Consider the following 221421-nt stretch of genomic DNA (forward strand, 5'->3'; position numbering starts at 1 on the left):
CATTCAGTTGTGCCCGGATAGCCAGGTTTGGCTGCCCCGCGAAAGCGGGACAAGCTTAGTCAAACCCAACTAAGGATGAGCATTGGCAATGAGAACGATCAAGTGTCAAAAGGGCATTTGGTGGATGCCTTGGCATGCACAGGCGATGAAGGACGTGATACGCTGCGATAAGCCGTGGGGAGCTGCGAATAAGCTTTGATCCATGGATCTCCGAATGGGGGAACCCACCTTAAATGCTTGGAAAATTTAAGTCGTACGCAAGTACGGCTTAGGTTTCCAAGTATTGTTTAAAGGTATCTTACTCTGAATACATAGGGGTAAGAAGCGAACGCAGGGAACTGAAACATCTAAGTACCTGCAGGAAAGGACATCAACCGAGACTCCGCAAGTAGTGGCGAGCGAACGCGGACCAGGCCAGTGGCAATGAGGAATAAAGTGGAACGACATGGAAAGGTCGGCCGTAGAGGGTGATAGCCCCTTACACGTAGAACATTCATTGTCCTTGAGTAAGGCGGGACACGTGAAATCCTGTCTGAACATGGGGAGACCACTCTCCAAGCCTAAGTACTCGTGCATGACCGATAGCGAACAAGTACCGTGAGGGAAAGGTGAAAAGCACCCCGACAAGGGGAGTGAAATAGAACCTGAAACCGGATGCCTACAAACAGTTGGAGCCCGCAAGGGTGACAGCGTACCTTTTGTATAATGGGTCAACGACTTAGTGTGACGAGCAAGCTTAAGCCGATAGGTGAAGGCGCAGCGAAAGCGAGTCTGAACAGGGCGTTCAGTTCGTCGCATTAGACCCGAAACCGAGTGATCTAGCCATGAGCAGGTTGAAGGTTGGGTAACACCAACTGGAGGACCGAACCCGCATCTGTTGCAATAGATTGGGATGACTTGTGGTTAGGGGTGAAAGGCCAATCAAACTCGGAAATAGCTGGTTCTCCGCGAAATCTATTTAGGTAGAGCGTCGACCGAATACCCTCGGGGGTAGAGCACTGGATGGGCTATGGGGACTCACCGTCTTACTGATCCTAACCAAACTCCGAATACCGAGGAGTACTAGTCGGCAGACACACGGCGGGTGCTAACGTCCGTCGTGAAAAGGGCAACAACCCTGACCTCCAGCTAAGGTCCCCAAGTCATGGCTAAGTGGGAAAGGATGTGAGGATCCCAAAACAACCAGGATGTTGGCTTAGAAGCAGCCATCATTTAAAGAAAGCGTAACAGCTCACTGGTCTAAATAAGGGTCTTTGCGCCGAAAATGTAACGGGGCTAAAGCCATGCACCGAAGCTGAGGATGTATCGCAAGATACGTGGTAGCGGAGCGTTCCGTAAGCCTGTGAAGGGATACCCGTGAGGGGTCCTGGAGGTATCGGAAGTGCGAATGTTGACATGAGTAACGATAAAGAGGGTGAGAGACCCTCTCGCCGAAAGACCAAGGGTTCCTGCTTAAAGTTAATCTGAGCAGGGTTAGCCGGCCCCTAAGACGAGGCGGACACGCGTAGTCGATGGGAACCACGTTAATATTCGTGGGCCTGGTGGTAGTGACGGATCGCTTAACTTGTTCGGACTTATTGGATTGTCCGGGCGGGGACGCGGTTCCAGGAAATAGCTCCACCATTATAGACCGTACCCGAAACCGACACAGGTGGTCAGGTAGAGTATACCAAGGCGCTTGAGAGAACTATGCTGAAGGAACTCGGCAAATTGCACGCGTAACTTCGGAAGAAGCGTGACCCTTTTGTACGCAAGTATGGAAGGGTGGCACAGACCAGGGGGTAGCGACTGTTTATCAAAAACACAGGGCTCTGCGAAGTCGCAAGACGACGTATAGGGTCTGACGCCTGCCCGGTGCTGGAAGGTTAAGAGGAGGGGTGCAAGCTCTGAATCGAAGCCCCAGTAAACGGCGGCCGTAACTATAACGGTCCTAAGGTAGCGAAATTCCTTGTCGGGTAAGTTCCGACCTGCACGAATGGCGTAACGACTTCCCCGCTGTCTCCAGCATAGACTCAGTGAAATTGAATTCCCCGTGAAGATGCGGGGTTCCTGCGGTCAGACGGAAAGACCCCGTGCACCTTTACTATAGCTTTACACTGGCATTCGTGTCGGCATGTGTAGGATAGGTGGTAGGCTTTGAAGCAGGGACGCCAGTTCTTGTGGAGCCATCCTTGAAATACCACCCTTATCGTCATGGATGTCTAACCGCGGTCCGTCATCCGGATCCGGGACAGTGTATGGTGGGTAGTTTGACTGGGGCGGTCGCCTCCGAAAGAGTAACGGAGGCGCGCGATGGTGGGCTCAGACCGGTCGGAAATCGGTCGTCGAGTGCAATGGCATAAGCCCGCCTGACTGCGAGACTGACAAGTCGAGCAGAGACGAAAGTCGGTCATAGTGATCCGGTGGTCCCGCGTGGAAGGGCCATCGCTCAACGGATAAAAGGTACGCCGGGGATAACAGGCTGATGACCCCCAAGAGTCCATATCGACGGGGTTGTTTGGCACCTCGATGTCGGCTCATCGCATCCTGGGGCTGGAGCAGGTCCCAAGGGTTTGGCTGTTCGCCAATTAAAGCGGTACGTGAGCTGGGTTCAGAACGTCGTGAGACAGTTCGGTCCCTATCTGCCGTGGGTGTAGGAATATTGACAGGATCTGTCCCTAGTACGAGAGGACCGGGATGGACATATCTCTGGTGGACCTGTTGTCCTGCCAAGGGCATAGCAGGGTAGCTATATATGGAATGGATAACCGCTGAAGGCATCTAAGCGGGAAACCAACCTGAAAACGAGTATTCCCTTGAGAACCGTGGAAGACGACCACGTTGATAGGCTGGGTGTGGAAGTGCGGCAACGCATGAAGCTTACCAGTACTAATCGTTCGATTGGCTTGATCGTTCCCATTGCTTGTGTTCATCGATAGATGAAATGACGTGTTCAAAACAAAACGAAGCATCTCGCTTCACCAGCTTCTCATCCGGTTTGCGCCAAGCTAGGCGCAAATCTTGCGCTTTGCCGACCTGGTGGTTCTGGCGGGGTGGCTGCACCCGTTCCCATTCCGAACACGGCCGTGAAACGCCCCAGCGCCGATGGTACTTCGTCTTAAGACGCGGGAGAGTAGGTCGCTGCCAGGTCTGCAAAACGCAAGATAAAACCCGGAAATCAAACGATCATCTTCTCTTCCGCCTCGGCCCAGCCGAACACGGGCCGCCCTCAAGCGGCCCTTTTGTTTTGCTAGACCGGAAACAAGCAGTGCGTCCCTTACACGAGACAAATCCTCACGGATTTGCTCGGAACAGACCATAAATCCCTTCGGGATTTACGTTACCGCGACAAATCCCATAGGGATTTGCGCTGACCGGATAAACGGGATTTTGCCTCCGGCAAAACCCGGAATAAGCGGATAAACCGCAAAGCGGTTTACCGCGATGGCGCGGGGTGGAGCAGCCCGGTAGCTCGTCAGGCTCATAACCTGAAGGCCGCAGGTTCAAATCCTGCCCCCGCAACCAAAACATACAAAAAGCCCCCAAGCAGAAATGCAAGGGGGCTTTTGACGTTCCAAACGCCGAAAAGCCACCTCCGCGTCCCCGCAAGGATCTCGTCAGACAGAGCCGAATCCTCCGTCATCGTAAGCGACAAGCAGACCCCATCTGGCAGGGCTGATGGACATCACGCTATGGCAGGCATATGATTTCTCTGACTGTGAGGATCTATGTCTACGCCTACGGCTAGCCCTAGAATGATCCATATGATTGAGGCGGTAACGGATCGACTTGAGGGTTCTCCCCGCCAGTTGCGACGTTTCTGGTCTGACGAATTTAAGGTCGAGGCCGTTGAGGAAGCTTGCCGGCCTGGAGTGAATATCTCGGCGATCGCACGACGGATCGGCATTACGCCCTCTCAACTCTACCGGTGGCGGCGAGACCTTCTGAACGAGAGCGAGCCGGACCATGTGGCGTCGGCTGAAAGTGGACAGAGATCGATGATCGGGGTCAGCTCGGTCGTCGAGGTGGTAATCGGCGACGTTGTAATCCGGGCCGGTGCTGAGATCGGCGAAGCGCATTTGCAGCGCGTTATCCGAGCGGTACGCTCGGCATGATCCCGTCAGGCGTGAAGGTCTTCCTTGCGAGCCATCCGATCGACTTCCGCAAGGGGCCGGACAGCCTGCTTTCGCTGGTGCGGGACGCTGGCAGTGATCCGTTCAACGGAGCGCTCTATGTCTTTCGGGCGAAACGAGCGGACCGGATCAAGATCGTATGGTGGGATGGCTCGGGCGTCTGCCTTTATGCCAAACGGCTAGAGAAAGCTCAGTTCTGCTGGCCGCGGATCGGCCACAGCCGCGTCCAGCTGAATCATGCCCAGCTTCTGGCTTTGGTGGATGGTATGGACTGGAAGCGGGTGCGATCGGCGCCCGTCAAGCCTCCCGAGATTGTTGGGTAAAACCACTGCGGCGAAGTGAATCAGGTGCCTGAAACCGCGGGCGGATCACGGCAAAATATGCTCTGATCTGACCCATGACGCGACCCGAGATCGAGCTCCCGGATGATGTAGAGGCCCTGAAAGCTATGGTTCTCGCCATGGCCGAAAAGGCAGCCCGCGTCGAGGCTTTGGAAAAACAGGTTGATGACCTCGAGGCCCGGAACGCGGACGCCGACGAACGCATCGAGCGGCTGACGCAAATCCTGAAGGCTTTTGATCGGGCCCGCTTTGGACGGCGTTCGGAAAAGCTGGCATCCCCGGTCGATGACGAGCAGCATGCCTTTGTCTTCGAGGAAATCGAGACCGGCATTGCGGCGATAAAGGCCCGGGTCACGAAGGGCCGCGGGAATGCGGACGGCAAGCGTGCACCACGGCCGCGCAAGAGCTTCGCGCCGCATCTTGAGCGCGTCGAAATCGTGATCGAGCCGGAAGAGTTGCCGGTGCATGCGGGCAAGCGGAAGATCCTGATCGGCGAAGACGTCTCCGAACGGCTCGATGTCGTCGCAGCCAGGTTCCGTGTCATCGTCACGCGTCGTCCCAAGTACGCTTTTAGGAACGAGGACGGCGTCATCCAGGCCGCGGCTCCCGCACACATCATCGAAGGCGGCATTCCAACAGAAGCACTTCTGGCCCAGATCGCGGTTTCCAAATATGCCGATGGCCTTCCGCTCTATCGCCAGGAAGCGATCTACGCGCGAGACAAGGTCGAACTTGACCGCAAGCTCATGGCCCAATGGATGGGCAAGTTGGGGTTCGAACTCGACATCCTTGCCGATTACATCCTGAACGAGATCAAGAAGGCGAAGCGGATCTTTGCCGATGAAACGACCTTGCCGACACTTGCGCCTGGGTCCGGGTCGGCAAAGACAGCATGGCTATGGGCTTACGCCAGGGATGACCGCACTTTCGGAGGCAGCGGTCCGCCGTTGGTGGCCTATCGCTTTGAAGACAGTCGAGCGACCGAGTGCGTCGCACGACATCTGAGCGGTTATCGCGGGATCCTGCAGGTTGACGGGTATGGTGCTTACAGCAAGCTTGTCCGCAAGGATGGAGGCAACGACGGCATCGCCCTGGCTGGTTGCTGGTCACATAGCCGGCGGAAGTTCTACGAATTGCACGCGGCGAAGAGCTCGAAGGTCGCCACAGAGACGGTCGAGCGTATGGCGAGGCTCTGGGAAATCGAGGAAACCGTCCGCGGCCAAAGTCCCGAAGCTCGTGTCGCAGCGCGTCAGGAAAGTTCGGCGGCGATCGTCCGTGACCTCTTCATACTCTGGCAGGCGACCCTGCCGCGGGTGTCGGGTAAATCCAAACTCGCCGAAGCTCTCCGGTATGCCATATCGCGCCGCGACATATTCGAGCGCTTCCTGACCGACGGCCGCGTCGAGCTCGACTCCAACATTGTCGAGCGAGCTATCAGACCCCAGGCCATCACCAGGAAAAATAGCCTCTTCGCTGGCAGCGACGGCGGCGGCAGGACCTGGGCGACGATCGCGACGCTCCTGCAGACAGCAAAGATGAATGCCGTCGATCCGCAAGCCTGGCTTACCCAGACACTTGAACGCCTCGCAAATGGATGGCCCAGCAGCGATATTGACGCGCTCATGCCGTGGAACTACGCCGCCTGAACGGCCCCAGCTTGTCGCTTACCCGTCATCCGCGCGCCAGGATCAGCACCCCCACCGTCGCTGACAACATCCCGATCGCCGCGCCGAGCGGACGTAACTGGACAATCCCGCAAAAATGGAAACTATCGCCATAATCAAAGACTGAGCCGGCTACGGCTCGGATAAACGGGGAGATCGCCGGCATGAGTTACGGGGGGACTTTGGACGCTGAGCGGAACCGTCCTATCCAGCTGTTCTTTCTCGTCTGCGGCGCTCTGGCAATTCTCGGCAGTCTGCTTGCGGCTGGGGATGACTCTCCCTGGCGTTGGCTGCACTATATGACCAAGCCCACAGCAACTCTGTTGCTACTCGCTTTTGTGCTCAGGAACCTTACTCCTCCGTCGCGCGCCTACGGTACGGCGGTCGCGGTCGGTCTCGTTTTTGCTGCTGCTGGGGACCTCTTTCTCATGCTGCCGGGGGACTATTTTCTGGCCGGCCTCGTCTGTTTCCTGCTCACCCACTGCGCCTACATTTTCGCGCTCACCCGTGACGCCAGACTTGCCGCCCATCCCGGTGTGTTTGCCATCTTTGCCTTGATTGCGCTCTCAGTCGTCGGTGGTCTGTGGACGTCACTATCGTCTGAGATGCGCATCCCGGTCATCATCTACGCCCTGGCGCTCGGCGCGATGGCTGCCCAGGCTATCTCTCGTGCCCGCCAGCTCTCGGGAACGCCGTGGGAACTGACAGCCCGCTATGCGGCGATTGGCGTCTGTTGTTCCTGGTCAGCGATACGGTGCTCGCCTACGGCCGCTTCCGCTGGGATATTCCACTCAATGCGTTCTGGGTGCTCGGTACCTATTATGCCGCGCAATGGTTCTTTGCTCGCTCGACTGAAAGCCGATGACAACCACAATCGATATCTCGCCGGATCTCAGCGCCAGCTTCGACCGGTTGCGGAGCGCCTGGCTCGAAACCCGCCCGTCCGTGGAGCAGCGTCGCGCGGACCTGAGCCGGCTCAGAGAGCGTTTGCGCGCGCGCATGGATGAGATGTGTCAGGCGATCGATGCGGATTTCGCTCATCGCGCCCGGCACGAAACGCTGCTTGGTGAAGGCGGCGTCGTGCTTTCCGAGATCGACCATACATTGGCGAAACTCAAGCGCTGGGTCCGTCCAGAGCGTCGGACGGCCGGATGGAAGCTCTGGCCGGCCAGGGCAGAAGTGCGTTTCGTGCCGCTCGGCGTCGTCGGGATCATTTCGCCGTGGAACTATCCGGTCAACCTGGCGCTCGCCCCGTTGGTCGCGGCGATTGCCGCCGGCAATCATGTCTTCCTCAAGCCATCCGAGCATACGCCGCAGACCGCCGAGTTCCTGCGGTCACTGCTTGGCGAGGTCTTTCCGGAGGCGCGCGTGGCGGTCGCGCTCGGCGGCCCCGAACTGTCCGCCAGCTTCTCGGCTCTCCCTTTCGACCATCTGTTCTTCACCGGTTCCACCGCCGTCGGGCGCAAGGTGATGGCGGCGGCCGCCCAGAATCTGACACCGGTAACGCTTGAACTCGGCGGCAAATCTCCGGCGATCGTGACCGAAAGCGCCGATCTCGCCAAGGCAGCCAGGCGCGTTGCCACCGGCAAGTTCTTCAATGCCGGCCAGACCTGCATCGCGCCCGATTACGTCCTCATCCATGAGAGCAAGCGCGAAGCTTTCGTGGGCTTGATGAAGCAGGAAATGGCAGCGCGTTATCCGGCGAAGCGACGCCTCGAAGACTACACATCGATCATCAATGCGGGGCAGTACGAGCGCCTCACGCGCCTGATTGCCGACGCCGAGGCACGTGGCCATAAAGTGATCCCGCTGCTCGATGGAACTGAGGACGTCGCCGGGCATCCACGCCTTTTCCCGCCAACGCTCATCATCGATCCGGATCGGGAAAGTGCCGTCATGGGCGAAGAGGTCTTCGGACCTATCCTCCCCGTCATCGGCTACACCTCGATCGAGGAGGCGATCGGCTATATGCTCGGCCATGACCGCCCGCTGGCGCTCTACTGCTTCAGCCGGGAGAAAAACGAAATCGAGGCTATTCTCTCGCGTGTTGTCGCAGGCGGCGTTTGCATCAACGACACGCTCTACCAATTCGGCTGCAGTGATCTGCCCTTCGGGGGTGTTGGCGCCAGCGGCATGGGCCACTATCACGGACGCGATGGGTTCCTGACCTTTTCCAAGGCTATGCCCGTGCTGAGAAAACTCGAGCCGGCGCCGAGTGACCTGGTGAAACCGCCCTACAAAGGCATCGCGGACTGGGTGATCCGCTTCCTGTCACGTTGATCGTAAAAAAAAACTGCACCCAGGCTGCAATTTCGCCTTGTAGCTCTAGTTGCTAGAGGTCGTAGCGTTGCTTCAAGATATGCAAGGAGCAGGTTATGGCGAGCACTATTCGGGAAGCCCGTTATCGCGTCGAAGGCATGGATTGCGCATCCTGCGCAACCAAGATCGACACGGCGGTGCGCAGGCTGTCGGGTGTCGAGGACGTGTCGGTTTCAGTGTCGGCGGGCACCATGTCGGTTAAGTTTGCCGACGAGAACGATCTCGCGACGTCGATCGTGAGCAGGGTTGGAAAGCTCGGCTATCGTTTGCATCCGGTCCAGGCAGGCCAGGCGTCGGAACGGAAAACGGCCCATGTGTGCTCCGGGCACGATCATGACCATAACCATGATCACGGCCACGATCACCCTGATGATCATGCCCATGACCATGAACATCGACACGATGATCACGCCCATCGTCACGAGGGCAACGCCAGCCAGAAGGGCGAGACAGCCGCGGCTGCGATGGGCCTTCACGGTCATGACCACGGTCCGACGAGCGGTCCATGGTGGAAGTCGGGCAAGGGTAAGCTGACGATTGCCAGCGGCCTGGCGCTGGTCGCCGCCTATGCCATTGGGAAGACGGTTCCGGCGACCGAGCCCTGGATCTTCACGCTTGCCATGCTCGTCGGCCTGTTGCCGATTGCGCGCCGCGCCTTTGCCGCCGCGACCATGGGGACGCCGTTTTCGATCGAGATGCTGATGGCGATCGCCGCCGTCGGTGCAGTCTTCATCGGCGCCACGGAAGAAGCGGCCATGGTCGTGCTCCTGTTTCTGATCGGCGAATTGCTGGAGGGCGTGGCAGCCGGAAAGGCGCGTGCCAGCATCCAGTCGCTGACGGCGCTCGTTCCGAAGTCCGCCTTCGTCGAGCGCGATGGTCGGCTGGATGAGGTTCCTGCCGAGACGCTGAGTGTCGGCGCCGTCATCCTGGTGCGTCCCGGCGACCGGATTCCGGCCGATGGCGTGGTGCTATCCGGCGAAAGTGCCGTCGACGAAGCGCCGGTGACCGGCGAGAGTACACCGGTGCGCAAGGAGGCTGATGACACCGTTGTCGCGGGCACCGTCAATGGTTCTGGCGCGCTGCGCGTGCGGGTTACGGCCGCCGCGGCCGACAACACCATCGCCCGCATTGTTCGCATGGTGGAGGAGGCACAGGAGAGCAAGGCCCCGACCGAGCGCTTCATCGACCGCTTCTCGCGCTACTATACGCCGGGTGTCGTCGTGGTGGCGGCGCTGGTCGCCGTGCTGCCGCCGCTTCTCTGGGGCAGCTCCTGGGATGAGTGGACCTACAAGGGTCTCGCCATCCTATTGATCGGTTGCCCCTGTGCCCTGGTCATCTCGACGCCGGCAGCGATCGCCGCCAGCCTTTCGGCCGGCGCGAGGCGCGGGCTGCTGATGAAGGGTGGGGCGGTGCTGGAGAATGTCGGCAAGGTTACCGCCGCTGCCTTCGACAAGACCGGTACGCTCACGGAAGGCAAGCCGAAGGTGACCGATATCGTCGGCTTCGGTCGCTCGGAGGCTGAGGTTCTGCGCCTGGCGGCAGCACTGGAGCAGGGATCGAGCCATCCGCTTGCTCATGCTATTCTAGAGCGGAGCGCGGCCGATGGTCTCGCCGTCCCCAACATTGCAACCGTGAACGCGGTTGGCGGCAAGGGACTTGAAGGGAGCGTCGACGGCATAGCGCTGTTCTTCGGCTCGCCCAAGGCTGCAGGCGAGCGGGCGCCGATGACGGCGGACGAGACGGCGCGCGTCTCGGCTCTCAACGATGAAGGCAAGACGGTTTCGGTGCTCGTGGCGGGAGGCGTGATTGCCGGCGCCATCGCCATGCGCGACGAGCCGCGGCCGGATGCGGCTGCCGGCGTGAAGGCGCTGACAGATGCCGGTCTCCGCGTCGTCATGCTGACGGGCGACAATCGTCGCACGGCGGAAGCGATCGGCCGGCAGTTCGGCATGGAAGTCCGCGCCGAACTCTTGCCCGAGGATAAGCAGCGCATCGTGCGTGAGTTGAAAGCCGAGGGCTTCAACGTCGCCAAGATCGGTGACGGCATCAACGACGCGCCGGCACTGGCGGCAGCCGATATCGGCATCGCCATGGGCGGCGGCACGGATGTAGCGCTGGAAACGGCGGATGCGGCGGTCCTGCATGGCCGGGTCGGCGACGTGGCGGCGATGATCCGCCTTTCCCGTTCGACGATGCACAACATCGTGCAGAACATCACGATCGCGCTGGGCCTGAAGGCCGTCTTCCTGGTGACGACGATCATTGGCGTCACCGGCCTTTGGCCTGCCATCCTGGCCGACACCGGCGCAACCGTGCTCGTCACCATGAATGCCCTCAGGCTGCTTCGGCCGGTACGGGCCGCCTGAAGCCACCGGATCTCCCCCAAGAACAGGGCCGGCGACACCCGTTGTCGCCGGCTTTTGGCGTCCAAGTGCCTGTGTATATTCGCGCTGGACTCTCACCAGCGATCTGATGAGAGTATAAGGAAGATCACGGTTGAGGGCTTTCGCCCCGAAAAATCGATGATAAACTTAGACCAAATGGTAAAAAAATCGCCGGCACGGTTTCTGGGAAGAATGCCGAAGCGGGCCAGTTTGGGGATCGCAAGGCCAATATGGACAATATTGCCATCGAACTGCGTGAGATCGACAAGAGCTTCGGTCCGGTCCACGCCAACAAGAACATCAATCTAAAAGTCCGCAAGGGGACGATCCACGGCATCATTGGCGAAAACGGTGCGGGAAAATCGACCCTGATGTCGATCCTCTACGGCTTCTACCAGGCCGATAGCGGTGAAATCCTCGTCGACGGCAAGGCCGTTGCCATCCGCGATCCGAATGCGGCGATCGCAGCCGGCATCGGCATGGTCCACCAGCATTTCATGCTGGTCGAGAACTTCACGGTGCTCGAAAACGTCATGCTGGGCGCCGAGGACAGCCAGATCCTCAACAAGGGCATCGCCAAGGCACGCGTCGAATTGAAGCGGCTGGAGCGCGAATATGCGCTCGAGGTCGATCCGGATGCGCTCATCGAAGAGTTGCCGGTTGGCCTTCAGCAGCGCGTCGAAATCCTGAAGGCGCTTTATCGCCGGGCCGATATCCTGATCCTCGACGAGCCGACCGGCGTGTTGACGCCGGCGGAAGCCGATCACCTTTTCCGCGTTCTCGAACAGCTGAAGAGCCAGGGAAAGACCATCATCCTCATCACCCACAAGCTGCGCGAGATCATGGCAATTACCGACGAGGTGTCGGTCATGCGCCGCGGCGAAATGGTGGCGACACGTACGACGGCCGAGACTTCGGTGGAGGAACTCGCCGAGCTCATGGTAGGCCGCCGCGTGTTGCTGCGCGTCGAGAAGGGCGAAGCCAAGCCGGGCGACGTCAAGCTTGCGGTCGAGGGACTGACGGTCAAGGATGGCCGCGGCGTCACCATGGTCGACAATGTCTCTTTCAATCTCCGGGCTGGCGAGATTGTCGGCATCGCCGGTGTTGCCGGCAACGGTCAGTCGGAACTGCTTGAAGCGATTTCTGGCATCCGCCGTGCCATCTCGGGCTCCGTTCTGTTGAACGGCAAGCCGATCGATGTGACTGGCCGCGCCGACCCGGCTGAACTGCGTGATCGCGGCCTCGCCCATGTGCCGGAAGACCGCCACCATGTCGGCCTCGTTCTGAAGTTTGAGGAATGTGAAAACGCGATCCTCGGCTACCATCACGACAAGCGCTACCTCAATGGCGTCTTCCTGAACATCGATGCCATCCGCAAGGACGCCGAGAAGCGCATTGCCGAGTACGACATCCGCCCGCCGAATCCGCGGCTGAAGACCGCCAATTTCTCCGGCGGCAACCAGCAGAAGATCGTGCTGGCACGCGAAATGGAGCGCGGGCCGGATGTGCTGATCATCGGTCAGCCGACGCGCGGCGTCGACGTCGGCGCCATCGAATTCATCCATAGGCGGATCATCGAGATGCGCGACCAGGGCATGGCTGTCCTCCTGGTCTCCGTCGAACTCGATGAAATCCGCGCCCTTTCGGACCGTATTTTGGTCATGTTTGCCGGCCGTGTCGTCGGCGAGCGCGATCCGGATGCGACCGAGGGCGAACTCGGCCTCTTGATGGCCGGCGTTGAAGGCCGCAAGGAGGCCGCAGAATGAGCTCCCCCTATGCTAAGCTTCCGGGCTGGGTCGAATACGGCCTCATCCCGCTGGTCAACCTCGCGGTTGCCTTCCTCGTTGCCGGGCTCGTCGTGCTGCTCGTCGGGGAAAACCCGCTGGAGGCCGCCTATCACCTGATCAACGGTGCTTTTGGCCGCGGCGAATATCTCGGCTTCACGCTCTATTACGCCACCACCTTCATCTTCACCGGTCTTGCGGTGGCGGTCGCCTTCCATGCCGGCCTCTTCAACATCGGCGGTGAAGGTCAGGCCTATGTCGGTGGCATCGGCGTGGCACTCGCCTGCCTCTGGCTCGACCAGACGATGCCCTGGTTCGTCGTCTTCCCGCTGGCGATCCTTGGTTCCGCTTTCTTCGGTGCGGCCTGGGCCTTCCTGCCGGGCTGGCTGCAGGCCAAGCGCGGCAGCCATATCGTCATCACGACGATCATGTTCAACTTCATCGCCTCGAGCCTGATGGTCTACCTGCTGACGCGCGTCCTGAAGCCGCTCGGCTCCATGTCGCCGCAGACCCGCACCTTCGCCGAAGGCGGACAGCTGCCGAAACTCGACTGGCTGCTCGCGATCTTCGGGCTGGATATCGGCACGGCGCCGTTCAACGTTTCGTTCCTGCTGGCACTGGTTGCTGCCTTCGGCGTCTGGCTGCTGATCTGGCGCACCAAGCTCGGTTATGAAATGCGCACCATGGGCCACAGCCCCTCGGCGGCGCGTTACGCCGGTATGAGCGAAAGCCGCATCACCGTGATCACCATGATGATCTCGGGCGGCCTTGCCGGCATGATGGCGTTGAACCCGATCATGGGTGAACAGGCGCGCATGCAGCTCGATTTCGTGCAGGGTGCGGGCTTCGTCGGCATTGCCGTGGCGTTGATGGGCCGCTCGCATCCCGCCGGCATCATTCCGGCTGCGGTTCTCTTCGGCATGCTTTACCAGGGCGGCGCCGAGATCTCGTTCGAAATGCCGTCGATCTCACGCGACATGATCGTCATTATCCAGGGCCTGGTCATCCTCTTTGCCGGTGCGCTCGAAAACACGTTCAGGCCGGCGATTACCCGGCTGTTCTCGATGCAGGGCCGCCGCGCGGCCGTCGTGGCACAGACCAAGGGAGCTTGAAGCCATGGATTTCTTCCACGTCATCGTGGTGCTCCTTGAGTCCACTATCCGCGTTTCCGTACCGCTGATCTTCGCAGCGCTTGCCGGGCTCTTCACCGAACGTGCCGGCGTCTTCGACATCGGCCTCGAAGGTAAGATGCTGGGTGCTGCGTTCGCCGCCGGCGCTGTCGCCGCCGTCACCCAGTCCGTCTGGATGGGCCTGCTCGCGGCCATTCTGATCTCGATCGCTCTGTCGCTGGTGCATGGCTATGCCTCGATCACTCAGCGCGGCAACCAGATCGTTTCCGGTGTCGCGATCAACTTCATCGTTGCCGGCTCGACGGTTATTCTCGGCGAAGCCTGGTTTCGCCAGGGCGGCCGCACGCCGGCGCTTGGCGAAGGTTCGCGTTTCCAGACGATCACCTTCCCCTATGCCGACAGCGTCAGGGAGATTCCGATTCTCGGCCCGATCTATTCGGATCTGCTCTCCGGGCATTTCCTTTTGACCTATGTCGCCTTCGCCATGGTGCCGATCAGCTGGTGGATCCTCTACCGTACCCGTTTCGGTCTCCGTCTGCGGGCGGTCGGCGAAAATCCGGGTGCAGTCGACACCGCCGGCATTTCGGTTCTCTGGCTGCGCTATCGTGCCGTCATCTGCTGCGGCATCCTCTGCGGTTTTGCCGGCGCTTATCTGTCGCTGGCGATGACCGCCGGCTTCGTCAAGGGCATGACCGCCGGCAAGGGCTATATCGCGCTTGCAGCGCTGATCTTCGCCAAGTGGCGGCCGTTCAACATCATGCTGGCCTGCCTGCTCTTCGGCTTCCTCGATGCGTTGGCGATCCGTCTCCAGGGCAATCCGCTGCCGCTGATCGGCCAGGTGCCGGTGCAGCTGATGCAGGCGCTGCCCTACATCCTTACTGTGATCTTGCTTGCCGGCTTCATCGGCAAGGCCATTCCGCCGAAGGCCGGCGGCGTCCCCTATGTCAAGGAGCGCTAGAACCATGGAAAAGGAACTGTTCGAGGCCGCGCGCGACGCGATGGCCAAGGCGCATGCGCCCTATTCAAAGTTTCCGGTCGGCGCGGCAATCCGCGCCGAGGACGGCAAGATCTATACCGGCGCCAATATCGAGAACCTGTCGTTCCCTGAGGGATGGTGCGCGGAGACCACGGCCATCAGCCATATGGTCATGGCCGGCCAACGCAAGATCCTGGAAGTGGCGGTGATTGCCGAGAAGCTGGCACTCTGCCCGCCCTGCGGCGGCTGCCGTCAGCGGTTGGCCGAGTTTTCTGGCGCCAGCACGCGCATCTTCCTCTGCGACGAGACCGGAGTGAAGAAGACCCTGGCGCTGTCGGACCTGCTGCCGCACAGCTTCGAGACCGAGATTCTCGGATGACCACGGCTGCTGAATTGCTGAAGGCCCGGCTCGGAGGCCTTTCTCCACGCTATGGCATCGTGCTCGGTTCCGGCCTCGGATCGCTGGTCGACGCGCTCGATGAAACGCTGCGGCTTTCCTATGCCGACTTACCGGGCTTCCCGGTCAGCAGCGTCTCCGGCCACGCCGGGGAACTCGTGGCCGGAACGCTCTCAGGCGTGCCGGTCGTCATGCTCTCCGGTCGTGTGCACTACTACGAGCAGGGCGACGCCAATGCGATGCGCCTGCCGCTGGAAACCCTGAAGGCTCTCGGCATCGAGTGCCTCGTGCTCACCAACTCCGCCGGATCGCTACGAGAGGATTTGCCGCCGGGATCGGTGATGCGGATTTCCGACCACATCAACTACTCTGGCTTCAATCCGTTGATCGGCGTCGAGAGCGACGACCGGTTCGTCGGCATGACCAATGCTTACGATGCCGAGCTTGCCGCGAGAATGCAGGCGAGTGCTGAGCGTCTCGGCATACCGCTCATCGACGGCGTCTATATGTGGTTCTCAGGCCCGAGCTTCGAAACGCCGGCCGAGATCCGCATGGCGCGTATCCTCGGCGCGGACGCCGTTGGCATGTCTACGGTCCCGGAAGTTATCCTTGCGCGCTTTTTCGGTCTCCGCGTCGTCGCAGCCTCCGTCATCACCAATTTCGGCGCCGGCATGACCGGGGGCGAGATTAGCCATCACGAGACGAAGGATATGGCCCCTGTCGGTGGCAAGCGGCTCGCCGCTATCCTTGCCGATATGATCGCAGCCGATGCGGTGCACGGGTGACGATGCTTCCGCAGGAAACAATCAGGCGCAAGCGCAACGGCGAACGCCTCGCTCCGGCCGAGATCGCCGATTTTGTCCGCGGCCTTTCGGATGGTTCAATCTCCGAAGGGCAGGTTGCTGCCTTCGCCATGGCTGTCTGGTTCTCCGGCATGAGCCGCGACGAGACCGTGGCGCTGACCCTGGCGATGCGCGACTCCGGCGAAACACTCGACTGGAGCACAGTCGCTCGCCCAATCGCCGACAAGCATTCGACCGGTGGCGTCGGCGACAATGTCTCGCTGATGTTGGCACCGATCGTTGCTGCCTGCGGGCTTGCCGTGCCGATGATTTCAGGACGCGGGCTTGGACACACGGGTGGCACGCTCGACAAACTCGAATCGATACCCGGCTATGATATCCAACCGTCGGCTGCCGTGTTCCGCCGCACGGTCGACGAAATCGGCTGCGCCATTATAGGTCAGACGGCGAACCTCGCTCCGGCAGACAAGCGACTCTATGCGATCCGCGACGTGACCGCGACCGTCGATTCGGTACCCCTGATCACCGCTTCGATACTTTCCAAGAAGCTCGCCGCCGGCCTCCAGTCGCTGGTGCTCGACGTCAAGCTCGGCAATGGCTCCTTCATGAGTGAAGCGAGGGAGGCGGAGGTGTTGGCGCGCTCGCTGGTCGATGTCGCGAACGGCGCCGGTGTCCGCACCTCGGCGCTCCTGACCGATATGAACGAACCGCTGGCCGATGCGGCCGGCAACGCGTTGGAGATCGACAATTGCCTGGCGTTCCTTCGGTGTGAGAAGAAAGGCACGCGGCTCGAAACGGTCGTCCTGGCCTTTGCTGGCGAAATGTTGGTGGCGGGGGGCGTCGCTTCTGACACCGAACAGGGTGAAGCGCTGGCAAGCAAGGCGCTTGGCAGCGGAGCGGCGCTCGAACGTTTCGGAAAAATGGTGCATGCGCTCGGCGGCCCGACGGATTTCGTCGAGCGCTCGGTGGCCTATCTCGGACGTGCGCCGGTCATCTTGCCGGTCGAAGCGAAACGGTCCGGCTATCTTGCAGCCTGTGAGACCCGAGAGCTGGGCATGGCCGTTATCGCGCTCGGCGGTGGACGGTCGCATCCGGATGACAGGATCGATCATCGGGTCGGCTTCGATGCGTTGAAGCCGCTCGGCACGCGGATCGAGAAGGGCGACGTGATCGCCTTCGTGCATGCGGCCGATCAGGACTCGGCGGAGAGAGCCCGTCATCGCTTGTACGAACTCTACACGTTCGACGATATGGCGCCGGCGAAGCGCTCGCCCATTCTTGCGAGGATTACCTGACGAGGTGCAGGGCGCCGTCTTCGACGCGGAACGACGACAGCCGGTTCAAGAACGTCATGCCGATTAGCGTTCCGCTAAGCGCCTTGTCCGGCAGTACAAGCGCCTGAACATCGCGCACTGATATGCCGCCGATCTCGATCCGGCTCAGCATCGCCGGAGCTGCTTCGACGACGCCATTGGCGGTGCTGACGCGGGCGGTGAAGGATAGTGCGCTCGGTGTCAGCCCGAGCCGGCGTGCGGTCGAAATGTTGATGGCAATGGCGCTTGCGCCGGTATCGACCAGGCCGCGTTCGGAACGGCCGTTGATGCGGAAGGTGCCGAAGTAATGTCCTCTCCCATCCGCCTCGAGCACCACGCTCCGCCCGGTCGCATATTTGGCCGTGGTCGTGGGTGGAACCGCAGGTTCTTCGGCAGCCGTCTTGTCGCCACCTTGCGTCAGGGCCGTCGTTGCCAGGTGCGGAACCACCATGGCTGCAAGCGCGGCCACACCAGCCAATGCGAGCAAACGGACGAGCATGGGCATTCCCCCTCAACGGCATCGGATGCAGCAAACTCGAATTGCTGCTGAAACCTTCTATGCGCCAGAAGAATGGCACACCGCTTAGGGGCAGTAGACCGGATGACGCCTAAGACGACATAAAAAAGCCGCCGGAAACCGGCGGCTTTCTTGCAGATCTGCAATCCTGGTTAAGGATCAGGAAATCATTTGGTGCCGTACATGCGGTCACCCGCATCACCGAGACCGGGCATGATATAGCCGAGCTCGTTCAAGTGGCTATCGATCGACGCGGTAAAGATCGGCACGTCCGGATGTACACTCTGAAAGTTGCGGATACCCTCGGGGGCGGCAAGCAGGCAGAGGAAGCGGATGTTCTTGGCGCCGCGTTCCTTCAGCTTGTCGATTGCCGCAATCGAAGAATTGCCGGTGGCGAGCATCGGGTCGACGACGATGATCAGGCGTTCGGACAGGCTTTCCGGCGCCTTGAAGAAATATTCCACCGCCTGCAGCGTCTCATGGTCGCGATAGACGCCGATGTGGGAGACGCGAGCGGAAGGCACCAGTTCGAGCATGCCTTCGAGCAGACCGTTGCCGGCACGCAGGATAGACGCGAAGACCAGCTTCTTGCCTTCGAGGATCGGCGAGTCGATTTCCTGCAGCGGCGTTTCGATCCGCTCCATCGTCAGTTCGAGATCGCGCGTCACCTCGTAGCAGAGCAAGGTCGAAATCTCTCGGAGAAGCCGGCGGAAACCTGCAGTCGAGGTCTCCTTCTTGCGCATGATGGTCAGCTTGTGTTGCACAAGCGGATGATCGATCACTGTAACGCCGTTCATGGCTCACCTTTCCGGATTTTTTGTATCCGTCCTTTTTCCATGGAATGCGTCATTGCCGCAAGGGTGTTGACCGGCAGGAGAGCGTCATCCCCAGCCGGCCAACCCGAAACGGGAAAGCGGTCCTCAGATGCGCGCGAGCAGCCGCTGGCGTGTCGGCTCGTCGACGAAGGCCGCCTCGATCGCCGTGCGGGTCATGCCGTTGATCTCTGCGTCGGTGAAGCCCATGACCGCAGAGGCGATGTCATACTCCTGCGCAAGCGAAGTGTGGAAGAACGGCGGATCGTCGGAGTTGAGCGTCACGCGCACGCCAGCTGCGTGAAGAGCTCTCAGCGGATGCGAGGCGAAGTCCGGGAAGACCTGCAGCGAAATGTTTGAGCCGGGGCAGACTTCCAGCACGACGCCCGTGTCGGCAAGGCGCCGCACCAGCTCCATGTCTTCGATCGCCCGCACACCGTGGCTGATACGGGACGGCCGAACATGGTCGAGCGCGTCGCGGACGCTGAAGGCGCCGGAGAGCTCGCCCGCATGGATCGTCAGGCCGAGGCCGGCGTCACGGACGATGTCGAAGGCGCGTGCAAAATCGGCTACCTTGTGCATGCGCTCCTCGCCGGCAAGGTTGAAACCGGTGACGAGCGCGTGCTCCCGCTTGGCCGCGAATTCGGCGGTCTTGATCACGGACTCCGGGCCGAGATGGCGGATGCCGGTGATCAGCATGCGCGACTCGATCCCGGTCTTTTGCCTGGCGGACTCCATGCCGGCGGCAAGACCCTCGAGATAGGCCTTCGCACCAAGGCCGATTGTGTTGCCGTGGTCGGGCGAAACGATGATCTCGCTGTAGATCGTGCCGGCCTCGGCCAGCTCCGTCAGATAGGCTTCCGCCAGCAGCGCATAGTCTTCCTCGGTGCGAAACAGCGAGGCGATGGCGTCGTAGCACTTCACGAAACTGGTGAAGTCTTCCCAGACGTAGGCCTTGTCGCGGATGATCGCACTGGTATCGATGCCGTATTTCTCGGCCTGGGACAACGCCAGTTCGGGCGGCGTCGCGCCCTCGATATGGCAATGCAGTTCCGCCTTCTTCAGATGTGCGGTCAAATGAGGCTTCTCCCATGGTGGCCCGGCGCTATGCCGAGATGTTTGGCGACGGTTTCGCCGATATGCGCGAAGGTGTTGGCGACGCCGAGCGAGCGGCTACGCAGCGCCGGGCCGAACATCAGCACAGGCACGCGTTCACGCGTGTGGTCGGTGCCTCGCCAGGTCGGGTCGCAGCCGTGATCGGCGGTCAGGATGACGATATCTGTTGGTTGCAGGCGGCGGTCGAGGTCCGGCAGGCGCGCATCGAAGGCCTCGAGTGCTGCGGCATAGCCGGCGACGTCGCGACGGTGGCCGTAGTGCATGTCGAAATCGACGAAGTTGGTGAAGACCAGGCTGCCGTCCTCGGCCTCGTCGATGGCCGCGAGGCTTGCGTCGAAGAGCGCCATGTTGCCGTCGGCTTTCGTCAGTTTCGTCACACCCTGATGGGCGAAGATGTCACCGATCTTGCCGATGGCATGGACCAGACGCCCCGCCTCCGTCAGCCGGTCGAGGACCGTTGGTTCGGGTGGTAGCACGGAATAGTCGCGGCGATTGCCGGTCCGGATGAAGGTCTGCGGGCTCGTGCCGACGAAGGGGCGTGCGATCACCCGGCCGATATTGTAGTCGTCGACCAGACGGCGGACGGTCTGGCAAAGCTCAAGCAGGCGATCGAGCCCGAAGGCCTGTTCATGCGCCGCAATCTGGAAGACCGAGTCCGAGGAAGTGTAGCAGATCGGCTTGCCGCTCCGCAGGTGCTCTTCGCCATGGCGGGCGATGATATCAGTGCCGGAGGCGTGGCAATTGCCAAGGATGCCCGGAATGTTTCCCTCGCGGCAGATCGCCTCGACAAGCTCGGGCGGAAAGGCGTCGCCTTCGGAAGAGAAGTAACCCCAGTCGAACATCACCGGCGTGCCGGCGATTTCCCAATGCCCGGAGGGTGTGTCTTTGCCGCGCGAGACCTCGCTTGCGGCGCCAAAGGCACCATAGACGCGATTGGGCACCGGCATGCCCTGTGGGATCGTGCCGTTGGCGAGCTTGGCCGCATGAACAAGGCCAAGGGCGGACATGTTCGGCAGACTGAGCGGGCCTTGACGCAGGCCCGCCCGGTCGGCAGCGCCTGTGGCGCAATACTCGGCGATATGTCCAAGCGTGTTGGCGCCAAGATCACCATAGGCTTCGGCATCCGGCGCGCCGCCTATGCCGAAAGAATCGAGAACGAAGAGAAACGCACGCGCCATGATGCACCTGACAGCGGAAGCGCGAAAGCAATGCGCTCCGAAAGCTTCTGGAAGAGCGCGACGACGCCTGACGGCGTCGCAACGCGCAATCTCGAAGGGATAACGCTGCACACGGTGCAATGCAATTGCACCGGATAGGTGCCCGATCAGCAATCAGTGCATTTTATCGACTGGGCGAGGCGCGAATGGAAGTAGGCCGTCTTGGAGAGGTTTATCGTCTTCGCAGTGGCCTCAAGGCTCGGAGCGTAGAGCAGCAACTCATGCGGTACTGTCAGCTCCGTCCGAATAACGAAGGATTTGTTGGCCGTGAATTGGCCGGGCAGGGCGACCTTCGAATTGACGGTGTAGGGAACTGCGCCGGCTTGATCGCGCGACCAAATGACGGTGCCTTCGTTGGTGCCCGAGACTTCGATACCGGTGATCTTCAGCGTGTAGTTCGCGTTCCCATAGGGCTGCAGAATGCTCTTGGCGATGTTCGGCACGTTGGCGAGGAAGGCTTTGTTGACTTCCGATTGCTGCGCGATGATGTCAGCGACCGCACTTGCAGCGCGCGCGGTCTTGCCCGCGACCGTAAAGCCGACAGATAGCTCGAAGGCGCCGAGATAGGTCATGATCAGCAAGGGTGCGACAATCGCGAATTCGACGGCTCCGACGCCGCGCCGGTCGCGTCGCAGCGCGCGAAACTTACCGGTAATCGCTTTGAGGTTCTTTTGCATCGCAATCTGCTTCACGGCGAACCTCACTCGTTCTCGTTTCGGAAGGTGGCAGTCGCCACCATGAGATAATCCTTCGGCATGCTCGCGCCGGCGGGTCGCAAATTGGTGACGAACGGTCGGACGAGGTCGGTGATCACGCTCCAGCGATAGTAGGCACGCACCACATTGAAGCTGCCCGGACCGCCGGGGGCAAACTTGAAGCCGGTCGTATCAATATCTGTCGAACCTGCCTTGCGCGGGATGTTCACTGGAAATTTGCTGAGGTCCGTGACCGCGCGAACGTCGAGATAGAACTGCGAAGGCTGGACGGCTTCGGTGGCTGAACATTTCATCAGGATCGAGATTTCATTACAGAAGGCCTGGCGAAACTGCGCCTGAGTCATATCCGTGGCCTTGCCCCGCTGGAAGGTAATCTGGCCGGTGCGAACCTTGCGCGCCATCGTCTCCGTCGCGTTCGCCAGGAGCTGGTCGCCATAGAAGGCGGCAAAGGTTTCGAGCGAGGCGAAAATCACGAGGAAGAAGGGCAGGGCGAGGATTGCGAACTCGATGCTCGTCGTGCCTTTGCGGTTGCGGATGAAGCGGCGCAGAAGGCCTTTTCGCCTGAAATCAGGCTCGCTCGCACGTTCGATTGCCTGCTCGATGCTCATTGTGCCGTCCCATCATGTTACGCCAGACGGGCGGCAGATTATGGAGCAAGCGTTGATATTTCGTTCCTGCCGATCAGGTGCATTTTAACGAATCGCGGGTCAAAACCCATAAAATTCAGTTGGTGCTACCTGTGGTTTTACGCTCCGCGTGCCGTTCACAATTTGGCGTACAGGAGAGCACGGTGCGCGACGTCTGCTTGTAGACGCGTACGGTGTTGCCTTCATCTATCGAGACCAGAATCCGCTCATCGACGATGGCGTTTCCGTCCTGGTCGAGGATGACCAGATTGGTCGTGCCGAAATTGCGGCCGGTGATGACGATGGTTCGGGCGTCGGCAACCGTGGCGTCTGCCACTTCGGCATTGCCGATGATGACTTTGCTGACCGGGCGGTCGAGTTTGAGCACGCGCGCATGATCCATATAGACGCGCATCATGTCGTTCTCTGCGCCAGCGGCGATCGCCGGGCCGAGCGATGCGATCACGAAAGCAAACAGGGCGGCTCGGCCGGTCGCGGATGGCATGGTCATGGCGGGTCCTTGAGGTGATGCTCACGCCATACTCACTCGTCTTGGTGAATGAACCGTTAAACCGCTCATTTCGAGACCGGATGGTCGCTGTGCCGTTTTCTGTTCGTTTACCCAAAAATCAGGGACGCACCGTTAACCTGTCGGTAACCGCCTTCTTTAAGTCGATGGAAATGCGCCAAGACTAATTTGAGGTCATCCGATCAACGGCAAACAGTTGGCGGAAGTGCTGAACAACAACTGTGAAGTAGGAGAATCATCATGAAGAAGATTTTTGCCCGTCTGATGAAGGACGAGTCCGGCGCGACCGCTATCGAGTACGGCCTGATCGCCGCCCTCATCTCGGTTGCCCTCATTGCTGGCGCAAGCACACTTGGCAACGCGCTCAACACCACGTTCGACGGCCTGGGCACCAAGCTTACGGAAAGCACGGGCAGCCTCTAATCGGACTGGCCGGTTCAAGCGGGGAGACATTCGCATGGCGAAGATTTTCCGCTGCTTGCGGCGGGATGACAGCGGCGCAACTGCCATCGAGTATGGTCTGATCGCGGCGCTCGTTTCCGCAGCCCTGATCGCTGGTGCAACCACGCTTGGCAATACCCTCGATTCCGCGCTCAACAAGATCGGATCGAATATTGCGACAAGCGGCAAGATCTAACGAACCGGTCCCGCAATAGACTGAAATGGAGCCGCTGCAAAAGCGGCTCCATTGTTATCTGGAACCCCATGGGGAACCAGAGATTACGTGCGCTCTTCTTGGAGGCAGGAACCATGACTGAGGCTGCCATTTTCGTGGTTTTCCCATTTTGCCTTGGGTTTGCAGCCTTTTCAGACCTGCTGACCATGACGATTCCCAATCGCGTTTCGGTGGTGCTTCTGGGCAGTTTTCTTGTCGTGGCGCTGATGGCGGGACTCGATTTCGGGGAGATCGGCCTGCATATGGCTGCGGCCCTGGCTGTCTTTGCCGTGTGCTTCGGCCTGTTTGCTGTAAATGTCATGGGCGGCGGCGACGCCAAGCTCTTGACTGCCAGCGCCGTCTGGTTCGGGTTGACCCCGTCTTTGACCGCTTTTCTGCTCTACGTCGCCATTTTCGGAGGCTTGCTGACGCTTGCGATCCTGATGTTGCGCCGGCAGGAAAACACGATACTGGCGAGTGGCATCCCGGTTCCGCAGCTCTTGCTGACGGCCAAGAAGATCCCCTATGGCGTCGCAATCGCGCTCGGCGGCTTTGCTGCCTATCCGGCTTCACCGCTTATGGAGGCGGCCTTTGCACGCCTTTCCTGAGGCCCGGGCGCAGGGCGTCATCTTTCGTTAACTCTCCTCATAAGCAATCCGTTAACTATAATTACACCAATTCCTGATCAATCTGACCCTGGCAATTTTTCGGGGCTCGGAAACGATCATGAAACCGGTTCGCATCATCATACTGGCGGTGGCCGTTCTATCGGCTGCAATGGCTGGTCTATTGGCGATGAAACTGACGCGCGCACCTGCGCCGTTGACCGCCGAGCCTCTGATCGAGCGGGCCCCGACTATCAACGTCCTGGTTGCCAGCAAGAGCCTGCCTGTCGGATCGCGCCTGGGCGGGGATTCCATCCAGTGGATGGCCTGGCCGAAGGACGGAGTGGTTGACGGCCTCATCACCGACGAAAATCAACCGTCAGCAATCGACGACCTCACTGGAGCCGTCGTGCGTTTGCCGATCTTCAACGGCGAGCCGGTCCGTCACGAAAAGGTTGCAGACTCGTCCAACCGCATCATGTCGTCGCTGCTGCCGGCAGGCAAACGCGCCGTTGCGACCGAAATCACGGTCGCGACAGGTGCCGGTGGCTTCATCCTTCCGAACGACCGGGTCGACGTCATCATGGTCCGCAAGGGCGATGGCGAACACTACCTGACCGAAACAGTGCTCAGTAATGTACGCGTCCTGGCCATCGACCAGCAGGTCGAGGAGAAGGAAGATGGCACGAAATCCGTCGTCGGCACCACCGCCACACTGGAGCTGACGCCCGACCAGTCGAAGGTGATGACGGTCGCGCAGCAGATGGCCGAGCGCATTTCATTGGCGCTCAGAAGCGTCGCCGACGCACAGGAATCCGACACCGACGCCGCAGACTACCTGTTGAGCGGCGACGGTCAGCCGAGCATCCAGGTCATCAAGTCCGGGTCCATCGTCAAGAGCGATGGTGCCGTCGGCCAATCACAGCAGTAACCAGGTTAGAACGGGGCTTAAGGTGAAGCGGAGCGGAAACAAATTTCGGGCGTCTGTCGCAGCCGGTTTATCCTTCTGCCTGGCGTTTTCTGGCACGTATTTGCCGACGCCGCCGACGGCATTGGCGGCTGCTTCGTCGGTCGTACGGATCGTCGAAAGCGGCCCTGGCGTAAAGAAGAAGGTCAGTCTTGGCTTGAACAAGGCCGTGGTCGTCGACCTGCCCGCGGACGCGCACGACATTCTCGTCGCAGACCCATCGCTGGCCGACGCTGTGACCCGTACGTCACGACGTATCTACCTCTTCGGCAAGTCCGTCGGCCAGACCAACATTTTTGTCTTCGGCCCCAACGGCGAGGAGATCGTCAGCCTCGACATCGAGGTTGAACGCGATATTGCCAACCTTCAGTCGAATTTGCGCCGCTTCATTCCGGACGCCGATATCAACGTCGAGATTATCTCGGACAACATCGTGCTGACCGGAACGGTGCGCACGCCGCTCGATTCTACCCGTGCCGTCGATCTCGCCAAGGCCTTCCTCCAGGGCGGTGAGGCGACCACGCGCAACATTACCGCGCAAGGCAACAACGGCGATGCGGACATCTTTGCTGAAGACCGGCAGGTTTCGCAGATCGTCAACCTGCTGACAATCGACGGCGATGACCAGGTCAACCTCAAGGTCACCGTTGCCGAAGTCAGCCGCCAGGTGCTGAAGCAGCTCGGTTTCAACGGCCGCGTCAGCGACGGCGAAAGCGGCATCGGTTTCCGCAATCCGGCCAACCTCGGCGATGCGGTCGGTGTCGGTGTCAACGCGATTGCTAAAGGGACGATCGGCGGAACGACGATCTCGAGCTACATCAATGCGATGGAGCAAGCGGGCGTGATGCGCACGCTGGCCGAGCCGAGCCTGACGGCGATTTCCGGGCAGGAAGCAAAGTTCTATGTCGGCGGTGAATTCCGCATGGCGGGAACACAGGAAGTCACGACTGACAAGGATACCGGCGAAGACAAGGTCACGCGCGAAGTCAATGACGTCGAATACGGTATCCGCCTCAACTTCAAGCCCGTCGTCCTGGGCCCAGGGCGTATCAGCCTGCAGATCGAGACGAACGTCTCGGAACCCACCTATGAGGGATCGGTTGTCACCGGCAACGGCAAAGCCAGCGTTCCGGGCAACACTTTCCTCGGGATCCGCAGGCGCGAAGCTTCGACCAGCGTCGAACTGCCGTCCGGCGGCTCGATCGTGATCGCCGGCCTGGTTCAGGACAACATCCGCCAAGCGATGTCCGGCCTGCCGGGAGCGGCGAAGATCCCGATCCTCGGAACGCTGTTCCGCAGCAAGGATTTCGTGCGCAACGAGACCGAGCTTGTCATCATTGCGACGCCCTATCTGGTCCGTCCCGTCGCCAGAAGCGCGATCTCCCGGCCTGACGACAATTTCAATCCGGCCAATGATCTCGACAGCTACTTCCTTGGCCGCGTGAACCGCATCTACGGACGGCCGGAGGCGGCCGCTCCGGCGGGTCGCTACCACGGCAATGTCGGCTTCATTTACAAATAGGTCGGGTCATGACGCATCGAACCGGTTCCCACGAGACACCTGAAAGGCCGAATGCCATGTCCATGAGCACATCCAGCGCCTTCATGCGATGCACGAGCCGCATGGCCATGCTGGCCATTGCTGGCATTTTCCTTGCGAGCTGCGGTACGAGGGACAATCTCGCCACTGGCTCAATTCCGGACGACTATCGCACCAGGCATCCAATCGTGCTTGCTGAAGGCGAACGCGCGATCGACATTCCGATCGCTTCGGGCGATCACCGCCTGACCCAGGGCACGCGTGACGTCATCGCCGGGTTCGCCTCTGACTATCGCAATTCGGCAAGCGGCGTCGTGCAGATCATGATGCCGCGCGGCGCGGCCAACAGCAGTGCGGCCCAAACGATGCGCAGAGAAATTCGCGGCGTCCTGGTTGCCGCCGGCGTCCCGGCCAAGCGCCTGCTCGAGACCAGCTACGACGCTGGACCCTACGGAGACGCGGCACCGATCCGCTTGAGCTACGTTGCGATCACCGCCCAGACGGCGCCCTGCGGCACTTGGCCGGAAGATCTGAACCTCAACACGATGGAAAACAAGAACTACTACAATTTCGGCTGCGCCTCGCAATCGAACCTTGCAGCCCAGCTCGCCAACCCGACCGACCTCCTCGGTCCGCGCCAGACGTCGCCGATCGACGCGGTTCAGCGCGGTCAGGTGATCACGGACTGGCGCGGAACCGAGAAGAGCGACGGCCCGGTCGTCATCTTCAACTGATAACGGCGGGATGGAGACATGAGCACGATCGATTACAGGATCGAAGCCGGTGTCGAGGGGGACGATCCCTCCTTCGACCAGGTGCGTACGGGCGACCTGGAGCAGGTCCGCCCACTGCCGCGGATATCGATCCACGCCTTTTGCGAAACCAATGCGATGCAGCGGCTGATGGAGCGTTGCGGGCAGGACCGGCGCATGGCCAAGGTCAGCCTGCGGATCAACAGCGGCGGCATCGACGCGGCTGCAAACATGTTCGCGACCGTATCCACCCCCAATCTCATAATCCTCGAGACATCGACCGAACCGCGGTCGCTTCTGACCGAGCTGGCGCCGCTTGCAGCGGTCTGCGACCCGAGCACCAAGGTGATCCTCGTCGGCAAATACAACGACATCGGGCTCTATCGCGAACTCATCCGCAACGGCATTTCCGAATACATGGTCGCGCCAGTGGCCATGCCGGACATCCTGACTGCCGTTTCGGCGATCTTCGTTGATCCGGACGCGGAACCCCTTGGCCGAAGCATCGCCTTCATCGGTGCCAAGGGCGGCTGCGGTTCGTCCGTGATCGCGCACAACTGCGCCTGGGGCATTTCCAGCCTCTTCTCGACCGAGACCATTCTCGCCGATCTCGATCTGCCCTACGGCACGGCCAATATCGATTTCGACCAGGATCCACCGCAGGGCATTGCCGAAGCTGTATTCGCGCCGGAGCGCCTGGACGAAGTGTTCCTCGACCGGTTGCTGACCAAATGCTCCGATCACCTGTCGCTTCTGGCCGCCCCTTCCATGCTGGACCGGGCCTATGATTTCGAGACCGGTGCGTTCCACCCGATCCTGGAAATACTGCAGCGCAGTGCCCCCGTTTCCGTCCTTGACGTCCCGCATGTGTGGACGGACTGGACCCGCGCCGTGCTCGGCGAAGCCGACGAACTGGTGATCACGGCAACCCCTGATCTCGCCTCCCTGCGCAATACCAAGAACCTGCTCGACGCAATGAAGAAACTGCGTCCAAACGACAAACCGCCCCATCTGGTGCTGAACCAGGTCGGGATGCCGAAGCGTCCGGAGATTACGGCGAGCGAGTTCTGCGAATCGCTGGAAACCGAAGCGGTCGCGATTATTCCCTTTGACGCGGCCCTGTTCGGCAATGCGTCGAACAGCGGGCGGATGATCGCGGAGATCGACAAGAAGGCGCCGGCTGCCGAAACGTTTTCGCAGCTCGCACATCTTCTGACGGGCCGGGTAACGATGAAGAAGGCCCGGCGCGGCGGACTTGGCAAGGTGCTGGCCGCACTCGGCAGGAAATAGACAGGACGTAGGATCACGCAGATGTTTGGCAAACGCGGAAACGAAGGCTTCGGCAAGAGCGGTACCCCGGGTCCCGCCGTTCCTCCGCCCGTTGTGGCTGCGCAACCGGTGGCAATCGAACGGCCCGCCGTGCCTATTCTGGGCGAGCCGACATCCGCGATCCCCAAGGTCCAGCCCGCCGCCGCTCCGCCGACCCGACGCCGCACGGCACGAACGGAAGACTACTACGATACGAAATCGCAGGTATTTTCCGCGCTGATCGACACGATCGACCTGTCGCAGCTGGCCAAGCTCGATACCGAGAGCGCCCGCGAAGAAATTCGCGATATCGTCAACGACATCATCACGATCAAGAACTTCGCGATGTCGATCTCCGAGCAGGAGGAACTGCTCGACGACATCTGCAACGACGTGCTGGGTTACGGTCCGCTCGAGCCGCTGCTTGCCCGCGACGACATCGCCGACATCATGGTCAATGGCGCCGGTCAGACTTTCATCGAAGTCGGCGGCAAGGTCCAGGAATCCGAGATCCGCTTCCGCGACAACGCCCAACTCCTGTCGATCTGCCAGCGCATCGTCGGCCAGGTCGGCCGCCGCGTCGACGAATCGAGCCCGATCTGCGACGCCCGCCTGCCTGACGGATCACGCGTCAACGTCATCGCCCCGCCGCTTGCCATCGACGGAACGGCACTGACCATCCGCAAATTCAAGAAGGACAAGCTCACGCTGGAGCAGCTCGTCCGCTTCGGCTCGGTAACGCCGGAAGGCGCCGTCCTCTTGCAGATCATCGGCCGCGTCCGCTGTAACATCGTCATTTCGGGCGGCACCGGCTCGGGCAAGACGACATTGCTCAATTGCCTGACGCGCTACATCGACACCGACGAGCGGGTCATCACCTGTGAGGATACCGCGGAGTTGCAATTGCAACAGCCGCATGTCGTGCGTCTGGAAACGCGCCCGCCGAACATTGAAGGCGAGGGTGAGATCACCATGCGCGATCTCATCAAGAACTGCCTGCGTATGCGGCCGGAACGCATCATCGTCGGCGAAGTGCGTGGCCCTGAGGTTTTCGATCTGCTTCAGGCGATGAACACCGGTCATGACGGCTCGATGGGAACGATCCACGCCAACACGCCGCGCGAGTGCCTGAGCCGCATGGAATCGATGATCGCCCTGGGCGGTTATAGCCTGCCGGCCAAGACCGTGCGCGAGATCATTGCCGGATCGGTGGACGTGATCATCCAGGCGTCGCGTCTGCGCGACGGCTCCCGCCGCATCACCCATATTACCGAGGTGGTGGGCATGGAAGGCGACGTGATCATCACGCAGGACCTGATGCGCTACGAGATCGATGGCGAGGACGCCAACGGACGCATCATTGGCCGCCACACCTCGACCGGCATCGGCCGCCCGCATTTCTGGGATCGCGCCCGTTATTTCAACGAGGACAAACGCCTGGCCTCCACCCTTGACGCCATGGACAAGAACTAGGAGCTGCGATGTTCGGCATAGACATCACCGTTCTGGCGTTGGCCGCTCTTGTCGCCATATCGGCGGCGGCGCTGGCCTACGTCCTATTGTTCTCGCGTATCGAAAGCGAAAAGAAAGCGGAAGGCCGCGTGCGCAAGGTCAGTGCGGCTGAAACGGACCGTGCCAAGGTGAAGGCAGCGCGTGACCGTGTCAGCGAACTGTCGAAGCGGCGCAAATCCGTCCAGGATTCGTTGAAGGAACTCGAGAAGAAGCAGCAGGAACGCTCGGCCAAGTCTTCCCCTTCGATGAAGGTGCGGCTGACCCAGGCGGATCTTTCGATGTCCGTCGGACGCTTCTATCTGTACAGCGCGCTCTTCGGCGTCTTCGCCTTTCTCGTCGCCCTGATCATGGGAGCCGGGCCCGCCATCGGTCTCGGTATCGCCGTGATCGCCGGCCTTGGCCTGCCTCGCTGGTCCGTCGGCTTCCTGGTCAAACGACGCTGCAAGAAGTTTCTCGAGGAATTCCCGAACGCTCTCGAGATCATGGTCCGCTCGATCAAATCGGGCCTGCCGCTCAATGATGCGCTCCGCCTCATTGCCGCCGACGGCCAGGAGCCGGTCAGGACCGAGTTTCGCCGCGTGGTGGAATCCCAGCAGGTCGGCTTGAGCGTCACCGAAGCCTGCGCCCGCATGATCAACAGCATTCCTTTGCCCGAGGTGAACTTCTTCGCGATCGTGATCGCCATTCAGGCGCAGGCGGGCGGCAACCTCTCGGAAGCCCTCAGCAACCTGTCGAAGGTACTGCGCGAACGCAAGAAGATGAGGGCAAAGGTTGGTGCGATGTCCATGGAGGCCAAGGCATCCGCTTGCATTATCGGTGCCCTGCCGTTCATCGTTGCCTTGCTGGTTTACCTGACGTCACCCGCCTACATGATGGTCCTGTTCACCGATCCGCGCGGTCACCTGATTATCGGTCTCGGCCTCTTCTGGATGAGCGTCGGCATCATGGTGATGCGCAACATGATCAACTTCGATATCTGAGGGGCATCGATGAATACGGGCCTGATCAAGACACTGACTGATCCGAACGTCCTCCTTGCGGTTCTGGTCTCACTCGCCGTGCTCGCGACCTTCTATTCTCTCATCGTGCCGTTCTTCGAACGGGGAGATCTTGGAAAGCGGATGAAGTCGGTCGCCAGCGAGCGGGAGCAGATCCGGGCCCGCGAACGCGCGCGGCTTGCCGACGTACAGAGCGGCAGAGCAAGCCTGCGTGGCCAGAACAACGCCTCCATCCGCCAGATCGTCGAACGGCTCAACCTGCGCACCGCACTCATGGATGAGAACACCGTCAACCGTTTGAAAATGGCCGGCTTCCGCTCGCAGAACGCCCTCAATACTTTCCTGTTCGCGCGTTTCTGCCTGCCTTTCCTGTTTCTGCTCGTCGCGATCGTCTACATCTTCGTGCTCGGTAACTTTGCCGAGAAGCCATTGATGGTGCGTCTCTTTTTCGCGATCGGTTTCGCCTATCTCGGCTTCTATGCGCCCAACATCATTGTCGCCAACGCGGTCTCCAAGCGCCAGCACTCGATCCGGCGCGCCTGGCCGGATGCTCTGGACCTGCTACTGATCTGCGTTGAATCCGGCGTGTCGATGGAGCTGGCCATGCGGCGTGTCGCCGACGAAATCGCGGCCCAGTCACAGCCTCTCGCGGAAGAACTGGTACTCACGACGGCAGAACTTTCCTTCCTGCCCGAGCGTCGTGCAGCGCTTGAAAACCTCGGCGTCCGCACCGGCCTGGACGAGGTCAGGTCGGTCGTCCAGGCCCTTATCCAGGCGGATCGCTACGGCACGCCGATCGCCCAGGCCTTGCGCGTTCTTGCGCAGGAAAGCCGCGATCAGCGCATGACAGCGGCCGAGAAGAAGGCCGCGGCATTGCCACCGAAACTGACGGTGCCGATGATCCTCTTCTTCCTGCCCGTTCTGGTCGCCGTTATTCTCGGGCCTGCTGGCATCCAGGTTGCCGACAAGTTCTAAGGCGCCCCGCTTGAAGGTTGGTCGCGGGCGTGGAAAGCTCTGGAGCAAGGGCGCCGGCACTCTTCGGGGCCTTCCAAGGTCCAGGCCCAAGGGCGGACAACCAAAGCGATCGTTTCGCAAGAGCGGGACGCGATTGGTTGTGATTGAGCGCGCAAACGACTAAAGGTGTGGCAAGCTCAAACCTTGCTCCCGAAGGTTCCTTGAAAACAGGATCGCGCTCATGAAGCTGGTGACCGGCAACTCCAACCGCGCCCTTGCCGAAGCCATTGCCAATTACCTGGATCTCCCCCTGGCCGATTGCACGGTCAAGCGCTTCGCCGACCAGGAAATCCACGTTCAACTTCATGAGAACGTCCGCGGCGAGGACGTGTATATCCTCCAGTCAACAAGCACGCCTGCTGACGGCAATCTCATGGAGCTGTTGATTCTGACGGATACGCTGCGCCGCTCATCAGCTCGCCGTATTACCGCCGTCATCCCATATTTCGGCTATGCCCGTCAGGACCGCCGGGCCACTGGCCGCACACCGATCTCTGCGAAGCTGGTCGCCAACATGATCGCCGGTGCGGGTGTCAATCGGGTCATGACGCTCGATCTGCATACGGATCAGATTCAGGGCTTTTTCGATATTCCGACCGATAATCTTTATGCGGCGCCGGTGATGACCCGCGACATTGAAGGGCGCCACGACGTCCGCAACCTCATGGTCGTTTCGCCTGATGTGGGCGGCGTGGCGCGAGCCCGCGGCATCGCCAAGCGCATTGGGACCGATCTTGCGATCGTCGACAAACGGCGACCCCGCGCCGGCGTGTCGGAAGTGATGAACATTATTGGCGAAGTGTCCGGCAAAAGCTGTCTGCTGATCGACGACATCGTCGATAGCGGCGGGACGCTGATCAACGCGGCTGAGGCGTTGTTGGAGGCGGGCGCCACGGATGTTTCAGCCTATATCACCCACGGCGTTCTTTCCGAAGGTGCCTGCGAACGCATTGGTGCCAGCAGCCTCAAGGAATTGGTCGTGACCGACTCCATTCGCGAAACCGAAGCTCAGCGTCAAACCTCCAACATCAGACGCCTCGCCATCGCGCCATTGATAGGCGAAGCCTTGGCCCGCACGGCTAGAGACCAAAGCGTTTCAAGCCTTTTCAACTGATTGTCCGATGCAGTGCGGCGGCGCGGCTAGTTCGCGGCCTTGGCATTGTCAGCCTTGGCCAGCTGCTTCCAGGCACCCTGCTGAGAAAGCATCGAGCGCAGGTAGGCGACGTTCGCTTCCGCTTGTTCGCTGGAGAGCTCCTGTCGGGCGATCGTCTCGGCCTCCTGGAAACGTCCCTGAAGCCCGACGGCAAGTGCGAGATTCTGGCGCACGCTGCTGTCAGCGCCGGGCTGGCCGGTTGCCGACTTGAGATAGGTTTCCGCTGTGCGAAGGTCCTTGGTCAGAAGGTAGGACATGCCGAGGTTGGAAAGCACGGAAGGTTCGTTCGGCTTGAGTTCGAGCGCTTCGCGGTAGCGCGTGCGCGCCTCCTGCGGACGTCCGAGCTGGTCGAGGATCGCTCCCTCGGCCGATTTCAGCTTCCAGTCCGGACGGTCCGGGGTCTGGGCACGGCTGATCGTCGACAGCGCCTGATCGAGCTGGCCGGCCGCGGCCTGCGCCTTGCCATAGGCGCCGAGCACTTCCCGGTCCGACGGGTTGTTGATCGCGACCTGCTGCATGACGGCGAGGGCCTGCTCGTTGCGCCCGGTCATGCGCAGGAGGTTGGCGTAGTTGAGGCCAGCTTCGCGATCCCTGGGGTTCTTTTCATAGGCTTGGCCGATGCTCTCAGCCGCCGCCGAAAGTTCGGTTGCGGTCATCGACTGCACCGGTTTAGTAAGCCTTGAGATCGAGCCCGTCGTCAGCTCCTTCTTCGGCTGGTTGGCGCAGCCGGCGAGCGAAAGGGCCACCAGCGCAATCGCCGCGCCCTGGAGGAAATGAGTGGCTTTCAAGGGTGAAGTCGTGCGTTTGGCCATGAGTGTCCCCAGCATGCATTCGCGCACCTGAACTTCAGACAACACCGGCGCAACTTTCACTCCAGCAATAATCTGTTAACCCTAACAGAGCGTTAATGGCGCGATTCCATCTCTGTCAGCCGAGGACTTTCATGGCTCCCTATCAGTTCATCGAACGGCCGTCGCCGTTCAACACCAGCGCCGGCAAGACCCTGCCGATTTTCGCCGTCACGCCGGCGCATATCGAGACCGGGACGATCGATCCGATCGCTTTGGACTGGGCGCGCAAGGCTGGATTCACCGCCGATTCCGGCGCGGTTCTGTTGATCCCATCCGCTGACGGCCATCTCGGCGGTGCACTCTTCGGCCTCGGCAGCAACCCGTCGGAGGCGCCCTTCCTTGCCGGCAAGCTCGCGCGGGCGCTGCCGGCGGGCAAGTGGCACATCGAAACTGCGCCGCTCACGGCCAACCGGCTGGCGCTTGGCTATGGCCTCGGCTCCTATCGCTTCGAGCGCTACAAAGCCAGCAAGGGCGAGCCGCCGACGCTGCTGATCCCCGCCGACGCCGATGCCACCGACATCAAGCGGCAGCTTGCAGGCGTGTTCCTGGCGCGTGACCTCATCAACACGCCGACCAACGACATGGGCCCTGAGGCGCTCGAAGCGGCCTTCCGCGCGCTTGCCGCCCACTACAAGGCAGATGTCTCGGTCATATCAGGCGAGGCGCTGCTGACGCAGAACTTTCCGCTGGTTCATACCGTCGGCCGCGCAAGCGCCGAGGCGCCGCGTCTGCTCGAGCTGCGCTGGGGCAAGAAGGGCCACAAGAAGGTAACCCTCGTCGGCAAGGGCGTCTGCTTCGATACCGGCGGTCTCGACATCAAGCCGGCCTCTTCCATGCTGCTGATGAAGAAGGATATGGGCGGTGCCGCCAATGTCCTCGGTCTCGCCCTGATGATCATGGACGCCAAGCTCAAGATCGATCTGCGCGTCATCGTGCCTGTGGTGGAAAACTCGATCTCGGCCAACGCCTTCCGTCCCGGCGACATCTACCGCAGCCGCAAGGGGTTGACGGTTCAGATCGACAACACCGATGCCGAAGGCCGGCTGATCCTCGCCGATGCGCTCGCCTATGCCGACGAAGAGAAGACCGACCTCCTGGTCGACATGGCAACGCTGACCGGTGCCGCCCGCGTCGCGCTCGGCCCGGACCTGCCGCCCTTCTTCACCGACGATGCCGACCTTGCCCGTGATCTTTCGGAAGCAAGCCTCGAAGTCGATGATCCGATGTGGCGCATGCCGCTCCACAACGGCTACGACAAGGATGTCTCGGCGCGGATTGCAGATCTGACCAATGCGCCGGCGGGCGGGATGGCCGGTTCGATCACTGCCGCGCTCTTCCTCAGGCGCTTCGTCACCAACACCAAGAGCTGGGTGCATTTCGACATCTTCGGGTGGGCGCAGTCCGAACGGCCGCATTCGCCGGTTGGCGGCGAGGCACAGGCGATTCGGGCGCTCTACCAACATATCCAGGAGATGGCGAAGTAGCCGGACCGGCTGGCAGAAAGAAACGCTTGCGTAACGATCCGCCGCTATCGTGGCGGATCATCTTCCTGCGCAGGAGCCGCCATTGCCGATCGAGCTTACGCCTTCCCAGGCCCTAGGGCTTTGGCACTCGGTGTCGGTCGCTCAGGTTCGCGTCGACAGCCGCGACCTGACCTTGCGGCAGCTGGCGATCCTCCTGCATATCTATCTCGTGCCGCCGCCTCATACCGTTCGCGGCCTGGCAGCGACCCTCGGCGTCACCAAGCCGGTCATCACGCGGGCGCTCGATACAATGGGGGCGCTTGGCCTCGTCGATCGCGCCCGCGATGACCGTGATCGCCGCAACGTCGTCATCAAAAGGACAGTCGAGGGTGCTCTCTATCTTGAAAAATTTGGTGACCTGATCATTGATCAGGGCCGCAAACAGCCCAAGTGAGTAGATATGTCGACACTGCCCGATCGCCGCCTGAATGCCTACCGACCCGACCTCGCGGAGAACCGCCTTCGCGGTGTCGTGCAAGCCGAACGTTACGTCGAGGGAAGCGTTGCCCGTGTCTCGGTTCCGGTTACGCCGCTTCGGGCGCGGCCCGATCTCGGCTGCGGCACCGACACCGAGCTGCTGCTCGGCGAATCGGTGCGGGTGCTCGACACCAGCGAGAGCTGGTGCTGGGTGAAGGCCGATCTCGACGGCTATGTCGGCTACCTGCCGGAATATTGCCTCGCACCGGTGGTCAAAAGTCCGACGCACATCGTCTCGGCACCGCGCACTTTCGTCTATACCGGTCACGATCTGCGCTTCCCGACTGTCTATCCGCTTTCGATGGGCAGCCGGTTGACGGTTGTCGATGAGCGCGAAACCCGCGGAACGCGCTACTTCCTGCTCGACGGTGGCCAGGCGGTTATCGCCAATCACTGCATCGAGGTCGGCAGTGTCGTGCCGGAAGACTATGTCTCGGTCGCTGCCCGCTTCGTCGAAACGCCCTATCTCTGGGGTGGACGCTCCGGCTTCGGCATCGATTGCTCCGGTCTCGTGCAATTGTCGATGATGATGGTAGGCAGGCAAGCACCGCGCGATTCCGACATGCAGGCAGCAGGTCTGGGAACGCCGATTGCGCGCGAAGAGCTCAAGCGCGGCGACCTCGTCTTCTGGAAGGGGCACGTCGCGCTGATGGAGGACGACGAAACCTTGATCCACGCCAACGGCCATACGATGACGGTTGCGCGCGAAGGGTTGGAAGCCTCGATCGAGCGGATTGGCTGGCTCTATGAGCAGCCGACGGGCTATCGCCGTCCCTGACCGCCGCGCTTGATAAGGCGTTACGCAATATAAGCGGCACGCCTCACCTTCGCGAGATCAATAGCCGGCTACCTTATCGACCACGTGTTCAAGCGATTGGCCGCTTTCGAAGCGGGCGATCTGCTGCTCGACATGGCGGAACAGTGCCTTGACGTCCGAGGATGCCGCAACGTGCGGCGTCACATAGACGTTTGGCATGGTCCAGAAGCGGCTGTCGCGGACGAGCGGCTCCTCCTCGAAGACATCGAGCGAGGCGCCGCCGAGCACGCCGCTGTCGAGCGCGCTCAGGATATCGGCTTCCACCTGGCTGCCGCCGCGGCCGGCATTGATGAACGCCGGTGCCCCGAAAGGACCGTTGCGGCTAAGCTTGGCAAACAGGCGCAGATTGAAGATGCCGCGGGTGTCCGGCGTCAGCGGCAACAGCCCGACGAGGAAATCCGTGCGGGCGAGAAAGCTGTCGAGTTCGTTGCCGCCAAAGGTTTCGATGCCCTCGACGGTTCTTTTGCTGCGCGACCAGCCGACGACCTTGAAGCCCATGGTGGAAAGCTTGCGGGCGGCATCCTGGCCGAGAACGCCCATGCCCATGATACCGACAGTGATATCGGCCGCCTCCGGCTGGCTGAGATCGCGCCATTCGCGCTTCGCCGCCAGCGCCTCGTAGGCGCGGTGCTGGCGCAGATGCAGGAGGCATTGCATGACCACCCATTCGCTCATGCGCGTCGTCAGCGTCTGGTCGACGAAGCGCACCAGCGGCACTTCGGGCAGGCCCGGCAGCGTCAGAACGTGATCGACCCCGGCGCCGCCGGAGAAGACCACCTTGAGGTCCGGCGCCCGTTCGAAGAGATCCGGTGCCGATTTCCAGACCACCGCATAGTCGATGCCCGAGAGATCGCGATTGTGGTGCACCACATCGGCGCGGTTGATCACCTCGCGATCGGGAAAGGCGCCGCGAAGAGCCTCCTCCACCTCGTTCGGAATGAACTTCAGGTCTACGATGACGGGGCTTTTTGCGGGCATTGCGGACACCTATTGGCGGATCGCGGTCAGATTGACGGCTTCGAGATTGAAGGCCGCTGCCATCAGCGCCTTCGTGTAGTCTTGGCTGGGCGCATTGAAGATGCGCTCGGCCGATCCCTGTTCCACCACCTTGCCCATGCGCATCACGATCATCTCGTTGGCAAGGGCGCGCACGACCTTCAGGTCGTGGCTGATGAACAGGTAGGCGAGGTCGTGCTTGCTTTGCAGGTCGCGCAAGAGATCGACCACCTGTGCCTGCACGCTCATGTCGAGCGCCGAGGTCGGTTCGTCGAGCATGACGAACTGCGGCTTCAGCACCATGGCGCGGGCGATGGCGATGCGCTGGCGCTGGCCGCCGGAGAATTCGTGGGGATAGCGCCAGCGTGTCGTAGGATCGAGCCCGACCTCCTCGAGCGCCGCGGCAACGCGTGCATCGCGCTCGTTTTCGGATAGGGAACGCTCGTGGATCTTCAGGCCTTCGGCAATGATGTCGGCGACCGACATGCGCGGGCTGAGCGATCCGTAAGGATCCTGGAAGACGATCTGCATCCGGTTTCGAAGCGGCCGCATCTCGTTGAAGCTGTAACGGTCGATGTCCTTGCCGACGAAGGCGATGCGCCCCTTCGACGAGATCAGCCGCGTCAGCGCTAGGCCCAGTGTCGTCTTGCCGGAACCGGATTCGCCGACGACGCCGAGCGTCTGGCCGGCACGCAGCTTCAGGTCGATGCCGTCGACGGCCTTCACATGGTCGACTACCTTGCGCATGAAGCCTGCCTTGATCGGGAACCAGACCTTCATCTCGGAAGCTTCCATCACGATCGGCTTCGAGGCATCTGATGGCGGTGGATTGCCCTTCGGTTCCGACGCGAGCAGATGGCGGGTATAGGCGTGCTGCGGATTGGCAAAGATCTCGGCGGTCGGCCCGGTCTCGACGATCTTGCCCTTGGTCATCACGCAGACCCGGTCGGCAATCTTGCGCACGATGCCGAGGTCGTGGGTGATGAACAGCATCGACATGCCGTGCTCGTCCTTGAGCTTCTTCAAAAGCTCGAGGATCTGCGCCTGTACGGTAACATCGAGCGCTGTCGTAGGCTCGTCGGCGATCAAGAGCTCGGGCCGGTTGGCAAGCGCCATGGCGATCATGACACGCTGGCGCTGGCCGCCGGAAAGCTCGTGCGGATAGGCGCTCAAGCGTTTCTCCGGCTCGCGGATGCCGACCTGGTTCAAGAGTTCGAGAATGCGCGCGCGCCGGGCTGCGCCCTCCAGGCCCTGGTGCAATTCGAGGATCTCGCCGATCTGCCGCTCGATCGAATGCAGCGGGTTGAGCGAGGTCATCGGCTCCTGGAAGATCATGGTAATGTCGTTGCCGCGGGCGTTGCGCAGCTCCGCATCGCTGGCCTTCAGGAGGTCCTTGCCGTTGAACAGGATTTCGCCGCTCGGATGGCTGGCGGACGGGTAGGGCAGAAGCTTCAGGATCGAGTTCGCGGAGACCGACTTGCCGGAGCCGGATTCACCGACGAGCGCCACGGTTTCCCCGCGCTTGATCTCGAAGGAAATGTGGTCGACGGCAACAGACGTGTTGCCGCCCTGGTGAAAGGCGACCGAGAGGTCGCGCACGGAGAGGATGGGATCTGTCATCGTCGCGCTCACCGGAATGTCTTTCTCGGATCGAAGGCATCGCGCGTCGCTTCGCCGACGAAGATCAGCAGCGATAGCATCAGCGACATCACACAGAAGGCCGTCAGACCGAGCCAGGGCGCCTGAAGGTTGGACTTGCCCTGGGCGATCATCTCGCCGAGCGAGGGAGAACCCGGCGGCATGCCGAAGCCGAGGAAGTCGAGCGAGGTCAGGGTCGTGATCGAACCGGAGAGGATGAAGGGCAGGAAGGTCAGCGTTGCGACCATCGCGTTCGGCAGGAGGTGGCGATACATGATCGTGCCGTTGCCGACGCCGAGCGCCCGGGCCGCGTTCACATATTCGAAGTTGCGCGCCCTCAGGAACTCGGCGCGCACCACCCCGACGAAGCCGACCCAGGAAAACAGCAGCATGATGCCGAGCAGGATGAAGAAGCCGGGCGGCAGGATCGCGGCGATGATCAGCAGGATGTAAAGCACCGGCATCGACGACCAGATCTCGATGAAGCGCTGCATCAGCAGATCGGTCCATCCGCCGAAATAGCCCTGGACGGCGCCGGCCGTGACGCCGATCACCGCCGATGCGATGGTGAGCGTCAGGCCGAAAAGCACCGAGATGCGGAAGCCGTAGATCATCCGAGCCATGACGTCACGCGCCTGGTCGTCGGTGCCGAGCCAGTTGAGATTGCCGACGATGCAATTGCGGTCGTTGGTCTTCTCCGGATAGGCGGAGCACCGCTCTTCCTTGTCCATCAGCCAGAATGGCTTGGTGGGCGCCGAATGGGGAATGTTGGAGTTGACCGTCTGGTAGGAGTAGCGGACCGGCGGCCAGATCATCCAGCCATTGGCCTCGATCTCGTCGCGAATGAAATCCGATCGATAGTCGGTTTCAGCCAGGAAACCGCCGAACTTCTCCTCGGGGTAATTGATCACCACCGGGAACAGGATCTCGCCCTTGTAGGATGCGACGATCGGCCTGTCATTGGCGATGAACTCTGCCAGGAGGCTGAGCACGAAAAGCAGGAGGAATATCCAGAGCGACCAGTAGCCACGCCGGTTCGCCTTGAAATTCTGCCAGCGCCGCTGGTTGACCGGGGATAGCCAGCCGCGTGGCGGCATGGCCGCGGGCGCAGTCGGAGAGGTCGTCACGTCAGCCATCAGACGTCCCTCCGCTCGAAGTCGATACGCGGATCGACCCAGGTGTAGATGAGGTCCGAGAGCAGGCTGACGAGCAGCCCCATCAGCGAGAAGATGAAGAGCGTCGCGAAGACGATCGGGTAGTCGCGCTTGACCACAGAATCATAGCCGAGGCGGCCGAGGCCATCGAGCGAGAAGATGTACTCGATCAAGAGCGAGCCGGTGAAGAAGGCCGAGATGAAGGCACCGGGAAAGCCGGCGATGATGATGAGCATGGCGTTGCGGAACACGTGGCCGTAGAGCACCTGGCGGTCGTTGAGACCTTTCGCCCGCGCCGTGGTCACATATTGCTTCTTGATCTCGTCGATGAAGGAATTCTTGGTGAGCAGCGTCGTGGTCGCAAACGCCGAAAGCAGCAGCGTGACCAGCGGCAACGTCATGTGCCAGATATAGTCGAGCGGCTTCTGCCACCAGGGCAATTGCCAGAAATTGTCGGAGACGATGCCGCGCAGCGGGAACCAGTCGAAGAACGATCCACCGGCGAAAATGACGATCAACAGGATGCCGAACAGGAAGCTCGGCACGGCATAGCCGATGACGATGATGCCGGAGGTCCACACATCGAAGGCCGAGCCGTCGGAAACGGCCTTCTTGATGCCCAGCGGGATGGAGATCGCGTAGGAAAACAAGAGGATCCAGAGGCCGAGCGAGATCGAGACCGGCATCTTCTCCTTGATCAGGTCGATGACCGAAGTGTTGCGGAAGAAGCTCTCACCGAAATCGAAGCGGATATAGTTCCACATCATCATGGCGAAGCGTTCGAGCGGTGGCTTGTCGAAACCGAACTGCTTTTCGAGCTTGGCAATGAACTCCGGATCGAGGCCCTGGGCGCCGCGATAGCGGCCGCCTTCGTCGCCGCCTGACTGCATCAGGTCGCCGCTGCTTCCACTCAAGCGGTCGGAGCCGCTACCGGCATTCGTGAGGTCCGAGATCACCTGCTCGACCGGGCCGCCCGGCGCGAACTGGACGATGGCAAACGAGATCGCCATGATCCCGAAGATCGTCGGGATCATCAGCAGAAGGCGGCGCAGGATATAGGCACCCATCAGGCGAGCCTTTCGATCGACGTGTGGGCGGTGGCCCGGACCGGCGAAGCGTCGGCATGCCGTCTATGGTGTCTCAATCCCAGGGTCTCCTTGCGGCGATCAGGCCCGGATCGGGGCTTGTTTCAGTGATTCGTTTTTTTGCATTTGGAATCGAGACGCCATTCGAGTGCAAGGACTTCATTTGGGGGAGGCGTTTTTCGACCACCAGCTGTCCGGGAACCCGGTCGAGTAGTAGGGAAGCTCCTTCAGGTGGGCGAGCTGGTTCCAATAGGCGACGCGCACCGACTTCGAGTAGAACAACGGCACGACAAAATGGTGAGCGAGGAGAACGCGGTCGAGCGCCCGCGTCGTTGCAATCAGCTCCTCGCGGTTCGGTGCGAAGATGACCTTGCGGATCAGCTCGTCGATTGCCGGGTCGGATATGCCGGCATAGTTTCGTGATCCCTGCTGATTGACCGAGCTCGAACCCCAGTAGTCGAGCTGCTCGTTGCCGGGCACCAGCGTTTGCGCCCAGATACCATAGATCATGTCATAGTCGAAGCTTCTGACGCGGTTGGTGTATTGCGAGTCGTCGACGGTGCGGATGCGCGCATCGATGCCGATCCGCTTCACGCTGTTGATGAACGGCATTACGGTGCGCTCGAAGGAGGGGTTCGACAGCAGTAGCTCGAAGCCGAAGGGTTCGCCCGTCTTGGCATTCACCAGGCGGGTCCCCTTGAGCTCGTAGCCCGCCTCCTTGAACAGATCGAGGGCTTTGCGCAGGTTGTCGCGCACCTTTTGCGGCTCGCCGTTGACGGGGTTGGTATAGGGCGTGGTGAAGACTTCTGGCGGAACCTTGTCCTTCAGCTCCTCGAGGATTGCCTTTTCCCGGCCTTCGGGCAGGGCGGAAGAGGCAAGCTCGGTACCCCAGAAGTAGCTGTCGACACGCTTGTATGCGTTATAGGCAAGGTTGCGGTTCAGGTCCTCGAAGTCGAAGGCGTAGTTCAACGCCTCGCGCACTCTTGGATCCTTGAATTTTTCGCGGCGCATGTTCGGTACGAGCGCCTGCATGATGCCAGTTGCGCGCAGCGGATTTTCGATCTCCTCGCGGATCACCCGGCCATCTTTCATTGCCGGGAAATCATAGGCGGTCGCCCAGTGGCTGGCGCTGTTGTCCTGGTAGAAATCGACGTTACCGGAGCGGAAGGCTTCGAACTGCACGTTCCTGTCGCCGTAGAAGCCATAGCTGATCACGCCGAAATTATATTGACCGACGTTGACGTTGAGGTTCTTGGCCCAATAGTCGTCCCTGAGTTCGAAGCGGATCGAGCCGCCGGCCTGGAAAGAGGCGATTTTGTAGGGGCCGGAACCCATGACCGGCTCCAGTGTCGTTTGGCTGATGTCGCGCTTTTTGCCCTGGGCGTCCTCGCCTTCCCACCAGTGCTTGGGCAGGATCGGGAACTGGCCGAGGATGTTCGGCAGTTCGTGATTGTTCTTCTCGTCGAAGTGGAAGGTAACGTCGCGCTCGCCGGTCTTTTCCGCCGAAGTGACATGGCGGTAATAGTTGGACAGAAGCGGATTGTACTGCTTCACCATCTCGAACGAGAAAACCACGTCCTCCGGCGTCACCGGCTTTCCGTCGGCCCATTTCGCCTCAGCGCGAAGCCGAAACGACGCGGAGGAAATATCGTCGGGATAGGAGACGCCTTCAGCGAGCAGACCGTAAGCGGTGGTGATCTCGTCTTCGGCGGATTTCAGCAGCGTATCGAACACGAGAGATGTGACGCCACTCGCCGCCTCGCCTTTGGAAAGGATCGGGTTGAAGGTATCGAAGGTGCCGTTTTCCGAGAGCCGCAGTTCTCCGCCTTTGGGCGCATCCGGATTGACGTAGTCGAACCGGGCGAATCCTTGCTTGTATTTGGGCTCGCCGATTGACGAGGTGCCGTGACGCCAGACGGGCTGATCTTCGGCATTGCCTGCAGGAGGGAAGAGAAGAAACGCTGCTGTCAGAAGTGAGGCAGCGAGGCCAGGTTTCACGGTCCTGCAGAAGTTTGGCATCCAGCCGGTACCCCTTATATTTCAATCTTCTTTTGCGAGAGCATAGGCGAAATCCGGGCAATTGACAGGCACTGCCGCAAATCAGGCAAAATTTTTGAGTCACATCCCGGTGATTCACAAGCGTGTGACGCGTAAGGCTGAGGCAAACACGGGGCCTTAGGATCGGGGTTCGTCGGACAGGGCATGGCGCATATCGGCGCCGCTGTTCGCGAGACAAACGGGACGAAATTCAATGATTGCTCCACTTCGACGTTGCGGCTCGGCGTTTCTTGCGTTGCTGCTGGGAACAAGCCTTCTGATCGCCGACAGCGCCGCAGCCGACGATGTGCCGGCCAAGGCGCTTTTCGGTGCCAAGGCGCTGCCGGCCGAAATGGCGGCCAACCCCTATGGCTTCTACGCGAAGGGTTGCCTTGCCGGCGGTGTCGCGATCCCGACCGACGGGCCTACCTGGCAGGCAATGCGACTGTCGCGCAATCGCCGCTGGGGTCACCCGCAGATGATCGCCCTGATCGAGCAGTTTTCGCACGATGCCGCCGAAAAGGTCGGTTGGCCCGGCCTGCTGCTCGGTGACATCTCGCAGCCGCGCGGCGGTCCGATGGTGTCGGGGCACGCGTCCCACCAGATCGGCCTGGACGCCGATATCTGGCTGACGCCGATGCCGCAACGCACGCTCACCTATCGCGAGCGCGAGGACATCTCCGCGACCTCGATGCTGCAGAAGAACAAGTTCCTGACGGTCGACCGTTCCATTTGGACGCCGAAACACGCGCAGCTCATCATGCTGGCGGCAAGCTATCCGCAGGTGGAGCGGGTTTTCGTCAACCCGGCGATCAAGAAGAAGCTTTGCGACACCTGGACCGGCGACCGCTCGGCGCTCGGCAAGGTCCGGCCGATCTACGGGCACGATTATCACTTCCACATCCGCATCAAATGCCCGGCGGGGGCAACGAGCTGCAAGGACCAGGCGGCGGTGCCGGCCGGCGATGGCTGCGACAAGTCGCTGGCCTGGTGGTTCACCGACGAGCCGTGGGCGAAGCCGACGAAGAAGCCGGGCGAGAAACCCGTGAAGCCGAAGGTGACGACGCTTGCCGACCTGCCGAAAGCCTGCGCGCTGGTGCTTAACGGTCCTGCGCCGGCGTCGGAAGAGGCCGCCACGTTCGGCACGGCCTATCGGGCAGCGGCACCTGCCCCAGCGGCACAGAGGATCGAGCAGGTGATCGGCGCTGCCGCGGGGGATGTTCCGCCGGCCGATATTCCGGTGCCGCAGGCTCGGCCGACCTTGCAATGATCATGGATGCGCGCGGATGGGCGGGCTTCAACCTTCCCATCGCCGCAGCGTTCATGTATAGGGCGATCAAATCGATTTAAAGATTGATGCGAGGCCCGACATGGCGGATCGGAAATGCATTGCCCTGATCGCTCACGATCAGAAGAAGGACGATCTTGCTGCCTTCGCCAAGGTGCACGAAGCGGTCTTGTCGCAATGGCGTATCGTTGCGACCGGCACGACAGGCGGTCGCGTCCTCGACGTCTGTCCGGGGCTCGACATCACGCGGCTCAAAAGCGGTCCGCTCGGCGGCGACCAGCAGATCGGCGCGATGATCGCCACCGGCGAGGTGCAGCTTCTGATCTTCTTCGTCGATCCCCTCACGGCGATGCCGCATGACGTGGACGTCAAGGCGCTGATGCGACTTGCGATCGTCTATGACATTCCAATGGCGCTTAACCGCGCGACCGCCGAACAGTTGATCGATTTCAACCCAAAATCATAAATATGATCGCGTCTCGGTAGGGCGGGACGGGCGGAAAGGCGCACACACTTTCCCTTATTCCGCTCTAGCTGATAGACAGCGATATAACTGCCACGACGATCAGGATGGACCTTGCGATGCCCGGCACCAGTGAAAACGCCTTCCCCTTTCCGATCCTGATCGGTGATATCGGCGGCACCAATGCGCGCTTTGCCCTACTCCTCGATGCCTTCGCTGAGCCGAAACAGTTACCGCCGATCAAGACCGGGGATTTCGAAACGATCGAGGAGGCGATGCAGAAGAGCATCCTCGACAAGACCTCGGTGCAGCCCCGTTCGGCGATCCTGGCGGTAGCCGGCCCGATCCGGGGCGACGAAATTCCGCTCACAAATGCCGGCTGGGTGATCAGGCCGAAGGACATGCTTTCGAGCCTCGGCCTCGAAGATGTGCTGATCATCAACGATTTCGAGGCGCAGGCGCTCGCCGTGGCGGCGCCGGCGGACGAGGACCTCGTGCAGATCGGCGGCGGCAGCGTTCGCCCCTTGACGTCGCGTGTCGTCCTTGGCCCGGGCACGGGGCTCGGCGTCGGCGGGCTGGTCTTTGCCCAGCACACCTGGATCCCGGTGCCGGGCGAGGGCGGCCATGTCGACATCGGCCCGCGCAGCGAACGCGACTTTCAGATCTGGCCGTTCCTCGATCCGATCGAGGGACGCATGGCTGGCGAGCAGATCCTCTGCGGCCGCGGCATCATGAACCTCTATCGCGCCGTTTGTGCCGCCGATGGTGCAGACCCGGTGCTCACCGATCCGGCGGAAGTGACCACGCATGCGCTGGCCGAAAGCGACAGGGCGGCGATCGAAACCATTTCGTTGTTCTGTACCTATCTCGGCCGCGTTGCCGGCGACATGGCGCTGATTTTCATGGCCCGCGGGGGTGTTTTCCTGGCTGGCGGCATTTCGCAGAAGATCTTGCCGGCGCTCATGAAATCGCCGTTCCGCGCTGCCTTCGAAGACAAGGCGCCGCACTCGGCGCTGATGAAGACGATCCCGACCTTTGCCGTCATTCATCCGATGGCGGCGCTCTCCGGTTTGGCCGCTTTTGCCCGCACGCCGAGGGATTTCGGTGTTGCAACGGAGGGACGCCGCTGGAGAAGCTGAGCATCCGGCGCGCGCAAAGACTCGCCAAAACGATACCAAACCACTATAGAGCCCCGGGAAAGGTCGGGCCGGAAACCGGCTCGCCACATTGGGTCCAGGGAAGACGGGCTTTTTGAGCGCCAGCAATAGAAAACAGCACGCGGTCGATTCCGAGACGATCAGCGGAATTCTGAAACGGGTCATTGCAGAAAACGGTCGCGACCACATTCGCGGCTATGCTTTTGCCATCGCCTGTCTGGCCGTCGTTGCAGCAACAACCGGTTTCACGGCCTCGATCATGGAGACCGTGATCAACGAGGCCTTTGCCAACAAGCGTGCAGATATCGTCCTGCTCGTCTGCGGCGCGATCCTCGCCGCCTTCGTGCTTCGCGGCTTTGCCACTTACGGCCAGGCTGTTGCCCTGTCGAAGATCGGCAACAACATCGTCGCGCGTTACCAGCGCCGGCTCTATGCCCACCTGATGGCGCTGAGCGTCGGCTATTTCAACGAGACGCGCTCGGCACAGCTTGCAGCCCAGATCAGCCAGAACGTCAGCGGCATCCGCGACGTGCTCAACCTGACGGTTACGTCGATTGCTCGCGATCTTCTGACCCTGATCGGTCTTGTCGGCGTCATGTTCGCCAAGGATTGGCTGCTGTCGATCATCGTCTTCGTCGCGGCACCGCCATTGCTTCTCGGCCTGCGCTACGTTTCCAGGCGCCTGCGTTCGGCAACGCGCGAATCGATCGAGGTCAACAGCCGCGTTCTCGGCGCGATGCAGGAAACCATACAGGGCATCACCATCGTCAAGGCCTTCACCATGGAAGGCGAACTGCGCGGCAAGGTCGAGACGATCATCGATCGCGCCGAAAACCGGGCGAACCGCATTGCGCGCTTGAGCGAGCGCACGGCGCCGATGACCGAAACCTTCGCAGGTCTCGCGATTTCCGCCGTGCTTGCCTATTCCGCCTTCCGCGCGATCTATGCCGACGTGCCGCCCGGCGCCTTCTTCGCCTTCGTCGTGGCCCTGCTGATGGCCTATGATCCGGCCCGCCGACTGGCTCGACTTCAGGTCTCGCTGGAACGGGCCGCCGTCAATGCTCGCATGGTCTACGAAATCCTCGATACCGTGCCGCATCAACGCGACAAGCCAGACGCCAGGGAACTGGCCGTCACGAATGCCGCTGTTGAGCTGCGCGACGTCCGCTTCCAATACGCCAATGGCGACGAGGTTCTGAGAGGCGTCAGCTTCGTTGCCGAAGGCGGCAAGACGACAGCGCTCGTCGGCCCCTCTGGTGCCGGCAAGTCGACCGTCATCAGCCTCATCCCGCGATTCTATGATCCGGCTTCCGGCCAGATCCTGATCGACGGACAGGACATTGCCGACGTCACCAAGCAGTCGCTGCGCAAGGGCATTGCCTATGTTTCGCAGCAGCCCTATCTCTTCGAAGGGTCGATCCGCGACAACATCCGCTACGGGCGCATCGATGCGACCGATGCGGAGATCGAGGACGCGGCGCGGCTTGCCTACGCCCATGATTTCATCCTGGCGCAGCCGCAGGGTTACGATACGCCGGTCGGCGAAAACGGCATGACGCTTTCCGGCGGCCAGCGCCAGCGGCTGTCGATCGCCCGTGCGCTCGTGCGCAACGCCCCGATCCTGCTACTCGACGAGGCTACCTCGGCGCTCGATACCGAATCGGAAGCCGCCGTGCAGAAGGCGCTCGACCACGCCATGGACGGCCGCACGGTGATCGTCATCGCGCATCGCCTCTCGACCGTCGTCAACGCCGACAAGATCATCGTCATGAAGGATGGCTCGGTCGTCGAGGAAGGTACGCATGCCGAGCTTGCACGGCGACCGGACGGTCTCTACGCTCGGCTCCACAATCTCCAGGGCCAGTCGCCCGAGGCCAACGCGCCCGAAGCGCCGGCCGACGCCGAAATCTAGAGCGCTACCAGAAAAAGTGCGCAGCGGTTTTGCGTCCGGAAATGCGTAAGAAGAACAGATAGCGCGTCCCCCGGTTCATTTGACCGGAACGCTCCAAAGCGGACAAAAAGGAAATCACCGATGGGCGAAACCGATATGAAGCTCGTGGTGGTGGGTGCTGCAGGCCGTATGGGCCAGACGCTGATAAGGACGGTTCACGCGATGGAGGGCGTGCGCCTGCATGCCGCAATCGAACGTCCGGGTTCTCCCTTCATTGGCCGTGATGCCGGCGAAGTGGCCGGTCTCGGGCCGATCGGCGTGCCGGTTACCGACCAGCCGCTCGAAGCCTTCGTCGATGCAGAAGGCGTGCTTGATTTCACGGCGCCCGCAGGCACCGTCGAGTTTGCCGGCCTCGCAGCCCAGGCCCGCATCGTCCATGTCATCGGTACCACCGGCTGTTCGGTCGACGATGACGCGAAGATCCGCGCCGCGGCTCGTCACGCCCGCATCGTCAAGTCGGGCAATATGAGCCTCGGCGTGAACGTGCTCGGCGTGCTGACGGAAAAGGCGGCGCGTGCGCTCGGCCCGGCCAACTGGGATATCGAAATCCTCGAAATGCACCACAAGCACAAGGTCGATGCGCCCTCGGGCACGGCGCTGCTTCTCGGCGAAGCCGCGGCTAGAGGACGTGGCATCAGCCTTGCCGACAATTCGGTGCGCGTGCGTGACGGCCATACGGGCCCGCGCCCGGCTGGCACGATCGGTTTTGCGACGCTGCGCGGCGGCTCGGTGATCGGTGAGCATTCGGTCATTCTCGCCGGGGAAGGCGAGCAGGTGACCCTCTCGCACAGCGCGACGGATCGTTCGATCTTCGCACGCGGCGCCGTCACGGCAGCACTGTGGGCACGCAGCCAGAAACCCGGTTTCTACTCCATGCTCGATGTTCTCGGGCTCAGCTGACCCTCTCTCTCACAAGCCTCAAGGGGGATTCGACATGAGCGGTACTCTCGTCCTTGTCCGGCATGGCCAGAGCGACTGGAACCTGAAGAACCTGTTCACCGGCTGGCGTGATCCAGACCTGACGGAACTCGGCGTCGAGGAAGCCAAGGCCGGCGGCAAGGCACTTGCCGACTACGGCATCAAGTTCGATATCGCCTTCACCTCGGATCTTGTCCGCGCCCAGCGCACCTGCCAGTTGGTGCTCGATGCCGTCGGCCAGTCCTCGCTCGAAACGATCCGCGACCAGGCGCTCAACGAGCGCGACTACGGCGACCTGTCGGGCCTCAACAAGGACGACGCACGCCAGAAGTGGGGCGAAGAGCAGGTGCATATCTGGCGCCGCTCCTACGACATTCAGCCTCCGGGCGGCGAAAGCCTGCGCGACACCGGCGCGCGCGTCTGGCCCTACTACCTGACCGAGATCCTGCCGCGCGTACTCTCCGGCCAGAAGGTCCTGGTTGCCGCCCACGGCAACTCGCTCCGCTCGCTGGTCATGGTGCTCGATCGCCTGACAAAGGAAGAGATCCTGAAGCTCAACCTCGCGACGGGCGTGCCGATAGTTTACAAGCTCAACGCCAATTCGACCGTCGCTTCCAAGGAAGTGCTGGGCGACATGTCCGGCGCTCACTGAGCTTTCGCATAATCGGAAATGAAGAAGGGGCGCTGAGCGCCCCTTTTTTGTCTGCTGGCGATACCGGGCTTCAGGTATCAAATCGTGCCGTCGGCCGCCTTGCCGGCTTCCCAGCCGAGGATGGCGCGCTTGCGTGTCAGCCCCCAGTGATAACCGGTGAGATCCCCGCTCTTGCCGAGTGCGCGATGGCAGGGAACGACGAAAGAAATCGGGTTGCGCCCGACCGCAGCGCCCACGGCGCGCGACGCCGTCGGCTGGCCGATCTGCCCGGCGATGTTCGAATAGGTGGTGGCGCAGCCGAGCGGAATCTTCAACAGCGCTTGCCAGACCCGGATCTGGAAATCGGAGCCGATCAGGAAAATGCGCAGCGGCTCGTTCTGGCGCCAGCGCGAGGGGTCGAAGATGCGCGCGGCATATTGGGCCGTGGCCGCACTGTCCTCGATGTAGCGGGCGTTGGGCCAACGTTGTGCCATGTCCTCGAAGCTTGCCTGCTCGCCGCCGGAATCGTTGAAGGCAAGGCCTGCAAGTCCGCGTTCGGTGATCATGACGAGCGCCGTTCCGAAGGGCGAGGGGTGGTAGCCGTAGCGGATCGTCAGACCCTCGCCGCGCGCCTTCCATTCTCCTGGAGACATCGCCTCATGGGTGACGAACAGGTCGTGCAGGCGGCTCGGCCCCGACAGTCCGACCTCGATGCTGGTTTCCAGCAGCGGCATGTCCTCCTGGCGCAGCAGCCGCTTGGCATGGTCGAGCGTCACGGCCTGGAGGAAGGCTTTCGGAGAAAGCCCGGCCCAGCGGGTGAAAACTTTCTGGAGTTGCGTCGGCGACTGCTTCAGGCGCTGCGCCACGGCTTCGAGCGACGGCTGGTCGCGATAATCCTCGGTCAGCATTTCGATCACGCGGCTGACCGTATCGTAATCGGTGCCTTTCGGCGTGATGTCTGTGGGTACGGATGTCGCAATGTTCATGGCTCATCTCCTGTCATGCCACAGGTAACCATTTGGCAGCGCCCGCAACCACCCGAAACTTGAGTGAATGCGAGGATTTGCACCCCATTGGTCGATCAGCGGGCGTCAGCGGCGGCGAACGGTCGCAAGCGCACCCGAGAGCGCGAGTGCGAAGGTCTCGCGATCGTCGCGATTAAGAAACGAACCGATGTCGGTTCGGCGGCCACCGCCGCTGATCGTCATCGAGACGATGCCTATCTCCTGATGCCGGGCGACGTTGAAACGCGCCCAGAAGGGATTGAAGCGGTGTTCGGTGATCTGCCCTGAAGGGGTGAACTTACGCACCGAAACGTCGGTCCGGGAAACGCTGACCTCCTCGCGGCTGAGTGCCGAGCGGTTGTTCAGCCAGAAGGCGCCGAACAGCAACAGGTAGTCGAGACCGAAGAAGAACACGACCGGCCAGGCGCCGATGATGAAGAAAACGACGACATGCACGAGGCTCAAAAGCCCGGCAATCAGGAAGAAGACTTTGAAACCTCGGCGTCCGAGCGAACGATAGGGCGTGAGCTCGGCGGTGAAGACCGGCGCATCCTCGGGCGGGGTGGTGGCGTTGCCATTTATCATGACCTTTGACTATAGATGCATCATGAAAAACGTGAAGCCGAAATTGCCCGTTGGCGCCGCAAAACCGAAGTCGGCGACTGCACGCCGCGCCGCGCCGCGCGTGAAGAACCTCTATAGCCAAGACGAGCTCGAGGAGATCTTCCGCCGCTTCTCGATCCAGCGGCCGGAGCCAAAGGGTGAGCTGGAGCACGTCAATCCGTTCACGCTGGTCGTCGCCGTGGCGCTTTCGGCGCAGGCGACCGATGCCGGCGTCAACAAGGCGACACGCGCGCTCTTCGCGGTCGCCGATACGCCGGAGAAGATGCTGGCGCTCGGGGAAGAGAAGGTTCGGGACTATATCAAGACCATCGGCCTTTATCGCAATAAGGCGAAGAACGTCATCGCCCTCAGCGAGATGCTGATCCGCAATTTCGGCGGCGAAGTGCCGCGCACGCGCGAAGAACTGGTGACCCTCCCGGGCGTCGGCCGCAAGACCGCCAATGTCGTGCTCTCCATGGCTTTCGGCCAATCGACGATCGCCGTCGACACCCACATCCTGCGCATCGCCAACAGGATCTGTCTGGCGCCGGGCAAGACCCCGGACGAGGTGGAAGACAAGCTGATCAAGATCATTCCGGACGAATATCTCTACCATGCCCATCACTGGCTGATCCTGCACGGGCGCTATTGCTGCAAGGCGCGCAAGCCCGAGTGCGAACGCTGCGTCATCGCCGATCTCTGCAAGTCGCCGGAAAAGACCTGCGACATCCCGGCGCCGCTGGTCGAACTGCCGCCGCAAATCATCTCCGCTGCTGGCTAACGGTCAGGCCGAAACCATCCGGTCGATCAGCGTGCTGATCGTTTCCGCATAAATCTCGGTCGAGCCGCCGTCGGCAATGTCGAGTGCCGCGCGGTCGAAGGCGGCCGAAAGCAGCGAAGCCATGGCCGACAGCCTGTCGGCCGAAACGGTGGCCGGAGCCATTGCCTCGGCAATCCCTTCCTCGAGCGTTCTCTGGGCATTGGCCGCATCGATCGCCATCATCTCCTGCTTGCCGAGCACCGCCGGTCCATCGAGCAAAAGCAGACGGATCCGGCCCGGCTCACGCATGGCGCCGAAATAGGCGCGGGCGCCGACCTTCAGTGCCTCTCGGGCCGAGAGGTCGCCTGACGTCGCCTGCTCGATCGATGCCGCCACGGCGCCAGCCTCCCGCTCCGCCACGGCGCGGAACAGCGCCTTCTTGTCCTCGAAGTGGTGATAGAGCGCGCCGCGGGTCAATCCGGCGGCGGCGACGATGTCCGGCGTCGAGGTATCGGCGTACCCGCGGGTGACGAAGAGGCCCCGAGCAGCGTCCAGGATAGCGGCGCGCGTCGTATCGGAGCGTTCACGGTTGGAGCGGCGGGAGGTCTCCTGTTGCATACATGCAGCCTGTATGTTAATTAGATACATACAGATTGTATGATATTGCGAGGGCGAGGGAAAGCCATGAAATCGACGAGCTACTATCCTGTCATCATGACGGCAGACGTTGCCGCCACCGCCGCCTTCTACATCGAGCACTTCCGCTTCCAAGCGCTCTTCACCAGCGACTGGTATGTGCATCTGCAGTCGGTCGAGGACGAACACGTGACGCTGGCCGTGCTCGACTATCGCCACGAGACGATCCCCGAGGAGGCGCGCGCGCCCACCCGTGGCCTTCTCCTGAATTTCGAGGTCGAGGATCCGGATCGCATCTATGCGCAAGCACTTACCGCCGGCCTGCCGATCCTGAAGACATTGCAGGACGAGGACTTCGGCCAGCGCCATTTCATCACCGCCGATCCGAACGGCGTGCTGATCGATGTCATCAAGCCGATCCCGCCAAGCGCCGAATTCGCCGCCGCTTACGATGAAAGCGCGCTTCCTACGGCTTGAAGCATAAGGCACGCGTCTTTTGTCTTCCAAATGGCCGGAAAACCGGTATTAACGAACACCGGCCATCACGGAGACCGGACGAGGTTCATGACAAAATACGACGTGCTGACGATCGGCAATGCCATCGTTGATATCATCGCGCGCTGCGACGATGCCTTTCTCAATGAAAACGGCATCATAAAGGGCGCCATGAACCTCATCGATGCCGAACGGGCCGAGTTGTTGTACTCGCGCATGGGTCCGGCGGTGGAGGCCTCCGGTGGCAGCGCCGGCAACACGGCAGCCGGTGTCGCCAGCCTTGGCGGCCGTGCCGCCTATTTCGGCAAGACCGCGAGTGACCAGCTCGGCGAGATCTTCGCTCACGACATCCGCGCCCAGGGCGTCTACTTCGAGACGAAGCCGCTCGAAAGCGTGCCGCCGACCGCACGCTCGATGATTTTCGTGACCGAAGACGGCGAGCGCTCGATGAACACCTATCTCGGCGCCTGTGTGGAACTTGGTCCCGAGGACGTCGAGGCCGACGTCGTCGCTGAGGCGAAGGTCACCTATTTCGAAGGCTACCTCTGGGATCCGCCGCGCGCCAAGGATGCCATCCGCGAGACCGCTCGGATCGCCCACGACAACGGCCGCGAAACCGCGATCACGCTCTCTGACAGCTTCTGCGTTCACCGCTATCGCGACGAGTTCCTTGAGCTCATGCGTTCGGGCACGGTCGATATCGTCTTCGCCAACCGGCAGGAAGCGCTGGCGCTCTACGAGACCGAGGACTTCGATCTGGCGCTGGAAAAGCTGTCGAAGGATTGCAAGCTTGCTGCCGTGACGCTGAGCGAAGAAGGCTCGGTGGTCGTGCGTGGCGACGAACGGGTTAGGGTCGACGCAACGCCGATCGCTCAGGTCGTCGATACGACCGGTGCCGGCGACCTCTATGCCGCGGGCTTCCTGCACGGCTACACGACCGGGCGCTCGCTCGAAGACTGCAGCAGGCTCGGCAATCTGGCCGCCGGCATCGTCATCGGCCAGATCGGGCCGCGGCCGATGGTCTCCCTGGAGAAGGCTGCCAAGCAGGCCGGTCTCGCCTGATTCGTCCGGATTGAGTTTTGTGAAAGACGGGCGCGCGGCCTTACTTGAAGGCCTCGCCCGGATAGGCGCCCCAGATCTCGCTCTGGGCGATCCAGCCTTCTACGCCCTGCGTCTCGACATGGCACCAGTCGCCATTGCATTCGCCGACACGCACGATCACGCCAGGCTCCATGCGGGCGGTGATCGGGGCGGTGCCCTGCGGGTCACGGCGCATGTTGACGAAGACGCCTTCGCCTTTGCCGCGCATCCACGGTGCGGCGACAGCTGTACGGTCGCCGGAAAGCAGCGCCTGGTTGACCCAGCCTTCGGTGCCGTCGGCGTCGCGGATACGGCGCCAGTTATCGTATTCCTGGATGATTTCCACCGGCACGCCGGGCTTCATATAGCGGAAGGCGACCGCGTAATCGACACTCGGGCCGATGCGGAGATTGACGCTCTTGGACTTCAGGCTGACGAAGCGCGGCAGCGGCAGCCCGCTGGCGCCCTTGGCGGCCTGAGCGTATGCGGCCGATGTCATGATCCCGGCGCCAAGGCACGCGGCAATCAACGAGAGCGAGAATCTGGAAATGATGTGACGCATGACGAAGCTCACTTTCCGTGGCCCTGTAGCGCCGCGTATGTAGTGAGGCGCACAAAGGCCGCTGCAGCACTTTGAGTTGCTGCATGTTTTGTCCTTCAATCGGTGACGACCAAGGGAAACATGCAGTAGCTTATGCAGGCGCAGTTCATTCGGGCCCCGCTCCGCGGACTGAAATCGCGGGGATGACGACGCGAGTTTTGTTTGTCTTCCCGGTGGGGTCTGGTAGAAATTGCGGCTACAGGGAGAAAGTATCGCCCAACTTGGTTAAGGACCCGTCAACAAGGCCCGTCGCAGCAATGACAAGCAAGAAGAAGCCCACGGTCTACATCACCCGCAAATTGCCGGACATCGTCGAGACGCGGATGCGCGAACTCTTCGATGCGGAGCTCAACATCGACGACACGCCGCGCAGCCAGCCCGAACTCGTTGCTGCGGTCAAACGAGCCGACGTGCTGGTGCCCACGGTGACCGATCGCATCGACGCGGCGCTGATCGAGCAGGCCGGCCCGCAGCTGAAACTGATCGCCAGCTTTTCGAATGGCGTGGACAACATCGATGTCGACGCGGCTGCACGCAAGGGTATCACCGTCACCAACACGCCGAACGTGCTGACCGAGGACACGGCTGACATGGCGATGGCGCTGATCCTTGCGGTGCCGCGCCGGCTTGCCGAAGGTGCGCAGATCCTGACCGATCGCAAGGGCGAGTGGGCTGGCTGGTCGCCGACCTGGATGCTCGGCCGCCGCATTGCCGGCAAGCGCATCGGCATCGTCGGCATGGGCCGGATCGGCACTGCCGTCGCGCGCCGCGCCAAGGCCTTCGGCCTTTCGATCCACTATCACAACCGCCACCGGGTGAAGGCGGAAACCGAAGAGATGCTGGAGGCGACCTACTGGGACAGCCTCGACCAGATGCTTGCCCGCGTCGATATTGTCTCGGTCAACTGCCCGTCGACGCCGGCGACCTATCACCTGCTCTCGGCCCGTAGGCTGGCACTGATGCGACCGGACAGCTACATCGTCAACACCGCCCGCGGCGGCATCATCGACGAGACGGCGCTGATCAAGTCGCTGCGCGAGGGCAAGATCGCCGGCGCCGGCCTCGACGTCTTCGAGAATGAGCCGGCTGTCAATCCGAAGCTGATCAAGCTCGCTGGCGAAGGCAAGGTCGTGCTCTTGCCGCATATGAGCTCAGCGACGCTCGAAGGCCGCGTCGACATGGGCGACAAGGTGGTGATCAACATCCGCACCTTCTTCGACGGCCACCGTCCGCCGGACCGGGTGCTGCCGGGCCGCGACTGACCGCGAAGCGCTGCACGGCCCCGTCGTGCGGTTGTCCACCGGCTTCGCTCAAACTTGGAAGCTAGAGCGTCTTGCGCATCTCGATCGCTGTCGGCCGGGTAAATCCGGGATGACACATGGTGCCGCTCTGGATGAAGCCCCAGGCGGCAAAGGCGCGGTGGTTACCGGTGAGTTCGATGCGGGTAAGCAGCCGTAGCGCGGGCAGGCTGAGCACGCGCGCCGTCGCCTCCGCTTCGGCGAGCAGCAACCGGCCGACGCCCTTTCCTTGTGTCTGCGGGGAAACCGCGAGCTTGCCGATGTAGAGACAATCGGCTTCAGGCTTGCAGAAGATGCAGCCGACGAGCCGTTCGCCATCGCTGACACCGAAGGCGATCTCGTCATCGATCTTTTGGCGGAGCGATTCGAGGTTCAATGCGTGTGCTGATGACGGCGGATCGATCAGCCCGTCCATGTAGGAGAAGGCATAAAGGATCAACGCCAGCAGTTCCTCGTGCCGTTCGAATGTTGCGTCGATGCGAAAGATCTGCAGCATGCTCGGCCTACGCTCTGTGACGATAGCGGATGGTGTTGAACTGCGCCGTCAGTGCGTCATACATCAATAGCCGCCCAACGAGTGGCTCGCCGAAACCGGCGATGACCTTGATCGCTTCCATCGCCTGCAATGTACCGATGACGCCCGTCAGTGCGCCGACAATGCCTGCCTCGGCGCAGGAGGGCACGACGCCGACCGGTGGCGGTTCCGGGAAGAGATCTCGGTAAGACGGGTTCGGCCGTCCATCGGCGCCGGCGGTGTAGGGCATCAGCACGGTCAGCGATCCATCGAAGCGGCCGACGGCACCCGTCACCAGCGGGATGCCCACTGCCGCCGCCGTATCGGCTGCGAGATAGCGTGTGTCGAAATTGTCCGAGCCGTCGATCACCAGGTGATATTGCCGGAACAGTGCCTCGGCATTGTCGGGATTGAGGCGGAGGCGGTGTTCGTCAACGCTGACATGCGGATTGAGCGATGCAATCGCCTCGGCTGCCCGTTCGACCTTGGCGCGATCGATATCCTCAGTACGGTGGATAATCTGCCGCTGCAGATTGGAGAGCGCGACCGTATCGTCGTCAACGATGCCGATCCGCCCGATGCCTGCCGCCGCGAGATAGGAGAGGACAGGGGCGCCCAGGCCTCCAGCGCCAATCACCAGCACGCGCGCGGCCTTGAGTTTCTGCTGCCCTGCACCGCCGATCTCCGGCAGTACGATGTGGCGGGCGTAGCGGGAGATCTCCGATTGATCGAGCTTATTCTCAACGGTCATCACCGCGTCCTCTTCATCCGGCTCGGCCGGGGCGGCCGGCCTTTGGATCACAATGATCCATCTGGTTGGAGTGAGTTAGGGACGCAAAACTGCAAACACTTGTCCTCATCCCGCTCATTTCTATCCCGTTACGCTGCCGTGCGAAACGGTCAGGAAGCGGCCGCGCTCGCCAACTGCCTCGAACATCGCCTGGTCCGTGCCGGTCATGAAGGCCTGGCCGCCGAGGCCATCGACGAGGTCGAACAGAGCCGCACGCCGGTTGACGTCGAGATGGGCGGCGATCTCGTCGAGCAACAGGATCGGTGCGTGGCCGGTCATGTCGCCGACGAGGCGCGCATGCGCCAGCACCAGGCCGACGAGCAAGGCCTTCTGCTCCCCGGTCGAACACCGCGCCGCCTCCATATCCTTGTCGCGGTGGCGCACGAGCAGATCGCTCCGGTGGGGTCCGTCGAGCGTACGGCCCGCCGCTGCGTCGCGCGAGCGCCCATCGCGCAGCATCGCCAGATATTGCTCTTCGAGATCATAGGCCGGGCGATGGCCTTCACCGTCGAGAAAGCCGGAAAGCGCCAGGTGCGCCGACGGGAAGACGGTGTCGTCCACGTTCCGTTCGACGAGCGCGGTCAATAGGCCGAGCATTTCTTGGCGCGCCAGCGCCATGGACACGCCGAGACCGCCCATCTCGCGCTCGATCGCCGTCAGCCAGGCCGGGTCCGGGCGAAATTCGCTAAGCAGGCGGTTGCGGCTGCGCATCGCCCGGTCGAATTCGCTGGCGCGTCGGCCATGCTCCGGATCGAGCGAAAGCACGAGCCGGTCTAGGAACCGGCGCCGGTCGGCCGAGGGGCCGGTGAAGAGCCCGTCCATCGACGGCGTCAGCCAGAGAACACGCAGGTGATCCGTCAATTCGTCGACGGCCGATGCCGGCGTTCCGTTGAGCCGCAGCCGTCGGGATTGTCCTTCCGTCGCACCAGCGGTGCCGGTGCCGATCTCGACCGGCCCTTCCATGCCTTCGACGTCGGCAAAGACGGAAAACCCGTCGCTAGCGCCGACGCGCGTCACGTCGGCATAGGCCGCACGCCGGAGGCCCCGCCCGGGTGACAGGAAGGAGACTGCCTCCATAAGGTTGGTCTTGCCGGCGCCGTTCTCCCCCGTCAGCACCACATGGCGCTGGTCGAGCTCCAGCGAGAGCGCCGAATAATTGCGGAACTCCGTGAGCTTCAGGCGGTTGAGAAAGACCTTATGTGGCATCGGTAGTCCGGATTCGACGTTGCGCGCAGCTAGGACGAAAGCAGGCGCCAAGGCAAGGTGAAACGGCATGCTTGTCCATATCGGGGCAAGTTGGCCAATTTCGGCGGGGGAAAGGCGACAAACCCCTTGGATGAGGTGCTTTTCTTGGGCGCTCCGGTCAAATATGACAGTCTCATGACAATCCACGAATGGACATATTTGTGATGCTGGCTTGGTTCCGCAAACTACTTCCCCGCGAGGATCGCTTTTTCGACCTCTTCGCAAAACACTCGCTCACCGTCGTCGGTGCCGCCGAAGCGCTCGACAAGCTGCTTGCCGGCGGCGACGACATGGAAAAACAGTGCGACCGGATCGTCGCGCTTGAAGATGAAGCCGATCACATTACCGCCGATGTGCTTCTGGCCGTCCGCCGGTCCTTCATCACGCCCTTCGACCGTGGGGACATCAAGGATCTGATCCAGTCGATGGATGATGCCATCGACATGATGCACAAGACGGTCAAGACAATCCGGCTCTACGAACAGAAGAGCTTCGACCCCGGTATGCGCGAAATGGGCACGATCGTCGGCCGTGCTGCGCATCTGATTGCCGAGGCCGTGCCGTTGCTCGACCGTATCGGCGTCAATCACGACCGCCTCATCGCCATCGCCGAGGAGGTCACCCGCCTCGAGGGACACTCCGACGAACTGCACGAGCAGGGTCTCAAGGACCTGTTCCACCGTTACGGCGCGAGCAACCCGATGGCCTATATCATCGGCAGCGAGATCTATGGCCAGCTGGAAAAGGTCATCGACCGTTTCGAGGACGTCGCCAATGAAATCAGTGGCATCGTGATCGAGAACGTCTGATGGATGCGACGCTCGCCTTTCCGTTGCTCGTCGGGCTGATCGGCATCGCGCTGTTCTTCGACTTCCTGAACGGTCTGCACGATGCCGCCAATTCCATCGCGACGATCGTTTCGACGCGGGTGCTCAGGCCGCAATATGCGGTCCTGTGGGCGGCCTTCTTCAACTTCATCGCCTTCCTGTTCTTCGGCCTGCACGTGGCCGAGACGCTCGGCAAGGGTATCATCGATCCCGGCATCGTCACGCCGCTGGTGATCTTCTCGGCGCTCATGGGGGCGATCGTCTGGAACATCGTCACCTGGCTCTTCGGTATCCCGTCGAGCTCCTCGCACGCGCTGATCGGCGGCCTCGTCGGCGCCGGCCTTGCCAGCACAGGGTTTAGTTCCATCGTCTGGACCGGCCTTCTGAAGACCGTAGGCGCCATCTTCATGTCGCCGGCGATCGGTTTCTTCCTGGCGTTGATGTTGGTGTTGATCGTCTCCTGGCTCTTCGTGCGGCAGACGCCCTTTGCCGTCGACCGCACCTTCCGCATCATGCAGTTCATCTCGGCCTCGCTCTATTCGCTCGGCCACGGCGGCAACGACGCGCAGAAGACCATGGGTATCATTGCCGTTCTGCTCTTCTCCCAGGGCTATCTCGGTTCGGAGTTTTACGTGCCCTTCTGGGTGGTGATCACCTGCCAGGCGGCGATCGCGCTCGGCACGCTGTTCGGCGGCTGGCGCATTGTTCACACCATGGGCTCGAAGATCACCAGGCTCAACCCGATGCAGGGCTTCTGCGCCGAAACGGGCGGAGCGATCACGCTGTTTGCCGCCACCTGGCTCGGCATTCCGGTTTCGACCACGCACACCATCACCGGTGCGATCATCGGCGTGGGTGCCGCCCGCCGCGTCTCGGCGGTTCGCTGGGGGCTTGCCGGCAACATCGTCATCGCATGGTTCATAACCATGCCGGCAGCGGCCGCAATCTCGGCTCTCGCCTACTTCCTGATCGATCTGATCTTCTGATCGAAACAGACAGCGTCTCCCGCCTATGCGGCGGGAGACGCGCATCATTTCCTATTTCTCGACCCGGGGCGCGGGACTGTCTCGTCCGCCCTGATGCAAGGTCAGGCTCTCGGCGCGTGCGCCGGTTACGGTGAAGCTGAGCTGCGCATCGATGAGCTTCGCAAAGAAGCGATGCTTGGCCTCTGGAAGGATTTCTAGCCGGTCCTGGCCTGTCGCCTGGGCAAACAGCCGATTGCCATCGCGAAAGATCGTCAGGTCAAATCCCGGCGCCAGCCGGTAGGTGCCGAGATAGGCATCGTAGCTTGCCGGATCGACCGTTATGGCCGTGTGCCGGACGGTTGGGGGCGCAAGCGGAGCGTTGCTATTCAGTAGATGGCGTCCGATGTCGTCGACGCCGACATCGGTCGACGCATTGGAGAGGGCGACCACGCCGACACCCGTCGACGGACGGTAGCCGACGAAGGATCGGTAGCCGCCGGTGCCGCCATTGTGCCAGACAAACTGCTCGTCGCCCTTGCCCGAGATGACCCAGCCGAGTGCCTGCTGATCGTCGTCTCCGTTGCCGAGCGGCAGGCGGGTTGCGAGCAGCGTAGCGAAGGCCGGTGCCAGCGGCGAAGACGTTCTCCCCATGGCGGCCTGCAGGAAGATCAGAAGATCGTCCGCGGTGGAACGCAGGGCACCCGCGCCCTGCAGCGCGTTGAGATCCCAATCGCTGACCGGCTCCAGGGCCGCGTCGTGACCCTTCGCCTGCCGTCCGGACCAGTCGGGCCGCGGCGTAATCGCCGTGTCTTTCATTCCGAGAGGCGCGGCGATGCGGCTGGTGACGAGCTCGTCATAGGAAAGCCCGGCCTTCAAGGTGAGCACGTGGCCGAGAAGGCCTGTGCCGAGATTGGAGTATTCGTGCTCGACGCCGGGGCGCCGCAGCGGTTTGTGTCTTGTAAGGAAGGCATAGAGCTTGGCGGCGTCGTAGTCCGCATAGGGATTGCCCATGTCGGTCGGCGCCAGATTGCTCGGTAGCCGCGGCAGGCCGGACATGTGCATCGCCAGGTCTTTCAGCGTGATCGCAGCCTGTTTATCGGGCATCGTCACGCCTGCAGGGAGTAACGTCGAGACCGGCGTATCGAGGCGCAACGTGCCTTCTTCTACCGCGTCGGCGAGCAACAGCGCGGTGAAGACCTTGGTGACCGAACCGATCTCGAACACGGTCCGTCCGTCGACCGGGCGTGGGTCGCCCTTGGCCGGGCGACCGTAGGCGACGATGCGTCGGCCATTGGCGTCGATGATGCCGACGACGATGCCGATCGACTGCTGCTGCCTGTCGATCCGGTCGGTCAGGATTTCCAGAATTTCGGCATCGGTAGGGGTCGTGGAAAGGGAGCCCGCATGGGCTGTGGTGCCAAGCGTCATGGCGACGATCCAGTTCAGAATGAAGGTCCGCATGGTGAAAGATAGGAAGCCGATCTCTGGTTGCGATGGATGCGATGCGGATGCCAACCGGTTTCGATCAAGCTTCTGTCGAGACTTGATCGGTAAACGGCGAGGTATCGTTGCCGACAACGATTACGCCGGGGTTGCGGGAGCGCCTTGTGGGTCCCAATAGGGAGGATCGCCGAAAGCCTCTTTCAGGTGCTGGGCAATGGCTCTGAGCTTGGCCGAGACGCGCCGGCCTTCCGGGTGTGCCATGTAGATGAACTCCGGCTCCGGGCGCAGTCCGACTTCGATCTCTCGGAGTTGCCCTTCACGCACGGCCGGGCCGGCGATGAAGGCGGGCAGCAGAGCGATGCCGAGCCCGGCAACGGCGGCGTCGTGCAGCATGTCGCCATTGTTCATGCCAAGCGCCAGGCGCGCCCGCACGATCGTTGCGCCTGAGGGCCCCTCGAACCGCCAGTCGGCCGCTCCGCGATTGGTGTAGAAGATGCCGCGATGGCCTTCGAGTTCGCCAAGCGACGCCGGGGTGCCGTGGCGATCGAGATAATCGGGAGAAGCGACGAGCAGGCGCCGGCTTCTCGCAAGCTTCCAGACCACCAGTCGAGAGTCGGCGATGGTGCCGTGGCGAACGATCGCGTCATAGCCCTCGGAGGCAGCGTCCACCCGGCGGTCGTCAAGGTCGAGCGTCAATTCGATTTCCGGGTGCTTCGCCAGGAACGGGTAGAGCGCCGGGCCGAGATGCCGGCGCCCGAAGCTGACGGGCGCTGCGATCCTGAGCGGTCCCGTCAGAAGCCCGCGGCGCTCGGCAAGATCGCTGGCAGCCGCCTGCACTTCACTCACGATCCGGACGGCTCGCTCGCGGAAGGCGATGCCGTCCTCGGTGAGCGTCAGCTTGCGCGTCGTGCGATGGAGCAGGGTGGCGTTGAGTCCGCGCTCCAGTTCGGCCACTCTTTCGCTGACGACGGATTTCGACAGGCGCAGGCGGCGCGCCGCTTCGCTGATCGAGCCGGCTTCGGCGACCGCAACAAAGGCCGCTATTCCTTCGATCTTCATCATCGTTCGGCTTTCCCGAATTTCAGTTCCAACATTGGAAGACTAATCCGAACGATCGTTTTCCGCCATATCTGTGTGCATTCGAGGACGACGGCTCCAGCCGAACCGGCCTCCTCTTCAACCCAACGAGAGGACTTTCATCATGTCACGTTTGCAGAACAAGACGGCGCTCATCACCGGCGGCACCAGCGGGATCGGTCTCGAAACCGCGCGTCAGTTCATCGCCGAAGGCGCAAGGGTCGCCGTCACCGGCACCAACCCGAAGAACATCGCCGAAGCCCGCGCCGTCCTTGGCGAGGCCGCGCTCATCATCGAGGCCGATGCCGGCAATGTCGCGGGCCAGGCTGCTGTCGCTGAAAAGATCCGTGCCGCCTTCGGCACGCTCGACATCTTGTTCGTCAATGCCGGCATCGCCAAGCTGCAGCCGATCGAGCAGTGGGATGAGGCAAGCTTCGACCGGTCGATCGCCATCAACGTCAAGGGCCCGTATTTCCTGATCCAGGCGCTGCTGCCGGTGTTCTCGAAGCGCGCCTCGGTCGTGCTCAATACCTCGATCAATGCCCATATCGGCATGCCGACCTCGAGCGTCTATGCGCTGACCAAGGCAGGCCTGCTGTCGCTGGCCCGCACGCTGTCCGGCGAACTGATTGGCCGCGGCATCCGCGTCAACGCCGTCAGCCCCGGACCGATCCGCACGCCGCTCCATGACGGCCACGCTCCGACGCCCGAGGAAAACAAGCAGGTCGTCGATGCCATCGCCGCGCAGATTCCGCTTGGCCGCTTTGGCGATGCGAGCGAGATCGCCAAGGCGGTCGTCTTCCTCGCCTCCGACGAAGCCACCTTCACCGTCGGCGCCGAACTGATCGTCGACGGCGGCATGGCCACCCTCTAGTGGCGTTCCTGCCCACGATCTGAAAAACCTCGGTGTGCGTTTTTGAGCGCCGCGGGTCCCATGGATCCGCGGCGCCGACGTGCCGACGAGCGTTGGCATTGGTAGAGGAGAGGAGTATATTTTCGCGATCTAATAAAAGGCATCCGTTCGCGGAGAGTTCCGCGAGACGAACACCGATCAGATCCCGGGAGGAGACGATGACGAGTGTGAGATGGATGATGAAGGGGCGCGAATTCATTCATTGCAATTGCGCCTATGGCTGCCCCTGCCAATTCAATGCATTGCCGACGCAAGGCCACTGCAGCGCCGTCGGTGCCTTCGAGATCGAGGAAGGCTATCACGGCGACACCCGACTGGATGGGCTTCGTGGCGGCCTGATAGCCGCCTGGCCGGGCGCCATTCACGAGGGGAGAGGGAAGGTGGTGCCGATCGTCGATGTTCGGGCCTCCGACGCGCAGCGTGGGGCGCTTCTGCGCATCATGAGCGGGGAGGACACGGAGCCTGGCGCGACCTTTTTCCAGGTCTTCGCAACGACCTTCGAAACCATGTACGACCCGGTCTTTGCCGAGATCGATTTAGAGGTCGATGTCAGCGGCCGTCTGGCGCGGCTGAATGTGCCGGGCTGGATCGCTGCCCGCGGCGAACCGATCCTCAATCCGGTGACCGGCGTCGCGCATCAGGCGCGCATCAATCTCCCGCAGGGATTTGAATACGATCTTTGCGAAGTCGGGCGCGGGTGGGCCGAGACGAAGGGACCGCTGACCTTGGCGCTGGTGGATTCGCACGCCCATTTCGCGCGGATGCACCTGACCGAAAGCGGCGTGATCCACTGACGTCGATGAGGGATACGGCGCTTGAAACCCTGCTCAGACGCGACCGCGCGATCGTCGCGGCGGCGCTGGTTACGTTGGCGGCAATCAGCTGGATCTACATTCTCTGGCTGGCATCGGCCATGGATATGGCCGCTGCTCCGGCGTCCCACGGCAGCATGGATATGGGCTCGGCCATGGATATGCCCATGGACATGCCGATGAGCACGCCGATGGAAACGCAAAAGGGGGCGATGACATCCATGTCAGCGGCGACCGTCGGTCCCTGGACCGCGGCAACCTTCGCCTATGCCTTCATCATGTGGGCCGTCATGATGGTGGGTATGATGGTGCCGTCGGCGACGCCGATGATCCTGCTCTATGCCCGTGTCGGCCGCCAGGCGGCGCAACAGGGCAAGCCCTTTGCCGCCACCGGCTTCTTTGCCATCGGCTACCTGTCGGCATGGATCCTGTTCGCGCTCGTCGCTGTTCTCGGGCAATGGCTGCTCGATCGCGCACTGTTGCTCACACCGGCGCTTGCCAGTGCCAGTGCGGTTCTCAGCGGCATCGTGCTGATTGCCGTCGGCCTGTTCCAGTTCACGCCGCTCAAGGATCGCTGCCTCAGCCAGTGCCAGGCGCCGCTGCTTTTCATACAGAACCACGGCGGCTTTCGTCGGAAGGCGGTCGGCGCCTTCGGCCTCGGTGTACGGCACGGGCTTTATTGCGTCGGCTGCTGCTGGGCGCTGATGGCGCTGCTGTTCGTCGGCGGGGTGATGAACGTGCTGTGGATCGCCGCGATCGCCATCTTCGTTCTGGCGGAGAAGGTCGTGCCCGGCGGCAGGATCCTGTCCCGCATCGCCGGGGTAGCGCTCTTTTTGGCCGGGCTGTGGCAGCTCACGGCCCTGCTCTGAAATAGACGCGCCGCGCAACCGTATCCGGCGCGCGGCGTTGTAGAAGTCGTCAGGCTCGAAGCTTCAGTCGCTCAGCGTATCGAAGAAATCCTTCATCCGGGCAAAGAAGCCCGTCGATTCCGGATTGTTGTCCTTGGACGAGATCTGCTCGAATTCCTGCAGCAGCTCGCGCTGGCGCTTGGTCAGCTTCTGCGGCGTTTCGATCTGGATCTGGATGTAGAGGTCGCCGGACTGGGCCGAGCGCAGCACCGGCATGCCCTTGCTCTTGAGGCGGAACTGCTTGCCGGCCTGGGTACCCTCGGGAACCGTGACGCGCGACTTGGTGCCATCGAGCGTGGTCACGTCGAACTTGCCGCCAAGGGCAGCCGTCGTCATCGAGATCGGCACACTGCAATAGAGATCGGCGCCATCGCGCTGGTAGAACTCATGCGGTCTGACCGAAAGGAAGATGTAGAGGTCGCCCGCCGGTCCGCCGCGAAGCCCGGCTTCGCCTTCGCCGGAAAGGCGAATGCGGGTGCCGTCCTCGATGCCGGCCGGAATGTTGACCGAGAGCGTGCGCTCTTCGGTGACGCGGCCCTGGCCGTGGCACTTGCCGCAGGGATCGGTGATCGTCTGGCCGCGCCCGCCGCAGGTAGGGCAGGTGCGCTCGATCGAGAAGAAGCCCTGGGCTGCGCGAACGCGGCCGGAGCCGTGACAGGTGCCGCAGGTTTTCGGGCTGGTGCCGGGCTTGGCGCCGGAGCCGGTGCAGACGTCGCAGGTGATCGAGGTCGGAACGCGGATCTGCGCGGTCTTGCCGGCGAAGGCTTCCTCGAGCGAAATCTCCATGTTGTAGCGAAGATCGGCGCCACGTTCGCGGCCGCCGGACGAGCGCCGCTGGCGCCCGCCGCCCATCATCTCGCCGAAGATGTCTTCGAAGATGTCGGAGAAACCACCGGCGCCCGCGCCCGCGCCACCGAAGCCGTTGCCCATCCCGCCCTGCTCGAAGGCCGCGTGGCCGTAGCGGTCGTAGGCAGCCCGCTTCTGCGGGTCCTTGAGGGTCTCATAGGCCTCGTTGATTTCCTTGAAGGTCTTTTCCGAAGCCGCATCACCAGGGTTCTTGTCCGGATGATATTTCATCGCGAGCTTGCGGAAGGCGCTCTTCAGCTCCTTCTCGTCGGCGTTCTTCGCAACACCAAGCGTTTCGTAGAGATCACGTTTCATTCGTCGAAGATTGTCCTGTTGGCAGGCGTGCCAGCGCGAGGGCTCGGCGGCTGCCTGATTACCTTGCCACCGATTTAGTAAACCTTGAAGCGGGATACCATAGCCCGAACGGCGGCAGATGCGGTTTTTTGTCGTAAAAGGTACGTTTACCGCGGGTCGCGGCCGCTCTCACCGATGTCGCCCGCGCTGTCATCCGGTTCAGCTCATAAAAAAGCCCGGGCGAACCCGGGCTTTTCGTCTGTTCGAAGGGCGACTTAGGCCGAACGCTTGCGGTCGTCCTCGTCGTTGACTTCTTCGTAGTCGGCATCGACGACATCGCCGTCACGGGCAGCGTCTGCAGCGGCATCCGCATGCGCGGCTTCCGTCTGCTGCGCCTCGTAGATCGCCTGACCGAGTTTCATGGAAACTTCCATGAGCGTGTTGGTCTTGGCCTTGATGTCCTCGGCGTCCGGCTCGGAAGCTTCGACGGCGGTCTTCAGCGCTGCGATCGCGTCGGAGATCGCCTTGCGGTCGGTTTCCGAAACCTTGTCGCCGTAATCCTTCAGCGACTTCTCGCTGGAGTGGATCAGGCTTTCGGCCTGGTTCTTGGCTTCGACACCCTCGCGGCGCTTCTTGTCGACTTCGGCATTGGCTTCGGCGTCCTTGACCATCTTCTCGATGTCGGCGTCGGAGAGACCACCGGATGCCTGGATGCGGATCTGGTGCTCCTTGCCGGTGCCCTTGTCCTTGGCCGAAACCTGCACGATGCCGTTGGCGTCGATGTCGAAGGTGACTTCGATCTGCGGCATGCCGCGCGGTGCCGGCGGAATGCCGACGAGGTCGAACTGGCCGAGCAGCTTGTTGTCGGCCGCCATTTCACGCTCGCCCTGGGAGACGCGGATCGTCACGGCCGACTGGTTGTCGTCGGCGGTCGAGAAGGTCTGCGACTTCTTGGTCGGGATCGTCGTGTTGCGTTCGATCAGGCGGGTGAAGACGCCACCGAGCGTTTCGATGCCGAGCGACAGCGGGGTCACGTCGAGCAGCAGAACGTCCTTGACGTCGCCCTGCAGAACGCCGGCCTGGATGGCAGCGCCCATGGCCACCACTTCATCCGGGTTCACGCCCTTGTGCGGCTCCTTGCCGAACAGCTGCTTGACGGTTTCCTGCACCTTCGGCATGCGGCTCATGCCGCCGACGAGAACGACTTCGTCGATCTCGGCAGCCGAGACGCCCGCGTCCTTGAGGGCGGCCTTGCACGGCGCAACGGTGCGCTGGATCAGGTCGTCGACAAGCGCTTCGAACTTGGCGCGGGTCAGCTTCATCGTCAGGTGCTTCGGACCGGAAGCGTCAGCCGTGATGAACGGCAGGTTGATTTCGGTCTGCTGCGACGAGGACAGCTCGATCTTGGCCTTTTCGGCAGCTTCCTTCAGGCGCTGAAGAGCGAGCTTGTCGTTCTTCAGGTCGATGCCCTGTTCCTTCTTGAATTCGCCGGCGAGGTACTGGACCAGACGCATGTCGAAGTCTTCACCGCCGAGGAAGGTGTCGCCGTTGGTCGACTTCACTTCGAAGACGCCGTCGCCGATTTCGAGAACCGAGATATCGAAGGTGCCGCCGCCAAGGTCATAAACGGCGATCGTCTTGCCGTCCTTCTTGTCGAGGCCATAGGCAAGGGCTGCTGCAGTCGGCTCGTTGATGATGCGCAGCACTTCGAGGCCGGCGATCTTGCCGGCATCCTTGGTTGCCTGGCGCTGAGCGTCGTTGAAGTAGGCCGGTACGGTGATGACGGCCTTCTCGACCTTTTCACCGAGGTAGGATTCAGCCGTTTCCTTCATCTTCTGAAGGATCATGGCGGAGATCTGCGACGGGGAGTAATCCGTGCCGTGCGCTTCGACCCAGGCGTCGCCATTGTCGGCCTTGGTGATCTTGTAAGGAACCATGTCCTTGTCTTTTTGCGTGGTCGGGTCCTGGAAGGTCCGGCCGATCAGGCGCTTGATCGCAAAAAGCGTGTTTTCCGGATTGGTGACCGCCTGGCGCTTGGCCGGCTGGCCAACGAGACGTTCGCCGTCGTCGCTGAATGCCACCATCGAGGGGGTCGTGCGCGCGCCCTCGGCATTTTCGATCACCTTCGCGTCTTTTCCGTCCATGACGGCGACGCAGGAGTTGGTCGTTCCCAGGTCAATACCAATAACTTTAGCCATGTCGTTCTCTCCTTGCAGCGGACTGTCGGAACCCGGTCAGGCATTCGTAAGACAGCCCCTAACGGGATGGTCTCAGGATTTCTTCGCAGCCGAGACTGCGCCGATGCGGCGTATATAAGGACCGGCGTTTCGGACTGCAAGGCATTCTGCGGGGCGTTTGGGGGCAAATGCAAGTCCGCGATTTGCCCAGCCGGAAATGGGCTGTCCGCCGCCGGTGAGAAAGGCGCCAGTTGTATGCTTCCGGCACGGTCGCGCCGGCTCAACCGCCGGTCAAAATGTCAAAGAGGGTCGTACGGCGCGTGGCGCCCGTCGTCTGGCCCACATCGGCCGGTGGCACCAGGCCGCCATTGCCCTGATCGGCGCTCTGACCACCCCATTCGCCGCCCTGGTCCACGGGACGTTGTCCGACGGCGACCGCGCCATTGGCGCTAACGGGCGCTTCCGGGAAGGCCTCCGGATCGCCGGAGAGCAAGTCGCCGGCCGGCGTGTTCACGCCCTCGTCGAAGACCGGCTGCACGCCCGTCGTGCCGAAGAGCGGCGAGGGCGAGAGTCCCTCATGGGCTGCCATCATGAAATCGTGCCAGGCCTTGGCCGGCAGGCCGCCACCGGTGACCTTCTTCATCGACTTGCCGTCATCGTTGCCGAACCAGACGCCGGTGGTCAGGTTCGAGGTGTAGCCGACGAACAGCGCATCACGGAAGGATTGGGTCGTGCCGGTCTTGCCCGCTGCCTCCCAACCCTTGAGCTGCGCCTTCTTGCCGGTGCCCTTGGTCAGCACCCGCACCATCATCTGGTTCATTTCGCTGACGATCGCCGGATCGAGCACGCGCGGCGGGTTGTCGTAGGTGTTCTCGTAGAGCACCGTGCCGTCGGCCTTGGAGATGCGGCGGATGACGTGCGGCGTTGCCTTGAAGCCGCCGTTCATGAACGGGGCATAGGCGGACGTCAGCTCGACCAGGCTGACTTCGGATGTGCCGAGCGCGATCGAGGCATTGGCCTGCATTTCGGAATCGATGCCGAGGCGATGGGCCACCTTGACGACATTCTGCGGCCCGACCTCCATCACCAACTGCGCGGCGATGGTATTCAGCGAATTGGCGAGCGCATCGGCGATCGTCACTTCGCCACGATACTTCTGGTCGTAGTTCTCGGGCGTCCAGTTGCCGATCCGGACCGGTCCGTCGTTGCGGATCGACATCGGCGTGCGGCCGATCTCGAGGGCCGCGGCATAGACAAAGGGCTTGAAGGCGGACCCCGGCTGGCGCTTTGCCTTGGAGGCGCGATCGAACTGGCTTTCGGCATAGTCCTTGCCGCCGACGAGCGCGCGGATGGCGCCGGTGCCGTCGATCGAGACGAGGGCAGCCTGCGAGGCGTCGAGCTTCTTGCCGTCGGTGTCGAGCGTGGCTGCGATCACTTCCTCGGCCTTCTTCTCGAGATTGAGGTCGATGGTCGTGTCGATGACCAGGTCTTCCTTGACCTCGCCGATCATGCCGGGAAGCTGGTCCATCACCATGTCGGCGACGTAATGCTCGGCGCCGGACCAGTAGCTCTTCGCCTTGGTCGGCGTCTGCGACATTGCCGTCTTGATTTCGCTGTCGGTGACGTAGCCTTCGTCGCGCATGGCGCCGAGAACGACCTGGGCTCGTTCTTCCGCCGCCTGTGGGTCGCGCGCCGGCGACAGGCGGGAAGGGGCCTTGAGCAGGCCTGCAAGCAATGCCGCCTCGCCGAGGTTCACGTCGCGCGCCGACTTGTTGAAGTAGCGCCGCGAAGCGGCTTCCACGCCATAAGCGTTGGAGCCGAAGAACACCCGGTTGAGATACATCGCCAGGATCTGATCCTTGGAATATTTCTGCTCGAGCCAGAAGGCGAGCAGCACTTCCTGCACCTTGCGCTCCAGCGTGCGCTCCGGCGACAGGAACAGGTTCTTGGCAAGCTGCTGTGTCAACGTCGAGCCACCCTGCACCATGCGGCCGGTGGTGAGGTTCGTCACCATGGCGCGGGCAAGCCCCAGCGGATCTATGCCGAAATGCGAGTAGAAGCGGCGGTCCTCAATGGCGATGACGGCCTGCGGAATATAGGGCGACATGTTTTCCAGCGACAATGCCTCGCCGCCGGTGGTGCCGCGATTGGCGATGACGTCGCCGCTGACCGCCAGAATCTTGACGTTCGGCGGGCGCTCGGGGATCGACCAGCTTCCGGCGCTCGGCATGCGCGCGCCGTAATAGAGGACGAGGCCGCCGACGCCCATGGCGCCCCAGATGCCGAGCACGATGCACCAGTAGAAGAGTGTGCGGACAAGGCCGATGAAACCGCCACCGCCTGAGCCGCGACGCGCGCTGCCGCGCTTGCCGGCTGCCTTCTTCTTGCCGTTGCCCTTCTTGCCGCTGCCCGAAGATTTGCCGCGGGGTGCCTTGCGGCTGGCGGTCACACGGTCGCTGGCCTCGACGCGGAAATCGTCGTCGTCGTTCTCGTCTCCGCCGAACGAGGGCTCGATCCGCTCTCCTGACCTGCCGCGTGCTGCCATGCCGTTTGATCTATCCCTCACCGCTTTGCGGTGGCTCTTGGCGCAACTGCTGCGGCCAATCGATTTCGACGGCGGTAACGGCGTCCCACGCCCATCCGCCACGGCGACCGGGTGAACTTTAAATACGGCAATTTAAGGGGGAGTTAAGAAGCGGATCGTGAAATACGCATGGTCTTCAACAGCTTGCGTTTGACGGCGCTGTTTCGGCGCTGCAGCTCCGCTTGGCTCGTGACTTGTGCATCGCGGGGTCTTCGCCTGGTGAACGGTCTCAAGTCACCCAAGCGATCTGACGTTGAGGACAACGCTCGCCTTCACGATTTTGTGCAATGCAAAAATCTTATCTTGAAATTGCTGCGACGCACGATTATTATATGACTTATCGAAGCGCTGCACCTCCTCCCGCGGCGCCCGATGCGGGTCGGTGGCACTCCTCCTCCCAGTCACCGATCAAGTTCGAGAGCCCCGTGTACCTCCTCCCACACGGGGCTCTTTTCATGTCTCGAATGCTGCCCGTGTTTCCCGGTATGTGGCACCTGTCGTGCGCACTTGGCGGTGCGGCGGGTTCTCGCAGGTATCGGCGCGCCATGACGTCCACCGTCTCCCAGGCTTCCAAGGCAAACGGCTATCTCTTCACGCTCCTGGCGATCGTCATATTTTCGATCCAGGACGGCATCTCCAAGCATCTGGGTGCGATCTATCCGCCGGTCTTCGTCGCCATGATCCGCTATTGGGCTTTCGCGCTCTTCGCGATCGCGTTGGCGGCACGCAGCAAGGAGGGCCTGAAGATCACGGCGACAACGAGGAGGCCGTGGCTTCAGCTCGTGCGCGGCGTGTTGCTTCCGACCCAGATCGTCATGGTCATCACGTCTTTCACCTGGGTCGGGCTTGCCCATTCGCAGGCGATTCTTGCGGCGACGCCTCTCTTCGTTGCCCTGCTATCCATGCCGCTTCTCGGCGAGCGTGTCGGCTGGCGGCGCTGGCTGGCAATCTCGGTCGGTCTCGGCGGAGTACTTCTCATTCTGAAGCCCGCGGACGGCCTGTTCGACCGGACCTTCCTTTTGCCGCTCGGGGCGGCGCTGCTGTTTGCGCTTTATGTCATCGTCACGCGGCTCGTCAGCCGGCAGGATTCGGCGATGACCAGTTTCTTCTACACCGGCGTCGTCGGCGCTGCCGCGATCAGCATGGTCGGTCCCTTCTTCTGGGTCACGCTGGCGCCGGTTGACTGGGGCTGGATGCTGCTCCTCTGCATCACCGGATCCTCCAGCCACTACTTCCTCATCCGCGCCTATGAAGTGCTCGATGCGGTGGCGGTTCAGCCGCTCACCTATCTGCAGCTCGTCTTTGCCTCGATCATGGGGGTGACGCTCTTCAACGAGACGCTGACGGTCAACATGATGGGCGGCTCGGTGCTGGTGGTCGCCGCCGGCATATTCACGGTGTGGCGCGAACGCGTCGTAGCCCGTCGCCGTGCCGGCTTGCCATCGGCCTGAATACCCGTCGCTATTCCGCAGCGATGCGCGTCACTTTGGGGCGCGCTGAGATCGCTGTAACACGTTGAATGGCTGCAGGTTTTCTTGAACCGGAGACGATTTAACGAAACATGCTGGTGGCGAATCCTGCTATGGCTTCGCCTTATTGTTGTGCTCGGTTGTCGCGCGACAAAGGAGGACTGCCATGAATTTTCGATCCACCGCCTTCGCCCTCGGCGCATTTGCAGCGTTGAATGGCGAGGCCCTGGCACAGGAAAGCATCGCCTATGTCGACGACCGCTCCGATGGCGCAGCCCTGGTCCGCTCGCTCTACAACGCCATCAACCGCAGGGAATATGCCCGCGCCTACGGTTACTTCGGCGAATCGAAGCCCGTCGGCGGCTTCAAGTCCTTCACCCGCGGCTATGACCGCACTGTGTCGGTCGAGGTGAAGGTCGGCAAGGTGAAAACGGAAGCCGGTGCCGGCAGTATCTATTCCGCGGTACCGGTTGCGGTGAAGTCCATCGAGAAGCGCGCGCGCGTGCGGTTCTTCGCCGGCTGCTACGTCACACGCATCATCAACCCTTCGCTGCAGGTGCCACCCTTCACGCCCTACCAGATCGAAGCGGCGCGGCTTCGTGAGGTGAAGGGGCCGCTCGAGCAGGCGCTGCCGACGGTCTGCAACGCGCCCTGAAGCGCATCGAGGGAGGTGTGCGGTCTCCGTATCCCGCTGCAATTGCCGGCTACTGAAGCAAGTATCCCGTCAGGAAGGATCGGCGCCTCCCGGCGGCGGGCGTTGCGCCACGAAGCGTGCCCGCTCGAACACAAGGATCACCACCAACGCCAGGATGAAGGGGATGACCAGGTAGAGCAGACGGAAGATCGCAAGGGCGGCGAGAACGTCGGCAGGATCCATCTCCGGCAGCGCGGCGATGAAGATCAGCTCGAGTACGCCGAGGCCGCCGGGCGCATGCGAGAGCAGCGCCGCCGAAAATGAGGCAAGAAAGATCCCGAGAATGACAATGTAGCCTGGGTTCCCGGCTTCCGGCAGCGCGAAATAGATGATCCCGGCGGCGCCGATCAGTTCCACCGGCGCGATCACCAGTTGCCGGAAGACGATTCTCGGCTTCGGATAGTGCAGTTGGAACCATCGCGTGCGGAATGACGGCAGCCCGACGAGGCTGCCGATGACATAGAGCCCGATGACGACGAGGATGAGGACGCCTGTGGTCAGCGACATTTCCACCGGCAGGAACTCGGCGAAACGTTCGATGATGTCGGGCCGCACCAGAAGGACGACGGCTGAAAGCACCAGCGTGCCGAGCGTGAAGGTGAAGGAGCAGAATGCGACGAGTACGCCGACTTCACCCGGAGAAAGCCCCTTGGAACGATAGGCCCGGTAGCGCACGACCGCACCCGAGAACACGGAAGCGCCGAGATTGTGCGACAGCGCATAGGTCGTGAACGAGCAGAGCGTGATGAACCAGATCGAGATGCGGTGACCGAGATGGTCGAGCGCCAGCCGGTCGTAGGCCGCCAGCGCCGCATAGGCGACCAGCGTCGAGCCAATCGCCAGCAGCCAGCTCTTCAGCGAAATCGCGTTGAAGCTTGCGAGGAATTCGTCAAGCGAAAGTCCGCGAAGCTCGTGATAGAGCGCATTCACCGAAAAGAGGATCGCAAGAAGCCCGACGATGGGCCAGAAATAGGTCTGCAGCCGCTTCATGCCGGCGCCGTGATCGGTGCGAGATGATGGGCGAGGCGTTCTAAGGACACTTCTGTTGCAGCTGCCGGAGTGGTTCTCCAAGCGGAGACATCCTGTTTTATGAGCTGCTTTGTCATAACGCCGCGCCCGCAGCGCGTCGCTTCGGTCCCTACCCTTGCCAACGATCCGATTTCCCTTTGTGATTTGTTTCACAAAAAGGAAGCACCTGAGACCCCGCAGGTCAAGGATTGACGGTCTGTCGGAAACGGAGAAACCGCCGGGAAACGGTGAAGGGGAAACGGTAAAACGTGGACATCGTATCTCTCGGGCAGCAGCGCGTGCGCGCCGGCAGACAGATTGCGCGTGAGGGCTGTGTTTTTTGGCTGCGCGCAACTGAAATTGAGCGGCCGCGGTGGAGCTCTCCACCGCGGCCGGGAATCAAAGTCGAACTGGATGGACGCGAAAACCGCGCGCATCTGCTCTGACATCTTTAAGCGGCGAGCGCGTCCAGGATGCGGATCCAGGAGCGAATGCCCTTGTGGTAGGACTGCAGTTCGTACTTCTCGTTTGGCGAGTGAATCCGGTCGTCGGAAAGGCCGAAGCCGACGAGCAGCGATTCCATGCCGAGCATCTTCTGGAAGTCGCCGACGATCGGGATCGAGCCGCCCATGCCGATGATGACGGCCGGCTTCGGCCATTCATCCGAAAGCGCCACCTTCGCCGTGTTGAGCAGCGGAGATTCGTAGGGCAGGTGGATGGCCGGCGAACCGCCATGGGCGTGGAACTCGACCGAGCAGTCGGCCGGAACCTTGGAGCGCACATAGGCGCGGAACGCCTCGCGGATCTTTTCCGGGTTCTGGTTGCCAACAAGGCGGAAGGAAACCTTCGCCGAAGCCTCGGCCGCGATCACCGTCTTGAAGCCTTCGCCAGTGTAGCCGCCGGTGATGCCGTTGACTTCCGCGGTCGGCCGCGCCCAGGTCAGTTCCAGCACCGAGCGGTTCTTCTCGCCCGACGGGATCGAGAGGCCGATTTCGCCGAGGAACTTCTCCGCGGTCTGGCCCAGCGTTTCCCAGGCAGCCTTGATCTGGGCGGGCGTCTCTTCGACGCCTTCGTAGAAGCCCGGAAGCGTTACGCGGCTGTTCTCGTCGTGAAGGCCTGCGAGGATGGTGGTGAGGATGCGGATCGGGTTGGCGGCAGCGCCACCGAAATAACCGGAGTGCAGGTCGCGGTCGGCAGCCCGGACAATGACCTCTTCACCGACGAGGCCGCGCAGGCCCGCGGAAATGGCCGGCGTATCGCGGTCCCACATGCTGGTGTCGCAGACCAGCGCGTAGTCGGCCTTGAGCTCGGCGGCATTGGCTTCGAGGAAGGGCTTCAGCGACGGCGAACCGGATTCTTCTTCGCCTTCGAACAGGATCGTGACGCGGCAGGGCAGGCCGCCATGCACGTCCTTGTAGGCGCGCACCGCTTCGACGAAGGTCAGGAGCTGGCCCTTGTCGTCAGCCGTGCCGCGGCCGGTGATCACCTTGCGGCCGGGTTCGATTTCCTTGAGGCCCGGCTCGAACGGATCCGTGTCCCAGAGATTGAGCGGATCGACCGGCTGAACATCGTAGTGACCGTAGAACAGCACATGCGGCGCATCGGGCTTGGCGCCATCGTGATGGGCGACGACCATGGGGTGGCCGGGTGTGTCGCGCACCGAAGCGGTAAAGCCGAGGCTGTCGAGTTCGGTCACGAGCCATTCGGCTGCCTTGCGGCATTCCGCCTTGAAGGCCGGGTCGGTGGAGATCGACTTGATCCGAACGAGATCAAAAAGCCGGTCGAGGCTCTTCGGCAGGTTGGCGTCTGCACGTTCGAGAACGGGGGTGATATCTGCCATCATGCATATCCTTGCTTCAAGATTTGCCGGAACCTACTGCATCAATCGCCAAATCGAAATCGATTTGAGCACGAAATCACGCGTGATCGTTCCAGGCGGAGCGAACGTTCGACGCAGCGCCTTTGGACGCGCAAAGTCGCTGGACGCGCTCGCTCCGGTTTAGAGCCTAAGGGCGTCCTCTTTAAGCCAAATATTTTGATGGATCGATCAGGGGAGGCAGGAAGCTTCAGGCGCGGCCGTCGCCACGTGCCACGCTGGCAAGCGCCATGCGCATATATTCGAGCATGAGCTCGCGCTCGAAGTTCCTGAGACCGGAAAGCAGCGACTGGTCGGCGGCAAGGGCTGCTTCCTTGGCGGCCGCCTCCATCTCTTTTGCCCGTTCGGTCAGGAAGATCTGCTGCGAGCGCTTGTCCTGAGGGTGCTTGCGGCGGACGATAAGTCCGTCGCGCTCCATGCGGGAAAGCGTGTTGGCCATCGTCGCCTGCTCGATGTCGAGGCGATCGAGCAGCTGCTTCTGCGTCAGGCCCTCCTCGGCCCAAAGCTCGAGCAGGATGGGAAACTGACCCGGTGCGAAACCAAGCTTCTGGCCACGCTCGTGCAGCGCGCGCGAAAAGCTCTTCGCCAGCAGGCTGGCCAGATAGGTTGCAGATTCCATCCGATTGAAGGCCATAGCTATCGGTACGCCCGAAGCGCCATGAAGACAAGTTACAATGCAGGCGATGAACCTTGGGAAACGCCGGACTCACCTCGATGTGAGCGGACTTGATCGCAGGTCTCTGGAAGCAAAAAACCGTCACGGTGCGGAGGCGGCGCCGTGACGGTTTCTTGAAAACGGGACAAAGGCCCGGAGAGGGGGATAAGGCCTTTGTCCTCATCTGGTGCGGGCGGGGGACAGGCCAATCACCAGAAGACGGCATCACTCGGTGCCGTTGAGTAAGATTTGAGGAGTCAAATGTGGCTTTTCAAGGATAGGCGGTACGAATCGGACATTACAAATACGTAACGTTTGCGTGAAACCTGGAGGCCCTGTTGCCACCCCTTCGGAAAGGCGAACACGGCCTCGCCACTGCAATTGTCGGTAGCGGCTCGATACCTCGTTTTCGAGGCGAGAATGTAGTGTTCGGCGGGAAAACCGCAATGGACCTTTGCTTCACCCCGCGCTATCCATTTGCCCATGAAAAACGGTGATCATCTCTTCCTCGTCGACGGCTCCGGATTCATTTTCCGGGCGTTCCACGCCATCCCGCCGCTCAACCGCAAATCCGATGGCCTTCCGGTCAACGCGGTCTCGGGTTTTTGCAACATGTTATGGAAGCTGCTCACCGATGCGCGCGACACGTCGGTCGGCGTCACGCCGACCCATTTCGCGGTTATCTTCGACTATTCGTCGAAGACGTTCCGCAACGCGCTCTACGATCAGTACAAGGCGAACCGCACGGCGCCGCCGGAAGATCTGATCCCGCAGTTCGGCCTGATTCGCCACGCGACGCGCGCCTTCAATCTGCCCTGCATCGAAAAGGAAGGCTACGAGGCGGACGATCTGATCGCCACCTATGCCAGGCTTGCCGAGGCGGCCGGCGCAGGTGTCACCATCGTCTCCTCCGACAAGGACCTGATGCAGCTCGTCACCCCGAATGTGTCGATGTACGACAGCATGAAGGACAAGCAGATCTCTATCCCGGAAGTGATCGAGAAATGGGGCGTGCCGCCGGAAAAGATGATCGATCTCCAGGCGATGACCGGTGACTCCACCGACAACGTCCCCGGCATTCCCGGCATCGGCCCGAAGACGGCGGCGCAGCTGCTGGAAGAATACGGCGACCTTGAAACGCTGCTGGCGCGCGCCGGTGAGATCAAGCAGGCCAAGCGCCGCGAGAACATCATGGCGAACGCCGATCTCGCACGCCTGTCGCGCCAGCTCGTCGAACTCAAGACCGACACGCCGCTGGATGTCCCGCTGGAGGATCTGGGCCTTGAGCCGCAGAACGGGCCGAAGCTGATCGCCTTCTTGAAGGCGATGGAATTCACCACGCTGACGCGCCGCGTTGCTGCTGCGACCGGCACCGATGCCGACGCCGTCGAAGCCGCCAATGTTCCGGTGGAATGGGGCGCGGATGCGCGTGGCCCGGATCTCGACAAGGGTGGCGCAGCGACGGCCGTCAGCGAAAGCTCTTCCGCCAAGGCGGCGGCCCGTGGGGAGGCGGCAGAGGCGGCCGCCGTCCTGTCGCGTGCCGGCGAAACGGACGCGGGAGATGCCACGCCGCAGGCGCTGGCGGCGGCGCGCGCCGAGATCTTCGCCAAGGCGCCGCTCGATCACAGCGCCTATGTCACGATCCGCGACATCGCCACGCTCGAGCAGTGGATCGCTGACGCGCGCGATGCCGGCGTTGTCGGATTCGACACGGAAACGACGTCGCTCGATGCCATGCAGGCCGATCTCGTCGGCTTTTCGCTGGCGATTGCCGATCATCGGGCAGACCCGGCGGGCACCGCCATCCGGGCGGCCTATGTTCCGCTGATACACAAGACCGGCGTCGGCGATCTCCTGGGCGGAGGGCTTGCCGAAAACCAGATTCCGGTCGCAGAAGCGCTGAGCCGGCTGAAGCGCCTGCTCGAGGACCCCTCCGTCCTCAAGGTCGCGCAGAACCTGAAATACGATTATCTCGTCATGAAGCGGCACGGCATCACCGTGGAGAGCTTCGACGACACGATGCTGATGTCCTACGTGGTCGACGCGGGCAACGGCACCCATGGTATGGATGCGCTCTCCGAACGCTGGCTGAACCACAAGCCGATCGCCTACAAGGACATCACCGGCACCGGCAAGTCGTCGGTGACCTTCGATTTCGTCGATATCGACAGGGCGACGGCCTACGCGGCCGAGGATGCGGACGTCACGCTGAGGCTTTGGCATATCCTGAAGGCGCGGCTTGCCGCCAAGGGGCTGACGCGCGTCTATGAGCGGCTGGAGCGGCCGCTGGTTGCCGTTCTCGCGCGCATGGAAGATCGCGGCATCACCATCGATCGCCAAATCCTGTCGCGGCTTTCGGGTGAACTCGCGCAAGGTGCCGCCGCACTGGAAGACGAGATCTACAAGCTCGCCGGCGAAAACTTCACCATCGGCTCGCCGAAGCAGCTCGGCGATATCCTGTTCGGCAAGATGGGCTTTGCCGGCGGTTCGAAGACCAAGACCGGCCAATGGTCGACCTCGGCGCAGGTGCTCGAAGACCTGGCCGCCGAAGGCCACGAACTGCCGCGCAAGATCGTCGACTGGCGGCAGCTGACCAAGCTCAAGTCCACCTACACCGACGCGCTTCCCGGCTTCGTCCATCCGGAGACGAAGCGCGTGCATACGTCCTACGCGCTTGCCGCCACCACGACAGGGCGGCTCTCGTCTTCGGATCCGAACCTGCAGAACATTCCGGTGCGCACCGCCGAAGGCCGCAAGATCCGCACCGCCTTCATCGCAACGCCCGGCCACAAGCTGGTGTCGGCCGACTACAGCCAGATCGAACTGCGCGTGCTTGCGCATGTCGCCGATATTCCGCAGCTTCGCCAGGCCTTTGCCGACGGCGTCGACATCCATGCGATGACGGCGTCGGAAATGTTCGGTGTTCCGGTCGAGGGCATGCCCGGCGAAATCCGCCGTCGCGCCAAGGCGATCAACTTCGGCATCATCTACGGCATTTCGGCCTTCGGTCTCGCCAATCAGCTGTCGATCGAACGTTCCGAGGCGAGCGATTACATCAAGCGCTACTTCGAGCGTTTCCCCGGCATTCGCGACTATATGGAAGGGACCAAGGTCTACGCCCGCGAACACGGCTACGTCGAGACCATCTTCGGCCGACGGGCGCATTATCCGGACATCCGCTCGTCAATCCCGTCGCACCGCGCCTTCAACGAGCGTGCTGCGATCAACGCTCCGATCCAGGGCTCGGCCGCCGATATCATCCGCCGCGCCATGGCGAAGATGGAGCCGGCGCTGGCGGGGGCGAAGCTCTCGGCCCGCATGCTGCTGCAGGTGCATGACGAACTGATCTTCGAAGTCGAGGACGCCGAAGTCGAAAAGACCATCCCGATCGTCGTCTCGGTGATGGAGAACGCGGCGATGCCGGCGCTCGACATGAAGGTGCCGCTCAAGGTTGATGCGCGCGCCGCAACCAACTGGGACGAGGCGCACTAACCCGGCGGCACTCTCTCCAGTTTTCTGATGAAATCCTCTCAGAAAACCTCAAGAGCCACATGCGATGAATCTTGCAGCGTCCGAAGGCATCTTATGTCTCCGGGCGCCTTTCCATCAGGATGATAGAAAGCGTCAGCCGCCGCAGCCGGAACGATTGCCGGCGCGTTCAACTCCTCATAGGCAGCGCTTGGGAAGGGGCTAGGGCCTCATCCGAAACGGCTGCAATCGGAGGAGATCATGGCGCCGAAGACCTTCATTCTTGTCCTGTCCTGCGACGACAAACCCGGCATTGTCGCCTCTGTCACCACCGAGCTTGCCGCGCTCGGTGCGAACATCGCCGAGAGCAATCAGTTCTGGGATACCAAGACCAACAGCTTTTTCATGCGCATCGCTTTTCAGGTTGCGGCGAGCGTTCAGGCAAGCGACGTCGAGCGCGCCTTGCGGCCTGCCGTCGAGCGTTTCCAGATGCGGACCACGCTCGCGGACGCCGCGGTGAAACCGAAGATCCTCGTTCTCGTCTCCAGGTTCGACCATGCGCTGCTGCACCTTCTCTACCAGATCCGCGTCGGCTGGCTGAACGCGGAGGTGGTAGCCATCGTTTCCAACCACGAAGACAGCCATAGCACCGCCGAGGCCGAAGGGCTCGCCTATCACTGTTGGCCGGTATCGAAGGAGAACAAGGCCGAACAGGAGGAAAGGCTCTTGCGCCTGGTTCAGGAGACCGGCGCCGATCTCGTGATCCTCGCCCGCTACATGCAGGTCTTTTCGGACAATCTGTCGAAGCGCCTCTACGGCAAGGCGATCAACATCCACCACTCCTTCCTGCCGAGCTTCAAGGGCGCCAAGCCCTATCATCAGGCGCATGAGCGCGGGGTGAAGCTGATCGGCGCGACAGCGCATTACGTCACGCCCGATCTCGACGAGGGCCCGATCATCGAGCAGGAAACCGAACGAGTCAGTCATGCGCTGACGGCGGAGGATTTTGTCGCCACCGGCCGCGATATCGAAAGCCGCGTTCTGGCCCGTGCCGTCAAGCTGCACCTGGAGCGACGCGTCATGCTCAACGGTCACAGGACGGTCGTGTTTAGATGATCGGCCAAGAGCTACCGGAAGGTACGCGAAATAGCCGGTGCCCGACACGGGGGCCGGCTGAGGCTGCTAGAGGCGTGCGGCAACCGGGGTCGCGGTGACGGCCGGCGCGCGGAAGGTGGCAAAAAGCCGGCTCAAGCCTTCGCGCCCATCGGCCTTCAGATCGAAACGGCGGCCGAAGAGCAGCCACTCGGTACAGAGCCCCAGCATCATCCAGTGCAGCGTTCTGGTCGCCGAGGCCGGGGTCCAGGTCTCGTGCATCTGCCCCTTGGCAAGCGCGCGGGAAAAGGCGAGCTCGAGCACGACGTTATGGTGTTCGTCGAGCTCCTTCTGCCGGGCGAGCACCTCGCCCAGATCGCCGTCGTAGTTGGTGCGTAGCATGATCGTGAGGATGCGCTGGCGCTGCTCGTCGGCGGCGAGAACATCCAGCCAGTCGCCCATGGCGCCTTCGAGGATGGAGAGTGTATCGGCGGCTTCCGCTTCGATCTCGCGGGCCACCATGTCTTCCTGCGGCAGGGGCACGGCATCGTGCAGCGCGAGGAACAGGTCGGTCTTGTTGGCAAAGTGCCAGTAGATGGCGCCGCGGGTCACACCGGCGGCCTTGGCGATTTCTTCCAGCGTCGTGTTCGAGACGCCCTTTTCGTAGAAGACGCGCTCGGCGGCGCATAGGATCTTCTGCCGGGTTGCTTCCGCGTCGGCTTTTGTTCGGCGCATTCATTCCTCCTCATGCGACGGCCCGCCAGAGGCGGGCCGTCCAGTATCGTTTTACTCGGCGGGTGTCGGGTTTTCTGCGGCTGTCGGTGTGTTTTCCACCTTCTTTCGACCGAAGATCTTCGTGACGAATACGAAGAAGACCGGAACGAAGAAGATGGCGAGCACCGTTGCCGAGATCATCCCGCCCATGACGCCCGTGCCGATGGCGCGCTGGCTGCCGGAGCTGGCGCCCGTGGCGATCGCCAGCGGCAGAACGCCGAGCGTGAAGGCCAGTGACGTCATCAGGATCGGCCGGAAGCGAAGATGTGCCGCCTCCAGCGTCGCGTCGATCAGCGACTTGCCCTGCTCGCGCAGTTCCTTGGCAAATTCGATGATCAGGATCGCGTTCTTGGCCGACAGACCGATGATCGCGATCAGGCCCACCTTGAAGTACACGTCGTTCGGCATGTCGCGCATGGTGACCGCCAGCACGGAGCCGATGACGCCGAGCGGAACGACCATGATGACCGCGACCGGGATCGACCAGCTCTCGTAGAGGGCCGCCAGGCACAGGAACACCAGCAGGCACGACAGTGCGATCAGGAGAGGCGCCTGGGTGCCGGACTGGATTTCCTGCAGCGACTGGCCCGTCCATTCGTAGCCGAAGCCCGTGGGAAGCTGTCCGGCGAGACGCTGCATCTCGGCGATTGCGTCACCGGATGAATAGCCCGGTGCCGCCTCGCCGCTGATGCGGACTGACGGATAGCCGTTATAACCGATCGTCTGCGTCGACGCCTTGACCCATTCCACGGTGGCGAAGGCCGACAGTGGCACCATGCCGCCGTTGGCGTTGCGGACGTTGAGGTTCAGGAGATCGGCGGTCTGCATGCGCTGACCTTCGTCCGCCTGCACCGTCACGCGCTGCATGCGTCCGGCGTTGGGGAAGTCGTTGACGTAGGACGAGCCGAGGTTGGTCGAGATCGTCGAGTTGATGTCGGCGAAGGTCACACCGAAGGTGTTGGCCTTCTCGCGGTCGATGGTGACGCTGACCTGGGCTGCATCGGGCATGCCCTCGAAGCGGACGCCGGCGAGCACCTTGCTTTCGGCTGCCATGCCGAGAAGCTGGTCGCGCGCCTGCGACAGCGCCGCCTGGCCGAGGCCGCCGCGGTCCTGCAGGCGGAACGAGAAGCCGCCCGTGGTGCCGAGGCCCTGGATCGCTGGCGGCGACAGCGCGAAGCTGATCGCATCCTTGATCTGGCTCATCGCCATCGTCGCCCGCATGGCGATCGACTGAGCGGCATTGTTGGCATCGCGTTCCTTCCAGTCCTTCAGCGTCACGAAGGCGAGCGCTGCGTTCTGGCCGGTGCCGAAGAAGGAGAAGCCGTTGATCGCGATGATGCGTTCGACTGCCGTCTCCTGGCCGAAGATCTTCTCGGCCTGCTCCACCACCTCGGTCGTGCGGTTGCCCGTGGCTTCCGACGGCAGCTGCATCATGACGATCACGAAGCCCTGGTCTTCGTCCGGCAGGAACGACGACGGCAGCTTCATGAACAGCCAGCCGAGACCGGCGAGCACGGCGACGTAGACGATCATGTAGCGGCCGGTCCGGTGGACCAGGCGCTTCACGATGCCGCTATAGCCGTGCGAGGTCTTGTCGAACGAGCGGTTGAACCAGCCGAAGAAGCCGCGCTTGGCGTGGTGGTGACCCTTCGGCACCTGCTTCAGGAAGCTCGCGCAAAGTGCCGGCGTCAGCGACAGGGCGAGAAGTGCCGAGAACAGGATCGAGACGACCATCGTCAGCGAGAACTGGCGATAGATCACGCCGACGGCACCCGGGAAGAAGGCCATCGGAATGAACACGGAGGCTAGAACCAGCGTGATGCCGATGACGGCGCCGGTGATCTGCTTCATCGCCTTGCGGGTGGCTTCCTTCGGCGTCAGCCCTTCCTCGGACATGATGCGTTCGACGTTTTCGACGACGATGATCGCATCGTCGACGAGAATGCCGATCGCCAGCACCATGCCGAACATGGTCAGAACGTTGATCGAGAAACCCATCGCCAGCATGACCGCGCAGGTGCCGAGGAGTGCGACCGGCACGACGAGCGTCGGGATGATGGTGTAGCGGATGTTCTGCAGGAACAGGAACATCACGATGAACACCAGCGCGACCGCTTCGACCAGCGTCGAAAGCACTTTTTCGATCGAGACGGCGACGAAGGGCGAGGTGTCGTAGGGAACCGAATATTCGAGGCCCTGCGGGAAGAACTTCGCCAGTTCGTCCATGCGTTCCTTGATAGCCGCCGATGTCGACATGGCATTGCCGCTCGGCGACAGCTGGACGGCGATAGCCGCCGAGGGCTTGCCGTTAAGGCGCGTCGAGAAGGCGTAGCTTTCGCCACCGATCTCGATGCGGGCAACGTCGCGCAGGCGGACGGAGGAGCCATCCGGATTGGCGCGAAGCACGATCGCGCCGAACTCTTCGGCGCTCTCCAGCTGGCCCTTGACGACGACGGGCGCGCTGATCTGCTGGCTGATCGGGTTCGGCTGTGCGCCGATCGAGCCGGAGGCGATCTGGGCGTTCTGCGCCGTGATCGCGTTCGTCACGTCCGCTGCCGTCAGGTTCAGACCCAGCATCTTGTCCGGATCGAGCCAGACGCGCATCGAACGTTCGGTCGCAAACAGCTGCGCACGGCCGACGCCGGGCACGCGCTGGATTTCGCTGAGCACGTTGCGGCTCAGATAGTCGCCAAGGCCTATGGCGTCCATCGAGCCGTCAGTCGAGGTGAGCGCGACGATCATGAGGAAGCCGGAGCCGGCTTCATCGACCTGAACGCCCTGGCGCTTGACCGAATCGGGCAGGCGCGGCTCGACGCGGCGAACGCGGTTCTGGATGTCGACGGCCGCCTGGCCCGGGTCAGTGCCGGGGGCAAAGGTCGCGCTGATTTCGACCGAGCCGGAGGCGCTGGAGGTCGATTCGAAATAGAGCAGACCTTCGACGCCGTTTAGTTCGTCTTCGATCAGTCGCGTGACGCTCTGATAGGTGTCCTGCGACGAGGCGCCGGGGTAGCTCGTGTTGATGGAGATCTGCGGCGGCGCGACGTCAGGATATTGCGATACCGGCAGAAGCGGGATCGCAATGACGCCGGCGACCATGATGAAGATCGCCACCACCCAGGCAAAAATAGGCCTGTCGATGAAAAAACTAGGCATCAATCAAACTCACTTTGTAGCTTCGGCAGGCTTCTTGTCGGCTTCCGCCGTCGTCTGCGCTGCTTCTGCGGCAGGCTTGGCATCCGGGTTCCAGTCGGTCGGTTCGACCGGGGCGCCGGGGCCGATTTTCTGGAAGCCTTCGACGATGACCTTCTCGCCGGCCTTGAGGCCGGAGGTCACCTGCCAGCGGGTGCCGATGGTACGGCCGAGCGTCACGTTGCGGAACTCGACCTTGTTGTCTGCGGTAACGACATAGACCTGCGACTGGCCGGCATTGTTGCGCTGGACAGCCTGCTGCGGAACGGTGATCGCGTCCTTCTCGACGCCCTGCTGGACGAGCACGCGGACATACATGCCCGGAAGCAGGTCGTTGTCCGGGTTCGGGAACTCGCCGCGCAGCGTCACCTGACCGGTCGTCGCGTCGACAGCCGCTTCGGAGAACAGGAGCTTGCCCTTGTGCTCGTAGGCCGTGCCGTCGTCGAGCACGAGCTGTACTTCGGCTTCTTCGCTGTCGCCGTTCATCATCTTGCCGTCCTCGAGCGCCTTGCGCAGGCGGATGAGGTCGGTCGCCGACTGGGTGAAGTCGGCATAGAGCGGGTCGAGCTGCTGGATCGTCGCGAGATTTTCCGAGCTGTTGGTGCTGACAAGCGCGCCTTCGGTGATCAGTGCACGGCCGATGCGGCCGCTGATCGGTGCTGTCACGTCGGCATATTGCAGGTCGAGCTTGGCTGCCGCGAGGCCGGCCTCGGCGATCGCGACATCGGCGTCGGCGGTCGCAAGCAGCGCGGCCGCATCTTCCAGCTGCTGCGCGGCGACGACGTTCGCCTTCTTCAGCTGCTCCTGCCGGTCGGCCTTCTGCTGGGCCTGCAGGCGAATGGATTGGGCGCGCCTGAGCGTCGCCTCTGCCTTTTCGACCTGCACGCGGAAGGGCGCGGGATCGATGCGGTAGAGCACATCACCCTCATTGACCTTGGAGCCCTGCTGGAAGACGCGCTCGACGACGATGCCGGAGACGCGCGGGCGGACCTCGGCAACCCGGGTCGCGGCGATGCGGCCGGGTAGCTCGTTGGTGATCGGCAGGGTTTCGGCTTTGGTCGTGAAGACGGCGACGGCGGACGGCGGGAATGCGGCAGCGCCCTGTTGTGCTTCCTCTTTCTGGCAGCCGGAAAGAAGAATCACAGTTGCCAAGGCGGCGGCCAGTGTCGGTCGGTTCATGCGCATAGCGATGTCCATATTCGGTGACCGCAGGCAACAGGTGCATCTCGCAAGGTGCCCGTGCGGTCCGGAAGTGAAGGGGAGCGGAACCGGTATCAGGTTCGGCAAATACCGGAAAGCTAATATACAAACACAAATGTATGTTAATTTGCTTCGCAGTGCAACAGCGTGATGCGGCGCGTCGAATCAAAAAATAATTCAGCCACCACAGGTGTTTAGTCCTTATGGCGGCTGATTTTCACATAGCTGTGATGGGGCGAAGGCCCCAAATTGGATCAGACGAGAACGCGGTCGTCGTTACCGAAACGGTGCATACTGCCGACCATCGGCGTTGCGTAGACGATGTCGTCAGGGGCGTAGCGATGCTCGCCGAAGAGGCGGACGGTGATGGTGCCGACCTGTTCGGAATCGATGTAGACGATCGTGTCGGCACCAAGGTGTTCGACGTGCACCACCTTGCCCTTCCAGTCACCGCTCTCGCGCGACAGCGCCATGTGCTCCGGACGGATGCCGATCGTCTTGGCGCTGGTGTCGCCGAGCCGTGCGCCCTCGATGAAGTTCATCTGCGGCGAGCCGATGAAGCCGGCGACGAAGGTGTTGGCGGGGCGATTGTAGAGATCCATCGGCGAGCCGATCTGCTCGATCTGGCCGGCGTTGAGGACGACGATCTTGTCGGCGAGCGTCATCGCCTCCACCTGGTCGTGGGTCACGTAGATCATCGTCGCCTTCAGGCTGCGATGCAGCCGGGCAATTTCGAGCCGGGTGTTGACGCGCAGCGCCGCGTCTAGGTTGGAAAGCGGCTCGTCGAACAGGAAGAGCTTCGGTTCGCGCACGATCGCGCGGCCGATCGCGACGCGCTGACGCTGGCCGCCGGAGAGTTCGGCCGGGCGCCGGGCAAGGTAGGGATCGAGCGACAGCATGCTTGCCGCCTTGCCGACCTTGTCGTCGATCTCCGCCTTCGGAGCGCCGGCCTGCTTCAGGCCAAGGCCCATATTGTCCTTCACCGTCAGGTGCGGATAGAGCGCGTAGGACTGGAACACCATGGCGATACCGCGCTTGGCGGGTGCCACATGGCCGACCTCTGTGCCGTCGATCTGCACGCTGCCGGAGGTCGCGTCTTCGAGGCCGGCGATGGTGCGCAGCAAGGTCGACTTGCCGCAGCCGGACGGGCCGACGAAAATGACGAACTCGCCGTCCTTCACCTCGAGGTCGATGCCCTTCAGCACCTCGTGGCTACCATAGGCCTTGCGGATGGATTTGAGTTGAAGCGATCCCACCTGGTTGCCCCCCTTAAAGTTTGACTGGTCTGCCGGTGCGCACGCTTTCGTCTGCGGCAAGGCAGATGCGTAGCGACTGGACGGCATCGTTCATGTGACGGTCGAGGTCTATGTCTTCGCGAATGGCCTTCAGCACATAGGCCTGCTCGCGGTCGCAGAGTTCCTGGTGGCCGGGCTCGCCGTCCATCTTCAGGTCCTCGTCAGCCCGGAGGAAACGTCCATCGGGACCGGTTTCGGCATTGTGCAGCCGGATCACCGCGGTCTTGGTGTGCATGTCGATGTCGTCGGATTTGGCGTTCTGGTCCATGACGATCGAGACCGAGCCCTTCGGTGACATCACGTCCTTCACGAAGAAGGCAGTTTCCGAGATCATCGGACCCCAGCCGGCTTCGTACCAGCCGGCGGACCCATCCTCGAAGATCACCTGCAGGTGGCCGTAGTTGTACATGTCCGGCGCGATCTCGTCAGAAAGGCGAAGCCCCATGCCGCGCACTTCCACCGGCTTGGCATCGGTGATCTGGCACATGACGTCGACATAATGCACGCCGCAATCGACGATCGGCGACGTCGTCTTCATCAACGACTTGTGCGTTTCCCAGGTCGGCCCGCTCGACTGCTGGTTCAGGTTCATGCGGAAGACGTACGGACCGCCGAGCTTGCGGGCTTCCGCAATCAGCCGGATCCACGAGGGGTGATGGCGCAGGATATAGCCGATCACCAGCTTGCGACCGTGTTTCTTCGCAGCGGCGACGACGCGCTCTGCGTCGGCGACGGTGGTTGCAAGCGGCTTTTCGACGAAGACGTCGGCGCCGGCCTCAAACGCCATGACCGCAAAGTCGGCATGGCTGTCCGAATAGGTGCAGATCGAGCAGAGCTCCGGCTTCAACTCGGCAAGCGCCGTCTTGAAGTCGGGATGGATCGTGTAGCCGCTCAGTTCCTCCGGCAGCGGCACTTTCGAACGATTGACGAGGCCGACGATCTCGAAGCCCGGATTGTTGTGGTAGGCGAGCGCGTGGCTGCGCCCCATGTTGCCGAGCCCTGCTACGAGGACCCGGACCGGTTTGCTGCTTGCACTCACTTGACTGCTCCTGCCGTGATGCCGCGGATCAGTTGCCGCGAGAAGATGACGTAGAGGACGAGAACCGGAAGGATGGCGAGCGACAGCGCCGCCAGAACCGCGTTCCAGTTGGTGACGAACTGGCCGATGAAGATCTGCGAGCCGAGCGTCACGGTCTTGGTCGCTTCCGCCGGCGCCAGGATCAGCGGGAACCAGAGATCGTTCCAGATCGGGATCATCGTGAACACCGCGACCGTCGCCATTGCCGGCCGCACCAGCGGCAGAACCAGGCGGAAGAAGATTGAATATTCCGACAGCCCGTCGATACGCCCGGCATTCTTCAGATCATCCGAAACCGTGCGCATGAACTCCGAGAGAATGAAGATCGCCAGCGGCAGGCCTTGCGCCGTGTAGACGAGGATCAGCGCCGTCAGCGTGTTGACGAGGTTGGCGGCGACCATGCCCTGGAGGATGGCGACGGTGCCGAGACGGATCGGGATCATGATGCCGATCGCCAGGTAAAGACCCATGACCGTGTTGCCGCGGAAGCGGTATTCGGACAGCGCGAAGGCGGCCATCGCCCCGAACAGCAGCACCAGCGCGATCGAGACGATCGTGACGATGAAGCTGTTCTGGAAATAGGTGGCAAAGTCGCCCTGGCCGAGGACCGTTTCATAGCCGATCAGGCTGAAGGTCTGCGGGGTCGGGATCGTCAGCGGCGCCCGGAAGATCGCGTTGCGATCCTTGAACGAGTTGATGATCGTCAGAAACACCGGGAACAGCGACACGAGCGTGTAGGCGATCAGCGCCACGTGGACGAAGCCGGTGCGGAGAAAAGAATCGCGTGCTTTCGACATCTCCGGTCTCCTCAGAACTGGTAGCGGCGCATGCGGCGCTGGATGACGAAGAGGTAGAGCGAAACGCCGGCGAGGATGATGAGGAACATCACCGTCGCGATCGTCGCGCCCATGGAGCGGTCACCGAGCTGCAGCTGGAAACCGAAGAAGGTGCGGTAGAGCAGTGTGCCGAGAATGTCGGTCGAGCCGTCAGGGCCGGCAAGCGCCCCCTGCACCGTGTAGACCAGGTCGAAGGCGTTGAAGTTGCCGACGAAGGTCAGGATCGAAATGATGCCGATGGCCGGCAGGATCAGCGGCAGCTTGATCTTCCAGAACTGGCTCCAGCCGGTGACGCCATCGCATTCCGCTGCTTCGATCACTTCATCGGGAATGTTGAGCAGCGCCGCATAGATCAGCATCATCGGGATGCCGACATATTGCCAGACCGAGATCAGCGCCACGGTGATGAGCGCGGAACCCGGCTTTCCGAGCCAGGGCGCAAACAGCGACTTCAGCCCGACGAGATCGAGCATCCAGGGCGCAACACCCCAGATCGGCGACAGGATCAGCTTCCAGATGAAGCCGACGATCACGAAGGACAGCAGCGTCGGCAGGAAGATCGCCGTACGGTAGAAGGTGACGAAGCGCAGCTTCGGGATCGACAGCATGGCAGCCAGCGCGACACCGATCGGGTTTTGGACGCACATGTGGATGATGAAGAAGATGACGTTGTTCTTCAGCGCGTTCCAGAAGTCATGCGCCCAGCGTTCGTCGCCGAACAAAGTCTGGAAATTGGCAAGCCCGACGAAGGCCGGCTGGCCGTCGACCGTGTTGAACAGCGAGAGCCGGAGCGTCTCGATCAGCGGCAGGATCATGACCGCCGAATAGATCAGGAAGGCAGGGAGCAGGAAGACGAGGATGTGCCAGCGCTTCGGCCGCCTTGCCGTCGGCTGTCCCTCTTGCACTGAAAGAGCGTCACTCATTGATCCATCCGTTTCTAGAAGACCGGTTCCCCAGACAATCACGATGCGCACCGACGCCACACGGCCGGTCTCGCCGCATGCCATCTGCTCTTTTCTTGAGAGCTCATGACGAAGGTTAAGTCTATCGCGTTCTTTTGCAAACGACTGCGTCGGTGGCCTCCCATAAGGGGAGGCCGGTGACACTTCGGCTGGGGGAGTGCCGCCTTCGGCATGTCGCCCCGCCCGGTCCCTACAGCATCCTTAAGTTCCGTTCGGTTTAAGGTGCCCTTTGCGCGTCCAGGACGCGCGGCGCTGTAGGGCCGACCCTCCCCCGTTAAGGGGAGGGAACCTGTTGCGCTTACGTCAGTCTTACTTCGCCGGCTTGTACCAGCCGTCGAGGCCCTTCTGCAGCTTCTCGGCGGCAACTTCAGGCGTATCCGTGCCATTGATCACGTTGGCCGATTCGACCCAGGTTTCGTTTTCCAGGTTCGGGGTGCCGCGCGACAGAATCTGGTAGGTCGAGCGGATCGTCGGCTTGCACTTTTCGCGCCAGGAGACGAATTCCTGAGCGAGCGGATCGGCCATCTTCACCGGGGTCGAGTTCAGGCTGAAGAAGCCCGGCAGCGCGTTGGCATAGATTTCGGCGAATTCAGGCGACGAGATCCAGGTCAGCAGCTTCTTGGCTTCCTCGGCATGGGCGCTCTTGGCGTTCAGGCCGACGCCGATGTCGTTGTGGTCGGAGATGTAGCAAGCGTCGCCGGCGTTCTTAACCGGAGGCGGGAAGGCGCCCATCTTGAACTGGGCCTGGGTGTTGAACAGGCCGATTTCCCACGAGCCGGCCGGGTAGATTGCTGCGCGGCCGAGCGTGAACAGGTTCTGGCTGTCGGGATAGGTCTGGGCTTCGAAGCCGTCGCCGAGGTAATCCTTCCACTTGGCCAGGACCCTGTAGGGCTCGACCCACGGTGCGTCGGTCAGCTTTTCTTCGCCCTTGATCAGCTTGGCGCGGCCTTCTTCACCCTTCCAGTAGGTCGGACCGATGTTCTGGTAGCCCATGGTGGCGGCTTCCCAGAGGTCCTTCGTGCCCATTGCCATCGGGATGTAGTTGCCGTCGGCCTTGATCTTGTCGAGGGCAGCGAAGAATTCCGCTTCCGTCGTCGGAATCTGGATGCCGAGCTGGTCGAAGGCGTCCTTGTTGTAGATGAAGCCGTGGATGACCGAAGCCATCGGCACGCAGAAGGTCGCCTTGCCGTCATCGGTGGTCCAGGCGGACTTGGCAACCGGCGAGAAGTTTTCCATGCCCGGCAGCGCGGTCAGGTCGGCGAGGTGCTTCTTGTTGTAGAGTTCGAGCGAGGCGTCGAACGGACGGCAGGTGATGAGGTCGCCTGCCGAGCCGGCGTCGAGCTTGGCGTTCAGCGCAGCGTTGTATTCGGTCGGAGCGGTCGGAGCGAACTTGACCTTGATGCCCGGGTTCTTCGCTTCGAAGGCCGGGATCAGCTTTTCCTGCCAGATCGCCAGGTCGTCGTTGCGCCAGCTTTCGATGGTCAGCGTCACGTCCTCGGCGTGTGCCAGCCCGGCCGTGCCGAGAATGCTCGACGCGAGCAGCAGGCCCTTGATAGTCGTACGGGTCATTTAGCTTCTCCCTCTTATATTGCGCCGTTTTGGCGCGGTTTGAGTCCCAGGCTTATGTCAGGCCGTGACGATATCGATCGCCCGGCGCAGGTTCTGTTTGGTCTGGCTGAGTGCCGCCTCGGCCGCCGCGACGTCTTTCGCGCCGGAAGCAAGCAGGATGGCGATCTTGACCGAACCGGAGGCCTCGTTGATCAGCCGTCCGGCTTCGGCGGCGCTGATGCCGGTGATGTCGGTGACAATGCGGATGGCACGGCCATGCAATTTGATGTTGTCGGCACGCAGGTTGACCATATGGCCGTCGAGCACGTGGCCGAGATGAATGCCGACCAACGTCGAGAACATGTTGAAGGCGATCTTCTGCGCCGTGCCGGCGCCCATGCGGGTCGAGCCGGAGACCACTTCCGGCGGCGTCTGCAAGAGGATCGCCACATCGGCGTCCTTGAACAGCGCTGCACCCGGATTGTTGGCAACCGCGATTACCTTGGCGCCGCGCTTGCGGGCCTCGTCGGCGGCGGCAAGTGCATAAGGGGTGGAGCCGCTGGCGGAAACGGACACGAGACAGTCGCCGGCGCCGATGCCGGCCTTGCGCACGTCCTCGCGGGCGAGGTCCATGTCGTCTTCATAGCCGCCCGCCAGGTCGCTGAGGCTGGCTGCGCCGCCCGCAAGCAGGATGACGATCTGGTCCTGGGCAATGCCGTAGGTGCCGGGCAGCTCAAGGGCATCGGCCATCGCCATCAGGCCGGAGCTGCCGGCGCCCGCATAGGCAAGACGTCGACCGGAGGAAAGCGCTTCGGCTGCGATCGAAGCGGCCGCGGAGATCGACTCAATCGCCGCATCGACGGCCTTGGCCGCAGCCTGCTGGCCGGCTGCGAGCAGCCGCAGCGCCAGCGCCGGATGCATAAGATCCAGGCCCTTGGCGTTGTCGTGACGCTCTTCGGTCTTTGCTGACGGCATGGGTCGTGTCTCCTCTCGGTTGAAATTAATGCCAAAAAAATACCAATTGTCCAGCGGAATTTAACTTTTGACGCTCGAAAAAACTAATCGTCTAAATTAGCCATTGAATTTCAATGGATTGCAACGAAATCGAGAGCATGAGTGGATTCGGACTTGGTTATTGGTATTTTTTTGGTATCTTTGATGGGCGGAGGTGCTCATGACAAATTACCTGATAGGAATCGATGGTGGCGGAACGAGCTGCCGGGCTGCCGTGGCGACGGCGGATGGGCGCATTCTCGGGCGCGGCAAGGCCGGCGCGGCGAACATCCTGACGGACCCGGAGACCGCACTCGCCAATATTGGTGAGGCCGCGCGCGCTGCATTCTTAGAGGCCGGCCTCGATCCTGAAGGCATTGCCGCCGCAAAGGCCATTGTCGGCGTGGCCGGACACAATGTCGGCGACGCCGTGCACTACGTAAAGCGCCGTTTGCCCTTCGCTGCCGCGGATATCGAATCGGACGGTTTGATCGCGCTGCAGGGCGCGCTCGGCAACCAGGACGGCGCGGTTGCCATCCTCGGCACCGGCACCATCTATATCCTGCGCCAGGGCGAAACCGTGAGCTATGTCGGCGGCTGGGGTTTTACCATCGGCGACCACGGCAGTGGCGCCCGCATCGGTCACGCGCTCCTGCAGGAAAGCCTGCTTGCCTTCGACAATATCCACGAGGCCTCCCCGGTCACGGACTCCGTCATGGCCGAATTCAACAATGACGCCCGCGACGTCGTCGATTTCGCCCGCCTCGCCAAACCCGGTGAGTTTGGCCGCTACGCGCCGCGGGTCTTCGAAGGCGCTGCCGCCGGCGACCCCGTTGCGGTACGGCTATTGAAGGCTGCTGCCATCACCGTAGACGAGGCGCTCGACGCCGTGGTTGCAAGGGGATGCGAGAGGCTGTGTCTGCTCGGCGGATTGGCTCCGCTTTATCGGCCCTGGCTTGCGGAGCGACACCAGGCGCTCCTGGTCGAAGCGGAAGCGGATGCGTTGACAGGATCGGTCGCGCTTGCGGCCCAACGGTTCGGCTCACAGGTGAGGGCAGGCGCATGACGCACCAGCTCGCTTCCATTCTGCCGCTTGAGGGCCTGCAGTCCGGAGGGTCGGGGCCGCTCTATCTCAAGCTTCGGCAATCGCTCGAGGACGCAATCCAGTCGGGCAAGCTCAATCACGGTGACGCCCTGCCGCCGGAACGCGATCTGGCGGACTACGCCAATATCAGCCGCGTGACCGTGCGCAAGGCGGTCGACGACCTCGTGCGCGACGGTCTGCTGGTTCGCCGCCACGGTTCCGGAACCTTTGTCGTCAAGCCTGTCTCCAAGGTGCAGCAGTCGCTGTCGCGGCTGACCTCGTTTACCGAAGACATGGCGCGCCGCGGGTTGAACACCCACGCGCGCTGGCTGGAGCGCGGCCTGTTTCATCCTTCGCCGGATGAGATGATGGCGCTCGGCCTGCCGGCCGATGCTCTGGTTGCGCGCCTCGGACGTCTGCGCATTGCCGACGACATGCCGCTCGCGATCGAGCGCGCCAGCATCTCGGCGGAGTTCCTGCCGGATCCGCAGGCCGTTACTTCGTCGCTCTATACTGCGCTCGACAAGACGCGCTCGCGTCCGGTTCGCGCCGTGCAGCGCATCTCCGCCTGCAACATCAAGGATCCGGATGCCTCGATGCTCGGCGTCGCCGTCGGCTCGGCCGGCCTTTCCATCGAACGTGTGTCCTATCTCGCATCGGGACGCGTCGTCGAATTCACCCGCTCGCTCTATCGGGGCGATGCCTATGATTTTGTCGCGGAACTGACGCTGTCGGAATCCTAAAGCGACCGCCCGCAGAAAGGAATTGACCATGCAGACCAATATGCGCCGAGAAATCGACGAAATCCCCGAGGCCGCCCAGCGCCTGCTGGAGCGCTCCGCCGATCAGTTGAAGGCAGCCGGCGCCGCACTCCGCGCCAAGGACCCGGCCTTCCTGGTGACTATCGCCCGTGGCTCCTCCGACCATGCGGCACTGTTCCTGAAATATGCGATCGAACTGCAGGCCGGCCGACCCGTCGCCTCGCTTGGGCCGTCGCTGGCTTCCATTTACGGCGCCAAGCTGAAGCTCGGTGGCGCTGCGGCGATCGCGATTTCGCAATCGGGCAAGAGCCCTGACATCGTCGCCATGGCGCAGGCCGCGACAGATGCCGGTGCGGTCTCGATCGCGCTCACCAACACGCTGCCCTCGCCGATTTCTGAGGCCTGCACCAACCCGCTCGACATTCTTGCCGGCCCGGAAATCGCCGTTGCCGCCACCAAGTCCTACGTCAATTCGATCGTCGCCGGCCTTTCCGTGCTCGGCGAGTGGACCGGTGATGCGGCGCTGCAACGCGCGGTCGCCGACCTGCCGAACCAGTTTGCCAAGGCGGTCAAGCTCGACTGGCAGGCGTTTGCCGATGATCTCGGCGAGGCGGAATCGCTCTACGTGCTCGGCCGCGGCCCGGCGCTTGCGATCGCCAGCGAAGCGGCGCTGAAATTCAAGGAAACCTCGGGCATGCATGCGGAAGCCTATTCCGCGGCGGAAGTGCTGCACGGGCCGGTGGCGCTCGTCGGTGCCAAGTTCCCGGTGCTGACGCTCGCCGCCCGTGACGCGGCCGAAGCCTCGGTCGCCGGCATCGCCGATGGTATGGCGGAAAAGGGCGCGGTGGTTCATGCTACATCGAGCCGTGCGACCAAGGCCAAGCGCCTGCCGTTCGTCGAGACGGGCCACCCGATCACCGACGCGCTGACGCTGATCCTGCCGTTCTATGGTTTCGTCGAGGCCTGGTCGCGTTCGCGCGGTCTCAACCCCGATGCACCGGCAAGCCTCAAGAAGGTAACGGAGACGAGATGAGCGTGAGTAAGGCAATCACCGGCGCCCGCCTGTTCGACGGCGTCGAATGGCACGACGGCTGCGCCCTCGTGATCGAGGCCGGCCGGGTTAAGGCCATTACGGCGTCGGCCGATGTTCCCGCCGACGTCGAAAGGATCGATGCTCATGGCATGCTGCTCGTGCCGGGCTTCATCGACCTGCAGGTGAACGGCGGCGGTGGTGCGCTTCTGAACGAAGAGCCGACCGTCGAGGGCATTCGGCAGATCTGTTCGGCGCATGCCAAGTTCGGCACCACGGCGCTGCTGCCGACGCTGATCACCGACACGCGCGAGGTTCGAAGCGCCACCATCAAGGCGGGCCTCGATGCGAAGGCCGCAGATGTGCCCGGCTTCCTTGGCCTGCATCTCGAAGGTCCGCATCTCTCTGTCGCCCGCAAGGGCGCGCACGATCCGAAGCTGATCCGCCCGATGGACGATACCGATCTCCAGGAAATGCTCGATTGTGCGAAGGCGCTCGGCGTCCTGATGGTGACCGTGGCGCCGGAAAACGCCACCAAGGAACAGGTTCGGGCGCTCGCCGATGCCGGCGCCGTCGTCAGCCTTGGCCATACGGATGTCGGCTACGAAACCGCGGTCGCCTATGCCAAGGCGGGCGCGCGTACCGTGACCCACCTTTTCAACGCCATGAGCGGCCTCGGTCATCGCGAGCCCGGCGTGGTTGGCGCGGCACTTGCGACCGGCACGCTGCATGCGGGCCTGATCGCCGACGGCTACCATGTCGAGCCGGCGTCGATGGGCGTGGCGCTGCGCGCCAAGACGGGCCCGGGACAGATCTTCCTCGTCACCGACGCGATGTCGCCGATCGGCACGGACATGAAGAGCTTCCAGCTCAATGGCCGCGAGATCCTGCGCGAGGGTGGTCGTCTGACACTCGCCGACGGCACGCTTGCCGGCGCCGACATCGACATGCTCTCGTCGGTCCGGTTCGTACACGAGAAGCTTGGCCTGCCGGTCGAAGAAGCGTTGCGCATGGCGTCCGCCTATCCGGCCGATGCCATGGGGCTCGCCACCCACAAGGGACGGCTGAAACCCGGCGCCGATGCCGATTTCGTGCTGCTGACACCGGACCTCGGCATGGGCTCCACATGGATTGGCGGCACGCAGGTTTACGCGGCCTGATAGATAGTTCGACCGTCGTCATCGAAGGACCCGGGAAGCGTCAAGTTGCCCGGGTCTTTTTCTTTAGGTCGGTCAGCTGCTATCGCGGGCTGTGGGCCGCTAGCTTCGCCTTCATCGCCCGGACCGTCTCCGCATCGGTGCGGCGGCGGTCGGCCGAGACGAAACCCATCTCGATCAATCGCTGATCCTGAGCCGGCTCTCGAACGGAGCAGGAGGAATGAACTTCGTCGACAGCCAGACGGTCGAGAACGGTGTCGACCGTATCGAGCGTCACGCCGGATCCGGGCATGATCGATAGCCGCCCGGCGGCGCGTTCGGTCAGTTCCGCCAAACGATCGATCGCCTGCGGCGCGCTCTTCGCGCCGCCCGAGGTCAGGATGCGCTCGAAACCGAGTTCAACTGCCACGTCCATCGCCTCTGCAAAATCCGGCACCAGATCGAAGGCGCGGTGCAGCGTCATGCCGAGCCCGGCCGCATGGCCGGTGAGCTTAATCAGCATCGAAGTGTCGAGCCGGCCATCGGCGATAGAAGCGCCGAGCACGACACCGGCCAGACCCGCGTCGCGTGCGGCATCGATGTCGCGGCGCATGATGTCGAGCTCGGTGGCGGAGAAGATGAAGTCACCCGGCCGCGGCCGGATCATCGCGTAGACCGGTACCGGCGGCGGGCCGGCAAGCGCCATCAGCCCGGGATTGGGCGTCAGGCCGCCGATGGAAAGAGCTGCACAGAGCTCGATGCGATCGGCGCCGCCCTCGATCGCCGCGTTCAACCCGTCGGCATCGTCGACACAGACTTCGAGTTTGATGTCGCTCATGCCTTGTCTCCTGAAAGTCCGAGCAGTGCGGCACCGATCAGGCCGGGCTCGATCCGGCATTCGCCGCGCACCACCAGCGGCCGGTCGAATTGCCTCAGAATCCGGCTACGCACCGTCCTGTCGATCTCGGCGAGCAGTTCTTCGGAGTTGGAAAGGCCGCCGCCGACAGGCACGATCGTTGCACCTGTGATGTTGATGACGAGCGCCAACGGTGAACTGACGAGATCGACGAGAATATCGACCGTGCGCTTCGCCTCGGCATCCCCCGCCTTCCAGGCTTCCATGATCTCGTGGCTCGAAAGCGTCTTGCCGTGCGCGGTCTGGTGCAGCCGTTCGAGGCCACGGGCGCCGCCGACTGTATCGACGCAGCGCCTTTGGCCGCAGCCGCAATCATAGGGAGGGATGGCGATCGGCGGGTTGCCGGCCTCCGCCGCAATCGCCGGGCCGTGCCCCCATTCGCCGGCAAAACCACCGTCGGCATTGATCAGCCGGCCGTCGATCACCAGGCCGCCGCCGACACCGGTGCCGAGGATTGCACCGAAGACGATGCGATGACCGCGCCCGGCACCCGCGCCGGCTTCGGCCAGCGCAAAACAGTCGGCGTCGTTGGCAAGCTTCACCGGCAGATGCAGCGCCGCTTCGAGTTCGGCGACCAGCTCACGCCCGTCGATGCAGGGAATGTTGGCGCATTTGATCCGCCGCGTCTCTGGATCGATGACGCCGGTGATCGAGATCGCCACGCAATCGGGATGGCCGCCCGCCTCATCCAGAACCGATTCCAATTCGCGGATGAACTGCCGGAAATCGTTGAGCGGCGTGGTTCGGCGCGGCAACGGAAAGATCCGATCGCGCGAATGGGTAATCGCGCCCTTGATTGCCGAGCCGCCGATATCGAAACAGACGATCATGCCTCACCCCGGATGATCGCTTCGGCAGAGAGCGCGACCGAAAGCAGCCTGTCGTCCTGGTGGTGTGGTGCCGCAAGCTGAAAGCCGACGGGCATTTCTGCAGCCCCAAGCCCACAGGGGATGGAGATGCCGCAGAAATCCAGGAAATTGCCGATCGAGGTGTTGCGGAGCGTCTTGGCGTTGGTCTTGAAGAATAACTCGTCGTCTTTAAGAAGCGGCGCGATCGGCGGCGCCACATGTGGCAGCGTCGGGTGGGCTATGAGTTCGTTCGGCCTCAGGCTGTCGACCGTCTCATGGATCAGTTGGTCGCGCGCGTCGAGCAGGGCGATGTAGTCGGGCATGGTGATCTTCTCGCCGAGCCGTATGCGGGCAACGACGCGTGGATCGATCGCATTGGCTTCGGGTCCGGCCAGCCGTTCGCGATGAAGCGCATAGGCCTCCGCCGTTACCAGGGCGCCGTGGCGCGCCATCAGTCCGAAGACCGCCGAGAAGGCCGGGAAGGCGCGGCGGCTGACAGCAACGCCGGCCTTTTCGAGGCGCTTGACCGCATCCTCGAAGGTCTCGACGACCTCCGGCTCCGCATCGTCGAAGACGACCGTTTCCGGGATCACCAGCGCCACGCCCGAGAGGTCGGCGCGCCGCACCGTTGGGGCCGTCAGTCCGTGCATGGCGGCATCCACCCACACGGCATCCTGCACCGTATGGCAGAGCGGCCCGAGCGAATCGAGGCTTTCGGCCAGCGGATAGACGCCCTTCATCGCGTAGCGGCCACGCGTCGCCTTGTACCCGACGATGCCGGTCATCGCCGCGGGAATGCGCACGGACCCGCCGGTATCGGTGCCGATCGCCGCGGGCACCAGTCCTGCCGCGACCGCGACAGCCGAGCCTGAAGACGAGCCGCCGGGAATGCGCTCGACGTCGCTGGCCGCGGGGTTTCGCGGCGTGCCGTGATGCGGATTGATGCCGAGGCCCGAAAAAGCGAACTCGCTCATGTTGGTGCGGCCGACGCTGACCATGCCGGCAGCAGCGACTGTGGCAACGACAGGTGCGTCGGCGGTGGCCGGAGCATTTGCCTGCAGCACAGTCGAGCCGGCGGTGGTGACGTTGCCGGCCGTGTCGAACAGGTCCTTCCATGCAACCGGCAGGCCGTCGAGCATGCCGAGCGAACGCCCCGCCCTGAGGCGCCGCGATGCCGCCTCGGCATCCCGGGTCGCCCGCTCGGGCGTCAGTTCGACGAAGATGGCATAGTCGCCATGTGCATCGATCGCCGCATAGGTTTCCTTGGCAAGGTCCACCGGATCCAGCTTGCCGCTCTGAACCAGGACCGAAAGGCTGGCGAGTGTCTTTTGTTCTGTCATGTCATCCTCCGCGGAGTTCTTGCCTGCTGCCGTCATCCGGTACGTCTACAATATCGCCGCCCCCAGCGTTTTCCATGCTTCCCTTAGACGAGGCGCATGAATCTTGCATAAAGACTGGTACCAGCCGCGCATGTCTTGTCGCTGGTGGCGGCCCTGCCTACATGCATCATCGAACCTTGGCCCATACTGGAGAGCAATGATGATCCTGGACGCGGCGCGACTTTCGCTTGCCAATCTCCTTGCGCCCGAGACCCGGTCGGTCTTCTGGAAGGTATTGGGCCTGACGATCCTCGCGCTCGTCGCGCTCTGGTTTGCCGTGCGCGAAGTGTTCATCTGGCTGGCACTGCCGTGGATCGACACGCTGATGCCGGGCACACCCGTCTGGGCCGGCTGGCTGACCTTCGTGCTCGGTATCTTCGCGAGCCTTGGGCTGGCGCTGGCGCTCGCCTTGCTTCTGGCGCCCGTCACCGCGCTGATCGCCGGCTTCTTCCTCGACGACGTCGCCGAGGTGATCGAGAAGCGGGACTATCCAAACGAGCCGCAGGGCCGGCCCTTGCCGCTCGGCGAAGCGATCGCTGGCTCGGTAAAGTTTCTCGGCGTCGTCATCCTCGGCAACCTGCTCGCGCTTTTCCTTCTGCTCGTCCCGGGCGTCAATCTCGTCGCCTTCTTTCTCGTCAACGGCTACCTGCTCGGACGGGAATTCTTCGAGTTCGCGGCGATGCGCTACCGCTCACCGGCCGAGGCGCGGCTTTTCCGCGAGAAGCATCGCTCGGCCGTCTTCCTCGCCGGCCTGCTGCTTGCCGCCTTCCTGGCGGTGCCCTTTGTCAATCTATTGACGCCGCTATTTGCAGCCGGTCTGATGGTGCATCTGCACAAACGTCTTTCGGCAAAGGACCCCGGGTTTTCGCTGTCGGTCAGCGCCGTGGCAAAGGCCTGAAGGGCTCCTGCTTGACATCATGTCTGCCGTGGCCAATCTGCCGGCAAAACCCCATGGCGCTGCGCGGGCGCGCCGGCGCGTGGCAAGACGGAGTTTCCCCCTATGAACAAGACGGACGAACGGATCACACACCTCGAAGAAACGGTGGCCCATCAGGCCAAGACCATCGAGGAGCTTTCCGACCAGCTGGCCGAGCAATGGAAGGTGGTGGAACAGACGCGCGCCAAGCTCGACCGCCTGACCGAGCGTTTCCTGTCGCTCGAGGAACAGTCGCTCGATGCGCCGCCGATCACCCGGCCGCCGCATTATTGAGCGCGCAAGGCAGGGCAAACAAAAAGGCCGCCGGTCGAGTGAACCGGCGGCCTTCTTGTTATCCTGCTGCTGCTCTTAGTAGGGGCAGGACTCGTCGCTCATGTAGTCGTGAACTTCGACCTTGCCGGCAATGATTTCGGCTTTCACCTTTTCCACTGCGTCGAGCATCTCAGGCGTGATCAGCGCCTTGTTGTTGTCGTCGAGCGCATAGCCGACGCCATCTTCCTTGAGGCCGAGGTTGGAGATGCCGAACTCGAACTTGTCGTTCTTGGCAGCGGTGAAGGCTTCGTAGACGGCGACGTCGACGCGCTTCAGCATCGAGGTCAGTACCTTGCCCGGCTGCAGGCCGTTCTGGTTGGAGTCGACGCCGATACCGAGCTTGCCGGCATCTGCAGCCGCCTGCAGAACGCCGACGCCGGTGCCGCCGGCAGCGTGGTAGACGACATCCGAGCCCTGGTCGATCTGCGACTTGGCGATTTCGCCGCCCTTGACCGGGTCGTTCCAGGCGTCCGGCGTGGTGCCGGTGTAGGCTTCCAGAACCTTGACGTCAGCGCCTGTCGACTTGGCGCCGCCGACATAGCCACAGGCGAACTTGTGGATCAGCGGAACGTCCATGCCGCCGATGAAGCTGACGGTCTTCGACTTCGAGGCGAGGCCGGCGAGAACGCCGACGAGGTAGGAGCCTTCCTGTTCCTTGAAGACGACCGACTTGACGTTCGGCTTTTCGACGACCATGTCGATGATCGCGAACTTGATATCCGGATATTCCGGCGCGATCTTTTCGAGCGAAGCCGCCCAGTTGAAGCCGGCCATGACGATCGGGCTGTTGCCGTCGCTCGCGAAACGACGCAGCGCCTGTTCGCGCTGGGCGTCGTTGGCGATTTCGAACTCGCGGTATTCGACGCCCGTTTCCGTCTTGAACTTCTCGGCGCCGTTGAAGGCAGCCTCGTTGAAGGATTTGTCGAACTTGCCGCCGAGATCGTAGATGATCGCCGGCTTGATGTCGGCGGCCAGTGCCGTCGCGGACATCATAGAAAAGGCAAAGAGACCGAGAATTGTTTTTTTCATCGTGCAGCCCTGTGTCGCTATTGATCTTATTGGGTCCTCCCGCTGGCCCCGAGAGGAGCCTGTCTGCGGAACCCACCCCCTTCTCCTTGGGGCTAGGGTGGCGCATCCTTGCACGGTCACGGCAAAAAAACACTCAAAATTTTTCAGATGGTAAAAATTGAAGCCACGGAAGCGGCTACCCGTAAGGCACCGGTTCTGTTGCGCTTTTGAGATCGCAGACAAGTGTATGCTCCCGTCCTGAGCGGCCTCTGGGTTGTGGCCATTGCTCTTATGTTCGGGATACCCAAAGCGGGCCTGCTTCGGGACGGGACGAGAAAAAGGGCGCGTGGTTTGCCACCCGCATCCCGCTCCGACCTATGCACAGGGATCGCATTTATGGTTGGGGTCGATTGGACCGGGCACGCCTAGTGGCCGATGGGGCAGCTCACGCCGGTGCCGCGCAGACCGCAATAGCCACTCGGGTTCTTCGCCAGGTATTGCTGATGATAGTCTTCGGCGAAGTAGAACGGGCCTGCCTTGCCGATCTCGGTGGTGATCTTACCGCCGTGATTGGCATACTTCAGCGCCGATTGGAACGCGGCACGCGCGGCCTTGGCTTGCGCCAGCTGCTCGTCGTCATAGGCGTAGATTGCCGAGCGGTAGGTGGTGCCGATGTCGTTGCCCTGGCGCATGCCCTGGGTGGGGTCGTGCTCCTCGAAGAAGGTCTTGAGCAGGGTGGCGAGCGGTACCGTCTCGGGATCATAGACGACGAGCACCACCTCGGCATGGCCGGTAAGCCCGGTGGTCGTCTCCTGATAGGTCGGATTGCGCGTCAACCCACCAGCGTAGCCGACAGCCGTCACGTAAACGCCGGGAATTTTCCAGAGCAACCGTTCGGCGCCCCAGAAGCAGCCCATGCCGAGCAGAATCTGCCTGGTGCCATCGGGGTAGGGGCCTTTCAGCGGCCGGCCGGAAACGAAATGCGTCTCAGCCGTCGGAATCGCCTCGTCGCGACCCGGCAGTGCCGTCTGCGCGTCCGGCATGATCGTCTTCTTGTTGAACATGTCGATCAGGAACATCAGCATACTCCTCGTCGGTACGGAGGCAGACTCCGCAAAAATCAGGCGGCGAAGCGGCCCGCCGCCGGTCGTTTCTTGTATCCGGCCATCCACAGAAGGAGCGCGAGCAGCGCCAGCACGGCAAAAGCCGGCTGCGCCAGCACCCAATGCAGGATCGCGTGCCAGATTGTCGGCGCCGTATCGGAGCGTTGTGCAAACTGGAACCAGCTCGCCGTATCGGCGCCCAGCGCCTCCAGATCGTCGCCAAGCGAGGTCATCACCAGTTCCGATGCGGCGACCGACTGGATCGCATCGACGGCCCCCGCAAGCACGGCGGCAAACAACACGATGGCGCTCGCCAGCCTTAATAGAAACCGCATCGGTCTAAATTCCCTTCATGTCACCGGTCGCGCCCTGCCGTGGTCAGGCTCAGCGTCCCGGCGCATCTTCTTCGATGGCAGGGGGCTCGGACAAGGCCCGGCGACGAAATTAGCCGGTGAACTCGATAGTGCCGAGCCAGCATCCGGCTCATGCCGGGAGCGTAACGCGCGCCCCGGTGCAAGAGATAAGCGTACCGTCTGGTATGCACAATGGGGACGACGGGCCGCTCGTTTCACAAGATGTCAACAATCTGTCAGAAAGCAGTTGATCCCAAGCAAATCATCGGTATATAGACGCGCGTCCGCCGGTTCACACTGGCGACATCGAAGGGCCTCGCCCTTCCCATCCAGCCGGATTGACCGTCGGCTGCTGACGGATGGACAGGTGGCCGAGTGGTTGAAGGCGCACGCCTGGAACGCGTGTATACGTGAAAGCGTATCGAGGGTTCGAATCCCTCTCTGTCCGCCATTTTCTCTCTTGTTCTGTTTTCCATTGCCAGCGCGTACGCAGCGCTACCCATGTCCTATCCGCTGGCAGGATTGATCTGCGACGCCGTGACCGTGTCGTTCGGCGCGTCAAAATGGCGCTCCATTTCTTTTCTCCTCCTGCTGAACGGCGCACTTGTCATTGAGATAAGTACGTGCTTATGTGTCGGCATGATCGAGAACGAGATATTCAGGGCCCTGGCTGACCCGACGCGACGCGCCATCTTCGAGAAGCTTGCTGACGGATGCATGAATGCCAGCGCTTTGCGGGAAGGTATGGACATAAGCCAGCCGGCCATGTCCCAGCACATTTCCGTGCTGCGGAATGCCGGGTTGGTAAAGGAGCAGCGGCAAGGTCGGTTCGTAAATTACGAAGTCGACCCGGACGGGCTGGCCCTCATTGCGCAGTGGCTCGCGAAGTACCGTGCCTACTGGCCAGCACGCATCGAGGCTCTCAAGATCTTGCTGAAGGATATGGACCAATGAACCGCGAAAGCAGCGCCCCGGACGATAGTAGCCTCGAGCTGGAATACGAACTCGACGAGGCGCCGCAGAAGGTCTGGCGTGCGATCAGCATCCCGGCGTTTCGCGAAAACTGGCTACCGAAAGAGGCATTGGCCGACCCCGAAGGCGCCGTCGTCGTTCCCGGAGAGGAAGTTCGCTACAGGCTGCGCGAAACCGAAGCTCCGTTTCTCGAAAGTACCGTCACCTTCCGGATCGCGCCGATCGGTTCCGGCGGAACCAGGCTGCGGATCGTCCACGAACTCCCGAATGTTCGCAGCGGTCGCGTGACCAAGACGGCCGCGAACAACAACGATATTCTCATGCTCGCCGCCTAGGCCGACGGGCTTCCCCACAAACTTTGGATAATTGGAGTTCGCCGATGCGCGAAGCGATGCAACTCGTCCCTATGGTCGTCGAGCAGTCGAACGGTGGAGAACGGTCATTCGACATCTATTCCCGCCTGCTGCGCGAACGAATCATCTTTCTCAATGGCGAGGTGAACGACACGGTCTCCGCGCTGGTCTGCGCCCAGATGCTTCTTCTCGAAGCGGAAAACCCGAAGAAGCCCATCCATCTCTACATCAATTCGCCGGGCGGCGTGGTGACCAGCGGTTTCGCCATGTACGACACCATGCGCTACATTCGGGCACCGGTGCACACGCTCTGCATGGGGACCGCACGCTCCATGGGTTCTTTTCTGCTGATGGCCGGCACACCGGGACAGCGAGCCGCCTTGCCCAATGCCAGCATCCTCGTGCACCAGCCATCAGGCGGTTTCCAGGGGCAGGCATCCGACATGCAGATCCATGCCGAGGAGATCCTTCGCACCAAGCAGCGCATGACGCGGCTCTATGCGGAACATTGCGGACGCTCCTACGAGGAGTTCGAACGCGCCATGGACCGGGACCGTTTCATGACTGCCGAGGAGGCTTTGGAATGGGGCCTGATCGACACCATCCTTAAGGTTCGCGACGACGGCGAGCTGCCGGCTTCCAGCGGCTTTGCTCTCTGACGGCCGGTCTCTGTTCGGCGGGCCATCTGCCGAGGACGGAAGGCCCGCTGCACGAGCCGAGCGCTCCCCCGCTGAGGGAGTATTCCCGACGTCCGAATGGCCTAACGCTAAAAAACTTCTCCCCTTGCGATCCGTTTCGCCTCTCCGCTTCGTCTTTGCTGCATCCGCAACGAAGGAGAAGCACCATGACCACTGCACCCGTCACACTCGTCAACGTTCTGAAGGTCGAACCCGATAAGCAGGCGCAGCTGATCGCGCTTCTGAAGCGCAACATCGACACCGTCATTCGCACGCTCGCTGGCTGGCGGGCGAGCCGGCTGATTGCCGCCAGGGACGGCACCAGCGTCATCATCTATTCGGAATGGGAGACGCCGGCGTCCGTCGAGGCCATGCGGTCCGATGTCAGGATGAAGGCCTATTTTCCGCAGATCCTGGAGCTGGCGAGCCTCGAATCGATCCTGGGCGAGGCCGTGTTCAGCGACAACAGGTGATGTCTATCCGCCGCTGACGCCTGCAGAGGCCTGCAAGAAGGCGGCGGACATCTTTTCGGACCCGCGCTATCGTGCCGCCCTCTCCGGTGGACTGGCGGCTTGGAGTGGCCAATGGGGCTCAAGACATGAACGAGGAAGACTTCGAGGATCGCCTGCGGGCATTCAGGCCGCGGCTGCATCGCTATTGCGCGCGCATGACCGGCTCGGCCGTGGATGGCGAGGACGTGTTGCAAGATACGCTGATCAAGGCCGTGCAGGCGCGGGCGGATGGCGTGGTGGTGGATAATCTCGAAGGCTGGCTGCTGCGCATCGCCCACAACACCAGCCTCGACTTCCTGCGCCGTCGATCCCGTCACAAGATCGTTCCGCTGCTCGACGACATGGAAGACGCACCGCTGCCTGAAGCGGATATCGTCGCGGTCGGCTTTCAAACCTTCCTGCAATTGCCCGAACTGCAGCGTTGTGCGGTGATCCTCAAGGATGTTCTCGGACATTCGGTCGAAGAAATCGCCGAGATTGCCGACTGCACAGAGGCGGCGGCCAAATCGGCGCTCCAGCGAGGGCGGGTGGCCCTCCGGCAACTGGCGGAGCGCCCGGACGACACGCGGCTGCCGCTGATGTCCGATGCGAACCGGCAGAAGATGGCGGCCTATGTGCGCCTGTTCCAGGGGGGTGACTTCGACGCGATCCGCGCCATGCTGGCCGACGACGTGAAGCTGGAGCTGGTCAACAGGCTGAGGCTGCAAGGCCGCGAGGGCATTGGCCGCTATTTCACCCGGTATGCGCAGGAGACGCGGTGGCGGTTTGCGCTCGGAGCGATCGAAGGGCGTCCCGTCATGCTGGTTTTCGACAGCACGGGTCCGATGGAGAAACCGGCGCATTTCGTTCTTCTCGACTGGCGCGCGGATGAGATCGCTGCGATCCGCGACTTTCTTTTCGCGCCCTATGTGCTTGAAACGGTCGATTGGGTTCGCCTGACCTGAAAGGCCTCCGCTGATTGGCGGTTCTTTCTCCGCCATTTATTGACGATTGCGCGGTAGGCGGAATCCTTTGAACGGCGTGGCTCGGGCCTCGACCGTGCGGAGATCTGGTCGCAATCTGGAGCAGGCAGCATGAGCACGGCGAGCGACGCGCGTTTTTGGGACCGGACGTCGCGGCGATATGCCAAAGGGGCGATCGCGGACCCCGCCGGATATGAGCGCACGCTCGACCGTACCCGTTCGTTGCTTTTGCCCGACGACGCCGTGCTGGAGCTTGGTTGCGGCACGGGAACGACGGCTTTTCGGCTCGCAGGCGACGTCCGGGACTATCTTGCGACCGACTTTTCCGGCGAGATGACCGCGATTGCCAGGGAGAGATACGCCGTCGACCTGGTGCCGAACCTTGTCTTCCGCACCGCAACCGCTGAAACGCTTGCCGCCGAGCGCGTGCAATACGACGCGGTCCTGGCCTTCAACTACCTGCATCTGGTGCGCGACCTCTCGGGCACGCTTGGGAGCGTACATGCCCTGCTCGCATCGAGGGGGCTGTTCATCTCCAAGACGCCGTGCGTCGGAGAGCTGAGCCCGCTTGTCCGTTTGGCGCTGTTGCCGGCAATGCGCGCGCTCGGAAAAGCGCCCTATGCGGGAACCTTCGGGGTGATCGAGCTGAGCAAGGCAATAATGGCTGCCGGTTTCGAGATCCTGGATATCGAAAATCACGCGACCAAGGGCGACGACAAGCGTCCTTACATCGTCGCCCGCAAACAGTGAGGCGGGCCACGGCGGCACGGTTGCCAGCCCTGGTCAACCTCGAGTGCTCTATACGGTTTCGGCCGGCTCTGCCGCGTGCGCCCGATGCAGCAAATCCACAAACGTCTTTGCCTGTGGGATCGCGGTCGAACCGATGGCGTTGACGGCAATGCCCGGCGTCCACGAATTCATGACTGCTGCACCGGAGAATTCCGTGAGCCGGCTAAGGGTGATTTCTTCCTGACGCTGCGTCACCCCGAGGCGTTCGAGCTGTCGCTGGACTGTGCCCATCATCGTGCCGGTCAGCATCTCGGCCCGGGGCCAGATAACCGCTTCGCCATCCCAGAAGACCAGGTTCCAGATGCTGGCTTCGCTGAGGCGCCCCTGCCGGTCGATGAAGGCGGCGTCGTCGAAACCCTTCCGGATCGCCTGATGCAGGTAATAGGTTTTGCCGGATTCTCCGACGTGCTTGATCGTAGCGTGTGGCCGTTCGTGCTCGACGACAGCAAGCCGAAGCGGACCGTTCGGGCCATTGGAAGGGGGGCCGCTGCGCACGAGAACGGCGAGGTCGCCCTGCATGCTGTCGGCAGTAAACTCGCCGTCCGGTGAAAAGACTGTAACTGTCAGCGACTGGTCTGTCGGACCGGCATCGATCGCCTGCCTGATATGGATGCGCAATTCTTCGTCGGGCAGGGCACGGCCGAAGAATGCAAGCGAAGCGTTACTCAGGCGCTTCAGATGCAGGTCGAGACCTCTGATCTTGCGATCCCTGACCTGAATTGCAGTGAAGTGCGCGAAGCCGGCAAAGGCCAGGGGCATCAGGTCGGCCGCGCTGGCCGGTCGCCCGTTGAGCGCTGCGGGATAGAGGCTTGTTTCGTTGGGCATGTTCTTGCTCCTGGGTGAGTTCACTGAAGGAGCCAATAGGTCTAAGGTCTGACAGCGCTGTCAGAGTCAAGCGCCCGGCGAAGGAATCGGAATGAAAATAGGCGAACTGTCGAAACACACTGGCGTCAGCGTCAGGATGCTGCGCTACTACGAGGCCGAAGGGCTTTTGAAGCCCGAGCGTACCGAAAGCGGATATCGTGACTATGATCTGGCGGAGGTAAGAACCGTCGAGCGCATCAAGCTCTTGGGCGCCGGCGGCATGACCCTTCCGACGATCCTGCAGTTCCTGCCCTGCGTGCGCGGCGAAGGTCCGATCTTCGAGCCTTGCGACGAACTGCGCGTCACCCTGCGTCAACAGATACGCCTCGTTGAAGAAAAGACGGAGAAGCTGGCGCAGAGCCGCAGCGTTCTGACGAGCTTTCTGGCCGAGATCGGCGAAAACTGAGCTTCGAGCCGTAGCATTGCACGACTGTCGTAGTCGTTGATCTCGTCAACGCTTCAGCGCCAGGATTGCGACCAAACCCGCTTTGGCCGTCACCAGAATTCAGGGCACGGCAAACCGTATGCACCTTTCCTGCTGCCGCTTTAATAGGCTTCGGTCTTCGATCGACTGATGTAAAAACCGTGGCCGTCACTGCGCGTGCAGCTGAGCCCGGTTTTGCTGGACCGACAGCTAAACGGCCCCTTCTTCCAGCTGTTGCCGTAGCTCAGGATATGTGAGCCGTCGCAGCATGCTGTGTCGCCGGCATTTTGGAAGCGTCGGGCCTTGCCCGCCTTTCCCAGAATGAACCTCTGATAGGTCGGTTCGATGCGGTCACAGCCAAGTTCCGGACCGCCGTCCTCCGGGACATAAACATCGGAGCCACCGGCTGGCGTGTATTGGCAGCCGATGTTGCCGGTCGGCATGTTGAAATAGATCAGACCGCCATCGGCGGGGAAGGTCTGCTCTGTCGCATTCCCGTCGAATGCGACAAGCGCGGCAACCGCGAATACAAGCAAGCGCACCATCGAGCTTTGGCCCCCGACCTTTGTCCAACCCGCAAGGTGCAGCAAGTAAAACACATCAGCAGGATTGGGGAAATGATCGCGTCTCTCTACCTGCGGTCGCCGGCACGGCGCCGTGTGGCAACAGGCTCCATGCGTCGAATTTAATAGTTATCCATTGCGCTAAGTGTTTCTCCATGATACTTAGCCTTATGGAACAGTATTCAGACCGATTGGACGTGATCTTTCAGGCGCTCGCCGATCCGACCCGGCGCGCCGTGCTGGCGCGGCTTGGCGGCGGCCCGGCAAGCATCAGCGATCTCGCCAGACCCTTCGAGATGGCGCTGCCATCCTTCATGAAGCACATCCATTACCTGGAAGACAGCGGCCTGATCCGCACGCACAAGCAGGGCCGCGTGCGCACCTGCGCCATTGAGAAGGCGCAGTTCGCCGTGGTCGAGACCTGGCTTTCGGCGCAGCGCGCGCTCTGGGAAGGCCGTGCCGACCGGCTGGAAAAATTCGTCACCGAACACGAGGAGGAATGACATGACCCGCACTCCAGATCCTGAACTCGACCTGACGATGGCGCGCGTCATCAAGGCGCCGCGCGCGACCGTCTGGCGCGCCTGGACCGATCGGACCCGGCTTGAGCAATGGTGGGTGCCGGCGCCCGCCATATGCAAGGTGATCGACATGGATCTGAAGCCGGGCGGCAGTTTCGTCACCCGGATCAGCGAAGACGGCGGCGATTTCGTGCCGCACATCAATGCCTGCTTCCTCGCGGTCGACGAACTCTCGCGCATCGTTTTCACGGACACGCTGCTTGCCGGCTGGCGCCCGGCGGAAAACGCCTTCATGACGGCAATCATCACGCTCAGCGATCATCCGGCCGGCACCGAATATGCCGCCCATGTGATGCACCGGAACGGCGCGGACCGGAAGATGCACGAGGAGATGGGTTTCCACGACGGCTGGGGAACGGTGGCCGAGCAATTGGCCCGCTTCGTCGAGCAAACCCACTGAGGAGGCGACGACATGCGCAATATCGTCCTGCAGATGATGACGACGCTCAATGGTCGTCTGGACGATCCGCTTGCCTGGATGGGCACGGTCGTTGACGAGCAGTACCGGGCGATCGACCGGCTCTACGCCGGCTACGATACGGTTCTCGTCGGTCGCACCACCTACGAGGAGATGGTTGGCTACTGGCCCAGCGCGCTGAACGACGAGGCGGGCGGCGAGACGAACCGCGCGATGGCCAAGCGCATGCACGACTACCGCAAGATCGTGTTCTCCCGCACCGGCGAGCGGCCGATCAGCCCATGGCACAATGCCGAGCGGGTCGTGGCTGCCGATGATGAGGCGCTTTCGCGCTATCTCACGAATCTCAAGGCTGAGCCCGGCGGCGATATCCATCTCTCGGGTGGAGCCAGCCTGGCGCAGACGGTCATCGGCCTCGGACTGGTCGATCGTTACCACTTCTTCGTCTATCCGGTCGTCTCGCCGGGTAAACCGTGGTTCGCCCGGCTGAGGGACAAGAACGAACTGCAGCTGATCGGCAGCGAAAACTACGACAACGGCGTCGTCGGCCTTCACTATGCGACAGTGTGCGACGCGAAGTCTGAACGGCCGAAGAGCTTCTCAGAGCTTATTGCCTGAAGCAACTCCAGGAAAAGTGCGAAGCGGTTTTCCGTGCGGAGTTGCGTTGGTTCAATGAGCCAATTCCAGGAAAAGTGCGAAGCGGTTTTTCCGTCCGTGATGCCGTGGTCACCGCAATCAGTCTCCGCTTTGTAGAGCGGTGAGCAGCCGATCGTAGGTCGGAGCCAGCCGCCGGAGTGTTTCGGCCGCTTCCGTATCCCTGCGCAGAACCAGCGGGTACTGCAGGGCGCCGATGAGCTGTGCCTGTTCGCCCGCGATCGCCGCGGACCTGGGAAGGCCTGCGCGTTTGAGGCAGGTTGCCGCGTCTGCCGCGCGGCGGGCACCGACGCGAACGGCGAAGTGGACGAAATGGGCGCGCAGACCCTGGTCACAACCATCTTGGATGCGCGCCGCCAGCGCCTCGGCCGCCTTGGCGTTGCCGAGGCTATCAGGCGGCATCGGCCGGTCCGTCACCATCGACAGCCAGTGGATTGCAGCCGGTAGCGAGGCCCGGATCGCTTCCACCTCCGAAACCTCTGCCACGCGCGAGAAACCGGAACGCATCGTGAAGGAATCGCCGTAGGTGAGCGTCTTTGCGCTCCAGGCCGCCATGAAGTCGCGGATGGGCAGCGAGGCGTAGGGGTAGCCCTGCGGGTCGTGCATCAGCACCCGCTCTTCGTCGAGCGCGAGGACCACGACATAATGGTCGGCCTCGATCGGCCCGGTCATGCCGGGCTGGTGGCGGAGATGACCCATTTCCACCGGCCCGACCCAGACGGGACCGTCCTTCAGCGCCGAGCGGAGACGCGAAAGCGCGTCCTCGGCATCGTCGCCCCTGCTGACCTCCGAGGTCCAGCCGAGCGCGGCAAGTGCGCCGTCGAATCCGGCTTCCGGATCCCAGCCATAGGGATCGAAGAACGGTAGCGAGCCGCCGATGAGCTGCATGCCGAACGGGCTGCTCGTGGCAAACTCGATGACGGTGGGCGAGGGCGCCGCCTCGCCGAACATCATGGCGAAGGAGTTGGCGTAGCAGTAGGGGCCGGAGCCGACATAGGGAACGTGCTGCATCGGTTGGTTCCTTGGATTATTGGAGGTGCGAAGTGGCTTCCGGAATGGCTTCGATCAAGCAATTCCGGGGAAGGGGACGTGGTATTCCCTAAGGAATGGGTTTCTAGGGCTCGATGGGATAGGCGACGTCGAAGCGGGCGCCGTCGCTGCCGGGATAGATTTCGTAGGGGCTGCCGAAACAGTCGAGGTCGCTGCCTTGTTCGAACCAGGCCTCGATCGCGTCGTAGATACGAAGCACCGCCGGAAAGGTTTCGAACGTCTCGGGCACCGGCAGGAACGCCTCTCGCCCCGCCGGTTGAAGCCGGAGGCGCAGATCGCCTGACGGCTCGAGACTGCCGGCATAGCCGATCGCGACTTCGACGAGGCCCTTGCCGTCATGGTTCACGGGTTCATGGAAATGCAGCGTCATCGGCCCGTCGTTGCTTTTGCCGCATTGCGCCAGATAGCTCCGGATCTCCGCTTCGGCGTTCTCCGTGAAAGCTTCAAGCGCGTCGACCGTCACATGGCCCTGCCGATAGATGATCTTCGAAGGGGCGACGTCGCGGAGGCGAACGGCCTCGATCAGCGCATCATCGCCACCGGTGGATTGCCTGACGATCGCCTCTACCAGTTCGCTCTGCTCCTCGAGCCGTTTTGTCTGGACCTCCAGCCAGGCGCGCAGTTCGGTGAGGCGCACCTCGGGCTGAAGCTCGATCAGGCGCGCGATCCGGGCGATCGGCAGACCCAGTTGCCGCAGCCTCGCGATCAACCGGGCGCGACCCGCCTGCGCGGCGGCGTAGTAGCGATAGCCGGTTACCGGATCGACATGGGCGGGTACGAGCAGGCCCTGCTCGGCATAGAGTCGCAATGCTTTCGGCGACAGTCTTGTGGCCGCGCCGAATCGGCCGGGGAGGAAATAGGAATCGGTCATGGGGACAAGTTTGGGGCCTGCCCCAGGGGCGAGGTCAAGAGTCATCCTTTGGGCGTCACGGCCACCGCCAGATATGTCGGTGGAAAGCTCCCGGAGCAGGTGACCGCCCCGGGAGATCGGGCTTAGTGCCGTTCACGCCGGTTCAGGCACGCCATAGCGAACTGCGTGATCGTCGCCATCACCAGGCAGTAGCCGACAAGCGGCCAGGCCGTGTCGCCCCTGAGCAGCAGCACGGCGCCGGTGCCGACGAGGCCGACGATCAGGCTCTGGACGCAGAAGTAGAGTGCTACGGCCGTGCCTGCGACCGCGTCGAAAGCCTTGAGCGCACCGTTTGCGCTTACCGAGGCACTCATGACGATGCCGACGGCGATCACCCACATGGGCAGCACGAAGCTGACGAACGAAGGTGTGGCAAGGACCTCGCCGACCGCAAGCAGCAGCCCTCCGAGCATGATCAGGCCCATGCCGCGGGCAAGGCAGCCCGGGATTCCGTAGCGCTCGACGAAGCCCTTGGCGAAGCGCGTGGTGATGATCATCACCACCGCGGCGGTCGCAAAGGCCAGGCTGAAGCCGAACTGCGAATAACCGGCGCGATCGATGAGCAGGCGTGGCGCGGTCGAGAAGAACACGAAGAACGCGCCCATCGCTGTGCTGAAGCCGAGCGTATAGGTCCAGAACGCACCACTCCTGAGAACCGGTGCGAAGCTGGGCATCACGTTGCTCGACTGCGCTGGCCGGGTTTCCGACCAGCGCAGCAAGGCCTGGCCGAGTGCGGCAAGACCGAGCACGCCGAGCGTCAGGAAGATCGCCCGCCAGCCGAAGGTACCTGCTATCAGCGCGCCGGCAATCGGCCCGAGCGCCGGCACGAACGAGAGCATGGCGCTGAAGAGGCCATAGATGGTCACGCCCTCCGGGCGTGCGCCATAGACGTCACGTACCGTCGCGAAGGTCGCGACCAGTGCGGCCGAGGCGCCCGCCGCTTGCACCAGCCGGAGTGCCACGAAGGCCGGCGCCGAACTCGTGGCTGCAAGCCCTAGCGACGAAAGCGCAAACAGCGTAGCGCCACCGAGAAGCACTGGACGTCGACCGAAGCGATCAGAGAGCGGGCCGACGAGGATCTGTCCGACGCCGAGCAGCAGCATGTAGAGGCTGAGTGTCAGCTGGACGATCGCCGGTGACGTGCCGAGGATACCGGGCATTTCCGGCACGACAGGCAGATAGATGTCCATGGCGAGCGACGCCAGGATATCGAAAGGCGCCATCAGCAGCAGGGCTGCCGGTAGCGAATAGGACCAGGTGGGTGAGTTATGATCGGGCATGATGAAACATCCGCACAAATGGGTAACATTCGGCGGCGATCTGCCACTTCATCAAATCTTGGGAGTGTGAGCCGACAGACGCCGCAACAACTTTTTCAAACCGTTGTTGCGGCTTACCTGGTTGCTGACGCTTCGGTCCTCATGCGGTCAATCCAAAAAAAGAGTTCATCGATCAAACGTCGGCGTGCTTAGCATCTGGGCCAGGTTTCAACAACCCGGGCGCGCGTTGCTCGCAGACCCTGGATCTCGGTCGTCAAGCCCGAGCACCTTCGGCGAAGCTGAGCACCGTTTCTTGAAAGAATGTTTCCACATCTCCGTAGGCTTCCGGCGGGGCATGTATGCGACCACCGCCAAATGCGTCCTGCGCCAGCAGGAACTCGTTGTCGATGAAGTCGAGAATAGGGCGTGGAACAGCGGCAAAGCCCAGTTCTCGACTGGATGCTTTGCGCAACAGAAGTTCATCCACGATCGCCCTGATTTGGGGTGGCAGGTCGATTTCGGCCATGAGGGTCGGAAAATGCATGGGAGGCACGGCCAGATCGGGATGGCCGCGCAGCCATCTCAACGCAGCCGCATGCCGTAGCGCATACGTTCTGGGTGTCGCCAAAATAGGTTTTGCGCTGGCGTTCGCCCAGGTGAAGGTAGTGGCGCCCGATCAAGTCCCTGCTCGCATAGAGATGGGCCAACTCCAGAAAGCGGGTGCGAAGGATGCTGAGCCGCAATAGACGATTGGGGATGTCAGCCATTCGAGGATCACGGCATTGCCCTTGAGCATCAGTTTCAGCGCTTTGCCGAGGTCCCATCCGTTGACGTCGAAAACGCCTTCGAGCGGCGTTTCGATAACGTCCCGCTTGACCCAGGGAGACAGGTAATCTTCCAGCCGGCGCACGAAGATGAAGCGGCAGTCATAGTCGCTGTCCGGGGAGGGGAAGCCCCATGCGCGGCTGCCGCTTTCGATGGCGATCGGGATTACGACGTGGTTCTGCGCTCGGATCGCCTCAAGCCTCCGATCGATGTTCGCCACGACGTCCAGCGCCATGTTCGGCGCAATAGCCCTCAGTCCCATTTCCAACTTCCATCCGAATCGATCGAAACATGTGTTCGTGCATGGATCGATAGCGTTTCGCCCGGGAGTTGTCCTGGAGAATTTGGCCTAGGAGATGTGGCCCAGAAAATGTGGATAGGGGCTTGGTTCAGTCTGCCGCGTCTGGCTTCGTGGTCAATCGGTTCTCGACGCTCGCGACGCCGACGACGAGTGCCGCCGCATCGCCGGCGCAGGAGATGTCCGCTTCGCTTGCAACCTCGCCGGAAAGCACCACGATCTCGCCGAGCGCCATCACCGAGACCGCGCTGGTATCGATCATCGTCGCATAGCCGATAAAGCGCAGCACCTTGGCGGCGAGCGCGTCATCCCTCAGATGCGGGTCATCGTCCCGGTGGGCATATATGGGTCTTTCTGGCGGCATGGTCCGTTCCTCACGCTCTTCCGAACGCCTGCAACCGACGAAGGTTCCCTTGGTGTTGGGGCCGCACATGCGCTTGCGGCCCGGGTGCGAAGGCGGTTATTGCTGGTGCGACCATCCAGGAGCGGGATGAGGAAAGTGCCTGCGGTCCTCCGCCCGCATCTCGCTCTACCTCATGAGAAGCGATCACGTTCGGTGATTTCGGGGCGACACGCCGCAAATCATTGTGATCCAGGGCCCGTGCATGTCCGATATCTTCCAGAACGTCCTGCCTATCTTCATACTGATCCTTGCCGGCTGGCTCCTGGTTCGCTCAGGCTATCTGAAACCGGCAGTCGGTGAAGCGCTCGGGGACTTCGTCTTTCGCGTCGCCGTTCCCATTCTGCTGTTTCGCACCATTGCCGAAGCGGATTTCAAGGACGGGTCGCCCTGGCCGCTCTGGGTCGCCTATTTCTCCGGCGTCGCCGTCACCTGGACAGTCGGGCATCTGGCGGCAACGCTCGTTTTCGGCCGCGATGCACGCATGGGGGTTCTCGCCGGCGTCTCCTCGGCTTTCGCCAACACCGTGTTCATCGGCTTGCCGCTGGTGTCGCGCATCGTTGGCGAAGAGGGCATCGTGGCGATTTCGATCCTGCTCTCTGTGCACCTGCCGGTCATGATGATTGCGGGCACGCTGCTGATGGAACGGGCCGAACGGCGCGCGAGCGGAAAGCCGGGGCAAAGCCCGCTGCAGCTTCTGGCCGGCGTCGGCCGCAACCTGGTCCGCAATCCGCTGGTCATCGGGCTTGCCTGCGGTGCCGCGTTTCACCTCATCGGTCAACCGCTCGGCGGCCCGGTGAAAACCGTCGTCGACCAGCTCGCCTCCATGGCTGCGCCCGCAGCGCTGATCTCGATCGGCATGGCGCTCGACAAATACGGCCTCGCCGGCAATCTCGGCCTGGCGTCGTTTACCAGCGTGCTGAAGCTCCTGGTCATGCCCGCGGTCGTGTTCACGAGCTGCCATCTGCTCGGCCTCAACGACAACTGGACGACGGCGCTGGTGCTGACATCGGCGGTGCCAACCGGCGTCAACGCCTGGCTGATCGCCAACCATTTCAACGTCGGCCACGCACTCGCTTCCTCGACCATCACGTTGACGACCGCGCTCGGCGTCATCAGCGTTTCGGTCTGGGCCTATATTCTGATGTGACTGCTCCTGAATGTCCGGAAAGAGTTTCGTCGGGAGGAGCGAAATCCCTCTGGCGATTCGGCCGGATGGGTGGTGCCCGGATGCGCGGTGCAATGTGCCCTGGAAACGCAAAAAGGCCCGGCGCGAGCCGGGCCCTTTCGAATGGGTTGGTTCCAACCGCTAAGCTTATTGTGCCGGTGCCGGCTGGCCTTCGGCAGGCTTGGATTCCGTGGCCGGCGCAGCCTGGCCTTCAGCCGGCTTGGTTTCGGTCGCCGGAGCTTCGGCCGGAGCTGCGCCTTCGGTGCCAGCAGCCGGTGCAGCTTCCGCCGCGCCGCCAGCCGCATCCGGCAGCGGAGCCGGCGAATCTGCCTGCCCGCGCAGCCAGGCGATCAGGTTGGCGCGTTCGTCGGGCTTCTTGACGCCGGCAAAGCCCATGGCAGTGCCCGGAACGTGCTTCTTCGGCGCTTCGATGAAGAAGCTCAGGTGATCGTAGTCCCAGACGACCTTGCTGCCTTCGGAGAAGGTCTTCATGCCTGCCGAATAGCTGAAGCCTTCATGCGAGGCGATCGGACGGTTGACGAGGCCCCAGAGGTTCGGACCGACTTTGTTTGCGCCGCCCTTGTCGGCGGTGTGACAGCTTGCGCACTTCTTGAACACGGTTTCACCGGCAGAAGCGTCGGCCTTGAGGAGCAGCGGCTTGATGTCGACTTCTGCTTCTTCCTTGCCACCGGCCCCAGCTTCAGCCGTGCCTTCTTCGGCGACGATCGTGAAGCCTTCCTTCTCGGGAGCCTCGGAATGGAAAATGCCTTCTGACGCAATGGACACGGACATCAGAACGAAGACCGTCCCCAGAAAGGCACCCACGCCCATGTTCACATATGAATTCATCTGCAAACGCTCCCTTTGCCACCGGCGCAAACAAAAACCCGGCCTATCTTGAAATCGCGCGGAACCTATGTCTTTTGGCTCTGCGTTGCAACAGTGATTATCGGCCCCGAACTGAGACTTATTGACACTTTCGGCGGGGTTTTTGAAAGCAAGATCATGAATCGCGAAAATTCAGGCAAAGCCATCGTGCTCATTCCGGCGCGCATGGCCTCGACACGCCTTCCCGGAAAGCCGCTCGCCGACATTTGCGGCCTGCCGATGATCGTCCAGGTGGCGACGCGTGCCAGCGAAGCGGATGTCGGTCGCGTCGTCGTCGCCGTCGATGATCGAGAGGTCTTCGATACGGTGCGCGCCGCCGGCTTCGAGGCGATCATGACCCGCATCGACCACCAGTCCGGCTCCGACCGGATCTACGAAGCGCTGCAGAAGGCCGACCCGAACGGCGAAGCCGAAATCGTCATCAACGTGCAGGGCGATCTGCCGACGGTCGAGCCGGCATCGATCCGCGCCGCCCTGAATCCGCTTGAAAACGCCGGCACCGATATTGCCACGCTGACGGTGGCGATCACCGAAGAGAGCGAAAAGGCCAACCCGAACATCGTCAAGGTCGTCGGTTCGCCGCTGAGTGATACGCGGATGCGCGCACTCTATTTCACCCGCGCGACCGCACCTTACGGCCAGGGCCCGCTCTATCATCACATCGGCCTCTATGCCTATCGCCGCCAGGCGTTGGAGCGCTTCGTCTCGCTTCAGCCCTCCGTGCTCGAACGCCGCGAATCGCTCGAGCAACTGCGCGCGCTCGAAGCCGGCATGCGCATCGATGTCGAGATCGTCGATTCGGTTCCGCTCGGCGTCGACACACCGGTCGAGCTGGAAAAAGCCCGCCGTATTCTCTCCGCCCGCCTTACCCATTCCGAATAGCCTGAGAAGGAAGCTACCGTGACCGTCAAGACCAACAGGATTTCCTTCCAGGGCGACTACGGCGCCAATTCCGACATGGCCTGCCGCGACATGTTCCCGTCGATGGAGCCGCTGCCCTGCCAGACCTTCGAGGACGCCTTCGTCGCGGTCGAGAACGGTGAGGCCGATCTCGCGATGATCCCGATCGAAAACACGATTGCCGGCCGCGTCGCCGATATCCATCACCTCCTGCCCGAATCGCGGCTGCACATCGTCGGCGAATATTTCATGCCGATCCGCTTCCAGCTGATGGTGTTGCCGGGCGTCACGCGTGACGAGATCCGCACCGTGCACAGCCACATCCACGCTCTCGGCCAGTGCCGCAAGATCGTGCGATCCAATGGCTGGAAGCCGGTTGTCGCCGGTGACACGGCGGGTGCCGCAAAGCTCGTCTCCGAAAAGGGCGATCGCTCGATGGCCGCACTTGCGCCGCGGCTTGCCGCCGATCTCTATGGGCTCGAGATCGTCGCCGAGAATGTCGAGGATACCGAAAGCAACGTCACCCGCTTCGTCGTGCTTTCCCGCGAAGAGCAGCGCATCGCCCGCAACAGCGACGACGAACTGATCATTACGACCTTCGTCTTCAACGTCCGCAACATTCCGGCCGCGCTTTACAAGGCGATGGGTGGTTTCGCGACCAACGGCATCAACATGACGAAGCTCGAGAGCTATCAACTCGGCGGCAAGTTCGTGGCCACGCAGTTCTATGCCGACATCGAGGGGCATCCGGACGATATCGGCGTGCGTCACGCCATGGATGAGCTTCGCTTCTTCTCCGAGAAGGTCCGCATACTCGGCACCTACAATGCGCATCCGATGCGCGGCGTGCTCTGAGCAGAAAGGCTAGCTCGAGCTGAAGTCCAATCTCTTGCGCATTGGAGGTGCGGGTCAGCCGGACCTCCAAACGCCATTGGATATGCGGGTCGGCGCCGCCTCTCTTCAAGGGGGATCTCGTCGGAACTTCCGTTAATGGGTGGGCGCTCAGAACTGGAGCTGCCTGAACTTTGACCAATTCCTAAAACTCTCGGTTGTCTAATCGTTGCGCCCGCCTCAGGTCGACCTCGCATTTGGCTAACATCTTTCACGTGCATGTTGGGGGCAATCAGGCGGGGTGCCGACCGGATTTCCCGCGAGAATCATTGGCTTAGAACTGCATGCCCGGTGACGAAAGTGGCGAAAATTCGTTAACCGGCTACGCGTTTGGTGCATGCCTAGTTTGCAATCGTGGCGCTACACAAATTTTAGGCAAATGCCTATCTGACGCTCGTTCAAGTAAGGAGTGTTAAAGATGAAGATCCGTCAGAAGATCATGGAATATGCGAAGACCCGCCGTGCAATCCGCGAGCTGAACGCTCTCGACGATCACGCACTGAGCGACATCGGTCTGTCCCGTTCGCAGATCCAGGCCGCCGTTTACGGCCGCTAATCAGCGCCATTCGCGTATCCCGCCGCCATTCAGTTACAGCCATCCATGCACGTTCAGACGTGCGGCGCTGTAGAGGCTGGCGGGATACGCGCCGCTGCCCTTCGATCACGAATCGTAGAGGCAGACGCGCAACCGGTGCCCATCCGGATCAAGCGCGACGAAGGTCGGACCGAAATCCATCTCGGTCAGTTCCTGTGCAATCGGCAGGCCCTTTTCCTTCCAGTCCTCATAGTGCGCGCGCACCGCGCCCTCATTCTCCACCATGAAAGCCAACTCGCCGCGATGGCCTGACGACGTCGGCTCCGGCGCGACCGTATGTTCGGCCCAAAGCCCGAGCGTGAAGCCGCCGGGCAGCTCGAACGACGAAAAAGTCTGATAGGTGACGCGCGGTTCCTGTCCGAGCACCTTGCGGTAGAACCCGACGCTTGCCAGCGGGTCCTTGACGTAGAGAACGATGAGATTTGCCTTGGCCATGTTCTTCCTCCTTGTTGCGAGAAGTTCAGGCTAGGCGCGGCGGCTGCCAAATTCTGTCAGCATCGCCGCCAAAGTCTCTGTCAGGAACCCACCGTCTGTCGGTTTGACGCGACAATGTTCTGGCTGGCGCGCCAGTCCTTCATCAGTATCTGTCGGCGGCGAGGATAGCGGGCTTCCGTCACTGTCATCCTGCGCATGCGGTCGGCGCGAAAATGCCGGAAGTCCAGTCGCAGCTCGCACCAGGCCATGACCATGCGCACGTTTTCGAAGAAGCCGAGCGCGAAAGGCCAGATGGTGCGCTGCGTTGCGCTGCCGTCATTGTCGACGTAGTCGAGTTCCACCTTGCGCTCGTTGCGGATCGCGCGCCTCAGCGCCGCGATGTCGATGCCGTTGGTGGCGGGCGGGCTCGGGCCGACGAGCAGGGTCGAGCTGTCCAGCTCCTCGCGAAGCTCGGCCGGAAGTACTGCGGCGATTTTCGCAAGGGCGTTTGCTGCGGCCCCCGCGAGGTCGTCGTCGGTACGCTTGGAGACCCAGCGCGAGCCGAGCACGAGCGCCTCGATCTCCTCCTGTGAGAACATCATCGGCGGCAGCATGAAGCCCGGTTTCAGGATGTAGCCGAGCCCCGGCTCGCCCTCGATATGGGCGCCCTGGGCCTGCAGGCTGGCAATGTCGCGATAAAGCGTTCTGAGGCTGACGCCTGTTTCTTCCGCCAGCCGCTGGCCGCTCACCGGTTGACGATAGCGGCGCAACGCCTGCAGAAGATCGAGCAATCGTTCGGAGCGGGACAATTCCGATCCCCCTTGTCGAAGGCTGGCCTTACGTCCGCTCGCCCCAGGCGAGCCAGTCGCGCATGAGCTGGTGCGCGATCGCGCCCTTCGGCGGTGGAATATGCTCGTCGCCGGTATTGGCAACGCCGGTCGAGCGTTCGAGCATCGCGATCGTTTCCTCGCGGGTGAACCAGCGCACGTCCTCCAGTTCCTGCTCGTCACGCTTGATGACCGTCGATTTCGCTTCGGCATAGCAGCCGATCATCAGCGTGTGCGGCATCGGCCAGGGCTGGGAGGCATGGTAGCGTACCCGGCCGATGTGAATGCCGGACTCCTCGTGCGTCTCGCGTCGCACCGCGTTTTCGATAGTTTCGCCCGGCTCGACGAAGCCCGCGAGGCAGGAATACATGCCGGGCGCGAAATGCGGGCTGCGGCCCAGCAGGCAGAGGTCGCGTTCAAGGTCGATCGTCATCATGATGACGACCGGGTCGGTGCGCGGGAAAACCATATGACCGCAGGCGGTGCAGACCCGGCGATAACCGCCGGACTTGCCTTCCATCGGGCCGGCGCAGCGGCCACAGAAGCGGTTGTTGGCGTTCCAGGTAATCAGGCTCGAGGCCTGCGCGAACTGGCCGAGCAGTTCCTCCGGCAGCATCTGCTGCCTGTAGAGCGTGCGGCCGTCGGCAATCTTGAAGGGCTCGGTGATCGTCTCTTCGGTCAGGCCGGTCGGGACCGCCAGCCGCGGCTCGCCGTTCAGCAGGTAGCCGAGCAGGATGGTCTCGTCGAGCACCGGTTCGAGCCCTTCGAGCTCGTAGGGAGCAAACAGGGGATCGATGATCTTTTCGTCGTGCTTGACGATCAGCTTCGGCCCCGAGAAGGCTAGGAAATGGGCGCCGGGATGCTTGAGCGCCAGCTCGACGCAATCGTCGGCGCGGTGCTCGGACTGGCGGTCCAGGTGATTCTCGGAAAAGGCGACGAGGGTGCTTGGCTCCGGATGCGGGCTACGAAGGTCAAAGATCGATTTCGTCATGTTCAGAGGTTTTCCAGAATGCGCGCTGCGAAGGCCTGATGTTCTTTCACGTCCCACGGCTCCGACTTGCCGAAGCCCCAGACCGGCCCCGGCCAGTTCGGGTCGCCGTCGTTGCGGGCGATGATATGCACATGTAGCTGCCGGACGATATTGCCCAATGCGCCGACATTGATCTTTTGCGCGCCGGTGACCTTCTTCAGGGCGGTCGCCGCCATCGTCGTCTCGAAGGTCAGCATCGTCTGGTCGAGCGGGGTCAGGTCGAAGATTTCCGAGATGCCTTCACGCTGCGGAATGAGCACGAGCCAAGGCCAGCGGCGGTCGTTCATCAGCCGCATCTGGCAAAGCCCGATCGAGGCGATCGGGATGCCGTCGCGTTCGAGCCGCTCGTCTAGGGTGAAGGTCGCCAAGTCATTCTCCTCAGGCAAAGACAACGGATTCGCCTTGTTTTGCATATCGATATCAGTTTTTTGATGGCTTGGCTTGCATTTGCTTTCGATATTGCCGATATGGAAGCCGGGAGGTTGGTGGTGGACGAGCCACTCGCCAACCGGGTCAGGTCCGGAAGGAAGCAGCCCCAACGAGCCCGGCACGGGTCATCGTGCCAGCCTCCCACCTTTTCCGTCCTGTCGGGACAAGAGTTCGAACAGCGGCAGGGTCGATGAGCGACGACACGTCCATTTCATCCGTTGAGAAGCCGGCCGCCTACCGTGTTCTGGCGCGAAAGTACCGCCCCAAGGATTTCTCCGACCTGATGGTCGGCCAGGAGCCGATGGTGCGAACGCTCACCAACGCGTTCGAGACGGGTCGCATCGCGCAGGCCTACATGCTGACCGGGGTGCGCGGTGTCGGCAAGACGACCACCGCCCGCATCCTTGCCCGTGCGCTCAATTACAAGACACCTGACATCGACCGGCCGACGATCGACTTGCGTGTTCCCGGCGAACATTGCCAGGCGATCATGGACGGCCGTCATGTCGACGTCATCGAAATGGACGCCGCCTCGCATACCGGTATCGACGATATCAGAGAGATCATCGAGCAGGTGCGCTACCGCCCGGTTTCGGCGCGCTACAAAGTCTATATCATCGACGAAGTGCACATGCTCTCGACCCAGGCCTTCAACGGTCTGTTGAAGACGCTCGAAGAGCCGCCAGAGCATGTGAAGTTCATCTTCGCTACCACCGAAATCCGCAAGGTTCCGATCACGGTGCTGTCGCGCTGCCAGCGCTTCGACCTGCGCCGCATCAGCGCCTCCGATCTCGTCGGCCTGTTCTCGACCATCCTCGGTAAGGAAGCCGTTTCATTCGACCCGGAAGCCCTTGCAATGGTCGCCCGTGCCGCCGAAGGCTCAGCGCGTGACGGCCTGTCGCTGCTCGACCAGGCGATCGCCCACGGCGGCGGCGCGGTCGAGGTCGAAACCGTGCGCTCGATGCTCGGCCTTGCCGACCGCGCCCGCATCGTCGATCTCTTCGATCATGTCGTCAAAGGCGATGTCGCGGCAGCACTCCAGGAATTTACCGCACAGTACGAGGCCGGCGCCAATCCAACGGTCGTGCTGACCGACCTTGCCGATTTCACCCATCTCGTCACCCGCATGAAATATGTGCCGGAGGCGGTCAACGATCAGTCGCTGAGCGAGATCGAGCGCACCCGCGGCGCCGTCTTCGCCGAGACCGTCGCGGTCACCGCGCTGTCGCGCATCTGGCAGATGCTTCTCAAGGGCATTCCCGAGGCCGAAAGCTCGGCGCGCCCGGCCGGTGCTGCCGAAATGGTGCTGATCCGACTGGCGCATGCCGCACATCTGCCGGCGCCGGAAGAGGCTGCGCGGCGTGTGCTTGAGCTTTCCGGCGGTGAAGGCGGCGGCGCCCGTCTTGGCCCGGGCGGTGGCAATGGCGGTGGAGCACAGGCTTCGGTTTCAGGCTCGATCTCGACGCAGGCAGCCCAGGCAATGCCGGTGCAGCGCCCGACGAGCAATGGCGCGACGATGTTGCGCGCGGTGCCGGATGTCGCGCCGCAACCGGTCGCGGTCGGCCGGATCGAAGAGCGACCGATGGCAGCCGTGGCTGCCAAGCCGCAGCCATCGGTGCCGGTCAATTCGATCTCGGATATTGCCGAACTTTGCGCCAAGAACCGAGACATCAAGCTCAAGACACTGGTACGCGGCTTCCTGCGGCTGGTACGCATCGAGGCTGGCCGTCTCGACGTCAACGTCTCCGACGATGCTCCGAAGACGCTGCTCGGCGAGGTCGCCGTCAAGCTCAAGGAATGGACCGGTATCCATTGGATCGTCAGCTACAGCCGTGAGGCCGGCGAGCCGACGCTGATCGAGCAGGAACAGCGGGCGCAGGAACAGCGCGTCAGCGACGCGCGCCAGGACCCCGACGTCGCTGCCATTCTCGCCCGGTTCCCAGGTGCCAAGATCACCGACGTGCGCATTCGCGCCGTCGAGGAAGAGGCCGAGAGCGTAGCTCCGGCGACAGCCGAATCCGCCGATGGCGATATCGTCCCTGGCGACGACATCGAATAGTCCCGTCTGCGAGCAGAAACCAAAGAACAGGAGACGACGATGCGCGACATCATGGGGATGATGGGCAAGGTCAAGGAAATGCAGGCCAAGATGGAGAAGATGCAGGCGGAAATCGCCGCGCTCGAAGTCGATGGCACCTCCGGTGGTGGTCTGGTGACCGTTCGCCTCGATGGCAAAGGCACCCTCAAGAGCCTGAAGATCGACCCCTCGCTCTTCAAGGAAGACGACGTCGAGATCCTCGAAGACCTGATCGTCGCCGCTCACAAGGACGCCAAGGACAAGGCCGAAGCCGTCCAGGCGGAAAAGACCCGCGAACTGACCGCCGGCCTGCCGATCCCGCCCGGCATGAAGCTGCCGTTCTGATCGCCTCCAAGGATTAAAGTTCAGAATGCGGGCGGAACGCCGCCCGCAGATGTTGCGGTTGTGCCTGGCCGTGCGCATCGCCGGGTAACGCGCGGGCCGTCTTCTGGCGCGTGAGCGGCCAACCTGCGATCGGCAACGGATCGCGCCCGGCCCGGCCCGCAACGCATGCATGCTCGCTGCTGCCAACGGGACCGATCCATGCTAGGTTGCGGCCTCCACGAGGAGGCTGCCCATGACACTCACGTCTCTGCTTGTCTTTGCTGGCGCATTGCTGGTTGCGGCCGGTTCACCCGGCCCGAGCGTTGCGGCACTGGTTGCCCGCGTGCTGGCAAAGGGTGCGCGCGATGTCATGCCTTTCCTCGTCGCGCTCTGGATCGGTGAGGCCATCTGGCTGTCCTTCGCCGTGGCCGGTCTTGCGGCTATTGCCGAAAACTTCCATCTGCTCTTCCTCGCGATCAAGTGGCTGGGCGTCGGCTATCTGCTCTACCTCGCCTGGAAGATGTGGACGGCAGAACCGGACATATCAGGCGATAACCTGCCACAGTCGCGCTCCGCCGCGAAGCTGTTCTTCGCCGGCATCACCGTCACGCTCGGCAATCCCAAGGTGATGATGTTCTATGTCGCGCTGCTGCCGTCGATCATCGACCTCAGCTCGGTGACCGTCGTCGGCTGGATGGAGTTGGTCGCGACCATGCTGGTCGTGCTCGTGGTCGTCGATTTCGGCTGGGTGGCGATGGCGTCGAAGGCGCGCACCTTCCTGAAAAGCCGCCGCGCCGTGCGCATCGCCAACCGTACGAGTGCCGTGACGATTGCGGGCGCAGCCGTGGCGATCGCCACCCGGTAGCCGCCTCTGTCGGTATCGTCGCAGCGCTTCTCTCGAAGACGATTCCGTTTAGGGCCGATATGGGCTAAAAGCGCGGCATGGCAAAACGAGTCACCGGCCCCGAAATCGAAAAACTCATCCAGCTCCTGGCAAAGGTCCCGGGGCTAGGACCGCGTTCTGCACGGCGCGCCGCCCTCCATCTCGTCAAGAAGAAGGACCAGCTGCTGGGTCCGCTCGCCGATGCGATGGGCGAGGCGCACCGCAAGGTCCGCATCTGCTCCTGCTGCGGCAATGTCGATACGATCGATCCCTGCACCGTCTGTTCCGACGAGCGTCGCGACCAGTCCGTGATCATCGTCGTCGAGGACGTCTCCGACCTCTGGGCGCTGGAGCGCGCCGGCGCGATGAACGCCGCCTACCACGTGCTCGGCGGCACGCTGTCGCCGCTCGACGGTGTCGGCCCTGACGATCTCAACATCAAGGGCCTCGTCCAGCGCGTCGCCAACGGCGGGGTCCGCGAACTGATCATCGCCGTCAACGCCACCGTCGAGGGCCAGACCACGGCCCACTACATCACCGACCAGCTTGAAGGCATGGAGGTGAAGATCACCCGGCTTGCCCATGGCGTGCCCGTTGGTGGCGAGCTCGACTATCTCGACGAAGGCACCTTGGCGGCTGCCCTTCGCGCCCGCACGTCGATCTGAGCGGCGTCTTCGAACCCCGCGATCCAACCGATAGGAAGCCGGATGCTGAGACTTCTTTCACTTTCGACACTGCTGTTCTGCGGCTGGCTGGGGCTCGCGCAAGCGGCAACGAAGGCGGATGTCGAAGCTCAATTCCGCAGCTGGCTGCAGAATGACCTCTGGCCGGAAGCAAAAAAGGCGGGCATTTCCGCTGGTTCGTTCAAGGCGGCGTTTTCCGACGTGAAGCTCAACTGGGATCTGCCGGATCTGGCGCCTCCCGGCTTCCCGAAACCGAAGGAACAGAAACAGAGCCAGGCGGAGTTTTCGTCGCCGGGCAGCTACTTCTCGGAGAAGCGGCTGCAAGGGCTCGCCGCGACTGGCCGCAGCCTTGCCGCCACCCATGCGTCGACGCTCAAGAAGATCGAACGCACCTATGGCGTTCCCGGTTCGGTGGTCGTGGCGATCTGGGGGCGTGAATCGGGCTTCGGTCGCGCCAAGATCCCCTATCCGGTGGTCGACGTGCTCGCGACCAAGGCCTTCATGTCGACGCGACCCGATCTTTTCCGGCGCGAGCTGATCGCGGCGTTGCATATTCTCGACAGCGGTGACGTCGACAAGGCGGCGATGCGCGGCTCCTGGGCCGGCGCCATGGGCCAGCCGCAGTTCATGCCGTCGAGCTTCCTGCAATACGCCGTCGATTTCGACGGCGACGGTCGCCGCGACATCTGGAATTCGGTGCCGGACAGCCTGGCCTCGATCGCTAACTATCTCGTCAAGAAGGGCTGGCAGCGCGGTCGCGACTGGGGCTTCGAGGTGTCGATCCCCGAAGCGGTCTCCTGTGCCCAGGAAGGGCCGGATCTCGCCCAACCTCTGTCAAGCTGGGCGAACAAGGGCATCACGCGGATTTCCGGCAAGGCCTTCCCGTCGCACGAACTGTCGGCGTCCTCGATGATGCTGGTGCCGGCGGGTCGCCACGGGCCGGAATTCATCGTCACGCCGAACTTCTATGTGCTCAAGGAATACAACAACTCCGACCTCTATGCGCTCTTCATCGGCAATCTCGCCGATCGCATCGCTACCGGTGACGGCGCCTTCCGCGGCACCTGGGGCGATGTCGGCAACATGCTGCGCTCGGATGTCCTCGCCATGCAGAAGGCGCTCGTCGCCAAGGGCTATGACGTCGGCAAGGTCGATGGTCTCCCCGGCTACAAGACCCGCCGCTCGCTCGGCGACTGGCAGGCAAAGAGCGGACTTGCCGCCACCTGCTTCCCCGATGTCTCGCTGAAAGCGAAGCTGCGCTGACGTAAGTCCGGGCCGAGGCTTGCGCGCTGATCCCGGATTACAAAAAAGGGCCCCGGTGACGGGGCCTCTTTGTTGTGCGGATCGATGTCAGCGTGGGGGTCGGCGACAGCACCTAGTGCATGTCCACGTTCACCTGTCGCTTGTAGCGCTCGTAATGCGTTGGAACGATCGTCTGGCGCTCGATCATCCGGTGCACGCGCGGCGGCGCAGCACCGCTGTGCAGCGCCGTCAGCTTATCGCCGACGGCGGCGTCGGCCTGGGTGCGCCGCTGGTTGTGCCGCACATACTCGACCCAGGTCGGCACGTGGTAGGTCTCGGTCCAGGTGGTCGGGTTCTCCAGATCGCGCATCAGCGCCCAGTGGCCCGCACCGTCACGGATGCGGATGCGCCGGCGTTCCGCCATGGTCGTCAGGAACTCGGGGATATCGTCATCGGCGATCTCATAGTCGATCATGATGACGATCGGGCCGCTGCGCGGCTTGAGATCCAGTTCGAGCGGTGGCTCGTTGAAGCGGTTCAGCGGATCGAGGTTGAGCGAGGTGAACTCCGGCAGCGGCAGCCGGAAGCCGACCACGACGCCGGCGAACATCAGCAGACAGGAGCCCATCAGCGCATTGGCCGCGCCGTACTGTTCGGCCGCCGTACCCCAGAGCCAGCTGCCGCCGGCAATGCCGCCGAAGGTCATCGTCTGATAGAGCGACAGAGCGCGGCCGACCACCCAGCGCGGCGTCGAAAGCTGTACGGTCGTGTTGAACAGCGACAGTGCCAGCACCCAGCAAGCGCCGGAGATCAGCAGCACGAGACAGCTGAGCCACGCATAGGTGCTCCAGGCCGTGATCGCGGCGCTGGCGGCAAAGCCGGTGAACGCGATGCGCACGATTGCCTCGCTGGAAAGCTTCTCCCGCAGGCGGGCGGAGAGCAGCGCCCCGCCGATCGCGCCGAGGCCGAAGCCGCCAAGCATAAGGCCGTAGGTGAGCGGTCCGCCCTGGACGAGGTCACGGGCGACGAGTGGCAGCAGTGCGAGGATCGCGCTTGCCGAAAGGCCGAAGAGGAAGCCGCGCAGAAGCACCTTGCCGATGTTGGGCGACATCGCGACATAGCGCAGGCCCGCGGATATGGCGCGCCCCAGCGTTTCGCGCGGCAACGTGTTCGTCGGCACCTCACGCCGCCACCGCACCAGCGCGAAGAGGATCGCGAAGTAGCTGAGCGTATTGGCGAAGAAGGCAGCCGCCGCACCCAATGCCGCGACGATCGCGCCGCCGATGGCGGGGCCGACGCTGCGGGTGATGTTGAAGCCCATGCTGTTCAGCGCCACCGCGGCCGGCAGGTCTTCGCGCGGGACCATGTCGCCGACCGAGGCCTGCCAGGACGGATTGTTGAGCGCCGTGCCGCAGCCGATGAGGAAGGTGAAGAGCAGGAGCAGCCAGGGTGTGATCAGCCCGACATAGGCGCAGATTGTCAGAAGTGCCGAGACGAAGAGCATGAAGCACTGCGCCACCAGCATGATCCGCCGCCGGTCGAAGTTGTCGGCAAGCGCGCCGGACACGAGTGAGAAGAGCATGATCGGCAGCGAGGTCGATGCCTGCACGAGCGCCACCATGTTCGCCGAGGAGGAGATCGAGGTCATCAGCCAGGCGGCGCCGACCGATTGGATGAGGCCGCCGAAATTGGACGCGAGGCTCGCGATCCAGATCGTGCGGAAGATGTCGTGCTTGAAGGGTGCAAGCGGCGAAATACGGTGGGGCACCTCGTCTTCTCTCTTGTCCTTGATTGTCGTCTCGAAGCAGTTCGATTCCTGTTATAGGCCTGAGCACGCGAAGTGCCACCCGCTGAAACTGACCTTGTTGTCAAAGATCGCCGGTTGCGAGTGGATCGCTGCATTTGCAGCATGAGGCTCAACGCCTTGCAATTTGCGGCGATGGGGCGTATATGAGCCTCAAATTCTTGATCGGTAGATGAAGAGTGGGCCCGTCAGGACCCGCTCTTTTTTATTAGCCGGTCCGATGAGGAGATGATCGTTTGTCCGATACGACAACGGCTGAAAATGCAAATGAACCGCGCCTGATCACCGAAACCGGCCTCGACCAGCGCATTGCCGACATCATCGAGCCGGTCATCGTGCCGATGGGCTATCGCCTGGTGCGCGTGCGCATGTCCGGCCAGAATGGCCTGACGCTGCAGATCATGGCCGAGCGCAACGACGGCACCATGACCGTCGAGGACTGCGAAGAGATCTCCAAGGCCATTTCGCCGGTGCTCGATGTGGAAGATCCGATCGACAAGGCGTATCATCTCGAAGTGTCGTCGGCCGGCATCGACCGCCCGATGGTGCGCAAGTCCGACTTCTTCCGCTGGGAGGGTCACCTGCTGAAATGCGAGACGTCGGTTCTGGTCGATGGCCGCAAGCGGTTTCGCGGCAAGATCGTTTCCGTCGATGACGATGGTTTCCGGCTTGAGCGCGACCAGCCTGCGTATGGCGAGGAACCTGTTGTCGTGATCCCGTTCACCACGCTTTCCGAAGCGCGGCTGATCCTGACCGACGATTTGATCCGTGATGCGCTGACAGCCGACAAGAAGGCGAAGGCCGAGCGCGCCGCGAACGAGAATTTCGAAGACGAAGATTCACCTATTGAGGAATAAGTCGGGCGGAGCGTGAAGCCCCCTGCAACCCAAACGGAGACAAGACATGGCAGTCAGTGCTAACCGGCTCGAGCTTCTGCAGATCGCGGATGCTGTCGCGCGTGAAAAGGTGATCGACCGCGAGATCGTTCTGGCCGCGATGGCCGATGCGATCCAGAAGGCCGCCCGCTCGCGCTATGGGTCGGAATCGAACATTCGCGCCGACATCAACTCGAAGACCGGTGAAATCCGCCTGCAGCGTCTTCTGGAAGTGGTCGAGAAGGCTGACGACTATTCCACGCAGATCCCGCTCGAGCTTGCTCGCGATCGCAATCCGGACGCCAAGCTTGGCGACTTCATCGCCGATCCGCTGCCGCCGATGGACTTCGGCCGTATCGCCGCCCAGTCTGCCAAGCAGGTCATCGTGCAGAAGGTTCGCGAAGCCGAGCGTGACCGCCAGTTCGACGAATTCAAGGATCGCGTCGGCGAAATCGTCAACGGCACGGTCAAGCGCGTCGAATACGGCAACGTCATCGTCGACCTCGGCCGTGGCGAAGGCATCATCCGTCGTGACGAGATGATCCCGCGCGAAAACATGCGCTACGGCGACCGTGTCCGCGCCTTCGTCTACGACGTTCGCCGCGAACAGCGCGGCCCGCAGATCTTCCTGTCGCGCACCCATCCGCAGTTCATGGTGAAGCTCTTCACCATGGAAGTGCCCGAAATCTACGACGGCATCATCCAGATCAAGTCGGTTGCCCGTGACCCGGGTTCGCGCGCCAAGATCGCGGTTGTCTCGAACGATAGTTCGATCGATCCGGTCGGCGCCTGCGTCGGTATGCGCGGTTCGCGCGTTCAGGCCGTCGTCGGCGAACTGCAGGGCGAAAAGATCGACATCATTCCGTGGTCGCAGGATCCGGCATCGTTCATCGTCAACGCGCTGCAGCCGGCGGAAGTCGCCAAGGTCGTTCTCGACGAAGATGCAGAGCGCATCGAAGTGGTCGTTCCGGACGAGCAGCTTTCGCTCGCCATCGGCCGTCGCGGCCAGAACGTTCGCCTCGCTTCGCAGCTGACCGGCTGGGATATCGACATCCTCACCGAGCAGGAAGAGAGCGAGCGTCGTCAGAAGGAATTCACCGAGCGCACCAACCTCTTCATGGACGCGCTCGACGTCGACGAGATGGTCGGCCAGGTTCTGGCTTCCGAAGGCTTTGCCGCCGTCGAGGAGCTCGCCTATGTCGATCTCGACGAAATCGCGTCGATCGACGGCTTCGACGAGGAGACCGCGACCGAAATCCAGACCCGTGCGCGCGAATTCCTCGACAAGCTCGAAGCTGAAATGGATGCCAAGCGCAAGGAACTCGGTGTCGCCGACGAGCTGCGCTCGATCGACGGCCTGACGAGCCAGATGCTCGTCGCCCTTGGCGAAGAAGGCATCAAGACGATCGAGGACTTTGCCGGCTGCGCCGCTGACGACCTCGTCGGCTGGAGCGAACGCAAGGACGGCGAGACCAAGCGCTTCGAGGGCACCTTCTCGAAGTTCGACGTTTCGCGCGCCGAAGCCGAAGCCATGATCGTTCAGGCCCGCCTCGCGGCGGGCTGGATCACGGAAGAGGACCTGGCAAGCGATGAGGCCGAAGGCGAAGAGCCGATCGAAGTTGCCGAAGGCGCCGAGCAGGACGCTTAAGGACAATGATCGCCTCTGATGATGCCGACAGCCTGCCTTCGGACACTCTGCCCACGGACGGGGGCCCGAAGGATCGGAGCGGCAACACGCGGACCTGCATCGTCACCCGCGAGAGCGGTTCACCCGACGAGTTGATCCGCTTCGTTGCCGGGCCGGACGGTCGCGTCGTTCCCGATCTGAAGCGGCAGCTTCCGGGACGCGGATGTTGGGTGAAGGCCGAGCGGGTGCTCGTCGAAAAGGCGGTGGCGAAGAAGTTCTTCGCCCGCGCCCTGAAAGCGGACGTCAAGGCTGACGCAACGCTTGCCGATGACGTCGACCGGCTGCTCTGCGAGCAGTTGGCCGGCATGATGAACATGGCCCGCAAGGCGGCCCAGTTCATCTCCGGCGCAACGAAGACGGAACAGGCCGTACGCGGCCTTGCAGCGCTTGCCGTGTTCCATGCAGCCGATGCTGCGGCGGACGGCGTGCGCAAGATAGACCAGGCTCGCAAGGCGATGAGCTTCGTGGCCGACGACGAAATGGAAATACCTTCGTTCCGTCCCTTCACCGGGGCGGAAATGGAGGGCCTTTTAGGAAGTAATGCTTTTATCCATGCCGCAGCGCTTGCAGGGCAGGCGGGTGAGGGTGTAGTGAAGCGCGCAATCATGCTCGAAAAGTACCGAGGATCCGTCCCGGTCCGGGCCGAAGGCGGCGCTGGCAAGCCACAGCAATGACACGCGTCACCGGCGAATGCCGGCATCGCGGGTATTGTTCGAGACAATTTAGAAGACGGGGTCGGGTGATACGCATCCGGGCCTGATCGCTAGGAACGGAACGGAATGACTGACGACAACAACGACGACAAGACAGGCAGCGCAGCAGGCAAGAAGACGCTGACCCTGAAGCCCCACGGGGTTTCGCAGGGGACCGTGCGTCAGGACATCGGTCGTGGCCGCACCAAGGCGGTCGTGGTCGAAACCAGGAAACGCCCGACTTCTTTCCATCGCCCCAAGGAAGAGCGTACGATCACGCCGGTGAGCGCGGCACCTGCCGCACGGCCGGCTGAACAGCGTCCGGCTCAGCCGCAGCCTTCCGGCCGTCCGGCTCCGCAGCCGCAGCAGCATCAGACCCGCCAGGAAGCCAATCAGGCCAACCGTCCGCGCGTCGGCGTTGTCCTGAACCAGCTTTCCGCCGGTGAGATCGATGCGCGCCGCCGCGCCCTGGCCGAGGCCCAGATCCGCGAAGCCGAAGAAGCGGCCATCCGTGCTGAAAACGAAGCGCGCCGCAAGCGTGAGGAAGAAGCCCGTCTCCAGCAGGAGAAGGAAGAAGCCGCACGTCGTGCCGCCGAGGAAGCTGCCCGCCCGGCAGTCGAGCCCGAAGCAAAGGTTGAAGAGGTTGTTGAAGAGCGCCCCGTGGCTGCTCACACGCCGGCTTCCACCGAGCGTCGCGTCGATAGTCGCCCGCAGGCAGGACGTCCCGCTGCTGCTCCGGCAGCCGGCCTTCCGACGCCGGCACCGGCTGGTGCCCTGCGCGGCCGCAAGGTCGACAACGAAAAGGACGAGGATCGTGGTCCGCGCCCCGGCGCCGGTCCGGCGCGCGGCAAGGTCGTGCGTCCCGAGCCCGCCAAGGCTCCGGCCCGTCCGAAGGGCGACGACGGTCGCCGCCAGGGCAAGTTGACGCTGAGCACTGCTGCAGACGAGGATGCCGGTCAGCGCGCTCGCTCGCTGTCGGCGATGCGTCGCCGCCAGGAGAAGTTCAAGCGCAGCCAGATGCAGGAAACCCGCGAGAAGATTTCCCGCGAAGTCATTCTGCCGGAGACCATCACCATCCAGGAACTGTCGCAGCGCATGTCTGAGCGCGCCGTCGACGTCATCAAGTACCTGATGAAGGAAGGCCAGATGATGAAGCCCGGCGATCTGATCGACGCCGATATGGCTGAACTCATCGCCGGCGAATTCGGCCATACGGTCAAGCGCGTCTCGGAATCCGACGTCGAAGAGGGCATCTTCAACGTGTCGGACTCGGAAGAGGAAATGCTGCCGCGTCCGCCGATCGTCACGATCATGGGTCACGTCGACCACGGCAAGACCTCGCTGCTCGATGCGATCCGCCACGCCAACGTGGTGGCCGGCGAAGCCGGTGGCATCACCCAGCACATCGGCGCCTATCAGGTCGAGCAGAACGGCAACAAGATCACCTTCATCGATACGCCCGGTCACGCGGCGTTCACGGCGATGCGTGCCCGCGGTGCCCAGGCGACCGACATCGCGATCCTGGTGGTTGCGGCTGACGACAGCGTGATGCCGCAGACGATCGAATCGATCAACCATGCCAAGGCTGCCGGCGTTCCGATCATCGTTGCGATCAACAAGGTCGACAAGCCGACGGCAAACCCGCAGAAGGTTCGCACCGAACTGCTGCAGCACGAAGTCTTTGTCGAATCCATGGGTGGTGAAGTTCTCGACGTGGAAGTATCCGCGAAGAACGGCACCAACCTCGACAAGCTGCTGGAAGCGATCCTGCTTCAGTCCGAAATCCTCGACCTGCGCGCCAATCCGAACCGGACGGCCGAAGGTACGGTGGTCGAAGCTGAACTCGACCGCGGCCGCGGTGCGGTTGCGACCGTTCTCGTCCAGAAGGGCACGCTGCGTCCGGGCCAGATCATCGTTGCCGGTGATCAGTGGGGCCGTGTGCGCGCGCTGGTCAACGACAAGGGTGAGCACGTCAAGGAAGCCGGTCCGTCGATGCCGGTCGAGGTTCTCGGCCTTTCCGGCACGCCGGCTGCGGGCGACAAGTTCGCCGTCGTCGAGAACGAGGGCCGCGCTCGCGAGATCTCGGAATACCGCCAGCGTCTCGCCCGCGAGAAGCAGGTTGCCCGTCAGTCCGGCTCGCGCGGCTCGCTCGAGCAGATGATGACCCAGCTCCAGACCTCCGGTCTCAAGGAGTTCCCGCTGGTCATCAAGGGCGACGTGCAGGGTTCGATCGAAGCGATCGCCGGTGCACTCGACAAGCTCGGAACCGACGAAGTTCGTGCGCGCATCGTGCATTCGGGTGCCGGTGGTATCACCGAGTCCGATATCTCGCTCGCCGAAGCGTCGAACGCCGCGATCATCGGCTTCAACGTCCGTGCCAACTCGCAGGCCCGTTCGGCCGCCGAGCGCGCCGGCATCGAAATCCGCTACTACAACATCATCTACGATCTGGTGGATGACGTGAAGGCGGCGATGTCGGGTCTGCTCTCGCCGGAACGTCGCGAAACTTTCCTCGGCAATGCCGAGATCCTGGAGGTGTTCAACATCACCAAGGTCGGCAAGGTCGCGGGTTGCCGCGTCACCGAAGGCAAGGTCGAGCGTGGCGTCGGCGTCCGTCTGGTTCGCGACAACGTCGTTATCCACGAAGGCAAGCTCAAGACCCTCAAGCGCTTCAAGGACGAAGTCTCGGAAGTCAACGTCGGTCAGGAATGCGGTATGGCCTTCGAGAATTACGAAGACATTCGCGCCGGCGATACGATCGAGTGCTTCCGCGTCGAGCACATCACGCGGACGCTTTAATGGGGCTGAAAGCCCGGCAATTCTGCACAACGGCGGCCTTGGCCGCTGTTGTGTCGTTTTGGTGGGAGCCGGCCTTTGCGGAAGTCTGCGACAAGATCTATCCCGGATGGGATGGGCAGGATTTCTCCGTTTTCAACGAGGCGGCCGCGTTTTTGACCAACTGGGTCGGCCTGGCGGCGCTTTTCTGTCTGGCGATCGGCTCGGCGGTTTTGCGCCTTCGGGCGCTGCTTTGGGTCGGAAGCCTTCTCGGCGGTTTCCTCTTGTTGATAGCCATAACGTCCCGGGGTGATGCCGAGCACGAGGTATGGCAGTCCGCCATCAAAGAGGGTTGCGCTCACCCGCAATTCGAATTGATCCATCTTCTGTCCGCGTCCGTTTTGACGGCCATGGGTGTTTTCTTGGCCCTGCGTCAACGACGGCGGGCACGGTCAATTGGAACTACCCGCGCCTGAGGCACGGACGATATACTACGCTAGAGAGCAAATCGGTTTTCCGCGCCCCGGGCGGGCGCAGAACCTTGGAAAGTCAACGACCATGAGTAAAGCTACATCCTCGGCCCCCTCCCAGCGCATGCTGCGCGTCGGTGAGCAGGTGCGCGCTGCGATCACGCAGGTTCTGCAGCGTGGCGAGGTGCGCGATCCCGTGATCGAGAAGACCGTCATCGCGATCTCGGAAGTGCGCATGTCGCCCGATCTGAAGATTGCGACGGCCTATGTCACGCCGCTTGGCGTGCCCAATCATGCCGAAGTCATCGAGGCACTCAACCGCAATGCCAAGTACATTCGCGGCCGCCTCGGCCCGCAGCTCCGGCAGATGAAGTACATGCCCGACGTTCGTTTCCGTGACGATACGAGCTTCGACAACTACAAGAAGATCGACGAGCTCCTGCGTTCGCCGGAAGTCAGTCGCGATCTCGACCAGACCAGCGAAGACGAAGAATAGTAGATTTCATGTCCAAACCGCGTAAGCCCAAGGGCCGCCCGATCTCGGGTTGGCTGATCCTCGACAAGCCGCTCGACTTCGGCTCCACCGAAGCCGTCTCGAAGATCAAGTGGCTGTTCAAGGCCCAGAAAGCCGGCCATGCCGGCACCCTCGACCCGCTTGCTTCCGGCATGCTGCCGATCGCGCTTGGCGATGCGACGAAGACCGTTCCCTACGTGATGGACGGGCGCAAGATCTACGAATTCACCGTCGCCTGGGGCGAGGAGCGCTCGACCGACGATCTCGAAGGCGAGGTCACGCATTCCTCGAGCGAGCGGCCGAACGAAGAGGCGATCCGCGCGCTTCTTCCGAAGTACACCGGCGTCATCAGCCAGGTCCCGCCGCAGTTCTCGGCGATCAAGATCGATGGCGAGCGCGCCTACGATCTGGCCCGCGATGGCGAAACCGTCGAGATTCCGGCGCGCGAGGTCGAGGTGCACCGCCTGACGCTGCTCGGTGCTGCTCCCAATCTCGCGCATTTCGAGATCGAGTGCGGCAAGGGCACCTATGTGCGCTCGCTCGCCCGCGACATGGGTCGCGATCTCGGTTGTTTTGGCCACATCGCCTCGCTGCGCCGAACCTTTGTCGCGCCGTTCGGTGAAGAGGACATGGTGCCGCTCGCCGATCTGGTGGCATTGGAAAAGATCGAGAGCGACGAGGAGCGCCTGGCGGCGCTCGACGCCTATCTGATCGAGACTGGCGAAGCGCTTTCCAGCCTGCCGCATGTTGCCGTCAACGACGATCAGGCGCACCGCCTGAGGATGGGCAATCCCATCATCCTGCGCGGCCGCGATGCGCCGCTTGCGACGCCTGAAGCCTACGCGACGGCACGCGGCAAGCTCATCGCCATCGGTGAAATCGCCGAAGGCGAATTCCGCCCGAAGCGGGTTTTCGCCACGGGCTAAGCGCCCTGAAGCGTTTGCCTTTGCGCCATCCTTGACGCATGATCCCCGGCATGGGCTTCCAATCCATCCGAGGTGATTCCGTTTCCTTGCCGTGCTGCAGAACCGAATGGCGGTCGCACCGCCTTTGGCAGCGCGCGCCGAAGGCGGCTGCGCCGTTGGCGCGGCAGGAAGAAGGGCGACTGAGGTGACCGGCGTGTTGGACGAAGGAAAGCGAAAGGCTGCGAATGGCTTGGCGGCGGTCAGCGACCTCGTTCGTCATCGATTGACCCGGCCGTTCAGCTTCTATCTGACGTCGCTGCTGCTTGTGGCCATCGTCCCGGCCTTCATCTTTTCGCTTGTGGTGCTGAAGCGCAGCGTAGATCAGCAGGAACAGGTGATCACGGCCCTGCTGCAGGCCTCGACCGGGTCGGTGACGCGCATCGTCGAACGTGACATCGAGGGCATGCTGACGACGCTGAAGGTGCTGTCGACTTCGCAAGAGATCGAAGACGGCAACATGGAGGCCTTCTACGGCCGGGCCGCCACGGCGCTTGCCGGAACGGATTCCTACCTGATCGTCATCGATCGCAATCACAACCAGCGGCTCAACACCCGGGTTCCGTTCGGTGCGCAGCTTAGCAAGGCTTCGGACCCCGACTCCGTCGAGCGCGCCTTCACCAACAATGACGCGCCGCTCGTCTCCAACGTCTTCTTCGGCCAGACCGCGGGAAAATGGGTGTTCAACGTCTACCTGCCGGCGAAGCTGTCGACCGGCGAGGAATATCTGCTGACGTTGACGCAAAACGCCGAGAACATGGCCAAGGCGGTCAACCGCGACACGCTTTCTCCCGGATGGAGCGCAGCACTGGTCGATGGCGCAGGCAAGGTCATCATTTCGTCGGATGCGAAGGTCAAGGCCGGAGAACCGTTCTTCCTCGACAAGGTGCCGGCGATCAGCATCGGGGTCCGCAACATCAAGGAAAACGGCACGGAGTACCGGGTCGCGACCGAGTTCTCGGTCGTGACCGGCTGGCGGATCATCGCCTGGGCGCCGCGCGCGACGGTCGATGCTCCGGCGGTCTGGTCGTTCCTCTGGCTGTCGCTCGGCGGCATCATCTTTGCCGGCATCGCGATCGCCGGATCGTTGGCAATTGCGCGGCTGTTGTCACAGGGCGTCAAGCTCGTGGCGCAGGATGCGCGTCGCCTCGGCGCCGGTGAACGGATCGAATCCCGCCCGCACATGATCGCAGAAGTCGAGCAGGTCTCGGCAGCGCTGGCGCGCGCAGCAGCGGCGCGCGGCAAGGCCGAAAACGAGATCCGCTTCCTCATGCGCGAGGTGGCGCACCGCTCGAAGAACCAGCTGACCGTCATCCAGTCCATGCTCAACCAGTCCGTCTATTCGGCCGAGAGTGCTTCGGACTTTGCCGATTCCTTCCGCAAGCGCATTGCCGGCCTCGCGCGCTCGACCGACCTGATGATCGCCAACGCCGCCCAAGGCGTCGATTTCCGCGAGCTCGCCCAGAACCAGTTGCAGCCCTTCACGCCTGACGATCCGACGCGTGTGATCCTGTCCGGCCCGGCACTGAGGCTCGACACGCAGATCTCGCAGACGCTCGGCATGGCCCTGCACGAACTGGCGACCAATGCCACCAAATACGGTGCGCTCGCCAACACCACCGGGGTCGTCAAGCTGAGCTGGTCGCTGGAGGATGAAGGCATTGCCATTCGCTGGCGGGAGGAGGGCGCCGATCTCGCAGGCAAGCCGTCGGACCCCGTCCGCAAGGGTTTCGGGACGCTGGTATTGGAGCGCATGCTCGGCATGGCGCTGAACGCCACTCTGGAGCGGGTGATGCATGCCGATGGCATCGAGTGGCGGATCACCATTCCACGCGATGCGAAGGAAGAAGGTTCATGAGGCGCACCTGAGGGGAACGCGATGAAATGCTCTTTCGCTCGCTGGAGCTTGCCGCCGTTTCGATGGTGATCCTGACGGCGGGAGGGCCGGCACGTGGCGCCGAGATCGCCTGCACGGTCGCGGATCCGACCAGAACACCGCTCAATGTGCGCGACGCGCCAATCGTCATGACGTTGTCAAACGGGGCGAAGGTGGGCCAGACGGGAGCGCGCGACCACAGGGGCAAGCGCTGGTCTCTGGTCGCCAACGAAGCGGGGCCGCTTGGCTGGTCTTCTCTGCCTATCTCGACTGCATCTCCGTCAATCGCGATCAGCAGAGATCGGCGCCGATGCGGCCGCGTCCGACAAGCAACTAGCGCTCTCCGTCGGCCCTTCTTTGTGCCGGTTCATGACCCTTTCCTTTTTCATCCAATTCGTTTATAGGCACGCCAGCAAAAGGCGCATGCCGGTTGCATTCACGGCCTCAGCTGGACGACATCCCGGCTGAAGGCGTCCCTAAATCCTCGAAATCGAAAGGATCATCCGATGTCGATTGCTGCAGAGCGTAAGGCTCAGCTCATCAAGGAATTTGCAACCGTTGAAGGCGATACCGGTTCCCCGGAAGTCCAGGTTGCTATCCTGACGGAACGGATCAACAACCTGACCGAACACTTCAAGGGCCACAAGAAGGATAACCATTCCCGCCGTGGTCTTCTCGCGATGGTTTCCAGCCGTCGTTCGCTCCTCGACTATCTGAAGAAGAAAGACGAAGCGCGCTACACCAAGCTGATCGGTGCCCTGGGCATCCGTCGCTAAGCGACTTGTCCGGCGGGTCATTGCGGCCCGCCGGCTTTTTTATGGAGCGCTGGGCGCTCAAGGAATAATCTCTCCGGCCGCATAGGAAACGTGGCTAAAGGAGAGAATCCAGCGAACCGGATGGGCCGGTTTCGCGGATCAACCGATGGCCCGTCATGGGGCAGGATTGCAGGATGCTTCGGCCCGTTTGCCGAGACGCCGCAGACCAGCGGCCGGTGAAGCGGAACAAGCCGATTTCAAGCGTGAAGCCTCCCGTTGTCTTGCCCGTGATGCGCCATTTCATGCGGCCCTTCGACCACCCGCGCTGCAACAGCCGCGGAAAGGTCCGCCGCACACGAAGGACAGAACATGTTCGATACCCACACGGTTGAAATCGAATGGGCTGGGCGTCCGCTCAAGCTCGAAACCGGCAAGATCGCCCGCCAGGCTGATGGCGCCGTGCTCGCCACCTACGGCGAAACCGTCGTTCTCGCCACCGTCGTTTCGGCCAAGTCGCCGAAGCCGGGCCAGGACTTCTTCCCGCTGACCGTCAACTACCAGGAAAAGACCTACGCCGCCGGCAAGATCCCGGGTGGCTACTTCAAGCGCGAAGGCCGTCCGAGCGAAAACGAAACGCTCGTTTCCCGCCTGATCGACCGCCCGATCCGCCCGCTCTTCCCCGATGGCTACAAGAACGACACCCAGGTCATCGTCACGGTCATGCAGCATGACCTTGAAAACAATCCCGACATTCTGTCGATGGTCGCAGCTTCCGCTGCGCTGACGCTGTCCGGCGTTCCGTTCATGGGCCCGATCGGTGGCGCGCGCGTCGGCTACATCAACGGCCAGTACGTTCTCAACCCGCATCTCGACGAGATGGACGAATCGACCCTCGACCTCGTCGTCGCCGGCACCCAGGAAGCCGTGCTGATGGTCGAGTCGGAAGCCAAGGAACTGCCGGAAGACGTCATGCTCGGCGCTGTCGTATTCGGCCAGAAGGGCTTCCAGCCGGTCATCGACGCCATCATCAAGCTCGCTGAAGTCGCTGCCAAGGAGCCGCGCGAGTTCGAACCGGAAGATCATTCCGCTCTCGAAAACGCCATGCTCTCGCTTGCCGAAGACGAACTGCGCAACGCCTACAAGATCACCGAGAAGGCCGCTCGCTACGCTGCCGTCGACGCCGTCAAGGCCAAGGTGAAGGCTCACTTCCTGCCGGAAGGCATCGAGAACCCGGCCCACACGGCCGAAGAAATCGGCGCCGTCTTCAAGCACCTGCAGGCCAAGATCGTTCGTTGGAACATCCTCGACACCAAGAGCCGTATCGACGGCCGCGATCTGGAGACCGTTCGTCCGATCGTCTCGGAAGTCGGCCTCCTGCCGCGCACCCACGGTTCGGCACTGTTCACCCGCGGTGAAACGCAGGCGATCGTTGTTGCCACGCTCGGCACCGGTGAAGACGAACAGTACGTCGACAGCCTGACCGGCATGTACAAAGAACGCTTCATGCTGCACTACAACTTCCCGCCCTTCTCGGTCGGCGAAACTGGTCGCATGGGCTCCCCGGGCCGCCGCGAAATCGGTCACGGCAAGCTCGCCTGGCGCGCGATCCGCCCGATGCTCCCGGAAGCCGAACAGTTCCCCTACACGCTGCGCGTCGTATCCGAGATCACCGAGTCCAACGGCTCGTCCTCGATGGCCACCGTCTGCGGCACCTCGCTCGCGCTGATGGATGCCGGCGTTCCGCTGGCAAAGCCGGTTGCCGGTATCGCCATGGGCCTGATCAAGGAAGATGAGCGCTTCGCCGTTCTCTCCGACATCCTCGGCGACGAAGACCACCTCGGCGACATGGACTTCAAGGTTGCAGGCACCGAAGCCGGCATCACCTCGCTCCAGATGGACATCAAGATCGAGGGCATCACCGAAGAGATCATGGGCATCGCGCTCAACCAGGCCAAGGGCGGCCGTCTCCACATCCTCGGCGAAATGGCAAAGGCCATCTCCGAAAGCCGCGGCCAGCTCGGCGAGTTCGCTCCGCGCATCGAAGTCATGAACATCCCGGTCGACAAGATCCGCGAAGTCATCGGCTCCGGCGGCAAAGTCATCCGCGAAATCGTCGAAAAGACCGGCGCCAAGATCAACATCGAAGACGACGGCACCGTCAAGATCGCCTCTTCGTCCGGCAAGGAAATCGAAGCGGCCCGCAAGTGGATCCACTCGATCGTCGCCGAGCCGGAAGTCGGCCAGGTCTATGAAGGCACTGTTGTGAAGACCGCCGACTTCGGCGCCTTCGTCAACTTCTTCGGTGCCCGTGACGGCCTCGTCCACATCTCGCAGCTCGCCTCCGAGCGCGTCGCCAAGACGACCGACGTCGTCAAGGAAGGCGACAAGGTCTGGGTCAAGCTCATGGGCTTCGACGAGCGCGGCAAGGTTCGCCTGTCGATGAAGGTTGTCGATCAGGCCACCGGCAAGGAAATCGTTGCCGAAAAGTCTGAGAAGAAGGGCGACGGCGAAGCCGCCGAATAAGCGGGCTTCACCCGAAAGCATTCGGGGCGCGGAGCGGATCGCTCCGCGCCCCTTTCTTGTAGGAAGATGACGGATAGACCGATGAGCCGAGACGCGTTGAAGACCCTGTTTTACCCGTTCGATAGCGGCGTGATCGACCCGCCGGGCGACGGCGAGCGCGTGCTCTTTCTCGGCGCCGAGGCGGGCTACCGGTTGCCCAAGGGCTTCGAAGCCTCGATAGCAGCGGTTCAGCCGTCAAGGCCGCTCTATCGCGCGCTGGAGGCCGTGCGCGCCGATGTGACGCCTGAGGTCACCGGCGAGGACTATGACGTCACGCTGGTGCTCTGTGGCAAGCACAAGGGCGAGAACGAGGACCGTATCGCCGAGGCGTTGAAGCGTACGCGTGAAGGCGGCCTGATCGTCGTTGCCGGCGGCAAGGAAGACGGTATCCAGTCGCTGAAGAAGCGGATTGCCAAGTTCGAATGGGATGGCGATCACCTGCCGAAGTATCACGGCGTCGCCTTCTGGTTCACTCGTCCCGAAGATGTAACCGATGCCGTGCACAAGCTCGCTAAGGTGCCGGTGCGCGTCGAGGGATTGTTCGAGGCCTCGCCCGGCATGTTCTCGCACGACCGCATCGATGCGGGTTCCGAGCTGCTCGCCTCGCGCCTGCCGAACGATTTTCATGGCCACGCCGCCGATTTCGGCGCAGGCTGGGGCTATCTTGCTGCAAAGCTTGCCGAAACCGCACCGGGCACCAAGGGCATCGACCTGTTCGAAGCCGACCACGAGGCGCTCGAGGCGGCTCGCGTCAACATGATGGCGAACGCTCCGCGCATGCCGGCGCGTTTCTACTGGTTCGACCTGACGAGCGAAGAGCCGCGCGACAAGTACGATCTCATCGTCATGAACCCGCCCTTCCATGAGGCCCACGCCGCCGAGCCGGCGCTCGGTGTCGCCATCATCAAGACGGCGCTGAAGGCGCTGAAGCAGGGCGGCAAGCTGATGCTGGTCGCCAACCGGGGCCTGCCCTATGAGCAGGTGCTGGCCGAGAATTCCAAGGAATACGGCGAAACCTGCCGCAACGCCCGTTTCAAGGTGCTGTGGGCCAAGCGCTGAAGACCACCGAGGATCAAGCAAAGAGCCGGGCCAAACGCCCGGCTCTTTGCGTTTCGGGCCTCGGCGTGAAGCGACAGTTTGCCTGTTGCCATCGCCCCTGTTCGGGCTCACCATGACGTCGTCGGTATATCTCGTCGGAGGATGAGTGCCATGACATGGGGTGTGAACAGGCCGCCTTTGAGCGAGGACGCGGCCGAGGCTGTCGCCAAGGACATCAAGCATGCCGAGGGACATGGAGCGACCTCCGAGGTGCCCATGTCATTCCTGAAGAGTCTTTATCACCTGCCGATGGCGCCGGGGCGGCGCACGCATACGGGTTTCATTGTGCTGGCGATCGTCGTCGCCGTGCTCGCGCTGTTTCTGTTTCCCTGAGCGGCTCTTGAACGACAAAGCCCGCGGATCGAGGCCGATCCGCGGGCTTTGTCGTGGTTGGTAGATTGAGAGCGCTATTCGGCGTCGGCCGTCCTGAGCGTGTCGAGCGCCGGCATCGAGGTGATGTTGTAGCCGGAATCGACATAGTGGATCTCGCCCGTAACGCCGCGCGACAGATCCGAAAGCAGGTAGAGCGCAGAGCTGCCGACGTCGTCGATGGTGACGGTGCGGCGCAGCGGCGAATTCTTCTGCTGCCAGGAGAGCATTGCCCGGGCGTCGGAAATGCCGGCGCCGGCAAGCGTGCGGATAGGGCCGGCCGAGATCGCGTTGACACGGATGCCGCGCGCGCCGTAGTCGGCGGCGAGGTAGCGTACCGAAGCCTCGAGCGCGGCCTTGGCAACGCCCATGACATTGTAGTTCGGCATGACGCGCACCGACCCGCCATAGGTGAGCGTCAGCATCGAGCCGCCGTTGTTCATCAGCTCGGCGGCGCGCTTGGCGATTTCGGTGAAGGAGAAGCAGGAGATCACCATCGTGCGGCTGAAATTGTCGCGCGAGGTGTCGGCGTAGAGACCCTTCAGTTCGTTCTTGTCGGAGAAGCCGATGGCATGGACGATGAAGTCGAGCTTGCCCCAGCGCTCCTTGATCGCGTCGATGACGGCATCGACAGACGCAATGTCTTCGACATCGCAGGGAAGCAGGAAGTCGGAACCGAGTTCGGCGGCCAGCGGCTTGACGCGTTTGCCGAGGGCTTCGCCCTGGAAGGTGAAGGCGAGTTCAGCGCCTTGCGCTGCAAGCGCCTTGGCGATGCCCCAGGCAATAGAATGGTTGTTGGCCACACCCATGATGAGGCCACGCTTTCCGGTCATCAGTCCCGTCATGGTGTTATCCGTTGTAGCGCTGGAAGACGAGCGTGGCATTGGTGCCGCCGAAGCCGAAGGAGTTCGAGAGAACCGTATCGATCTTGGCGTTGTCGATGCGCTTGCGAACGATCGGAACGCCATCGAACTCAGGATCAAGCTCGCTGATATGCGCGCTTTCGCCGATGAAGCCAGCCTGCATCATCAGCAGGCCATAGATAGATTCCTGCACGCCAGCGGCACCCAGCGAGTGGCCGGTGAGCGACTTGGTCGACTGGATGTGCGGCATCTTGCTGCCGAACACTTCGCGGATCGCCCCGATTTCCTTGCTGTCGCCAACGGGCGTCGAGGTGCCGTGCGTGTTGATGTAGTCGACATCGCCCTTCACCGTCGAAAGCGCCTGGCGCATGCAGCGGATCGCGCCTTCGCCCGAAGGTGCCACCATGTCGTAGCCGTCGGAGGTCGCGCCGTAGCCGACGATTTCGGCGTAGATCTTGGCGCCGCGGGCCTTGGCGTGTTCCAGTTCTTCGAGAACGAGCACACCTGCACCACCGGCAATGACGAAACCGTCGCGGTTGGCATCATAGGCACGGGAAGCGCTCGCCGGCGTCTCGTTGTATTTCGACGACATGGCGCCCATGGCGTCGAAGAGGTTGGACATGGTCCAGTCGAGATCTTCATGGCCGCCGGCAAACATCACATCCTGCTTGCCCCACTGGATCATTTCGGCGGCATTGCCGATGCAGTGCGCCGAGGTCGAGCAGGCCGAAGAGATCGAGTAGTTGACGCCGTGGATCTGGAACCAGGTCGCAAGCGTCGCCGAGGCCGTGGACGACATCGCCTTCGGAACGGCGAACGGGCCGATGCGCTTCGGGCTCACATTCTTGCGGGTGATGTCGGCAGCTTCGACGATGGTGCGGGTGGACGGGCCGCCCGAACCCATGATGATCCCGGTCCGTTCGTTGCGGGCGATGACGGACTCTTCAAGACCGGAATCGGCAATCGCCTGCTTCATCGCCACGTGGTTCCAGGCACCGCCCTGCGACAGGAAGCGCATGGCGCGACGGTCGACGAGTTCGGTCGGATCGAGCGACGGGGCACCCCAGACCTGGCACTTGAAGCCGTTTTCCGCGAAATCGGGAGAAAACGTGATGCCCGACTTTGCATCGCGCAGCGACGCCGTGACTTCGTCCGCGTTGTTTCCGATCGAGGAAACGATGCCGAGGCCCGTGACAACAACCCGTCTCATGATACTGACCTTTTCTTTATTTCGTTCGGTGCAGGCAGGCCTGGACTTACTCGGCCTTTTCCTTTGACAGACCGACGCGCAGGTCGGTTGCCTGATAGATAGTCTCGCCATCGGCCTTCAGCCAGCCATCGGCGGTGCCGAGCACGAGCCGGCCGCGCATGACGCGCTTGAAGTCGATGCCGTACTGCAGCAGCTTGGTTTCAGGGCGAACCATGCCCTTGAATTTGACTTCACCGGTCGACAGCGCCATGCCGCGGCCGGGCTCGCCGAGCCAGCCGAGGAAGAAGCCCGTCAACTGCCACATGCCGTCAAGGCCGAGGCAGCCAGGCATGATCGGATTGCCCTGGAAGTGGCAGGGGAAGTACCAGTCGTCCGGCCGTACGTCATACTCAGCGCGCAGATAGCCCTTGTCGAAGGCGCCGCCCGTCTCGGAGATCTCGGTGATGCGATGAACCATCAGCATCGGCGGCAGCGGCAGCTGCGCGTTGCCAGGGCCAAACAACTCGCCACGGCCGCAGGCCAGGATTTCTTCGTAGCTGAAGCTGGATTGTTTGGTGGTCATGAATAGATGCTTCCCCGAATGACTTAACGTGTTGTCCGATCTGCTTTAGAGCAAGTTCGGCTTGAAATGAAGCGTGGCGAACCCGGACCTTCTCGTTTCCGGCCAGGATAGCGTCGCCTCAGATGGCATTTTCGTTCCGCCGTCGCTTACAGGATCAATGTGGGCGCGACCAGAGTTAATTGCCAGCCTTCCCCGAGTTTGACCGGTTTTTCAGGCTTTGCAACGCATGTCTGGCCGAGAATCTATTGAAAGCGCCGGGCGCAAAAGTTATATCGCAACGGAAGTATTGTGAATTTCGCCGGGATACATGGAACGACCCTTGATGACGAAAGCAACAGAAGTGAGTTCGGAAGAAAGGCTGCGCCACTCAGGCCTGCGTCCGACCCGTCAGCGCGTTGCCCTCGCCGATCTGATCTTCGCCAAGGGTGACCGTCACCTGACCGTCGAGGAACTGCACGAGGAGGCTGTCATGGCCGGGGTGCCCGTTTCGCTCGCAACCGTCTACAACACGCTGCATCAGTTCACCGAGGCCGGCATGATCCGTGTCCTGGCGGTAGAGAGCGCCAAGACCTATTTCGACACCAACGTGTCGGATCACCATCACTTCTTCGTCGAGGGCCAGAACGAGGTTCTCGATATCCCCGTCAGCAACATCCAGATCGACAACCTCCCGGAGCCGCCGGAGGGAATGGAGATCGCGCATGTCGACGTGGTGATCCGCCTGCGCCGCAAGAACGGCCGCTGATCCAGGCACCATTCCGGGAAAGGCGCGGAACGCGGTTTCGCGCGAAATTGCGGGACTGAATCGGTCCCGCAGGGCGATGCTCAAAATAAGTTGATCACGCGTACGCTGGGCCGATCAGGCGCAGAAGCCCCATTCACATCACATCGTCAGGATTTCTGCCCGGCTGCGCCTTGCCCGTCGGCAGCGTCCAGCCGAACTTGAGCGCGCCCCCGCGCACGGCGAAGGCCGAGATGACGCCGAGCGTCGACGCCCCCGCCAGCGGCAGGCCTGCCATCGTCGCAAGCACGAAAGCCCCGGCGCCGATCAACGCCGCCGTGACATAGACTTCCGGCCGCAGCAGCACCGAGGGCTCCCCGGCGAGCAGATCGCGCAGGATGCCGCCAAAGGTGGCCGTCAGCATGCCGGTAACGAGCGCGACGCCCGGCGAACCCGTGGCCGCAAATCCCTTTGCAGCACCCATGACGCAATAGGCCGACAGGCCGATTGCATCGAGCCAGACAAGGACCCGGTAGCGCGAACCGAACAGATGGGCGGTGAAGAACACGACGACCGCCACCGTGGCGCAGACCAGGAGATAGGTCGGGTTGGTGACCCAGAAAACCGGTGTCGCCCCGAGGACGACGTCGCGCATCGTCCCGCCGCCGATCCCGGTCACCGAGGCGAGGAACAGGTAGCCGATGATGTCGAGCTGCTTGCGCGAGGCCGAGAGCGCACCGGTTGCTGCGAACACGGCCACACCGGCATAGTCGAGGATTTCGAGGATGGGCATGGGCGCTCCAGGCAAGATTCGGCGGTTTGGCCTGAAGCTGGGCCATCTCGTGCCCCGGCGTCAACTGCGTCAGGGCGCCGGCAGGATCGAGGGTGTTCGACCGGCGAGGCGATAGGCCAGCAGGCCAATCCATTCGCGCACCGCCGTCGTCGTCAGCTGGGCATTCAGCGATGGCTGGGTGAAGTCGAAACCGAGGCCAAGCTTGCCGCTGGTGCGGTAATCCGTCGGCCAGGGAATGACGGGGATGTCGAGGGCGCGGAAGAGCCCGATCGAACGCGGCATGTGGAAGGCGGAAGTGACGAGTGCGCAATTCGAAAGGCCGTGCGCCGCCAGCAATTCGCGGGTGTTGCGGGCGTTCTCGAAGGTCGTGCGCGATTGCTCTTCGCGAATCAGCCGCTCGGCGCCGACGTCGAACGCGGCGAGAAAACTTTCCGATGCCTCGGCATCGCCGGCATAGGCGCCGCTGAACGAACCATCACCGCCGGAAACGAGAATGCGGGCCTCAGGATAGCGCTTGGCGAGCGCCACCGCCTCGATGAAGCGGTCTGCCGCCTGGTTGAACTCGGTGCCACCCCGTCCCGCCATCACTTCGTTCTCGAAGGCGCCGCCGAGCACGATGATGCAGGAAAGCGTCGCAGGCGGCGGCGAGGGGCGTGTGAAACGATCTTCGAGCGTCTGGAGCGCGTAGGGCCCCGCGGTCGTGAACAGGCTTAGGAAGAGCACCAGCGCGCCGAGCCCGCCAAGGAGGCCGCCGATGCGGCGCAGGCCCGCCGCCGTCGCCAGCAGCCCGGCAAAGGCGGCAAGGAACGAGAACGACAGCGGCTGCGCGACCAGCCAGAAGATTTTCGAGATCAGGAACATGGCATCAGCTTCTGCGTTTCGATGCTTAACAAAGCGTCAATGCATCGTGCGCGGTGGCGCGTTTACTTTGGCGGCGAACCGCGTCGCGTTGCGCGCATCTGCGCGTTGCAGGTGGGCCCCATCCCACCACTTTCATTTGAAGCCGAAAGGAGTATCATCCGGGAGATGACCACGATATCGGGCTTCAGATCCCAGTTGTTTCGTGCCGCCAATGAGGTTCATGAACTTACCCCGTTGCAGGCACAGCGGCTGCTCGAAGGCGCAGTGGCGCTGATCCGCTGCATGCGCGAGCAAACCGGCATGGAGCCGAACACCGAAGCGCCCGATGTGACCAACGTCCTGCTGGACATCGCCGCTTCTGCGCCCAGCCGATCGGAACGCGAAATCCGCAACGCCCTGCTCGAGTCGGCCGATATCATCCGATTGTTGACGATGATCCTGGATTCGCTGGACGAACTGGAAAGCAGCGGCGGACCTTGAAGGCCTAATTCCGATCAGTCGAAGGGAAGTTTGGTGGAGCTAAGCGGGATCGAACCGCTGACCTCTTGCATGCCATGCAAGCGCTCTCCCAGCTGAGCTATAGCCCCATATCGGGTTCCGGCTAGGCCGGTCCGGGAAGTTCGCCGGGCTGTTGTGCTCGGCGAGTGGCGGCTTATTACTTCCCCTTTTTGAGGATGGCAAGCCGAAAAATGCGTGGCCTGTAGATTTATTTTCAGTCCGGGCCAATTTTCTCCCGTCCGGGCCCTAAAGGCCGAGGACGGGAGCATTCTCATGTCATTTGAAGCGCTTAGACGTCTTCGTCTTCGTCGGACACGCCGATGAGGCCGCTCATGTCGTCATCGTCTTCGTCTTCGTCGGCTTCGAGGAAGGTGTCATCGTCGTCACCATCGATCTCGACATCGTCGTCGCCGAGATCCGGCAGGTCGTCGCCGCCCGCTGCCTCGTCATCGGCATCCTCGAGCGAAACGAGTTCGACTTCGGTGTTCTCTGCATCAACTTCCGTGACGTCTTCTTCTTCTTCCTTCTCGAGCACCTTGGCGACCGAGGTTTCTTCGAAGAACGACAGCGGGTAGGACTTGCCGGTGTAAGGCGAAACGATCGGATCACGGTTCAGATCGTAGAATTTGCGCCCCGTTTCCGGGTCGATGCGCTTTGTTCCAAGTTCCGGTTTTGCCACAGTCAAAGCCTCTTGAATGGCCGGCCGTGCCGGCTCTTGCCGGAAAACCGGCGGGTGGAAAGGGTATCAAGCTTATGATGATTAGCCGGTCCCCATAATCATCTTGGCAGCATCTGTCAAAGACAAAACGCGCAAGCGCCTGTGTCACGGGCGTTCGGGCGAACATTGGGATGACCGCTCGCCATGATTTAAGGAAGCATGCAGCAGGGGTTGTGGTCGGCGTGCGGCCGAAAGCGAGGGACGGACGTCTCGCGAGTTGCATTGTCTTCTTCAAACCCATCCGGTCTAAGGATAAGAACAGTCAGCCGTTCAAAGTGCCTGTATGGCCTTGGCGTGTCTTGATCGCGCGATACCGTCTTGCATGTTTCGAGGATACCGCATGTCGCAGGGATTGGGCCAAAGCCCCGCCACCGCCCGCAAATCCGAAGGCCTCCAGGGGACGATCCGCATTCCTGGCGACAAGTCGATCTCGCACCGGTCGTTGATGCTGGGTGGCCTTGCTGCCGGCGAGACGCGCATTACTGGCCTGTTCGAAGATGACGACGTGATCGCCACCGGCCGGGCCATCCAGGCCATGGGCGCCAGGATCCGCAAGGAAGGCGACACCTGGATCGTCAATGGCGTCGGCAATGGTGCGTTGCTCGCGCCGGAAGCGCCGCTCGATTTCGGCAATGCCGGAACCGGTTGCCGCCTCACGATGGGTCTCGTCGGCGTCTATGATTTCGAAACGACCGTCATCGGAGATGCCTCGCTCAGTCGACGGCCGATGGCGCGGGTGCTCGATCCCTTGCGCGAAATGGGTGTGCAGGCGAAGTCCGCTACCGGCGACCGGCTGCCGGTGACGCTGCGTGGACCAAAGACGCCGACGCCGATCACCTATCGGGTGCCGGTCGCATCCGCGCAGGTGAAGTCGGCGGTTCTGCTTGCCGGTCTCAATGCGCCGGGCATTACCACCGTCATCGAATCGGTGATGATCCGTGACCACACGGAGCGCATGCTCCGCGGCTTCGGCGCCGAACTCTCGGTGGAGACCGATGCCACGGGTGCGCGCACCATCCGGCTCGAGGGGCGCGGCAGGCTCGTCGGCCAGGAGATCGACGTCCCCGGCGATTCGTCTTTAGCGGCTTTCCCCTTGGTTGCGGCGCTCGTCGTTCCGGGCTCGGACGTCACGATCCGCAACGTGTTGATAAACCCGACCCGCTCTGGGTTGATCCTGACGTTGCAGGAGATGGGCGGCGATATCGAGACGGTCGACATCAGGCAGGTCGGCGGAGAAGACGTGGCGGATCTGAGGGTGCGCCATTCCGAACTGAATGGCGTGACGGTCCCGGAAGAGCGGGCCGTCTCGATGATCGACGAGTATCCCGTTCTCGCCATCGCCGCCGCCTTTGCCGAGGGCGCGACCGTGATGAGTGGTCTCGACGAGCTGCGCGTAAAGGAATCCGATCGCCTCGCCGCCGTTGCCGCAGGCCTGAAACTCAACGGTGTCGATTGCGAAGAAGGCAAGTCCTCGCTGGTGGTGCGCGGGCGTCCCGGTGGCAGGGGCCTTGGAAATGCGTCGGGTGAGCTGGTGAAGACCCATCTCGATCATCGCATCGCCATGAGCTTTTTGGTCCTGGGGCTGGCCACGGAGCACCCGGTTCAGGTCGATGACATGTCGATGGTTGCGACGAGCTTTCCGGCGTTCTTGGATTTGATGACAGGGCTTGGTGCGAGGATCGTGTGAAGATCACGGCACTCGCGGCAAACCTCAGATGGCTGCCCACGATTGCAGTCGTAGTTCTCCTGACGCTACTGACGCAAATTGGTGGAGTAGTCTGGCTCATTACTGTCGGTCTTGCGCGCCGATGCAAAACCGGTGTTTTCGGTTTTCTTGCGCTCTTTCTTGGCGTTTATACCGCCGGTAGTGCGCTTGGTTACGCGGTGGCACCGATCTTCGGCCGGGTTTCACTGCCCTGTTTCGACGATGGCACATCGCAACTCAAGATGCAGTCGCCTTTCTTCTGCGTCCTGAACCGCCAATATGTCGTTCCGGAACTGAAGGAAGCGGCTGTCGCCTTGTCGAGGCACATGGATCAGGCGTTCCCCGGAACGACGACCTTGGCGCTCGACGCCAATTTTCCTTTTTTCAACGGCTTTCCACTGTTTCCGCATCTGTCCCATTCGGACGGCCGGAAGCTGGATGTCGCGTTTTACTATCAGAATGGCGATGGCAGCTATCTGGATAGGACGACGCGCTCGCCGATCGGCTATTTCGCCTTCGAGCAGCCTCGCCCGAGTAGTATTCTTCCGTGCCGGGATCGCGAAGACCTCTTGACCTTGCGATGGGACTTGGACTTCTTGCAGTCGTTGTGGCCGTCCTTGCGGCTGGAGGAAAGCCGCACCGGGGAGGCGCTGCGCTGGCTCTCCGGCGAGGGGAGCAGTTTCGGTATCGAGAAGATATTCGTGGAACCGCATCTGGCGCAAAGTCTTGGCGTTCAGGCGCAGTCAATTAGGTTTCAGGGTTGCAGGGCCGCCAGGCACGATGACCATATACATATGCAGGTTGGAAAATGACATTCACCATCGCCATCGACGGGCCGGCCGCAGCCGGCAAGGGCACGCTTTCGCGCCAGATAGCCGAGGCGTACGGCTTCCATCATCTCGATACCGGCCTCACCTACCGTGCGACGGCCAAGGCGCTGCTCGACGCCGGCCTGCCGCTCGACGACGAGGCGGTCGCCGAGAAGATGGCCCGCGATGTCGAGCTGGCCGGTCTCGATCGCGCGGTTCTCTCCGCGCATGCCATCGGCGAGGCGGCATCGAAGATCGCCGTCATACCGGCGGTGCGTCGGGCGCTGGTCGAGGCGCAGCGCGTCTTTTCGCAGCGCGAGCCTGGAACCGTCCTCGACGGCCGCGACATCGGCACGGTCGTCTGCCCGGATGCGCCAGTGAAGCTCTACGTAACCGCCTCGCCGGAAGTGCGGGCGAGGCGTCGCTACGACGAGATCGTCGGCAATGGCCAACCGGCTGATTATGCGGCCATCTTCGAAGATGTGAAGAAGCGCGACGAACGCGATATGGGTCGCTCCGACAGTCCCTTGCGTCCCGCCGAAGACGCGCACTTGCTTGATACGTCTGAAATGAGTATAGAGGCGGCGTTTCAGGCTGCGAAGACTTTGATCGATGCGGCCCTGATGAAGAAGATCTGAAGAAGAGCCCATCCCCGACTTGGTCAGGATCGCTCTTCTTGCATAAGCCTGAAATTCCGTCCACGCGCCGGATTGCCCCTTTGGTGGGGCGGACTGGGTTCAGGCCTGTTCAACACCAGCCCCCGGCGCATGTGCGTCTCGTATGAGATGCATGCAGGAGATTCCATGTCTGCTACCAATCCTACCCGTGACGATTTCGCCGCCCTTCTCGAAGAATCCTTCGCGAAGACCGATCTCGCCGAAGGCTATGTTGCCAAGGGCATCGTTACGGCCATCGAAAAGGACGTCGCCGTTGTCGACGTCGGTCTGAAGGTCGAAGGCCGCATCGCTCTGAAGGAATTCGGCGCGAAGGCCAAGGACGGCTCGCTCAAGGTTGGCGACGAAGTCGAAGTCTACGTTGAGCGCATCGAAAACGCGCTCGGCGAAGCTGTTCTGTCGCGCGAGAAGGCTCGCCGCGAAGAGAGCTGGCAGCGCCTGGAAGTGAAGTTCGAAGCCGGCGAACGCGTCGAAGGCATCATCTTCAACCAGGTCAAGGGTGGCTTCACCGTCGATCTCGACGGCGCCGTTGCCTTCCTTCCGCGCTCGCAGGTCGACATCCGTCCGATCCGCGACGTCACCCCGCTGATGCATAACCCGCAGCCCTTCGAAATCCTCAAGATGGACAAGCGTCGCGGCAACATCGTTGTTTCGCGTCGTACGGTTCTCGAAGAGTCCCGCGCCGAGCAGCGTTCTGAAATCGTTCAGAACCTTGAAGAAGGCCAGGTTGTCGAAGGCGTCGTCAAGAACATCACCGATTACGGTGCGTTCGTCGACCTCGGCGGCATCGACGGTCTGCTCCATGTCACCGATATGGCATGGCGCCGCGTGAACCATCCGTCGGAGATCCTGAACATCGGCCAGCAGGTCAAGGTTCAGATCATCCGCATCAACCAGGAAACCCACCGCATCTCGCTCGGCATGAAGCAGCTCGAGTCGGATCCGTGGGATGGCATCGGTGCGAAGTACCCGGTCGGCAAGAAGATCTCCGGTACCGTCACGAACATCACCGACTACGGTGCGTTCGTCGAGCTGGAGCCGGGCATCGAAGGCCTGATCCACATCTCCGAAATGTCCTGGACCAAGAAGAACGTACACCCCGGCAAGATCCTGTCCACGAGCCAGGAAGTCGACGTTGTCGTTCTCGAAGTCGATCCGACCAAGCGTCGTATCTCGCTCGGCCTCAAGCAGACGCTCGAGAACCCGTGGCAGGCATTCGCGCATAGCCACCCGGCTGGCACCGAAGTTGAAGGCGAAGTCAAGAACAAGACCGAATTCGGCCTGTTCATCGGCCTCGACGGCGACGTTGACGGCATGGTGCACCTTTCCGACCTCGACTGGAACCGTCCGGGCGAGCAGGTCATCGAAGAGTTCAACAAGGGCGACGTCGTTCGCGCTGTTGTTCTCGACGTCGACGTCGACAAGGAGCGCATCTCGCTCGGTATCAAGCAGCTCGGCAAGGATGCAGTCGGCGATGCCGCCGCTTCCGGCGAACTGCGCAAGAACGCCGTTGTTTCGGCCGAAATCATCGCGATCAACGATGGTGGCATCGAAGTGAAGCTCGTCAACCACGAAGACATCACCTCGTTCATCCGCCGCGCTGACCTCGCGCGTGACCGCGACGAACAGCGTCCGGAGCGTTTCTCGGTTGGTCAGGTTGTCGACGCTCGCGTCACCAACTTCTCCAAGAAGGACCGCAAGATCCAGCTGTCGATCAAGGCTCTGGAAATCGCTGAAGAGAAGGAAGCCGTTGCTCAGTTCGGTTCGTCCGACTCGGGCGCTTCGCTCGGCGACATCCTCGGCGCGGCTCTGAAGAACCGCCAGAACAACGAGTAATCGTTGCCTGACATCTGAACTGGAAAACCCGCGGAGAGCGATCTCCGCGGGTTTTTCTTTGGTCGAATAGTGTCCTTCTCGCCGCCTCAGCCAAGGCCGCCAAGTCTGCGGTAGAGATCATAGGCGTCGGGTGCGTCCGGCGTCGTGTCCTCGGGCACGGCGTCGTCCGTTGGCTCTGTTCCGTCCCCTTGGCCCTGGTCTTCGCCTTCGTCTGCGCTTTGTTCTTCGTCCGATGCTTCGTCTTCCGATCCGCCAGGCATTTCGTGACTGAGGTTTTCGGTCTCCGCCGCATCGTTGGCGACCGGCGGGTAGGGGATCATGGCAAAGGGAATGGCTTCGCGCGGAAGGCCGTTTTCCACCAGCCTGGCGATGACCTGCTGCATCGTCTGTTCGTCGGCTGCCCGTTGCGGCCGCATGTCTGCCGGCATGCGTTGGGCCGCTTTCGCGTCCTCGGACTTGTCGTCAAGTAGGGGCGGCAGGGTGTTGCTGCCATCCGGCGTCTCACGCATACGTGCTGCGGCGTCGGTCGCGCGCGCTGGCATGGCGGTTTCTTTGTCCGGGACCGGTGCGGACGCGTCCGCTCCATCGGCGTGCGCGGTGGCCGGCTTGGTCTCGGTGCCGGCAGTTCCAGGCGGGGCCACGCTGTCGCGAATGAGCGTCTTGATCGCCTCGAAGAGCACCCGCATAGGCCTGGCTTCCGGATTGGCGCGACTGGCCGCGGCGGTGGTCTTGGTGTCGCTCTCCTCCTCGGCATCGGGCATCGGGCCATAGGTGCCGTCTGGGTCCACATCCTCGGTGGATTCGGCAGAAGCATCGGCATCGATTGGTACCGCTGTGATCTCGCTGGTCGATGCCTCGATTTCGACATGCCCGCTATTGGCGGTTTCTTCGGGTTCGGGCCGGAGCGGGGGCTGCGGCGCTGCTTCCTCGACTTCGCCTTCGCCGGTGAGCAGGGCAGCGGCACTTTGGATCGGCGTGCCGTCTGCTGCAGCGGGCTTCCCCGTGCTTGCGCGCGTTTCGTGTCGCTCGGCCGGTACGCCGGTCCGACCTTTCGAAGGCGCCTCAGTCGTTCCGCCCTGGTCAAGGTCGTCGCCCTGCGGCTCGAGCAGGTCGCTGTCGTTGCCGGCCCCGAAGGTCTTTCGCAGTACCGCTTGCAACAGTGCGACCTCGCCGGCGGCAGGCAAGCGTGTAGCGCCCGGGTTGAACGGCATGGCCGGCTGGAGGGAGGGATTGCGCAGGATGACGTCGCGCGCCTGGGCAGGCATCGGTGTTGCCGTGCTGCTCGGCGCGTTCGCGCCGTTGCGGATCGCCGGTAGGTCGGCAAGCAAGCCAACCCGGATGGAAAGGTTGCGCCCGCCGAGCTGGCGTTCGAGCAACAGGCGATCGGACGCTGGCATCGATTCGAGGAAGGCCACGAGGCGGCGTACGAAATCCCGTCCACCTTCCTGGGGCAGGGGAGGGAACTTCAGGATACGCGCCAGATCCTCCATCAGCCGCACCAGTGCGTCCTTGGAGAGGATTTCACGGCCCGAGAGATGCCGGGTCAGTGCGTCCAGGATCTTCTGGATGGCTTCGCCGCGTTGGCCGGCGGGCAACAAGGCTGTCTGCGGCTGCGCTTTGGCGCTCGTGTCTTCTGCGGTAGCGGCCGCGGCTCGGGCCGTCTGGATGGGTATCAGCATTCTGGTCTCCATCTCGCTTGACCTCGGGTTGACCAGTCGTCGTTGACCGACGAAACGCGGGTGCACGCTCGGGCACGGACCGATTTTCGGCTCGCGTGCGGATAATTCGCTTCGCTACATACGGGTTGGCGCCTCATGCGCGTCTCGGCCAATGGCCGGACAGCCGCGACACCGTCGCGGATAGGGGAATCGGCATGATGTCCGAGGTTAGGTGAAAGAGGTTTATGAAATCTTAACCATGTATCGATGGCGGCAACGATCCGCGCCCCTTGCCTCCCGCCCACCGCAGCGCCATCTTCAGGGCTTCTGAGGAGTTCCGGATGACCGTTCGTCCCCCAAAAGCCCTGAGCCCGACCTTCTCGACCAACGGCGCCTTCAGTGTGCTCGAATACGAACTGATGTCCGAGCGGGCCGATGCGCTCGGCCGCCATGGCCTAAAGGTGGAAAAGGCGCTTGCCGCGCTCGCAGCGCTCAAGCCGGAAGCCACCTCCGATCTGCGCGAGCGACTACTCGATGACGCCTCCGACGCTGTCTGGGCGTTCTTCATTCAGCGCGAGATTTGCGGGCTGCGGGATAGCCGCGACGCCGTTCTTCGTTATGGCATCCCCAAGGAGGTCGTGGCGCGGCTGGGTATCGTGCGCAGGAAATGATCAGCCAAAGCTCTGGCTGGCGAGGCTGTAAAGGCCGATCTCGTCGAAGCGGATGAGTTTTGCCTGTCGCGCCTCCTGCCGGTCGGCGATGGACTCCAACTCGTCCTTGAGCTGGAGACCGCGCACGCGTTCCTCCTGCTCGTCGAGCGACTGCTTGTCGGTGCCGCGCGTCGGATCGTTGCGTAGACTTTCGACCTGGGCCTCTTCGACCGATCCGGATTCCGTTGCCGACTTCAGGCGATCCACCGCCTTTGCAGCCTGTGCCTGGCTTTGGGCGCTCTTGTCGCTCGTCTCGCCGAGCGCCGCCTTCAGTATCTCGTTCTCCCGGCCACCCGGATTTTTGAGCGCCTGAGTCAGTTCGGCAAGCGTAACGCCGAGCTTGTCCAGCCCAAGCCGATCTTCGACCTTGGCGACGTCCCCTGGCTCAAGCGCCTTGACCTGGTTCTCGACGGCCCGTGCGAAAGCTGCATCAGACTTGAAGGCCTCACGGTCGAGCTCGAAGAACGCTCCGACCTGACGGATGAGCGCGGCGCGATTGCTGTTGGGGTCGTTCTGGGTGCGGTCGAAGAAATGGGCGTTGATCTTGTCGTTGGCCGCCTTGCGCGCGCCATCGGACTGGACCTGCGCCTTTAGGACCTTGTCGTCCTTTGTGCCCTTGGCCTTTTCCTCTTCTTCCGCCTGCCGCTTTTCGATGTCCTTGAGGATCGAGCCGACCAGGCTGGTCGTTGCGGTGGCAGTCGATTGCTGAGTCGGAAGCAGCATGTTTCATCCCCGGACAGCATCGTGGCGCTTTCCGGAACGGTAGGCCGTCGCGGTTAATGCCGGCTTAACCGAAGTCTCCCACAAGTCGGGACCGATCGGACACACGGAACGCCATCTCCACGCTTGCGCGCGGAGAAACATGAGGCGCCTTTGCCTTCATACGGCGTCGCGCAGCAGGTCTCCCCCTATCGGTAGGGCGAATAGCAGACCTTGTAGGCGCCGCCATAGCTCAAGAACCGGTTGGTCGCCGGATTGTAAGAGCGGTAGCGCGACATGCACCAGCTGACATGTGAGCCGCCGTGAACATATCGGTCGCGATAGTAGTAGTTACCGCCATAGTAGCGACGCGGGTAATAGCCGTAGCGGGGGTAGTAACCGTAGCGGGGGTAGTAGCCGCCATAGCGGGGGTAGTAGCCGCCATAATAGCCACCACCATAGTAGCCGCCCGAGCCGAAAGAGAAGCTCAGCCCCGAGCCGTAGTACGGTCCGCCCCAACCGTGACGGTAGTAGGGTCCACCCCATCCGTGGCCCCACCCGCCGCCCCAGTAGCGCCGGTGGTAGTACTGCACATTTTGGACGTCGCCTTGTGCCTTGATCTGGAGATCGGGTGCCTGGATAGGCATCGCCTGGACAGGCCCGATGGGGGTGATCAGGGAGGTGGCGGCCAAGCTGCAGCCGATAACGAAATCGCGAAATCCCGTCATTTTTTCCTCACTTTCAGAAGGTCATGCCTTCCGGTTGTGTCCCTGCCTGTATTACGTTTGTTTTTCTTGGTTTATTCATGGCGCCGGGCGCTTTGCGCAGTTGCGGGAACCACTGGATCTCCGCCCGTTGCCCTCTACTGTACGATGCGCCTATCCTTCGGTCGTGTCACTGCGGTTCTTTTCCGATCCTTTCCCCCCATCAGCGAGGTACGCGATGCAATTGAAGTTTGGCACCAGTGGCTTGCGCGGCCTCTCCGAGGAACTGAAGGGTGAGCCATCCGCGCGCTATGCGACGGCCTTTGCCCGATACCTCGTGGCGTCCGGCCACAGCCGGCCCGGTGACGCCATTCTCATCGCTCGCGATTTTCGCGATTCGAGCCCTGAGATTGCGGCCGTTTGCGCCGCTGCGCTGGCGCGCGAGGGGCTGCGCGTTTTCGATTGCGGTGCGGTGCCGACCCCGGCGCTGGCGCTTTACGGCCTCGCCAACAAGGCAGCGGCCTTGATGATCACCGGTTCCCATATTCCGGCCGACCGCAACGGCATCAAGTTCTATCGTCCCGACGGCGAGATCGACAAGGAGGATGAGGTGGCGATCAGCGGCATCGCCGACGGGATTGCGCACCAGATCGCGCCAGTCGCCGATGCCGGGATCGGGGAAGACCACGCGACCCGGGTCGCCGCACTCTTCATGGCAAGGAACCGGCAATTGCTGTCCGCCGGCGCGTTGTCCGGCCTCAAGGTGGGCGTGTACCAGCACAGTACCGTGGCGCGCGACCTGATTGCCGAACTGCTGGCTTACTTTGGCGCCGACGTCGAGGCCCTGGGGCGCTCCGAACAGTTCATTCCGGTCGATACCGAAGCGGTATCGGCGGAGACGATCGAGCGGCTTCAGGAATGGGCGCGCGAACACCGCCTCGACGCGATCGTGTCGGCGGATGGTGACGGCGACCGGCCCCTGGTCGCCGACGAGAACGGGCTGCCCTTGCGCGGCGATCTGCTCGGCCTGATGGCCTGTGGCTTTCTCGGCGCAAGACTTGCCGTCACTCCGGTAACCTCCAACTCCGGCCTGGACGGCAGGGAAGGGCTCGCTGTCCAGCGCACTCGCGTGGGCTCGCCCTTCGTGATCGCGGGCATGCAGCAGGCGTTGAAGGACGGCGCGCAGAAGGTCGCCGGCTTCGAGGCCAATGGCGGCACGCTGACTGCGAGCGCCTTCGCGGTCAATGGCGCAACGCTCGAAGCGCTGCCCACGCGCGATAGCTTTCTGCCGATCGTTGCGGCGCTGGCAGCGGCCGCTGAGGCCAAGCTGTCGCTTTCTGCGCTCGCCGCGTCCTATCGGCTTCCGGTGGCGCTCAGTGATCGGCTCGAAAACTTCCCGGTCGAAACGAGCGCCCGGCTGATGACATTTCTGCGCGCAGACGAAGCAAATCTTGCGAAATTCCTGGCGCCGATCGGCGGCGTCGCTGCGGTCAGTGACATTGACGGGCTGCGCGTGACGCTCGACGATGGCCGAATCATCCATTTCCGGCCGTCGGGTAATGCGCCCGAGATGCGGTGCTATGTCGAAGCGGAGACGCCGGAAGCTGCCGAAATGCTGCTCTCAAGAGGTCTATCCACAATCCGCCGTTGGAAGGAAACCGCTTCGAGTTGAGTTTTTTGCAATCCGACACGAAAACTTCAAAAAGCCTGTTGACACTTTAGCCCGGGCCTTTTACACCCCCGCTCGTCGCCCAGATGGCGGAATTGGTAGACGCGCCAGCTTCAGGTGCTGGTACTCGAAAGGGTGTGGAGGTTCGAGTCCTCTTCTGGGCACCAAATTCCCAAGCCAAATCGTTGATTTGGTTCTGAAAAACCCCGGCTTGCCGGGGTTTTTTCGTTTCTGGATTTTGGGCTGAATTCGACACGATTTTCCGCCGGGCGGCACGCACGCTTGCTTTAAAATGGTTGCGCGCTGTCGTTATTTTCGCGCGACGTGCCTTGAAGCTTCGATCTCCAGCATTGATATTCTATCCGCAACGCAGGGGCGTGCGGACCGTGCGAACGCGGCACCATGCAATCGTCCGCCGGAATGGCGGAACTTGAGCGAGGATGAGGCGATGTCTGAGACGCGTCGCAAGCTGACGACAATCCTATCCGCGGATGTCCAGGACTACACCCGGCTGATGCGTGCCGACGAGGAGGGCACGCTCGCCACTCTGAAGCGCTATCGCGATTCCATGGGGCGGCTCATCGAGGCGCATGAGGGCCGCGTGGTCAACACCTGGGGCGACGGCCTCATCGCGGAATTCCCGAGCGTCGTTGAAGCCGTGCGCACCGCGGTCGACGTGCAGAACGAACTGGCAGGCTGCAACGAGAACTGCCCCGCCGACGAACAGATGCTGTTTCGCATCGGCATCAATCTCGGCGACGTGATCGCCGAGGGCGACGACCTCTACGGCGACGGCGTCAATGTCGCAGCGCGCCTGCAGGCTTCCGCTCCTGCGGGCGGCATCGTCATTTCGAATACAGTCTACGACCAGGTGCGCAACAAGGTCGCCGTCGGTTTCGATTTTCTTGGGCCGTTGGAGGTGAAGAACATCGATGGCGGCGTGCCGAGCTATGCGGTGCGCATCGGCATGGCGGATACCCGCCCGGCGTTCAGGAGCGAAACCTTTGGGCGTCCCGGCGACGGGGCAGCTTCGGACGACGGGCGCGCCCATCCCAAGCCAGACCAGGGCGGCTTGATTGCCGCGATCAAGACAGGATCGCTTCCCGTCCTGGCCGTCATCGCTGCCGGGCTGGTCGCTCTCAACCTGCTCACCTGGAACGGCGTGCTGTGGGCCGTCTGGCCGTTGCTCGGCCTTGGCATCCTCGCGGGCCTTGCGTGGCTCAGAACCAACCGGTGGGTGGACCGCGGCATCGGCGTGCTGGCGCTTTCCGGGCTGGTGCTTCTCACCATCAATCTGTTGACCTGGCGCGGCGTGTTCTGGGCCGTTTGGCCACTGCTCGCCTTTGCCGTGGTGGGCGGCATTCGCTGGGTAACGCGTCAGAAGCGCAGCCTCCGGTCCTGAGCCCTACACTCGGTCCTTCGCGCCACCGGAAGCATTGTCGGGCATTGTCGGCCGAGAATCCGCCGACGCCGGTTCTTCCGGCTCGGCGCCCAGCACCTCGTAGATCTCGAGCGCAGAGGCGCGGCCCTTGGCCTGCGCCGAACCGAGCGGCCGGAAACGGATGGCCTTGCCGGCCTGGGCGACGACCGCGCCGCTTGCCATGATCGTGGTGTCGTAGTTCTTGTTCATGCCTTCCAGGCGGGAGGCGACGTTCACGGTGTCGCCCATTGCCGTATATTGCAGCCGCTCCCTGGCGCCGACATTGCCGACGACGGCGGTACCGGTGTGGATGCCGAAACGGGTGCGAAACTCCGGAAGCCCCTTTTGACGCTGGGCCTCGTTGAAGACACGCAAGCGCTCCTCGACCGCCAGCGCGCACCGACAGGCATGTTCGGCATGTCTTTCGTCCGGCGCCGGCGCGTTCCACATCGCAAACACCGAATCGCCGAGGAACTGGATGATCGTTCCGTCGTGTTCTCCCACCGTCTCGCTGAAGATGTCGAAATACTCCGACAGCATCGCAACGACCTCTTCGGGCGGATACTTCTCGCTGAGCGTGGTGAAATCGTAGATGTCGGTGAAGACCGCCGTCACCTCCTGTCGCCAGGCGGAGCGGCCGCTGAACTGGCCGGACTCGATGCCTTTGCGAACCAGTTCCTTGGGCACGTAGAGAGCGAAGGTGAAGATCGCGTCCCGTGCCCGGTTCATGGCTCCACCGAGTGTGGAGATCTCGCTGACATGCGAGGAAACGTCGATGGGCGTGGTGAAGTCGAGATCCTGCAGCCGGTTGGCGCTGGCGGTCAGCTGGTTGAGCCCCTTTGTGATCAGGTGCGCGAGCACCAGCGAAGCAAGCACCGCGAGGGCCACGACCGAACCGGAAATCGCCAGCCCCTGCACGAGCGTCTGGTTCGCCTCTGCCATCAGTTCGTCGAGCGGTGCAGCCACCACGGCGCGGTTGCCGGAGAGAAGCAGTGCGGATTCGAGCGGCGTCACCATGACGAGATAGGTTCGGTCTCCGACCTCGACGAAGTCTGCCTTGCCGGGCTCGGGCGGATGGAGGCGGATACTCTGGATCAGCGGGTCGCTATCGGCCTGCACGATCGGGCTATCCTTGCCCTTCGCCGCCATGATGCGACGCATCATCACCCGGTCCGAATGGATGATCGGACGCCCGACGGCATCGAGGATGAACGAGACGGAACCGGTCGTCAGCCGCTCGCGGGCAAGAAAATCGGTGATCGTATCGAGAATGACGTCCGCGCCGATGACGATCTGAGGATTGCCGCGATGCGCCTGCGAGATTGTCATCCCAAGCGTTTCGGTCGTGGCACTTTCATAAGGGCCGGTCGAGACCGCGGCCTTTCCGTTGACGGCCGCGCGGTACCACGGACGGGTCCGCGGATCGAAGCTGGAAGGCGGAAGCCGCCGCTCGGAAAATTGCGTCCCGTCCTTGTCCAGGAAGAGCACGCGCTGAAGAGGCTTGCCGTTTGCATCCTTTTCCATCGAGCGCACGGCAATGGCAGCACCACGCGGCGCGTCGAGTGCCATGCGCCAGGCGATCTGCTTGAGGTCGACCACCTGAAAGAACGCGCCGTTGGGATAGCCGACATAGACACCGTCGATATGCGGCGAGCGGGTGATGCCCTCGCGCAAGACCGCCACCTTGTCGTTCATGCGCTCTGGTGGCGGCACCAGGAAGGAATTGGCGACCGAGGAGACGAGGTTGACGAGGGCCGAGGTATCGCCGGAGAGCACGCCCAGCCGGTCGACGAGGCGGTTCATGAAACCGCGCATATTGGCCTCGGCGTCGGCGATCGCGGCGTTGCGCGAGCGATGATAGTCAAGCCCGACGAGCGTGGCGGAGACGACGATCAGCATGGCAACAATGACCAGGCTGAACAGCGATCGCAGCGAGCTGTTCCAGCCTTCGCGCGTTCTGCTTCGTCGAGTGTCGGGCGTCGTGTCTGCCATTGCGGTTCTCTGGTCCGTACCGATCAACTGACGACGACCTTAACGTGCAAGGATGGTCGCATGTGCAAGGAAAGTTAAATGCGAATCCCATAAAACACGTTAATCGGCGGGATGCACGCCCCGCCGACATCCGCCGCAAAAAATCGGTGGCTCAGTTCACCGTCACAGGCTTTGAGCGCATGCGCGCGACGGTTTCTCGCTCGGCCCGCTTGCAGCGCATCGGCGGCAGGTTGCGGTCCATCAGATCCATGTCCTCGAGCACCATCTCGCCCATCTTCTTGAAGGCGCTGTCGAGCGCGCCGGCGCGATGGGCCGAACGCAGAAAGCCCGGCAGGCGGCGAACCGGGTGGTCGAGCGGCAGCGGCTCTTGCGGAAAGACGTCGCTGGCCGCCACGATATGGCCGCGTGCGACGGCTGCCATCAGTGCATCGAAATCGACGACGCCGGCCCGGCTCAGGAGGATGAAGGCGGCGCCAGGGCGCATGCGGGCAAAGGCCTTTTCGCCGAGGAAGCCTTCGTTCTCGCTGGTGACCGCGGCGACGACGAAGACGAAGTTGCTGTCGCCGAGAACCGTATCGAGCGACGCGGGCTCGACGCCGTTGTCCCTCAGGATCGAGGCCGGCATCCAGGGATCGAAGACGCGGATCCTGGCACGGAAACCGGAGAGCACGCGGTTCAGCGCCTTGCCGAGATCACCGAAGCCGATGATGCCGATGTCTGAGCCGGAGAGGAGCCGCGCCGAGCGGTTGCCGTCGCCGCCCCAGAGTTCGTGCCCCTCGCGGAAGGCAAGGTCGGCGTCGACGACACCGCGGGCGATGTTGAGCGCCATGGCAAGGCCGAGTTCGGCGACCGGCTCGGCAAAGACCTGGCCCGTGGTCACCACATGGATGCCGCGTTCGAACAGCACCTCGTAGGGCATGTTGTTGATCAGGTTGCTCTCGACATTGAGGATCGCCCTGAGCTGGCCCATGCGCTGGAGCGTAGCGTGATCGAGCGGCGGCTGGCCGATGATGTAGCGCGCTTCAGCCAGAACCGCGTCGCCGACCCCGGCGATATCGTCCGGGTCGGCTTCGACGATCCGGTAGCGCTGGTGCAACTCCTTCAGTGCTTCCGGCGTGAAGATGAGGTCGAGCGTGCGTGGCGCGGGCGCGCTGATGGCAAGCGGTCTCGTATCGGGCATGGTTCCTCCCACGGCGTGTTTCCCTCAATCCTAGCCGATCAAAGGATAAAGACACGCAGCAATTCAAGGTGCTGCAGCAACCTTTGCACGCCTGAGCACGTCACGCGGCGCTATGGGCCGAGGCCCCTCCGCTTGTACGGTCAGACTGGGAACAAGTTCGCGTCTCGCCAGGCGGCCTGGTCCTCAAGGCGGCAGGCTCGCGAGGAGCCCGCCAGGCGCCTTGGCGCGCCTCTTCAATAGCCGAGACCGCGTTTCTGGCGGTAGAGCGACGGCGGCAGACCGCTGCCCTGGAAGACCGGACCATCGCCTCGGCGGCAATTGTAGATCGTGTCGTAGACGGGACCGCCGCGCGCTGACGATTCGAACGGATAGTTGCGGTCGACGAAGGTCTGTTCGCAGACCGTCTGGTCGTTGCCGCCATTCAACGGATCCATCTGGCGCACGCCGGGCAGGTCCCGGTAGCTCTGTGCCGGTGCCGGGATGGCGGAGAGCCCCAGTGTCAGCGTGAGGGCCGAAAGGGCGAGGGCGGGGCGAGGAGAGGTCATTGCAGGACTTTCGAACGGGCGACCGTCGGGCGGGATACGGTAACGGTATCGCCGGCGCCAAACTTGCGCTATAGGCCACACCACTTCGTTTGATCTGGGGATTTTCGATGCCGAATGCAATACGGGTCCATGAAGGCGACATTTCCGCAGCCGATGCCGCGCGCTATCGAGGCGCGATCGCCATCGACACCGAAACGCTTGGTCTCATCCCCCGCCGTGACCGTCTCTGTGTGGTGCAGCTTTCGCCGGGCGACGGCACGGCCGATGTGATCCGCATCGCCGCCGGGCAGAAGGAGGCACCGAACCTCGTCGCCATGCTCGCCGATCCGGCCCGCCAGAAGATCTTCCATTTCGGCCGCTTCGATATTGCCGTGCTGTTCCACACCTTCGGGGTGACGACGACTCCGGTCTTCTGCACCAAGATCGCCTCGCGGCTGACGCGGACCTATACCGACCGCCACGGCCTCAAGGACAATCTCAAGGAAATGCTCGACGTCGACATTTCCAAGCAGCAGCAGTCGTCCGACTGGGCGGCGGATATCCTGTCGCCGGCGCAGCTCGAATATGCGGCTTCCGATGTCCTGCACCTGCACGCGCTGCGCGACAAGCTGACGGCACGCCTGATCCGCGATGGTCGCATGGAGCACGCCGATGCCTGTTTCGCTTTCCTGCCGACGCGTTGCAAGCTCGACCTGCTTGGCTGGGACGAGACGGACATCTTCGCTCACAGCTAGTCCGTGAGCGCGATTTCGTGATGGCTTCGCTTGGCCTCGGCTCGCGCGGGTGTCAGGGCGTGATGTACAGAACGACGGCATAACGCGCCGCCTTGCCGATCGTGACGAACAGTAGGAACAGCGGCAGCGACATGCGCAACAGGCCCGCGACCAGCGTTAGCGGATCGCCGATGACGGGCAGCCAGGAGAGCAGCAGCACCGGTTGGCCGTAGCGGGCAAAAAGCGCCTCCGCTTTCTGACGGTTTGCTGCGGAAACCGGAAACCAGCGCCGCCCTTCGAACCGGATGAGAAAGCGCCCCAGCGCGAAATTGACGACAGCGCCGAGCACGTTGCCGAACGTCGCCGCAACGAAGAGCGCGGGGCGACCTGTCTCCCCGTGCAATGCGGCAGCAACGACTGCGGCTTCCGACATGCCGAAGAGCAGCGTTGCTGACAGGAATGCGGCGGAAAAAACGCCGGCAAGAATTTCGAAATCCAGGATCAGCTCCTGTCCGTGTGGCCGAGATCGCGCTCCGGCTCGATGATGTCGCGGATGCGCTGCTTCAGTTCCTTGGGGCCGGGGAAACCGCCGTCGCGCTTGCGTTCCCAGACGAGCGCGTCATCGACGCGGATCTCGAAATTGCCGCCGGTGCCGGGAATGAGCGCCACTTCGCCGAGCGACTGCCCGAAGGTCTGCAGCAGCTCCTGCGCCATCCAGCCGGCGCGCAGGAGCCAGTTGCACTGGGTGCAATAGAGGATGGTGATGCGCGGCTTCTGGTCCATCGGATCGGTCTCGGATGTGTGTCGGGCGGCGACCATACCGATGGCGCCGGGTGGAAACAACTGCGTCGTCGCGCCTCACACGCTCACGCCGCGCTCACATAATTGTCAACTTAATTAGTCATGTTTTTATCGGTCTGCCGCTTGCTTTGAGAACGCGCCGCGGCGAGAGAATGCGGCATTGCACAAATTGTCGCACCCAACCGCCGGAGAGGCCATTCATGACCGACGTCACCGCTTCCAGTTCCCGCCCGCGTTCCATCCTGCCGGCTCTGGAAAAGATCTATCTGCCGCTCGACACATCAGCCGAAACGCTGCTGCGTGTGCTTGCCGGTGTGCTGCTTGCGGTTCACGGTTTCGGCAAGATCACCGATCCCTTCGGCGCGATCGGCATGGTCGAGGGTCTCGGCTTCTATCCCGGCGTCTTCTGGTCGCCGCTGCTTGCCGCGACAGAATTCTTCGGCGGCATTTTGATCGCGATCGGCCTGCTGACGCGCCCGGCTGCCTTCGCCGGCATGATCGTTCTGCTCGTCACCGTCTACTTCCACGGCATCGTGCAGGGTGAGGGGCTTTTCGGCGCCGAGAAGTCCATTCTCTGGGCGGCGATCCTGTTTTTCTTCGCCATCCGCGGCGCCAACAGCCAGTCGGTCGACGCCAAGCTCGGCAAGCAGTTCTGATCGATCGAACGATTGTCAGGGAAACGGGGAGGCGGTGGAAACCGGCCTCCCCGTTTTGTATTGCGCCATGGTATGCACACGCCGCCGGCCTGTCTTCAGGCGCTTTCCTTCGCCGTCACGCTGCGGATAGTCATGCGATGGACCTTGCCCGACCGGTCCTGCCAGTCGATCGACTGGCCGACGGAAAGGCCGATCAGCGCCGCGCCAACGGGCGTCAGAACCGAAATACGTCCGGCCTCGATATCGGCCTCGCCGGGGTAGACGAGCGTTACCTGCTTGGCAAAGCCATTGTCCGCCTCGAAGGCGACGGTGGAGCCCATCTGCACGCTGTCGGCGGGCAGTGCATCCGGCGCGCCGGTGCGGGCCCGGTCGAGTTCGGAGAGCAGCGCTTCGGCCACGTCCGGCACGCGGTCGAGCGCGGAGGAAGCCAGCGCCGTCAGCCGCTTGTGGTCCTCGGCGTTGATGATGATGGAGGGAAGTTTCTTGCGGGATGCCGCCATGATGTGACCTGCCGTGTTCGGCCGTGGCGCCCACGGGCGCACTCGGCATAGATTGTCTGGGAATTCGGCGCTCGTTCAGCCGCGTTCAGAAATTTCTTCTGCGGACGCGAAAGGCTCCCCTTACCCGGAGAGCGCAAACGTCCGGGCTGGGGTCAGGTTCCTGCGATCGGGCACACCCGGAAGCAGTGATATGAAGAAGTCGTCGACATCATGATGCCCCGAAAGTCGGAAAGTTTGGCCGGGAAGTCAAGACCCGCGGCGGACGCGGCAAAGCGCAGGGCGGATCATCGCGCCTCTTGAACGACGGCCGCGCTCGTGGTCAATCTCGATTTGCGACGGCAATGGGAAGGTGACGATGCGCGTATTGGTGGTTGAAAACATGGCGAAGACCGAACTCGGCCAGGTTGGCACGGCACTTCGCGAAGTCAAGGCGCAGATCGAGATCCACCGCGCCTATCTGGGTGATCCCGTGCCTGAAATGCCTGACGGCTACGATGCGCTCGTCGTGCTTGGCGGCGAACAGAGCGCGCTCGACGATGCCGCCTATCCCTATCTGCCCGATCTCGCCGCACTGATGCGCGCCTTCGGCGAAAGTGGGCGCTCGGTGCTCGGCATCTGCCTCGGAAGCCAACTTCTTGCACGCGCCTATGGCGCGGAAAACCTGCTGGGCGCCGCCAAGGAGTTCGGCTGGTGCCGGGTAGAGGTGCGCGGCGAGGGCGCTGAGGACCCGGTGCTTTCCAGCGTCGGCGAGAGCTTCCCGATTTTCCAGTGGCACGGAGATACCTTCACCCTGCCCGAGGGCGCCGTTCATCTCGCCGAAAACGCCGTCACCACGCATCAGGCCTTCCGCATCGGCCGCGCCGCCTATGGCACCCAGTTTCATTTCGAGGCGGACACGCACCTCGTCGAGGACTGGAACCGGGCCTTCCCGGACTCGATCAACCGGCTCGACCCCACCTGGCTAGCCCGCTATCGTGAGCACGCCGCCCGCCACGGCCGGGAGGCCGATGCCGCGGGCCTGGCGTTGGCGCGCGCCTGGGTCGCGACGATCGTCCGCCAGGATGGCGCATCGACGACCACGGACCCGGTATTGGAGGAGATGGACGGATGAGCGAAGCATTCAACGGCGGCTGCTTCTGCGGCAGGATTCGCTACCGGCTGAAGGCGGCGCCGATGTTCGTCAATTGCTGCCACTGCAGCGACTGCCAGCGCCAGGTCGGCAGCGCCTTCGTCGTCAACGGCGTCATCGAGCGCGACAACATCGAGCTTGTCGAGGGCGAGCCAGTCGTCGTCACGCTCCCCACCGACAGTGGCCGCCCGCACGACGTCTATCGCTGCGCCGCCTGCCAGACGGCACTCTGGAGCGATTATGGCCGCCGCGGCTGGCTCTCCTTCCTCCGCATCGCGAGCCTTGACCGCCCATCGGATTTCCCGCCGGACGCCCATATCTTCACCCGCTCCAAGGTTAAGTGGTTGTCGCTCGAAGGCGGCGCCCCGGTCTTCGAGATCTATTACGACATGAAGACGATGTGGCCGGCCGAAAGCCTGGCGCGCCGAGAAGCGGCAGAAGCAAGGGCAGGAGCGTGACCGCGAGCGAACGCGACAAGATGGCGGCCGGGCAATGGTACTCGTGCCTCGACGCCGAACTGGAGGCGCTGCGGCTGATCGCACGTGTCGCGGTGCACCAGCACAACACCGTGGCGCCAGCCGAGCGAGGAAGCATGGCGCCGGCGCTGCGCGCGCTGTTCGGCGCGGTTGCCGATGATGTCTTCATCGAGGCGCCGTTCCATTGTTCCTACGGCATCAACACAAGCCTTGGCGCCCGCGTCTATCTCAATGCCGGCTGCACGATTCTCGACAGCGGCCGGGTGACGATCGGCGAGGGGACGATGCTGGGGCCGAACGTGCAGATCTACTGCGCCGATCACCACAGGGATGCGGTGCTTCGCAGCCAGGGCCTCGAGGTTGCCAAGGCGGTGACGATAGGCGCCGATGTCTGGATAGGCGGCGGCGCCATCATCCTCGGCGGCGCGACCATCGGCGATGGCGCAATCGTCGGCGCGGGCTCGGTGGTGACGAAGGACGTGGCAGCCGGCGCCGTGGTTGCCGGCAATCCGGCCCGCCCGCTACCGCGTGCAGGGAACTGAATACTTTAGACCTTTTTCAAGGAGTATTTCTCTTATGGCCGATGCGACGAGAACGATCCATGTCCGCCCGGCGCGGCCCGACGATGCGCCAGCGCTCTCAGCCTTCCTGAACGAGATCATCGAGATCGGCGGCACCACTGCCCATCAGACGCCGTTCACGCCGGAGAGGTTCGCGGCGCACTATCTCGCCGGCCCAGGCTTCGTTTCCTGCTTCGTCGCCGAGGATGAAACCGGCGCGCCCTGCGCCTTCCAGGCGCTGGACCGCTGGGACGGCATACCCGAGGACTGGGCCGACATCGGCACCTTCTCGCGCCCCGGCAACAGGGTGCGCGGCGCCGGCACCGCGCTCTTCGAAGCCACTTGCGACTACGCACGTTCGATCGGCCTCAAGGCGCTCAACGCCACCATCCGCGCCGACAACGTGGGCGGCCTCACCTACTATGGCAAGATGGGGTTCACCGACTACAAGGTCGACAAGGCTGTGCCGCTGGCCGATGGCCGGCCGGTGGATCGGATTTCGAAGCAATATGTGCTTTGACGGGCGCGCCAGCACTCGCAGACGCTTCACCAACACCCAGTTGCTATTGTTAGGCTTGACCCGAGGGTCCAATCCCGGACCCGGCAATGACGTCCCGGTACTTGAATGCCACCCTCAGGCAAGCGGCGGGCATCGTCTGGTGCGTCAGGGTGGGCCCTGGTCGACCAAAAAGGGGTATGCAACTCAAGCCCAAACCAAAAAGGGCGACCCGAGGGCCGCCCTTCAAACGTAGAGGTGCTCCGCCGCTTATTCGTCGCCCATCTTGAGCGCGGCGATGAAGGCTTCCTGCGGAATCTCCACCTTGCCGAACTGGCGCATGCGCTTCTTGCCGGCCTTCTGCTTTTCCAGAAGCTTGCGCTTGCGGGTGGCGTCGCCGCCGTAGCACTTGGCGGTCACGTCCTTGCGCAGCGCCGAGATGGTTTCGCGGGCAATGACGTTGCCGCCGATGGCCGCCTGGATCGGGATCTTGAACATGTGCTTCGGGATAAGCTCCTTGAGCTTTTCGCACATTTCGCGGCCGCGCTTTTCCGCCGCCATCCGGTGCACCATCATCGACAGTGCGTCGACCGGCTCGCCGTTGACGAGGATCGACATCTTCACAAGGTTGCCTTCCTTGTGCTCGGTAATCTGGTAGTCGAACGAGGCATAACCCTTGGAGATCGACTTCAGTCGGTCGTAGAAATCGAAGACGACTTCGTTGAGCGGCAGGTCGTAGGTCAGCATCGCGCGGGTGCCGACGTAAGTCAGCTCGATCTGGATGCCGCGGCGGTCCTGGCAGAGCTTCAGGATGCCGCCGAGATAGTCGTCGGGCGTCAGGATCGTCGCGCGGATCCACGGTTCGTGGATTTCCGCGATCTTGACGACGTCGGGCATGTCGGCCGGGTTGTGCAGCTCGCGTTCCGAGCCGTCGGTCATGAACAGCTTGTAGACGACCGAAGGGGCGGTTGCGATCAGGTCGAGGTCGAACTCGCGCTCCAGGCGCTCCTGGATGATTTCGAGGTGCAGCAGGCCGAGGAAGCCGCAGCGGAAGCCGAAGCCGAGGGCGGCCGACGATTCCATTTCGAAGGAGAACGACGCGTCGTTGAGGCGCAGCTTGCCCATCGCCGAGCGCAGGTCCTCGAAGTCGGCGGCATCGACCGGGAACAGGCCGCAGAAGACCACCGGCTGCGCCGGCTTGAAGCCCGGCAGTGCGGTTGCGGTCGGGCGCTTGTCTTCGGTGATGGTGTCGCCGACGCGGGTGTCGGCCACTTCCTTGATCGAAGCGGTGATGAAGCCGATTTCGCCCGGGCCGAGTGCGTCCATCGCCACCATCTTCGGCGTCAGCACGCCGACGCGTTCGATCGTGTACTTGGCGTCGGTGCCCATCATGCGGATGGTCATGCCCTTCTTGAGCGTACCGTCGATGATGCGCACGAGAACCATTACGCCGAGATAGGTGTCGTACCAGCTGTCGACCAGCAGGGCCTTGAGCGGTGCCGCATCGCCGCCGTCGCTCTTGGGCGCCGGCAGCTTGGTGACGATCGCTTCAAGCACATCGGGAATGCCGAGGCCGGTCTTGGCCGAAATCAGCACTGCGTCCGAAGCATCGATGCCGATCACTTCCTCGATCTGTTCCTTGATGCGGTCGGGTTCGGCCGCCGGCAGGTCGATCTTGTTGAGCACGGTGACGAGCTCGTGGTTGTTGTCGATCGCCTGGTAGACGTTGGCGAGCGTCTGGGCTTCCACGCCCTGGGACGCGTCAACGACGAGCAGCGAGCCTTCGCAGGCCGAAAGCGAGCGCGAGACTTCGTAGGCGAAGTCGACGTGGCCGGGGGTGTCGATCAGGTTCAGCACATAGGTTTCGCCATCATTGGCCTTGTAGTGCAGGCGCACCGTCTGGGCCTTGATGGTGATGCCGCGCTCACGCTCGATATCCATGCTGTCGAGCACCTGCTCGGACATCTCGCGCTCGGCGAGTCCGCCGGTGGACTGGATCAACCGGTCGGCAAGCGTCGACTTGCCGTGGTCGATGTGGGCCACGATCGAGAAGTTGCGGATATGCGAAAGGGGCGTCTTCGAAGATGTTGTGCTCATGGGCCGCATATAGCAGTGCCTTCAACCGCCGCAAAGCGGGAAATGAAGGCTTCGTTCACTATAAATCGGCCTATTCGGCGCTCGCTTCCGCATCGACGAGCGCGCCGGCATTCGGCACCTGCGCGCTCCTGATCTCGAAGCTCTCGCGCTCGGCCGCCGGCACCTCGTCACGTTTCCTCAGTCTCAAGAGCACGAAGAACGCATAAAGGGCGGCAACGACCATCGCCGCGTAGATGAAAGTGCGCTGTCCGAAGACCGGTGTCAGCAGCGTTACCAGCATCGGCACGACGGTCGCGGCGATCGACCAGGCGACCAGCATGGTGCTGGCAAGCGGCACGAAATCGGCGGGATCCGTGCGGTCGTTGGCATGCGCATTGGCGATCGAGTAGACGGTCTCGACCGCCCCGGCGAACAGCGCAAAGACCAGCATCAAGAGGATCAGATTGCTGAACGACGCCGAAAGCGCGAAGAAGCCGGCGGCAAGGATCAGCAGGCAGGTGCCGATCAGCACCAGGCGGCGGTCGATCCGGTCCGACAGCGTTCCCATCGGATACTGGATGGCGATCAGGCCGAACTGCATGACGAACATCAGATTGGCGACGTCGCCCTGGCTGACGTCGTTGGCGGCCGCATAGATCGGCGTGAAGCCCTGCACCACCATCGAAAGGCCGCCGGCGGCGAGCACGCCGATGAAGGCGACGGGGGAATTGCGCCAGACCATGGGGATGTCGATGCTGACCTTGGCGGGCGCCGGTGGCGTCGGCAGCCGCGTTAGCCCGATCGGCAAGAGTGCGAGTGCCGTGAAGAAGATGGTAACGAGCGGCGGCAGGTTGCCATCGGCCGGGATCTGGCCGAACAGCCAGGCACCGGTGCCGAGCCCGATGACATAAGCCATGTAGAACAGCGCCATGGCCTTGCCGCGCCAATGGTTCTCGCTCGCATGATTGAGCCAGCTCTGGGCGATGATGAAGTTGGTGTTGCCGGACGCGCCATAAAGGCCGCGGGCAAGCACCCACAAAAGCGGATGCATGCCGAGCGCGATCGTCAGGGCCGAGAGGATGACGAGTGCCATCGAGCAGGAGAAGGCGCGGGCATGGCCGACGCGACGGATCATCGGTCCGGCGATGACACAGCCGACCAATCCACCGAAGGCGATCATCGTCACGGCGGCACCCGGTACCCAGTCCGGTGCGTCGGAACGCGTCAGCGCAAAGGGCACATAGGCGAGCATCATGCCGTTGCCGATCGCCACCGCCGTCATCGAGGCGACGATGCTGGCGATCGAGGTCAGCGAGGAGGGCTGCTTAGTCATGTCCAACCTGTCGATGGAGGCGCACGGGATAGGTGCACTGGGCGTGATCGATGAGAACTATCTAAAGTATTGAAGTGTAAGCTTTTCTCGTTTGTGCTCGCGAAACAGCCACCATAGCCGAAAGCCCCGTGTCGCGCTGTCGCCAAAGCGGCATCGCATGCCCGTATTTTCAGTCTGTCTGCGTCTTGACTCCATTATATGAGAAATGCAATCTCAAATAATGGAAAACGCTATCGACCCTCTCGAACATGCCATCGGCGAGCGCATTCGTACTCTTCGTAACCAGCAGAACCTGACGCTGGACGAGCTCGCCGCCAGTTCCGGCGTCAGTCGGGCTATGATCTCGCGCATTGAGCGCGGCGAGGCGAGCCCGACAGCCCAGCTTCTCGCCAAGCTCTGCAGCGCGCTCTCAACCACGCTCTCCGCGCTTTTCGCCTTCGAAACGCAGGAGGCGTCGCCGCTTGCAAGGCGTGCGGAACAACGACTCTGGCGCGATCCGGAATCCGGCTATCTGCGTCGCTCCGTCTCGCCGGATGGTCTCGGCTCGCCTGTCGATATCGTCGAGGTCGAGTTTCCGCCGGGCGCCCGCGTGGTATTCGAGCGGCAATCCTCCGATCGCGGCATCACCCAGCATCTCTGGCTGTTTTCCGGGCGGCTCGAAATGACGACCGCATCCGGCTTCCATTCGCTCGAGCCAGGCGACTGCCTGTTCATGGGGCTGGAGGCGGGCCACATCTTCCATAACCCCCACGATGAGCCGGCTCACTACGCCGTCATCCTCTGTCGCACCAAGGTTTGACCATGTCCGATATTCAGATCCGTCTGCTCGATGAAGCCCAGGCCCGCGATGCCATCCCGGCGCTTGCCGAGGTGCTTTCCGATTGCGTCGAGGGCGGCGCATCGGTCGGCTTCATGCAGCCCTATCCGCCCGAAAGCGCACTCGCCTATTGGCGCGGTGTCGTTGAGGCTGTCGCTGCGAACGAAACGCTGCTGATGGTGGCGGAGGAGGCCGACCGCATCCTCGGCACCGTGCAGGTGGGTGTCGCGCAGATGCCGAACCAGCCGCACCGCGGCGATTTGAAGAAGCTGCTCGTGCATCGCGCCGCCCGCGGCAAGGGACTGGCGCGGCGGCTGATGGAGGCGGTCGAGCGCGAGGCCGCATCGCGCGGCAAGACGCTGCTGGTGCTCGATACGGCGACGGGAAGCGATGCCGAGGCGATCTATCCGCGCCTGGGTTGGGAGCGCGTCGGCGTTATCCCCGACTATGCGATGTGGCCGGAAGGCGGCCTCTGCGCCACCACGTTCTTTTACAAGCGCATTGCGGCTTAGCGGCATCTATTGCGTCTCACGATGCCCCTGACCCTAACCCTCTCCCCGCTCGCGGGGAGAGGGGACGTGCCCGTTCGCAACGCTGCCGAGCGGAGCTATGGCCCTTCAACAGTCCTGTTGTCGAGGCGAGCGGTCACCGCTCCTTCGCCCCGGCTCTGCGGCGAGAAGGTGGCCGGCAGGCCGGTCGAGGGCCGGTTGCCAACCCTAAAACCTGGGGTAGGGTACCGGCACCCATCTGTTGCCTCTTCAGGATACCCCCCATGCGCATCTTTTACACCGAGGACCACAAGCTCCGCGACGCCAAGACCGAGCTTTTTGGCGGTGAACTCGTACCGCCCTTCGAAGCGCCGTTTCGCGCCGAGTGGATCCTGGCAGCAGTAAAGGAAGCGGGCTTCCACGATGTTGCAGCACCCGAGCGCCACGATCTCGAGGTCGCGCTCAAACTGCATGCGCCTGACTATCTCGCGTTTCTCGAAACCGCCTGGTCCCGTTGGGTTGCCGACGGTTACCGCGGCGAGGCGATCCCGGCCTGTTTCCCGGCGCGGCGCATGCGCCAGCATCCACCGAGAGATATCGACGGTGCGCTCGGTTATTATTCCTTTGCGGCGGAAACGGCGATCACCGAGGGCACCTATGCGGCCGCCCGTGCGGCGGTGGATTGCGCCATCTCGGCCGCCGACCACATCCACGCCGGCAACCGTGCCGCCTTCGCGCTCTGCCGCCCGCCCGGCCATCATGCGGCGATCGATCTCTATGGCGGCTATTCCTTCATCAACAACGCTGCTTGCGCCGCCCAACGCCTAAGGGATCACGGCGCGCAGAAGGTCGCCGTGCTCGACGTCGACTTCCACCATGGCAATGGCACCCAGGATATCTTCTACGAGCGCGGCGACGTCTATTTCGCCTCGCTGCATGGCGACCCGGTCGAAGCCTTCCCGCATTTCCTCGGTTTCGCCGACGAGGAGGGCTCCGGCGCCGGGCTCGGCACGACGAAAAACTATCCGCTGTCGCGCGGTACACTGTTTGACGCTTGGTCGGCGGCGATGACCGACGCGCTGTCCCGCATCGAGACCTTCGGTGCCGAAGCGCTGGTCGTCTCGCTCGGCGTCGATACCTTCGAGCGCGACCCAATCTCGTTCTTTCGGCTGAAGTCCGAAGATTATCTGCGCATGGGCGAGGCGTTGAAGCGTACCGGCCTGCCGGTCGTCGTCTGCATGGAGGGCGGCTATGGCGTGCCGGAAATCGGCCTCAACGTTGCCAATGTGCTGACTGGCATTTCCAGCTAGGGATCAGGCATTCGGAAAAATGCGTTTGCCGCTATTGACCTCAACTTTACTTGAGGTCGTACGACTGCTCTCGTTCAAAATGAGATGAGAGGAAAAGAGCTATGAGCAGTCAATCGAATAGCGTGGCGCCGCTTTACCGCATCAACAAATACACCGTACCGGTGGAAGCACGGCAGGAATTCGTCGAACTGGTCGACAAGACGCTGGCCGTCATCCGCAAGCAGGACGGTTATGTGAAAGACCTGTTCCTGGAGCAGCACGCCGGTCCCGGCCAGTTCGATTTCATCACCATGATCGAATTCGCGAGTGCTGACGTCGCGCCCAAGGTCGCAGCCGCGCTCATCGCGTTCGACCACCAGCTCGGTCTCGATCGCGAAGCGCTGATGAAGACGCTTGGCATCCGTACGGACTTCGCCAGCTACCGGGCTTTCGCCGGGTTGGCTGCCTAAAACCGAAAGGCCCGGCAGTTGGCCGGGCCGATTCATACGTCTGATGTGAATATGTGTCAGGAAACGAAGAACGTCGACAGGCCCTGGCCGGCGGCAAAGGCCATATAGGCAAGCACGGTGAAGTAGACAGTCGTTGCAATCAGGAAGAGATAGCCCCCGGCGACCATCAGCCCGTCGCGCTGGATGATGCCGAGCGAGAGCAGCAGGATCGCGATCCCCGGCAGCGTGTTCGACAGCGGGATGAGCCGAGCGGGAACATCAGGAGAATGCCGCCGGCCATGATCATCAGGCCGTTGAAGCGGTTCATCATGGCGCCCTGCGTCAGGAATCCCAGGCGCGGCCGCACGTAGCGGTCGAGCTTGGAGACGATACTTGCCCCCTTCTGCAGGGTCGGCACCAGCTTCTCGGTCTCGATCTTGCGGTCGAGAATGCGCCGCGGCACCCAGGGCAGCCGGTTGAGCGTGATCGATACGGAGATCAGGATGATTGCCGCCCCGAAAACGGTGCTGACGCCCGGGATCGACACCGGCAACAGGAACGGCAGCGTCAGAAGGGCACACAGCAGCAGGAACCCCTGTTCGCCGATCTCGGTCATCAGCTCGCGCAGCGTGATCGTCTCGCCGCGAATGGAGGCAATCATGCCGTTGAGCGTGTCGCTGAGACTGCGTTGCGTGTCTCCGAACTCGATTGCCATCAAATATTGCCTCGTTCTTATCAATGGGCGGCGTCGGAAGGCCGCTTATACGTCTTGGTCGTCTGGATGTCCGTCCTATCAAGGGCATGTGAAGGATCGGTTATAGTGTGGCCCGACCGGCACACCGAATCCGCGCAACACGGCAATTGCCGGTAAACCATGGCGTGATTGGGACGCCTCTTCATCTTCCTGCCGCAATCGCTAGTATGAAGCACTTTCGAGCACCAATGGGGACAACTGATTCCATGATCAAGAAATGCGCCATTCTGGCTGTTGCGGCCATCTATCTTTCGGGATGCACAACCACCGATCCCTATACGGGTGAGCAGAAGATGTCGAACACGGCCGGCGGCGCGCTGATTGGCGCGGGTCTCGGTGCTGCGACCGGTCTGCTCGTCGGCGGAAGTGCCGCAGGCCGGCGCGACTCCGCGCTCGTCGGCGCCGCGATCGGCGGTCTCGGTGGTGGCCTGATCGGCAACTACATGGACAACCAGGAAGCGGAGCTGCGCGCCCAGCTTCAGGGCACCGGCGTCTCGGTCACCCGTGCCGGCGACCGCATCATCCTCAACATGCCGTCGAACATCACGTTCGCGACCGACCGCGACCAGGTGATCCCGGCCTTCTACGACACGCTGAACTCGGTGGCGATCGTGCTGCGCAAGTTCAACAAGACGATGATCGACGTCGACGGTCACACCGACGCGACCGGCAGCGCCTCGTACAACCAGGGCCTCTCCGAGCGCCGCGCCGCTTCGGTTGCCAACTATCTGGCTGGCCAGGGCGTCGACCAGCGCCGCATGTCGGCGATGGGCTACGGCAAGGAGCGCCCGATCGCTTCCAATTCGAGCGAAGCCGGCCGCGCGCAGAACCGCCGCGTCGAAATCTCGATCGCGCCGATCAAGGCCTGATTGGCCGAAATCGACCGCCTGCAATCGAAGGGTCGCGCCGCGAGGCGCGGCCTTTTTCATGCCTGCTTGAAACTGTAGCGCAGCAGGCGCCCCATGCGGCGCAGCATGGGAATCACACTGACGAACTGGACCGCAATTCGCGCCATCGGCGACATGCGCGCGATCTGCGCGGCATCGTAGTCATGGATGTCTTCGAGCAGCGTCAGCCCGGGCACGTCCCGTTCCAGCGCCCGCGCGTCCTCTATCCCCCAGCGCAACTCCGCACCCGTCGCGCGCAATGACGGGTTGAAACGCAAAAGCTCGATACCGAGATGGCTATAGGCGTCGAAGACGATCTCGCCGCCGGCAAGACATGTGACGACCCGCCGCATGAGATCGCGCACTTCCTGGTCGTGAAGATAGGGCAGCACCCCCTCAGCGACGATAATCGCCGGCCGGTCGTCAGGGATGCGGTCGATCCAGCCCCGCTCGGTAATGGAAGAGGCGATCGTAGTGCAGCCGACGCGATCGGCGAAGAACTGCTGGCGCAAGGCAATCACGTCTGGAAAGTCGATGTCGAACCAGGCGACGGATGAAGGCGGATCGAGCCGCAGGATTCGCGTGTCGAGGCCGCAACCGAGATTGAGCACGACCGCATCCGGATGGCTTTCGATGAAAGTTCGGGTCCACCGGTCGAGCAGATAGGCGCGCATCGCGATGCCGATCGTCATGTCGTGACCGACATCGGGCGCCTTCGCCTTGCCGTCGAGGCGTCGCATCAGCTCGGCGGCGAAGCGGTCGTGCAGGAGAGAATCGGGCAGCGCGCTTTCCGCAGCCTTCGCCCGGAGCGTGATCAGCAGCGTTTCCCGCACGCCATGAAGGCCGATGCCCTCGGCTTCCATCGTTCCCTCCCGGCGGCGCCACGTCGAACGCGCTAGCGGTGCCGCTGTGTCTGGCAGCGACCCGCCGTGGTTTTCGGCGGGCCGCATTAGTCGATGGCCTAGGCCGTCGTTCGTCTTGCGCGCCGTACACGCCTGGCCGTCAGCAGCGCTAGCGCCGGCAGTAGCGCAAACAGGCCGAAGAGCCCGGTCGTCGCCAGCGCCACGCCGCCTTCTGCCGATGACTCGATCCCGGCGAGGTTGGCCGTCAGTCCGGCCAGCGCTGCGCCGAGTGCGGCGGCAAAGAGCTGGACAGTGGTGATCGAACTCGAGGCCTTCTCCGCTTCGCCCTCCGGCGCGAACTCGTAGACAGCGGTAACGATATGCGGCCAGGCAAAGCCCATTCCGAAGCCGACCGCGACAATGCCTGCGCAGAGTGGCGCCGCGATGACCAGGAACTCCGCGCCCGCCATCGGCATGAACAAGGCGATCAGGGCCAGGCCGACGAAGCCGAGGGCCGGACCGGCAAAGATCGTCTGCTTCGCCCGTTCTCCGTGCCAATGGGCACTCGTCATCGATCCCGCCGTCCAGCCGATCGACATCAGCGCTGCGATATAGCCGGCCACCAGCGGTGACAGCCCATGCAGTTCCTGCAGCAGATACGGCACATAGATTTCCGGCTGCAGGCCCACCATCAGCAGCGTGATCGTAGCATAAAGGGCGGCCAGCGGGGAGGTGAGGGTGAAGCTGCCGGAGGGCAAGAGATTGCCCGCCGCGCGACGCTCGACCAACAGCAGGCTTAGGAACAGGAGGACCGCCGCGCCGACACAGGCAATCTGCTCGAAGGCGACGGTGCGCGTGCTTGCAACCGATAGCGCGAGCACGATGCCGACGAGAAACAGGAGTTGCAGCAGGGGAAGCGGCGTACGCCCTTCATCGTTCGCCGCCTTGCGCGGAAGCGTGGAGAAGGCGAGTGCCGCAAGCAGCGCCGTCAGCGGCAGCAGTGACCAGAAGGCGACGCGCCAGGTGGAAAACTCGGCAAACATGCCGCCGATCGCAGGCCCGATCAAAGTCGCCGTTCCCCAGGTTGCCGAGATCAGGCCAATGGCGCGGGTCCAGAGTTCGGGCCGGAAGACCAGCCGGATCACGCCATAGGCCAGCGCATAGAGCAGGCCGCCGCCAAAACCCTGGATCGCACGGCCGGCAAGCAGCATGGCCATGGAGGGTGCCGTGGCGCAGAAGAGCGTACCCAGGCCGAAGACCAGCGCGCCGACCGCATAGGCGCGGCCGGCGCCGACGGCACCGAGCAGCCGTGCCGACAGTGCGGCGCCGAGGATCGAGGCCGCGACGAAGACCGTCGTGCTCCAGGCGTAGTATTCGAGCCCGCCGATCTCGCGCACGATCGAGGGCATGATCGTCGTCACCACATAGACGTTGAGCGCATGCAGCGCGACGCCGCCGCTGAGCACGAGCGAATGCACGGCGTTATCGCCTGTCAGCAGCGCGCGCCAGCCGGTTTCCTGTTGGGGGGCGGGTGTTTTCTCAAGCATGTCAGTACCTCACGCGGGGCACCGCCGCGAACGCGTACCGGTCGATCCGGTTTCGGGATATCGCGCTGCTTCGGCGGTGCCGCTATGTCAGTGGAGCGCAGCCTCGCCAAAATGCGTGAGCTTGTCCGGGTTGCGCATGATGAAGATGTCGTTGACGTTTCCGTCGCCGTCATAGCCGAAGGCGACCGTCGCGGCGATCTCGTTTTTCGCCTCGTCCCTGAGCACGATGCCGCGGCCGCCATTGATGTCGCCGATCTCCCAGGCGTAGTGCGCCCAGTACTCGGTGAGCCGGTCGATGATGAAGGCGAGCACCGTCTCCTTGCCAGCAAGGACGCTGAGCACGGTCGCAACCTTGCCACCGCCGTCGGCCGTCAGCTTCACGTCGGCAGAAAGCAACGCCGAGAGACCGGCGACACTGCCGCCGTGGATCGCCTGGTGAAAGGCCGAGAGCAATGCGTCCTGGCGTTCCCGAGGCGTTTGGTGCCGGGCCTTCTCCAGGCTGATATTTGCCTTGGCGCGCGACACCAGTTTGCGGGCGGCGGTCTCCTGCATGTCCAGGGTTTCGGCGACCTCGTCATAGGGCTGGCCGAAGATCTCGTGCAACAGATAGGCCGCGCGCTCCTTCGGCGTCAGTCGCTCGAGCATCAGCAGGAACGCGGTTGTGAGCGAAGAAGTGAGCGCCAGCTTTTCTTCGGCATCGTCTTCGGCTGCCGTGTGGATCGGTTCAGGCAGCCAGGCGCCGACATAGTCGACGCGCTTGCGGTGTGCGGCCTTCAGGAGATCCAGGCAGCGCCGCGTGCAGGCAGTCGTCAGCCAGGCTGCCGGCGTGTCGATCGCCGTGCGGTCAACCTGCTGCCATTTCAGGAAGGTGTCCTGCACCGCGTCTTCCGCATCGGCGCGCGAGCCGAGAATGCGGTAGGCGAGGCCGAGAAGGCGCGGACGCGCCTCCTCGAAGATCTGCATGTGCTGCCTGTCGTTCATGTCAGTGCCTCGAAATCTGGATGCGGTTCCAAAGGTTGATCATCGCCACCGTCGAGGTGATGACGCTGATTTCCTTCTCGCTGAAGTGCTGGCGCAGCTCGGCGCGGAGCGGCGCAAAATCGGTGCGGGGCTCAAGTTCGGTCAGCGCCTCGGTCCAGGCAAGTGCTGCCTTCTCGCGCGGCGAGAAATCATTGACCTGGTCCCAGACGATGATGCGGTCGAGCCGCTCGTTGCTCTCGCCCTCGGCGCGGGATTCCTTGGTGTGCATCTTCACGCAGAAGCCGCAGCGGTTGATCTGCGAGGCGCGCAATTGCACGAGATTGTGGATCGTCCGGTCGAGCCCGTGCAGGTCCATGGTCTTGTGCACATCGGCGAGTGCGCCGAGTACATCCGGGATTTCCTGCTCGTAGCGGACGGCTTTGGTATCGGTCATGGTCTCAACTCCATCGTTGTCGTGTTGCCTATGACCATTTGACGATCGACGCCGCACACCTGTGACGCCGCTCCATGATTTTTCTCGCAGGACGCGAAGAAAAATGCATGAGTTGAATATTTTGAAGAAGTTTCAATAATTTGGAGAGTCGCGATTTCTCGCGGTCATCAGGCTTTCGGTGGATAGCTGTGCTCGCCGCCGCGAAAATCCGTGACCGTGTAGCAGCCGCCGCCATCGGCCGCGATCGCCGCGGCGCTGATCACTGCCTTGCCGTGTCCGCCGGGGATGTCGAGGATATAGGTCGGCTGGCAGAGACCGGAAACACGACCGCGCAAGGCGGCGACGAGCGCCTGGCCTTCCTCGATCGACAGGCGGAAGTGGCTGGTGCCGGGGGCGAGGTCCGGGTGGTGCAGATAGTAGGGCTTGATCCGTGTCTCGACGAAGGCGCGCATCAGGCTTGCGAGCACGTCCGGATCGTCGTTGACGCCCTTCAAGAGCACCGATTGGCTGACCATGACGATGCCGGCGTCGATCAGACGGGCACAGGCGGCACGCGCCTCGTCGGTCAGTTCGCGCGGGTGGTTGGCGTGCAGCGCGACATAGGTCGCCTTGCCACTGGCCTTCAGTGCCTCGATCAGGTCGGCGTCGATGCGCGCCGGCTCGACGACGGGGACGCGCGTGTGGAAACGAACGATCTTCACATGCGGGATCGGCTTCAGCCGTTCCATCAGATCGCCGAGCCGCCGTGGCGACAGGATCAGGGGATCGCCGCCGGTGAGGATCACTTCCCAGATTTCCTCATGGGCAGCGATATAGGCGATTGCGGCGTCGAGCTCCGCCGGTGTCAGCGTGCCGAGGCCCTGCGGCCCCACCATCTCGCGGCGGAAGCAGAAGCGGCAATAGACCGGGCAGACATGCACGGCCTTCAACAGGACGCGGTCCGGATAGCGGTGGACGATGCCGGTGACCGGGCTATGCGGCTTGTCGCCGATCGGGTCCTCGCGTTCCTCAGGTAGCAGCGTCAGCTCGGCGGCATCGGGCACGAACTGACGGGCGATCGGGTCATCTGGGTCGCTCGGGTCGATCAGATCCGCGATGACGGGGCTGATCGCCACGGCATAGCGCTCGGCGACGGTGGCCACCGTCGCCTCCTTGGCTCTGTCGATAAGGCCGGCATCAACCAGCTCGCGCGCGGTTTTGATCGGGCGATGCACGTTCATGATCGCGTCTCCGGCACCGGCGCCCAGAGCACCTGGTCGATGCGCGACGCACCGGTTGCCAGCATCGCCAGCCGGTCGAAGCCGAGAGCGATACCGCTTGCCTCGGGCATGATGGCGAGCGCTGCCAGAAAATCTTCGTCGAGCGGATAGGTCTCCCCGTAGACGCGCGCCTTCTCGGCCATTTCCATCTCGAAGCGCCGGCGTTGCTCCGCCGCGTCAGTCAGTTCGCCAAAGGCATTGGCGAGCTCGACACCGCAGGCATAGAGCTCGAAACGTTCGGCGACGCGACGGTCGCGCGCCGCCGGCCGCGCCAGCGCTGCCTCCGCGGTCGGATATTCGTCGAGGATTGTCGCCCGGCCGAAGCCAAGATGCGGCTCGACCTTTTCCACGAGTACGCGGCTGAAGAGATCCGCCCAGGTGTCGTCACGGGCGACCCGAAGGCCGGCCGCGGTCATCGCCGCGGCGAGTTTCTCGCGGTCGGTTTCGCCGCCGGTGGCGATCGAGGCCAGCAGGTCGATGCCGGCAAAGCGCACGAAAGCTTCTGCGACGCTCAGCCGCTCGGGCGTGGCGAAGGGATCGCAGATGTGGCCCTGGAAGGTGAATTGTTTGGTCCCGGTGGTCTCTGCGGCGAGCGCCAGGATCTCGGCGCAGTCGCGCATCAACGTCTCGTAACCCTCGCCGGCGCGGTACCATTCGAGCATGGTGAACTCAGGATGGTGCAGCGGCCCGCGCTCGCGGTTGCGGTAGACATGGGCAAAGCAGGCGATGCGCCGTTCACCGGCCGCCAGCAGCTTCTTGCAGGCAAATTCCGGCGAAGTGTGCAGGTAGAGCGGGTGGCCGGAGCCGTCATGATCGAGCGCCTCTGTCGCGAAGGCGTGCAGATGCGCCTCGTTGCCGGGCGAGACCTGCAGCGTCGCGGTATCGACCTCGATGAATTCGCGCGTCTCGAAGAACCGGCGCAATGCCGATTGGATCCGGTTGCGGCCGAGAAGAAACGGGCGCCGGTCGGCATGGACATCGGGTGTCCACCAGGGTGAGGCATGCGACATGATCGGTTCAGTCCAGGCTTTCTTCGCGCAGATGCCGGCTCAGGCTGGCTATTTGCACGAAATTAGGGTAGTGGCGGCGCGAAATCCTTATTTTCGCGTCCTTCAGGGCCAGTGTTTCCGGCCCGCGGTGTCGCGCATACCTCTGTTACAAGGAAGACTAATGGTCAAGGTCATCGCTTCATCTGTCCGTAAGGGCAACGTTCTCGACGTCGACGGCAAGCTCTATGTCGTGCTTACCGCCCAGAACTTCCACCCGGGCAAGGGCACGCCGGTTACCCAGGTCGACATGCGCCGCATTTCCGACGGCGTGAAGGTCTCCGAGCGCTACCGCACGACCGAACAGGTCGAGCGCGCCTTCGTCGAAGACCGCGAGCACACCTTCCTTTATGAAGACGCCGAAGGCTTCCACTTCATGAACCCGGAAAGCTATGACCAGCTGGTCATGACCACCGACGACATCGGCGACCTGAAGGCTTACCTCCAGGAAGGCATGGCCTGCATTCTTTCGGTCCACGAAGGCCTGGCGATCGCGATCGACCTGCCGCGCCACGTCACGCTCGAAATCACCGAGACCGAGCCGGTCGTCAAGGGCCAGACGGCGTCGTCGTCCTACAAGCCGGCTGTTCTGTCGAACGGCGTCCGCACGCTCGTTCCGCCGCATATCCAGGCCGGCACCCGCGTCGTCATCGCGACGGAAGACGGTTCCTACGTCGAGCGCGCCAAGGACTGAGGCATAAGCCAGGTCAATTTGGAACGGGGACGGCAGCGACAGCTGCCGTCCCCGTTTTCGTCTCGGCAGCTTCGATCAGCAACCACAAATTTAAGGAGCGCATTTCAAATAACGGGTGCTAGGATGCCGCCGTCGCACTGCTTCGTGTCACGAGAGGGCCTGCATGTTCCCACTGTCGCATATGATGAAGTCGTTCATTCGAAAGGGTCGCCTGACGGTGATCGACGCTGACGGCAAGCGCCACGTCTTTTCCGGGACGCCTGGGCCCGAGGTGACGATGCGCCTCACCGACAAGAAGCTCTATCGCAGCCTCGTCTTCAATGCGGAGCTCGCTGCCGGCGAAGCCTATATGGACGGCACCATGCGCTTCGAAGAGGGCTCGACCCTCAGGGATTTCCTGACGCTGTTTTCGATCAACCGGCTGTCGCTCGGCTCTTATCCGATCCAGAAGCTGCTGCGCGCCGTGAAGATGCGCTTCCGCAAGCGTCAGCAGGCAAATCCCAAGGGCAAGGCGCAACAGAACGTCGCGCATCACTACGATCTCGGCAACGAATTCTACAAGCTGTTCCTAGACGAGAACATGCTCTACTCCTGCGCCTATTTCCGCGAGCCGAACGAGACGCTCGAAAAGGCGCAGCGCAACAAGCTGAGGCTGCTCGCCTCGAAACTCTGCCTGGAACCCGGCATGAAGGTGCTGGATATTGGCTGCGGCTGGGGCGATCTCGCGATGTACCTTGCCGAGCTTGCCGATGTTCAAGTGCTTGGTGTCACGCTTTCCAAGGAGCAGCAGGCGCTTGCCACGGAAAGGGCACGCGCGGCCGGGCTTTCGGACCGGGTGCGCTTCGAACTCAGGGACTACCGGGACGTCCAGGGGCCGTTCGACCGCATCGTCTCGGTCGGCATGTTCGAGCATGTCGGGGTGCATCATTACGATGAATTCTTCAAGAAGCTGAACGCGCTGATGCCGGACGACGGCATCGCCGTGCTGCACTCGATCGGCCACATGAGCCCGCCCGGCATGGCGAGTCCATGGCTGCGGAAGTACATCTTCCCCGGGGCCTATTCGCCGGCGCTTTCGGAGGTCTTCGAGGTCGTCGAGCGCAACAGCCTCTGGGTCGCGGATCTCGAATTCCTGCGCGTGCATTACGCCACGACGCTTGCGCACTGGGGTGCGCGCTTCGAGGCGAACCGCGACAAGGTGATTGCCCTCTACGATGAGCGCTTTGCCCGCATGTGGGAGTTCTACCTGATCAGCGCCGAGATGATGTTCCGCACCGGCAGCCAGCTTGTCTTCCACATGCAACTCTCGCGCTCGCGCGATGCCGCCCCGATCGTCCGCGACTACATCACCGATCGTCAGCGCGACTTCATGGCCCGCGAACAGGCGCTCGCGCTCAATCTCTAGAAAGGAGCAATCCCGGGCGGAAAGCCGCTACACGCTTTTCCTGGGATTGCTCTCACCGTCCGCATACCAGCGCAGCCGCTTGTAGTCGAAGCCGAACTCGAGCGTCGGCTTGACGATCGCGAAGAACGGCGAGAGGTCGAAATCGCGCGGCGTGTAGAGCGAGTGGTGCCGGATGTGCAGGATTTCCTCGCGGGAATAGGTCGAAGTCGCCGCAGCCCGTCCGGGCGCACGGGTGACTTCGGGCAGGATCGGATAGCGGATCTGCTCGAAGGCGGCCGCAATCAGCGTCGAGCAAATCGCCCGCGTCGGATCTCCCGAGCCGAAGGCAAGCAGGCGGCGGCGCCAGCGCACCGGCACCGGCGGTGTCGGCATGAAGTAGCGCAGCATGTCGAGAATGTTCTTCAGGTCATACTTCATCCCGAGCCGCGAGATCATGAAGCCGACGAGCGCCGTGCGATCATCCGGCGTTAACGCGATCGGCCGGCAAATCCGCGTGTTGAAGGATGCATACTTCTTCAGCGGCACCGCGACGCAGCCCTCGCCGATATTGACCTCGATAAGCTGCGGCCGCTCGATCACCGGCAATGTCGCCTGGTCGAGCGTCAGCGGCATCTGGTCGCCGGCAAAGAAGGCGGCGTGCGACCAGGTCGATTGCGTCAGATACTTGATCGCGGCCGAAACCTTCTGATTGCCCTCGATCAGGAGAACGTCGCCCGGGCGGAGCGTGCGCGCCAGGGTTTCCTGATCCGAAGGAGTATAGGGCTCGTAGCCGGATGTCTGCGCTTGCAGGCGCGCGGCAACCCTTGCGCCGAGACGATCCAGAAACGTGTCCTTGCTTTCGGAAAGCGGATAGATGGTCCTCATCGAGGCGATCGCTCCGGGAATGAAGGGGATTCGCAGGAGCCTTCATCGTGGCTCAGCCGTGACGCCCTGTCGAGAGATTGTCGCATGATTGCATGGCTTTGGCCTTGACGGCGCGTTCTTTGATTTCTATTTTAGAATTATTCTAAAGAAGGTTTCATTCCTATGTTTTCGCGCCTTTTCTCCCGATCCAAACGGCCCTTTCTTTCCCTAAGCGAACAGGAAATCCTGGCGCTTGCCATCTCCTCTGAAGAGGACGACGGGCGTATCTATCTCGCCTACGCCGACGCGCTGCGTCAGCAATATCCCCACTCGGCAAAAGTGTTCGAGGAAATGGCGGAGGAGGAAAGCCACCACAGGCAGTGGCTGATCGATCTGCATGTCCAGCGCTTCGGGAGCCGCATTCCGCTTATCCGGCGCGAACACGTGCGTGACTTCCCCGAGCGCAAGCCGGATTGGCTGATTGCCGAAATGCCGATCGAAAAGGCGCGCGAGGAAGCCGAAGCGATGGAGGAGGCAGCACACCGCTTCTATGTCGAGGCCGCGGCGCGAACCCAGGATGCGGCCACCCGCAAGCTGCTCGGCGATCTCGCGATCGCCGAAAAAACCCATGAATCGCTCGCCCGCCGGCTGGGTGAGAAACACACGCCAGAGGATGTGCGCGCCGAGGAGGACCAGACTGCGCGCCGGCAGTTTATCCTGACTTACGTTCAGCCCGGCCTCGCCGGCCTGATGGACGGTTCGGTTTCGACGCTGGCGCCGATCTTCGCCGCCGCTTTTGCCACCCAGGACACCTGGCAGACCTTCCTCGTCGGCCTCTCGGCCTCCGTCGGCGCCGGCATCTCAATGGGCTTCACCGAAGCCGCCCACGATGACGGAAAACTCTCAGGTCGCGGCTCGCCGATCAAGCGGGGCCTGGCCTCCGGCATCATGACTGCACTCGGCGGTCTCGGTCACGCATTGCCCTATCTGATCCCGCATTTCTGGACGGCGACCGCCACCGCGGCCGTAATCGTCTTCTTCGAACTCTGGGCGATCGCCTTCATCCAGAACCGTTACATGGAAACGCCGTTCCTCAGGGCCGCATTCCAGGTCGTGCTCGGTGGCGGTCTGGTGCTGGCGGCCGGCATCCTGATCGGCAACGCGTGACGGGCCAACGGCCAATACGAAAAAGGGCCGGTGTGACCGGCCCTTTTGAAACTCTTTGCTTTGCCCTGGATCAGTTGCCGACCGAACCGACGACGACTTCCGCGCCATTCTGGATGGTGACCCAGCGGCCGCTGTGGTTCGAGGCCTGGCGCTTCAGATAGCGGTAAGGCGTGTTGGTCCAGAGCTTTACGCCGTTTTCGAGATTGTCGAGAATGAAGTCGCCCTGCGACGTGCGCACGGTCAGCACCGCGTGGCCTTCGCCATCGGGCTTGCGAACGACGGTGATCAAGAGATCGCTGGCCGAGAAACCCTTGTTCATCAGGCGCTTGCGCTTTTCGAGTACGAAATCCTCGCAGTCACCGGCCTTGTCTGGGTAGGACCAGACTTCGTCTCTGCCGTGCAGTTCCAGGTCGGTGACCGGCATGATCTCGCGATTGACCGCGGCATTCACCTGCCGGATCGTCGCCCAGCCGCGTTCAGTCACGCGCGGAGCAACCGTTCCCTTGGAGCGCACATTGCATTCGCTCTTGTACTTCTGGCAGAATTCATAGTGGCCGATCGGCTGCGATGTCGCCGCGCCGGTCTGCATGTATGGAGAAGAACCTGCCTGTGCAGGAATTGCCGTGTTTGCTGAAATGAAAAGTGCGCAAAGCGCTGCGATACTTCCCTTAACCCCAGTCCAAGACGCCATACAAGTCCCCTGCGGCGCGGTATGCCGGACGCTCTCTGTCCGGACGTATTCGCGCAATCCTGAGTTGAAGGCAGCTTCTTTAGGTTCGTCCCCGCTGCTGCTCTAATCGTTAATAAAGAGTTAATAGCGTCGGCGCTGCAGAGTCAATCGCCGGAATCGGGACATCGGGTTTTATGGTTAAAAGCGCGGCGGAGCGCACGCAAACCGTTGCACCGCAGGCGGTCCACGGTGCAGGGCGTGTTTCGGTTCGCGTTGTGGTGGAAGGGGCGGGGCTTTTCCCCGCCCGGCATCAGGCGAGCATCGTGCCGATGGCCTGTTTCATTTTAGCGATATCTTCTTCACGCGAAAGGCGATGATCGCCGTCGCGGATGAGCGTCATGACGACATCGTCCGACGGCAGGTGCTCCATCAGCCGCAGCGCATGGGTATAGGGAACGTCGGGGTCGCGCATGCCCTGCAGGATGTGTACCGGGCAGCCGGTGGTGATCGTGCCGTCGAGCACCCGGTTGAGGCGCCCGTCTTCGATGAGCGCGCGGGTGAAGATGTTCGGCTCCGGGCTGTATTCGGAAGGTTCCTCGAAATAGCCGCGTTCGGCAAGCGAGAACCTCTCCGCTTCCGTCAGGTTGGGTTCGATCAGTTCCGCCGTGAAGTCCGGCGCCGGAGCGATCAGGACGAGGCCGGCGACACGCGATCCGTCGCCACGCCGCCTGAGTTCCTGGACAACCCGCAGCGCGATCCAGCAGCCCATCGACGAGCCGACCAGCACGACGCGCCCCGGCGCCGCCTGATCAATGACGGCAAGGCTCTCTTCGAGCCAACGCGAGATCGTGCCATCGGTGAAGGCGCCGCCGGAGGAGCCGTGGCCGGAGTAATCGAAGCGCACACAGGCCGCACCTCGCTCCATGGCGTAGCGCTCGACCTCGACCGCCTTGGTGCCGGTCATGTCCGAACGGTAGCCGCCGAGCCAGACGAGCGTCGGCTGTTCCGAAGGCTTTTCCGGGTGGCGCACGCGCATCGCGATCCTGCGCTCAGCCGCAGGCGCACCGACGTCGATGAAGCTGATTTCCGTCTCGGATGGCGTATCCTGCATGCAATTTCTCTCCAAAGGCCGGTTTCGCTGGCGATTTTCTTTCTAAAACAGATTCGCCTTGGTATCGACAGGTGGTGATTTTCCTTGCAAGCCGTGCTATTGACTCTCCCGTCGCAATTCACACATTGCCGTCGGTGACAGATTCAGGCGCTTCATATGTGATCGCGCCGATGATCGAATTAAACTATATTCCGTAAACAGCTCGAGGAGAGTACGACCATTCGCAGACCGTTCAAAACGGACGCCCCCGTCAAGGAGGGACCGCGCTCAAACAAGGAAATCCGGGTTCCCCGGGTTCAGCTTATCGATGCCGAAGGCCAGAATATCGGTGCCGTCCCGATCGACCAGGCGCTCCGCATGGCGGAAGAGGCCGGTCTTGATCTGGTAGAGATCGCACCGAACTCCGAACCGCCGGTATGCAAGATCCTCGATCTCGGCAAGCTGAAATACGCCAACCAGAAGAAGGCGGCCGAAGCGCGCAAGAAGCAGAAGATCGTCGAAATCAAAGAAATCAAGATGCGCCCGAACATCGACACGCATGACTATGACGTGAAGATGAAGGCGATGAACCGGTTCTTCGAGGACGGCGACAAGGTCAAGGTCACGCTGAAGTTCCGCGGCCGCGAAATGGCCCACCAGGAACTGGGCATGAAGCTCCTGCTTCAGGTCAAGGACGACACCCAGGCGATCGCCAAGGTGGAGGCCGAGCCGAAGCTCGAAGGCCGTCAGATGATGATGGTTCTGGCGCCGCGCTAAGCCGCGCTACCGTCGATCAATAGACCTGATGAAAGCCGCCTTCTGGGCGGCTTTTTTCGTTGCGGGCTCGTGCCGGCGCGTTCCTGACAGAATGCTGACAACCTGCCTCAGCGATCTGTCAGGGAGCGGATGCCATTGTCAGTGCATCGGCAACCGGAGAAGGATCGGAGATCATGACTTCCGCGCTGCGAAAAGCCCTGCTTGTTACCACCGTCGGCCTCTGCGGCCTCGTATCCGCGCCGATCGGCCTGTCTGTCATCGCCAACGGTCCTGCGCATCCGTTCTCGGCCGCGGCCCTCGCGGATGACAATGACGGCGACGATCATGGCGGTGGCGACCGCGACGGTCGCGGTCACGATGGCCGAGATGATCGCGACAACGACGACCGAGGTGGTCGGGACAACGACGACCGCGACGACAACGATCAGGGCGGTCGTCACGGCGACCACCATCGCGACGCAGGCCATCACGATGACGACGATGATGACCGCGACGACGATCGCGATGACGACGACTTCCGGGATGCCCGCGACCGTCCCGAGATCGAGCTCCGGGTTTCGGAGGAAAGCCTTCGCGGTCTGCGCGACGGGTCGCTGATCGCCGTCGACGATCTCGGCCGTGTGCTGGAGGTCGAAGTGGAATTCGAACATGGCGTGCGTGTCGTGAAGGTCGAGCCGCACCGCGGCGATTTCCGCCGCAACCCGGGACCGATTACCAGCGTCTCCATCAGGCCGGCGCCCTAATCTGTCCAGAAATGCCCGACGCATTACCCCCGCACGATGCGTCGGATCGAAGGTCGACCGCCATCAGCCCGCCCGGCGGCTCGATCCGGCTAGCGCATGCCCCCCGTGCCAAACCGGCGCTGGGGGTATGCGCGTTGCTGGCGTTGTGGTCGCGGCTGGCGTAGGCTTGCGCACCATGGAGGCCCACCGGCACGCTGGCCTTGAGGGGCCAGAGGGTTGAGCCATCTTGACGGCGAGGCCCGCGCGCGCTGAGGAAATGAACGCTGAAACCAAACCGATGAGGCAATCGCGACCGGATGATGCCATGGCGATGACACGACGAGACCTGATAGCGCTCTTCTGCTGCTCGCTCCTGCTTTCGTTGGCGCCGCAGCACGGTCGCTTTGCGGCCTTGGCAAAGGATGGCGGTGGCGGCGGTTCACACGGCGGCGGTGGCGACAATAGTGGCAGCGGCCACGGTGGCGGTGACGACGACCACGATGACGATCGCGGCAAAGACGGCGGTGGCGACGACGGCGATGATGATGACGACGACGATGACGACGCAGGCGGCGGCGGCAGTGGGCGCCGCAGCGACCAGGAGCGTGCGCGCGATGCCGTCGAAAGAGGCGATATTCTGCCGTTGAAGGATGTTCTCCGACTGGTCGACGAGGACAAATACGGCACAGTCATCGCCGTTGATCTCAGGCACTCCGGCAGCAGCGAGGTCTATCGGCTACGCACGCGTGACCGGCAAGGGACGATCCGAAACCTGCGCATCAACGCGCGCACCGGAAAGTTCATGAACATCTTCGGTTTCTGAGGGGCGGAATGCGCATTCTTCTGGCGGAGGACGATCCCAATATCGCAGCCCATGTAACAAGCAGGCTCGAGGCGGAAGGCTATGGCGTCGATACGCTTGCGCTCGGGCCGGACATCTGGGAGCGAGGGGAAAGCGGCAACTATACTGCGATCATCCTCGACCTCGGTCTGCCGGGTATGGACGGGCTGTCGATCCTGAAGCGCTGGCGGCAGGCGGGGCTGGAGACGCCCGTCCTCGTGCTGACGGCGCGGGGCTCCTGGATGGAACGCGTCGACGGGTTCGATGCCGGCGCCGATGATTATCTGCCGAAGCCTTTTCGGGCCGAGGAGCTGCTGGCGCGGCTGAGGGCCCTGTTGCGGCGTGCCGGCCCGCGCGTCACATCGGTGCGGGCCGCCGGGCGCTTCACCCTCGACGAGGCGACGCGGCGTGTGACCTTCGATGGAGCGCCGCTCGAACTCAGTCCTCTCGAATACCGCATGGTCGCGCTCTTCTTCGACCGCAAGGGCCAGGTGGTCACGCCGCTGGAACTGGCGAGCCATGTTCAGGGCCGCGATGACGACACGGCCAAGAACGCCGTCGAGGCGATGATCGCCCGTCTGCGCAAGAAGACGGAAAGCGGCGCAATCGAAACCCGGCGCGGCTTCGGCTATGTTTTGCCGGACGGGCCGGCATGATCCGTTCGCTGCGGCTTAGGCTGGCCATCGGCGCATCGATCGCCATAGGCTTGGTGCTGCTGGTGGTTTGGCTCTCCTTGAGCAGGCTTTTTACCGACTACGTTGTCGAACGCTACCGCGCGGAAATGGCGACGTTGGTCGATACCATCGCCGCCCAGGTGACGGTGCGCGATGGCGAGCTCGTTCTGCCGCGAGAGCCGGCCGATCCGCGGCTGAGCCTGCCGGCTGGCGGACGCTACTGGCAGATCACTCGCGATGGCGGCACCCCCATTCGCTCGCGCTCTCTATGGGATACGGTGATCGGCGACGATCGGCCGTCGGCGCCGCACCATCTGGGCTTCCTGGAGATGGAAGGTCCGGACGGGGCGCCCATGCTGATCTACCAGCAGGCCCTGGCGCTCGGCGAGGGACCGACCGCGCAACGGTTTTCCGTTGCGGCAGGCTTTGCCCGCACTGAACTCGACGATGCGCTGGCTGCCTTTCACAGCCAGATCCGGCTGATGCTGCTCGCAACCGCCTTCGTACTCGTTGGTGCCGCCTTCCTGCAGGGCGCGCTCGGGCTTTCGCCGCTGGTGCGCTTGCGCGATCGGGCAGCCCGCGTTCGTTCTGGCGCCGAGAAGGACTTCGGCTCGGCCGGCCCCAGCGAAGTCCAGCCGCTGGTCGCCGAGATCAACTTGCTACTCTCCGAGCGCGAGACAGCCCTGGCGCAGGCGCGCGCCCGTGCCAGCGATCTGGCCCACGGGCTGAAGACGCCGCTGACCGTGCTTGCCCAGCTTGCCGAGAGCCTGCCGGAGGGCCAGCGGCAGACCGCGCTCGAGCAGGTCGATCTCGTGCGCCAGCGCGCCGATCGCCAGCTGCAGGCGGCCCGCATGGGCGTCGAGCGCATGGCGACCACGTCGATCGCGACCCTTGGGGGTAAGCTGGTCAACGTCCTGCGCCCGATCACGGCGGAACGCGGCATTGCCTGGGAAGTCGATGTCGATCCGTCGATCTCGCTCGACGTCGACCCGGCCGACCTCGCCGAATGCCTCGGCAACTTGCTCGACAACGCCGCCAAATGGGCGCGGAGCCGCATCCGCCTTTCGGCCGAGGCGACAGGCGGGCGTGTGCGCATTGCCGTTGGCGATGACGGGCCGGGCGTTGCCGAGGGCGACAGGGAACAGGTGATGCGCCGCGGCACCCATGGCGAGAACACAGAGGGCAATCACGCCGCGAACACCGGCCTTGGACTTGCGATCAGCGCCGATATCGCGGATGCCTATGGTGCGGTGCTGTCGCTGGGGCAGTCGCCGCTGGGCGGCCTCGAGGCCGCATTGCTTTTCGACGCCGGCGGCGGCCGCCGGAGACCACGCGATCCTGCCTAGGGCGCGTGCTTCCAGATGTGCTGGAAGATGCGCCGGACAAAGATGGGGACGCGCCGTGCCACAGCTCGCAGCGTCATCTTCGATTCCCCAGTTGCGCTTTTCGGGATGTGCGGTTATAAGCCCCCGTCCGAACGGTCCGGCAGGGCATGCCGTGGCCGTTCTTAACGCTGGAAATGGACCTCGTCTGTCCGTTTCGCATTCTTAAGAACAATGGAGTAGCAAAATGCCCAAGATGAAGACGAAATCGTCTGCCAAGAAGCGGTTCAAGATCACCGCAACCGGCAAGGTTCGTGCTGCCGCCGCTGGTAAGCGCCACGGCATGATCAAGCGTACCAATAAGTTCATCCGCGACGCGCGTGGAACCATGGTTCTCGCCGAGCCCGATGGCAAGAAGGTCGTCAAGAACTACCTGCCGAACGGTCTCTAAGACTTTCAGGCATATTGGACACGTTAAGGAGATCATGACATGGCACGTGTAAAACGCGGCGTTACCGCTCACGCCAAGCACAAGAAGACGCTGAAGGCAGCCAAGGGCTTCTACGGCCGTCGCAAGAACACCATCCGCGCCGCCAAGGCAGCGGTTGATCGTTCGAAGCAGTTCGCTTACCGCGACCGCAAGGTCAACAAGCGCAACTTCCGCGCTCTCTGGATCCAGCGCATCAACGCTGCCGTCCGCGAATTCGGCCTGACCTACGGCCGCTTCATCGACGGTCTGAACAAGGCTGGCATCGAAGTCGACCGCAAGGTTCTGTCCGACATGGCTATCCATGAGCCGGCAGCATTCGGCGCCCTCGTCGAAGCTTCCAAGAAGGCGCTCGCCTATCTCAAGGAAGCCGGCACGGCAAACGAGTTTGAAAGCGCTGTCCGTTAAGCCAGCGTTTTCCCAAAATCGTTCTTGAAATTTGTTGGGAAACCCGCGCTGGCAGGGCTGGCGCGGGTTTTTCTTATTCTGCGGGACGAAAGTGCACCACGATCGAAAGGGACCGTCAGCGGTTCCGGAGCTTGATGACGACGACATGAAGGCTTTGCTGGCTGCGCTCGCCGCCGGCAGGGAACGTGTCGAGTGTTGCGAGCTCAAGGATCGGACGGTCTGGATCAAGCGCTACCGTCACCCAGGCCCACGCCTCATCCTGCGTGCTCAGGCGCTCGTCGCGCGGCTCAGCGGATTGCCGGTCCTGCGGCCTTCGCCACTTCTCGGCATCGAGGGCATGATCGAGCGCGAGGTCCGCCAGATCGCTCTCTTTTCCGAAGCCGGCTTCAGGGCACCCGAAGTCCTGTATCGCGGCCCGACGGTCCTGGTCCTCTCGCACCTGGGACTGCCGGTCAGCAAGCAGATGGGGCCGTTGTGCGCCAGCGACGCGGAAGCGCATGACCAGTTGCTTGTCCGCTGCGCGGCGGAGCTCGGGCGGCTGCATGCCGCCGGGCTTTGCCACGGCCGGCCGCATCCGCGCGATTTCGTCATCGATGGCGACACGTTCGGCTTCCTCGATTTCGAGGAGGTGCCGGCCACCGTGATGCCGCTTGCGACCGCTCAGGCGCGCGACTTGTGGCTTCTGTTCCTGCAGGTGGCGAGCAGGGCGCTGCGACCGGAGACGCCGGACCGAGCCTTTGCAGCCTGGAAGGTCGTCGCCCCCAGGGCGGCTGCCCGCGCGCTGGGTGAGTTTATTCCGATGGTCCGGCGCTTCTTGCCGCTTGCGCGCTTTCTGCTGCGCATGCGCGAGGGACAGGACCTCGTCCGTTTCATTGCCGCGACGGCCTATCTGGCCAACGTGACGCAATCATATTCCTGAAGACTAGAACCGATATAGAACCGAACCCATTCCCGCATCGAGGCAGGACAGAATGAGCGAACTGGAAACACTGGAACGGACACTGCTGGCGGACATCGACGCCGCCGGTGACGAAGGATCGATCGAGACGGTGCGCGTCAACGCGCTCGGCAAGAAGGGCTCGATCTCCGAGCTCTTGAAGACGCTCGGAACCATGACGCCGGAAGAGCGCCAGACCCGCGGCGCGCAGATCAACGCGCTGAAGAACACGGTTGCCGAGGCGATCGCCGCCCGCAAGTCGGCGCTCAAGGATCAGGCTATCGCCGAGCGCCTGGCGCGCGAGACCGTCGATATCAGCCTGCCGGTCCGCTCGTCGCCCGCCGAGCGCGGCCGCATTCACCCGATCAGCCAGATCGTTGACGAGATCACCGCGATCTTCGGCGACATGGGCTTCTCGATCGCGGAAGGTCCCGATATCGAGACCGACTACTACAACTTCACGGCGCTGAATTTCCCCGAGGGCCATCCGGCCCGCGAGATGCACGACACCTTCTTCTTCAACCCGGATGAGAAGGGCGATCGCAAGGTGCTGCGTACGCACACCTCGCCGGTGCAGATCCGCACCATGGAAGCGCAGCAGCCGCCGATCCGCATCATCATCCCCGGCAAGACTTACCGCCAGGATTCCGATGCGACCCATTCGCCGATGTTCCACCAGGTCGAAGGCCTGGTCATCGACAAGGCTGCGAACGTCGCCAACATGCGCTGGGTGCTGGAAGAATTCTGCAAGGCCTTCTTCGAGGTCGACCAGGTGACGATGCGTTTCCGCCCGTCCTTCTTCCCCTTCACCGAGCCGTCCTTCGAGGTCGACATCCAGTGTGACCGTTCCGGCCCGATCGTGAAGTTCGGCGAGGGCACCGACTGGATGGAGATCCTCGGCTGCGGCATGGTGCACCCGAATGTGCTGCGCTCCGGCGGGCTCGATCCGGACGAGTATCAGGGCTTCGCCTGGGGCATGGGCCTCGATCGCATCGCCATGCTGAAATACGGCATGCCGGACCTGCGCGACTTCTTCAACGCCGACGTTCGCTGGATGACCCATTACGGCTTCCGCCCGCTGGACATGCCGACGCTGTTCGGCGGTCTCTCGGCCTGATCGCGCGCAGATATTTAGGACACAGGTGAAATCATGAAATTCACGCTTTCCTGGCTCAAGGACCACCTTGAAACCGACGCCACGCTCGAGGAAATCTGCGCGCGCCTGACGATGATCGGGCTCGAAGTGGAAGACGTCGACGACAAGGCCGCCTTCAAGCCCTTCGTCATCGCCAAGGTCGTCTCGGCCGAGCAGCATCCGAACGCCGACAAGCTTCGCGTGCTGATGGTGGACACCGGCTCGGGCGCTCCGATCCAGGTCGTCTGCGGCGCACCGAATGCGCGCGCGGGCCTCGTCGGCGCCTTTGCGGCACCCGGCACCTACGTGCCCGGCATCGACGTGACGCTTGCCGTCGGCACCATCCGTGGCGTCGAAAGCCGCGGCATGATGTGCTCGGAAAAGGAACTGCAGATCTCCGACGACCACAACGGCATCATCGACCTTCCCGCCGATGCGCCCGTCGGCACGAGCTATGCCACTTACGCCGGCCTCGACGATCCGATGATCGAGATCAACCTCACGCCGAACCGGCCGGACTGCACCAGCGTCTACGGCATTGCCCGCGACCTCGCTGCCTCCGGCCTCGGCACGCTGAAGACGCGAAAGGCACCGTCCTTCGCGGTTGAAGGCGAGACACCGGTGAAGCTGAGGCTCGACCTCGGTGAAGACACGCACCTGTGCCCGGGCTTCTCGCTGCGGCTGGTGCGCGGCGTCAAGAACGGCCCGTCGCCGAAGTGGATGCAGCAGCGGCTGCTCGCCATCGGCCTGCGCCCGATCAACGCACTGGTCGATATCACCAATTACATGACCTTCGACCAGGGCCGGCCGATGCACGTCTTCGACGCCGCCAAGGTCAAGGGCAACCTGACGGTTCGCCGCGCCAAGGACGGCGAGACGGTGCTGGCACTCGACCAGCGTGAATACAAGCTCGGCCCCAACAACGTGGTTATTGCGGACGAGAAGGCGATCGAGTCGATCGGCGGCGTCATGGGCGGCGAGCACTCCGGCTGCGACGAGAACACGACTGACGTGCTGATCGAGTCGGCCCTCTGGGATCCGATGAACATCGCGAAGACCGGCCGCACGCTCGGCATCATCACCGATGCGCGCTACCGGTTCGAGCGCGGCGTCGACCCGGAATACATGGTGCCCGGTCTCGAACGCACCACCGAACTGGTGCTCGAACTCTGCGGCGGCCAGGCGGCCAAGGCAGAAGTGGTCGGCTATGCCGGCCATACGCCGAAGATCGTCGATTTCCCGGTTTCCGAAGTGAAGCGCCTGACCGGCCTCGAAGTCTCCTCCGAGGAAAGCGTCTCGATCCTGAAGAAGCTCGGCTTCGGCGTCGAAGGTTCGGGTGAACGCTTCAAGGTCTCGGTCCCGTCCTGGCGCCCGGATGTCGACGGCAAGGCTGACCTCGTTGAAGAGGTCATGCGCATCCACGGCGTCGACAACATCGTCGCCGCGCCGCTGCCGAGCCATGGCACCGTCAACGGCAAGATCCTGACGACGCTGCAGATCCGCACCCGACTCGCCAAGCGCGCGCTCGCAAGCCGCGGCATGCTGGAAGCGGTCACCTGGTCGTTCATTTCCGAGGAGCAGGCAAAGCTCTTCGGCGGCGGCTCTGCCGCGCTGAAGCTCGCCAACCCGATCGCCTCCGACATGTCGGACATGCGTCCGTCGCTGCTGCCGGGCCTGCTGACCGCTGCGCAGCGCAATGCTGACAAGGGCTTTGGCGACGTCGCGATCTTCGAAGTCTCCGGTACCTATGAAGGCGACACGCCCGATACTCAGCGCCGCGTTGCCGGCGGCATCCGCCGTGGCACGGCTTCGCTGGCCGGTGCCGGTCGTCTCTGGTCGAACGCGGCCAAGGGTGGCGGCAAGCCGGTCGACGTTTTCGACGCCAAGGCCGACGCCATTGCCGTGCTCGAAGCCTGCGGCGTGCCGATGGGCAACGTTCAGTTCGAGCCGGGCGGTCCCGCCTGGTACCACCCGGGCCGTTCCGGCACGATCAAGCTCGGCCCGAAGATCGTTCTCGGCACCTTCGGCGAATTCCATCCGAAGACGCTCGAAGCGCTCGACGTCTCGGGCGCGCTCGCAGGCTTCGAGATCTATGTCGATGCCATGCCCGAGCCGAAGAAGAAGGCGACCCGCACCAAGCCGGCGCTCGACCTCTCGCCATTCCAGGCGGTGAAGCGCGACTTCGCCTTCGTCGTCGACAAGGCGGTGGAAGCCGGCGTCATCCTGCGCGCCGCCTCCGGTGCCGATCGCAAGCTGGTGACCGGCGTCAGCGTCTTCGACGTGTTCGAGGGTGCGTCGCTCGGCGAGGGCAAGAAGTCGATCGCGATCGAAGTCACCATCCAGCCGGTCGAGCGCACGCTGACCGACGAGGACTTCGAGGCGCTGACCGCCAAGATCGTCGCCAACGTGACGAAAACGACGGGCGGCGTGCTGCGCGCCTGATCCGAGCCAACACGGCAGATACGAAAAGGGCCGCTGCATTGCAGCGGCCCTTTTCGCTTGAGCTAATCGGTATGCTGCATCAGTTCGATGCGGTTGCCGAAGGGATCGTCGACATAACATCTGCGGTAGCCGGCAAGCGGCTCGTCTTCGACCGTTGCCACGCCAGCCGCTTCGAGCCGCAGCCTCAGGCGATCGAGATCGTCGACGAGGAAAGCGGGGTGGGCCTTGCGCGCCGGCCTGAAGTCCGGGTCGATGCCGAGATGCAGGCGGATGCTGCCTTGCTCGAACCAGCAGCCACCTCGGGCAAGAAGGTTGGCCGGCTTGCTGACCTCAGAGAAACCGAAGAGACCGCCGTAGAAGCCGCGTGCCGCCGGTTCGGCACCCGCCGGCATGGCAAGCTGGATATGGTCGATGCCGATGAGCCTGCCCGTCGGCTCCGATTTCGGCAGGATCGCCGTCATGACGCGTGCTGGTGGAAGACCTTGTTGACGATCACCCAGCGCCCGTCGATCTTCACCAGCGCCAGATGGTCGGAGTAGCGTTCGCCGGCGAAACTGTCGACCACCCGCACGGTTGCGGTATCACCGGTGATATCGATCTTCTGCACGTCCATCTCCGGCTGCGTGCCAGGGGGGGCTGCACCCGCCTCGACGATCGTCTTGATGAAGCCGTCGCGCGTCGTCCATTCGAGCGCGCCCTTGTAGTTGCCGATAATCGCCGCATCGGGGTGAAACGCCTTGCGCAGTGCGCCCTCGTTGGCAAAGGCCATGCCGTCGACATAGAGGTGCACCACCGCGCTGATCGCCTGCTCGTCGGACATTCCCGCTCCTCCTGAAATGTTCACCGCTGGTTGAGAAGTAGTGCGCCCGGCGCGAATTTCGATGGGGAGCTCCCCGCTTCGGCTGAAACGGGGAGAGTTGGGTCAACGGTTGGTGAGCGCCAGCGAGGCGTCCGCGTAGCGATTGCCGGCGACATATTCCGGAGAAAGCGCGTCAGCGAGGCGACTGGATTCCTCGGCACTGAGGGTGATCGCCGTGGCCGCCGCATTCTGCTCCAGATGGTTGAGCTTGCTGGCGCCCGGGATCGGCACGATGAAATCACCCTGATTGATGACCCAGGCAAGCGCAAGCTGGGCGGCGGTCACGCCCTTCTCCGCAGCCAGCACTTGCAGCGTCTCGACGAGCCGGGAATTGGCATCGAAGTTTTCCGCCTGGAAGCGCGGCAGAGTGCGACGGAAGTCGTCGGCTGCGAGATCCTCGGCCTTGCGGATTGCACCCGTGAGCATGCCGCGTCCGAGCGGGCTGTAGGGCACAAAGCCGATGCCGAGCTCGCGGCAGGTGGCAAGCACATCGGCTTCCGGATCACGCGTCCACAGCGAATACTCGCTCTGGACGGCGGCGATCGGATGGACCTTGTGAGCGCGGCGGATGGTGGCGGCGCTCGCTTCGGAGAGGCCGATCGCCCGCACCTTGCCCTCGCGCACCAGTTCCGCCATGGCGCCGACAGTGTCCTCGATCGGTACGTCAGGATCGACGCGGTGCTGGTAGTAGAGATCGATGACATCGGTGCCGAGCCGCTTGAGCGAGGCTTCTGCCACGGCCTTTGCATGTTCCGGCCGCCCGTCGACGCCCCTGATCGCCTGGGCCGCCGGCACACCGGGCTCGATGCGGAAACCGAATTTGGTGGCGATCGTCACCTTGTCGCGCACGGCACCGAGCGCCTTGCTGACGAGCTTCTCGTTCTCGAACGGGCCATAGACTTCGGCCGTGTCGAAGAAGGTGATGCCGAGATCGACGGCGCGGTGAAGCGTGCGGATTGACTCCGCCTCATCCGTGGCGCCATAGGCGAAGCTCATGCCCATGCATCCAAGGCCGATGGTGGAGACGGTGAGGTCATTCCCGAGTTTGCGGGTCTTCATGTCGTTTCCTTGTCTGGCTGCCACGCGTCGGAACTAGCGCGCTGGGAGCGCACGTCTATCGTCCGAGGCATGAATTGATGGTTGGACACCGCCGATGCGCCCAAGTGGCGGGCGGCGGTTCCTCGTTGCCATCGCAGACGATCTCCTCGCTTCGTCCAGGCGCTGGCAACGATTGAAGAATAGGGCCATCTGCTGCGGCTGAAAATCGCTGTCAATTCTCACGGGCTGTTCTATTATTTCGATCAATGAACAGAACGCAGCTCTCCCAACTCGCGGTATTGGCCGCCGTCGCCGCCCATGGCAGCTTTCGCGGGGCCGCCCGGGAGCTCGCCGTGGCGCCATCCGCGGTCAGCCATGCCGTCGGCAGCCTTGAAGCGAGCCTCGGCATTCGTCTTCTGGCGCGTACCACGCGCAGCGTCGCGCCGACCGAGGAGGGGCGCCGGTTGCTCGAACGGCTGGCACCGGCGCTCGACGAGATCGCCCATGCGTTGGAGGCCGCCGCCGACGCCCGCGAGCGTCCGGCCGGGAACCTGCGCATCACGGCGCCGCGTTTTGCTGCCGACCTCATCCTCGCGCCACGGCTTGGCGCTTTCCTGGATCGTTATCCCGAGATCGTGCTCGAAATCGCCAACGAGGACGGCTTCACCGATATCGTCGAAGAAGGCTACGACGCCGGCATCCGGCTCGGCGAAAGCCTGGAGGCGGACATGATCGCCGTGAGGGTCGGGCCGGAGCTCGAAAGCGCCGTCGTCGCTTCGCCCGATTACTTCAAGCGGTATGGTCGGCCGCAGCATCCCCGTGATCTCGCCGCGCATCGCTGCATTCGGCGACGCTTCTCCAACGGCACGCTCTATCGCTGGGAGTTCGAGAAGGATGGCGAGGAGCTGACGGTTTCGGTCGAGGGGCCACTGATCCTCGGCGAGGACCGGCCGATCATCAAGGCGGCGATGGGTGGCGCCGGCCTTGCCTATCTGTTCCTGTCCCGTGTCGAGACCGCTATTGCCGAAGGGAAGCTGGAGCGCGTCATGGAGGACTGGTGCGCGCCCTATGCCGGTCCCTATCTCTACTATCCGAGCCGCCGGCAGATGCGGCCGGCGCTGCGCGCCTTCATCGATTTCTTCCGGCACAGCGGATAGGAGACGGCTCGAAATCGGGTGGCGCGGCAGGCCCGGATCTGGAATGCCATTTGTTTCGTGTTTCGATGAGAGGAAAGCCCATGAAGAAGCCCGGTTCGATGAAGGGTCTCGAAGATCTCGGCCGGGTAAGGCTCTCCCGAAACTTCTTCTTCCGCGATTTCCTGCATTCGGAAATCGCCGATTTCTACCGCATTCCGAACATCCCCGATGATCCCGATCTGGCGATCGAGGCCGGCCGCCGTCTCTGCGAGGAATTGCTGGAACCGCTGGAAGCGACCTTTGGCCGTCTCGTCATTCGTTCAGGCTACCGCAACCGCGCCGTCAACGGCTTCGGCAATGCCAATGGGCTCAACTGCTCGACCAATGCCGCCTCGGCCGCCGATCACATCTGGGACATGCGCGATGCGGACGGATGCATCGGAGCCACTGCCTGCATCGTCATTCCCTGGGTATGGGATCGCCGCGGCGAGATCGGCGGCTGGCAGTCGATCGCCTGGTGGATCCACGACCACTTGCCCTATGCCTCGCTCTGCTTCTTCCCGAAGCTCTGGGCTTTCAACATCCAGTGGCACGAGCGGCCGGCACGACGGATTTCAAGCTTCATCCAGCCGCGCGGGCTGCTGACCAAGGCCGGCATGGCGAACCATGCCGGCAAACATGCCGAGACCTATGCCGGATTTCCGGATTTGAGGACCTCGCCGAAATTGACCTTGTAGCGCACGTGCTCGTCGGTCCCGGAGTAACGGTCATAGAGCCGCCGTGCCGTGGCATTGTCGGCTTCCGTGTACCAGTAGAGCCGGTCCCAGTCCTTGTCCCGGCAGAGCGCGATGAGATCGTCGATCATCGCCCGTGCCACGCCCTGGCCGCGTGCAGCGGGATCGACATAGAGATCCTCGATGTAGCAGATCGGCCTCCGGAAGAAGGTGGCGAGCTGTTCCTGGCAGATCGCGAAGCCGACCAACTGGGTGTCGAGGATCGCCAGCCGCGCGAAAAGCGGTGCTGCCGGATCGATCAGCCTCTTCCAGGTGAGATCGATGATGTCTTCGGCCAGCTCGGAGCCGGAAAAGGCGACATAGCCCGCCCAGAGCCGGCGCCAGTCCGCCTCGTCGCCGCTTGCCGCGGGGCGTATCGTCAATGCCATCGTGTTGGTTCAGCTCCCGTCATTCGCCGACATCGTTGAGCTTTCGGATCGCTTCGTCCGACAACCTAAGCTCGGCAGAACGAATGAGGCTCTCCAATTGCGCGAGGCTTGTGGCGCTGGCGATCGGTGCGGTGACACCCTTGCGGGTCCGCACCCAGGCGAGCGCGATTTCCGCCTGGGTCGCCCCGGTTTCTGCCGCGATGTCGTCGAGCACGCCGAGGATTCGCATGCCGCGCCCGTCGAGATATTTCTCGACACCGCTGCCGCGCGCCGAGCCTTCAAGGTCCTTGTGGGTCCGGTACTTTCCCGAGAGAAAGCCCCGCGCCAGACCGAAATAGCTGATGACGCCGATCTCTTCGGAAATGCAGAGATCGCGCAGCGGCCCTTCGAATGCGTCACGGTCGTAGAGATTGTATTCCGGCTGCAGCACCTGATAGCGTGGCAAGCCCTGGTTGGCGGAAACGTCAAGCGCCTCGCGCAGTTGCAGCGAGTTCAGGTTGGAGGCGCCGATGGCCCGAACCTTGCCCTCGGTCAGCAACTGATCGTAGGCCGCGAGCGTCTCTTCGTAGGGCGTTTCCGGGTCCGGCCAGTGCGAGAGATAGAGGTCGATGTGGTCGGTCTGCAGCCGCTTCAGCGAATTTTCGACCGCCTGCAGGATCCAGCGACGCGAGAGCCCCTTGCGATTGGGCCCGAGCTCCGAGCCGACCTTGGTGACGATCACGGCCTTGTCGCGTGACCGGCCGGACTGTTTCAGCCATTTGCCGATGATCGTTTCGGATTCGCCGCCCTGATTGCCCGGCGCCCAGGAGGAGTAGACATCGGCAGTGTCGATGGCGTTGAACCCAGCATCGAAAAAGGCATCGAGCAGGGCGAAGGAGGTCTTTTCGTCGGCGGTCCAGCCAAAGACATTGCCGCCGAATACGAGTGGCGCGATTTCCAGGTCGGTGCGGCCAAGTCTCAGTTTTTCCATGGTTTTGCTCCATTGGACTGGATGAAGGCATGGTGCGATCGGGAGGATTGCGAAGAGAAAGATAGGGCAGAAAAGCTGACATTGTCACCCGTCCTCGGGCTTTTTTCTCAGGAAGGGGAATCCTTGGTCGGACGCATGCAGCCGCTTGATAGGTACGTACCTCGGCGCTAGTCTTTGCGACCAAATCAGGGAGCCTCGCCATGCTACGTTTCGGAATTCTGTCCACGGCCAAGATCGGCCGCGACCTCGTCGTGCCCGCCATTCAGGACGCGGAAAATTGCGTCGTCTCGGCTGTTGCCAGCCGCGATTTTGCCAAGGCCCGCGCCATGGCCGATCGCTTCTCGGCGCCGCATGCTTTCGGCTCCTACGAGGAGATGCTGGCCTCCGACACCATCGACGCGGTCTATATTCCGCTGCCGACGGCCCAGCACGTCGAGTGGTCGATCAAGGCGGCCAATGCCGGCAAGCACGTGCTTTGCGAAAAGCCGATCGCGCTGCGTGCCTCGGAGATCGATGCGCTGATCGCCGCGCGTGACCGCAACGGTGTGCAGATCGCCGAAGCCTTCATGGTCACCTACAGCCCCGTCTGGCGCAAGGTGCGCTCGCTGTTGGCCGAAGGCGCGATCGGCCGGCTGCGCCACGTCCAGGGTGCCTTCACCTATTTCAACCGCGACCCCAACAACATGCGCAACATTCCCGCGCTTGGCGGTGGCGGCCTGCCGGATATCGGCGTCTATCCCACGATCACCACCCGCTTCGTCACCGGCAAGGAGCCGGTGCGGGTGCAGGCAAGCACCGACCGTGATCCGGAGTTCGGCACGGATATCTATTCGAGTGTGCGCGCCGATTTCGGCGACTTCGAGCTCAGCTTCTACATCTCCACCCAGCTCGCCGCGCGCCAGGTCATGGTCTTCCACGGCGACAAGGGTTTCATCGAGGTGAAGTCGCCCTTCAACGCCGACCGCTACGGTCGCGAGGAGGTGGAACTGACGAACCAGAACCACGCCCAGTCCCAACTATTCCGCTTCCAGGATGCGCGCCAGTACAAGCTCCAGGCGGAAGCCTTCTCGCGCGCTGCCAAGGGCGAGGACGAGGAAGTGGTGACGCTCGAGAATTCGCGCCTCAATCAGAAATTCATCGATGCGATCTACCGCGCCAGCGCCAGGGACGGCTGGGAGACGATATGAGCCATAGGACGAAGCCCGCCGGCTTGGCTGGCGGGCCTCTATTCTGATCTCTTGGAACTGATGGTCAGGCGATGGCGGCGTTGCGTTCCCGCGCCAGTCCCCGCAGCTTGAAGAACAGGAAGTCGGCGACACCGATCATGCCGACGACGACGAGAGCGATACCGGCTGTGGAAAGAAAAGCATAGGCGTTCATCAGTAGCGCCAGGCTTGCCACCTGCCAAAGCACGTCACCGGCAATGCTGATCCGCGCCGATGCCGTGACCGGGCCGCCGTTGCGCGCTGCCGAAAGATGGAAGAGGCCCCAGATCAACAGTCCCGCACCCAGCGCCTTCAACATGACAGGCGTAACCAACGGCGTGGCAGACGCGCTGGCGAGCGCAGCCAGCGGCACTGCCGCGAGGATCAGCGCGGCGCCGGCGACAAGCGAGAAGGCGCCGTCGGCGAGGAAGGTTTTGTTGAGAAGGCTGCGGTTCGAGAGGTTCATCTTCGGCTCCATCCGTTGTCGATGGCCAGATGTTTGCGCTGATGACGTCATCAAGCCAATTACCTCTGAGGTAATGGATTTTACCCCGCACGCGCGCCACTCTGCCGGTCCAATGGAGAATCACGACACATGCTGTTCGGAGAACATCTGAAGGAATGGCGCGGGCATCGCCGCATGAGCCAGCTTGACCTCGCGGTTGCCGCGGGCATATCGGCGCGGCACCTGTCGTTCCTGGAAACCGGCCGCTCGAAGCCGTCGGAGGGCATGATCCTGCGACTGGCCTCGGTGCTCGATATTCCAGCCCGCGACCAGGGCACGCTGTTTTCGGCAGCCGGCTATCGGCCGCGCATGGCGACGCGGCCTGCTGCGGGGCTCGATGCCATGCCGCCCGCTGTCGCCAACGCCATCCGGCTGATCCTGGCGCGCCACGATCCCTATCCCGGCCTGGTGCTCGACCACGAATACACGTTTCTCGTCGTCAATCCCGCGCTGGCGAGCCTTGCTGTGGCAGCCGACATTCCGTTTCAGCCGGGAGAAAACTTCCTCGACACCTTCCTCGGCAACGACAACGTTCGCAAGCTGGTCGTCAACTGGGAGGCAGCGGCGGCCGATCTCGTGCAACGCGTGCGCACCGAGGCCTGGTTGCAGGGTCCGCGTAGCCGTCTCGGCAAACGCCTGGAAAAGGCAGCGTCGAATCCGGCGGTCGAGCGTGCGATTGAAAATCATCCGGACACGGACCGATTGCCCGTGCTGCCGATCGAGCTCGATGTCGGCGGCCTGCGGCTGCGTTTCATCACCACGCTGCAGACCTTCGGCTCGACCCAGGATGCCCTTGTGGAGGGCGTGCTGATTGAATCCTTCTTCCCCGCGGATGAGGAGACCAAGGCGTTTTTCGAGCGGAAGGGATGAGCGCTACCGGCCGATAGCGATGGCGCCGCAAAGCATCAGCGCGAGGCCCATATTGTAGGCGCCGATCGCCGCCGCAGCTTCGATCCAGTTGCCGCTTGCGCCGGCCAAACCCAGCAAGACCGCACCGACCAGCAGGCAGACACGCGGAGAACGCAGACTGCATGTGATGATGCCGAGGAGGAAGGAAGCGGTGACGATCATGGTCCCGGGCACCTTTACGAATTGATGATGATCATGCCGCTGATGATCAACGCGGCGCCAAGCGCGTAGCGCAGCGTCACGGCTTCGCCGAGAAAGACGACGGCAAGCAGCGGCACGATGCAGAAGGTCAGCGCCATGAACGAATAGGCGATCGTCAGCGGCACGGACTTGATCGTGAAGATCCAGATGATCGTGCCGATACCGTAGACTGCCAAAGCGATGAGCAGTGTCGGATTGAAGGCCAGCGCCAACAGCCCTTGGGCGTTGGCGTTTCCAGTCTTGGCGCTGGTGAGCTTGAAGAGAATCTGACCGGCCGAAATCAGCACAGGTGTGAAGAACAGACCGAACCAGACGGTGGGCGCCAGATTGAGGTTCATCGCCACGCCTCACACCGCCGCAGCTTTGTCTTCGCAGTAGAAGATGTCGCGGCCGATATCGACGCATTCATGCTTGGCTGGAACCGGATGCACTGCGCGCAGGAAGGAGTGGGTGTAGGGGAAGAAGTTGAAGTGTGGGTTGAACGTGTAGCGATACTCGCGCTCGCGCGGCACCACGATGATCAGGCGCCGCCGGGCAATCCGGCGGAGCTCGGAGATTGCTTTGCGATAGTCGAGGATATGCTCGATCACATGCGTGCAGACGACCGTATCGAACTCGCCATTCGCAAACGGCAGCTCCTCGATCATCGCGGCGTGATATTCGATGCCTTCGATCCGGGCTGCATCGTCGATGGCGAAGTCGACGCCCGTGAGGCGCTGAAGGTGAGGGTTGGCCTCCCGGATGCGCTTCAAGAGGACGCCCGTTCCGCAGCCGACGTCGCAAACGCTGTCGCCCGCGATGCTGGCCGCGATCTTGCGCACGCAGGCTTCGGAGTTATCCGTTCCCTCGTGAACCCTCGGATGGTGGCGGTAGAGGTCTTCGTATTCGCGGGGCGAAAGAAACGGCGCCCGAGCGCGAAACTCGGCAAGATGGGCGATGTGCTTGCCCCAGGCGAGGCTGGCCATGCCCTTGAAGAGGCGCGAATCCCTGAGGACCGGCGGGATGACGTCTTCGATGATGAAGCGTATGCGGTTGGTTGTTTCCCGGTTCATCCGTGGCGTTCCCGAACAATGCGTGGCGTCGGCTGCAAGCCGATTTCCTGGTCGTCACCCCGGGTCGAAGCGATGCCGCTGTTCAGGCTCGCAAGGGGCGTTGCCCGTGAAGGGGTCGCAATATAGTGCAGCCGCAGCTGTTCGGTCCGGCCCCGCGAGACTGAATCGAGGATCACGCCCGCCGTGAACATGATGATCGACATCATCAGCATGGCCAGCGCGAAGACCCAGGTCGGCATGCGCGGCACGAGCCCGGTGGCGAAATATTCGAACAGCACCGGCATCATGAAGCCGATGCTCGTCGCAAAGAATGCCATGCCGATCAGTCCGAAGAACGTGAAAGGCCGCGTTTCTTTCATGAGCATCGCGAAGGTCCAGAGGATCTTGGCGCCGTCCTTGTATGTCGACAGTTTGGAATGGGAACCTTCCGGGCGCCGGCCATAGTCCAGTTCAAGCTCCGCGACCGGCAGCTTGAGACGCGAGGCATGGACGGACATCTCCGTCTCGATTTCGAAACCGTTGGAAATGGCCGGGAAACTCTTGGCGAACCGTCGCGAGAGCACGCGGTAACCGGAGAAGATGTCGTTGAAATCCGTGCCGAATATTTCCCGGTACAGAAGGTTGAAGATCCTGTTGCCGAAGGCGTGACCCTGTCTGCCGGCATCGTCGTGAACGCCGCGTCGCGTCCCGACGACCATGTCGGCGCGCTCGGTGATCAGGGTGCGGATCAGGTCTTCCGCATCCGTCGGGCAATAGGTGCTGTCGCCGTCGGCCATGACATAGATGTCGGCATCGATATCGGCGAGCATGCGGCGCACCACGTGCCCCTTGCCCTGCCGGCGTTCGCGCACGACGGTCGCGCCGGCAAGCATGGCCTTCAGCGCCGTGCCGTCGGTCGAATTGTTGTCGTAGACATAGATATGTGCCGTCGGCAGCGCCGCCTGGAAGCCCTGAACCACTTGTCCGATGGTCGATGCTTCATTGTAGCAGGGCAGGAGTACGGCGATGTTGAAACGGTCGAACATCCGGGTGGCTCGGCTCGTGTTGGGTTGGCGCAATCATAGGCATCAGGGGGTTAACAAGACGCCAAGGGCGCGTCCGTAAGTGCGGCGCCTGGGGGGCTGACCTGACCGCTGCAGGCTTTACGCTTTCTTGAGCGCGTATCGTTAGGCTGTGATGAGATGGAGAAGGGCAGGGATTCCATGGCGAACGGGACGGCGACGCTTTCTGAGGCGACTTCAACGGACGCGCCGAGGCCGTTCTGGTCGAGCCTGCGTTGGATGGTGCTCGTCTACGGCGTGCCCACAGTCCTCTTCCTCGTCACCCGGTTCCTGACGGCACCCGACTATGTCGGCCGCGACAACGACGATGTCATGCGCCTGGTTCAGGTGCGTGATCTCCTTACTGGGCAGAGCTGGTTCGACCTGACGCAAGTCCGCCTCGGCCTGGAAGGCGGCACGCTGATGCACTGGTCGCGCCTCATCGACCTGCCGATCGCCACGCTCATTTCCATCTTCAGGCCATTTGTCGGCACTGAGCAGGCTGAAACCCTGGCCTTGGGGTTCTGGCCGATTTCGCTTGCCGTGCCTTTGCTGGCGGCAATGGGGCTGGCCGGTCGTCGCGCTGGTGGTGTGGATGCCATGCATTTCTGCCTGGGACTGACCGTGATCTTCATCATCACGACCAATCGATTCCTCGGCGGTTCGATCGACCATCACAATGTGCAATTGGTTCTGGTTGCTGCCATGGCGGCAATGCTCGTCGATCGAACGTATCGCGCAGCGAGCTACGCCATTGCAGGATTGGCGGCAGCGCTGGCGATTGCCATTGGCGCAGAAACGACGCCGTTTGTGGCGATGGTCTGCGCAGTCGTTGCCTGCCAATGGGTTTGGGCCGGTCGAAAGGCTTTGCGGGCCACCGTCGCGTTCGGTCTTTCGCTGGTTGCAGGCCTCAGCCTGTTCTTCTTCGCGACGGTGCCGCCGCGCCTCTATCTGGCCGCGACCTGCGACAATCTCTCGATCGCTTTCTATTCGCTGGCGCTGACCGGGGGTGGCCTGTTGGCGCTTGCAGCCGCCACGCTCAGCGATCGGTCAGCCGTCGCAAGGATGATCGCTCTTGGCGCGTGCGGCCTGGTCGTCATTGCTGTGGCACTGGTTGTGGCGCCGCAATGCCTCGGCAATCCGCTGTCGGGGCTCGACCCGCTGCTTCGCGAACTGTGGCTCGACAATGTCACCGAGGCGCGTTCCTTCGTGGCCGTCGCAAAGACTGAGCCCACGAGCCTCGGCGCCTACTATTTCGCCGGTGCCTTTGCCGCGCTTGTCTGCGCCTGGCGCATCTGGCGTCGTGACAGGGTCGATCTCAACCTCATTCTCTTCGCGCTTGTGTTTTCGAGCCTGATGATTGCGCTCATTCAGGTGCGCGGAATGGCCTTCTCCAATCTTCTGGCAATCGTGCCGCTTGCCTTGCTGCTTTCGGATCTTCGTGCCCGCTCGAAAGGCGGTACGGCGGGAACAGGCGCCTCCCTGCTTTATGTTGGCACGCTTCTCATTTCGGTCCCGGTTGTCTGGGCTATTGCCGGGGAGCTTTTCGACAAGGGGATAGGTGGCGTCATGGCGGGCGAGCCCCAAGCCTCGAACGGTGAGGCCTGCCTGACGGCGGCATCGCTGACCGATCTGGAGGGCTTGGCGCCTTCGCTCATCGTCGGGCCATCCGATATCGGTGCGGCCGTCCTTCGCCACACGCAGCACCGCGTGCTGAGTGCGCCCTATCACCGCAATGCCGCGGGCATGCTTACGGAGTTGAAGATCGGCCTGGCCCGGACTGAGGATGCGGCGGTCATGCTGCGCCAGCTCGGACGTCCGATCCTGGCCTTCTGCGCCGCGGACGTTCAGGCACGAATGATCGCCGCGCGAGCGCCGCAAGGGCTCTATGCCGAACTTGCGGCCGATCATGTGCCGGCGTTCCTGTCGCCCTTGCCGATTTCGGCAGGTTCGCCCATCCGGCTCTATGCTCTGAAACCTTAGGCGGTGCCTGCCCGGCGGGTGGAAAGCGCAACGGATATGCTGGCCTTCGGCGAAGGGTGCGGTAAAAGAAGCCATGGCTTCTTTCTTCGACAGCGATTCTCCGAGCAATCTTGCCGAATATTCGGTGTCCGAGCTTTCGGGCTCGATCAAGCGAACCGTCGAGCAGGCCTTCGACCAGGTGCGCGTGCGCGGCGAGATCTCCGGCTATCGCGGCCCGCACTCGTCGGGCCATGCCTACTTCGCGCTCAAGGACGATCGGGCCCGCATTGACGCGGTGATCTGGAAGGGCACCTTCTCGCGCCTACGCTTCCGCCCGGAAGAGGGCATGGAGGTAATCGCGACCGGCAAGGTCACGACCTTCCCGGGTTCGTCGAAATACCAGATCGTCATCGAATCGATGGAGCCGGCCGGTGCGGGCGCGCTGATGGCGCTTCTCGAAGAGCGCAAGCGCAAGCTCGGGGCCGAGGGTCTCTTCGATGCCGCCCGCAAGCGGCCGCTGCCCTATATGCCCAGGGTGATCGGCGTGGTGACCTCGCCGACCGGTGCCGTCATCCGCGATATCCTGCACCGCATTGCCGACCGCTTTCCGGTGCACGTCGTCGTCTGGCCGGTGCGGGTGCAAGGCGATGGTTCGGGCGACGAGGTGGCGGCGGCGATCCGAGGCTTCAACGATATTGAACCCGGCGGCCCGATCGCCCGTCCGGATGTGTTGATCGTTGCGCGTGGCGGCGGCAGCCTCGAAGACCTCTGGGGCTTCAACGACGAGGCCGTCGTTCGTGCCGCGGCCGCCTCTCAGATTCCGCTGATTTCCGCCGTCGGGCACGAGACCGACTGGACGCTGATCGACTATGCCGCCGACCAGCGCGCACCGACGCCGACCGGGGCGGCCGAAATGGCCGTGCCGGTCCGGGCCGATCTCGAGGCGGCGGTCTCCGGCCTGTCGGCACGCTTGAAATCTGCGGTCGGGCGGCAGATGGACAATCGCCGCCAGGCGGTGCGCGCACTGGCGCGGGCGCTTCCGTCACTCGATCAACTGCTGGCGCTGCCGCGCCGTCGCTTCGATGAGGCAGCGCTGGGCCTCGGCCGTGGCTTGCAATTGAACACGGCGAACAAGCGCCGGCAGTTCGAGCGTGTCTCGGCCGAGCTGCGCGCCGATCTTCTGAAGGGCAAGCTTTCCGAGCGGCGTCAGCGCCTTGTCGATGCCATGAACAAGGCCGAACGCATCGTCGAGCGGCAGGTCCATCGCGGCGAGGCGCGGGTCCAGGCGGCGGATGCGGCGCTACGGGCGCTGCCCTCACGCTTGGTCGGCCAGATCCACCGCGCTTCCGATCGTGTCACGGGGCTTGCCGCCCGGTCGGATGCGGCGATCCGTGCAGACGTGCGCCGCCTGCGCAGCGTCATTGTCGCCCAGGATCGCATCCTGCAGTCGCTCTCCTATCGCAACGTCCTGCAGCGCGGCTTCGCTCTTGTTCGGGACGCCGATGGCGGTCCCGTGCGCCAGGCGGCATCCGTCTCGGCCGGCATGGCACTCAGTCTGGAATTTGCCGATGGCCGCGTTTCGGCAATTGCGGGCGAAGGCGAGGGCGAGCCGGCTTCTCCGTCGCCGGTGCCACGCAAGAAGCAGCCGAAGCCCGCGGAGCCGGCGGGAGATCCGCCGAAACAGGGCAGTCTGTTCTAGCGCGTCATCCCGTTGTCATGGCGACGACCTAACGCCATGGTTCCCTAAAGATTGACGGAGCCCGGCATGATCGAGCGAGCCAAGATTATCTTCATCCACGGCGCCTCCAGCAGTGGGAAATCGACGCTGGCGCGTGCGGTCCAGGCGCAGATTGGCGAGCCGTTCTGGCATGTTTCGATCGACCATCTTCGCGATTCGGGAACGGTGCCGATGGAGCGGTTCCGCCGCGGCGACTTTCGCTGGAAAGAACACCGGGCCCGCTTCTTCGACGGGTTTCACCGCTCGCTGGTTGCCTATGCATCAGCCGGCAACAATCTCCTGCTGGAGCACATTCTCGAGGAGCCCGGCTGGGCCGTCGAACTGGCGGCGATGTTCGAACCCTTCGACGTCTTTTTCGTCGGCCTTCATTGCGAACTCGACGAACTCGTCCGAAGGGAAACGCTTCGCGGCGATCGGCCGATCGGCAGTGCCGCGGAGGACTTTCATCGGATCCATGAAGGACAGCGCTACGATCTCCAGCTTCGCTCGGATCAGCCCGTGGAAGACAACGCCGCGCAACTCATATCCGCCTGGGCTTCGCGCCGGTTGCCATCCGTTTTCGCGGAACTGGCCCGCAACGCGCGTCCGGTTTATCCTCGATAGCCGAGCAAGGACTCCATCAATCTCCAGCGGCGCGAATGGCTTCGTTTTTCAAGCCCATTGCAACGTCGACATTCGCCGCCAGGTGGGCTTCCAGCAACAGATTGATTTTTTATAGCATTTGAACGAGAGATCATTTTCGATCCTGCCTGACACACGAGGAACATCGGATGCGCATTCTGCTTGTGCTTGCTCACCCGCTCGAAGACAGTTTTGCCGTCAACGTCGCGCGTGAAGCGCGCACGGCCCTGGAGGCGAACGGCCATTCGGTCGATTTGCTCGATCTTTATCGCGAGGATTTCGATCCGCGTCTCACCGTGGCCGAGCGCGGCAGCTACTTCACCGACGCCTATGACCGCTCGGCAGCGGCCGACTGGATAGCGCGCCTGCAGGCGGCCGACGGGTTGGTGCTCGTGTTCCCACAATGGTGGTTCAATTTTCCGGCGATCCTCAAGGGCTTCTTCGATCGTGTCTTTGCGCCTGGTGTCGCCTTCGACAACGATCCGGCCGGCGGCCGCATCATTCCGCGGCTTCACAACATCAAGGTCTTCTGGGCGCTGACCACAACAGGCTCGCCCTGGTGGGTGGTGCATCTCTACATGGGCAATCCGGTGAAACGACTGTTGAAACGCGGCATCGCCGCTTTCTGTGCCAAGGGGCTGAACTTCCGCATGCTCGCGCTGCATGACATGGACAGGGCGACCGACGCCAAGCGCAAGGCACATCTCGACCGTGTGCGCCGGCTCATCGCGAGCATCTAGCCGCGGCTACTCGAACGTCGCCAAATATTTTCTAAGCAAGCCGTCGAGCGCTGCGCGCTCCTCGGACGAGAGTTCGGAAACGACGCGGTGCTGGTTTGCCACGTGCGCGGTCGCGGCCTCGTCGACCCGGCGCAGCCCTTCCTCCGTGAGCGCAATGATGACGCTGCGCCTGTCCTCGGGGTTGGCAATCCGCTCGACGAGTCCGGCCTTCTCCAACTGGTCGATGCGGTTGGTCATGGTTCCCGAGCTGACCATGGTCGTATCCAGCAGATCTCCGGGCGAAAGCCGATAGGGCGGCCCGGAGCGGCGCAGCGTCGCGAGCACGTCGAAGCTCGAAGCGGAGAGGCCGCGTTCGGCAAAGGTTTTTTCGACTTCCCGGCCGATATGGGTCGAAAGCCGCGAGAGGCGGCCAAGCAGCCCCATGGCCGTCACGTCAAGATCCGGCCGTTCCCGGTGCCATTGGGCCAAAATTCTGTCGACGCGATCCATCAGGGAATCTCCACTGTTTCGTCAGTCATAGAGTATCTTGACGTAGAGATAAACTGTGCTAGCTTCAATTTATCTTGATATAGAGATTCTTGAGATAAAGATATGAGTACGAACCGCACCACCGATCTCGCCTTGACCGCACTCGCCCCGGCCATATGGGGCAGCACCTACCTCGTCACCACGCGGTTCCTGCCCTCGGGTTATCCGCTGACCGTTGCGATGTTGCGGGCGCTTCCGGCAGGCCTCCTGCTCTTGCTGATCGTACGGCGCCTGCCTGAAGGTATCTGGTGGCCGCGCACGTTCGTGCTCGGCGCGCTCAACTTCTCCTTCTTCTGGGCCATGCTGTTCGTTTCGGCTTACCGGTTGCCGGGCGGCGTTGCGGCCACGGTGGGCGCCGTCCAGCCGCTGATCGTCATCCTTCTGTCGCGGGTGTTTCTGGGCTCGCCGATCCGCCTGCTCAGTGTCGTCGCCGGCCTCGCAGGTATCGTCGGCGTCGCCCTGCTGGTGCTCACACCTGGCGCTGCGCTCGATCCGTTCGGGGTACTGGCCGGTCTCGCCGGCGCCGTCTCCATGGCCTTCGGTACCGTTCTGAGTCGCCATTGGGCGCCGCCGGTGCCGCCGCTCACCTTCACCGCCTGGCAACTGGCCGCCGGTGGTCTGATGCTCGTGCCGGTGGCGTTGTTCTTCGAGCCGTCGCTGCCGCCACTGACCACGGCAAACGTCCTCGGGCTTGCCTATCTCGGCCTGATCGGCGCCGCCTTTACCTATCTGCTCTGGTTCCGCGGCCTTTCGCGCCTAGAACCGTCGGCCGTCTCGCCGCTCGGTTTCTTGAGCCCCGTCGTCGCCATCCTGCTCGGCTGGGGCGTGCTCGGCGAGCAAATGACCCCGGTCCAGGCGCTCGGCATCTTGGTGGTCTTCATCAGCGTCTGGCTCAGCCAGCGTGCGCAGTTGCTGCCGAAGGTGCGACCGGCCCGCGCTTGAAGGCGGGCTTGCAACCATAGGGCAAGCGCTTCACATTGCCGGGAACCTCAACCCTGAAAAAGCGCATGCCTGATGACCGAGCACCTGACGCCGGCACACTATTCCGATCTCCTCCGCTTCGCCAGGCGCCAGACCCGTCGCGCCGCCGAAGCGGAGGATTTGCTACGAAGCGCTGATCGTGGCGCTGAAGGCGGGGCGGTTCCCGACCGGCGGTGATCGGGCCTGGTTCTGCGGCATCATTCGCAAGCTCGCTGCCATGCAGGCGCGTAGCGCAGCCCGCCGCCTTCGCCGCGAGCAGCAATCGGGCGTGCCGGAAACGGAAGAGGGGCGTTCCGACGATCCGCTTGCTTTCGCCGCCACGCTCTCGCCCGGCCTCAGGATCGTGATGCTGCTCGCGATCGCCGGTCACAATCGCCTCGAAATCCGCCATCTCCTCGGCATTTCCGACGAAGCGCTGCGCCAGCGCATCCTGATGCTGCGTCGTACCTGGCGTGCCGCCGGTCATGTCGAGACCAATCTGGAACTGACGGGACTGCGCTATCCGCTGGAAACCGGCCGTATCCGCCAGGCGCTGCTGCCGGTGACGCGCGACGGCCGGGCAGCCTTCGCCAGCCACGATCCGGATGGCCATCTCTTCGCGATCAATTTTTCTTTGCGCGCGCCTCACAAAGCGGCAACCGGCGGCAACAAGCTGGCGTAACAAACAGAAAGGGAGCAACCAATGCTGTCGAAACCACGTATCGGGGCGATCTGCTACTTCATCTCGGATCTCGGCCGAACGGAAGCCTTCTATCGAGATGTCCTTGGTCTCAAGGTCCAGCGCGTGGAGGACGACGAAGCCGGCACCTGGCTGATGGCGAAGATAGAAAACGAGGTCGAGCTGATCTTCTTCGTCGTCGAAAGCAAACCGGGCAACACGCCGATCGTCGTGTTCGATCTCGCCGAAGGCGGCATCGACGATGTGGTCGCCGGCCTCGCGGAAAAGGGAACCACCATCGTCACACCGGTGAGCCACGCGCCGGGTGGCTGGTCGGCGGAATTCGCCGATCCCGATGGCCATGTGCTGTCGCTCTACCAATCGGCGGAGATGCCGCGTCTGAAGCGGGCCGCCAACGGCTGAGGGCCCCCAAAGAAAAGGCCGCCGCATGTGTTGCGGCGGCCACAAATCCTTCAGGTCGGACGAGACTGGCGAGAAGCCGTGATCAGGCCCACTCGCCCTTTCGCATGACCGGCACGCGGCTGCCGTCGGCGCGCACGCCGTCGATGTCGACCTGGCCCGAACCGATCATCCAGTCGATGTGGATCAGGCTGGAATTGCCGCCCTGGGCGCGGATCTGTTCCGGCGTCAGCTTGGTGTCGTCGACGAAGCAGCCGGAATAGCACTGGCCGAGCGCGATGTGGCACGAGGCGTTTTCGT

General features: G+C 62.6%; 219 protein-coding genes, 4 tRNA genes, 2 rRNA genes, 1 other RNA gene and 3 pseudogenes (1 of these 229 only partly in view). 131 read left to right on the forward strand and 98 right to left on the reverse strand.

Going from position 1 to position 221421, the window contains the following annotated elements; genetic code table 11:
- The first annotated feature begins 96 nt into the window (after nt 1-96).
- The 15 genes and pseudogenes from LAC81_RS18760 (at nt 97) to deoA (ending at nt 17205) form a co-directional block, all read left to right on the forward strand.
- Nucleotides 97-2893: ribosomal RNA gene (locus tag LAC81_RS18760) — 23S ribosomal RNA — on the forward strand.
- Between the two features lie 121 nt (nt 2894-3014).
- Nucleotides 3015-3129 (forward strand): 5S ribosomal RNA (gene rrf / locus LAC81_RS18765).
- Nucleotides 3130-3427: 298 nt separating this feature from the next.
- A tRNA-Met gene (locus LAC81_RS18770) sits at nt 3428-3504 on the forward strand.
- Between the two features lie 230 nt (nt 3505-3734).
- Nucleotides 3735-4094, forward strand: coding sequence for a transposase (locus LAC81_RS18775; RefSeq protein ID WP_223725995.1), 360 nt, complete (start codon nt 3735-3737; stop codon nt 4092-4094).
- A complete protein-coding gene (gene tnpB, locus LAC81_RS18780; protein ID WP_223725996.1) occupies nt 4091-4435 on the forward strand; it encodes an IS66 family insertion sequence element accessory protein TnpB in 345 nt (114 codons plus the stop codon). The genes LAC81_RS18775 and tnpB overlap by 4 nt, the downstream gene beginning before the upstream one ends.
- Before the next feature lie 74 nt (nt 4436-4509).
- Nucleotides 4510-6099: an IS66 family transposase gene (gene tnpC / locus LAC81_RS18785; RefSeq protein ID WP_223725997.1), complete on the forward strand. Its 1590-nt coding sequence runs from the start codon at nt 4510-4512 to the stop codon at nt 6097-6099.
- A gap of 182 nt (nt 6100-6281) precedes the next feature.
- Nucleotides 6282-6982: pseudogene (locus LAC81_RS18790) on the forward strand (lysoplasmalogenase).
- Nucleotides 6979-8397 (forward strand): coniferyl aldehyde dehydrogenase, encoded by a 1419-nt coding sequence (locus LAC81_RS18795; protein ID WP_223725998.1) that lies wholly within the window; start codon nt 6979-6981, stop codon nt 8395-8397. The pseudogene LAC81_RS18790 and the gene LAC81_RS18795 overlap by 4 nt, the downstream one beginning before the upstream one ends.
- Nucleotides 8398-8492: 95 nt before the next feature.
- Entirely contained in the window at nt 8493-10802 is a 2310-nt protein-coding gene (locus LAC81_RS18800) for a heavy metal translocating P-type ATPase (protein WP_223725999.1), read from the forward strand.
- 248 nt (nt 10803-11050) lie between these two features.
- Entirely contained in the window at nt 11051-12586 is a 1536-nt protein-coding gene (locus LAC81_RS18805) for an ABC transporter ATP-binding protein (RefSeq protein WP_223726000.1), read from the forward strand.
- Entirely contained in the window at nt 12583-13716 is a 1134-nt protein-coding gene (locus LAC81_RS18810) for an ABC transporter permease (RefSeq protein WP_223726001.1), read from the forward strand. Before LAC81_RS18805 ends, LAC81_RS18810 begins: the two co-directional genes overlap by 4 nt.
- 4 nt (nt 13717-13720) lie before the next feature.
- Entirely contained in the window at nt 13721-14692 is a 972-nt protein-coding gene (locus LAC81_RS18815) for an ABC transporter permease (RefSeq protein ID WP_057247715.1), read from the forward strand.
- Nucleotides 14693-14696: 4 nt separating this feature from the next.
- The gene (locus tag LAC81_RS18820) at nt 14697-15089 is read left to right on the forward strand and encodes a cytidine deaminase (RefSeq protein WP_043622805.1); all 393 of its coding nucleotides are present in this window, start codon (nt 14697-14699) and stop codon (nt 15087-15089) included.
- A complete protein-coding gene (locus LAC81_RS18825) occupies nt 15086-15892 on the forward strand; it encodes a purine-nucleoside phosphorylase (protein ID WP_223726002.1) in 807 nt (268 codons plus the stop codon). Before LAC81_RS18820 ends, LAC81_RS18825 begins: the two co-directional genes overlap by 4 nt.
- A complete protein-coding gene (gene deoA, locus LAC81_RS18830; RefSeq protein ID WP_223726003.1) occupies nt 15889-17205 on the forward strand; it encodes a thymidine phosphorylase in 1317 nt (438 codons plus the stop codon). The genes LAC81_RS18825 and deoA overlap by 4 nt, the downstream gene beginning before the upstream one ends.
- Here deoA and LAC81_RS18835 read toward each other — a convergent pair.
- The 7 genes from LAC81_RS18835 to LAC81_RS18865 all read right to left on the reverse strand — a co-directional run bounded on the left by LAC81_RS18835 (nt 17198) and on the right by LAC81_RS18865 (nt 22738).
- Entirely contained in the window at nt 17198-17722 is a 525-nt protein-coding gene (locus LAC81_RS18835) for a retropepsin-like aspartic protease family protein (RefSeq protein WP_223726004.1), read from the reverse strand. The genes deoA and LAC81_RS18835 overlap by 8 nt on opposite strands.
- A 185-nt stretch (nt 17723-17907) precedes the next feature.
- Nucleotides 17908-18537, reverse strand: coding sequence for a uracil phosphoribosyltransferase (upp, locus tag LAC81_RS18840; RefSeq protein ID WP_113539885.1), 630 nt, complete (start codon nt 18535-18537; stop codon nt 17908-17910).
- A gap of 123 nt (nt 18538-18660) precedes the next feature.
- The gene (locus LAC81_RS18845; RefSeq protein WP_223726005.1) at nt 18661-19629 is read right to left on the reverse strand and encodes an adenosine deaminase; all 969 of its coding nucleotides are present in this window, start codon (nt 19627-19629) and stop codon (nt 18661-18663) included.
- Nucleotides 19626-20846 carry a phosphopentomutase gene (locus LAC81_RS18850; protein ID WP_223726006.1) on the reverse strand — a complete coding sequence of 407 codons (1221 nt, stop codon included), beginning with the start codon at nt 20844-20846 and terminating at the stop codon, nt 19626-19628. The genes LAC81_RS18845 and LAC81_RS18850 overlap by 4 nt, the downstream gene beginning before the upstream one ends.
- A 146-nt stretch (nt 20847-20992) precedes the next feature.
- Nucleotides 20993-21562, reverse strand: a complete 570-nt coding sequence (locus LAC81_RS18855) for a TadE/TadG family type IV pilus assembly protein (protein ID WP_223726007.1) — start codon at nt 21560-21562, stop codon at nt 20993-20995.
- A 23-nt stretch (nt 21563-21585) separates the two neighbouring features.
- The gene (locus tag LAC81_RS18860; RefSeq protein WP_223726008.1) at nt 21586-22209 is read right to left on the reverse strand and encodes a TadE/TadG family type IV pilus assembly protein; all 624 of its coding nucleotides are present in this window, start codon (nt 22207-22209) and stop codon (nt 21586-21588) included.
- 115 nt (nt 22210-22324) lie between these two features.
- Nucleotides 22325-22738, reverse strand: a complete 414-nt coding sequence (locus LAC81_RS18865) for a pilus assembly protein N-terminal domain-containing protein (RefSeq protein WP_223726009.1) — start codon at nt 22736-22738, stop codon at nt 22325-22327.
- Between the two features lie 258 nt (nt 22739-22996).
- Between LAC81_RS18865 and LAC81_RS18870 the strand changes: the two genes are divergently transcribed.
- From LAC81_RS18870 to LAC81_RS18920, 11 genes are all read left to right on the forward strand, one after another.
- Complete coding sequence (locus tag LAC81_RS18870) at nt 22997-23179, forward strand: Flp family type IVb pilin (protein ID WP_113539890.1); 183 nt, start codon at nt 22997-22999, stop codon at nt 23177-23179.
- A gap of 34 nt (nt 23180-23213) precedes the next feature.
- On the forward strand, nt 23214-23393 hold the full coding sequence (locus LAC81_RS18875; protein ID WP_113539891.1) for a Flp family type IVb pilin: 180 nt from the start codon (nt 23214-23216) through the stop codon (nt 23391-23393).
- Nucleotides 23394-23506: 113 nt separating this feature from the next.
- Entirely contained in the window at nt 23507-24019 is a 513-nt protein-coding gene (locus LAC81_RS18880) for an A24 family peptidase (RefSeq protein ID WP_113539892.1), read from the forward strand.
- 118 nt (nt 24020-24137) lie between these two features.
- Nucleotides 24138-24947: a Flp pilus assembly protein CpaB gene (cpaB, locus tag LAC81_RS18885; RefSeq protein ID WP_113539893.1), complete on the forward strand. Its 810-nt coding sequence runs from the start codon at nt 24138-24140 to the stop codon at nt 24945-24947.
- A 22-nt stretch (nt 24948-24969) separates the two neighbouring features.
- Nucleotides 24970-26505 carry a type II and III secretion system protein family protein gene (locus LAC81_RS18890; protein ID WP_223726010.1) on the forward strand — a complete coding sequence of 512 codons (1536 nt, stop codon included), beginning with the start codon at nt 24970-24972 and terminating at the stop codon, nt 26503-26505.
- A 62-nt stretch (nt 26506-26567) separates the two neighbouring features.
- Nucleotides 26568-27257 carry a CpaD family pilus assembly protein gene (locus tag LAC81_RS18895; protein ID WP_419195784.1) on the forward strand — a complete coding sequence of 230 codons (690 nt, stop codon included), beginning with the start codon at nt 26568-26570 and terminating at the stop codon, nt 27255-27257.
- 18 nt (nt 27258-27275) lie between these two features.
- Nucleotides 27276-28565: an AAA family ATPase gene (locus LAC81_RS18900; protein WP_223726011.1), complete on the forward strand. Its 1290-nt coding sequence runs from the start codon at nt 27276-27278 to the stop codon at nt 28563-28565.
- A gap of 21 nt (nt 28566-28586) precedes the next feature.
- Nucleotides 28587-30056: a CpaF family protein gene (locus LAC81_RS18905; protein WP_223726012.1), complete on the forward strand. Its 1470-nt coding sequence runs from the start codon at nt 28587-28589 to the stop codon at nt 30054-30056.
- 8 nt (nt 30057-30064) lie between these two features.
- On the forward strand, nt 30065-31075 hold the full coding sequence (locus tag LAC81_RS18910) for a type II secretion system F family protein (RefSeq protein WP_223726013.1): 1011 nt from the start codon (nt 30065-30067) through the stop codon (nt 31073-31075).
- A gap of 9 nt (nt 31076-31084) precedes the next feature.
- The gene (locus tag LAC81_RS18915) at nt 31085-32068 is read left to right on the forward strand and encodes a type II secretion system F family protein (RefSeq protein WP_223726014.1); all 984 of its coding nucleotides are present in this window, start codon (nt 31085-31087) and stop codon (nt 32066-32068) included.
- 220 nt (nt 32069-32288) lie between these two features.
- Complete coding sequence (locus LAC81_RS18920) at nt 32289-33221, forward strand: ribose-phosphate pyrophosphokinase (protein ID WP_273700194.1); 933 nt, start codon at nt 32289-32291, stop codon at nt 33219-33221.
- 26 nt (nt 33222-33247) lie between these two features.
- On the opposite strand, the gene LAC81_RS18925 is transcribed toward LAC81_RS18920, so the two are convergent.
- The gene (locus LAC81_RS18925) at nt 33248-34072 is read right to left on the reverse strand and encodes a tetratricopeptide repeat protein (RefSeq protein ID WP_223726015.1); all 825 of its coding nucleotides are present in this window, start codon (nt 34070-34072) and stop codon (nt 33248-33250) included.
- 131 nt (nt 34073-34203) lie between these two features.
- Here LAC81_RS18925 and LAC81_RS18930 point away from each other — a divergent pair, with 131 nt between their 5' ends.
- From LAC81_RS18930 to LAC81_RS18940, 3 genes are all read left to right on the forward strand, one after another.
- Nucleotides 34204-35595, forward strand: coding sequence for a leucyl aminopeptidase family protein (locus tag LAC81_RS18930; protein WP_223726016.1), 1392 nt, complete (start codon nt 34204-34206; stop codon nt 35593-35595).
- 82 nt (nt 35596-35677) lie between these two features.
- Complete coding sequence (locus tag LAC81_RS18935; RefSeq protein ID WP_223726017.1) at nt 35678-36028, forward strand: MarR family transcriptional regulator; 351 nt, start codon at nt 35678-35680, stop codon at nt 36026-36028.
- A 6-nt stretch (nt 36029-36034) separates the two neighbouring features.
- Complete coding sequence (locus tag LAC81_RS18940; RefSeq protein WP_223726018.1) at nt 36035-36889, forward strand: NlpC/P60 family protein; 855 nt, start codon at nt 36035-36037, stop codon at nt 36887-36889.
- A gap of 57 nt (nt 36890-36946) precedes the next feature.
- Here LAC81_RS18940 and LAC81_RS18945 read toward each other — a convergent pair whose 3' ends face one another.
- The 5 genes from LAC81_RS18945 to LAC81_RS18965 form a co-directional block, all read right to left on the reverse strand.
- Nucleotides 36947-37906 carry a 2-hydroxyacid dehydrogenase gene (locus tag LAC81_RS18945; protein WP_223726019.1) on the reverse strand — a complete coding sequence of 320 codons (960 nt, stop codon included), beginning with the start codon at nt 37904-37906 and terminating at the stop codon, nt 36947-36949.
- A 9-nt stretch (nt 37907-37915) separates the two neighbouring features.
- Nucleotides 37916-39544, reverse strand: coding sequence for an ABC transporter ATP-binding protein (locus LAC81_RS18950; RefSeq protein ID WP_223726020.1), 1629 nt, complete (start codon nt 39542-39544; stop codon nt 37916-37918).
- Nucleotides 39545-39552: 8 nt separating this feature from the next.
- Nucleotides 39553-40698: an ABC transporter permease gene (locus LAC81_RS18955; RefSeq protein WP_419195785.1), complete on the reverse strand. Its 1146-nt coding sequence runs from the start codon at nt 40696-40698 to the stop codon at nt 39553-39555.
- A complete protein-coding gene (locus LAC81_RS18960; RefSeq protein WP_223726021.1) occupies nt 40698-41783 on the reverse strand; it encodes a microcin C ABC transporter permease YejB in 1086 nt (361 codons plus the stop codon). Before LAC81_RS18960 ends, LAC81_RS18955 begins: the two co-directional genes overlap by 1 nt.
- Before the next feature lie 177 nt (nt 41784-41960).
- Nucleotides 41961-43820 carry an extracellular solute-binding protein gene (locus LAC81_RS18965; RefSeq protein ID WP_223726022.1) on the reverse strand — a complete coding sequence of 620 codons (1860 nt, stop codon included), beginning with the start codon at nt 43818-43820 and terminating at the stop codon, nt 41961-41963.
- Nucleotides 43821-44052: 232 nt separating this feature from the next.
- Between LAC81_RS18965 and mepA the strand changes: the two genes are divergently transcribed.
- From mepA to LAC81_RS18995, 6 genes are all read left to right on the forward strand, one after another.
- A complete protein-coding gene (mepA, locus tag LAC81_RS18970; protein WP_223726023.1) occupies nt 44053-45108 on the forward strand; it encodes a penicillin-insensitive murein endopeptidase in 1056 nt (351 codons plus the stop codon).
- A gap of 100 nt (nt 45109-45208) precedes the next feature.
- On the forward strand, nt 45209-45592 hold the full coding sequence (locus LAC81_RS18975; RefSeq protein ID WP_113539909.1) for a methylglyoxal synthase: 384 nt from the start codon (nt 45209-45211) through the stop codon (nt 45590-45592).
- A 116-nt stretch (nt 45593-45708) separates the two neighbouring features.
- On the forward strand, nt 45709-46728 hold the full coding sequence (locus LAC81_RS18980; protein WP_223726024.1) for a glucokinase: 1020 nt from the start codon (nt 45709-45711) through the stop codon (nt 46726-46728).
- 112 nt (nt 46729-46840) lie between these two features.
- Nucleotides 46841-48658 carry an ABC transporter ATP-binding protein gene (locus tag LAC81_RS18985; RefSeq protein WP_223726025.1) on the forward strand — a complete coding sequence of 606 codons (1818 nt, stop codon included), beginning with the start codon at nt 46841-46843 and terminating at the stop codon, nt 48656-48658.
- 120 nt (nt 48659-48778) lie between these two features.
- A complete protein-coding gene (gene dapB, locus LAC81_RS18990) occupies nt 48779-49597 on the forward strand; it encodes a 4-hydroxy-tetrahydrodipicolinate reductase (protein WP_223726026.1) in 819 nt (272 codons plus the stop codon).
- 34 nt (nt 49598-49631) lie between these two features.
- Nucleotides 49632-50267 carry a 2,3-bisphosphoglycerate-dependent phosphoglycerate mutase gene (locus tag LAC81_RS18995; RefSeq protein WP_223726027.1) on the forward strand — a complete coding sequence of 212 codons (636 nt, stop codon included), beginning with the start codon at nt 49632-49634 and terminating at the stop codon, nt 50265-50267.
- 77 nt (nt 50268-50344) lie between these two features.
- Here the strand turns inward: LAC81_RS18995 and LAC81_RS19000 are convergent, their stop codons facing one another.
- Nucleotides 50345-51232, reverse strand: a complete 888-nt coding sequence (locus LAC81_RS19000) for a methylated-DNA--[protein]-cysteine S-methyltransferase (protein WP_223726028.1) — start codon at nt 51230-51232, stop codon at nt 50345-50347.
- A 105-nt stretch (nt 51233-51337) separates the two neighbouring features.
- A complete protein-coding gene (locus LAC81_RS19005; RefSeq protein WP_223726029.1) occupies nt 51338-51835 on the reverse strand; it encodes a DUF2244 domain-containing protein in 498 nt (165 codons plus the stop codon).
- A 22-nt stretch (nt 51836-51857) separates the two neighbouring features.
- Between LAC81_RS19005 and nth the strand changes: the two genes are divergently transcribed.
- A complete protein-coding gene (gene nth, locus LAC81_RS19010; protein ID WP_223726030.1) occupies nt 51858-52634 on the forward strand; it encodes an endonuclease III in 777 nt (258 codons plus the stop codon).
- Between the two features lie 3 nt (nt 52635-52637).
- On the opposite strand, the gene LAC81_RS19015 is transcribed toward nth, so the two are convergent.
- Nucleotides 52638-53231, reverse strand: a complete 594-nt coding sequence (locus LAC81_RS19015) for a TetR/AcrR family transcriptional regulator (protein ID WP_223726031.1) — start codon at nt 53229-53231, stop codon at nt 52638-52640.
- 66 nt (nt 53232-53297) lie between these two features.
- On the opposite strand from LAC81_RS19015, the gene LAC81_RS19020 reads away from it, so the two are divergent.
- The gene (locus LAC81_RS19020; protein WP_223726032.1) at nt 53298-53726 is read left to right on the forward strand and encodes a VOC family protein; all 429 of its coding nucleotides are present in this window, start codon (nt 53298-53300) and stop codon (nt 53724-53726) included.
- Between the two features lie 87 nt (nt 53727-53813).
- Nucleotides 53814-54806, forward strand: coding sequence for an adenosine kinase (locus tag LAC81_RS19025; RefSeq protein WP_113539917.1), 993 nt, complete (start codon nt 53814-53816; stop codon nt 54804-54806).
- 40 nt (nt 54807-54846) lie between these two features.
- Here the strand turns inward: LAC81_RS19025 and LAC81_RS19030 are convergent, their stop codons facing one another.
- On the reverse strand, nt 54847-55386 hold the full coding sequence (locus LAC81_RS19030; protein ID WP_223726033.1) for an SH3 domain-containing protein: 540 nt from the start codon (nt 55384-55386) through the stop codon (nt 54847-54849).
- A 296-nt stretch (nt 55387-55682) separates the two neighbouring features.
- Between LAC81_RS19030 and LAC81_RS19035 the strand changes: the two genes are divergently transcribed.
- Nucleotides 55683-56687, forward strand: a complete 1005-nt coding sequence (locus tag LAC81_RS19035) for a 2-hydroxyacid dehydrogenase (protein ID WP_113539919.1) — start codon at nt 55683-55685, stop codon at nt 56685-56687.
- 61 nt (nt 56688-56748) lie between these two features.
- Here LAC81_RS19035 and LAC81_RS19040 read toward each other — a convergent pair whose 3' ends face one another.
- The 3 genes from LAC81_RS19040 to recF form a co-directional block, all read right to left on the reverse strand.
- Complete coding sequence (locus tag LAC81_RS19040) at nt 56749-57216, reverse strand: GNAT family N-acetyltransferase (protein ID WP_223727861.1); 468 nt, start codon at nt 57214-57216, stop codon at nt 56749-56751.
- 10 nt (nt 57217-57226) lie between these two features.
- The gene (locus LAC81_RS19045; RefSeq protein WP_223726034.1) at nt 57227-57988 is read right to left on the reverse strand and encodes a molybdopterin-synthase adenylyltransferase MoeB; all 762 of its coding nucleotides are present in this window, start codon (nt 57986-57988) and stop codon (nt 57227-57229) included.
- A 120-nt stretch (nt 57989-58108) separates the two neighbouring features.
- On the reverse strand, nt 58109-59233 hold the full coding sequence (gene recF, locus LAC81_RS19050; protein ID WP_223726035.1) for a DNA replication/repair protein RecF: 1125 nt from the start codon (nt 59231-59233) through the stop codon (nt 58109-58111).
- Between the two features lie 203 nt (nt 59234-59436).
- On the opposite strand from recF, the gene LAC81_RS19055 reads away from it, so the two are divergent.
- On the forward strand, nt 59437-60081 hold the full coding sequence (locus tag LAC81_RS19055; protein WP_113539957.1) for a DUF47 family protein: 645 nt from the start codon (nt 59437-59439) through the stop codon (nt 60079-60081).
- Entirely contained in the window at nt 60081-61085 is a 1005-nt protein-coding gene (locus LAC81_RS19060; RefSeq protein WP_113539921.1) for an inorganic phosphate transporter, read from the forward strand. Before LAC81_RS19055 ends, LAC81_RS19060 begins: the two co-directional genes overlap by 1 nt.
- A gap of 51 nt (nt 61086-61136) precedes the next feature.
- Here LAC81_RS19060 and LAC81_RS19065 read toward each other — a convergent pair whose 3' ends face one another.
- Together LAC81_RS19065 and LAC81_RS19070 are read right to left on the reverse strand one after the other, a co-directional pair.
- Complete coding sequence (locus LAC81_RS19065; RefSeq protein WP_223726036.1) at nt 61137-62579, reverse strand: serine hydrolase; 1443 nt, start codon at nt 62577-62579, stop codon at nt 61137-61139.
- A 66-nt stretch (nt 62580-62645) separates the two neighbouring features.
- On the reverse strand, nt 62646-63569 hold the full coding sequence (locus LAC81_RS19070; protein ID WP_223726037.1) for a LysR family transcriptional regulator: 924 nt from the start codon (nt 63567-63569) through the stop codon (nt 62646-62648).
- 139 nt (nt 63570-63708) lie between these two features.
- Here LAC81_RS19070 and LAC81_RS19075 point away from each other — a divergent pair, with 139 nt between their 5' ends.
- The 3 genes from LAC81_RS19075 to LAC81_RS19085 all read left to right on the forward strand — a co-directional run bounded on the left by LAC81_RS19075 (nt 63709) and on the right by LAC81_RS19085 (nt 66178).
- Complete coding sequence (locus LAC81_RS19075; RefSeq protein ID WP_223726038.1) at nt 63709-64458, forward strand: SDR family oxidoreductase; 750 nt, start codon at nt 63709-63711, stop codon at nt 64456-64458.
- Between the two features lie 197 nt (nt 64459-64655).
- Nucleotides 64656-65291: a DUF1326 domain-containing protein gene (locus tag LAC81_RS19080; RefSeq protein WP_223726039.1), complete on the forward strand. Its 636-nt coding sequence runs from the start codon at nt 64656-64658 to the stop codon at nt 65289-65291.
- A gap of 5 nt (nt 65292-65296) precedes the next feature.
- Nucleotides 65297-66178, forward strand: coding sequence for a DUF2182 domain-containing protein (locus LAC81_RS19085; RefSeq protein WP_223726040.1), 882 nt, complete (start codon nt 65297-65299; stop codon nt 66176-66178).
- 63 nt (nt 66179-66241) lie between these two features.
- Here the strand turns inward: LAC81_RS19085 and dnaJ are convergent, their stop codons facing one another.
- The 3 genes from dnaJ to LAC81_RS19100 form a co-directional block, all read right to left on the reverse strand.
- Nucleotides 66242-67378 (reverse strand): molecular chaperone DnaJ, encoded by a 1137-nt coding sequence (gene dnaJ, locus LAC81_RS19090; RefSeq protein ID WP_223726041.1) that lies wholly within the window; start codon nt 67376-67378, stop codon nt 66242-66244.
- Nucleotides 67379-67632: 254 nt separating this feature from the next.
- Nucleotides 67633-69555, reverse strand: coding sequence for a molecular chaperone DnaK (dnaK, locus tag LAC81_RS19095; RefSeq protein ID WP_113539927.1), 1923 nt, complete (start codon nt 69553-69555; stop codon nt 67633-67635).
- Nucleotides 69556-69814: 259 nt separating this feature from the next.
- The gene (locus LAC81_RS19100) at nt 69815-72079 is read right to left on the reverse strand and encodes a transglycosylase domain-containing protein (protein WP_223726042.1); all 2265 of its coding nucleotides are present in this window, start codon (nt 72077-72079) and stop codon (nt 69815-69817) included.
- Between the two features lie 584 nt (nt 72080-72663).
- Here LAC81_RS19100 and LAC81_RS19105 point away from each other — a divergent pair.
- Both LAC81_RS19105 and LAC81_RS19110 read left to right on the forward strand, forming a co-directional pair.
- Complete coding sequence (locus LAC81_RS19105) at nt 72664-73569, forward strand: DMT family transporter (protein ID WP_223726043.1); 906 nt, start codon at nt 72664-72666, stop codon at nt 73567-73569.
- A 184-nt stretch (nt 73570-73753) separates the two neighbouring features.
- Nucleotides 73754-74242 carry a hypothetical protein gene (locus LAC81_RS19110; protein ID WP_113539930.1) on the forward strand — a complete coding sequence of 163 codons (489 nt, stop codon included), beginning with the start codon at nt 73754-73756 and terminating at the stop codon, nt 74240-74242.
- Nucleotides 74243-74311: 69 nt separating this feature from the next.
- Here the strand turns inward: LAC81_RS19110 and LAC81_RS19115 are convergent, their stop codons facing one another.
- The 3 genes from LAC81_RS19115 to LAC81_RS19125 form a co-directional block, all read right to left on the reverse strand.
- Nucleotides 74312-75271 carry a lysylphosphatidylglycerol synthase transmembrane domain-containing protein gene (locus tag LAC81_RS19115; RefSeq protein ID WP_223726044.1) on the reverse strand — a complete coding sequence of 320 codons (960 nt, stop codon included), beginning with the start codon at nt 75269-75271 and terminating at the stop codon, nt 74312-74314.
- A 469-nt stretch (nt 75272-75740) separates the two neighbouring features.
- Complete coding sequence (locus LAC81_RS19120) at nt 75741-77132, reverse strand: M20/M25/M40 family metallo-hydrolase (protein ID WP_223726045.1); 1392 nt, start codon at nt 77130-77132, stop codon at nt 75741-75743.
- A 223-nt stretch (nt 77133-77355) separates the two neighbouring features.
- Nucleotides 77356-77799: a MarR family winged helix-turn-helix transcriptional regulator gene (locus tag LAC81_RS19125; RefSeq protein WP_057247769.1), complete on the reverse strand. Its 444-nt coding sequence runs from the start codon at nt 77797-77799 to the stop codon at nt 77356-77358.
- A gap of 504 nt (nt 77800-78303) precedes the next feature.
- Between LAC81_RS19125 and polA the strand changes: the two genes are divergently transcribed.
- Both polA and purU read left to right on the forward strand, forming a co-directional pair.
- A complete protein-coding gene (gene polA / locus LAC81_RS19130; RefSeq protein WP_223726046.1) occupies nt 78304-81312 on the forward strand; it encodes a DNA polymerase I in 3009 nt (1002 codons plus the stop codon).
- A 237-nt stretch (nt 81313-81549) separates the two neighbouring features.
- Nucleotides 81550-82404, forward strand: a complete 855-nt coding sequence (gene purU, locus LAC81_RS19135; protein WP_223726047.1) for a formyltetrahydrofolate deformylase — start codon at nt 81550-81552, stop codon at nt 82402-82404.
- A 66-nt stretch (nt 82405-82470) separates the two neighbouring features.
- On the opposite strand, the gene LAC81_RS19140 is transcribed toward purU, so the two are convergent.
- From LAC81_RS19140 to LAC81_RS19180, 9 genes are all read right to left on the reverse strand, one after another.
- Nucleotides 82471-83115 (reverse strand): TetR family transcriptional regulator, encoded by a 645-nt coding sequence (locus LAC81_RS19140; RefSeq protein WP_113539935.1) that lies wholly within the window; start codon nt 83113-83115, stop codon nt 82471-82473.
- 51 nt (nt 83116-83166) lie between these two features.
- Nucleotides 83167-86307, reverse strand: a complete 3141-nt coding sequence (locus LAC81_RS19145) for an efflux RND transporter permease subunit (protein ID WP_223726048.1) — start codon at nt 86305-86307, stop codon at nt 83167-83169.
- Between the two features lie 9 nt (nt 86308-86316).
- On the reverse strand, nt 86317-87540 hold the full coding sequence (locus tag LAC81_RS19150) for an efflux RND transporter periplasmic adaptor subunit (protein WP_223726049.1): 1224 nt from the start codon (nt 87538-87540) through the stop codon (nt 86317-86319).
- A 257-nt stretch (nt 87541-87797) separates the two neighbouring features.
- Nucleotides 87798-88799, reverse strand: a complete 1002-nt coding sequence (locus LAC81_RS19155; RefSeq protein ID WP_113539938.1) for an ABC transporter ATP-binding protein — start codon at nt 88797-88799, stop codon at nt 87798-87800.
- A gap of 13 nt (nt 88800-88812) precedes the next feature.
- Entirely contained in the window at nt 88813-89877 is a 1065-nt protein-coding gene (locus LAC81_RS19160; protein WP_113539939.1) for a Gfo/Idh/MocA family protein, read from the reverse strand.
- Nucleotides 89874-90713: a carbohydrate ABC transporter permease gene (locus LAC81_RS19165; protein WP_057247778.1), complete on the reverse strand. Its 840-nt coding sequence runs from the start codon at nt 90711-90713 to the stop codon at nt 89874-89876. The genes LAC81_RS19160 and LAC81_RS19165 overlap by 4 nt, the downstream gene beginning before the upstream one ends.
- Before the next feature lie 11 nt (nt 90714-90724).
- A complete protein-coding gene (locus LAC81_RS19170) occupies nt 90725-91675 on the reverse strand; it encodes a carbohydrate ABC transporter permease (protein ID WP_223726050.1) in 951 nt (316 codons plus the stop codon).
- 348 nt (nt 91676-92023) lie between these two features.
- Nucleotides 92024-93283, reverse strand: coding sequence for an ABC transporter substrate-binding protein (locus tag LAC81_RS19175; protein WP_223726051.1), 1260 nt, complete (start codon nt 93281-93283; stop codon nt 92024-92026).
- A gap of 57 nt (nt 93284-93340) precedes the next feature.
- Nucleotides 93341-94237 (reverse strand): N-acetylmuramic acid 6-phosphate etherase, encoded by an 897-nt coding sequence (locus LAC81_RS19180; protein WP_223726052.1) that lies wholly within the window; start codon nt 94235-94237, stop codon nt 93341-93343.
- Between the two features lie 199 nt (nt 94238-94436).
- On the opposite strand from LAC81_RS19180, the gene LAC81_RS19185 reads away from it, so the two are divergent.
- From LAC81_RS19185 to nagA, 4 genes are read left to right on the forward strand one after another with little or no spacing between them, the layout of a single operon-like run.
- Nucleotides 94437-95321, forward strand: a complete 885-nt coding sequence (locus LAC81_RS19185) for an N-acetylglucosamine kinase (RefSeq protein WP_223726053.1) — start codon at nt 94437-94439, stop codon at nt 95319-95321.
- Nucleotides 95318-96082: a GntR family transcriptional regulator gene (locus LAC81_RS19190; RefSeq protein ID WP_034804855.1), complete on the forward strand. Its 765-nt coding sequence runs from the start codon at nt 95318-95320 to the stop codon at nt 96080-96082. Before LAC81_RS19185 ends, LAC81_RS19190 begins: the two co-directional genes overlap by 4 nt.
- 28 nt (nt 96083-96110) lie before the next feature.
- The gene (locus tag LAC81_RS19195; protein WP_223726054.1) at nt 96111-97133 is read left to right on the forward strand and encodes an SIS domain-containing protein; all 1023 of its coding nucleotides are present in this window, start codon (nt 96111-96113) and stop codon (nt 97131-97133) included.
- Nucleotides 97130-98290, forward strand: a complete 1161-nt coding sequence (gene nagA / locus LAC81_RS19200; RefSeq protein ID WP_223726055.1) for an N-acetylglucosamine-6-phosphate deacetylase — start codon at nt 97130-97132, stop codon at nt 98288-98290. Before LAC81_RS19195 ends, nagA begins: the two co-directional genes overlap by 4 nt.
- Nucleotides 98291-98369: 79 nt before the next feature.
- Here the strand turns inward: nagA and LAC81_RS19205 are convergent, their stop codons facing one another.
- From LAC81_RS19205 to LAC81_RS19215, 3 genes are read right to left on the reverse strand one after another with little or no spacing between them, the layout of a single operon-like run.
- Complete coding sequence (locus tag LAC81_RS19205; RefSeq protein WP_223726056.1) at nt 98370-99104, reverse strand: copper homeostasis protein CutC; 735 nt, start codon at nt 99102-99104, stop codon at nt 98370-98372.
- Nucleotides 99101-100012, reverse strand: a complete 912-nt coding sequence (locus LAC81_RS19210) for an ROK family protein (RefSeq protein WP_223726057.1) — start codon at nt 100010-100012, stop codon at nt 99101-99103. Before LAC81_RS19210 ends, LAC81_RS19205 begins: the two co-directional genes overlap by 4 nt.
- A complete protein-coding gene (locus LAC81_RS19215; protein WP_223726058.1) occupies nt 100009-101370 on the reverse strand; it encodes an amidase in 1362 nt (453 codons plus the stop codon). The genes LAC81_RS19210 and LAC81_RS19215 overlap by 4 nt, the downstream gene beginning before the upstream one ends.
- A 199-nt stretch (nt 101371-101569) precedes the next feature.
- Between LAC81_RS19215 and LAC81_RS19220 the strand changes: the two genes are divergently transcribed.
- The gene (locus tag LAC81_RS19220) at nt 101570-102307 is read left to right on the forward strand and encodes a sulfate transporter family protein (protein WP_223726059.1); all 738 of its coding nucleotides are present in this window, start codon (nt 101570-101572) and stop codon (nt 102305-102307) included.
- 102 nt (nt 102308-102409) lie between these two features.
- Complete coding sequence (locus tag LAC81_RS19225) at nt 102410-102619, forward strand: SlyX family protein (RefSeq protein WP_113539946.1); 210 nt, start codon at nt 102410-102412, stop codon at nt 102617-102619.
- A 75-nt stretch (nt 102620-102694) separates the two neighbouring features.
- Here the strand turns inward: LAC81_RS19225 and LAC81_RS19230 are convergent, their stop codons facing one another.
- The 3 genes from LAC81_RS19230 to LAC81_RS19240 form a co-directional block, all read right to left on the reverse strand.
- Complete coding sequence (locus LAC81_RS19230; protein WP_113539947.1) at nt 102695-103687, reverse strand: BMP family lipoprotein; 993 nt, start codon at nt 103685-103687, stop codon at nt 102695-102697.
- A gap of 404 nt (nt 103688-104091) precedes the next feature.
- Complete coding sequence (gene msrA, locus LAC81_RS19235) at nt 104092-104745, reverse strand: peptide-methionine (S)-S-oxide reductase MsrA (RefSeq protein WP_223726060.1); 654 nt, start codon at nt 104743-104745, stop codon at nt 104092-104094.
- 41 nt (nt 104746-104786) lie between these two features.
- The gene (locus LAC81_RS19240; protein ID WP_223726061.1) at nt 104787-105104 is read right to left on the reverse strand and encodes a hypothetical protein; all 318 of its coding nucleotides are present in this window, start codon (nt 105102-105104) and stop codon (nt 104787-104789) included.
- A gap of 379 nt (nt 105105-105483) precedes the next feature.
- Between LAC81_RS19240 and LAC81_RS19245 the strand changes: the two genes are divergently transcribed.
- The 7 genes from LAC81_RS19245 (at nt 105484) to LAC81_RS19275 (ending at nt 109348) form a co-directional block, all read left to right on the forward strand.
- Nucleotides 105484-105573: transfer RNA gene (locus LAC81_RS19245), tRNA-Ser, on the forward strand.
- 188 nt (nt 105574-105761) lie between these two features.
- A complete protein-coding gene (locus tag LAC81_RS19250; protein WP_113539964.1) occupies nt 105762-106076 on the forward strand; it encodes an ArsR/SmtB family transcription factor in 315 nt (104 codons plus the stop codon).
- Complete coding sequence (locus tag LAC81_RS19255; protein ID WP_223726062.1) at nt 106073-106429, forward strand: SRPBCC family protein; 357 nt, start codon at nt 106073-106075, stop codon at nt 106427-106429. Before LAC81_RS19250 ends, LAC81_RS19255 begins: the two co-directional genes overlap by 4 nt.
- A 44-nt stretch (nt 106430-106473) precedes the next feature.
- Nucleotides 106474-107106, forward strand: a complete 633-nt coding sequence (locus LAC81_RS19260) for an ATP-dependent Clp protease proteolytic subunit (protein WP_223726063.1) — start codon at nt 106474-106476, stop codon at nt 107104-107106.
- Between the two features lie 185 nt (nt 107107-107291).
- The gene (locus LAC81_RS19265) at nt 107292-107597 is read left to right on the forward strand and encodes a putative quinol monooxygenase (RefSeq protein ID WP_223726064.1); all 306 of its coding nucleotides are present in this window, start codon (nt 107292-107294) and stop codon (nt 107595-107597) included.
- A 194-nt stretch (nt 107598-107791) separates the two neighbouring features.
- Nucleotides 107792-108580 carry a sigma factor-like helix-turn-helix DNA-binding protein gene (locus tag LAC81_RS19270; RefSeq protein WP_235693166.1) on the forward strand — a complete coding sequence of 263 codons (789 nt, stop codon included), beginning with the start codon at nt 107792-107794 and terminating at the stop codon, nt 108578-108580.
- Nucleotides 108581-108709: 129 nt separating this feature from the next.
- On the forward strand, nt 108710-109348 hold the full coding sequence (locus tag LAC81_RS19275; protein ID WP_223726066.1) for a class I SAM-dependent methyltransferase: 639 nt from the start codon (nt 108710-108712) through the stop codon (nt 109346-109348).
- Between the two features lie 48 nt (nt 109349-109396).
- Here the strand turns inward: LAC81_RS19275 and LAC81_RS19280 are convergent, their stop codons facing one another.
- Nucleotides 109397-110212, reverse strand: a complete 816-nt coding sequence (locus tag LAC81_RS19280) for an aminotransferase class IV family protein (RefSeq protein WP_223726067.1) — start codon at nt 110210-110212, stop codon at nt 109397-109399.
- A 91-nt stretch (nt 110213-110303) separates the two neighbouring features.
- Here LAC81_RS19280 and LAC81_RS19285 point away from each other — a divergent pair, with 91 nt between their 5' ends.
- Nucleotides 110304-110657 (forward strand): MerR family transcriptional regulator, encoded by a 354-nt coding sequence (locus tag LAC81_RS19285; RefSeq protein ID WP_223726068.1) that lies wholly within the window; start codon nt 110304-110306, stop codon nt 110655-110657.
- A gap of 140 nt (nt 110658-110797) precedes the next feature.
- Here LAC81_RS19285 and LAC81_RS19290 read toward each other — a convergent pair whose 3' ends face one another.
- Entirely contained in the window at nt 110798-111220 is a 423-nt protein-coding gene (locus tag LAC81_RS19290; RefSeq protein ID WP_223726069.1) for a DUF6636 domain-containing protein, read from the reverse strand.
- Between the two features lie 188 nt (nt 111221-111408).
- On the opposite strand from LAC81_RS19290, the gene LAC81_RS19295 reads away from it, so the two are divergent.
- Genes LAC81_RS19295 through LAC81_RS19305 form a run of 3 tightly spaced genes read left to right on the forward strand, consistent with a single transcriptional unit; the run spans nt 111409 to nt 112855 of the window.
- Nucleotides 111409-111741: an ArsR/SmtB family transcription factor gene (locus LAC81_RS19295; RefSeq protein WP_223726070.1), complete on the forward strand. Its 333-nt coding sequence runs from the start codon at nt 111409-111411 to the stop codon at nt 111739-111741.
- 1 nt (nt 111742) lies between these two features.
- The gene (locus LAC81_RS19300) at nt 111743-112219 is read left to right on the forward strand and encodes an SRPBCC family protein (protein WP_223726071.1); all 477 of its coding nucleotides are present in this window, start codon (nt 111743-111745) and stop codon (nt 112217-112219) included.
- Nucleotides 112220-112231: 12 nt separating this feature from the next.
- Entirely contained in the window at nt 112232-112855 is a 624-nt protein-coding gene (locus LAC81_RS19305; RefSeq protein WP_223726072.1) for a dihydrofolate reductase family protein, read from the forward strand.
- 117 nt (nt 112856-112972) lie between these two features.
- Here LAC81_RS19305 and LAC81_RS19310 read toward each other — a convergent pair whose 3' ends face one another.
- The 5 genes and pseudogenes from LAC81_RS19310 to LAC81_RS19335 all read right to left on the reverse strand — a co-directional run bounded on the left by LAC81_RS19310 (nt 112973) and on the right by LAC81_RS19335 (nt 117597).
- On the reverse strand, nt 112973-113902 hold the full coding sequence (locus LAC81_RS19310) for a hypothetical protein (protein ID WP_223726073.1): 930 nt from the start codon (nt 113900-113902) through the stop codon (nt 112973-112975).
- 103 nt (nt 113903-114005) lie between these two features.
- Nucleotides 114006-114812, reverse strand: coding sequence for a MerR family transcriptional regulator (locus tag LAC81_RS19315; protein ID WP_223726074.1), 807 nt, complete (start codon nt 114810-114812; stop codon nt 114006-114008).
- 122 nt (nt 114813-114934) lie between these two features.
- Nucleotides 114935-116131, reverse strand: coding sequence for a CmlA/FloR family chloramphenicol efflux MFS transporter (gene cml / locus LAC81_RS19320; protein ID WP_223726075.1), 1197 nt, complete (start codon nt 116129-116131; stop codon nt 114935-114937).
- 253 nt (nt 116132-116384) lie between these two features.
- Nucleotides 116385-117197, reverse strand: a pseudogene (locus tag LAC81_RS38210) (DNA polymerase beta superfamily protein).
- A gap of 127 nt (nt 117198-117324) precedes the next feature.
- The gene (locus LAC81_RS19335; protein ID WP_113538937.1) at nt 117325-117597 is read right to left on the reverse strand and encodes a BON domain-containing protein; all 273 of its coding nucleotides are present in this window, start codon (nt 117595-117597) and stop codon (nt 117325-117327) included.
- Between the two features lie 241 nt (nt 117598-117838).
- Here LAC81_RS19335 and LAC81_RS19340 point away from each other — a divergent pair, with 241 nt between their 5' ends.
- Nucleotides 117839-118783, forward strand: coding sequence for an AEC family transporter (locus tag LAC81_RS19340; RefSeq protein WP_223726077.1), 945 nt, complete (start codon nt 117839-117841; stop codon nt 118781-118783).
- 165 nt (nt 118784-118948) lie between these two features.
- Here the strand turns inward: LAC81_RS19340 and LAC81_RS19345 are convergent, their stop codons facing one another.
- Complete coding sequence (locus LAC81_RS19345; RefSeq protein WP_223726078.1) at nt 118949-119650, reverse strand: c-type cytochrome; 702 nt, start codon at nt 119648-119650, stop codon at nt 118949-118951.
- Nucleotides 119651-119806: 156 nt separating this feature from the next.
- Here LAC81_RS19345 and LAC81_RS19350 point away from each other — a divergent pair, with 156 nt between their 5' ends.
- From LAC81_RS19350 to LAC81_RS19360, 3 genes are all read left to right on the forward strand, one after another.
- Nucleotides 119807-120571, forward strand: a complete 765-nt coding sequence (locus tag LAC81_RS19350; RefSeq protein WP_223726079.1) for a 3-deoxy-manno-octulosonate cytidylyltransferase — start codon at nt 119807-119809, stop codon at nt 120569-120571.
- Nucleotides 120572-120589: 18 nt separating this feature from the next.
- A complete protein-coding gene (locus LAC81_RS19355; RefSeq protein WP_223726080.1) occupies nt 120590-121444 on the forward strand; it encodes a prephenate dehydratase in 855 nt (284 codons plus the stop codon).
- Nucleotides 121445-121898: 454 nt separating this feature from the next.
- Nucleotides 121899-122036: a DUF1127 domain-containing protein gene (locus LAC81_RS19360; protein ID WP_064817013.1), complete on the forward strand. Its 138-nt coding sequence runs from the start codon at nt 121899-121901 to the stop codon at nt 122034-122036.
- Nucleotides 122037-122141: 105 nt separating this feature from the next.
- On the opposite strand, the gene LAC81_RS19365 is transcribed toward LAC81_RS19360, so the two are convergent.
- The 4 genes from LAC81_RS19365 to LAC81_RS19380 form a co-directional block, all read right to left on the reverse strand.
- Entirely contained in the window at nt 122142-122510 is a 369-nt protein-coding gene (locus LAC81_RS19365; protein ID WP_223726081.1) for a VOC family protein, read from the reverse strand.
- A gap of 80 nt (nt 122511-122590) precedes the next feature.
- The gene (locus LAC81_RS19370) at nt 122591-123298 is read right to left on the reverse strand and encodes a helix-turn-helix transcriptional regulator (RefSeq protein ID WP_223726082.1); all 708 of its coding nucleotides are present in this window, start codon (nt 123296-123298) and stop codon (nt 122591-122593) included.
- A gap of 28 nt (nt 123299-123326) precedes the next feature.
- A complete protein-coding gene (gene nudC, locus LAC81_RS19375; protein WP_223726083.1) occupies nt 123327-124307 on the reverse strand; it encodes an NAD(+) diphosphatase in 981 nt (326 codons plus the stop codon).
- A 2-nt stretch (nt 124308-124309) separates the two neighbouring features.
- A complete protein-coding gene (locus tag LAC81_RS19380; RefSeq protein ID WP_223726084.1) occupies nt 124310-124759 on the reverse strand; it encodes an HIT family protein in 450 nt (149 codons plus the stop codon).
- A 64-nt stretch (nt 124760-124823) separates the two neighbouring features.
- On the opposite strand from LAC81_RS19380, the gene ffs reads away from it, so the two are divergent.
- The 6 genes from ffs to LAC81_RS19410 all read left to right on the forward strand — a co-directional run bounded on the left by ffs (nt 124824) and on the right by LAC81_RS19410 (nt 130005).
- Nucleotides 124824-124920, forward strand: an RNA gene (gene ffs / locus LAC81_RS19385) — signal recognition particle sRNA small type.
- Nucleotides 124921-124965: 45 nt separating this feature from the next.
- The gene (locus LAC81_RS19390; protein WP_223726085.1) at nt 124966-126834 is read left to right on the forward strand and encodes a DNA polymerase III subunit gamma/tau; all 1869 of its coding nucleotides are present in this window, start codon (nt 124966-124968) and stop codon (nt 126832-126834) included.
- A 39-nt stretch (nt 126835-126873) separates the two neighbouring features.
- The gene (locus tag LAC81_RS19395) at nt 126874-127197 is read left to right on the forward strand and encodes a YbaB/EbfC family nucleoid-associated protein (protein WP_029742357.1); all 324 of its coding nucleotides are present in this window, start codon (nt 126874-126876) and stop codon (nt 127195-127197) included.
- Nucleotides 127198-127429: 232 nt separating this feature from the next.
- Entirely contained in the window at nt 127430-128041 is a 612-nt protein-coding gene (locus LAC81_RS19400) for a LysE family translocator (protein ID WP_223726086.1), read from the forward strand.
- Between the two features lie 77 nt (nt 128042-128118).
- Nucleotides 128119-128724 carry a recombination mediator RecR gene (gene recR / locus LAC81_RS19405; RefSeq protein WP_113538848.1) on the forward strand — a complete coding sequence of 202 codons (606 nt, stop codon included), beginning with the start codon at nt 128119-128121 and terminating at the stop codon, nt 128722-128724.
- 42 nt (nt 128725-128766) lie between these two features.
- Entirely contained in the window at nt 128767-130005 is a 1239-nt protein-coding gene (locus LAC81_RS19410; RefSeq protein WP_223726087.1) for a lytic murein transglycosylase, read from the forward strand.
- Nucleotides 130006-130117: 112 nt separating this feature from the next.
- Here LAC81_RS19410 and LAC81_RS19415 read toward each other — a convergent pair whose 3' ends face one another.
- On the reverse strand, nt 130118-131752 hold the full coding sequence (locus LAC81_RS19415; RefSeq protein ID WP_223726088.1) for an MFS transporter: 1635 nt from the start codon (nt 131750-131752) through the stop codon (nt 130118-130120).
- A gap of 272 nt (nt 131753-132024) precedes the next feature.
- On the opposite strand from LAC81_RS19415, the gene rimP reads away from it, so the two are divergent.
- The 4 genes from rimP to infB all read left to right on the forward strand — a co-directional run bounded on the left by rimP (nt 132025) and on the right by infB (nt 137841).
- The gene (gene rimP, locus LAC81_RS19420; protein ID WP_223726089.1) at nt 132025-132645 is read left to right on the forward strand and encodes a ribosome maturation factor RimP; all 621 of its coding nucleotides are present in this window, start codon (nt 132025-132027) and stop codon (nt 132643-132645) included.
- Nucleotides 132646-132691: 46 nt separating this feature from the next.
- Nucleotides 132692-134311 carry a transcription termination factor NusA gene (nusA, locus tag LAC81_RS19425; RefSeq protein ID WP_113538852.1) on the forward strand — a complete coding sequence of 540 codons (1620 nt, stop codon included), beginning with the start codon at nt 132692-132694 and terminating at the stop codon, nt 134309-134311.
- A 5-nt stretch (nt 134312-134316) separates the two neighbouring features.
- Nucleotides 134317-135024, forward strand: coding sequence for an RNA-binding protein (locus tag LAC81_RS19430; protein ID WP_223726090.1), 708 nt, complete (start codon nt 134317-134319; stop codon nt 135022-135024).
- Nucleotides 135025-135129: 105 nt separating this feature from the next.
- Entirely contained in the window at nt 135130-137841 is a 2712-nt protein-coding gene (gene infB / locus LAC81_RS19435) for a translation initiation factor IF-2 (RefSeq protein WP_113538854.1), read from the forward strand.
- Here infB and LAC81_RS19440 read toward each other — a convergent pair.
- Nucleotides 137838-138200 carry a hypothetical protein gene (locus tag LAC81_RS19440; protein ID WP_223726091.1) on the reverse strand — a complete coding sequence of 121 codons (363 nt, stop codon included), beginning with the start codon at nt 138198-138200 and terminating at the stop codon, nt 137838-137840. The two genes, infB and LAC81_RS19440, sit on opposite strands and share 4 nt — an antisense overlap.
- A gap of 175 nt (nt 138201-138375) precedes the next feature.
- On the opposite strand from LAC81_RS19440, the gene rbfA reads away from it, so the two are divergent.
- From rbfA to rpsO, 4 genes are all read left to right on the forward strand, one after another.
- Nucleotides 138376-138783: a 30S ribosome-binding factor RbfA gene (gene rbfA / locus LAC81_RS19445; protein WP_104662459.1), complete on the forward strand. Its 408-nt coding sequence runs from the start codon at nt 138376-138378 to the stop codon at nt 138781-138783.
- Nucleotides 138784-138791: 8 nt separating this feature from the next.
- Nucleotides 138792-139727 (forward strand): tRNA pseudouridine(55) synthase TruB, encoded by a 936-nt coding sequence (truB, locus tag LAC81_RS19450; RefSeq protein ID WP_223726092.1) that lies wholly within the window; start codon nt 138792-138794, stop codon nt 139725-139727.
- A gap of 106 nt (nt 139728-139833) precedes the next feature.
- A complete protein-coding gene (locus LAC81_RS19455) occupies nt 139834-141621 on the forward strand; it encodes a sensor histidine kinase (protein WP_223726093.1) in 1788 nt (595 codons plus the stop codon).
- Between the two features lie 524 nt (nt 141622-142145).
- Nucleotides 142146-142415: a 30S ribosomal protein S15 gene (gene rpsO / locus LAC81_RS19460; protein WP_029742369.1), complete on the forward strand. Its 270-nt coding sequence runs from the start codon at nt 142146-142148 to the stop codon at nt 142413-142415.
- 94 nt (nt 142416-142509) lie between these two features.
- Here the strand turns inward: rpsO and LAC81_RS19465 are convergent, their stop codons facing one another.
- Nucleotides 142510-142698, reverse strand: a complete 189-nt coding sequence (locus tag LAC81_RS19465) for a hypothetical protein (protein WP_113538859.1) — start codon at nt 142696-142698, stop codon at nt 142510-142512.
- A 65-nt stretch (nt 142699-142763) separates the two neighbouring features.
- Between LAC81_RS19465 and pnp the strand changes: the two genes are divergently transcribed.
- From pnp to LAC81_RS19480, 3 genes are all read left to right on the forward strand, one after another.
- Nucleotides 142764-144917 (forward strand): polyribonucleotide nucleotidyltransferase, encoded by a 2154-nt coding sequence (gene pnp, locus LAC81_RS19470; RefSeq protein ID WP_223726094.1) that lies wholly within the window; start codon nt 142764-142766, stop codon nt 144915-144917.
- A gap of 81 nt (nt 144918-144998) precedes the next feature.
- The gene (locus LAC81_RS19475) at nt 144999-146015 is read left to right on the forward strand and encodes a class I SAM-dependent methyltransferase (protein ID WP_223726095.1); all 1017 of its coding nucleotides are present in this window, start codon (nt 144999-145001) and stop codon (nt 146013-146015) included.
- A 150-nt stretch (nt 146016-146165) separates the two neighbouring features.
- Complete coding sequence (locus LAC81_RS19480) at nt 146166-146387, forward strand: hypothetical protein (protein ID WP_113538862.1); 222 nt, start codon at nt 146166-146168, stop codon at nt 146385-146387.
- A 74-nt stretch (nt 146388-146461) separates the two neighbouring features.
- Here the strand turns inward: LAC81_RS19480 and fabI are convergent, their stop codons facing one another.
- Genes fabI through fabA form a run of 3 tightly spaced genes read right to left on the reverse strand, consistent with a single transcriptional unit; the run spans nt 146462 to nt 149058 of the window.
- The gene (gene fabI, locus LAC81_RS19485; RefSeq protein ID WP_223726096.1) at nt 146462-147268 is read right to left on the reverse strand and encodes an enoyl-ACP reductase FabI; all 807 of its coding nucleotides are present in this window, start codon (nt 147266-147268) and stop codon (nt 146462-146464) included.
- A 4-nt stretch (nt 147269-147272) separates the two neighbouring features.
- A complete protein-coding gene (gene fabB / locus LAC81_RS19490) occupies nt 147273-148496 on the reverse strand; it encodes a beta-ketoacyl-ACP synthase I (RefSeq protein ID WP_113538864.1) in 1224 nt (407 codons plus the stop codon).
- A 46-nt stretch (nt 148497-148542) separates the two neighbouring features.
- Nucleotides 148543-149058, reverse strand: a complete 516-nt coding sequence (gene fabA, locus LAC81_RS19495; protein ID WP_113538865.1) for a 3-hydroxyacyl-[acyl-carrier-protein] dehydratase FabA — start codon at nt 149056-149058, stop codon at nt 148543-148545.
- A 322-nt stretch (nt 149059-149380) separates the two neighbouring features.
- On the opposite strand from fabA, the gene irrA reads away from it, so the two are divergent.
- Nucleotides 149381-149803, forward strand: a complete 423-nt coding sequence (gene irrA / locus LAC81_RS19500; protein ID WP_057247827.1) for an iron response transcriptional regulator IrrA — start codon at nt 149381-149383, stop codon at nt 149801-149803.
- 133 nt (nt 149804-149936) lie between these two features.
- Here the strand turns inward: irrA and LAC81_RS19505 are convergent, their stop codons facing one another.
- Nucleotides 149937-150572: a trimeric intracellular cation channel family protein gene (locus LAC81_RS19505; RefSeq protein WP_113538866.1), complete on the reverse strand. Its 636-nt coding sequence runs from the start codon at nt 150570-150572 to the stop codon at nt 149937-149939.
- 69 nt (nt 150573-150641) lie between these two features.
- Nucleotides 150642-151433: a YdcF family protein gene (locus LAC81_RS19510; RefSeq protein ID WP_223726097.1), complete on the reverse strand. Its 792-nt coding sequence runs from the start codon at nt 151431-151433 to the stop codon at nt 150642-150644.
- 39 nt (nt 151434-151472) lie between these two features.
- On the opposite strand from LAC81_RS19510, the gene LAC81_RS19515 reads away from it, so the two are divergent.
- The gene (locus tag LAC81_RS19515) at nt 151473-151913 is read left to right on the forward strand and encodes a hypothetical protein (RefSeq protein WP_223726098.1); all 441 of its coding nucleotides are present in this window, start codon (nt 151473-151475) and stop codon (nt 151911-151913) included.
- Nucleotides 151914-151944: 31 nt separating this feature from the next.
- Here LAC81_RS19515 and LAC81_RS19520 read toward each other — a convergent pair.
- Together LAC81_RS19520 and LAC81_RS19525 are read right to left on the reverse strand one after the other, a co-directional pair.
- Nucleotides 151945-152020 (reverse strand) — tRNA-Ala (locus tag LAC81_RS19520).
- Between the two features lie 200 nt (nt 152021-152220).
- Nucleotides 152221-152610 (reverse strand): TIGR02300 family protein, encoded by a 390-nt coding sequence (locus tag LAC81_RS19525; protein ID WP_113538869.1) that lies wholly within the window; start codon nt 152608-152610, stop codon nt 152221-152223.
- Nucleotides 152611-152989: 379 nt separating this feature from the next.
- Here LAC81_RS19525 and aroA point away from each other — a divergent pair, with 379 nt between their 5' ends.
- The 4 genes from aroA to rpsA all read left to right on the forward strand — a co-directional run bounded on the left by aroA (nt 152990) and on the right by rpsA (nt 157673).
- On the forward strand, nt 152990-154336 hold the full coding sequence (gene aroA / locus LAC81_RS19530; RefSeq protein WP_223726099.1) for a 3-phosphoshikimate 1-carboxyvinyltransferase: 1347 nt from the start codon (nt 152990-152992) through the stop codon (nt 154334-154336).
- A complete protein-coding gene (locus tag LAC81_RS19535) occupies nt 154333-155166 on the forward strand; it encodes a hypothetical protein (protein ID WP_223726100.1) in 834 nt (277 codons plus the stop codon). The genes aroA and LAC81_RS19535 overlap by 4 nt, the downstream gene beginning before the upstream one ends.
- Nucleotides 155163-155801 carry a (d)CMP kinase gene (gene cmk / locus LAC81_RS19540; protein WP_223726101.1) on the forward strand — a complete coding sequence of 213 codons (639 nt, stop codon included), beginning with the start codon at nt 155163-155165 and terminating at the stop codon, nt 155799-155801. Before LAC81_RS19535 ends, cmk begins: the two co-directional genes overlap by 4 nt.
- A 165-nt stretch (nt 155802-155966) precedes the next feature.
- A complete protein-coding gene (gene rpsA / locus LAC81_RS19545; protein ID WP_223726102.1) occupies nt 155967-157673 on the forward strand; it encodes a 30S ribosomal protein S1 in 1707 nt (568 codons plus the stop codon).
- Between the two features lie 86 nt (nt 157674-157759).
- Here rpsA and LAC81_RS19550 read toward each other — a convergent pair whose 3' ends face one another.
- Nucleotides 157760-159352 carry a hypothetical protein gene (locus LAC81_RS19550; protein ID WP_223726103.1) on the reverse strand — a complete coding sequence of 531 codons (1593 nt, stop codon included), beginning with the start codon at nt 159350-159352 and terminating at the stop codon, nt 157760-157762.
- A 320-nt stretch (nt 159353-159672) separates the two neighbouring features.
- Here LAC81_RS19550 and LAC81_RS19555 point away from each other — a divergent pair, with 320 nt between their 5' ends.
- Nucleotides 159673-160002 (forward strand): DUF6665 family protein, encoded by a 330-nt coding sequence (locus tag LAC81_RS19555; RefSeq protein ID WP_223726104.1) that lies wholly within the window; start codon nt 159673-159675, stop codon nt 160000-160002.
- Here LAC81_RS19555 and LAC81_RS19560 read toward each other — a convergent pair whose 3' ends face one another.
- Entirely contained in the window at nt 160003-160764 is a 762-nt protein-coding gene (locus tag LAC81_RS19560) for a hypothetical protein (protein WP_223726105.1), read from the reverse strand.
- A gap of 185 nt (nt 160765-160949) precedes the next feature.
- Nucleotides 160950-161468 (reverse strand): BA14K family protein, encoded by a 519-nt coding sequence (locus LAC81_RS19565; RefSeq protein WP_223726106.1) that lies wholly within the window; start codon nt 161466-161468, stop codon nt 160950-160952.
- Nucleotides 161469-161682: 214 nt separating this feature from the next.
- Here LAC81_RS19565 and LAC81_RS19570 point away from each other — a divergent pair, with 214 nt between their 5' ends.
- The 3 genes from LAC81_RS19570 (at nt 161683) to LAC81_RS19580 (ending at nt 164515) form a co-directional block, all read left to right on the forward strand.
- Entirely contained in the window at nt 161683-163116 is a 1434-nt protein-coding gene (locus LAC81_RS19570) for a phosphomannomutase (protein WP_223726107.1), read from the forward strand.
- Nucleotides 163117-163193: 77 nt separating this feature from the next.
- Nucleotides 163194-163280, forward strand: a tRNA-Leu gene (locus LAC81_RS19575).
- A gap of 281 nt (nt 163281-163561) precedes the next feature.
- Nucleotides 163562-164515, forward strand: a complete 954-nt coding sequence (locus tag LAC81_RS19580; protein ID WP_113538877.1) for an adenylate/guanylate cyclase domain-containing protein — start codon at nt 163562-163564, stop codon at nt 164513-164515.
- 3 nt (nt 164516-164518) lie between these two features.
- Here the strand turns inward: LAC81_RS19580 and LAC81_RS19585 are convergent, their stop codons facing one another.
- From LAC81_RS19585 to LAC81_RS19595, 3 genes are all read right to left on the reverse strand, one after another.
- The gene (locus tag LAC81_RS19585; RefSeq protein WP_223726108.1) at nt 164519-166525 is read right to left on the reverse strand and encodes an adenylate/guanylate cyclase domain-containing protein; all 2007 of its coding nucleotides are present in this window, start codon (nt 166523-166525) and stop codon (nt 164519-164521) included.
- Between the two features lie 151 nt (nt 166526-166676).
- Complete coding sequence (locus tag LAC81_RS19590; protein ID WP_223726109.1) at nt 166677-167705, reverse strand: hydroxyacid dehydrogenase; 1029 nt, start codon at nt 167703-167705, stop codon at nt 166677-166679.
- 233 nt (nt 167706-167938) lie between these two features.
- On the reverse strand, nt 167939-168250 hold the full coding sequence (locus LAC81_RS19595; protein ID WP_223726110.1) for a hypothetical protein: 312 nt from the start codon (nt 168248-168250) through the stop codon (nt 167939-167941).
- A 107-nt stretch (nt 168251-168357) separates the two neighbouring features.
- Between LAC81_RS19595 and LAC81_RS19600 the strand changes: the two genes are divergently transcribed.
- Nucleotides 168358-168984, forward strand: coding sequence for a ribonuclease D (locus LAC81_RS19600; RefSeq protein WP_113538881.1), 627 nt, complete (start codon nt 168358-168360; stop codon nt 168982-168984).
- Nucleotides 168985-169036: 52 nt separating this feature from the next.
- On the opposite strand, the gene LAC81_RS19605 is transcribed toward LAC81_RS19600, so the two are convergent.
- Together LAC81_RS19605 and LAC81_RS19610 are read right to left on the reverse strand one after the other, a co-directional pair.
- Nucleotides 169037-169396: a YqaA family protein gene (locus LAC81_RS19605; protein ID WP_223726111.1), complete on the reverse strand. Its 360-nt coding sequence runs from the start codon at nt 169394-169396 to the stop codon at nt 169037-169039.
- 68 nt (nt 169397-169464) lie between these two features.
- Nucleotides 169465-169746 carry a SelT/SelW/SelH family protein gene (locus LAC81_RS19610; RefSeq protein WP_173515196.1) on the reverse strand — a complete coding sequence of 94 codons (282 nt, stop codon included), beginning with the start codon at nt 169744-169746 and terminating at the stop codon, nt 169465-169467.
- A 218-nt stretch (nt 169747-169964) separates the two neighbouring features.
- Between LAC81_RS19610 and LAC81_RS19615 the strand changes: the two genes are divergently transcribed.
- Entirely contained in the window at nt 169965-170420 is a 456-nt protein-coding gene (locus LAC81_RS19615) for a DoxX family protein (protein ID WP_113538883.1), read from the forward strand.
- 95 nt (nt 170421-170515) lie between these two features.
- Here the strand turns inward: LAC81_RS19615 and rnk are convergent, their stop codons facing one another.
- Nucleotides 170516-170920 carry a nucleoside diphosphate kinase regulator gene (gene rnk, locus LAC81_RS19620; protein ID WP_223726112.1) on the reverse strand — a complete coding sequence of 135 codons (405 nt, stop codon included), beginning with the start codon at nt 170918-170920 and terminating at the stop codon, nt 170516-170518.
- A gap of 355 nt (nt 170921-171275) precedes the next feature.
- Between rnk and LAC81_RS19625 the strand changes: the two genes are divergently transcribed.
- Genes LAC81_RS19625 through LAC81_RS19640 form a run of 4 tightly spaced genes read left to right on the forward strand, consistent with a single transcriptional unit; the run spans nt 171276 to nt 173605 of the window.
- Nucleotides 171276-172031: a type 1 glutamine amidotransferase gene (locus tag LAC81_RS19625; RefSeq protein ID WP_223726113.1), complete on the forward strand. Its 756-nt coding sequence runs from the start codon at nt 171276-171278 to the stop codon at nt 172029-172031.
- On the forward strand, nt 172028-172507 hold the full coding sequence (locus tag LAC81_RS19630) for a GFA family protein (protein WP_223726114.1): 480 nt from the start codon (nt 172028-172030) through the stop codon (nt 172505-172507). Before LAC81_RS19625 ends, LAC81_RS19630 begins: the two co-directional genes overlap by 4 nt.
- On the forward strand, nt 172504-173067 hold the full coding sequence (locus LAC81_RS19635) for a sugar O-acetyltransferase (RefSeq protein ID WP_223726115.1): 564 nt from the start codon (nt 172504-172506) through the stop codon (nt 173065-173067). Before LAC81_RS19630 ends, LAC81_RS19635 begins: the two co-directional genes overlap by 4 nt.
- A 34-nt stretch (nt 173068-173101) precedes the next feature.
- Complete coding sequence (locus tag LAC81_RS19640) at nt 173102-173605, forward strand: GNAT family N-acetyltransferase (RefSeq protein WP_223726116.1); 504 nt, start codon at nt 173102-173104, stop codon at nt 173603-173605.
- Nucleotides 173606-173851: 246 nt separating this feature from the next.
- On the opposite strand, the gene lepA is transcribed toward LAC81_RS19640, so the two are convergent.
- Together lepA and LAC81_RS19650 are read right to left on the reverse strand one after the other, a co-directional pair.
- Nucleotides 173852-175678: a translation elongation factor 4 gene (lepA, locus tag LAC81_RS19645; protein WP_370689543.1), complete on the reverse strand. Its 1827-nt coding sequence runs from the start codon at nt 175676-175678 to the stop codon at nt 173852-173854.
- A 70-nt stretch (nt 175679-175748) separates the two neighbouring features.
- A complete protein-coding gene (locus LAC81_RS19650; protein ID WP_223726117.1) occupies nt 175749-176990 on the reverse strand; it encodes an MFS transporter in 1242 nt (413 codons plus the stop codon).
- Nucleotides 176991-177210: 220 nt separating this feature from the next.
- Here LAC81_RS19650 and LAC81_RS19655 point away from each other — a divergent pair, with 220 nt between their 5' ends.
- From LAC81_RS19655 to LAC81_RS19670, 4 genes are all read left to right on the forward strand, one after another.
- The gene (locus LAC81_RS19655; protein WP_223726118.1) at nt 177211-177789 is read left to right on the forward strand and encodes a helix-turn-helix domain-containing protein; all 579 of its coding nucleotides are present in this window, start codon (nt 177211-177213) and stop codon (nt 177787-177789) included.
- Nucleotides 177790-177791: 2 nt separating this feature from the next.
- Entirely contained in the window at nt 177792-178319 is a 528-nt protein-coding gene (locus LAC81_RS19660; RefSeq protein ID WP_223726119.1) for a GNAT family N-acetyltransferase, read from the forward strand.
- Nucleotides 178320-178579: 260 nt separating this feature from the next.
- On the forward strand, nt 178580-179605 hold the full coding sequence (locus LAC81_RS19665; protein WP_223726120.1) for a histone deacetylase family protein: 1026 nt from the start codon (nt 178580-178582) through the stop codon (nt 179603-179605).
- Between the two features lie 101 nt (nt 179606-179706).
- Nucleotides 179707-180054 carry an antibiotic biosynthesis monooxygenase gene (locus tag LAC81_RS19670; RefSeq protein ID WP_223726121.1) on the forward strand — a complete coding sequence of 116 codons (348 nt, stop codon included), beginning with the start codon at nt 179707-179709 and terminating at the stop codon, nt 180052-180054.
- A 56-nt stretch (nt 180055-180110) separates the two neighbouring features.
- Here the strand turns inward: LAC81_RS19670 and LAC81_RS19675 are convergent.
- Nucleotides 180111-180748 (reverse strand): annotated as a pseudogene (locus LAC81_RS19675) (exopolysaccharide biosynthesis protein).
- A 245-nt stretch (nt 180749-180993) separates the two neighbouring features.
- Here LAC81_RS19675 and LAC81_RS19680 point away from each other — a divergent pair.
- Nucleotides 180994-181656 carry an OmpA family protein gene (locus LAC81_RS19680; RefSeq protein WP_113538895.1) on the forward strand — a complete coding sequence of 221 codons (663 nt, stop codon included), beginning with the start codon at nt 180994-180996 and terminating at the stop codon, nt 181654-181656.
- Between the two features lie 56 nt (nt 181657-181712).
- On the opposite strand, the gene LAC81_RS19685 is transcribed toward LAC81_RS19680, so the two are convergent.
- The 6 genes from LAC81_RS19685 to epmA all read right to left on the reverse strand — a co-directional run bounded on the left by LAC81_RS19685 (nt 181713) and on the right by epmA (nt 187746).
- Nucleotides 181713-182537 carry a class I SAM-dependent methyltransferase gene (locus tag LAC81_RS19685; protein ID WP_223726122.1) on the reverse strand — a complete coding sequence of 275 codons (825 nt, stop codon included), beginning with the start codon at nt 182535-182537 and terminating at the stop codon, nt 181713-181715.
- 98 nt (nt 182538-182635) lie between these two features.
- The gene (locus LAC81_RS19690; RefSeq protein WP_223726123.1) at nt 182636-184063 is read right to left on the reverse strand and encodes an MFS transporter; all 1428 of its coding nucleotides are present in this window, start codon (nt 184061-184063) and stop codon (nt 182636-182638) included.
- A gap of 87 nt (nt 184064-184150) precedes the next feature.
- Nucleotides 184151-185044 (reverse strand): RNA polymerase sigma factor SigJ, encoded by an 894-nt coding sequence (gene sigJ, locus LAC81_RS19695; RefSeq protein ID WP_223726124.1) that lies wholly within the window; start codon nt 185042-185044, stop codon nt 184151-184153.
- A gap of 1 nt (nt 185045) precedes the next feature.
- Entirely contained in the window at nt 185046-185477 is a 432-nt protein-coding gene (locus LAC81_RS19700) for a carboxymuconolactone decarboxylase family protein (protein WP_065372100.1), read from the reverse strand.
- A 167-nt stretch (nt 185478-185644) separates the two neighbouring features.
- Entirely contained in the window at nt 185645-186697 is a 1053-nt protein-coding gene (locus LAC81_RS19705) for a lysine-2,3-aminomutase-like protein (RefSeq protein ID WP_223726125.1), read from the reverse strand.
- Nucleotides 186694-187746 (reverse strand): EF-P lysine aminoacylase EpmA, encoded by a 1053-nt coding sequence (gene epmA / locus LAC81_RS19710; protein ID WP_223726126.1) that lies wholly within the window; start codon nt 187744-187746, stop codon nt 186694-186696. The genes LAC81_RS19705 and epmA overlap by 4 nt, the downstream gene beginning before the upstream one ends.
- 160 nt (nt 187747-187906) lie before the next feature.
- Between epmA and efp the strand changes: the two genes are divergently transcribed.
- Both efp and LAC81_RS19720 read left to right on the forward strand, forming a co-directional pair.
- Entirely contained in the window at nt 187907-188476 is a 570-nt protein-coding gene (gene efp / locus LAC81_RS19715) for an elongation factor P (RefSeq protein ID WP_223726127.1), read from the forward strand.
- 163 nt (nt 188477-188639) lie between these two features.
- The gene (locus tag LAC81_RS19720; protein ID WP_223726128.1) at nt 188640-189881 is read left to right on the forward strand and encodes an SAM-dependent methyltransferase; all 1242 of its coding nucleotides are present in this window, start codon (nt 188640-188642) and stop codon (nt 189879-189881) included.
- Between the two features lie 27 nt (nt 189882-189908).
- Here the strand turns inward: LAC81_RS19720 and LAC81_RS19725 are convergent, their stop codons facing one another.
- Nucleotides 189909-190745, reverse strand: a complete 837-nt coding sequence (locus LAC81_RS19725; protein ID WP_113538903.1) for a lipo-like protein — start codon at nt 190743-190745, stop codon at nt 189909-189911.
- A gap of 162 nt (nt 190746-190907) precedes the next feature.
- On the opposite strand from LAC81_RS19725, the gene mbfA reads away from it, so the two are divergent.
- Entirely contained in the window at nt 190908-191891 is a 984-nt protein-coding gene (mbfA, locus tag LAC81_RS19730; RefSeq protein WP_223726129.1) for an iron exporter MbfA, read from the forward strand.
- A 70-nt stretch (nt 191892-191961) separates the two neighbouring features.
- Here the strand turns inward: mbfA and LAC81_RS19735 are convergent, their stop codons facing one another.
- Nucleotides 191962-192582, reverse strand: coding sequence for a transglutaminase-like cysteine peptidase (locus LAC81_RS19735; protein WP_223726130.1), 621 nt, complete (start codon nt 192580-192582; stop codon nt 191962-191964).
- Nucleotides 192583-192871: 289 nt separating this feature from the next.
- Nucleotides 192872-193672 carry an alpha/beta hydrolase gene (locus LAC81_RS19740; RefSeq protein ID WP_223726131.1) on the reverse strand — a complete coding sequence of 267 codons (801 nt, stop codon included), beginning with the start codon at nt 193670-193672 and terminating at the stop codon, nt 192872-192874.
- 219 nt (nt 193673-193891) lie between these two features.
- On the opposite strand from LAC81_RS19740, the gene infC reads away from it, so the two are divergent.
- The 10 genes from infC (at nt 193892) to pheT (ending at nt 203396) form a co-directional block, all read left to right on the forward strand.
- Nucleotides 193892-194428 carry a translation initiation factor IF-3 gene (gene infC / locus LAC81_RS19745; RefSeq protein WP_057247869.1) on the forward strand — a complete coding sequence of 179 codons (537 nt, stop codon included), beginning with the start codon at nt 193892-193894 and terminating at the stop codon, nt 194426-194428.
- A gap of 173 nt (nt 194429-194601) precedes the next feature.
- A complete protein-coding gene (locus tag LAC81_RS19750) occupies nt 194602-195171 on the forward strand; it encodes a hypothetical protein (RefSeq protein ID WP_223726132.1) in 570 nt (189 codons plus the stop codon).
- A 304-nt stretch (nt 195172-195475) separates the two neighbouring features.
- Nucleotides 195476-195973: a PepSY domain-containing protein gene (locus LAC81_RS19755; RefSeq protein WP_223726133.1), complete on the forward strand. Its 498-nt coding sequence runs from the start codon at nt 195476-195478 to the stop codon at nt 195971-195973.
- 8 nt (nt 195974-195981) lie between these two features.
- Complete coding sequence (locus LAC81_RS19760) at nt 195982-196647, forward strand: response regulator transcription factor (RefSeq protein ID WP_223726134.1); 666 nt, start codon at nt 195982-195984, stop codon at nt 196645-196647.
- Nucleotides 196644-198011 carry a sensor histidine kinase gene (locus LAC81_RS19765; protein ID WP_223726135.1) on the forward strand — a complete coding sequence of 456 codons (1368 nt, stop codon included), beginning with the start codon at nt 196644-196646 and terminating at the stop codon, nt 198009-198011. Before LAC81_RS19760 ends, LAC81_RS19765 begins: the two co-directional genes overlap by 4 nt.
- A 223-nt stretch (nt 198012-198234) precedes the next feature.
- Nucleotides 198235-198438, forward strand: coding sequence for a 50S ribosomal protein L35 (gene rpmI / locus LAC81_RS19770; RefSeq protein ID WP_077962740.1), 204 nt, complete (start codon nt 198235-198237; stop codon nt 198436-198438).
- A 39-nt stretch (nt 198439-198477) separates the two neighbouring features.
- On the forward strand, nt 198478-198882 hold the full coding sequence (gene rplT / locus LAC81_RS19775; protein ID WP_029742440.1) for a 50S ribosomal protein L20: 405 nt from the start codon (nt 198478-198480) through the stop codon (nt 198880-198882).
- A gap of 154 nt (nt 198883-199036) precedes the next feature.
- Complete coding sequence (locus LAC81_RS19780; RefSeq protein ID WP_223726136.1) at nt 199037-199801, forward strand: serine/threonine protein phosphatase; 765 nt, start codon at nt 199037-199039, stop codon at nt 199799-199801.
- Between the two features lie 52 nt (nt 199802-199853).
- Nucleotides 199854-200936 (forward strand): phenylalanine--tRNA ligase subunit alpha, encoded by a 1083-nt coding sequence (gene pheS, locus LAC81_RS19785; protein ID WP_223726137.1) that lies wholly within the window; start codon nt 199854-199856, stop codon nt 200934-200936.
- Nucleotides 200937-200969: 33 nt separating this feature from the next.
- The gene (pheT, locus tag LAC81_RS19790) at nt 200970-203396 is read left to right on the forward strand and encodes a phenylalanine--tRNA ligase subunit beta (protein ID WP_223726138.1); all 2427 of its coding nucleotides are present in this window, start codon (nt 200970-200972) and stop codon (nt 203394-203396) included.
- Nucleotides 203397-203458: 62 nt separating this feature from the next.
- On the opposite strand, the gene LAC81_RS19795 is transcribed toward pheT, so the two are convergent.
- The 3 genes from LAC81_RS19795 to LAC81_RS19805 all read right to left on the reverse strand — a co-directional run bounded on the left by LAC81_RS19795 (nt 203459) and on the right by LAC81_RS19805 (nt 205314).
- Nucleotides 203459-203857 (reverse strand): VOC family protein, encoded by a 399-nt coding sequence (locus LAC81_RS19795; protein ID WP_223726139.1) that lies wholly within the window; start codon nt 203855-203857, stop codon nt 203459-203461.
- Nucleotides 203854-204216, reverse strand: a complete 363-nt coding sequence (locus tag LAC81_RS19800) for a nuclear transport factor 2 family protein (RefSeq protein ID WP_113538914.1) — start codon at nt 204214-204216, stop codon at nt 203854-203856. Before LAC81_RS19800 ends, LAC81_RS19795 begins: the two co-directional genes overlap by 4 nt.
- Before the next feature lie 102 nt (nt 204217-204318).
- Entirely contained in the window at nt 204319-205314 is a 996-nt protein-coding gene (locus LAC81_RS19805; RefSeq protein ID WP_223726140.1) for an aldo/keto reductase, read from the reverse strand.
- A gap of 245 nt (nt 205315-205559) precedes the next feature.
- Between LAC81_RS19805 and LAC81_RS19810 the strand changes: the two genes are divergently transcribed.
- Together LAC81_RS19810 and LAC81_RS19815 are read left to right on the forward strand one after the other, a co-directional pair.
- On the forward strand, nt 205560-206450 hold the full coding sequence (locus LAC81_RS19810) for a LysR family transcriptional regulator (RefSeq protein ID WP_223726141.1): 891 nt from the start codon (nt 205560-205562) through the stop codon (nt 206448-206450).
- An 80-nt stretch (nt 206451-206530) separates the two neighbouring features.
- A complete protein-coding gene (locus tag LAC81_RS19815; protein WP_223726142.1) occupies nt 206531-207166 on the forward strand; it encodes a hypothetical protein in 636 nt (211 codons plus the stop codon).
- Here the strand turns inward: LAC81_RS19815 and LAC81_RS19820 are convergent.
- Both LAC81_RS19820 and LAC81_RS19825 read right to left on the reverse strand, forming a co-directional pair.
- The gene (locus LAC81_RS19820) at nt 207118-207591 is read right to left on the reverse strand and encodes a GNAT family N-acetyltransferase (RefSeq protein WP_223726143.1); all 474 of its coding nucleotides are present in this window, start codon (nt 207589-207591) and stop codon (nt 207118-207120) included. The genes LAC81_RS19815 and LAC81_RS19820 overlap by 49 nt on opposite strands.
- 19 nt (nt 207592-207610) lie before the next feature.
- Nucleotides 207611-208561, reverse strand: coding sequence for an aldo/keto reductase (locus LAC81_RS19825; RefSeq protein ID WP_223726144.1), 951 nt, complete (start codon nt 208559-208561; stop codon nt 207611-207613).
- A gap of 200 nt (nt 208562-208761) precedes the next feature.
- On the opposite strand from LAC81_RS19825, the gene LAC81_RS19830 reads away from it, so the two are divergent.
- Complete coding sequence (locus LAC81_RS19830) at nt 208762-209748, forward strand: Gfo/Idh/MocA family protein (RefSeq protein ID WP_223726145.1); 987 nt, start codon at nt 208762-208764, stop codon at nt 209746-209748.
- Between the two features lie 64 nt (nt 209749-209812).
- Here LAC81_RS19830 and LAC81_RS19835 read toward each other — a convergent pair whose 3' ends face one another.
- Nucleotides 209813-210232, reverse strand: a complete 420-nt coding sequence (locus LAC81_RS19835) for a hypothetical protein (RefSeq protein ID WP_223726146.1) — start codon at nt 210230-210232, stop codon at nt 209813-209815.
- 129 nt (nt 210233-210361) lie between these two features.
- On the opposite strand from LAC81_RS19835, the gene LAC81_RS19840 reads away from it, so the two are divergent.
- The gene (locus LAC81_RS19840; protein WP_223726147.1) at nt 210362-211141 is read left to right on the forward strand and encodes a helix-turn-helix domain-containing protein; all 780 of its coding nucleotides are present in this window, start codon (nt 210362-210364) and stop codon (nt 211139-211141) included.
- 3 nt (nt 211142-211144) lie between these two features.
- On the opposite strand, the gene LAC81_RS19845 is transcribed toward LAC81_RS19840, so the two are convergent.
- Genes LAC81_RS19845 through LAC81_RS19860 form a run of 4 tightly spaced genes read right to left on the reverse strand, consistent with a single transcriptional unit; the run spans nt 211145 to nt 213458 of the window.
- Entirely contained in the window at nt 211145-211342 is a 198-nt protein-coding gene (locus tag LAC81_RS19845; protein ID WP_223726148.1) for a hypothetical protein, read from the reverse strand.
- 14 nt (nt 211343-211356) lie between these two features.
- Complete coding sequence (locus LAC81_RS19850; RefSeq protein ID WP_223726149.1) at nt 211357-211719, reverse strand: transporter; 363 nt, start codon at nt 211717-211719, stop codon at nt 211357-211359.
- A gap of 9 nt (nt 211720-211728) precedes the next feature.
- Nucleotides 211729-212433, reverse strand: a complete 705-nt coding sequence (locus LAC81_RS19855) for a class I SAM-dependent methyltransferase (protein WP_223726150.1) — start codon at nt 212431-212433, stop codon at nt 211729-211731.
- Complete coding sequence (locus tag LAC81_RS19860) at nt 212430-213458, reverse strand: glycosyltransferase family 2 protein (RefSeq protein ID WP_223726151.1); 1029 nt, start codon at nt 213456-213458, stop codon at nt 212430-212432. The genes LAC81_RS19855 and LAC81_RS19860 overlap by 4 nt, the downstream gene beginning before the upstream one ends.
- A gap of 177 nt (nt 213459-213635) precedes the next feature.
- Between LAC81_RS19860 and LAC81_RS19865 the strand changes: the two genes are divergently transcribed.
- From LAC81_RS19865 to LAC81_RS19880, 4 genes are all read left to right on the forward strand, one after another.
- Nucleotides 213636-215456 (forward strand): hypothetical protein, encoded by a 1821-nt coding sequence (locus LAC81_RS19865; protein ID WP_223726152.1) that lies wholly within the window; start codon nt 213636-213638, stop codon nt 215454-215456.
- Nucleotides 215457-215529: 73 nt separating this feature from the next.
- Nucleotides 215530-217134: an exodeoxyribonuclease VII large subunit gene (gene xseA, locus LAC81_RS19870; RefSeq protein WP_223726153.1), complete on the forward strand. Its 1605-nt coding sequence runs from the start codon at nt 215530-215532 to the stop codon at nt 217132-217134.
- Nucleotides 217135-217200: 66 nt separating this feature from the next.
- A complete protein-coding gene (locus tag LAC81_RS19875; RefSeq protein ID WP_223726154.1) occupies nt 217201-217776 on the forward strand; it encodes a chloramphenicol phosphotransferase CPT family protein in 576 nt (191 codons plus the stop codon).
- A 167-nt stretch (nt 217777-217943) separates the two neighbouring features.
- Nucleotides 217944-218534, forward strand: a complete 591-nt coding sequence (locus tag LAC81_RS19880) for an NAD(P)H-dependent oxidoreductase (protein ID WP_223726155.1) — start codon at nt 217944-217946, stop codon at nt 218532-218534.
- Nucleotides 218535-218540: 6 nt separating this feature from the next.
- Here LAC81_RS19880 and LAC81_RS19885 read toward each other — a convergent pair whose 3' ends face one another.
- Nucleotides 218541-219023 (reverse strand): MarR family winged helix-turn-helix transcriptional regulator, encoded by a 483-nt coding sequence (locus LAC81_RS19885; RefSeq protein WP_223726156.1) that lies wholly within the window; start codon nt 219021-219023, stop codon nt 218541-218543.
- Nucleotides 219024-219125: 102 nt separating this feature from the next.
- Between LAC81_RS19885 and LAC81_RS19890 the strand changes: the two genes are divergently transcribed.
- From LAC81_RS19890 to LAC81_RS19900, 3 genes are all read left to right on the forward strand, one after another.
- Nucleotides 219126-220004: an EamA family transporter gene (locus tag LAC81_RS19890; RefSeq protein ID WP_223726157.1), complete on the forward strand. Its 879-nt coding sequence runs from the start codon at nt 219126-219128 to the stop codon at nt 220002-220004.
- A gap of 178 nt (nt 220005-220182) precedes the next feature.
- Nucleotides 220183-220704 carry an RNA polymerase sigma factor gene (locus LAC81_RS19895; protein ID WP_223726158.1) on the forward strand — a complete coding sequence of 174 codons (522 nt, stop codon included), beginning with the start codon at nt 220183-220185 and terminating at the stop codon, nt 220702-220704.
- A 21-nt stretch (nt 220705-220725) separates the two neighbouring features.
- Nucleotides 220726-221124 carry a VOC family protein gene (locus tag LAC81_RS19900; protein ID WP_223726159.1) on the forward strand — a complete coding sequence of 133 codons (399 nt, stop codon included), beginning with the start codon at nt 220726-220728 and terminating at the stop codon, nt 221122-221124.
- An 82-nt stretch (nt 221125-221206) separates the two neighbouring features.
- Here the strand turns inward: LAC81_RS19900 and LAC81_RS19905 are convergent, their stop codons facing one another.
- Nucleotides 221207-221421, reverse strand: the final stretch of a protein-coding gene (locus tag LAC81_RS19905; RefSeq protein WP_223726160.1) for an aminopeptidase. 1039 nt of this gene lie beyond the right edge of the window; the window shows 215 of its 1254 coding nt (coding positions 1040-1254); its start codon lies off the right edge, out of view; it ends in the stop codon at nt 221207-221209.

Source organism: Ensifer adhaerens, from assembly GCF_020035535.1.
Lineage (GTDB): Bacteria > Pseudomonadota > Alphaproteobacteria > Rhizobiales > Rhizobiaceae > Ensifer.

What these genes read in the sequence shown, in the direction of transcription:
- LAC81_RS18775 (WP_223725995.1), top strand. Translation starts at nt 3,735, where the DNA reads ATGATCCATATGATTGAGGCGGTAACGGATCGACTTGAGGGTTCTCCC.
- tnpB (WP_223725996.1), top strand. Translation starts at nt 4,091, where the DNA reads ATGATCCCGTCAGGCGTGAAGGTCTTCCTTGCGAGCCATCCGATCGAC.
- tnpC (WP_223725997.1), top strand. Translation starts at nt 4,510, where the DNA reads ATGACGCGACCCGAGATCGAGCTCCCGGATGATGTAGAGGCCCTGAAA.
- LAC81_RS18795 (WP_223725998.1), top strand. Translation starts at nt 6,979, where the DNA reads ATGACAACCACAATCGATATCTCGCCGGATCTCAGCGCCAGCTTCGAC.
- LAC81_RS18800 (WP_223725999.1), top strand. Translation starts at nt 8,493, where the DNA reads ATGGCGAGCACTATTCGGGAAGCCCGTTATCGCGTCGAAGGCATGGAT.
- LAC81_RS18805 (WP_223726000.1), top strand. Translation starts at nt 11,051, where the DNA reads ATGGACAATATTGCCATCGAACTGCGTGAGATCGACAAGAGCTTCGGT.
- LAC81_RS18810 (WP_223726001.1), top strand. Translation starts at nt 12,583, where the DNA reads ATGAGCTCCCCCTATGCTAAGCTTCCGGGCTGGGTCGAATACGGCCTC.
- LAC81_RS18815 (WP_057247715.1), top strand. Translation starts at nt 13,721, where the DNA reads ATGGATTTCTTCCACGTCATCGTGGTGCTCCTTGAGTCCACTATCCGC.
- LAC81_RS18820 (WP_043622805.1), top strand. Translation starts at nt 14,697, where the DNA reads ATGGAAAAGGAACTGTTCGAGGCCGCGCGCGACGCGATGGCCAAGGCG.
- LAC81_RS18825 (WP_223726002.1), top strand. Translation starts at nt 15,086, where the DNA reads ATGACCACGGCTGCTGAATTGCTGAAGGCCCGGCTCGGAGGCCTTTCT.
- LAC81_RS18835 (WP_223726004.1), bottom strand. Translation starts at nt 17,722, where the DNA reads ATGCTCGTCCGTTTGCTCGCATTGGCTGGTGTGGCCGCGCTTGCAGCC.
- upp (WP_113539885.1), bottom strand. Translation starts at nt 18,537, where the DNA reads ATGAACGGCGTTACAGTGATCGATCATCCGCTTGTGCAACACAAGCTG.
- LAC81_RS18850 (WP_223726006.1), bottom strand. Translation starts at nt 20,846, where the DNA reads ATGGCGCGTGCGTTTCTCTTCGTTCTCGATTCTTTCGGCATAGGCGGC.
- LAC81_RS18855 (WP_223726007.1), bottom strand. Translation starts at nt 21,562, where the DNA reads ATGCAAAAGAACCTCAAAGCGATTACCGGTAAGTTTCGCGCGCTGCGA.
- LAC81_RS18860 (WP_223726008.1), bottom strand. Translation starts at nt 22,209, where the DNA reads ATGAGCATCGAGCAGGCAATCGAACGTGCGAGCGAGCCTGATTTCAGG.
- LAC81_RS18865 (WP_223726009.1), bottom strand. Translation starts at nt 22,738, where the DNA reads ATGACCATGCCATCCGCGACCGGCCGAGCCGCCCTGTTTGCTTTCGTG.
- LAC81_RS18870 (WP_113539890.1), top strand. Translation starts at nt 22,997, where the DNA reads ATGAAGAAGATTTTTGCCCGTCTGATGAAGGACGAGTCCGGCGCGACC.
- LAC81_RS18875 (WP_113539891.1), top strand. Translation starts at nt 23,214, where the DNA reads ATGGCGAAGATTTTCCGCTGCTTGCGGCGGGATGACAGCGGCGCAACT.
- LAC81_RS18880 (WP_113539892.1), top strand. Translation starts at nt 23,507, where the DNA reads ATGACTGAGGCTGCCATTTTCGTGGTTTTCCCATTTTGCCTTGGGTTT.
- cpaB (WP_113539893.1), top strand. Translation starts at nt 24,138, where the DNA reads ATGAAACCGGTTCGCATCATCATACTGGCGGTGGCCGTTCTATCGGCT.
- LAC81_RS18895 (WP_419195784.1), top strand. Translation starts at nt 26,568, where the DNA reads ATGAGCACATCCAGCGCCTTCATGCGATGCACGAGCCGCATGGCCATG.
- LAC81_RS18900 (WP_223726011.1), top strand. Translation starts at nt 27,276, where the DNA reads ATGAGCACGATCGATTACAGGATCGAAGCCGGTGTCGAGGGGGACGAT.
- LAC81_RS18905 (WP_223726012.1), top strand. Translation starts at nt 28,587, where the DNA reads ATGTTTGGCAAACGCGGAAACGAAGGCTTCGGCAAGAGCGGTACCCCG.
- LAC81_RS18910 (WP_223726013.1), top strand. Translation starts at nt 30,065, where the DNA reads ATGTTCGGCATAGACATCACCGTTCTGGCGTTGGCCGCTCTTGTCGCC.
- LAC81_RS18915 (WP_223726014.1), top strand. Translation starts at nt 31,085, where the DNA reads ATGAATACGGGCCTGATCAAGACACTGACTGATCCGAACGTCCTCCTT.
- LAC81_RS18920 (WP_273700194.1), top strand. Translation starts at nt 32,289, where the DNA reads ATGAAGCTGGTGACCGGCAACTCCAACCGCGCCCTTGCCGAAGCCATT.
- LAC81_RS18925 (WP_223726015.1), bottom strand. Translation starts at nt 34,072, where the DNA reads ATGGCCAAACGCACGACTTCACCCTTGAAAGCCACTCATTTCCTCCAG.
- LAC81_RS18930 (WP_223726016.1), top strand. Translation starts at nt 34,204, where the DNA reads ATGGCTCCCTATCAGTTCATCGAACGGCCGTCGCCGTTCAACACCAGC.
- LAC81_RS18940 (WP_223726018.1), top strand. Translation starts at nt 36,035, where the DNA reads ATGTCGACACTGCCCGATCGCCGCCTGAATGCCTACCGACCCGACCTC.
- LAC81_RS18945 (WP_223726019.1), bottom strand. Translation starts at nt 37,906, where the DNA reads ATGCCCGCAAAAAGCCCCGTCATCGTAGACCTGAAGTTCATTCCGAAC.
- LAC81_RS18950 (WP_223726020.1), bottom strand. Translation starts at nt 39,544, where the DNA reads ATGACAGATCCCATCCTCTCCGTGCGCGACCTCTCGGTCGCCTTTCAC.
- LAC81_RS18955 (WP_419195785.1), bottom strand. Translation starts at nt 40,698, where the DNA reads ATGGCTGACGTGACGACCTCTCCGACTGCGCCCGCGGCCATGCCGCCA.
- LAC81_RS18960 (WP_223726021.1), bottom strand. Translation starts at nt 41,783, where the DNA reads ATGGGTGCCTATATCCTGCGCCGCCTTCTGCTGATGATCCCGACGATC.
- LAC81_RS18965 (WP_223726022.1), bottom strand. Translation starts at nt 43,820, where the DNA reads ATGCCAAACTTCTGCAGGACCGTGAAACCTGGCCTCGCTGCCTCACTT.
- mepA (WP_223726023.1), top strand. Translation starts at nt 44,053, where the DNA reads ATGATTGCTCCACTTCGACGTTGCGGCTCGGCGTTTCTTGCGTTGCTG.
- LAC81_RS18975 (WP_113539909.1), top strand. Translation starts at nt 45,209, where the DNA reads ATGGCGGATCGGAAATGCATTGCCCTGATCGCTCACGATCAGAAGAAG.
- LAC81_RS18980 (WP_223726024.1), top strand. Translation starts at nt 45,709, where the DNA reads ATGCCCGGCACCAGTGAAAACGCCTTCCCCTTTCCGATCCTGATCGGT.
- dapB (WP_223726026.1), top strand. Translation starts at nt 48,779, where the DNA reads ATGGGCGAAACCGATATGAAGCTCGTGGTGGTGGGTGCTGCAGGCCGT.
- LAC81_RS18995 (WP_223726027.1), top strand. Translation starts at nt 49,632, where the DNA reads ATGAGCGGTACTCTCGTCCTTGTCCGGCATGGCCAGAGCGACTGGAAC.
- LAC81_RS19000 (WP_223726028.1), bottom strand. Translation starts at nt 51,232, where the DNA reads ATGAACATTGCGACATCCGTACCCACAGACATCACGCCGAAAGGCACC.
- LAC81_RS19005 (WP_223726029.1), bottom strand. Translation starts at nt 51,835, where the DNA reads ATGATAAATGGCAACGCCACCACCCCGCCCGAGGATGCGCCGGTCTTC.
- nth (WP_223726030.1), top strand. Translation starts at nt 51,858, where the DNA reads ATGAAAAACGTGAAGCCGAAATTGCCCGTTGGCGCCGCAAAACCGAAG.
- LAC81_RS19015 (WP_223726031.1), bottom strand. Translation starts at nt 53,231, where the DNA reads ATGCAACAGGAGACCTCCCGCCGCTCCAACCGTGAACGCTCCGATACG.
- LAC81_RS19020 (WP_223726032.1), top strand. Translation starts at nt 53,298, where the DNA reads ATGAAATCGACGAGCTACTATCCTGTCATCATGACGGCAGACGTTGCC.
- LAC81_RS19025 (WP_113539917.1), top strand. Translation starts at nt 53,814, where the DNA reads ATGACAAAATACGACGTGCTGACGATCGGCAATGCCATCGTTGATATC.
- LAC81_RS19030 (WP_223726033.1), bottom strand. Translation starts at nt 55,386, where the DNA reads ATGCGTCACATCATTTCCAGATTCTCGCTCTCGTTGATTGCCGCGTGC.
- LAC81_RS19035 (WP_113539919.1), top strand. Translation starts at nt 55,683, where the DNA reads ATGACAAGCAAGAAGAAGCCCACGGTCTACATCACCCGCAAATTGCCG.
- LAC81_RS19045 (WP_223726034.1), bottom strand. Translation starts at nt 57,988, where the DNA reads ATGACCGTTGAGAATAAGCTCGATCAATCGGAGATCTCCCGCTACGCC.
- recF (WP_223726035.1), bottom strand. Translation starts at nt 59,233, where the DNA reads ATGCCACATAAGGTCTTTCTCAACCGCCTGAAGCTCACGGAGTTCCGC.
- LAC81_RS19055 (WP_113539957.1), top strand. Translation starts at nt 59,437, where the DNA reads ATGCTGGCTTGGTTCCGCAAACTACTTCCCCGCGAGGATCGCTTTTTC.
- LAC81_RS19060 (WP_113539921.1), top strand. Translation starts at nt 60,081, where the DNA reads ATGGATGCGACGCTCGCCTTTCCGTTGCTCGTCGGGCTGATCGGCATC.
- LAC81_RS19070 (WP_223726037.1), bottom strand. Translation starts at nt 63,569, where the DNA reads ATGATGAAGATCGAAGGAATAGCGGCCTTTGTTGCGGTCGCCGAAGCC.
- LAC81_RS19075 (WP_223726038.1), top strand. Translation starts at nt 63,709, where the DNA reads ATGTCACGTTTGCAGAACAAGACGGCGCTCATCACCGGCGGCACCAGC.
- LAC81_RS19080 (WP_223726039.1), top strand. Translation starts at nt 64,656, where the DNA reads ATGACGAGTGTGAGATGGATGATGAAGGGGCGCGAATTCATTCATTGC.
- LAC81_RS19085 (WP_223726040.1), top strand. Translation starts at nt 65,297, where the DNA reads ATGAGGGATACGGCGCTTGAAACCCTGCTCAGACGCGACCGCGCGATC.
- dnaJ (WP_223726041.1), bottom strand. Translation starts at nt 67,378, where the DNA reads ATGAAACGTGATCTCTACGAAACGCTTGGTGTTGCGAAGAACGCCGAC.
- dnaK (WP_113539927.1), bottom strand. Translation starts at nt 69,555, where the DNA reads ATGGCTAAAGTTATTGGTATTGACCTGGGAACGACCAACTCCTGCGTC.
- LAC81_RS19100 (WP_223726042.1), bottom strand. Translation starts at nt 72,079, where the DNA reads ATGGCAGCACGCGGCAGGTCAGGAGAGCGGATCGAGCCCTCGTTCGGC.
- LAC81_RS19105 (WP_223726043.1), top strand. Translation starts at nt 72,664, where the DNA reads ATGACGTCCACCGTCTCCCAGGCTTCCAAGGCAAACGGCTATCTCTTC.
- LAC81_RS19110 (WP_113539930.1), top strand. Translation starts at nt 73,754, where the DNA reads ATGAATTTTCGATCCACCGCCTTCGCCCTCGGCGCATTTGCAGCGTTG.
- LAC81_RS19115 (WP_223726044.1), bottom strand. Translation starts at nt 75,271, where the DNA reads ATGAAGCGGCTGCAGACCTATTTCTGGCCCATCGTCGGGCTTCTTGCG.
- LAC81_RS19120 (WP_223726045.1), bottom strand. Translation starts at nt 77,132, where the DNA reads ATGATGGCAGATATCACCCCCGTTCTCGAACGTGCAGACGCCAACCTG.
- LAC81_RS19125 (WP_057247769.1), bottom strand. Translation starts at nt 77,799, where the DNA reads ATGGCCTTCAATCGGATGGAATCTGCAACCTATCTGGCCAGCCTGCTG.
- polA (WP_223726046.1), top strand. Translation starts at nt 78,304, where the DNA reads ATGAAAAACGGTGATCATCTCTTCCTCGTCGACGGCTCCGGATTCATT.
- purU (WP_223726047.1), top strand. Translation starts at nt 81,550, where the DNA reads ATGGCGCCGAAGACCTTCATTCTTGTCCTGTCCTGCGACGACAAACCC.
- LAC81_RS19140 (WP_113539935.1), bottom strand. Translation starts at nt 83,115, where the DNA reads ATGCGCCGAACAAAAGCCGACGCGGAAGCAACCCGGCAGAAGATCCTA.
- LAC81_RS19145 (WP_223726048.1), bottom strand. Translation starts at nt 86,307, where the DNA reads ATGCCTAGTTTTTTCATCGACAGGCCTATTTTTGCCTGGGTGGTGGCG.
- LAC81_RS19150 (WP_223726049.1), bottom strand. Translation starts at nt 87,540, where the DNA reads ATGGACATCGCTATGCGCATGAACCGACCGACACTGGCCGCCGCCTTG.
- LAC81_RS19165 (WP_057247778.1), bottom strand. Translation starts at nt 90,713, where the DNA reads ATGTCGAAAGCACGCGATTCTTTTCTCCGCACCGGCTTCGTCCACGTG.
- LAC81_RS19170 (WP_223726050.1), bottom strand. Translation starts at nt 91,675, where the DNA reads ATGAGTGACGCTCTTTCAGTGCAAGAGGGACAGCCGACGGCAAGGCGG.
- LAC81_RS19175 (WP_223726051.1), bottom strand. Translation starts at nt 93,283, where the DNA reads ATGACCCGTACGACTATCAAGGGCCTGCTGCTCGCGTCGAGCATTCTC.
- LAC81_RS19180 (WP_223726052.1), bottom strand. Translation starts at nt 94,237, where the DNA reads ATGCCGTCAGCAAAGACCGAAGAGCGTCACGACAACGCCAAGGGCCTG.
- LAC81_RS19185 (WP_223726053.1), top strand. Translation starts at nt 94,437, where the DNA reads ATGACAAATTACCTGATAGGAATCGATGGTGGCGGAACGAGCTGCCGG.
- LAC81_RS19190 (WP_034804855.1), top strand. Translation starts at nt 95,318, where the DNA reads ATGACGCACCAGCTCGCTTCCATTCTGCCGCTTGAGGGCCTGCAGTCC.
- LAC81_RS19195 (WP_223726054.1), top strand. Translation starts at nt 96,111, where the DNA reads ATGCAGACCAATATGCGCCGAGAAATCGACGAAATCCCCGAGGCCGCC.
- nagA (WP_223726055.1), top strand. Translation starts at nt 97,130, where the DNA reads ATGAGCGTGAGTAAGGCAATCACCGGCGCCCGCCTGTTCGACGGCGTC.
- LAC81_RS19205 (WP_223726056.1), bottom strand. Translation starts at nt 99,104, where the DNA reads ATGAGCGACATCAAACTCGAAGTCTGTGTCGACGATGCCGACGGGTTG.
- LAC81_RS19210 (WP_223726057.1), bottom strand. Translation starts at nt 100,012, where the DNA reads ATGATCGTCTGTTTCGATATCGGCGGCTCGGCAATCAAGGGCGCGATT.
- LAC81_RS19215 (WP_223726058.1), bottom strand. Translation starts at nt 101,370, where the DNA reads ATGACAGAACAAAAGACACTCGCCAGCCTTTCGGTCCTGGTTCAGAGC.
- LAC81_RS19220 (WP_223726059.1), top strand. Translation starts at nt 101,570, where the DNA reads ATGATCCTGGACGCGGCGCGACTTTCGCTTGCCAATCTCCTTGCGCCC.
- LAC81_RS19225 (WP_113539946.1), top strand. Translation starts at nt 102,410, where the DNA reads ATGAACAAGACGGACGAACGGATCACACACCTCGAAGAAACGGTGGCC.
- LAC81_RS19230 (WP_113539947.1), bottom strand. Translation starts at nt 103,687, where the DNA reads ATGAAAAAAACAATTCTCGGTCTCTTTGCCTTTTCTATGATGTCCGCG.
- msrA (WP_223726060.1), bottom strand. Translation starts at nt 104,745, where the DNA reads ATGTTCCTGATCGACATGTTCAACAAGAAGACGATCATGCCGGACGCG.
- LAC81_RS19240 (WP_223726061.1), bottom strand. Translation starts at nt 105,104, where the DNA reads ATGCGGTTTCTATTAAGGCTGGCGAGCGCCATCGTGTTGTTTGCCGCC.
- LAC81_RS19250 (WP_113539964.1), top strand. Translation starts at nt 105,762, where the DNA reads ATGATCGAGAACGAGATATTCAGGGCCCTGGCTGACCCGACGCGACGC.
- LAC81_RS19255 (WP_223726062.1), top strand. Translation starts at nt 106,073, where the DNA reads ATGAACCGCGAAAGCAGCGCCCCGGACGATAGTAGCCTCGAGCTGGAA.
- LAC81_RS19260 (WP_223726063.1), top strand. Translation starts at nt 106,474, where the DNA reads ATGCGCGAAGCGATGCAACTCGTCCCTATGGTCGTCGAGCAGTCGAAC.
- LAC81_RS19265 (WP_223726064.1), top strand. Translation starts at nt 107,292, where the DNA reads ATGACCACTGCACCCGTCACACTCGTCAACGTTCTGAAGGTCGAACCC.
- LAC81_RS19270 (WP_235693166.1), top strand. Translation starts at nt 107,792, where the DNA reads ATGACCGGCTCGGCCGTGGATGGCGAGGACGTGTTGCAAGATACGCTG.
- LAC81_RS19275 (WP_223726066.1), top strand. Translation starts at nt 108,710, where the DNA reads ATGAGCACGGCGAGCGACGCGCGTTTTTGGGACCGGACGTCGCGGCGA.
- LAC81_RS19280 (WP_223726067.1), bottom strand. Translation starts at nt 110,212, where the DNA reads ATGCCCAACGAAACAAGCCTCTATCCCGCAGCGCTCAACGGGCGACCG.
- LAC81_RS19285 (WP_223726068.1), top strand. Translation starts at nt 110,304, where the DNA reads ATGAAAATAGGCGAACTGTCGAAACACACTGGCGTCAGCGTCAGGATG.
- LAC81_RS19290 (WP_223726069.1), bottom strand. Translation starts at nt 111,220, where the DNA reads ATGGTGCGCTTGCTTGTATTCGCGGTTGCCGCGCTTGTCGCATTCGAC.
- LAC81_RS19295 (WP_223726070.1), top strand. Translation starts at nt 111,409, where the DNA reads ATGGAACAGTATTCAGACCGATTGGACGTGATCTTTCAGGCGCTCGCC.
- LAC81_RS19300 (WP_223726071.1), top strand. Translation starts at nt 111,743, where the DNA reads ATGACCCGCACTCCAGATCCTGAACTCGACCTGACGATGGCGCGCGTC.
- LAC81_RS19305 (WP_223726072.1), top strand. Translation starts at nt 112,232, where the DNA reads ATGCGCAATATCGTCCTGCAGATGATGACGACGCTCAATGGTCGTCTG.
- LAC81_RS19310 (WP_223726073.1), bottom strand. Translation starts at nt 113,902, where the DNA reads ATGCAGCACGTTCCCTATGTCGGCTCCGGCCCCTACTGCTACGCCAAC.
- LAC81_RS19315 (WP_223726074.1), bottom strand. Translation starts at nt 114,812, where the DNA reads ATGACCGATTCCTATTTCCTCCCCGGCCGATTCGGCGCGGCCACAAGA.
- cml (WP_223726075.1), bottom strand. Translation starts at nt 116,131, where the DNA reads ATGCCCGATCATAACTCACCCACCTGGTCCTATTCGCTACCGGCAGCC.
- LAC81_RS19335 (WP_113538937.1), bottom strand. Translation starts at nt 117,597, where the DNA reads ATGCCGCCAGAAAGACCCATATATGCCCACCGGGACGATGACCCGCAT.
- LAC81_RS19340 (WP_223726077.1), top strand. Translation starts at nt 117,839, where the DNA reads ATGTCCGATATCTTCCAGAACGTCCTGCCTATCTTCATACTGATCCTT.
- LAC81_RS19345 (WP_223726078.1), bottom strand. Translation starts at nt 119,650, where the DNA reads ATGAATTCATATGTGAACATGGGCGTGGGTGCCTTTCTGGGGACGGTC.
- LAC81_RS19350 (WP_223726079.1), top strand. Translation starts at nt 119,807, where the DNA reads ATGAATCGCGAAAATTCAGGCAAAGCCATCGTGCTCATTCCGGCGCGC.
- LAC81_RS19360 (WP_064817013.1), top strand. Translation starts at nt 121,899, where the DNA reads ATGAAGATCCGTCAGAAGATCATGGAATATGCGAAGACCCGCCGTGCA.
- LAC81_RS19365 (WP_223726081.1), bottom strand. Translation starts at nt 122,510, where the DNA reads ATGGCCAAGGCAAATCTCATCGTTCTCTACGTCAAGGACCCGCTGGCA.
- nudC (WP_223726083.1), bottom strand. Translation starts at nt 124,307, where the DNA reads ATGACGAAATCGATCTTTGACCTTCGTAGCCCGCATCCGGAGCCAAGC.
- LAC81_RS19380 (WP_223726084.1), bottom strand. Translation starts at nt 124,759, where the DNA reads ATGCAAAACAAGGCGAATCCGTTGTCTTTGCCTGAGGAGAATGACTTG.
- LAC81_RS19390 (WP_223726085.1), top strand. Translation starts at nt 124,966, where the DNA reads ATGAGCGACGACACGTCCATTTCATCCGTTGAGAAGCCGGCCGCCTAC.
- LAC81_RS19395 (WP_029742357.1), top strand. Translation starts at nt 126,874, where the DNA reads ATGCGCGACATCATGGGGATGATGGGCAAGGTCAAGGAAATGCAGGCC.
- LAC81_RS19400 (WP_223726086.1), top strand. Translation starts at nt 127,430, where the DNA reads ATGACACTCACGTCTCTGCTTGTCTTTGCTGGCGCATTGCTGGTTGCG.
- recR (WP_113538848.1), top strand. Translation starts at nt 128,119, where the DNA reads ATGGCAAAACGAGTCACCGGCCCCGAAATCGAAAAACTCATCCAGCTC.
- LAC81_RS19410 (WP_223726087.1), top strand. Translation starts at nt 128,767, where the DNA reads ATGCTGAGACTTCTTTCACTTTCGACACTGCTGTTCTGCGGCTGGCTG.
- nusA (WP_113538852.1), top strand. Translation starts at nt 132,692, where the DNA reads ATGGCAGTCAGTGCTAACCGGCTCGAGCTTCTGCAGATCGCGGATGCT.
- LAC81_RS19430 (WP_223726090.1), top strand. Translation starts at nt 134,317, where the DNA reads ATGATCGCCTCTGATGATGCCGACAGCCTGCCTTCGGACACTCTGCCC.
- infB (WP_113538854.1), top strand. Translation starts at nt 135,130, where the DNA reads ATGACTGACGACAACAACGACGACAAGACAGGCAGCGCAGCAGGCAAG.
- LAC81_RS19440 (WP_223726091.1), bottom strand. Translation starts at nt 138,200, where the DNA reads ATGGATCAATTCGAATTGCGGGTGAGCGCAACCCTCTTTGATGGCGGA.
- rbfA (WP_104662459.1), top strand. Translation starts at nt 138,376, where the DNA reads ATGAGTAAAGCTACATCCTCGGCCCCCTCCCAGCGCATGCTGCGCGTC.
- truB (WP_223726092.1), top strand. Translation starts at nt 138,792, where the DNA reads ATGTCCAAACCGCGTAAGCCCAAGGGCCGCCCGATCTCGGGTTGGCTG.
- LAC81_RS19455 (WP_223726093.1), top strand. Translation starts at nt 139,834, where the DNA reads ATGGCGGTCGCACCGCCTTTGGCAGCGCGCGCCGAAGGCGGCTGCGCC.
- rpsO (WP_029742369.1), top strand. Translation starts at nt 142,146, where the DNA reads ATGTCGATTGCTGCAGAGCGTAAGGCTCAGCTCATCAAGGAATTTGCA.
- LAC81_RS19465 (WP_113538859.1), bottom strand. Translation starts at nt 142,698, where the DNA reads ATGAAATGGCGCATCACGGGCAAGACAACGGGAGGCTTCACGCTTGAA.
- pnp (WP_223726094.1), top strand. Translation starts at nt 142,764, where the DNA reads ATGTTCGATACCCACACGGTTGAAATCGAATGGGCTGGGCGTCCGCTC.
- LAC81_RS19475 (WP_223726095.1), top strand. Translation starts at nt 144,999, where the DNA reads ATGAGCCGAGACGCGTTGAAGACCCTGTTTTACCCGTTCGATAGCGGC.
- LAC81_RS19480 (WP_113538862.1), top strand. Translation starts at nt 146,166, where the DNA reads ATGACATGGGGTGTGAACAGGCCGCCTTTGAGCGAGGACGCGGCCGAG.
- fabI (WP_223726096.1), bottom strand. Translation starts at nt 147,268, where the DNA reads ATGACGGGACTGATGACCGGAAAGCGTGGCCTCATCATGGGTGTGGCC.
- fabB (WP_113538864.1), bottom strand. Translation starts at nt 148,496, where the DNA reads ATGAGACGGGTTGTTGTCACGGGCCTCGGCATCGTTTCCTCGATCGGA.
- fabA (WP_113538865.1), bottom strand. Translation starts at nt 149,058, where the DNA reads ATGACCACCAAACAATCCAGCTTCAGCTACGAAGAAATCCTGGCCTGC.
- irrA (WP_057247827.1), top strand. Translation starts at nt 149,381, where the DNA reads ATGACGAAAGCAACAGAAGTGAGTTCGGAAGAAAGGCTGCGCCACTCA.
- LAC81_RS19505 (WP_113538866.1), bottom strand. Translation starts at nt 150,572, where the DNA reads ATGCCCATCCTCGAAATCCTCGACTATGCCGGTGTGGCCGTGTTCGCA.
- LAC81_RS19510 (WP_223726097.1), bottom strand. Translation starts at nt 151,433, where the DNA reads ATGTTCCTGATCTCGAAAATCTTCTGGCTGGTCGCGCAGCCGCTGTCG.
- LAC81_RS19515 (WP_223726098.1), top strand. Translation starts at nt 151,473, where the DNA reads ATGCATCGTGCGCGGTGGCGCGTTTACTTTGGCGGCGAACCGCGTCGC.
- aroA (WP_223726099.1), top strand. Translation starts at nt 152,990, where the DNA reads ATGTCGCAGGGATTGGGCCAAAGCCCCGCCACCGCCCGCAAATCCGAA.
- cmk (WP_223726101.1), top strand. Translation starts at nt 155,163, where the DNA reads ATGACATTCACCATCGCCATCGACGGGCCGGCCGCAGCCGGCAAGGGC.
- rpsA (WP_223726102.1), top strand. Translation starts at nt 155,967, where the DNA reads ATGTCTGCTACCAATCCTACCCGTGACGATTTCGCCGCCCTTCTCGAA.
- LAC81_RS19550 (WP_223726103.1), bottom strand. Translation starts at nt 159,352, where the DNA reads ATGCTGATACCCATCCAGACGGCCCGAGCCGCGGCCGCTACCGCAGAA.
- LAC81_RS19555 (WP_223726104.1), top strand. Translation starts at nt 159,673, where the DNA reads ATGACCGTTCGTCCCCCAAAAGCCCTGAGCCCGACCTTCTCGACCAAC.
- LAC81_RS19560 (WP_223726105.1), bottom strand. Translation starts at nt 160,764, where the DNA reads ATGCTGCTTCCGACTCAGCAATCGACTGCCACCGCAACGACCAGCCTG.
- LAC81_RS19565 (WP_223726106.1), bottom strand. Translation starts at nt 161,468, where the DNA reads ATGACGGGATTTCGCGATTTCGTTATCGGCTGCAGCTTGGCCGCCACC.
- LAC81_RS19570 (WP_223726107.1), top strand. Translation starts at nt 161,683, where the DNA reads ATGCAATTGAAGTTTGGCACCAGTGGCTTGCGCGGCCTCTCCGAGGAA.
- LAC81_RS19580 (WP_113538877.1), top strand. Translation starts at nt 163,562, where the DNA reads ATGTCTGAGACGCGTCGCAAGCTGACGACAATCCTATCCGCGGATGTC.
- LAC81_RS19585 (WP_223726108.1), bottom strand. Translation starts at nt 166,525, where the DNA reads ATGGCAGACACGACGCCCGACACTCGACGAAGCAGAACGCGCGAAGGC.
- LAC81_RS19590 (WP_223726109.1), bottom strand. Translation starts at nt 167,705, where the DNA reads ATGCCCGATACGAGACCGCTTGCCATCAGCGCGCCCGCGCCACGCACG.
- LAC81_RS19595 (WP_223726110.1), bottom strand. Translation starts at nt 168,250, where the DNA reads ATGACCTCTCCTCGCCCCGCCCTCGCCCTTTCGGCCCTCACGCTGACA.
- LAC81_RS19600 (WP_113538881.1), top strand. Translation starts at nt 168,358, where the DNA reads ATGCCGAATGCAATACGGGTCCATGAAGGCGACATTTCCGCAGCCGAT.
- LAC81_RS19605 (WP_223726111.1), bottom strand. Translation starts at nt 169,396, where the DNA reads ATGTCGGAAGCCGCAGTCGTTGCTGCCGCATTGCACGGGGAGACAGGT.
- LAC81_RS19610 (WP_173515196.1), bottom strand. Translation starts at nt 169,746, where the DNA reads ATGGACCAGAAGCCGCGCATCACCATCCTCTATTGCACCCAGTGCAAC.
- LAC81_RS19615 (WP_113538883.1), top strand. Translation starts at nt 169,965, where the DNA reads ATGACCGACGTCACCGCTTCCAGTTCCCGCCCGCGTTCCATCCTGCCG.
- rnk (WP_223726112.1), bottom strand. Translation starts at nt 170,920, where the DNA reads ATGGCGGCATCCCGCAAGAAACTTCCCTCCATCATCATCAACGCCGAG.
- LAC81_RS19625 (WP_223726113.1), top strand. Translation starts at nt 171,276, where the DNA reads ATGCGCGTATTGGTGGTTGAAAACATGGCGAAGACCGAACTCGGCCAG.
- LAC81_RS19630 (WP_223726114.1), top strand. Translation starts at nt 172,028, where the DNA reads ATGAGCGAAGCATTCAACGGCGGCTGCTTCTGCGGCAGGATTCGCTAC.
- LAC81_RS19640 (WP_223726116.1), top strand. Translation starts at nt 173,102, where the DNA reads ATGGCCGATGCGACGAGAACGATCCATGTCCGCCCGGCGCGGCCCGAC.
- lepA (WP_370689543.1), bottom strand. Translation starts at nt 175,678, where the DNA reads ATGAGCACAACATCTTCGAAGACGCCCCTTTCGCATATCCGCAACTTC.
- LAC81_RS19650 (WP_223726117.1), bottom strand. Translation starts at nt 176,990, where the DNA reads ATGACTAAGCAGCCCTCCTCGCTGACCTCGATCGCCAGCATCGTCGCC.
- LAC81_RS19655 (WP_223726118.1), top strand. Translation starts at nt 177,211, where the DNA reads ATGGAAAACGCTATCGACCCTCTCGAACATGCCATCGGCGAGCGCATT.
- LAC81_RS19660 (WP_223726119.1), top strand. Translation starts at nt 177,792, where the DNA reads ATGTCCGATATTCAGATCCGTCTGCTCGATGAAGCCCAGGCCCGCGAT.
- LAC81_RS19665 (WP_223726120.1), top strand. Translation starts at nt 178,580, where the DNA reads ATGCGCATCTTTTACACCGAGGACCACAAGCTCCGCGACGCCAAGACC.
- LAC81_RS19670 (WP_223726121.1), top strand. Translation starts at nt 179,707, where the DNA reads ATGAGCAGTCAATCGAATAGCGTGGCGCCGCTTTACCGCATCAACAAA.
- LAC81_RS19680 (WP_113538895.1), top strand. Translation starts at nt 180,994, where the DNA reads ATGATCAAGAAATGCGCCATTCTGGCTGTTGCGGCCATCTATCTTTCG.
- LAC81_RS19685 (WP_223726122.1), bottom strand. Translation starts at nt 182,537, where the DNA reads ATGGAAGCCGAGGGCATCGGCCTTCATGGCGTGCGGGAAACGCTGCTG.
- LAC81_RS19690 (WP_223726123.1), bottom strand. Translation starts at nt 184,063, where the DNA reads ATGCTTGAGAAAACACCCGCCCCCCAACAGGAAACCGGCTGGCGCGCG.
- sigJ (WP_223726124.1), bottom strand. Translation starts at nt 185,044, where the DNA reads ATGAACGACAGGCAGCACATGCAGATCTTCGAGGAGGCGCGTCCGCGC.
- LAC81_RS19700 (WP_065372100.1), bottom strand. Translation starts at nt 185,477, where the DNA reads ATGACCGATACCAAAGCCGTCCGCTACGAGCAGGAAATCCCGGATGTA.
- LAC81_RS19705 (WP_223726125.1), bottom strand. Translation starts at nt 186,697, where the DNA reads ATGAACGTGCATCGCCCGATCAAAACCGCGCGCGAGCTGGTTGATGCC.
- epmA (WP_223726126.1), bottom strand. Translation starts at nt 187,746, where the DNA reads ATGTCGCATGCCTCACCCTGGTGGACACCCGATGTCCATGCCGACCGG.
- efp (WP_223726127.1), top strand. Translation starts at nt 187,907, where the DNA reads ATGGTCAAGGTCATCGCTTCATCTGTCCGTAAGGGCAACGTTCTCGAC.
- LAC81_RS19720 (WP_223726128.1), top strand. Translation starts at nt 188,640, where the DNA reads ATGTTCCCACTGTCGCATATGATGAAGTCGTTCATTCGAAAGGGTCGC.
- LAC81_RS19725 (WP_113538903.1), bottom strand. Translation starts at nt 190,745, where the DNA reads ATGAGGACCATCTATCCGCTTTCCGAAAGCAAGGACACGTTTCTGGAT.
- mbfA (WP_223726129.1), top strand. Translation starts at nt 190,908, where the DNA reads ATGTTTTCGCGCCTTTTCTCCCGATCCAAACGGCCCTTTCTTTCCCTA.
- LAC81_RS19735 (WP_223726130.1), bottom strand. Translation starts at nt 192,582, where the DNA reads ATGGCGTCTTGGACTGGGGTTAAGGGAAGTATCGCAGCGCTTTGCGCA.
- LAC81_RS19740 (WP_223726131.1), bottom strand. Translation starts at nt 193,672, where the DNA reads ATGCAGGATACGCCATCCGAGACGGAAATCAGCTTCATCGACGTCGGT.
- LAC81_RS19750 (WP_223726132.1), top strand. Translation starts at nt 194,602, where the DNA reads ATGACTTCCGCGCTGCGAAAAGCCCTGCTTGTTACCACCGTCGGCCTC.
- LAC81_RS19755 (WP_223726133.1), top strand. Translation starts at nt 195,476, where the DNA reads ATGGCGATGACACGACGAGACCTGATAGCGCTCTTCTGCTGCTCGCTC.
- LAC81_RS19760 (WP_223726134.1), top strand. Translation starts at nt 195,982, where the DNA reads ATGCGCATTCTTCTGGCGGAGGACGATCCCAATATCGCAGCCCATGTA.
- LAC81_RS19765 (WP_223726135.1), top strand. Translation starts at nt 196,644, where the DNA reads ATGATCCGTTCGCTGCGGCTTAGGCTGGCCATCGGCGCATCGATCGCC.
- rpmI (WP_077962740.1), top strand. Translation starts at nt 198,235, where the DNA reads ATGCCCAAGATGAAGACGAAATCGTCTGCCAAGAAGCGGTTCAAGATC.
- rplT (WP_029742440.1), top strand. Translation starts at nt 198,478, where the DNA reads ATGGCACGTGTAAAACGCGGCGTTACCGCTCACGCCAAGCACAAGAAG.
- pheS (WP_223726137.1), top strand. Translation starts at nt 199,854, where the DNA reads ATGAGCGAACTGGAAACACTGGAACGGACACTGCTGGCGGACATCGAC.
- pheT (WP_223726138.1), top strand. Translation starts at nt 200,970, where the DNA reads ATGAAATTCACGCTTTCCTGGCTCAAGGACCACCTTGAAACCGACGCC.
- LAC81_RS19795 (WP_223726139.1), bottom strand. Translation starts at nt 203,857, where the DNA reads ATGACGGCGATCCTGCCGAAATCGGAGCCGACGGGCAGGCTCATCGGC.
- LAC81_RS19800 (WP_113538914.1), bottom strand. Translation starts at nt 204,216, where the DNA reads ATGTCCGACGAGCAGGCGATCAGCGCGGTGGTGCACCTCTATGTCGAC.
- LAC81_RS19805 (WP_223726140.1), bottom strand. Translation starts at nt 205,314, where the DNA reads ATGAAGACCCGCAAACTCGGGAATGACCTCACCGTCTCCACCATCGGC.
- LAC81_RS19810 (WP_223726141.1), top strand. Translation starts at nt 205,560, where the DNA reads ATGAACAGAACGCAGCTCTCCCAACTCGCGGTATTGGCCGCCGTCGCC.
- LAC81_RS19815 (WP_223726142.1), top strand. Translation starts at nt 206,531, where the DNA reads ATGAAGAAGCCCGGTTCGATGAAGGGTCTCGAAGATCTCGGCCGGGTA.
- LAC81_RS19820 (WP_223726143.1), bottom strand. Translation starts at nt 207,591, where the DNA reads ATGGCATTGACGATACGCCCCGCGGCAAGCGGCGACGAGGCGGACTGG.
- LAC81_RS19825 (WP_223726144.1), bottom strand. Translation starts at nt 208,561, where the DNA reads ATGGAAAAACTGAGACTTGGCCGCACCGACCTGGAAATCGCGCCACTC.
- LAC81_RS19830 (WP_223726145.1), top strand. Translation starts at nt 208,762, where the DNA reads ATGCTACGTTTCGGAATTCTGTCCACGGCCAAGATCGGCCGCGACCTC.
- LAC81_RS19835 (WP_223726146.1), bottom strand. Translation starts at nt 210,232, where the DNA reads ATGAACCTCTCGAACCGCAGCCTTCTCAACAAAACCTTCCTCGCCGAC.
- LAC81_RS19840 (WP_223726147.1), top strand. Translation starts at nt 210,362, where the DNA reads ATGCTGTTCGGAGAACATCTGAAGGAATGGCGCGGGCATCGCCGCATG.
- LAC81_RS19845 (WP_223726148.1), bottom strand. Translation starts at nt 211,342, where the DNA reads ATGATCGTCACCGCTTCCTTCCTCCTCGGCATCATCACATGCAGTCTG.
- LAC81_RS19850 (WP_223726149.1), bottom strand. Translation starts at nt 211,719, where the DNA reads ATGAACCTCAATCTGGCGCCCACCGTCTGGTTCGGTCTGTTCTTCACA.
- LAC81_RS19855 (WP_223726150.1), bottom strand. Translation starts at nt 212,433, where the DNA reads ATGAACCGGGAAACAACCAACCGCATACGCTTCATCATCGAAGACGTC.
- LAC81_RS19860 (WP_223726151.1), bottom strand. Translation starts at nt 213,458, where the DNA reads ATGTTCGACCGTTTCAACATCGCCGTACTCCTGCCCTGCTACAATGAA.
- LAC81_RS19865 (WP_223726152.1), top strand. Translation starts at nt 213,636, where the DNA reads ATGGCGAACGGGACGGCGACGCTTTCTGAGGCGACTTCAACGGACGCG.
- xseA (WP_223726153.1), top strand. Translation starts at nt 215,530, where the DNA reads ATGGCTTCTTTCTTCGACAGCGATTCTCCGAGCAATCTTGCCGAATAT.
- LAC81_RS19875 (WP_223726154.1), top strand. Translation starts at nt 217,201, where the DNA reads ATGATCGAGCGAGCCAAGATTATCTTCATCCACGGCGCCTCCAGCAGT.
- LAC81_RS19880 (WP_223726155.1), top strand. Translation starts at nt 217,944, where the DNA reads ATGCGCATTCTGCTTGTGCTTGCTCACCCGCTCGAAGACAGTTTTGCC.
- LAC81_RS19885 (WP_223726156.1), bottom strand. Translation starts at nt 219,023, where the DNA reads ATGGATCGCGTCGACAGAATTTTGGCCCAATGGCACCGGGAACGGCCG.
- LAC81_RS19890 (WP_223726157.1), top strand. Translation starts at nt 219,126, where the DNA reads ATGAGTACGAACCGCACCACCGATCTCGCCTTGACCGCACTCGCCCCG.
- LAC81_RS19900 (WP_223726159.1), top strand. Translation starts at nt 220,726, where the DNA reads ATGCTGTCGAAACCACGTATCGGGGCGATCTGCTACTTCATCTCGGAT.